Source organism: Insulibacter thermoxylanivorax (assembly GCF_015472005.1).
Taxonomy (GTDB): domain Bacteria; phylum Bacillota; class Bacilli; order Paenibacillales; family DA-C8; genus Insulibacter; species Insulibacter thermoxylanivorax.
The window spans coordinates 57,672-280,059 of the sequence record NZ_BMAQ01000005.1; the positions used below are offsets into that span (position 1 = coordinate 57,672).

202 protein-coding genes, 5 tRNA genes, 1 other RNA gene, 1 pseudogene, 2 riboswitches and 2 other annotated features are annotated in these 222,388 nt (G+C 54.1%); of the genes and pseudogenes, 181 read left to right on the plus strand and 28 right to left on the minus strand.

From position 1 onward, the window contains the following. The first annotated feature begins 127 nt into the window (after positions 1-127). The 10 genes from gpr (at position 128) to dnaJ (ending at position 11,753) form a co-directional block, all read left to right on the plus strand. Positions 128-1,135, plus strand: a complete 1,008-nt coding sequence (gene gpr, locus PRECH8_RS03295) for a GPR endopeptidase (protein WP_242457433.1) — start codon at positions 128-130, stop codon at positions 1,133-1,135. Positions 1,136-1,395: 260 nt separating this feature from the next. After that, positions 1,396-2,625, plus strand: a complete 1,230-nt coding sequence (spoIIP, locus tag PRECH8_RS03300; protein ID WP_200965662.1) for a stage II sporulation protein P — start codon at positions 1,396-1,398, stop codon at positions 2,623-2,625. 24 nt (positions 2,626-2,649) lie between these two features. Next, positions 2,650-2,997: a hypothetical protein gene (locus tag PRECH8_RS03305; RefSeq protein ID WP_200965663.1), complete on the plus strand. Its 348-nt coding sequence runs from the start codon at positions 2,650-2,652 to the stop codon at positions 2,995-2,997. A gap of 87 nt (positions 2,998-3,084) precedes the next feature. After that, positions 3,085-4,899, plus strand: a complete 1,815-nt coding sequence (gene lepA, locus PRECH8_RS03310) for a translation elongation factor 4 (RefSeq protein WP_200965664.1) — start codon at positions 3,085-3,087, stop codon at positions 4,897-4,899. Between the two features lie 129 nt (positions 4,900-5,028). Then, positions 5,029-6,222, plus strand: a complete 1,194-nt coding sequence (gene hemW, locus PRECH8_RS03315) for a radical SAM family heme chaperone HemW (protein ID WP_200965665.1) — start codon at positions 5,029-5,031, stop codon at positions 6,220-6,222. A 134-nt stretch (positions 6,223-6,356) separates the two neighbouring features. Further along, complete coding sequence (locus PRECH8_RS03320) at positions 6,357-6,815, plus strand: N-acetyltransferase (protein ID WP_200965666.1); 459 nt, start codon at positions 6,357-6,359, stop codon at positions 6,813-6,815. 95 nt (positions 6,816-6,910) lie between these two features. Continuing rightward, positions 6,911-7,942, plus strand: a complete 1,032-nt coding sequence (gene hrcA / locus PRECH8_RS03325) for a heat-inducible transcriptional repressor HrcA (RefSeq protein WP_200965667.1) — start codon at positions 6,911-6,913, stop codon at positions 7,940-7,942. Between the two features lie 30 nt (positions 7,943-7,972). After that, positions 7,973-8,659, plus strand: a complete 687-nt coding sequence (gene grpE, locus PRECH8_RS03330) for a nucleotide exchange factor GrpE (protein ID WP_200965668.1) — start codon at positions 7,973-7,975, stop codon at positions 8,657-8,659. A 23-nt stretch (positions 8,660-8,682) separates the two neighbouring features. Continuing rightward, complete coding sequence (dnaK, locus tag PRECH8_RS03335; RefSeq protein ID WP_200965669.1) at positions 8,683-10,518, plus strand: molecular chaperone DnaK; 1,836 nt, start codon at positions 8,683-8,685, stop codon at positions 10,516-10,518. 104 nt (positions 10,519-10,622) lie between these two features. Continuing rightward, a complete protein-coding gene (gene dnaJ / locus PRECH8_RS03340; RefSeq protein WP_276569086.1) occupies positions 10,623-11,753 on the plus strand; it encodes a molecular chaperone DnaJ in 1,131 nt (376 codons plus the stop codon). Between the two features lie 86 nt (positions 11,754-11,839). Here the strand turns inward: dnaJ and PRECH8_RS03345 are convergent, their stop codons facing one another. The 4 genes from PRECH8_RS03345 to PRECH8_RS03360 all read right to left on the minus strand — a co-directional run bounded on the left by PRECH8_RS03345 (position 11,840) and on the right by PRECH8_RS03360 (position 14,121). Further along, positions 11,840-13,387, minus strand: a complete 1,548-nt coding sequence (locus PRECH8_RS03345; RefSeq protein ID WP_242457417.1) for an ATP-binding protein — start codon at positions 13,385-13,387, stop codon at positions 11,840-11,842. Further along, positions 13,365-13,742, minus strand: coding sequence for an ATP-binding protein (locus PRECH8_RS03350; protein ID WP_242457418.1), 378 nt, complete (start codon positions 13,740-13,742; stop codon positions 13,365-13,367). Before PRECH8_RS03350 ends, PRECH8_RS03345 begins: the two co-directional genes overlap by 23 nt. A gap of 213 nt (positions 13,743-13,955) precedes the next feature. Then, positions 13,956-14,026: transfer RNA gene (locus tag PRECH8_RS03355), tRNA-Gly, on the minus strand. Positions 14,027-14,044: 18 nt separating this feature from the next. Continuing rightward, positions 14,045-14,121: transfer RNA gene (locus tag PRECH8_RS03360), tRNA-Pro, on the minus strand. A 232-nt stretch (positions 14,122-14,353) separates the two neighbouring features. Between PRECH8_RS03360 and PRECH8_RS03365 the strand changes: the two genes are divergently transcribed. The 14 genes from PRECH8_RS03365 to PRECH8_RS03430 all read left to right on the plus strand — a co-directional run bounded on the left by PRECH8_RS03365 (position 14,354) and on the right by PRECH8_RS03430 (position 26,472). Next, entirely contained in the window at positions 14,354-15,820 is a 1,467-nt protein-coding gene (locus PRECH8_RS03365; RefSeq protein WP_200965673.1) for an FMN-binding glutamate synthase family protein, read from the plus strand. A gap of 105 nt (positions 15,821-15,925) precedes the next feature. Further along, the gene (locus PRECH8_RS03370) at positions 15,926-16,075 is read left to right on the plus strand and encodes a YfhD family protein (protein ID WP_200965674.1); all 150 of its coding nucleotides are present in this window, start codon (positions 15,926-15,928) and stop codon (positions 16,073-16,075) included. A 106-nt stretch (positions 16,076-16,181) separates the two neighbouring features. Further along, complete coding sequence (locus PRECH8_RS03375; protein WP_200965675.1) at positions 16,182-16,553, plus strand: hypothetical protein; 372 nt, start codon at positions 16,182-16,184, stop codon at positions 16,551-16,553. Next, positions 16,553-16,909, plus strand: a complete 357-nt coding sequence (locus tag PRECH8_RS03380) for a hypothetical protein (protein ID WP_200965676.1) — start codon at positions 16,553-16,555, stop codon at positions 16,907-16,909. The genes PRECH8_RS03375 and PRECH8_RS03380 overlap by 1 nt, the downstream gene beginning before the upstream one ends. A 173-nt stretch (positions 16,910-17,082) precedes the next feature. Beyond that, positions 17,083-18,048 carry a 50S ribosomal protein L11 methyltransferase gene (gene prmA / locus PRECH8_RS03385; protein WP_200965677.1) on the plus strand — a complete coding sequence of 322 codons (966 nt, stop codon included), beginning with the start codon at positions 17,083-17,085 and terminating at the stop codon, positions 18,046-18,048. A 116-nt stretch (positions 18,049-18,164) separates the two neighbouring features. Beyond that, positions 18,165-18,839, plus strand: coding sequence for a site-2 protease family protein (locus tag PRECH8_RS03390; protein ID WP_200965678.1), 675 nt, complete (start codon positions 18,165-18,167; stop codon positions 18,837-18,839). A 140-nt stretch (positions 18,840-18,979) separates the two neighbouring features. Further along, positions 18,980-19,762, plus strand: a complete 783-nt coding sequence (locus tag PRECH8_RS03395) for a 16S rRNA (uracil(1498)-N(3))-methyltransferase (protein WP_200965679.1) — start codon at positions 18,980-18,982, stop codon at positions 19,760-19,762. Then, positions 19,762-21,099: a tRNA (N(6)-L-threonylcarbamoyladenosine(37)-C(2))-methylthiotransferase MtaB gene (gene mtaB / locus PRECH8_RS03400; RefSeq protein ID WP_200965680.1), complete on the plus strand. Its 1,338-nt coding sequence runs from the start codon at positions 19,762-19,764 to the stop codon at positions 21,097-21,099. Before PRECH8_RS03395 ends, mtaB begins: the two co-directional genes overlap by 1 nt. Positions 21,100-21,130: 31 nt before the next feature. Next, positions 21,131-21,796 carry a deoxyribose-phosphate aldolase gene (gene deoC, locus PRECH8_RS03405; RefSeq protein ID WP_200965681.1) on the plus strand — a complete coding sequence of 222 codons (666 nt, stop codon included), beginning with the start codon at positions 21,131-21,133 and terminating at the stop codon, positions 21,794-21,796. A 111-nt stretch (positions 21,797-21,907) separates the two neighbouring features. Next, entirely contained in the window at positions 21,908-22,576 is a 669-nt protein-coding gene (locus tag PRECH8_RS03410) for a response regulator transcription factor (protein ID WP_200965682.1), read from the plus strand. Next, positions 22,573-23,973, plus strand: coding sequence for a sensor histidine kinase (locus PRECH8_RS03415; RefSeq protein ID WP_200965683.1), 1,401 nt, complete (start codon positions 22,573-22,575; stop codon positions 23,971-23,973). The genes PRECH8_RS03410 and PRECH8_RS03415 overlap by 4 nt, the downstream gene beginning before the upstream one ends. Positions 23,974-24,127: 154 nt before the next feature. Beyond that, positions 24,128-25,039: an ABC transporter ATP-binding protein gene (locus PRECH8_RS03420; protein WP_200965684.1), complete on the plus strand. Its 912-nt coding sequence runs from the start codon at positions 24,128-24,130 to the stop codon at positions 25,037-25,039. Then, a complete protein-coding gene (locus tag PRECH8_RS03425; protein ID WP_200965685.1) occupies positions 25,036-25,746 on the plus strand; it encodes an ABC transporter permease in 711 nt (236 codons plus the stop codon). Before PRECH8_RS03420 ends, PRECH8_RS03425 begins: the two co-directional genes overlap by 4 nt. Then, on the plus strand, positions 25,747-26,472 hold the full coding sequence (locus PRECH8_RS03430) for an ABC transporter permease (RefSeq protein ID WP_200965686.1): 726 nt from the start codon (positions 25,747-25,749) through the stop codon (positions 26,470-26,472). A 134-nt stretch (positions 26,473-26,606) separates the two neighbouring features. Here the strand turns inward: PRECH8_RS03430 and PRECH8_RS03435 are convergent, their stop codons facing one another. Continuing rightward, entirely contained in the window at positions 26,607-27,572 is a 966-nt protein-coding gene (locus tag PRECH8_RS03435; RefSeq protein WP_200965687.1) for a Na/Pi cotransporter family protein, read from the minus strand. Between the two features lie 198 nt (positions 27,573-27,770). Here PRECH8_RS03435 and addB point away from each other — a divergent pair, with 198 nt between their 5' ends. The 28 genes from addB to rnpB all read left to right on the plus strand — a co-directional run bounded on the left by addB (position 27,771) and on the right by rnpB (position 60,715). After that, positions 27,771-31,313 carry a helicase-exonuclease AddAB subunit AddB gene (gene addB, locus PRECH8_RS03440; RefSeq protein WP_200965688.1) on the plus strand — a complete coding sequence of 1,181 codons (3,543 nt, stop codon included), beginning with the start codon at positions 27,771-27,773 and terminating at the stop codon, positions 31,311-31,313. Further along, positions 31,314-35,432 (plus strand): UvrD-helicase domain-containing protein, encoded by a 4,119-nt coding sequence (locus PRECH8_RS03445; protein ID WP_200965689.1) that lies wholly within the window; start codon positions 31,314-31,316, stop codon positions 35,430-35,432. Between the two features lie 93 nt (positions 35,433-35,525). After that, positions 35,526-35,876 (plus strand): histidine triad nucleotide-binding protein, encoded by a 351-nt coding sequence (locus PRECH8_RS03450; protein ID WP_200965690.1) that lies wholly within the window; start codon positions 35,526-35,528, stop codon positions 35,874-35,876. An 84-nt stretch (positions 35,877-35,960) separates the two neighbouring features. Next, entirely contained in the window at positions 35,961-36,134 is a 174-nt protein-coding gene (gene rpsU, locus PRECH8_RS03455; RefSeq protein WP_200965691.1) for a 30S ribosomal protein S21, read from the plus strand. 42 nt (positions 36,135-36,176) lie between these two features. Next, positions 36,177-36,620: a GatB/YqeY domain-containing protein gene (locus PRECH8_RS03460; RefSeq protein ID WP_200965692.1), complete on the plus strand. Its 444-nt coding sequence runs from the start codon at positions 36,177-36,179 to the stop codon at positions 36,618-36,620. A 457-nt stretch (positions 36,621-37,077) separates the two neighbouring features. Then, positions 37,078-38,427 carry an NfeD family protein gene (locus tag PRECH8_RS03465; RefSeq protein ID WP_200965693.1) on the plus strand — a complete coding sequence of 450 codons (1,350 nt, stop codon included), beginning with the start codon at positions 37,078-37,080 and terminating at the stop codon, positions 38,425-38,427. Between the two features lie 114 nt (positions 38,428-38,541). After that, positions 38,542-39,531 (plus strand): flotillin-like protein FloA, encoded by a 990-nt coding sequence (gene floA, locus PRECH8_RS03470; protein WP_200965694.1) that lies wholly within the window; start codon positions 38,542-38,544, stop codon positions 39,529-39,531. 164 nt (positions 39,532-39,695) lie between these two features. Next, complete coding sequence (locus PRECH8_RS03475) at positions 39,696-40,325, plus strand: hypothetical protein (protein WP_200965695.1); 630 nt, start codon at positions 39,696-39,698, stop codon at positions 40,323-40,325. A gap of 651 nt (positions 40,326-40,976) precedes the next feature. Further along, entirely contained in the window at positions 40,977-41,270 is a 294-nt protein-coding gene (gene yqfC / locus PRECH8_RS03480) for a sporulation protein YqfC (RefSeq protein WP_200965696.1), read from the plus strand. 195 nt (positions 41,271-41,465) lie between these two features. Further along, positions 41,466-41,603, plus strand: coding sequence for a hypothetical protein (locus PRECH8_RS14370; RefSeq protein WP_207161765.1), 138 nt, complete (start codon positions 41,466-41,468; stop codon positions 41,601-41,603). A 37-nt stretch (positions 41,604-41,640) separates the two neighbouring features. Continuing rightward, on the plus strand, positions 41,641-42,882 hold the full coding sequence (gene yqfD / locus PRECH8_RS03485) for a sporulation protein YqfD (protein ID WP_200965697.1): 1,242 nt from the start codon (positions 41,641-41,643) through the stop codon (positions 42,880-42,882). Between the two features lie 372 nt (positions 42,883-43,254). Beyond that, on the plus strand, positions 43,255-44,181 hold the full coding sequence (locus PRECH8_RS03490; RefSeq protein WP_200965698.1) for a PhoH family protein: 927 nt from the start codon (positions 43,255-43,257) through the stop codon (positions 44,179-44,181). An 18-nt stretch (positions 44,182-44,199) separates the two neighbouring features. Beyond that, on the plus strand, positions 44,200-46,470 hold the full coding sequence (locus tag PRECH8_RS03495; protein WP_200965852.1) for an HD family phosphohydrolase: 2,271 nt from the start codon (positions 44,200-44,202) through the stop codon (positions 46,468-46,470). A gap of 125 nt (positions 46,471-46,595) precedes the next feature. Further along, the gene (ybeY, locus tag PRECH8_RS03500) at positions 46,596-47,081 is read left to right on the plus strand and encodes an rRNA maturation RNase YbeY (RefSeq protein WP_200965699.1); all 486 of its coding nucleotides are present in this window, start codon (positions 46,596-46,598) and stop codon (positions 47,079-47,081) included. Next, on the plus strand, positions 47,078-47,548 hold the full coding sequence (locus PRECH8_RS03505; protein ID WP_200965700.1) for a diacylglycerol kinase: 471 nt from the start codon (positions 47,078-47,080) through the stop codon (positions 47,546-47,548). Before ybeY ends, PRECH8_RS03505 begins: the two co-directional genes overlap by 4 nt. Before the next feature lie 114 nt (positions 47,549-47,662). After that, positions 47,663-48,160 (plus strand): cytidine deaminase, encoded by a 498-nt coding sequence (locus tag PRECH8_RS03510; RefSeq protein WP_200965853.1) that lies wholly within the window; start codon positions 47,663-47,665, stop codon positions 48,158-48,160. Next, positions 48,157-49,059 (plus strand): GTPase Era, encoded by a 903-nt coding sequence (era, locus tag PRECH8_RS03515; protein WP_200965701.1) that lies wholly within the window; start codon positions 48,157-48,159, stop codon positions 49,057-49,059. The genes PRECH8_RS03510 and era overlap by 4 nt, the downstream gene beginning before the upstream one ends. Positions 49,060-49,192: 133 nt before the next feature. Beyond that, entirely contained in the window at positions 49,193-49,339 is a 147-nt protein-coding gene (locus PRECH8_RS03520; protein WP_200965702.1) for a YqzL family protein, read from the plus strand. A 27-nt stretch (positions 49,340-49,366) separates the two neighbouring features. Further along, positions 49,367-50,131, plus strand: a complete 765-nt coding sequence (gene recO / locus PRECH8_RS03525; RefSeq protein ID WP_200965703.1) for a DNA repair protein RecO — start codon at positions 49,367-49,369, stop codon at positions 50,129-50,131. Between the two features lie 53 nt (positions 50,132-50,184). Further along, positions 50,185-50,369: a binding site (T-box leader), on the plus strand. 78 nt (positions 50,370-50,447) lie between these two features. Beyond that, the gene (gene glyQ / locus PRECH8_RS03530) at positions 50,448-51,356 is read left to right on the plus strand and encodes a glycine--tRNA ligase subunit alpha (protein WP_200965704.1); all 909 of its coding nucleotides are present in this window, start codon (positions 50,448-50,450) and stop codon (positions 51,354-51,356) included. Then, positions 51,346-53,436: a glycine--tRNA ligase subunit beta gene (gene glyS, locus PRECH8_RS03535; RefSeq protein ID WP_200965705.1), complete on the plus strand. Its 2,091-nt coding sequence runs from the start codon at positions 51,346-51,348 to the stop codon at positions 53,434-53,436. The genes glyQ and glyS overlap by 11 nt, the downstream gene beginning before the upstream one ends. Before the next feature lie 126 nt (positions 53,437-53,562). Continuing rightward, complete coding sequence (locus tag PRECH8_RS03540; RefSeq protein WP_200965854.1) at positions 53,563-54,033, plus strand: YaiI/YqxD family protein; 471 nt, start codon at positions 53,563-53,565, stop codon at positions 54,031-54,033. A 158-nt stretch (positions 54,034-54,191) separates the two neighbouring features. After that, positions 54,192-56,024 (plus strand): DNA primase, encoded by a 1,833-nt coding sequence (gene dnaG, locus PRECH8_RS03545; RefSeq protein ID WP_200965706.1) that lies wholly within the window; start codon positions 54,192-54,194, stop codon positions 56,022-56,024. A 27-nt stretch (positions 56,025-56,051) separates the two neighbouring features. Next, positions 56,052-57,185: an RNA polymerase sigma factor RpoD gene (gene rpoD, locus PRECH8_RS03550; RefSeq protein WP_200965707.1), complete on the plus strand. Its 1,134-nt coding sequence runs from the start codon at positions 56,052-56,054 to the stop codon at positions 57,183-57,185. Positions 57,186-57,418: 233 nt separating this feature from the next. After that, the gene (locus PRECH8_RS03555) at positions 57,419-58,270 is read left to right on the plus strand and encodes a hypothetical protein (RefSeq protein WP_200965708.1); all 852 of its coding nucleotides are present in this window, start codon (positions 57,419-57,421) and stop codon (positions 58,268-58,270) included. Between the two features lies 1 nt (position 58,271). Further along, positions 58,272-59,045 (plus strand): tRNA (adenine(22)-N(1))-methyltransferase, encoded by a 774-nt coding sequence (locus PRECH8_RS03560; RefSeq protein ID WP_200965709.1) that lies wholly within the window; start codon positions 58,272-58,274, stop codon positions 59,043-59,045. Further along, positions 59,012-60,127, plus strand: coding sequence for a Nif3-like dinuclear metal center hexameric protein (locus PRECH8_RS03565; protein WP_200965710.1), 1,116 nt, complete (start codon positions 59,012-59,014; stop codon positions 60,125-60,127). Before PRECH8_RS03560 ends, PRECH8_RS03565 begins: the two co-directional genes overlap by 34 nt. Before the next feature lie 182 nt (positions 60,128-60,309). Beyond that, positions 60,310-60,715: RNase P RNA component class A (gene rnpB, locus PRECH8_RS03570), an RNA gene on the plus strand. Positions 60,716-60,780: 65 nt separating this feature from the next. Here rnpB and PRECH8_RS03575 read toward each other — a convergent pair. Continuing rightward, positions 60,781-62,610, minus strand: coding sequence for a S8 family peptidase (locus PRECH8_RS03575; protein WP_200965711.1), 1,830 nt, complete (start codon positions 62,608-62,610; stop codon positions 60,781-60,783). 257 nt (positions 62,611-62,867) lie between these two features. Between PRECH8_RS03575 and PRECH8_RS03580 the strand changes: the two genes are divergently transcribed. The 10 genes from PRECH8_RS03580 (at position 62,868) to PRECH8_RS03625 (ending at position 71,322) form a co-directional block, all read left to right on the plus strand. After that, positions 62,868-63,077 carry a DUF1540 domain-containing protein gene (locus tag PRECH8_RS03580; RefSeq protein ID WP_200965712.1) on the plus strand — a complete coding sequence of 70 codons (210 nt, stop codon included), beginning with the start codon at positions 62,868-62,870 and terminating at the stop codon, positions 63,075-63,077. A 181-nt stretch (positions 63,078-63,258) separates the two neighbouring features. Then, entirely contained in the window at positions 63,259-63,615 is a 357-nt protein-coding gene (locus PRECH8_RS03585) for a hypothetical protein (RefSeq protein WP_200965713.1), read from the plus strand. A 219-nt stretch (positions 63,616-63,834) separates the two neighbouring features. Continuing rightward, positions 63,835-64,980, plus strand: a complete 1,146-nt coding sequence (locus PRECH8_RS03590) for a cysteine desulfurase family protein (RefSeq protein WP_200965714.1) — start codon at positions 63,835-63,837, stop codon at positions 64,978-64,980. A 91-nt stretch (positions 64,981-65,071) separates the two neighbouring features. Continuing rightward, a complete protein-coding gene (gene thiI, locus PRECH8_RS03595) occupies positions 65,072-66,277 on the plus strand; it encodes a tRNA uracil 4-sulfurtransferase ThiI (RefSeq protein WP_200965715.1) in 1,206 nt (401 codons plus the stop codon). A gap of 176 nt (positions 66,278-66,453) precedes the next feature. Continuing rightward, positions 66,454-66,936, plus strand: a complete 483-nt coding sequence (locus PRECH8_RS03600) for a hypothetical protein (protein WP_200965716.1) — start codon at positions 66,454-66,456, stop codon at positions 66,934-66,936. A 304-nt stretch (positions 66,937-67,240) separates the two neighbouring features. After that, positions 67,241-69,085, plus strand: a complete 1,845-nt coding sequence (gene typA / locus PRECH8_RS03605) for a translational GTPase TypA (RefSeq protein WP_200965717.1) — start codon at positions 67,241-67,243, stop codon at positions 69,083-69,085. A 33-nt stretch (positions 69,086-69,118) separates the two neighbouring features. Continuing rightward, on the plus strand, positions 69,119-69,457 hold the full coding sequence (locus tag PRECH8_RS03610; protein WP_242457420.1) for a YlaH-like family protein: 339 nt from the start codon (positions 69,119-69,121) through the stop codon (positions 69,455-69,457). 6 nt (positions 69,458-69,463) lie between these two features. Beyond that, positions 69,464-69,739, plus strand: a complete 276-nt coding sequence (locus tag PRECH8_RS03615; protein WP_200965718.1) for a hypothetical protein — start codon at positions 69,464-69,466, stop codon at positions 69,737-69,739. A gap of 35 nt (positions 69,740-69,774) precedes the next feature. Next, positions 69,775-70,803 carry an LCP family protein gene (locus PRECH8_RS03620; RefSeq protein WP_200965719.1) on the plus strand — a complete coding sequence of 343 codons (1,029 nt, stop codon included), beginning with the start codon at positions 69,775-69,777 and terminating at the stop codon, positions 70,801-70,803. Positions 70,804-70,863: 60 nt separating this feature from the next. Beyond that, a complete protein-coding gene (locus tag PRECH8_RS03625; protein ID WP_200965720.1) occupies positions 70,864-71,322 on the plus strand; it encodes a pyridoxamine 5'-phosphate oxidase family protein in 459 nt (152 codons plus the stop codon). A 163-nt stretch (positions 71,323-71,485) separates the two neighbouring features. Here the strand turns inward: PRECH8_RS03625 and PRECH8_RS03630 are convergent, their stop codons facing one another. Further along, the gene (locus PRECH8_RS03630) at positions 71,486-72,004 is read right to left on the minus strand and encodes a YhcN/YlaJ family sporulation lipoprotein (RefSeq protein WP_200965721.1); all 519 of its coding nucleotides are present in this window, start codon (positions 72,002-72,004) and stop codon (positions 71,486-71,488) included. A 108-nt stretch (positions 72,005-72,112) separates the two neighbouring features. Between PRECH8_RS03630 and PRECH8_RS03635 the strand changes: the two genes are divergently transcribed. Both PRECH8_RS03635 and PRECH8_RS03640 read left to right on the plus strand, forming a co-directional pair. Further along, entirely contained in the window at positions 72,113-73,444 is a 1,332-nt protein-coding gene (locus tag PRECH8_RS03635; RefSeq protein ID WP_200965722.1) for a PhoH family protein, read from the plus strand. A 336-nt stretch (positions 73,445-73,780) separates the two neighbouring features. Then, a complete protein-coding gene (locus PRECH8_RS03640) occupies positions 73,781-75,319 on the plus strand; it encodes an extracellular solute-binding protein (protein WP_200965723.1) in 1,539 nt (512 codons plus the stop codon). Positions 75,320-75,343: 24 nt separating this feature from the next. Here PRECH8_RS03640 and PRECH8_RS03645 read toward each other — a convergent pair whose 3' ends face one another. Both PRECH8_RS03645 and PRECH8_RS03650 read right to left on the minus strand, forming a co-directional pair. Beyond that, a complete protein-coding gene (locus tag PRECH8_RS03645; RefSeq protein WP_200965724.1) occupies positions 75,344-76,444 on the minus strand; it encodes a coiled-coil domain-containing protein in 1,101 nt (366 codons plus the stop codon). A 37-nt stretch (positions 76,445-76,481) separates the two neighbouring features. After that, on the minus strand, positions 76,482-77,318 hold the full coding sequence (locus PRECH8_RS03650) for a hypothetical protein (protein ID WP_200965725.1): 837 nt from the start codon (positions 77,316-77,318) through the stop codon (positions 76,482-76,484). Between the two features lie 280 nt (positions 77,319-77,598). On the opposite strand from PRECH8_RS03650, the gene PRECH8_RS03655 reads away from it, so the two are divergent. Beyond that, positions 77,599-78,732 (plus strand): class I SAM-dependent methyltransferase, encoded by a 1,134-nt coding sequence (locus tag PRECH8_RS03655; RefSeq protein ID WP_200965726.1) that lies wholly within the window; start codon positions 77,599-77,601, stop codon positions 78,730-78,732. Positions 78,733-78,967: 235 nt separating this feature from the next. Here the strand turns inward: PRECH8_RS03655 and PRECH8_RS03660 are convergent, their stop codons facing one another. Further along, complete coding sequence (locus PRECH8_RS03660; protein ID WP_200965727.1) at positions 78,968-79,186, minus strand: DUF2626 family protein; 219 nt, start codon at positions 79,184-79,186, stop codon at positions 78,968-78,970. Between the two features lie 319 nt (positions 79,187-79,505). Between PRECH8_RS03660 and PRECH8_RS03665 the strand changes: the two genes are divergently transcribed. The 4 genes from PRECH8_RS03665 to kduD all read left to right on the plus strand — a co-directional run bounded on the left by PRECH8_RS03665 (position 79,506) and on the right by kduD (position 82,800). After that, entirely contained in the window at positions 79,506-80,141 is a 636-nt protein-coding gene (locus PRECH8_RS03665; RefSeq protein WP_200965728.1) for an RsfA family transcriptional regulator, read from the plus strand. A gap of 205 nt (positions 80,142-80,346) precedes the next feature. Continuing rightward, a complete protein-coding gene (kduI, locus tag PRECH8_RS03670) occupies positions 80,347-81,177 on the plus strand; it encodes a 5-dehydro-4-deoxy-D-glucuronate isomerase (protein WP_200965729.1) in 831 nt (276 codons plus the stop codon). A gap of 36 nt (positions 81,178-81,213) precedes the next feature. After that, on the plus strand, positions 81,214-81,981 hold the full coding sequence (locus PRECH8_RS03675) for a DeoR/GlpR family DNA-binding transcription regulator (RefSeq protein WP_200965730.1): 768 nt from the start codon (positions 81,214-81,216) through the stop codon (positions 81,979-81,981). A gap of 60 nt (positions 81,982-82,041) precedes the next feature. After that, complete coding sequence (kduD, locus tag PRECH8_RS03680) at positions 82,042-82,800, plus strand: 2-dehydro-3-deoxy-D-gluconate 5-dehydrogenase KduD (RefSeq protein WP_200965731.1); 759 nt, start codon at positions 82,042-82,044, stop codon at positions 82,798-82,800. Positions 82,801-82,912: 112 nt separating this feature from the next. On the opposite strand, the gene PRECH8_RS03685 is transcribed toward kduD, so the two are convergent. Next, a complete protein-coding gene (locus PRECH8_RS03685) occupies positions 82,913-83,923 on the minus strand; it encodes a LacI family DNA-binding transcriptional regulator (RefSeq protein ID WP_200965732.1) in 1,011 nt (336 codons plus the stop codon). A 328-nt stretch (positions 83,924-84,251) separates the two neighbouring features. Between PRECH8_RS03685 and PRECH8_RS03690 the strand changes: the two genes are divergently transcribed. From PRECH8_RS03690 to PRECH8_RS03865, 36 genes are all read left to right on the plus strand, one after another. After that, entirely contained in the window at positions 84,252-85,016 is a 765-nt protein-coding gene (locus PRECH8_RS03690; RefSeq protein ID WP_200965733.1) for an SDR family NAD(P)-dependent oxidoreductase, read from the plus strand. A 205-nt stretch (positions 85,017-85,221) separates the two neighbouring features. Further along, positions 85,222-86,709 carry a tagaturonate epimerase family protein gene (locus tag PRECH8_RS03695; protein WP_200965734.1) on the plus strand — a complete coding sequence of 496 codons (1,488 nt, stop codon included), beginning with the start codon at positions 85,222-85,224 and terminating at the stop codon, positions 86,707-86,709. 207 nt (positions 86,710-86,916) lie between these two features. After that, the gene (locus tag PRECH8_RS03700) at positions 86,917-87,642 is read left to right on the plus strand and encodes a thioredoxin domain-containing protein (protein ID WP_200965735.1); all 726 of its coding nucleotides are present in this window, start codon (positions 86,917-86,919) and stop codon (positions 87,640-87,642) included. After that, positions 87,642-88,106, plus strand: coding sequence for a disulfide oxidoreductase (locus tag PRECH8_RS03705; RefSeq protein WP_200965736.1), 465 nt, complete (start codon positions 87,642-87,644; stop codon positions 88,104-88,106). Before PRECH8_RS03700 ends, PRECH8_RS03705 begins: the two co-directional genes overlap by 1 nt. Positions 88,107-88,301: 195 nt before the next feature. Next, positions 88,302-89,261, plus strand: a complete 960-nt coding sequence (locus PRECH8_RS03710; RefSeq protein ID WP_200965737.1) for a ketopantoate reductase family protein — start codon at positions 88,302-88,304, stop codon at positions 89,259-89,261. Between the two features lie 15 nt (positions 89,262-89,276). Further along, positions 89,277-89,675, plus strand: a complete 399-nt coding sequence (locus tag PRECH8_RS03715; protein WP_200965738.1) for a DUF3397 domain-containing protein — start codon at positions 89,277-89,279, stop codon at positions 89,673-89,675. 232 nt (positions 89,676-89,907) lie between these two features. After that, a complete protein-coding gene (gene bshC, locus PRECH8_RS03720) occupies positions 89,908-91,548 on the plus strand; it encodes a bacillithiol biosynthesis cysteine-adding enzyme BshC (RefSeq protein ID WP_200965739.1) in 1,641 nt (546 codons plus the stop codon). A gap of 135 nt (positions 91,549-91,683) precedes the next feature. Next, a complete protein-coding gene (locus PRECH8_RS03725) occupies positions 91,684-92,940 on the plus strand; it encodes an adenosylhomocysteinase (protein WP_200965740.1) in 1,257 nt (418 codons plus the stop codon). Between the two features lie 173 nt (positions 92,941-93,113). Continuing rightward, positions 93,114-93,551, plus strand: a complete 438-nt coding sequence (gene mraZ / locus PRECH8_RS03730) for a division/cell wall cluster transcriptional repressor MraZ (RefSeq protein ID WP_200965741.1) — start codon at positions 93,114-93,116, stop codon at positions 93,549-93,551. 12 nt (positions 93,552-93,563) lie between these two features. Beyond that, entirely contained in the window at positions 93,564-94,502 is a 939-nt protein-coding gene (rsmH, locus tag PRECH8_RS03735; RefSeq protein ID WP_200965742.1) for a 16S rRNA (cytosine(1402)-N(4))-methyltransferase RsmH, read from the plus strand. 23 nt (positions 94,503-94,525) lie between these two features. Beyond that, positions 94,526-94,939 (plus strand): septum formation initiator family protein, encoded by a 414-nt coding sequence (locus tag PRECH8_RS03740; protein WP_200965743.1) that lies wholly within the window; start codon positions 94,526-94,528, stop codon positions 94,937-94,939. Between the two features lie 5 nt (positions 94,940-94,944). Next, positions 94,945-97,161 carry a penicillin-binding protein gene (locus PRECH8_RS03745; protein WP_200965744.1) on the plus strand — a complete coding sequence of 739 codons (2,217 nt, stop codon included), beginning with the start codon at positions 94,945-94,947 and terminating at the stop codon, positions 97,159-97,161. A gap of 174 nt (positions 97,162-97,335) precedes the next feature. Further along, on the plus strand, positions 97,336-99,303 hold the full coding sequence (locus tag PRECH8_RS03750) for a stage V sporulation protein D (RefSeq protein WP_200965745.1): 1,968 nt from the start codon (positions 97,336-97,338) through the stop codon (positions 99,301-99,303). 188 nt (positions 99,304-99,491) lie between these two features. After that, positions 99,492-100,979, plus strand: a complete 1,488-nt coding sequence (locus PRECH8_RS03755; protein ID WP_200965746.1) for a UDP-N-acetylmuramoyl-L-alanyl-D-glutamate--2,6-diaminopimelate ligase — start codon at positions 99,492-99,494, stop codon at positions 100,977-100,979. Next, on the plus strand, positions 100,976-102,373 hold the full coding sequence (locus PRECH8_RS03760) for a UDP-N-acetylmuramoyl-tripeptide--D-alanyl-D-alanine ligase (RefSeq protein ID WP_200965747.1): 1,398 nt from the start codon (positions 100,976-100,978) through the stop codon (positions 102,371-102,373). The genes PRECH8_RS03755 and PRECH8_RS03760 overlap by 4 nt, the downstream gene beginning before the upstream one ends. A 139-nt stretch (positions 102,374-102,512) precedes the next feature. After that, complete coding sequence (gene mraY / locus PRECH8_RS03765; RefSeq protein WP_242457421.1) at positions 102,513-103,487, plus strand: phospho-N-acetylmuramoyl-pentapeptide-transferase; 975 nt, start codon at positions 102,513-102,515, stop codon at positions 103,485-103,487. 3 nt (positions 103,488-103,490) lie between these two features. Next, positions 103,491-104,882, plus strand: a complete 1,392-nt coding sequence (gene murD, locus PRECH8_RS03770; protein ID WP_200965748.1) for a UDP-N-acetylmuramoyl-L-alanine--D-glutamate ligase — start codon at positions 103,491-103,493, stop codon at positions 104,880-104,882. A 58-nt stretch (positions 104,883-104,940) separates the two neighbouring features. Beyond that, a complete protein-coding gene (gene spoVE, locus PRECH8_RS03775) occupies positions 104,941-106,038 on the plus strand; it encodes a stage V sporulation protein E (RefSeq protein WP_200965749.1) in 1,098 nt (365 codons plus the stop codon). A gap of 7 nt (positions 106,039-106,045) precedes the next feature. Next, the gene (murG, locus tag PRECH8_RS03780; protein WP_200965750.1) at positions 106,046-107,170 is read left to right on the plus strand and encodes an undecaprenyldiphospho-muramoylpentapeptide beta-N-acetylglucosaminyltransferase; all 1,125 of its coding nucleotides are present in this window, start codon (positions 106,046-106,048) and stop codon (positions 107,168-107,170) included. 171 nt (positions 107,171-107,341) lie between these two features. Beyond that, entirely contained in the window at positions 107,342-108,247 is a 906-nt protein-coding gene (gene murB, locus PRECH8_RS03785) for a UDP-N-acetylmuramate dehydrogenase (protein ID WP_200965751.1), read from the plus strand. A gap of 15 nt (positions 108,248-108,262) precedes the next feature. Next, complete coding sequence (gene murA, locus PRECH8_RS03790) at positions 108,263-109,546, plus strand: UDP-N-acetylglucosamine 1-carboxyvinyltransferase (protein ID WP_200965752.1); 1,284 nt, start codon at positions 108,263-108,265, stop codon at positions 109,544-109,546. 59 nt (positions 109,547-109,605) lie between these two features. Then, a complete protein-coding gene (locus tag PRECH8_RS03795; RefSeq protein WP_207161766.1) occupies positions 109,606-110,454 on the plus strand; it encodes a cell division protein FtsQ/DivIB in 849 nt (282 codons plus the stop codon). A gap of 376 nt (positions 110,455-110,830) precedes the next feature. Continuing rightward, on the plus strand, positions 110,831-112,066 hold the full coding sequence (gene ftsA, locus PRECH8_RS03800; protein ID WP_200965754.1) for a cell division protein FtsA: 1,236 nt from the start codon (positions 110,831-110,833) through the stop codon (positions 112,064-112,066). 30 nt (positions 112,067-112,096) lie between these two features. After that, positions 112,097-113,200: a cell division protein FtsZ gene (gene ftsZ, locus PRECH8_RS03805; RefSeq protein ID WP_200965755.1), complete on the plus strand. Its 1,104-nt coding sequence runs from the start codon at positions 112,097-112,099 to the stop codon at positions 113,198-113,200. Between the two features lie 205 nt (positions 113,201-113,405). After that, a complete protein-coding gene (spoIIGA, locus tag PRECH8_RS03810; protein WP_242457422.1) occupies positions 113,406-114,332 on the plus strand; it encodes a sigma-E processing peptidase SpoIIGA in 927 nt (308 codons plus the stop codon). Positions 114,333-114,379: 47 nt separating this feature from the next. Beyond that, positions 114,380-115,102, plus strand: a complete 723-nt coding sequence (gene sigE, locus PRECH8_RS03815; protein ID WP_200965858.1) for an RNA polymerase sporulation sigma factor SigE — start codon at positions 114,380-114,382, stop codon at positions 115,100-115,102. Between the two features lie 129 nt (positions 115,103-115,231). Then, positions 115,232-116,020 carry an RNA polymerase sporulation sigma factor SigG gene (gene sigG / locus PRECH8_RS03820; protein WP_200965756.1) on the plus strand — a complete coding sequence of 263 codons (789 nt, stop codon included), beginning with the start codon at positions 115,232-115,234 and terminating at the stop codon, positions 116,018-116,020. A 146-nt stretch (positions 116,021-116,166) separates the two neighbouring features. Beyond that, positions 116,167-116,475: a YlmC/YmxH family sporulation protein gene (locus PRECH8_RS03825; RefSeq protein WP_200965757.1), complete on the plus strand. Its 309-nt coding sequence runs from the start codon at positions 116,167-116,169 to the stop codon at positions 116,473-116,475. Positions 116,476-116,611: 136 nt separating this feature from the next. Next, on the plus strand, positions 116,612-117,430 hold the full coding sequence (pgeF, locus tag PRECH8_RS03830; RefSeq protein WP_200965758.1) for a peptidoglycan editing factor PgeF: 819 nt from the start codon (positions 116,612-116,614) through the stop codon (positions 117,428-117,430). Positions 117,431-117,439: 9 nt separating this feature from the next. Further along, a complete protein-coding gene (locus PRECH8_RS03835; RefSeq protein ID WP_200965759.1) occupies positions 117,440-118,123 on the plus strand; it encodes a YggS family pyridoxal phosphate-dependent enzyme in 684 nt (227 codons plus the stop codon). Positions 118,124-118,146: 23 nt separating this feature from the next. Next, on the plus strand, positions 118,147-118,581 hold the full coding sequence (locus PRECH8_RS03840) for a cell division protein SepF (RefSeq protein WP_200965760.1): 435 nt from the start codon (positions 118,147-118,149) through the stop codon (positions 118,579-118,581). 7 nt (positions 118,582-118,588) lie between these two features. After that, positions 118,589-118,864 (plus strand): YggT family protein, encoded by a 276-nt coding sequence (locus PRECH8_RS03845; protein ID WP_200965761.1) that lies wholly within the window; start codon positions 118,589-118,591, stop codon positions 118,862-118,864. 23 nt (positions 118,865-118,887) lie between these two features. Beyond that, the gene (locus PRECH8_RS03850) at positions 118,888-119,670 is read left to right on the plus strand and encodes a YlmH family RNA-binding protein (RefSeq protein WP_200965762.1); all 783 of its coding nucleotides are present in this window, start codon (positions 118,888-118,890) and stop codon (positions 119,668-119,670) included. A gap of 163 nt (positions 119,671-119,833) precedes the next feature. Next, positions 119,834-120,337: a DivIVA domain-containing protein gene (locus PRECH8_RS03855; protein ID WP_200965763.1), complete on the plus strand. Its 504-nt coding sequence runs from the start codon at positions 119,834-119,836 to the stop codon at positions 120,335-120,337. A gap of 142 nt (positions 120,338-120,479) precedes the next feature. Then, positions 120,480-120,764 (plus strand) — a binding site (T-box leader). 65 nt (positions 120,765-120,829) lie between these two features. Continuing rightward, the gene (gene ileS / locus PRECH8_RS03860) at positions 120,830-123,622 is read left to right on the plus strand and encodes an isoleucine--tRNA ligase (RefSeq protein WP_200965764.1); all 2,793 of its coding nucleotides are present in this window, start codon (positions 120,830-120,832) and stop codon (positions 123,620-123,622) included. Between the two features lie 233 nt (positions 123,623-123,855). After that, complete coding sequence (locus PRECH8_RS03865; protein WP_200965765.1) at positions 123,856-124,254, plus strand: DUF5665 domain-containing protein; 399 nt, start codon at positions 123,856-123,858, stop codon at positions 124,252-124,254. A 78-nt stretch (positions 124,255-124,332) separates the two neighbouring features. On the opposite strand, the gene PRECH8_RS03870 is transcribed toward PRECH8_RS03865, so the two are convergent. Beyond that, complete coding sequence (locus PRECH8_RS03870) at positions 124,333-125,085, minus strand: TraR/DksA C4-type zinc finger protein (RefSeq protein ID WP_371871172.1); 753 nt, start codon at positions 125,083-125,085, stop codon at positions 124,333-124,335. A gap of 280 nt (positions 125,086-125,365) precedes the next feature. On the opposite strand from PRECH8_RS03870, the gene lspA reads away from it, so the two are divergent. The 28 genes from lspA to PRECH8_RS04010 all read left to right on the plus strand — a co-directional run bounded on the left by lspA (position 125,366) and on the right by PRECH8_RS04010 (position 156,975). Next, positions 125,366-125,869 carry a signal peptidase II gene (gene lspA / locus PRECH8_RS03875; RefSeq protein WP_200965766.1) on the plus strand — a complete coding sequence of 168 codons (504 nt, stop codon included), beginning with the start codon at positions 125,366-125,368 and terminating at the stop codon, positions 125,867-125,869. Continuing rightward, positions 125,866-126,816 carry an RluA family pseudouridine synthase gene (locus PRECH8_RS03880; protein WP_200965767.1) on the plus strand — a complete coding sequence of 317 codons (951 nt, stop codon included), beginning with the start codon at positions 125,866-125,868 and terminating at the stop codon, positions 126,814-126,816. The genes lspA and PRECH8_RS03880 overlap by 4 nt, the downstream gene beginning before the upstream one ends. A gap of 508 nt (positions 126,817-127,324) precedes the next feature. Continuing rightward, positions 127,325-128,494 carry an N-acetyldiaminopimelate deacetylase gene (locus PRECH8_RS03885; RefSeq protein ID WP_200965768.1) on the plus strand — a complete coding sequence of 390 codons (1,170 nt, stop codon included), beginning with the start codon at positions 127,325-127,327 and terminating at the stop codon, positions 128,492-128,494. A 333-nt stretch (positions 128,495-128,827) separates the two neighbouring features. Next, positions 128,828-129,367, plus strand: coding sequence for a bifunctional pyr operon transcriptional regulator/uracil phosphoribosyltransferase PyrR (pyrR, locus tag PRECH8_RS03890; RefSeq protein ID WP_200965769.1), 540 nt, complete (start codon positions 128,828-128,830; stop codon positions 129,365-129,367). A gap of 2 nt (positions 129,368-129,369) precedes the next feature. After that, a complete protein-coding gene (locus tag PRECH8_RS03895; RefSeq protein WP_200965770.1) occupies positions 129,370-130,278 on the plus strand; it encodes an aspartate carbamoyltransferase catalytic subunit in 909 nt (302 codons plus the stop codon). A gap of 302 nt (positions 130,279-130,580) precedes the next feature. Beyond that, complete coding sequence (gene pyrC / locus PRECH8_RS03900; RefSeq protein ID WP_200965771.1) at positions 130,581-131,873, plus strand: dihydroorotase; 1,293 nt, start codon at positions 130,581-130,583, stop codon at positions 131,871-131,873. Between the two features lie 243 nt (positions 131,874-132,116). Next, positions 132,117-133,262, plus strand: a complete 1,146-nt coding sequence (locus tag PRECH8_RS03905) for a carbamoyl phosphate synthase small subunit (protein ID WP_200965772.1) — start codon at positions 132,117-132,119, stop codon at positions 133,260-133,262. Further along, positions 133,249-136,455, plus strand: a complete 3,207-nt coding sequence (gene carB, locus PRECH8_RS03910) for a carbamoyl-phosphate synthase large subunit (protein ID WP_200965773.1) — start codon at positions 133,249-133,251, stop codon at positions 136,453-136,455. The genes PRECH8_RS03905 and carB overlap by 14 nt, the downstream gene beginning before the upstream one ends. Before the next feature lie 66 nt (positions 136,456-136,521). Next, positions 136,522-137,280, plus strand: a complete 759-nt coding sequence (gene pyrF, locus PRECH8_RS03915) for an orotidine-5'-phosphate decarboxylase (protein WP_276569087.1) — start codon at positions 136,522-136,524, stop codon at positions 137,278-137,280. Positions 137,281-137,369: 89 nt separating this feature from the next. Further along, positions 137,370-138,014: an orotate phosphoribosyltransferase gene (gene pyrE / locus PRECH8_RS03920; protein ID WP_200965774.1), complete on the plus strand. Its 645-nt coding sequence runs from the start codon at positions 137,370-137,372 to the stop codon at positions 138,012-138,014. A 391-nt stretch (positions 138,015-138,405) separates the two neighbouring features. Further along, positions 138,406-139,218, plus strand: coding sequence for an ABC transporter ATP-binding protein (locus tag PRECH8_RS03925; protein ID WP_200965775.1), 813 nt, complete (start codon positions 138,406-138,408; stop codon positions 139,216-139,218). A gap of 19 nt (positions 139,219-139,237) precedes the next feature. Then, entirely contained in the window at positions 139,238-140,281 is a 1,044-nt protein-coding gene (locus PRECH8_RS03930) for an efflux RND transporter periplasmic adaptor subunit (protein ID WP_242457423.1), read from the plus strand. A 5-nt stretch (positions 140,282-140,286) separates the two neighbouring features. Beyond that, a complete protein-coding gene (locus PRECH8_RS03935; RefSeq protein WP_308808431.1) occupies positions 140,287-143,181 on the plus strand; it encodes an ABC transporter permease in 2,895 nt (964 codons plus the stop codon). Positions 143,182-143,184: 3 nt separating this feature from the next. Next, the gene (locus PRECH8_RS03940) at positions 143,185-144,078 is read left to right on the plus strand and encodes an ABC transporter ATP-binding protein (protein WP_200965778.1); all 894 of its coding nucleotides are present in this window, start codon (positions 143,185-143,187) and stop codon (positions 144,076-144,078) included. Then, a complete protein-coding gene (locus tag PRECH8_RS03945) occupies positions 144,065-145,678 on the plus strand; it encodes an ABC transporter substrate-binding protein (RefSeq protein ID WP_200965779.1) in 1,614 nt (537 codons plus the stop codon). The genes PRECH8_RS03940 and PRECH8_RS03945 overlap by 14 nt, the downstream gene beginning before the upstream one ends. A gap of 125 nt (positions 145,679-145,803) precedes the next feature. Further along, positions 145,804-146,337, plus strand: a complete 534-nt coding sequence (locus PRECH8_RS03950) for a phosphatidylglycerophosphatase A family protein (protein ID WP_200965780.1) — start codon at positions 145,804-145,806, stop codon at positions 146,335-146,337. A gap of 107 nt (positions 146,338-146,444) precedes the next feature. Then, the gene (locus tag PRECH8_RS03955; protein ID WP_200965781.1) at positions 146,445-146,609 is read left to right on the plus strand and encodes a hypothetical protein; all 165 of its coding nucleotides are present in this window, start codon (positions 146,445-146,447) and stop codon (positions 146,607-146,609) included. A gap of 218 nt (positions 146,610-146,827) precedes the next feature. Next, positions 146,828-146,901, plus strand: a tRNA-Met gene (locus PRECH8_RS03960). Positions 146,902-146,908: 7 nt separating this feature from the next. After that, positions 146,909-146,982, plus strand: a tRNA-Ile gene (locus PRECH8_RS03965). Between the two features lie 216 nt (positions 146,983-147,198). Beyond that, the gene (locus PRECH8_RS03970) at positions 147,199-147,366 is read left to right on the plus strand and encodes a hypothetical protein (RefSeq protein ID WP_200965782.1); all 168 of its coding nucleotides are present in this window, start codon (positions 147,199-147,201) and stop codon (positions 147,364-147,366) included. A 150-nt stretch (positions 147,367-147,516) separates the two neighbouring features. After that, positions 147,517-147,589 (plus strand) — tRNA-Val (locus PRECH8_RS03975). 389 nt (positions 147,590-147,978) lie between these two features. After that, positions 147,979-148,983, plus strand: coding sequence for a methionine ABC transporter ATP-binding protein (locus tag PRECH8_RS03980; protein WP_200965861.1), 1,005 nt, complete (start codon positions 147,979-147,981; stop codon positions 148,981-148,983). After that, entirely contained in the window at positions 148,980-149,639 is a 660-nt protein-coding gene (locus PRECH8_RS03985; protein WP_200965783.1) for a methionine ABC transporter permease, read from the plus strand. Before PRECH8_RS03980 ends, PRECH8_RS03985 begins: the two co-directional genes overlap by 4 nt. Before the next feature lie 44 nt (positions 149,640-149,683). Further along, positions 149,684-150,580: a MetQ/NlpA family ABC transporter substrate-binding protein gene (locus PRECH8_RS03990; protein ID WP_200965784.1), complete on the plus strand. Its 897-nt coding sequence runs from the start codon at positions 149,684-149,686 to the stop codon at positions 150,578-150,580. 534 nt (positions 150,581-151,114) lie between these two features. Continuing rightward, positions 151,115-152,836: a formate--tetrahydrofolate ligase gene (locus PRECH8_RS03995; protein WP_200965785.1), complete on the plus strand. Its 1,722-nt coding sequence runs from the start codon at positions 151,115-151,117 to the stop codon at positions 152,834-152,836. A 138-nt stretch (positions 152,837-152,974) separates the two neighbouring features. Continuing rightward, positions 152,975-153,072: riboswitch (glycine riboswitch) on the plus strand. Positions 153,073-153,211: 139 nt separating this feature from the next. Then, positions 153,212-154,564 carry an alanine/glycine:cation symporter family protein gene (locus tag PRECH8_RS04000; RefSeq protein WP_200965786.1) on the plus strand — a complete coding sequence of 451 codons (1,353 nt, stop codon included), beginning with the start codon at positions 153,212-153,214 and terminating at the stop codon, positions 154,562-154,564. A 231-nt stretch (positions 154,565-154,795) separates the two neighbouring features. Beyond that, positions 154,796-156,076, plus strand: a complete 1,281-nt coding sequence (locus PRECH8_RS04005) for an MFS transporter (protein ID WP_200965787.1) — start codon at positions 154,796-154,798, stop codon at positions 156,074-156,076. A gap of 161 nt (positions 156,077-156,237) precedes the next feature. Further along, a complete protein-coding gene (locus PRECH8_RS04010; RefSeq protein ID WP_242457424.1) occupies positions 156,238-156,975 on the plus strand; it encodes a YwiC-like family protein in 738 nt (245 codons plus the stop codon). Between the two features lie 98 nt (positions 156,976-157,073). On the opposite strand, the gene PRECH8_RS04015 is transcribed toward PRECH8_RS04010, so the two are convergent. Next, positions 157,074-158,771 carry a M3 family oligoendopeptidase gene (locus PRECH8_RS04015; protein ID WP_200965788.1) on the minus strand — a complete coding sequence of 566 codons (1,698 nt, stop codon included), beginning with the start codon at positions 158,769-158,771 and terminating at the stop codon, positions 157,074-157,076. 289 nt (positions 158,772-159,060) lie between these two features. On the opposite strand from PRECH8_RS04015, the gene PRECH8_RS04020 reads away from it, so the two are divergent. The 7 genes from PRECH8_RS04020 (at position 159,061) to PRECH8_RS04050 (ending at position 164,480) form a co-directional block, all read left to right on the plus strand. Next, positions 159,061-159,450, plus strand: a complete 390-nt coding sequence (locus PRECH8_RS04020) for a hypothetical protein (RefSeq protein ID WP_200965789.1) — start codon at positions 159,061-159,063, stop codon at positions 159,448-159,450. Continuing rightward, on the plus strand, positions 159,447-160,793 hold the full coding sequence (locus PRECH8_RS04025; protein ID WP_200965790.1) for a right-handed parallel beta-helix repeat-containing protein: 1,347 nt from the start codon (positions 159,447-159,449) through the stop codon (positions 160,791-160,793). Before PRECH8_RS04020 ends, PRECH8_RS04025 begins: the two co-directional genes overlap by 4 nt. Further along, the gene (locus tag PRECH8_RS04030; RefSeq protein WP_200965791.1) at positions 160,790-161,380 is read left to right on the plus strand and encodes a nitrous oxide reductase accessory protein NosL; all 591 of its coding nucleotides are present in this window, start codon (positions 160,790-160,792) and stop codon (positions 161,378-161,380) included. The genes PRECH8_RS04025 and PRECH8_RS04030 overlap by 4 nt, the downstream gene beginning before the upstream one ends. Then, positions 161,377-162,198: an ABC transporter permease gene (locus PRECH8_RS04035; protein ID WP_200965792.1), complete on the plus strand. Its 822-nt coding sequence runs from the start codon at positions 161,377-161,379 to the stop codon at positions 162,196-162,198. Before PRECH8_RS04030 ends, PRECH8_RS04035 begins: the two co-directional genes overlap by 4 nt. Then, a complete protein-coding gene (locus PRECH8_RS04040) occupies positions 162,191-162,913 on the plus strand; it encodes an ABC transporter ATP-binding protein (protein ID WP_242457425.1) in 723 nt (240 codons plus the stop codon). Before PRECH8_RS04035 ends, PRECH8_RS04040 begins: the two co-directional genes overlap by 8 nt. 83 nt (positions 162,914-162,996) lie before the next feature. Further along, positions 162,997-163,827 carry a sensor histidine kinase gene (locus tag PRECH8_RS04045; protein ID WP_200965793.1) on the plus strand — a complete coding sequence of 277 codons (831 nt, stop codon included), beginning with the start codon at positions 162,997-162,999 and terminating at the stop codon, positions 163,825-163,827. After that, positions 163,824-164,480, plus strand: coding sequence for a response regulator (locus PRECH8_RS04050; RefSeq protein WP_200965794.1), 657 nt, complete (start codon positions 163,824-163,826; stop codon positions 164,478-164,480). The genes PRECH8_RS04045 and PRECH8_RS04050 overlap by 4 nt, the downstream gene beginning before the upstream one ends. Here the strand turns inward: PRECH8_RS04050 and PRECH8_RS04055 are convergent. Further along, positions 164,383-166,500, minus strand: coding sequence for an ATP-binding protein (locus tag PRECH8_RS04055; RefSeq protein ID WP_200965795.1), 2,118 nt, complete (start codon positions 166,498-166,500; stop codon positions 164,383-164,385). The two genes, PRECH8_RS04050 and PRECH8_RS04055, sit on opposite strands and share 98 nt — an antisense overlap. Then, the gene (locus PRECH8_RS04060; RefSeq protein WP_200965796.1) at positions 166,497-167,273 is read right to left on the minus strand and encodes a LytR/AlgR family response regulator transcription factor; all 777 of its coding nucleotides are present in this window, start codon (positions 167,271-167,273) and stop codon (positions 166,497-166,499) included. Before PRECH8_RS04060 ends, PRECH8_RS04055 begins: the two co-directional genes overlap by 4 nt. A 251-nt stretch (positions 167,274-167,524) precedes the next feature. Here PRECH8_RS04060 and PRECH8_RS04065 point away from each other — a divergent pair, with 251 nt between their 5' ends. Beyond that, complete coding sequence (locus PRECH8_RS04065) at positions 167,525-168,427, plus strand: CPBP family intramembrane glutamic endopeptidase (protein ID WP_200965797.1); 903 nt, start codon at positions 167,525-167,527, stop codon at positions 168,425-168,427. A 203-nt stretch (positions 168,428-168,630) separates the two neighbouring features. Here the strand turns inward: PRECH8_RS04065 and PRECH8_RS04070 are convergent, their stop codons facing one another. After that, entirely contained in the window at positions 168,631-168,798 is a 168-nt protein-coding gene (locus PRECH8_RS04070) for a hypothetical protein (protein ID WP_200965798.1), read from the minus strand. A 231-nt stretch (positions 168,799-169,029) separates the two neighbouring features. Between PRECH8_RS04070 and PRECH8_RS04075 the strand changes: the two genes are divergently transcribed. The 3 genes from PRECH8_RS04075 to nucF all read left to right on the plus strand — a co-directional run bounded on the left by PRECH8_RS04075 (position 169,030) and on the right by nucF (position 172,601). Then, positions 169,030-170,040, plus strand: a complete 1,011-nt coding sequence (locus tag PRECH8_RS04075; protein ID WP_200965864.1) for a PTS sugar transporter subunit IIC — start codon at positions 169,030-169,032, stop codon at positions 170,038-170,040. 144 nt (positions 170,041-170,184) lie between these two features. Continuing rightward, positions 170,185-171,804, plus strand: coding sequence for a Na/Pi cotransporter family protein (locus tag PRECH8_RS04080; RefSeq protein ID WP_200965799.1), 1,620 nt, complete (start codon positions 170,185-170,187; stop codon positions 171,802-171,804). Continuing rightward, positions 171,801-172,601, plus strand: a complete 801-nt coding sequence (gene nucF / locus PRECH8_RS04085; RefSeq protein WP_200965800.1) for a 5' nucleotidase NucF — start codon at positions 171,801-171,803, stop codon at positions 172,599-172,601. Before PRECH8_RS04080 ends, nucF begins: the two co-directional genes overlap by 4 nt. Before the next feature lie 46 nt (positions 172,602-172,647). On the opposite strand, the gene PRECH8_RS04090 is transcribed toward nucF, so the two are convergent. After that, a complete protein-coding gene (locus PRECH8_RS04090; protein ID WP_200965801.1) occupies positions 172,648-173,046 on the minus strand; it encodes a helix-turn-helix domain-containing protein in 399 nt (132 codons plus the stop codon). Between the two features lie 233 nt (positions 173,047-173,279). Between PRECH8_RS04090 and PRECH8_RS04095 the strand changes: the two genes are divergently transcribed. Next, entirely contained in the window at positions 173,280-173,636 is a 357-nt protein-coding gene (locus PRECH8_RS04095; protein WP_200965802.1) for a phage holin, LLH family, read from the plus strand. Positions 173,637-173,688: 52 nt separating this feature from the next. Here PRECH8_RS04095 and PRECH8_RS04100 read toward each other — a convergent pair whose 3' ends face one another. Continuing rightward, positions 173,689-176,016 carry a helix-turn-helix domain-containing protein gene (locus tag PRECH8_RS04100; protein WP_200965803.1) on the minus strand — a complete coding sequence of 776 codons (2,328 nt, stop codon included), beginning with the start codon at positions 176,014-176,016 and terminating at the stop codon, positions 173,689-173,691. Between the two features lie 210 nt (positions 176,017-176,226). Here PRECH8_RS04100 and PRECH8_RS04105 point away from each other — a divergent pair, with 210 nt between their 5' ends. The 12 genes and pseudogenes from PRECH8_RS04105 to thiD all read left to right on the plus strand — a co-directional run bounded on the left by PRECH8_RS04105 (position 176,227) and on the right by thiD (position 188,595). Further along, complete coding sequence (locus PRECH8_RS04105; protein ID WP_242457426.1) at positions 176,227-177,744, plus strand: extracellular solute-binding protein; 1,518 nt, start codon at positions 176,227-176,229, stop codon at positions 177,742-177,744. A 199-nt stretch (positions 177,745-177,943) separates the two neighbouring features. Continuing rightward, positions 177,944-179,512, plus strand: a complete 1,569-nt coding sequence (locus tag PRECH8_RS04110) for an extracellular solute-binding protein (protein ID WP_200965804.1) — start codon at positions 177,944-177,946, stop codon at positions 179,510-179,512. Between the two features lie 77 nt (positions 179,513-179,589). Beyond that, positions 179,590-180,540 (plus strand): ABC transporter permease, encoded by a 951-nt coding sequence (locus PRECH8_RS04115; RefSeq protein WP_200965866.1) that lies wholly within the window; start codon positions 179,590-179,592, stop codon positions 180,538-180,540. Positions 180,541-180,561: 21 nt separating this feature from the next. Then, entirely contained in the window at positions 180,562-181,431 is an 870-nt protein-coding gene (locus tag PRECH8_RS04120; protein WP_200965805.1) for a carbohydrate ABC transporter permease, read from the plus strand. A gap of 30 nt (positions 181,432-181,461) precedes the next feature. Further along, complete coding sequence (locus PRECH8_RS04125; RefSeq protein ID WP_242457427.1) at positions 181,462-182,544, plus strand: glycoside hydrolase family 88/105 protein; 1,083 nt, start codon at positions 181,462-181,464, stop codon at positions 182,542-182,544. Positions 182,545-182,630: 86 nt separating this feature from the next. Continuing rightward, complete coding sequence (locus PRECH8_RS04130; protein WP_242457428.1) at positions 182,631-183,452, plus strand: SDR family oxidoreductase; 822 nt, start codon at positions 182,631-182,633, stop codon at positions 183,450-183,452. A 159-nt stretch (positions 183,453-183,611) separates the two neighbouring features. Further along, a riboswitch (TPP riboswitch) is annotated at positions 183,612-183,720 on the plus strand. A gap of 114 nt (positions 183,721-183,834) precedes the next feature. Further along, positions 183,835-184,899 (plus strand): ThiF family adenylyltransferase, encoded by a 1,065-nt coding sequence (locus PRECH8_RS04135; protein WP_242457429.1) that lies wholly within the window; start codon positions 183,835-183,837, stop codon positions 184,897-184,899. 119 nt (positions 184,900-185,018) lie between these two features. Further along, the gene (gene thiE, locus PRECH8_RS04140) at positions 185,019-185,654 is read left to right on the plus strand and encodes a thiamine phosphate synthase (RefSeq protein ID WP_200965807.1); all 636 of its coding nucleotides are present in this window, start codon (positions 185,019-185,021) and stop codon (positions 185,652-185,654) included. After that, complete coding sequence (gene thiS / locus PRECH8_RS04145) at positions 185,651-185,848, plus strand: sulfur carrier protein ThiS (RefSeq protein WP_200965808.1); 198 nt, start codon at positions 185,651-185,653, stop codon at positions 185,846-185,848. Before thiE ends, thiS begins: the two co-directional genes overlap by 4 nt. Before the next feature lie 3 nt (positions 185,849-185,851). Then, on the plus strand, positions 185,852-186,637 hold the full coding sequence (locus tag PRECH8_RS04150; protein ID WP_200965809.1) for a thiazole synthase: 786 nt from the start codon (positions 185,852-185,854) through the stop codon (positions 186,635-186,637). A gap of 9 nt (positions 186,638-186,646) precedes the next feature. Continuing rightward, on the plus strand, positions 186,647-187,783 hold the full coding sequence (gene thiO, locus PRECH8_RS04155) for a glycine oxidase ThiO (RefSeq protein WP_200965810.1): 1,137 nt from the start codon (positions 186,647-186,649) through the stop codon (positions 187,781-187,783). A 4-nt stretch (positions 187,784-187,787) separates the two neighbouring features. Beyond that, positions 187,788-188,595: pseudogene (gene thiD / locus PRECH8_RS04160) on the plus strand (bifunctional hydroxymethylpyrimidine kinase/phosphomethylpyrimidine kinase). 191 nt (positions 188,596-188,786) lie between these two features. On the opposite strand, the gene PRECH8_RS04165 reads toward thiD, so the two are convergent. Further along, positions 188,787-188,996 carry a cold-shock protein gene (locus PRECH8_RS04165; protein ID WP_200965811.1) on the minus strand — a complete coding sequence of 70 codons (210 nt, stop codon included), beginning with the start codon at positions 188,994-188,996 and terminating at the stop codon, positions 188,787-188,789. 157 nt (positions 188,997-189,153) lie between these two features. Here PRECH8_RS04165 and PRECH8_RS04170 point away from each other — a divergent pair, with 157 nt between their 5' ends. The 6 genes from PRECH8_RS04170 (at position 189,154) to PRECH8_RS04195 (ending at position 193,997) form a co-directional block, all read left to right on the plus strand. Beyond that, a complete protein-coding gene (locus tag PRECH8_RS04170; RefSeq protein ID WP_200965812.1) occupies positions 189,154-190,287 on the plus strand; it encodes a conserved virulence factor C family protein in 1,134 nt (377 codons plus the stop codon). Between the two features lie 26 nt (positions 190,288-190,313). Beyond that, the gene (gene hemG / locus PRECH8_RS04175; protein ID WP_200965813.1) at positions 190,314-191,714 is read left to right on the plus strand and encodes a protoporphyrinogen oxidase; all 1,401 of its coding nucleotides are present in this window, start codon (positions 190,314-190,316) and stop codon (positions 191,712-191,714) included. A gap of 153 nt (positions 191,715-191,867) precedes the next feature. Beyond that, a complete protein-coding gene (locus PRECH8_RS04180) occupies positions 191,868-192,371 on the plus strand; it encodes a hypothetical protein (RefSeq protein WP_200965814.1) in 504 nt (167 codons plus the stop codon). A 108-nt stretch (positions 192,372-192,479) separates the two neighbouring features. Further along, positions 192,480-192,839, plus strand: coding sequence for a YhjD family protein (locus PRECH8_RS04185; protein ID WP_200965815.1), 360 nt, complete (start codon positions 192,480-192,482; stop codon positions 192,837-192,839). Positions 192,840-192,942: 103 nt separating this feature from the next. Then, positions 192,943-193,533, plus strand: coding sequence for a hypothetical protein (locus PRECH8_RS04190; protein WP_200965817.1), 591 nt, complete (start codon positions 192,943-192,945; stop codon positions 193,531-193,533). Positions 193,534-193,709: 176 nt separating this feature from the next. Then, the gene (locus PRECH8_RS04195) at positions 193,710-193,997 is read left to right on the plus strand and encodes a DUF1292 domain-containing protein (protein WP_200965818.1); all 288 of its coding nucleotides are present in this window, start codon (positions 193,710-193,712) and stop codon (positions 193,995-193,997) included. Between the two features lie 145 nt (positions 193,998-194,142). Here the strand turns inward: PRECH8_RS04195 and PRECH8_RS04200 are convergent, their stop codons facing one another. Together PRECH8_RS04200 and PRECH8_RS04205 are read right to left on the minus strand one after the other, a co-directional pair. After that, positions 194,143-194,568 carry a DUF1885 family protein gene (locus PRECH8_RS04200; RefSeq protein ID WP_200965820.1) on the minus strand — a complete coding sequence of 142 codons (426 nt, stop codon included), beginning with the start codon at positions 194,566-194,568 and terminating at the stop codon, positions 194,143-194,145. A 106-nt stretch (positions 194,569-194,674) separates the two neighbouring features. Next, positions 194,675-196,144, minus strand: coding sequence for an aminotransferase class I/II-fold pyridoxal phosphate-dependent enzyme (locus tag PRECH8_RS04205; protein WP_200965822.1), 1,470 nt, complete (start codon positions 196,142-196,144; stop codon positions 194,675-194,677). A 208-nt stretch (positions 196,145-196,352) separates the two neighbouring features. Between PRECH8_RS04205 and PRECH8_RS04210 the strand changes: the two genes are divergently transcribed. The 4 genes from PRECH8_RS04210 to gnd all read left to right on the plus strand — a co-directional run bounded on the left by PRECH8_RS04210 (position 196,353) and on the right by gnd (position 201,349). Next, positions 196,353-197,597: an MFS transporter gene (locus PRECH8_RS04210; RefSeq protein ID WP_242457430.1), complete on the plus strand. Its 1,245-nt coding sequence runs from the start codon at positions 196,353-196,355 to the stop codon at positions 197,595-197,597. A gap of 58 nt (positions 197,598-197,655) precedes the next feature. Then, positions 197,656-198,816, plus strand: a complete 1,161-nt coding sequence (locus PRECH8_RS04215; RefSeq protein WP_200965826.1) for an MFS transporter — start codon at positions 197,656-197,658, stop codon at positions 198,814-198,816. Between the two features lie 334 nt (positions 198,817-199,150). Beyond that, positions 199,151-199,747 carry a YkzI domain-containing protein gene (locus tag PRECH8_RS04220; RefSeq protein WP_200965827.1) on the plus strand — a complete coding sequence of 199 codons (597 nt, stop codon included), beginning with the start codon at positions 199,151-199,153 and terminating at the stop codon, positions 199,745-199,747. 195 nt (positions 199,748-199,942) lie between these two features. Next, a complete protein-coding gene (gnd, locus tag PRECH8_RS04225; RefSeq protein ID WP_200965828.1) occupies positions 199,943-201,349 on the plus strand; it encodes an NADP-dependent phosphogluconate dehydrogenase in 1,407 nt (468 codons plus the stop codon). On the opposite strand, the gene PRECH8_RS04230 is transcribed toward gnd, so the two are convergent. After that, positions 201,346-201,648: a hypothetical protein gene (locus tag PRECH8_RS04230; protein ID WP_200965829.1), complete on the minus strand. Its 303-nt coding sequence runs from the start codon at positions 201,646-201,648 to the stop codon at positions 201,346-201,348. The genes gnd and PRECH8_RS04230 overlap by 4 nt on opposite strands. 222 nt (positions 201,649-201,870) lie before the next feature. Between PRECH8_RS04230 and PRECH8_RS04235 the strand changes: the two genes are divergently transcribed. Further along, positions 201,871-202,371, plus strand: a complete 501-nt coding sequence (locus tag PRECH8_RS04235; protein ID WP_200965830.1) for a shikimate kinase — start codon at positions 201,871-201,873, stop codon at positions 202,369-202,371. Here the strand turns inward: PRECH8_RS04235 and PRECH8_RS04240 are convergent. Next, positions 202,349-202,645, minus strand: a complete 297-nt coding sequence (locus tag PRECH8_RS04240; protein ID WP_200965831.1) for a rhodanese-like domain-containing protein — start codon at positions 202,643-202,645, stop codon at positions 202,349-202,351. The two genes, PRECH8_RS04235 and PRECH8_RS04240, sit on opposite strands and share 23 nt — an antisense overlap. 117 nt (positions 202,646-202,762) lie before the next feature. Between PRECH8_RS04240 and aroA the strand changes: the two genes are divergently transcribed. The 7 genes from aroA to ccpA all read left to right on the plus strand — a co-directional run bounded on the left by aroA (position 202,763) and on the right by ccpA (position 209,544). After that, positions 202,763-204,058 carry a 3-phosphoshikimate 1-carboxyvinyltransferase gene (gene aroA, locus PRECH8_RS04245; RefSeq protein WP_200965832.1) on the plus strand — a complete coding sequence of 432 codons (1,296 nt, stop codon included), beginning with the start codon at positions 202,763-202,765 and terminating at the stop codon, positions 204,056-204,058. A gap of 152 nt (positions 204,059-204,210) precedes the next feature. Next, on the plus strand, positions 204,211-204,639 hold the full coding sequence (locus PRECH8_RS04250) for a CoA-binding protein (protein WP_200965869.1): 429 nt from the start codon (positions 204,211-204,213) through the stop codon (positions 204,637-204,639). A 206-nt stretch (positions 204,640-204,845) separates the two neighbouring features. Then, the gene (locus tag PRECH8_RS04255; RefSeq protein WP_242457431.1) at positions 204,846-205,508 is read left to right on the plus strand and encodes a hypothetical protein; all 663 of its coding nucleotides are present in this window, start codon (positions 204,846-204,848) and stop codon (positions 205,506-205,508) included. A 210-nt stretch (positions 205,509-205,718) separates the two neighbouring features. Beyond that, the gene (ptsP, locus tag PRECH8_RS04260) at positions 205,719-207,455 is read left to right on the plus strand and encodes a phosphoenolpyruvate--protein phosphotransferase (protein WP_200965833.1); all 1,737 of its coding nucleotides are present in this window, start codon (positions 205,719-205,721) and stop codon (positions 207,453-207,455) included. A gap of 19 nt (positions 207,456-207,474) precedes the next feature. Beyond that, positions 207,475-207,891 carry a VanZ family protein gene (locus PRECH8_RS04265; RefSeq protein ID WP_200965834.1) on the plus strand — a complete coding sequence of 139 codons (417 nt, stop codon included), beginning with the start codon at positions 207,475-207,477 and terminating at the stop codon, positions 207,889-207,891. 80 nt (positions 207,892-207,971) lie between these two features. Then, on the plus strand, positions 207,972-208,403 hold the full coding sequence (locus PRECH8_RS04270; RefSeq protein WP_200965835.1) for a hypothetical protein: 432 nt from the start codon (positions 207,972-207,974) through the stop codon (positions 208,401-208,403). 136 nt (positions 208,404-208,539) lie between these two features. Beyond that, a complete protein-coding gene (gene ccpA / locus PRECH8_RS04275) occupies positions 208,540-209,544 on the plus strand; it encodes a catabolite control protein A (RefSeq protein ID WP_200965836.1) in 1,005 nt (334 codons plus the stop codon). Positions 209,545-209,972: 428 nt separating this feature from the next. On the opposite strand, the gene PRECH8_RS04280 is transcribed toward ccpA, so the two are convergent. Together PRECH8_RS04280 and rpsD are read right to left on the minus strand one after the other, a co-directional pair. Next, positions 209,973-213,209, minus strand: coding sequence for a penicillin-binding protein 1A (locus tag PRECH8_RS04280; protein ID WP_200965837.1), 3,237 nt, complete (start codon positions 213,207-213,209; stop codon positions 209,973-209,975). Positions 213,210-213,505: 296 nt separating this feature from the next. Continuing rightward, a complete protein-coding gene (gene rpsD, locus PRECH8_RS04285) occupies positions 213,506-214,105 on the minus strand; it encodes a 30S ribosomal protein S4 (protein WP_200965838.1) in 600 nt (199 codons plus the stop codon). A gap of 422 nt (positions 214,106-214,527) precedes the next feature. Here rpsD and PRECH8_RS04290 point away from each other — a divergent pair, with 422 nt between their 5' ends. Further along, complete coding sequence (locus tag PRECH8_RS04290; protein ID WP_207161767.1) at positions 214,528-216,465, plus strand: sensor domain-containing diguanylate cyclase; 1,938 nt, start codon at positions 214,528-214,530, stop codon at positions 216,463-216,465. 86 nt (positions 216,466-216,551) lie between these two features. Beyond that, positions 216,552-217,352: a hypothetical protein gene (locus PRECH8_RS04295; RefSeq protein WP_200965840.1), complete on the plus strand. Its 801-nt coding sequence runs from the start codon at positions 216,552-216,554 to the stop codon at positions 217,350-217,352. A 92-nt stretch (positions 217,353-217,444) separates the two neighbouring features. Here PRECH8_RS04295 and PRECH8_RS04300 read toward each other — a convergent pair whose 3' ends face one another. Continuing rightward, a complete protein-coding gene (locus tag PRECH8_RS04300; protein ID WP_200965841.1) occupies positions 217,445-218,560 on the minus strand; it encodes an aminopeptidase in 1,116 nt (371 codons plus the stop codon). Positions 218,561-218,785: 225 nt separating this feature from the next. Here PRECH8_RS04300 and PRECH8_RS04305 point away from each other — a divergent pair, with 225 nt between their 5' ends. The 3 genes from PRECH8_RS04305 (at position 218,786) to PRECH8_RS04315 (ending at position 219,967) form a co-directional block, all read left to right on the plus strand. Next, the gene (locus tag PRECH8_RS04305) at positions 218,786-219,028 is read left to right on the plus strand and encodes an HPr family phosphocarrier protein (protein WP_200965842.1); all 243 of its coding nucleotides are present in this window, start codon (positions 218,786-218,788) and stop codon (positions 219,026-219,028) included. Between the two features lie 146 nt (positions 219,029-219,174). After that, on the plus strand, positions 219,175-219,468 hold the full coding sequence (locus tag PRECH8_RS04310; RefSeq protein WP_200965843.1) for a DUF1507 family protein: 294 nt from the start codon (positions 219,175-219,177) through the stop codon (positions 219,466-219,468). A 118-nt stretch (positions 219,469-219,586) separates the two neighbouring features. Continuing rightward, positions 219,587-219,967, plus strand: coding sequence for an Asp23/Gls24 family envelope stress response protein (locus PRECH8_RS04315; RefSeq protein ID WP_200965844.1), 381 nt, complete (start codon positions 219,587-219,589; stop codon positions 219,965-219,967). A gap of 144 nt (positions 219,968-220,111) precedes the next feature. On the opposite strand, the gene ftsW is transcribed toward PRECH8_RS04315, so the two are convergent. Both ftsW and PRECH8_RS04325 read right to left on the minus strand, forming a co-directional pair. After that, the gene (gene ftsW, locus PRECH8_RS04320; RefSeq protein WP_242457432.1) at positions 220,112-221,260 is read right to left on the minus strand and encodes a putative lipid II flippase FtsW; all 1,149 of its coding nucleotides are present in this window, start codon (positions 221,258-221,260) and stop codon (positions 220,112-220,114) included. 21 nt (positions 221,261-221,281) lie between these two features. Further along, positions 221,282-221,620 (minus strand): YugN family protein, encoded by a 339-nt coding sequence (locus PRECH8_RS04325; RefSeq protein ID WP_200965846.1) that lies wholly within the window; start codon positions 221,618-221,620, stop codon positions 221,282-221,284. A 243-nt stretch (positions 221,621-221,863) separates the two neighbouring features. Here PRECH8_RS04325 and PRECH8_RS04330 point away from each other — a divergent pair, with 243 nt between their 5' ends. Continuing rightward, positions 221,864-222,301, plus strand: coding sequence for a CBS domain-containing protein (locus PRECH8_RS04330; RefSeq protein WP_200965847.1), 438 nt, complete (start codon positions 221,864-221,866; stop codon positions 222,299-222,301). The last annotated feature ends 87 nt before the right edge of the window (positions 222,302-222,388 follow it).

Consider the following 222,388-nt stretch of genomic DNA (forward strand, 5'->3'; position numbering starts at 1 on the left):
CCTGATTTCATTGTCGCACAATAGAGGGTATCCATATCGCTATCGCTGTCGAAGGAGGAGACCCATGTTACGCCCAAGAAACCATACACCGTTCAAAAAGCCGTTGAAGGAGTTGACGGAAGCGGATCTGGACAGGGAGTTGAACCGGCAGTCCGCACATCTTGATCTGGCTCTTGAAGCTAAGGAAGCAGCAAGTGAAGTGCAAGGCCGGGTTGACGAACTGCCTGGTGTACATACGGAGATCCTGGAAGAGCAAGGGATTAAGATCACGCGGATCGAGGTGCAGAATGAAGAAGGAGCGAGGCTGATCGGCAAAGTTCCGGGGCATTACATCACATTGGAAGTGCCTGGCTTAAGACACAAGGACTCGAAGCTGCAGGACCGCGTAGCGACGAAATTCGCACAGGAGTTCGAGCGGTTCCTCAAACATCTCAATATCTCGCCGGATGCGAAGGTGCTTTTGATCGGTCTGGGCAATTGGAACGTGACGCCCGATGCGCTCGGGCCCTTGGTCGTTGAGAATATCATGGTCACGCGCCATTACTTCGAGCTGATGCCTGACCAGGTGCATCCAGGTTATCGGCAAGTCAGCGCGTTGGCGCCGGGGGTGCTGGGAACGACGGGAATCGAGACGAGCGATATCGTCTATGCCCTTGTCGAGAAGGTTCAGCCGGATCTTGTGATCGCCATCGATTCTTTGGCATCCAAGGCATTGGAACGCGTGAATACGACGATCCAGATCGCGAATACGGGCATCCATCCCGGTTCGGGGATCGGCAACAAGCGCAAAGGTCTGACGAAGCAGGAACTGGGTGTAGATGTGATCGCCATCGGCGTGCCCACTGTGGTGTATGCCTCTACGATCGTGACGAACACCATGGAGATGCTCATCCGCCATTTCAAGAAGCGGACGAATCACACGCAGCAGATCTTCGGACTCATGGATCAGCTGAGCGAGACAGAGCGATTGGAACTCATCAAGGAGGTGCTGAATCCGATCGGCCACGACCTCTTGGTCACGCCGAAGGAAATCGACGAGTTTATCGAAGATATCGCGAACATCATCGCCAGCGGCTTGAACGCTGCGCTCCATGAAGCGGTGGATACGTCGAATGTAGCGGCCTATACCCACTAGCAGGATCAGTGTTTGCGGCACGGAGGACGCTGAGTCTCATCTATCGCCGCAGGAATCGAGCCCGACAATAACTGCGCTAGCCGCATTTATTTTATTTAGGAATATTTCGAGCGATCGGTTCTATACTTCTTCCTCCTTTCATAGATTAGTTACTAGATTACGAGTCTATGAGAGGTTAGGAGGAGGCGCAGGAGATGTTGCCAAGATCGAGTTCCAGTAGGAGAAAATCGAGGTTTCATAGGTTCCAAGGCAATAGATATATGGATTATGGCAAGTTCTTCGCCATGCTCGCTGCAGGAACTTTCCTATTGGTGGTATTCTGCGGTTTGGCTGTAAGGCTGCAGGTGCTTCTTCAGCCTTCCCCGCTTCCATCGATGAAGGGAATAGCCGGCACGCTTCCCGACGAGGTCTTCATCGACCTCCTGGGTATGGAGATGGCGAATCTGCAAGGGGATGAAGATCGCGTGCGGCCGACTTCCCGCGATCTGGGGCCGATCATCTTCCAGATGTTGACCGGTGTGAATCTGCAGGATCCGCGTACAGTGCTGGCTGGTGAGATCAGCGGGTTAGGCATGGACAAGGCGGTGCTCTTCCGCCGAGGCAAAGCGACGGATGCCGCTGTCTATCCGGTGGATCACGTCCCTCCTCCGGAAGTACTGAAGCCGGTTCCCGGCTGGGAACCCCTTCGGGAGGATGCGACTTCTGATGCAGACGGAAGCCCGGAAGCGGCAGCGGATGGGGAGGCGCAGAGCCCGCTGGACCTGCCCGCCGCAGAAGCGGATGCCCGCAAACGGATAAAGGTGTTTATCTATCACTCTCACAATCGGGAATCCTGGGTTCCCGAACTAGAGGGTGTTACGAAGCTGAATGATGCTTATGACGCCAATATCAATATCACGCTGCTGGGCAAGCGGCTGGCCGAGCGGTTGAAGGAGGAGGGGATTGGCACGAAGGTATCGGATAAGGATTATCCGTCGGAGGTGAAGGATTTTAACTATAATAAGTCCTACAGCTATTCTCTTAAGACCGTCCAAGAGGCGGCAGCTACCTATCCTGAGCTGACCTATTATTTCGATATCCACCGGGATTCGCAGCGGCGGGATCTGACGACGGCCGAGATCGACGGCATCGCTTATGCACAGGTCTACTTCGTCATCGGCCATAAGAACCCGAATTGGAAGCAGAACGAGGCTTTCGCGAGACAGATCCACGATCGTCTGGAGGAGAAGTACCCGGGGTTATCCCGCGGCATCTATGGGAAGACTGCGCAGACAGGCAACGGTGAGTACAATCAGCATATCTCGCCTAATGCGATCTTGATCGAGGTCGGCGGACCTGAGAATACACTGGAAGAATCCTATCGCACCATCGACGTATTGGCTGAAGTGATCTCCGATGTGATCTGGGATGCTGAGAAGGTGGATGCGCCGATGCCGGCGGGAGATGTCGTCCGAGCATCCGCTGATCAGGTCCATAAGTACGAGGGGTAAGGGAAGTGACTTGGGATGAGAACCATGGCAAGATTTTTGACAAGATTAGGGATCCTCGCTCTGCTCGTCTGCTGCGGCATCTTCTATGGCGTGGATCTGGCTACCAACGGCATCGAGGACATCTACGGCAAACCGGGAATGCCGGCGGAAGACGGGGTGCCTGCGTCCAGTTATGAAGGAACTGCAGTCCAGGCAGACCCCGTCTGGTCAGCTGATCAAGAGGAGCGCGATCCATGGCAGGCACTTGAACAACCTGTGCAGGATACCGCCCTGGTGAATGTGATCGCCGATGCGACGGGGACCGTTCTGCAGCGCACAGCACGGGGCGGGATCGAGCTGATCGTTTCCCTGTTCGACGGGATTCTGCATTAGACTCAGACAGCGCGGTCTCACGGGCTGCATCTTTCAAACCCGCCACAGAACTGTTATAATTGATAACAAATCTGTGGGAGGTCAAGCATGACAGACATTCGCAAAAGACAAAGCAAAATCAGAAACTTCTCCATCATCGCACATATCGACCACGGGAAATCCACCCTTGCCGATCGAATCCTGGAATACACCGGTGCGTTGACCTCGCGTGAGATGCAGCAGCAGGTACTCGATCAGATGGACCTGGAACGTGAACGCGGCATCACGATCAAGCTGACAGCGGTTCGTTTGACATACAAGGCCGATGACGGCGAAGAATATATCCTGAACCTAATCGACACTCCCGGACACGTCGACTTCACCTATGAGGTTTCGCGCAGCCTCGCGGCGTGTGAAGGAGCGCTGCTTGTCGTGGATGCGGCGCAGGGCATCGAAGCGCAGACGCTGGCGAACGTGTATCTCGCTCTGGACAACGATCTCGAGATCTTGCCGGTCATCAACAAGATCGATCTGCCAAGTGCAGAACCGGATCGGGTGAAGCAGGAGATCGAAGAGATCATCGGACTCGATGCCAGCGATGCGGTGCTCGCATCGGCCAAGACCGGGATCGGGATCAAGGAGATCCTGGAGCAGATCGTGCATAAGATCCCGGCGCCTTCCGGTGATCCAGATAAGCCGCTGAAGGCATTGATCTTCGATTCCCACTATGATTCGTACAAGGGCGTGGTGATCTATGTCCGCGTCGAAGACGGCGAGATCCGTCCGGGAACGGAGATCAAGATGATGGCTTCCGGCAAGAGTTATGAGGTCATCGAGGTCGGCGTGTTCAAGCCGAACATGACGCCCGTTGATGCGCTGAATGTGGGCGATGTCGGCTACGTAGTAGCAGGCATTAAGAACGTCAAGGACACGCGCGTCGGGGATACGGTCACCGATGCGAAGAATCCGACGCCTGAGCCCTTCCCAGGGTATCGCAAGATCAATCCGATGGTGTTCTGCGGTCTCTATCCGATTGATTCTTCGGATTATGAGGACCTGCGGGAAGCCCTGGAGAAGCTGTCGCTGAATGACGCTTCGCTCAGCTACGAACCGGAGACATCCTCGGCTCTCGGATTCGGTTTCCGCTGCGGCTTCTTGGGACTCCTGCACATGGAGATCATTCAGGAACGGATCGAGCGGGAGTTCAACATCCCGATCCTGACGACGGCGCCGAGCGTCGTCTTCCGCGTAACTCTGACCAACGGTGAAGTTCTTCATATCGAGAACCCCTCCCATTATCCGGAGCAGGGCAAGATTGACTACGTCGAAGAGCCCTATGTCAGTGCCTCGATCATCGTGCCTAACGATTATGTAGGTGCGGTTATGGAGCTGTGTCAGAGCAAGCGCGGGGAATTCATCAATATGGAATATATCGATACGACCCGTGTCACGCTGACTTATGATATTCCTCTGTCGGAGATCGTCTATGATTTCTTCGACCAGCTGAAATCCAGCACGCGGGGCTATGCATCCTTCGATTATGAGTTCAAAGGATATAAACGGTCGAACCTTGTGAAGATGGATATCCTCTTGAACGGAGAACAGGTGGATGCTCTGTCCTTCATCGTTCATAGGGACAAGGCGTATCATCGAGGCAAGGCGATCTGTGAGAAATTGAAGGAACTGATTCCGCGGCAGATGTTCGAGGTTCCGATCCAGGCGGCCATCGGGAATAAGATCATCTCCCGCGAGACGGTCAAAGCGATGCGCAAGAACGTGCTGTCCAAGTGTTACGGCGGGGACATCAGCCGGAAGCGCAAGTTGTTGGAGAAGCAGAAGGAAGGTAAGAAGCGCATGAAGCAGGTCGGCAGCGTAGAAGTTCCACAGGAAGCATTTATGGCTGTCCTCCGGCTTGACGACTGACCATCTGATGCAAGATGAGGTTATGGCGCGTATCCAGGGGAAAGTGCACCTGCCGCTGGTTGTAAGAAGCGGAGGACAAGCTTTCCCCTGATTTGTTACGAAGATCATTCCAGAGAGGCAGGGACTGCGATGTCCAAGATTCATACAGCCAGTCCGAAGGCTGTCTACATTCATATCCCGTTCTGTACGAACAAATGCCATTACTGCGATTTTAATTCCGTGGTGCTGAAGGACCAGCCTGTGATGGATTATCTGCGGGCTTTAGAACAAGAGATGGAGAGGACGACGGCGCTGACGCCGCCGGAGATGATAGAGACCATCTTCGTAGGGGGCGGTACGCCGACGGTGTTGACGCCGGAGCAGATGAGCGTATTCCTGTCTTCGGTGCAGAAGTTCTTCCCCCGGCAATCGCCGCAGATCGAATACTCGATGGAAGCGAATCCGGGAACCGTCGATGGGGAGAAGCTGGCGGTGATGCTGGAAGGCGGCGTGAACCGGATCAGCTTCGGCGTCCAGTCCTTCGACAATCAGCTGCTCTATGCGATCGGCCGGATCCATGATACGGATGATGTATACCGCAGCATCGAAGCAGCCAGGAAGACGGGGTTTACGAACCTCTCGATCGACCTGATGTTCGGTCTGCCGAATCAGACCTTGGAGCAGTTGGATCGCAGTGTGACGCTGGCGCTGGAACTCGATCTGCCCCATTATTCGATCTACAGCTTAAAAGTAGAAGAGAACACTTTGTTCTACAAGCTGTATCAGCGCGATGAGCTGCCGCTTCCTGATGAGGATACCGAATATGAGATGTATCTCTTGATCATGGACCGTTTCCGTGAAGCGGGATATGTGCAATATGAGATCAGCAACTTTGCCAAACCGGGCTTCGAAAGCCGGCATAATATCACCTATTGGCGCAATGATCCATATTATGGAATCGGTGCTGGTGCCCACGGTTATGTTCATAGGAAGCGCCATGTGAATATCAAAGGGGTGCAGCCCTATATCCGGGCTTGCGCTGAAGGATTGCCGCGGATGGAACAGTATGAAGTGAGCGAGCAGGAAGCGATGGAGGACTTCATGATGGTTGGCCTGCGCATGTTGGACGGAGTTCGCTCAGAAGACTTTCGCAGCCAATTCAGCTGTGACATCGAGGAGGTATTCGGCCCGGTCATCGATCGCTTATGCCGTTTAGGGCTGCTCGAACGTACAGAGGAAGGTTATCGGCTCACCAGGCAGGGACTGCTCTACGGCAACGATGTCTTCGGTGCGTTTATCGGTTCCGCACAACCCGCCGTGTTGCAAGGAAATTTCACCAAATAACAATTGCATGTTTATACCCGATCATGTATATTTATCCCTATACCTGCATAGCAGATGAAGTCTGTTAAGTCTTAAGCGCTGTTGAACCGACCCCAGGGAGCAGCGCGGGACTTCGAGGGATAGGTGATAGGAAGATGGCGGTTGTGCGCAAAGCAAGAATTGATGATGTAGAGCAAATCTATAAATTGATCGATCACTACGCGCAGCAAGGGATCATGCTGCCGCGCTCGCGGGAACTGTTGAGCCGCATCATTGATACCTTCGTCGTGGCAGAGGAAGACGGCGTGATCGTCGGCGTCGGATCGCTTTGCAAGTTAGGCGATGATCTCGTTGAGATTCGTTCGCTGGGCATCGCAGAAGGATATAAGGGAAGAGGCATTGGCACGAAGTTGGTTGAGACCCTGCTTGAAGAAGCGCGCCGGCTTAAGATTCGCCAGGTGATGGCCCTAACCTATGAGGTTCCTTTTTTCGAGAGCAATGGATTTCGCGTAGTAGACAAAGGGATCTTCCCGGAAAAGGTATGGACGGATTGCATCTACTGCAAGAAAAGGCATGCCTGCGACGAGATCGCGGTGCTCCGGCGGCTGGATTGACATGACTTGACAATGGTAAGCGCGGTTTGGTATTTTACTAATAGGTTTTTAGCACTCTTAAGAGTCGAGTGCTAACGGAAGGAGGCTGACAACGCATGCTGTCAGAACGACAACGTCTGATCTTGAATGCGATCGTTGATGATTATATTCGTTCAGCAGAGCCCGTCGGTTCCCGCAGCATCTCCAAAAGAGGGGATGTAGGCTACAGCCCGGCGACGATTCGCAACGAGATGTCCGACTTGGAAGAGCTCGGGTATCTGGAACAGCCTCATACATCTGCAGGTCGTATCCCTTCGCACAAAGGGTATCGATACTATGTCGATCATCTCATCCATCTGAAGGAGCTTCCGAAGCATGAGATCGATCGTCTGAAGAGATTCTTCGCTGAGCGCATGCAGCAGCAAGAAGCGGTGATCCGGCAAGTGGCGATGATTCTGGCCGAGATGACGAACTATACTTCGCTCGTGCTGGAGCCGGAGTTGTATCATACATCTCTGAAACATATGCAGATCGTACCGCTTAATGAGAGACAGGCCGTGATGATTATCGTGACGAATACGGGGCATGTGGAGGATAAGCTGATCTCTTTGCCGCAGGATGTCCCTGTTTCGGAAATCGAGAAATTGGTGAATATATTAAATGCGAAACTTTCGGGTGTCTCCATGATGCAGCTCACTTCCAAGCTGTACAATGAGCTCAGCAGCGAGATCGCGAAGCATGTGAGCAAGTACCAGGAGCTCATTCGCGTCCTCGATGATGCATTGGCTATCGAAGAAGAGGGCCGGGTGTATCTAAGCGGCACGACGAATATTATGAATCAACCGGAATTCCGTGATGTCGAGAAGGTCAAGTCCTTGTTCGCCCTGTTGGAGGAACAGGACACGCTGGCCAAGATGCTGACACCGTCGGAGTCCGGTATTCATGTTCGGATCGGCTCTGAGAACAATCTGGATGCCATCCACAATTGCAGCTTGATCACAGCGACATACTCCATCGATGGGCAGACGCTGGGTACGATAGGCATTCTTGGTCCGACACGCATGGAGTACAGCAAAGTCATCAGTTTGATGAAGTATTTCTCTGAAGAATTATCCAATCTGTTATCCAACATTCGATATCAAGGATAAGCGTTACTAATCAGGGGGTGAGAGTGGACGATGGATGCTAACAATGAATCAGTGAAACAGGAAGAGACTGTCCAAGAGACGAAGCAGGATGCTCCAGTCCAGGAACAGACAAGCGAGACAGATGTTCATGCAGCAGCTCAAGGGGCAGATGTACAAGACGAGAGCACGCCGGAAGCTGATCCAGCTGGGGGAAGCGAAGCGCAAGCTGCGGCAGATGCTGAAACAGCGGATGCGGCAGCGGAAGCAAGCAGTACTCCAGATGCTGCGCAAGCTGAGATTGAAGTATTGCAGCGCCAGCTGGAGGAGCATAAGCAGCGTTTGCTCCGCGTACAAGCGGATTACGATAATTTCCGGCGCAGGACCCGTCAGGAGAAGGAAGACCTGTATAAGTATGCTGTCTCCGATGTGATCGAGACCTTGCTGCCGGTATTGGATAACTTTGACCGAGCGCTGGCTTCTGCTCATAACGGCAATGACTACGATGCGCTCGTTAAAGGGATAGATATGATCTTCCGTCAATTCAAGCAAGTCTTGGAACAAGCGGGCTTAACGGCGATGAATGCCGTAGGCCAGCCGTTTAATCCGGAATATCATGAAGCGGTTATGACAGAAGAATCAGAGGACCATGAAGAGGGGATCGTCTTAGAAGAATTGCAGAAGGGCTACATGTTCAAGGATAAAGTTCTGCGCCCCGCCATGGTTAAAGTCAGCGGTTAAGTAAGGATAGGAGGACTTTGAAGATGAGCAAAGTTATCGGAATAGACTTGGGTACTACCAACTCTTGTGTAGCCGTCATGGAGGGCGGTGAAGCTGTCGTCATCCCGAACGCGGAAGGCAACCGAACGACGCCATCAGTTGTTGGTTTCAAGAAGGACGGCGAACGCCTCATCGGCGAGACGGCGAAGCGCCAAGCGATCACCAACCCGAATCGCACGATCATGTCGATCAAACGCCATATGGGAACAGATTACAAAGTTGAGATTGACGGCACGAATTATACGCCGCAGCAAATCTCTGCGATGATCCTGCAGAAACTTAAGGCCGATGCAGAGGCGTATCTCGGGCAGGAAGTGAAGCAAGCGGTCATCACCGTACCTGCGTACTTCAATGATTCCCAGCGCCAAGCGACTAAGGACGCAGGTAAGATCGCCGGCCTGGAGGTGCTTCGCATCGTCAACGAACCGACGGCGGCGGCGCTTGCTTATGGACTGGATAAGGATGATGATCAGACGATCCTGGTCTTCGACTTAGGGGGCGGTACCTTCGACGTATCGATCCTCGAACTGGGCGATGGGATCTTCGAAGTTAAGGCAACGAGCGGCGACAATAACCTCGGCGGCGATGACTTCGACCAGAAGATCATCGATTATCTGGTTGATGAGTTCAAGAAGGAACACGGCGTTGATCTGTCCAAGGACAATGCTGCCTTACAACGTCTGAAGGATGCGGCAGAGAAGGCGAAGAAGGAGTTGTCCAGCGTCCTGACGACAACGATCTCCCTGCCGTTCATCACCGTGGTAGACGGTGTTCCGCAGCACTTAGAGGTCAACCTGACTCGTGCTAAGTTCGAAGAGCTCACCGCTGACCTTGTAGAGCGCACGATGGGACCGACGCGTCAGGCATTGTCCGATGCAGGATTAAGCCCGTCGGATATCGATAAGGTCGTCCTGGTAGGCGGATCGACGCGGATCCCGGCTGTCCAAGAGGCGGTTAAGCGGCTTACCGGCAAGGAACCGCACAAGGGAGTGAACCCGGACGAAGTCGTAGCGCTTGGCGCGGCGATTCAAGCAGGGGTACTTACCGGTGATGTCCAAGACGTCGTTCTGCTCGACGTAACTCCGCTGTCTCTTGGAATCGAGACGGCCGGCGGCGTGTTCACGAAGATGATCGAGCGCAATACGACGATCCCGACGAGCAAGTCGCAGATCTTCACGACTTATGCAGACAACCAGACCAGCGTCGAGATCCATGTGCTGCAAGGCGAACGGGCGATGGCTGCCGATAACAAGACGCTGGGACGTTTCGTCCTCAGCGATATCCCGCCTGCACCCCGCGGCATCCCGCAGATCGAGGTTACCTTCGATATCGACGCCAACGGGATTGTCAACGTCTCGGCCGTCGATAAGGGTACGGGCAAGAGCCAGAAGATCACGATCACGGCTTCGAGCGGTCTCAGCGATGAAGAGATCGAGCGTATGATGAAGGAAGCGGAGGCTTACGCGGAAGAAGACCGCAAACGCAAAGAACTTGCCGAAGCGAAGAACGAAGCGGATCAGCTCGTATATACTGTAGAGAAAACCCTCAAAGACCTCGGCGACAAAGTCGATCAATCGGAAATCGACAAGGCGAATGAGGCGAAGGAAGCGGTTAAGAAAGCTCTCGAAACCAATGATATCGAACAGATCAAGCAGGCGAAGGATCGCTTGAGCGAAGTGGTTCAACAATTGTCCGTGAAGTTGTATCAGCAGGCTTCCGACCAGGCGCAGCAAGAGCCGCAGGCAGGTGCTGAGAGCGGCAAGAAGGATAATGTCGTAGATGCTGATTATGAAGTTGTGGATGATGATAAGAAAGAATAATCTTATCACCATGAACTGCAATCAAAGTCAAAGCGGGCTGTGAGAGCTGCTTTGACTTTGATTGCGTAGGAACCTAATAAGCGATGCATGCTGGTTGTGCATCGATGGGAGTGGAACGAGTGAGCAAGCGTGATTATTATGAAGTGCTTGGCGTAGATAGGAACGCCACCCCCGAAGAGATCAAGAAGGCTTACCGCAGACTGGCTCGCAAGTACCATCCGGACGTGAACAAAGAGCCGGATGCGGAGGAGAAGTTCAAAGAAGTGAAGGAAGCCTATGAGGTCTTAAGCGACGACAACAAACGCGCCCACTACGACCGTTTCGGTCACGTCGACCCGAACCAAGGTTTCGGCGGCGGCGCCGGCGGATTCGAGGATTTCGGCGGTTTCGGCGATATATTCGATATGTTCTTCGGCGGCGGTGCGCGGAGGAATCCGAACGCGCCGCAGCGCGGAGCTGATCTGCAGTACACGATGACGATCGAGTTCAAGGAAGCGGTGTTCGGCAAGGAGACCGACATTGAGATTCCGCGAACGGAAGATTGCGATACTTGCCGAGGCAGCGGTGCGAAACCGGGCACGCATCCGGAGACTTGTTCTACCTGCCGCGGTACAGGCCAGCAGGAACTCATCCAGAACACGGCATTTGGCCGCATCGTCAATCGCAGAACTTGTCCGACCTGCGGCGGGGCGGGCAGGATCATCCGCGAGAAGTGCGGTTCGTGCCATGGTACGGGCAAAGTGAAGAAACGCCGCAAGATTCATATCAAGATTCCTGCAGGCGTTGATGATGGTTCCCAGCTCCGTGTATCGGGAGAAGGGGAGCGAGGCATCCGCGGCGGTCCTCCGGGGGACCTCTACGTCGTCTTACGCGTGAAGGATCATGAATTCTTCGAGCGCGACGGCGACGATATCTACTGCGAAGTACCGATCACCTTCGCTCAGGCTGCCCTTGGCGATGAGATTGAAGTGCCGACGTTAACGGGCAAAGTCAAGCTCAAGATTCCGCCCGGAACGCAGACGCATACGTATTTCCGCTTGAAGGGCCACGGCGTGCCCCGCCTGAGAGGCATCGGTCAAGGTGACCAGCATGTGAAGGTGGTCGTGGTTACGCCGACGAATCTGAACGAGGAGCAGAAGGAATTGCTCCGGGAGTTCGCCAAACTAAGCGGCGACGATACCCATGGGCACCAAGAGACGTTGTTTGAACGGATGAAAAAAGCTTTTCTGGGTTAATCATGCAAGATGCAAAATAAGGTACAGAATTGCGAGGTGGATCCCACCCCCCGTAATTCTGTACCTTTTTGCGCATGAAATATAGGTTATGTATTGGTGATCTGCAGACCTAACTCCTCCAAGGCCTGCTGCAGCGTTCCCTTCGTCTCGATGCGATCGTTCAGGGAGATGCCCAAGTTCACCATCGTGTTAGCGATCTCTGCGCGGATCCCGGTGATGATCGCCGTACATCCCATATAGCTGACCCCATGCAAGATCTTGAAGAGATGCTGCACGACCATCGTATCCAGGTAGACGACGCCGGACATATCGATGATCAGGGAGCGAATCTTGTGAGTCTCGATCTGGTGAAGCATCTTCTCCTGGATGGCCTTGGCGCGGTGGGTATCAATGGTGCCCAGCAGCGGCAGGATGAAAACGCTTGAAGTCAGCGGGATCAGGGGAACCGACAGATCATCGATCATCTCGCGATGGGTTTTGATCATCTCATCTTTGAAGGTGGTATAGCTGGTAAAGAAGTGGCGCAGGAAGATATCCAGAGTGATATTGATCCGATACTCCATTTTGAAGAAGTCGTCCATCTTGTAATCGCTTCCGCTTAAGCGCGTAAAATTATAGATGAAGTGCCACAATATGCGGCGGAACGCTTGGAACCATTCCAGCTTCACCTCGATGTTCAGCGTGGAATGCTGCGCCCAGAACTTTCCTTCCAGCTGGGCAAAATTAATCACTTCAGGTTCGCGGTTATCGATGACCAGAGCAGCGAGATGATGGGCATTCGCCAGCAGATCGATACCGCCGACGGTTTTGATCTCGTCCAGGATCTCTTGCAGATTGACGACTTCCTGAAGCAGGTATCGCTCAAATTCCTGTTTATTCAGATCGAAGAACCCTTGGAGATCGATATCGGATTCGTAGTGCAGATCCATTCGTTCCACTCCTTTGTCCATGGGCATCTCCATGGGGAAAATAAACTTAAACGTCGTCCCTTTGCCTTCTTCGCTTTCGATCTCGATTCTGCCGTTGTGCTGATAGATCGTTGAGAAGACGTATGCTAGACCCATGCCCGTCCCTTCGGACTTCGTCGTATAGAACGGTGTTCCCAGCAGATCAATTCTCTCCTTAGGAATGCCTACTCCCGTATCCGAGATCGTGACATAGACCAGCTCGTCCTGTATGTAATGATGAATCTTGATTGTTCCTTGGCCCTCGATAGCTTCAAAGGCGTTTTTGAGAATGTTAAAAAATGCTTTTTTGAGTTGATTCCTCTTGCCGGTGATGCTGACCTCTGCGTCTTCGAACTTCTTCTCAATCGTCACGCGGTAGATCTGATCCTGGAATAAGTTCAGCAGCGACTCCAGCTCGGCGCATAGATGGATCTTCACGGGTTGTTCTTCTTCGGAATCGGCTTTCGAGATGTTGAGCAGATTCTGCAGGGTGGTTATGGCGTTGTCCAGTTCTGCTTGCGCGATATCCAGATAGGTGTGCGGCGATTGCTTCTGCAGCAGCTGCAGGAAACCTTTAACGGCGGTAAGGGGATTGCGCACTTCATGGGCGATGCCGGCAGCGATCTGTCCGACGGAGGCCAGGCGGGATTGGTGGCTGTTATGTTCATGTGTATCTTTTGATGGCAACGACTCTCGTTCCTTTCGCAGAAGTATTGATGCTTGCCGCATCCATCAAGCGCATCGTCCCGCTGATGCCAAGGCCAAGCCCCGATGAGGAAGGCTTGCTCCCCTTTAATATTTCATCCAGATTCTCGATCCAAGGACCTTGATCCTTCACGATCAAGCAGATGCCCTGCGTGACTTTGTGACAGATCAATTGGCCCCTGCCGCCCCCATGGATCAACACATTGCGTGTGATCTCCATCAGGCTGACCAGCACGCTCTGCACGTCGATCTCTGTGAAGGGCAAGTCTCTCATGAGGTATTTGACCTTGCTGATCGCCGGGTAGTTGTCGTGCTCGCATGTGATCATTTTAGTCATCATAGCTATCACCATCATCCAATGGGTTAATAGGAGATTTAGTAGTATTATACATGAGAGGAAAAATGCTTGAAACCAATTTACATAAAAATGGCATTCCATTAAATAATCGCATCATCGCTTGCGTTCACAGGCTTCCTGTTTCTCCCTGCAAGAATACTACAAAAAGGACGCGGTATCGATTGGACCGCGTCCTTCATGTCCCTATATCAAAGCGGGTGAGGGGAATCGAACCCCCGCTTCAGGCTTGGGAAGCCGGCGTTCTACCACTGAACTACACCCGCAATGGAAGATCGTATAGGTGGTCGGGAAGACAGGATTCGAACCTGCGACCCCCACGTCCCGAACGTGGTGCTCTACCAAGCTGAGCCACTTCCCGACGAATGTCTTCTCCATAAGGGGAGAAGCGACATAATCAAATATAGCATATTTTTTAATAAAAATCATCTATTATTTTTGACGAAATCGTGAAAATCATACTTTGGTCCGGGTTGCTTACGAAATGAATGAAGCCCGGCGGCATGTGGAATGATAACATCGACCCAATGGCGTTTGTGAAGCGGCTGATCAGCCAAGAATGACATTTCATAGTGAGAAGATGGTGGTAGCCAGTGTTCAAATGGATCTCGAATATGGTGCACAAGGCAATCGATGAAGCTGTGGATAAAGGAGTCGAGAGGCTGATCCGAGACCAATACATTGAGAATGTCTTCGAACTGGTGACAGGTACGAAGAAAGTCGGTGCGATCAACCTGGTTGAAAACGTGATGCGGGCAAGCCAAGGCAAGCCTCCGGGGCGTCCGCTCGGTTCGCATCTTCACTTCTCGCCGTGGGAGAAGCTGTTGTTCAATCCGGTTCATCTGACGACCTTCCCGACGCCGGATACAGAAGCGATCAGTACTTCCGTCGTCATCGGCAGACGGGCTAAGAAGCCGCTCGAGATCTCAATTCCGATCATGATCGCAGCGATGTCTTACGGCGGGGCGCTGAGCAAACATGCAAAAATCGCTTTGGCGAGAGCAGCTTCCATGGTAGGTACAGCAACCAATACCGGTGAGGCGGGTCTGATGGAGGAGGAGCGCAAGGAAGCCAAGCTCTTGATCGGCCAATATAACCGCGGCGGCTGGTTGAATCAGCCCGAGCAGTACAAGCGTTTGGATGCGATAGAGATTCAATTGGGTCAAGGAGCGCAAGGTTCCTCGCCGCAGCGGGCGAAGGCTGAAAAGATCGGACCTGAGTATCGGGAGGTGTTCGGCTTGGAGGAAGGAGAGGATGCGGTGATCCATTCCCGGCTGCCGGGCGTGGATACGAAGGAGCAATTCATCGCATTGGTCAGACGCCTCCAGGACGAGACCGGCGTGCCGGTGGGACTCAAGATCGCAGCGACCCATCTGTTGGAGCAGGAACTCAGCATCGCGCTTGAAGCAGGAGTCGATTTTGTCACGGTGGATGGGGCCGAAGGCGGGACCCATGCGGCTGCTCCGATCCTCGAAGACGATCTAGGCCTGCCGACGATGTTCGCAGTCAGGCGAGCGGCTAGATTTCTCTCCAGCCAAGGGGCAAAGGACGTCAGCCTAATCGCAGCCGGCGGTTTGGTAACACCGGGGCATTTTCTGAAAGCGCTGGCGCTAGGCGCAGATGCCGTGTATACGGGAACAGCAGCTTTGGTTGCGATGATCGGCGATCAGATGACCGAAGCGATCCCCTTCGAACCGCCGGTTGACCTGGTGATCTATTCCTCAAAGATGACCGACGCTCTCGACATCGACCGCAGCGTAACGAATCTGACGAACTTTTTGAACGCATGTGTACATGAGATGGAACTCATCGCCTATTCCACGGGCAAAACCCATCTTTCGCAATTCACCGTGCAGGATCTATGCGCCCTTGATCCATTCTTAGCGCCCGCCCTCGATGTAGAGCTCGGGTTCATCTCCACTGCGGATCAAGCCAAGTATTACGCTGCCTTAGCCGCGGGAGCAGGAACAACACCGCGGCGGGAGCAAGGTTTGCTTGATGGAGTTAAGCCTCAGGCAGGGGAAACGCCTCAAGAACCAGCGGAACCGACTCTGCACTGAATTAAGTACAGTGCATCTCAGTTCTCGATTATCGATGCCTCTCTGACAGTTGATGGATTTGATGAAGGGCTGCAGGCGGCAGAGGGGAAAGGGAGGTGACTGACCATGCATAAGGCGAATCAGAAGCACAGACGACCGATGCCCATCGGTCGCCGTCATGATGTAGAGTATGCGGAAGAGTTGGCCGATGTGGAAGATCAACAGGCGCAAGCGACAGCCGAGGCAGCTGAGCGCAGGCAGATGGGCCGCACCTAGGGCTTGCACAGCAGTCGGACTAAGACGTATTCGGCGGAATGATCGTGCACAGCTCGCAGACATGGCGGCAAGGGCGTGCACTGCCCGCAAGACAGGAGGCTACGACATGAAGGAACGATCGATCCTGGCCTATTATCGCAGTGAAGAAGAGGCCCGGGGAGCTTTGCGTAAACTGCAGGCGCTGCGTGTGATCGATGCGAGCATCGACCGTTTCGGCGCTTATCCGGGTTCGGGTCACCAAGAGATTCTGAATCCCGTCACCGGCGAAATCGACGGACTTGGAGAACTGACGCTGTCAGGTGATTTCACCAACCGTTCAGCAGCCATCTTGGCCGCGGCTGAGCCCGATGCCAGCGGCATGGCAGATCGGGGAGATGCATTGACCGTGGGACGGGATGTGCTGCTGACGGCCGTGTTCCGAGAAGATGTCTGTGAACAAGCCATGACCATCATACGCGAGACGGGAGGGTTCGTATAATGGCTGAGATCGTGCTGAATGCCCGCTTTGACAGTCTGCAGGATGCTGAGGCAGCTGCGACGGAGATTCGCTCCTTGTTCGGCGTCGTCGTAGATATCCGCACGCTGTCGGAAAATCAAAGCTTTCGCGCCTCAGAGCCCATGAATTTCACCGTTTTCTACGGTTATCCGACCTTTAATACGAGTTCATCGACCCCCGCAGCAAGTGCTGTCCCGGCGGGCAATACCGGCACGGATTATGAGCATGAAGGCGGGAACTTCTCCCCTCGGTCCTATGTGATGGAAGCGCAATTGAAGGGGGAGGACTACAAGCGTGCGGCGGAGATTGCAGAGAAGTACGGCGCCGATCTCATCTGATAAACTTAGAAGCCTCGGATATCTTCTTAGGAGATGTCCGAGGCTTATGTTTGTCATATACCTATAAGGATACGGCAAACTGAGGCGGCGGCAAATAATTGGCAGGGGAAGGATCTTTGTAGTACAATGATGGACAGCAAACCAGGAGACAAAAAAGAAAAGAGGCAGAAATCATGAAATGGTTCGAGGTTACGATACATACAACGGAGGAAGCTGCAGAGGCGATCGCGGATTTCCTGCGCCGCCTGGGAGCCGGCGGGGTCAGCATCGAGGAATCCGGCACTTTGAATCGGCCGCGGGATACCTCCTTCGGGCAATGGTATGAGTTTCCTCTCAACGATCTGCCCGAAGGAGAAGCGGAGATGAAGGCTTACTTTCCTGAAGAAGGAACGAAGATCGAGAGCATCCTCGCAGAGGTTCGAAGCTTCATCGCTAAGCTTCCCGAGTTCGGATTAGATCCGGGCAAGGGTACGGTTTATCACAGCGAAGTGCGCGAGGAGGAATGGGCCAATTCATGGAAAGCCTACTACAAGCCCGTGCGCATCTCTGATCGTTTAACGGTAAAGCCGACTTGGGAAGCCTATGAACCCGGCGAAGGGGAGATCGTCATCGAGCTCGACCCGGGCATGGCCTTCGGAACGGGAACCCATCCGACGACTTCCCTCTGTCTTCGCACCTTAGAGCGTTATGTTGCACCAGGGGATGATGTGATCGATGTCGGCACCGGCTCCGGGATCCTCGCGATCGCAGCGGCCAAGCTGGGTGCCAGACACGTGTTAGCCCTTGATCTGGATCCGGTGGCGGTTTCCAGCACGAAGGAGAACGTCAGTTTGAACGCCCTCGAGCAAGTGACGGTGCTGGAGAGCGATCTGCTGCATGTCTTGGATACGGCGGAGCGTGAGGCATTAGGCGTGCATCTGCCCGTGCAATTGGTTGTATCCAATATCTTAGCGGAGATCATCGTGACCTTCGTGGATGATGTTCACCGTGTCCTGTGTGACGGCGGGCTGTTCATCGCTTCCGGCGTGATTACCGCCAAGGAACAGCTGGTGCAAGACAAGCTGCAGGAAGCAGGCTTTATCATCGTGGACCGACAGCAGGATGAGGACTGGGTGGCCATCGTCGCTCGCAAAGGCTGATCAGCTCGTCAGAAGCAGCAGAAGGTCCGCAGCAGGGAGTTCCGCTGAGCTCCTCATGCTGGTTCTCTGTACACTGAGCTCATGTTCATATCCTGGTGCAGGGGGGAAGTTGTCGTATGGATGTTTTGAATCAGGTGCTGGCGTTCCGGTTGGAACAATTGCCGTTTGTGCTGATCGTGATCGGCATCGCCTTTACGGTGCATGAATTCGCCCACGCCTATGCTGCGTACAAGTTCGGTGACCCGACCGCTTACAAAGAGGGGCGGGTTACCTTGAACCCGATGGCCCATCTGGACTTGTTCGGAACTCTGTTGATCCTGATCGCCGGTTTCGGCTGGGCCAAACCCGTTCCTGTCAACAGGTTTTATTTTCGTCGTCCGCGCTTGATGGGCGTGATCACGACGGCGGCAGGACCTTTAAGCAATCTATTGATCGCATTTGTCGGCTTGCTCTTGCTGATGATCTTGCAGCGATTAGGGATCAGCAGTTTGTCGCTCGGCGTACAGGAGGCGGTGTACACGTTTTTCTTCATCCTGGTGCGCCTGAACATCGTCCTGTTCGTCTTCAACCTGATCCCGCTGCCGCCGCTCGACGGCTACCGCATCATAGAGGATCTTGCGCCAAGCCGCACGCGCGCGAAGATATCCCAGTACGAACACTGGGGGATCTTCGCTTTTCTGCTGATGGTATTTATTCCGCCGATTCGCCGCTACACCCTTGAACCGATCTTCGGTTTGACAGACAAGATCTATGTCGGCCTGGTGGATCTCGTTCTTATGATCTTCGGATGATGGACCCTCGGATGGGGCGGATCCTGTACTGTGGCGTTGGCAAGAGTTGTTTGTTTTTATCAGAGCGATTTTCTGATAGAGTCGGATTGTTCAGATTCGGATACATACAGTTGGCGGGAGAAAGGACAGGTTAAGAATATATGCAACGGTATTTTGTATCTGCGGAAAAATTCGCGGACCAAAGAGTCCTTCTAGACGGCGATGAGGCCCATCACCTGATCCGAGTCATGCGGGCTCGGGAAGGCGACCGCATCATCGTCAGCGACGGCGAGCAGCGTGAAGTGTTGGCGGAGCTGACGATGATCGCCAAAGACAGCGCGGAAGCCAAGATCATCGAATGGCTGCCGATGGACAGGGAACCCGAGGTGCTGGTGACGGTGGCCCAGAGCTTGCCGAAGGGGGATAAGCTCGAACTTGTGATTCAGAAGGGAACGGAACTTGGGGCCAGCCGCTTCATCCCTTTCGTCTCTGAGCGAACCGTCGTGCAGTACGACGCCCGCAAAGAAGCGAAGCGGCTGGAACGCTGGCGCAAGATTGCTAAGGAAGCCGCGGAACAGGCGCATCGCAACCGCATTCCGCAGGTGACTGCGCCCCATGCATGGCGCGAGATCATGGAGATGGCGGAACAATTTGATATGGCCCTTTTTTGTTATGAGAAGGCCGGCGGATCCGCAGCATTGCGGCCGCTCCTGCAGCAATTGCGTCTGAATCCGTCGCATGGAGGCAATCATCAGCGTAAGCCGTCGATCCTGTTGGTGGTAGGGCCGGAGGGGGGCTTCTCCGAGCGGGAAGCGGAGGAAGCGAAGCTGTGCGGCTTTCAGCTGGTTTCACTTGGCCGGCGCATCCTGCGGACGGAAACCGCTGCGCTGGCAGGGCTTGCTTGCATCATGTATGAATTCTACGAGATGGGGGGAACGCACTGATGCCTACAATCGCCTTTCACACATTAGGATGCAAGGTCAATTTCTATGACACGGAAGCGATCTGGCAGCAGTTCAAAAAAGAAGGATATGAGCAGGTGGATTTTGAACAAACCGCAGATGTTTATGTAATCAATACTTGTACTGTGACCAATACCGGGGATCGCAAGAGCCGGCAGATCATCCGCCGGGCGATTCGCCGCAATCCCGATGCCGTCATCGCCGTTACTGGCTGTTACGCTCAGACATCGCCCGGCGAGATCCTGGCGATCCCGGGCGTCGATCTTGTCATCGGCACGCAGGACCGGGACCAGATCGTCGACCTGGTGAAGGAGATCCAGGTGAAACGGCAGCCGATCAATGCGGTGCGTAATATCATGAAGACGCGGCAGTTTGAAGAACTGGATGTGCCGGAGTTTGCCAATCAGACGCGGGCTTTCTTGAAGATTCAGGAAGGATGCAATAATTTCTGCACTTTCTGCATCATCCCTTGGTCGCGGGGGCTGATGCGCAGCCGCGAACCGGAGAGCGTGCTAAGGCAAGCGCGCATGCTGGTGGATGCGGGCTACAAGGAGATCGTGCTGACAGGCATCCATACCGGCGGTTACGGAGAAGATCTGGAGGATTACAGCCTGGCCAGATTGCTGCAAGATCTGGATCAGATCGACGGCTTGAAACGGGTGCGGATCAGTTCGATTGAAGCTAGTCAGATCACCGATGAGGTGCTTGACGTGCTTCGTTCTTCGGATAAGATGTGCCGCCACCTGCATATCCCGCTGCAAGCCGGCAACGATACGATCTTGAAGCGGATGCGCCGTAAGTACACCACAGCGGAGTATGCGGAGAAGATCGCCGCGATTCGCGAAGCGATGCCCGGTGTGGCGATTACAAGCGATATCATCGTGGGATTTCCCGGCGAGACGGAGGAACATTTCTACAGCGGCTACGAATTTATCGAGAAGATGAATTTCTCGGAACTCCATGTTTTCCCTTATTCGAAGCGGACGGGAACGCCGGCAGCCCGCATGCATGACCAGGTCGCTGAAGAAGTGAAGCAGGAGAGAGTGCATGCGCTGATCGACCTGTCGGAGAGACAGCAGCTGGCCTATGCCCAGCAATTCGTCGGACAAGTTCTGGACGTGATCCCGGAGCGTTCCCGCAAGGGAATCTTACAGGAAGGCGAGATCGCCGGTTATTCGGACAACTACTTGCATGTGATCTTCGAAGGGTCTGAGGAGCTGATCGGTGAGGTGTGCAAGGTGAAGCTCACCGAACCCGGAGTCAATGATTGCCGCGGCGTATTGGTCGGGGAGCCGCTTGCGAAGGCAGCGGCGAACTGATCGCAGCATAAGGAAGAAAGGAGCGAGGAGGATGAATCTGGCTTCTGCCATCGATCATACGTACCTCAAACCAGAAGCTTCTAAATCGGATATCGAGAGATTATGCCGTGAAGCGATGGAATATCAGTTCAAGAGCGTCTGCGTCAACGGCGTCTGGGTGCGCGAATGTGCACAGCTCTTAAGCGGCACATCCGTCGGCATCAGCGCGGTGTGCGGCTTCCCCTTGGGGGCAGCTGCTGATGCAGCCAAAGCCTACGAAGCGGAGCTGGCGGCCGATGATGGCGCCACGGAGATCGATATGGTCATGCAGATCGGTCTGTTTCTGGACGGGCAGTATGCTGCAGTAGAGAAGGATATCCGCAGTGTTGTGAATGCCGTGCAGGGAGCGGCTGCGGTTAAGGTGATCCTGGAGACGGGATATCTTACCGATGAACAGATCGTTGAAGCATGCAAGATCGCTGAACAAGCCGGCGCCCATTTCGTAAAAACATCCACCGGTTTTGGACCCGGCGGAGCTACGGTCCATCACGTGCGTCTGATGCGCAGCAGCGTCTCCGATAACATGCAGGTGAAGGCATCCGGCGGCATCCGCGATTATCAAACCGCTGTGGCCATGATCGAAGCTGGTGCATCGAGATTGGGGACGAGCTCCGGCGCAGCGATTATGCAGGGATTAACCGGCAGTAAGTCCTATTGAGTTCCGTGTAAGTTCAGTTGGGTTCGTGCCTTGCGGCTTAATACCGCTAAGGTGCACACGGAAGTGCACCTTACGGAATATAGCACCTTCTTGGGGAGAGGGGGAGGCAGGATGGTGCATGTGCTTTATATCGAGGATGAGCAAGAAATCGGCCGATGGGTTACCCAGGACCTGACCGACAGGGGGTATCAGGTCACCTGGCTGACGAGCGGGGAGAACGCAGAACGCTATGCGGCAGAAGCGGATGTGGCCGTGCTGGACGTCATGCTCCCGGGGCTGGACGGCTTCTCCGTCGGCAAGCGCTTGAAGCGCGAAGCTCCCGATCTGCCGGTGTTGATGCTTTCCGCCCGCAGTGCTGTTGAGGATAAGATCGAGGGACTGAGTTTCGCCGATGATTACTTGACGAAACCCTTCCACCCCGATGAGCTGGCAGCCCGGATCGAAGTGCTTCTGCGGCGCAGCCAGCGCTTCGAAGAGGTGCTCGAACTCAAACACCTGAAGGTCTATCCCAAGGACATGCGGATCATCGATACGCGGGATAACAGCGAGATCGTGTTGTCGGGCAAGCAGTTTCATCTGTTCCATTATTTTCTCAGACATCTCAATCAGATCCTGACGAAAGAACAGCTGTATGAAGCCGTCTGGGGGGAATCCTATATCGAGGGCGACAAGACGCTGATGGTTCACATCCGCTATCTCCGCGAGAAACTGGAAGCGGATCCCGCGAAACCAGAGATCATCGAAACGATCCGCGGAATCGGCTACAGGGTGAGAAAATGAGCCGGCTGTTTCGTTCGCTGCAAGCGAAATACATGTTGATCATCTTCGTCGGGCTTGTCCTCATCCAATTCACTTATATCACGCTTTCCCTGGTGCTGACGATCGGCATCAACTTTCGCAGGGAGGCTGCCGACGGCATGCCCTCTGCCCAACAGATCGAGAAGGACTGGCATGAAGCAGCGGGCAGCTTAACAGAAGTGACCCGCGAGTCCGTGTTGGAGCTGTTCCGCGAATGGAAGACCAGGTATCCGGAAGCCTCGATGTTCTGGGTGGACGAGCAAGGCGATCTGGCCGTTGAGCTGGATGCAAGCGAATCCCTGCCGACATCCTGGTCCGCATCTTACACAGCAGCCTTCATCAAGGAGCGTTACGGCGGCGATCCCTTCACGGTGATCGCCTTTGCGGGTGATGAGGGCGGTTCAGGATTTGTTGTGTTTGAGATCGACAGACGCTTCTTCCTCTCAGATTACGCCCTGCTGTACGAGGAATATGCAGAGTGGATCTTTGCCGCGCTCATCCTGATCATCCTGCTGTTCATCCTGATCTCCTACATGTTCTTCCGCGGCATTCGCAAACGGCTTGTCCAGCTGCAGGAGGCCATGTCCATTCGCGACGTTGACGGTTTGCCTGTGCCGATCGATGTGCGCAAACAGGATGAGATCGGCCAATTGGAGCAGTCCTTCAACGAGATGATCGAGGAGCTGAAGGAAAGCAAACGCCGCGAACAGGAAGAGGAACAGCTGCGCCGCGAGCTGATCGCTAACCTCTCCCATGATCTGCGCACCCCGTTGACGAAGATTCGCGCACAAGCCTTCACGATCAACAAGGAGAATCTGTCCGCTGAAGGCCGCAGGGCGATCGAAGCGATGGAGAGCTCCGTTGTCAGCATGGATCGTCTGATCGACAATCTCATGGCTTATACCTTGCTCATGGCCAATAAGTACCAATATGCTCCGCGCTCAACGGATGTTCTGCGTTTCGTCAGAGAGCATCTGGCTACTTGGTATCCGCTGTTTGAACGGGAAGGTTTTGAAGTGGATGTTGACCTGGCGCCGCTGCGTGTGAGCCATTGGGAGATCGATCCCATCTGGATGGGCAGGGTGTTGGACAATTTGTTCCAAAACGTGCTGCGCCATGCGAAGCAGGGCCGGTTTGTCCGCGTGAGCACGGAAACAACTTCCGCCTATGATGCCTTGGTCATCGCTGACCGGGGACCGGGCATGGGAAGCGGTTCTTCGGAGGAGAAGGGGGCAGGAATCGGTCTGTCGATCGTTGACCGGATGCTCCTCGGCATGAATCTGCACTGGGATGTCCATTCCGATGTCAGCGGCACCGTCGTTCAGATCAAGCGGATCTACGATTTGGATGACCTGCCGCCGGCGAGCCGCAGCCATTGAAACATGACAGCATACATATTGGATCATCAGCCGTTGAATGCGGCTTTTTTTAAACCATTTAACCTTAACGGCACTGTTTTTTAAACAAAATTTAACCTTCCCTCCGACCTTGTTTTAACCTTGGTTCCCTAAGATAGACATTGAGGTGATCGGAGTGGAATATATCGTTGAAACCCATAATCTAACCAAAAAATTTGGCCGTGAAACGGCTGTGGATGCGCTGAATATGCGTATCCCGCGCGGTCATATCTACGGCTTCCTGGGGCCAAACGGCGCCGGAAAGACGACGACGATCCGCATGCTGCTTGGACTGATGAAGCCAACTTCAGGATCGGTGCGTATCTTCCAACAAGACCTGAAGAAGCATCGGATACAGATCTTGCGGAGGGTAGGATCACTGGTCGAGAACCCGTCCTATTATCCTCATCTAACGGCCTATGAGAATCTAGAGGCCAGCCGCAAGATCATCGGATGTTCGAAATCACGCATCCATGATGTACTGAAGATCGTTAGACTGACGGAGGCCGCGAACAAGAAGGTCAAAGGTTTCTCCCTCGGTATGAAACAAAGACTCGGAATCGCCAATGCATTGCTCCATGAGCCGGAACTGCTCGTGTTGGACGAGCCGACGAATGGTCTGGATCCGTCCGGAATCATCGAGATGCGCAATCTGATCCGCAGTCTTCCGGAACAATACGGGATGACTGTCCTCATCTCCAGCCATCTGCTGTCGGAGATCGATCAGATCGCGACTACCGTCGGCGTGGTAAGCCGCGGACGATTGATCTTTCAGGATACGATCGAGGCTATGCGGCGTCATGCGCAGCATAAGGTGACCTTGCGCGTGGGGCAGGCGGAGCGCGCTTGGCGAGCGCTGATGGCTACCGGCATGAAGGCGGATCTGGCCCGCGAACAAGTGACCTTGATTGATCCAACGGATGATGCGGTTGCTGCTGCGGTTCGCACCCTAGTTCAGGAGGGAGTGCCGGTGTATCGCGTGGAGGAGGAGAAGCGTTCGCTCGAAGAGATCTTTCTACAGATGACGGGAGGGGAGCAGCTTATATGATCGGCAGATTGTTACAAGTGGAACTGCTCAAGATCAGACGCAAAGGCCTATGGTTCCTCACCTTCCTCGGTCCCTTGGGCGTGGTAGCTCTGCAGATCGTAAACTACGGGGTGCGCAGAGATTACTTGCTGCAACAAAGCGACGACCATTGGCTCTATTACCTGAGCAATGTCAGCAGCTTCACACCGCTGGCGTTAGTGCTCGGGATCGCGATTCTCACGTCACTTATGACCAGTATTGAGAACGAGACGAAGGCGTGGAAACAGCTGCTCGCATTGCCGGTGAGCAAGTGGAGCGTCTATCTGTCCAAGTTCACCGTGTTGATCGGACTCCTGCTGACAGCCTCCATCGTGCTTGCCATCGCTTCACTGGCCCTCGGTCTGGCGCTTGATTTGGACGGCAAGATCCCCTACGGAGCACTTTTGGAGTACAGCTTCTATCCGTTCTTCGCTTCGCTTCCTCTCCTGGCGCTCCACCTATGGCTGGCTGCGGTTATAGAACATCAAGGGGTCGTGATGACATCCGGCATCATCAGCGTCATCCTGACGTTCATGGCTTATTATCTGCCGGACTGGATGATCTGGAAGTGGCCGACGCTGCAGAACGATTGGCAGGAGCCGCTGTTCAGTGCGCTGTTAGGACTCGCCGTGGGAATTGCCGTCTACGTATTTGGGATGATCGATTTTGTCAGAAGGGATGTGAAGTAGATGCTGCGGCTCTTACGCTCCGAAAGCTACAAGCTGCTTAGAACGGGCGTGGTATGGGCACTGCCCGCTGCACCGCTTGCCGGCCTGTTAAGCGGAGTTACTCAGCTGAATATCGAAGCGGATATCAATCAGTGGTATTTGCCGCTGCTTGTGATGAACATGATCTATGCGCTCTTGTTCCTGCCGCTGATCACAGGGGTTTTTGCCGGCATGGTATGCCGCTATGAACATCAGGCGGGAGGCTGGAAGCAGCTGCTGGCCCTGCCCGTGACGCGGGGGCAAGTTTATGCGGCGAAGTATATCACGGTGCTTCTCTTGATCGGGCTCATGCAGCTCACCTATCTGGCGACGATCTACATCGTTGGGCGTATACAGGGATTCACCGATCCATTCCCTTTGGACATCGTTCTGAAGAGCATCATCGGCGGCTGGATCGCGACCTTCCCTTTAGCTGCGTTGCAGCTGTGGTTATCGATGGTATGGAAGAGCTTCGCCATGCCCTTCGCGGTGAACGTGATCTTCACCCTGCCGACGATCCTCGTGATCAACTCGGACAAAGCGGCTCCTTATTATCCCTGGGCGCAGCCCTTCTCCATGATGTATATCGGCGGCGGTGAAGGGGATGTTTTCTTCGTCCCATGGGAGCAGCTCATCACCGTCGTCGGGGGGAGCTTCCTCCTGTTCTTCATCGCGGGATATGTCTATTTTCAGAGAAAAGCAGTTTAACAGAGATTCATAGTGAGCAAAAAATGAACGGACAATGAACGGATCTATGGTTGATGACTAACGGCGCAGGGGCGCTGTTGGTCATTTTTTATCAAGAGCAGCCGGCTGATTGGCTCGCAGCATCGATCTAAAGGTCACAGGCTGTTCCGACGGAAGACGGGAAGATAGCAGATCGGCAGAGCGATGAGTGAGCAGACGATGTTGAAGATCGTCTGGGCATGGGCGAGCTGCGAGGCTTCACTGCCTCCGAACAGCGCAGAAACTTGAGCCAGGACATCGATGAGCGGGAAGAAAAGCACGGCCCCTCCTACATTCAACAGGATATGGGCCCAAGCGACGAACAGGCCGGGGCGGCTGCCGCCGATCGCAGCGAGCAGGGCGGTGACGCAGGTGCCGATATTCGCGCCGAGGATGACGGCGATGCCGAGATCGATGGAGATCACATGCACCGCAGCCAGATTCATCGTCAAGGCGATCGTTGCAGAACTGCTGTGGATAACGGCTGTGAGTGCGGCACCGGCGATCACGCCCCAGAGCAGGCTGATCTGCGCTTGCTCGAGGAACCAGGCGAACATGCCGTGGGCTTGCAGGGCGGGGATCGGACTTTGCATCACAACCATGCCCAGCAGGATGCCGGCCAGGCCGGACAAGGCCAGGGCAAGAAACCGGATGCTGTGAATGATGCTCCGAAGCGGCGGCATGGAGGTCCAAGCATCGGGCAGCAGGCTGCAGATCAGCCAGATCGGGAAGCTGACCGCAAGCAAGGGGATGCCGTAATGATGGATGTTCAACCCGATGAGTTCCGTCGTCAGGCAGGTGCCGATGTTCGTCCCGAGGATGATGCCGAGGGTGCGCGAGAAGTCCATCAGCCTCGCATTGACGAGGCCGATGGTGATCACGGTGACAGCGGAGGAACTTTGCAGCAGGGCGGTGACCGCAGTCCCTGTGACGAGACCGTGTACGGGCGTGCGCGTGGAGCGCTCGATCCACTCCTGCAGGCGGGAGCCGGCCCAATGATGAAGCGCCAGTTCCATCACTTTCATGCTGAATAGAAACATGGCCAGTCCAGCGCTTAGAGGGAGGATGATCTCTGCGAACACGTGCCTACGCTCCTTTATCCCTGATAAGGGAAGATAATGAGTATAGAAGAGCGGACTTGAATTGGTGTATCATTTCTATATGTATGAGTTAATGGAGACAAGCATGACAAGTTGCCGATCTAGAGCGGTTCGTGCTTGGTCTTGGATATATATCGTTATTGGTCATACAGCAGCAGAACTAGAAGGGGAGGGGATCGCATGCCGCTTACATTCGTTATCGGCCGCGCAGGCAGCGGCAAATCCCGTTATTGTCTGGATGAGATCCGCACACGGCTGCGGGAAGATCCGGCAGGACCGCCGCTCATCCTGCTCGTGCCGGAACAAGCGACGTTCCAGGCGGAGTACGAACTGGTGACGACGCCGGGGCTGCACGGCACCTTGCGTGCCCAGGCGCTCAGTTTCCGCAGACTGGCCTACCGCGTCATGCAGGAGTGCGGCGGTACAGCGCGCATACATATCGACGATACCGGCAAACAGATGCTGCTCTATAAGATCTTGCAGGCGCGCCGAGATGATCTGGAGATCTTCCATAAGGCGGCGGAGCAGCGAGGCTTTATCGCTGAGCTGAATGAATTGTTCAATGAGTTTCGCAGATATCAGAATGACGCCGGCAGCATGGAGGAGATCCTGGCCCGCGCTGCAAGGCATCAGCAAGAAGATGAGGACGGGGAAGCGGCTTCTTTCGTCCGCAAGATCCAAGATCTGCGCATCATCTATCAGGAATTCGAGACCCATCTTGCCGGGCATTATGTCGATTCGGAGGATTATCTTCAGACCTTGGCGCAGCACGCTTCCCGCTCGGCTTATCTGCGGGAGGCAGAGCTTTGGATCGATGGATTCGCCGGTTTTACGCCGCAGGAATATGCGGTGATCGGGGAGTTGATGCGCACGGTCAAACAGGTGACCGTTGCGCTTTGTTTGGATCGGGATTATGAGCTTGGGGAGATGCTGCATGAATTGAATATGTTCTATACCCCGGCTTCGACGATGCTGCGGTTGAAGGAGCTCGCTGAGCGGTACGGCGTAGCGCTCAGCGAGCCCGTCCTGCTCAGCGGCGAGGCGCCGCGGTACAAGCAGGCTCCGATGCTTGTCCATCTGGAGAAGCATTTTGCCCTGCGGCATCCGCCGGCTTATCTCGACGGGATCGAACTGCTGCCCGATACGAAGCGCAGGATGGCCGAGGACAGTCAGGTGCGCATAGCCGCGGCGGTGAACCCGCGTGCCGAGATCGAAGCGGCGGCACGCGAGATCCTGAAGCTGGTGCAGACGAAGGGCGTGCGGTTCCGGGAGATCGCGGTGGTGACGCGCACCCTCGAGACCTATGGCGATCTGATTGCAACGGTGTTTGAAGACCACGGGATTCCTTATTTCATGGACCACAAGAAGAGCGTCATGCATCATCCCGTCGTCGAACTGATCCGTTCTGCGCTGGAGGTCATCGTGCACAACTGGCGCTACGAGTCGGTGTTCCGCTGCGTGAAGACCGACCTCATCAGTGATGACCGGCAGGCGATGGATGAATTGGAGAACTATGTGCTCGCCTTCGGCATCGAGGGATCGCGCTGGACGGAGGACAAGCGGTGGGAGTTTGCGGTGCAGCGATCCTTGGACGAGGATGAACCGGCGGAGAGACTTTCGGAGGATGAGCTTGACCGGATCCATGAAGCACGCATGCAAGTCGCTGAGCCGCTCATGACCTTCGAGCGGCGGTTTAAAGAGGCGGAAGATGTGCGCGGGCAGGTGACGGCGGTCTATGAATTGCTCACTGCGCTGCGCGTGCCTGAGAAACTCCTCGCCTGGAGTGAAGAGGCGCTTGCCGCCGGACATCCCGAGCGGGCGAAGGAGCACAGCGCACTGTGGAATCGACTGATCGCGTTCTTCGATCAGATCGTGGAGATCCTCGGTTCGGAGAAGATGAGCCCAGAACAATTCAGCGGCGTACTCGATGCCGGATTAGAGAGCATGAAACTCGGCCTTGTACCGCCATCCTTGGATCAGGTGCTGATCGGAACATTAGATCGCACCCGATTCGGTCAAGTCCGTTATGCCTTCATCATCGGCGTAAACGACGGCGTCTTGCCTGCGAAGATGGCGGAAGGCGGCATCCTGACCGAATTCGAACGAGAGATGGCCGCCGGTTTAGGCATGCAGCTGGCGCCGAACAGCCGCCGCAGGCTGCTGGATGAATTGTTCTTAGCCTATACGGGCTTTACGCTGCCCTCGGAGGGACTGTGGATCAGCTATCCGCTGGCGGATGAGGAGGGCCGCGCGCTGCTGCCTTCCGAGTATATCCGCCGCATCTCGCGCATGTTCCCGCATCTGGCCTCAACTCCCGATCTGCTTATGGCGGAGCCTTCCGTGCTGCTGGACGAAGCGATGCAGGCCGATTATCTTGTGCATCCGGAAAGATCGATGTCCTATCTGCTGCATCAGCTGCGCCTGTGGCTGCGCGGCGGCGAGCTTGCCCCGATCTGGCGGGAAGCGCTGGCTTGGTATGCGAAGGATGACGCTTGGCGCAGCAAGCTGGAGCAGATGATGTATGCCTTCTACTATACGAATCAGGAGCGGCCGCTCAGCACGGAAGCTAGCAGCCTGTTGTACGGGCATAAGCTGACGGCGAGCGTTTCGCGGATGGAGCGGTTCGCCGCTTGTCCCTTCATGCAATTCGCTTCCCATGGCCTGCGCCTGAAGGAGCGGCGCATCTATCGGCTGGAAGCGCCGGATATCGGCCAGTTGTTCCATGCGGCATTGAACAAAATGGCGCGGGATCTGATCGAAGACGGCGTGCGCTGGCGCGATCTGACGGCGGAGGAACTGATGCGCCGCGCTGAACAGGCCGTCGACACGGTCGCCCCGCGCTTGCAGAGCGAAATCCTGTTCAGTACGGAACGCTTCCAATACATGACGCGGCGGCTGAAGGGCACCGTCAGCCGGACGGCGGCGATGATGGGCAAGCATGCAAAACGCGGCGAATTTGAACCCGTTGCTTTGGAGCTGGGATTCGGCCCGGGAGAACGGCTTAAGCCGCTCACATTCACCCTGGATAATGGCGTGCTGATGGAGCTCATCGGCCGGATCGACCGCGTCGATGCGGCGCCGTACGGTGATTACGAGTGGCTGCGGATCATCGATTATAAGTCTGGGGCGAAGTCACTGTCCCTTGCAGAAGTTTATTACGGTCTCTCACTGCAGCTGCTTGCTTACTTAGATGTGGTAATCAGCCAGGCTGCCGAGTGGCGGGGTAAACCCGGGCTGCCGGCGGGGGCGTTGTACTTCCAGGTGCATAACCCGCTGATCCAAACCGCACGGCCGATGAACCATGAAGAATACGAGAAGGAACTGTTAAAACAGTACAAGATGCAAGGGATCGTCGCAGCTGACCATGAGGCGATCCAAGCGATGGACAATGAATTGGAGAGCGGACGTTCGCCGATCGTCCCCGTAGGGCTGAAGAAAGACGGCGGGTTCTACAGCGATTCCAATGTGGCGGACGATGAGCAGTGGCAGGCCGTGCGGCGGCTCGTTAGACGCAAGATCCGTCAGATCGGCGAGGAGATCGTGCGCGGCCGCGTCGAGATCATGCCGTATCGCAAGGGCAAGCGCTCACCTTGTTCCCACTGCGTCTACCGCCCGGTCTGTCAGTTCGATACGCTGCTGGAGGAGAATGGGTATCGCTTCCTGCATGACTGGGATCGCGATGAACTGTGGCAGATGATCATGGAGCAGAAGGAGGAAGCATAAGTGAGTCAGCCTAAACCGCAAGGCTCGATATGGACCGATGATCAATGGGCAGCGATCAGCGAGCGGGGCTCGAATCTGCTCGTGGCCGCCGCTGCGGGTTCCGGCAAGACCGCAGTCTTAGTCGAGCGGATCATCCGCCGGATCACGGATCCCGAGAACCCGGCGGATGTGGATCGCCTGCTTGTCGCAACATTCACCAAAGCCGCCGCCGACGAGATGCGGCAGCGCATCCGCGAAGCCCTGGAGCAGCAGCTCTCGGAGCATCGCGGCAATGAGCATCTAGCACGGCAAATCGCCCTAATCAACAAGGCGCCGATCAGCACGCTGCACGCCTTCTGTCTGGAAGTGGTGCAAACGTATTTCTATAAGATTCCGATCGATCCGGTGTTCCGCATCGCCAATGAGACGGAAGCTGAACTTCTCAAACATGAAAGCTTAGAAGAATTGTTCGAAGATGAATATGCCAAGGAGGGCAATGAAGCCTTCCTCCGCCTGATCGACTGCTTTGGCGGCGAGCGCAGCGACGAACCGGTGATGCAGCTGGTGCTCAGGCTGTATGAATTCTCCCGCAGCCATCCGTGGCCGGATCATTGGCTTAAGGAGACGGCACAACGCTTCCACGGCTCATCGGAGTCGTCCAAGGGATTGTTCCAAGGAGTACTGCAAGAAGTACAGCAAGAACTCGAAGGATGCGTCGTATTGATCGAAGCGGCCCTTGATCTCTGCCGCAAACCCGGAGGTCCCGCGCCATATCATGAGGCGCTGCATGCCGATCTCGAGATGCTGCGCGCCTTGCTGGCAGCTTGCGAGTCGGGGGATTGGGACGTCATCAAGCAGGATCTGGACGCCTTTCAGTTCGGCAGGCTCAAAGCTTGCCGCGGCGCTGACTATGATCCCCGCTTGATCGAGGCTGCGAAAGAACTGCGCGATGATGTCAAGGATGCGGTCACGGGTCTCAAAGAAGAGTGGTTCCAACGCTCTGCTGATCATTACAGAGCGGAGCTCCTTATGCTCTCCCCCGTCGTAGACGTGCTGATCCGCCTCGTCCAGGAATTCGCTGCCCGCTATGCGTTGAAGAAGCAAGAGAAGGGGCTGGTCGACTTCAATGACCTGGAGCACTACTGCTTAGCGGTGCTGCGCGATCCGGCTTCTACGCCGGAGAGCCTAGTGCCTTCTGAGGTTGCGCTGCATTACCGCGAGCGTTTCGTGGAAGTGCTGCTCGATGAGTATCAGGACACGAACCGCGTGCAGGAGATGATCGTAGAGCTGATCTCGCGGGAGACGGGAAACCGCTTCATGGTCGGCGATGTGAAGCAGAGCATCTACCGCTTCCGCTTGGCGGAACCGGAGCTCTTCCTCGCGAAGTACAGGTCGTACCGTTCCGGCGAGGGCGGGCGGCGCATCGATCTGGCGATGAACTTCCGCAGCCGCCGGGAAGTCGTCGATGCGGTAAACTTCCTCTTCCGCCAGATCATGTACGAAAGCGCCGCTGAGATCGACTATGATGACAAAGCCGAGCTGCGCTATGGAGCCGCTTATTATGAGGAGGCGAATGCCGCTGCCCGCGTTATCGCTGCAAGCCCGGCATCCGGAGGCATGGATGAGGAAGAAGCAGCTAAGCAAGCGGCTGCTGAGATGGACGGAATGGATACTGCAGGAACCCAGGCGGGAATTTCTGACCATGCCGTAGAGGTGCTCATCGCCGATCGCAAAGAGCTGGAGGATGCGGGGCAGGATGAGGATGCGAACGGTACAGAAGAAGACGGAACAGGCATGACGCTGGAGGATGAGATCAGTGAGCTGGAAGCGGTGCAGGCAGAAGCCCGCATGATCGGCATGCGCATCGCGGAACTGCTGGGGCAGACAGGAAAGCCGCCGCATCTCGTCTATGATAAGGCAGCCAAATCCTACCGCCGGCCGACCTACCGGGATATCGTCATCCTGCTGCGGGCGACGCAGCACTGGGCGCCCGTGATCATCGAGGAACTGCGGATGATGGGGATCCCGGCGTATGCGGATCTAAACACGGGGTATTTCCAGGCGACAGAAGTTCAGGTCATGCTGTCCCTGCTTAAGGTGATCGATAACCCGCTGCAGGATATTCCGCTTGCGGGCGTGCTGCGTTCGCCGATCTACCGCTTCACGGCAGAGGACCTCGCTTGGATTCGCATTCACAGCCCGCGCACAGACTTCTACGAAGCGCTGAAGCGGGCTGCATACGGCGATGAATATGCAGCAGATGCAGGAACTGCTGACGAAGAAGTGCCTGTATCCGTAGAAGATCCTGTATTCGCAGAAGATTCTGCAACTGCAGAAGAGGCTGATGCAGCTCATGCCCGGCAGGAGGATGCGGCTCGCGTCTCCATCGATCCTGCTCTGCGGGCCAGACTGCGCAGCTTCCTGGAACAGCTTGAACGCTGGCGGACTGAAGCGCGCCAAGGTTCACTAGCGGATCTCATCTGGCGCATCTACCGCGAGACCGGCTACTATGATCTGGTCGGCGGTCTGCCCGGCGGGGCGCAGCGGCAGGCGAACCTGCGGGCGCTGTACGACCGGGCGCGGACCTATGAATCCACTTCCTTCCGCGGCCTGTTCCGCTTCCTGCGGTTCATCGAGCGGATGCAGGACAGCGGTGCAGATCTCGGCAGCGCCCGTGCCCTCGGCGAACAGGAAGACGTGGTGCGCATCATGTCGATCCACAAGAGCAAAGGGCTGGAGTTCCCGATCGTGTTCGTCGCCGGTCTGGCCAAGCCTTTCAATGAACAGGATCTGCGTCAGTCCTTCCTCTTGCATAAAGAGTGGGGACTGGGACCGAAGTTCATCGATCCCGAGCGGCGCATCAGCCTGCCGTCACTGCCTTGGCTCGTTGTCCGCCGCAGGCTGAAGGCTGAGATGCTGGCGGAAGAGATGCGCATCTTGTATGTGGCCTTAACCCGAGCCCGGGAGAAACTGATCCTCGTCGCCGCTTTCCGCGATCTGGAGAAGGAGAAGAGCAAATGGCAGCGGCTTGCTGCCGGCGCTGAGGACACCTTGACTTACCGGGCGGTGATGGAGGCAAGGTGCTATGCCGACTGGATCTTCCCGGCGCTTCTCCGCCATCCTGGGGTAAGGGATTCACTGGGCATCGAAGCCGGAGAAATGCGGGAGATCACGCAAGATCCTTCCCGCTGGCTGGTGCATCAGGTGCCTGTTGACACGCTGCTGGAAGCGGCTGCTGCGGTCCCGACGCATACGCGGGAGGAACTGCTTGAGCTGATCAAGGACCCGCTCGGCACGGCAGACGGTGACATTTCTGCAACAAGATCTGCACCGCATGGAGGGGCAGAAGCAGCAGCGGACAGACAGCTCTTGACGTACCGCTTCGAGTGGAGCTATCCCCATAAGGAAGCCTCCTCCTTCTTGTCCAAGATCACGGTTACGGAGATCAAACGGCTTGCTGAACAGCAATTTCTCCAAGAAGAGTTGTTCGATGAAACCGGAGATATCGAACTGCTGGGCAGACGTGCTGCGGGACACATCGTCCTCACGGACCGGCCGGCCTTCATGGGCGAGACGGACCAGCTCACCGCACTCGAGCGGGGAACCGCCTACCATACGGTGATGCAGCATGTGCCGATCGGTGAGCCCATCGATGCAGCAGTGATCGAAGAGCTTCTGCAGCGGCTCATCGATTTGGATCTCTTGACGCCGAAGCAGGCAGAAGCGGTGGATCCGGTTCAGGTGGCAGCTTTCTTCAACTCAGATCTGGGCTTGCGAATGGCACGTGCCGAACGCCTCTACCGCGAACAGCCATTCAGCTACCGATTGCCTGCGGGTGAGGTGTACCGCGAAGCTGAGGGGGAAGCCGCCGAGGAAGGCATCCTAATCCAAGGGGTTATCGACTGTTTGTTCGTAGAACCCGACGGCATCGTCCTGGTGGATTACAAGACGGACCGTGTCGCGGGCATCGGACCCGAACAGGCGGCGCAGCGTTACGATATTCAGATCGGTCTTTATGCGAGGGCGGTAGCGGATATCTGGCGCAAACCGGTGAAGGAGACCTATCTCTATTTCTTCGATGGTCCTCATCTGCTTGATCGCAGCGCACTCTTGCATGCGAATCGGAAGCAGCTGGATTGATCGGTGGTCGAGGGGATCGATTTCATTGGACTCAGGACAAAATATTCGTTATGATTGAACAGAATAGATCTGTGAGAAGGGAAGGATCGAAGGATGAGTGATTGCATTTTCTGTAAGATCGCAGCAGGCGAGATGCCGTCCAACAAGGTGTTAGAGACGGAGAACGTGCTGGTATTCCATGATATTGCACCCGCTGCGAAGGTGCACGTCCTCGTCATTCCGAAGAAGCATATCGCCAGCCTGAACGACATCACCGAAGAAGATGCATCCCTCATGGGAGAAGTGCTCTTAGCAGCCAAGCAAGCGGCTGAGACCCTGGGCATTGCAGACTCCGGATATAGAGTGATTAACAACATCGGTTCCGACGGCGGACAAGTCGTTCATCATATCCATTTCCACGTGCTCGGCGGGGAGAAACTGGGTGCGCTCGTCGGCAACAGTTGACACTGTATTTTCGGATAACATATAATGTAGTTTGATAACCGCGTCAGCGTCTTGGACGGTCTGTTCCGGAGGGAGGGAAAACTGGTGTCTGAAACAAAAGTTCGCAAGAATGAGACGATAGATTCTGCACTTCGCCGCTTCAAACGAACGCTTGCTAGAGACGGTGTTTTGGCCGAAGTTAGAAAACGCAAGCATTATGAGAAACCCAGCGTTCGACGCAAGAAGAAATCTGAGGCTGCACGCAAGAGAAGATATTGATATTCCGTGCGTAAAGTTTGAACTTCGGGAGGATATTGAGCGATGAATTTAACTGAACGTCTGAATGAAGATATGAAACAAGCGATGAAAAATAAGGACAAATTCCGTCTCTCCGTTATTCGGATGATTCGTTCTTCGATCAAGAATCTTGAGATCGAACAGAAGCGGACATTGGATGACGGCGAGGTGCTCGATATCCTGCAACGCGAAGTCAAACAGCGCAAAGATTCCCTCCAGGAATTCACGAAAGCAGGCCGTGATGATCTGGCTGCTGACGTGCAAGCGGAAGTCAACATCATCAGCGAGTACTTGCCTGAACAGATGACGGAAGAAGAGATCAAAGCTGTTGTTCAGCAGACCATCCAAGAAGTCGGTGCTTCTTCCAAAGCTGATATGGGCAAGGTGATGGGCGCTCTTATGCCCAAGGTGAAAGGGCGTGCCGACGGCCGCCTTGTTAATCAGATTGTGCAGCAATTTCTTCAATAATGAATAATGTACGCACTGAAGACTCCGTGCTTACCCGCCGGAGTCTTTTTGGTTCTTTTATGCACGATCAGATTAATGAAACCTCCACCTGTATATTGACGTATTAATGCATATCCTTACAGAAAACAACAAAGATCGCAAAAATAATATACAAAACGTGCATGTTGTGGCAGTATATTGCGATAAGATCAGGTCGCTATAAAGGTGACAGAGCAGCAGATTGGATTGAATATCGAATACGCCACTAGCATATGGCAAAGTGTAACGATTCCATCGCATCGACCGCACGGCCGGATGCTGCTTCACCAAGTCTTTGCGAAGAGCAGCAGGGAGATCAAAGGAGGTATGTCATTTGCGGCGCAAACCAAATCAATCTAAGGCAGCAGTTTCACATCGTTCGCGGGATCGAGGAGATCGGCGGGGGGCACTTATCAACTTGCTAATTCCATTGTGTGCCATGTTGGTCTTGTTCATCTTATCGCCGATCGTAGCAGATACCGCCCGGGCAGAGCCGAATGGTCAAGGGATCACTGCGGCGGAAACAAGCCCGAATCGGCTCGTCTATGTCGTGCCAGTGCATGATACGATCGATCATGGGATGAAGCAGTTTCTGGAACGAGCATTCCGGGAAGCTGAAGAAGTCGGTGCTCATTATGTTATTCTGGATATCGATACCTTCGGCGGCTATGTGGATGCTGCGATGAAAATCGGCCCGATGATCCAACGGCTGTCTGTTCCAACGGCGGCCTTCATTCACGGGCATGCCTTCTCAGCGGGAACGTACATCGCGCTCAGCGCGGATGAGATCATCATGCAGGACGGTGCGGTGATCGGCGCGGCAGCCATGGTGGACAGCCAAGGAAACCGGATCACTGATTCTAAACAGATCTCGGCTTGGGTCACGGCGATGCGTGCTGCGGCACAGCAAAGCGGACGAAATCCCCTGTATGCAGAAGGGATGGTTGATGATCAGATCATCGTAGAAGTGCCGGAGCTGGGCGTGACGTATGGGAGAGGAGAATTGATCTCCTTCTCGGCGCAGGAGGCAGCGGCGGCGGGGTATGCGGAGCATATCACCAGGGGTCTAAACGGCGTTCTTGACTATCTTGGGGTTTCGGGGTATACGGTAGTGGAGATGGAGATGTCCATGGCGGAGAAGGCGGGACGCATCCTTACAAACCCTTATGTTCAGATCATTCTCTTGATTATCGGGATCGCCGGGGTGATCACCGAGATGCTGGTGCCAGGTTTTGGAGTTCCGGGGATCCTCGGTATAGCAGGCTTTGCGCTCTATTTCTTCGGAAATTATGCCTTCGGTTTTGCAGGTGTCGAGCATATCGCCCTATTCGTGGGGGGTCTCATCTTGATGCTGATCGAATTGTTCGTCCCGAGCTTCGGCGTACTCGGGGCCTTGGGCATCATCGCTCTGGGCAGCGGCGTCGTATTGTCTGCGAATAAGACGGGGCAGGCCTTGCAATCCTTGGGCATCGCTGTGCTCGCCGCTGCGGTGATCATCGTGATCGTCGTTAGGGTCTTCAAGCACCGCGGAATTTGGAATCGATTTATCTTAAGCGACAAACTGGACAAAGAGAGCGGCTATGTATCCAATGTGGAGCAAACGGAGCTGCTTGGCGCAACTGGTGTGGCTTCCTCGGTGCTAAGACCGTCGGGAACGGCGGTCATCGATGGTCAAAAATACGACGTAGTCACCAACGGCGAATTTATTCCTGCGAATACTCCGATTAAAGTCATCCATGTAGAGGGAATGAGGATAGTTGTTTCTGCATTGCAAGAGAATGAGGCATGATTTTCTTAAGCAATCTAAGCTCAATTAAGGGTATAATAACGGAACGGAATACATAGGTTGTATCTCGTCCGTCATTATATACTTTTCCGAAAAATGAAGGAGGTAATACTAAGCATGATTGAGGTTATCTATTTGTTAATCATCGCGCTGGTGCTGGTTGTGTTCGTCGTATTTTTCAGCTTCGTTCCAGTGATGCTCTGGATCTCTGCGCTGGCATCCGGAGTGCGTATCGGGATTATCACATTGGTTGCGATGCGTCTGAGAAGGGTCATCCCAAGCCGCATCGTCAACCCGATGATCAAGGCGACGAAAGCGGGTCTAGGTCTGTCGATTAACCAGTTGGAGAGCCATTACCTGGCTGGCGGCAACGTAGACCGCGTCGTCAATGCGCTGATCGCTGCACAGCGTGCGAATATCCCGCTTGTCTTCGAGCGCGCGGCGGCTATTGACTTGGCAGGTCGTGATGTTCTGCAAGCCGTGCAGATGAGCGTTAATCCCAAAGTCATCGAAACCCCTGTTGTTTCCGCCGTGGCAAAGGACGGGATCGAAGTGAAGGTCGTTGCCCGGGTGACAGTGCGGGCCAATATCGACAGACTTGTCGGCGGTGCCGGCGAAGATACGATCATCGCGCGTGTCGGTGAAGGGATCGTCACGACGGTTGGTTCCTCGGAGAATCACAAACAAGTTCTGGAAAATCCCGACGCGATCTCGCGTACCGTATTGGAGAAAGGCTTGGATGCGGGAACTGCCTTTGAGATCTTATCGATCGATATCGCTGATGTAGACGTAGGCCGCAACATCGGTGCCCAGCTGCAGACCGACCAAGCGGAAGCGGATAAGCGGATCGCTCAGGCGAAGGCGGAAGAACGCCGTGCAATGGCCGTTGCACAAGAGCAGGAGATGAAGGCGCGTGTCGTCGAGATGCGGGCAAAAGTCGTGGAAGCCGAGTCCCAGGTGCCGCTGGCGATGGCCGATGCGCTGCGTGAGGGCAAGATCGGCGTCATGGATTATATGAACCTGCAGAATATCCAATCGGATACGCAGATGCGCAGCTCGATCAGCCGCATGACCAATCCGGGTCAGTCTAACAACAAAGACGAGTAAATAACAATTCGGCTATGACGAGATGAAGATGTTTTGAAACGGCAATGGTTTCGATCCTATCACGTCCCAACATGTCGATGACGAACGGAGTTCGTGCAGCGGCTGAACATCCTTCCCGCTGTGCCATGGGATGACATGGCTGCGGGATGAAGGGAGGCTATGCGATGCAAACGATCATAGCGATTATCATCTTGTTTTGGATATTCACTGCTTTAAACGGTGCACGTGGCAAGCAGCCCGGCCGCGGCCTGCAGCGTCCGCAGCAGAAGATCCCAGGCATGCCGCCATTTGGCGTTCCCAAACTGGATCTGCCGCCTGTGAAGCCGCTGGAACGAAGCGAAAGACCTGTGAGCCGCGAGGCGGAGGCAAGAAGCGGGGGCTCAGGCAGGCGGCAGGAGTCCAGCTTCGGCGATCCCGGTTACTCGGACTATCCCAGCTACTCAGAATATCCCAGCCGATCCGACTACTCTGATTATTCAGAGATGAGAACCCTGCGGGAAGCTTCGGAGATTCAACGGGATGACCGATCTCCTCGGATCACCCGATCCTCCCGGATCACCGAGGAGATGTCCGCCGCTCCCTATGCGGATGAGCTGGGAGATGATCTGGAGAGCTACAACTACGATCAGGATAATATCTCACTTTCATCAGTGAGTGGTGATATCTGGGACAACGAGCTTTCGCCGAACAGGTCTGTGCAGCAGGACATTCAGATCAAACCACAGCAGGTTGTCAGCGGCATCCTGTGGTCCGAGATCTTCGGACCGCCGAAAGCACGGAGAACTAGACGATAGGACGTTAGCAGCAATGTGAATATGCTTCGATACGCAAAATCCTGCATTACGCAGTAAAATTTCTGCATAATGCAGGATTTTTTTGTCTGGACCGAGATCAGCAGCTTCATCCGTTCCACACTACTCGTGACACGATAAGAAGTGTTGACTCAGCGTGCAATCCGCTCCATTCGGTCGTGAAACGACAAGAAGTATCGACTCGACGTGCGCTCCCCCTCCATCCGCTCGTGAAACGACAAGAAGTGTTGACTCAGCGTGCAATCCGCTCCATCCGCTCATGAAACGACAAAAAGTGTCGACTGAGCGTGTGCTCCCGCTCCATCCGCTCGTGAAACGACAAGAAGTATCGACTCGGCGTGCGCTCCCCCTCCATCCGCTCGTGAAACGACAAAAAGTGTCGACTGAGCGTGCGCTCCCGCTCCATTCGGTCGTGAAACGACAAGAAGTGTCGACTGAGCGTGCGCTCCCGCTCCATTCGGTCGTGAAACGACAAGAAGTATCGACCCAGCGTGCAATCCCCTCCATCCGCCTGTGAAACGACAAGAAGTGTCGACTCAGCACCAATCATATTTCCCTGCTTCTCCGCATATGGTTGTAGAAGCCTGCGCTTCTATACAGATGTTGGATGAGACGAAGGAGGGGCTGTAGCAGATGCCTCCATTAGGCAAGAGATTGCGCAAATTGACCGCCCAGTTTCTTGATCTTCCCAAGGATGTTATCTTCGATATCCCCCGTATTACGATGATCGGCAATATGCAGCTGTATATCGAAAATCATCGCGGTGTCATGGCGTTTTCTGATCGGCTGCTGCGGTTAAGGCTTAGTTCGGGCTGTTTGGAGATCGAAGGACGGGATCTAGTGATCAGAGCAATTCTGACGGAGGAAGTCTTTATCGAGGGGACCATTGATCAAGTGAAGTATATGTACGACGATCAAGACAAGTAGCACAAAGTTCAGCATCTTGTTTGAGGTGCATAACTATATCTGTGCAACCTGTGCAGTTGACAGCATGCGGCGGGATACACGGCATTGCTCTAAAAGCCAACATCATGCGCTGGGCGCGTGACAATTTTCCGTAACAATCAACGTCAGCATCAGCGCTAAGCCGCTTAAGCATCACCACGCGATCCATGCGCTGAGATGCATGACATGATCATAACGGTGAACATCATGCGGGGAGATTCGCCGCATAACCATAACCGTCAGCACCTTGCGGAACTGTGCAAAAGAAAAAGCATCAAGCGCTATGACGGAGAAGACAACAATATGACGACATGACACGCATCACTAATTCTCGAACATAGGGGGAGCGGTTATGCAATCCAATCTCGTATCATTGATCAGAGGATTCGTACGCTTGCGTGTACGCGGCGAGCGGGTTGAGGCATTCCTTAATCGTTTGGTGGACGAGCACATCCTCGTCTGGAATATCTCGTGTTTGCCGGACCGGGGTGAGATTGAATTGGATATTCATCTCAGCGATTTTTTTCGTCTGCGTGCATGGTTGAGAGAGACGGGCTGCCGCATGCGCGTGCTCGCACGCTTCGGCATGCCGTTCTGGCTGGCGCGCCTCGGCGAAAGAAAGTTCTGGGCGGCTGGTTTGATTTTGTTCGTCCTCGGATTGTACATGTTGTCATCGTTTGTATGGTCCATCGATGTAGTCGGCAACAGCCGGCTCAGCACGCAGGAGGTACGGGAGATTGCAGCCGCACAAGGCATCCGCCCGTGGGCCTGGAAGTTCCGCTTGCCTCAGGTCGATGAACTGTCCACGCGCATGATGCAGCACCTCCCCGATGCCGCTTGGGTTGGCGTGTCCATACAAGGCACGCGGGTCACCATCGAGATCGTGGAAACGACTGTTCCCGAACCGCGGGAACTATTGAGTCCGCGGCACCTCGTATCAACTTCTGATGCTGTTATCACGCATATATTTGCGGAAGAGGGCAAGCCCATGGTGCGGCGGAATATGAGGGTTAAGAAAGGGGATATTCTGATCTCTGGACTCATAGGCAATGAGGTACATCAGCGGGCTGTCGTTGCCAAAGGAGAGGTCAGAGGTCTTGTTTGGCATGAATACGAGATTCGCGTGCCGCTTAATCAGCAACGCAAGGTGTACACAGGCAATGAGCAGCAGCGCTTCTATCTCGTCTTAGGAAACCGCGCATTGCAGATCTCAGGATATGGGCAGGAGGATTTCGAGGAAGAGGCCGTCTTTACCGATCGCAAAGAATTAAGATGGCGCAGCTACTCCATCCCCTTCGGCTGGATGAAGCAATCTGCGAAAGAAGTGAGGTTGGAGGAGGTTAAGTTGAGCGAGTCCGCTGCACGGGAGATGGGGTTGTCGCAGGCCCGTGCGGATGTATATGCTAAGTTCGGGAGAGAAGCACAAATTCATGACGAAAAAATTTTGCATGTGGATGTGCAGAATGGTAAAGTTTATATGAAAGTACTGTTTGAAGTGGAGCATGAGATCAGCGAGGAACTGCCTATCGTGTATATCGAAGATCCAGGTTCTGATGATCACGAGATGGAGGGAACGGACGACAGCAGCAGTTAATCAGCATATGTCATAATGCCGAGCTTTAAACGTCCTTCTAATATCGACAGGAACCGTGATATATTATTAATTGCCATATACATATAGCAGCATAACAGCGATGCATGAACGTGAGGAGACTGTACAACAGCAAGAGAATGCTGTTCAAGTTGCACAGACTGCCTCATGAGCGACCGTTCAACTGGAACAGGCTGTCTAATAACCATGACTCAACTGGTCCAATATACAAGTATTGAGGTCCAAGGTAACAGCCATTGGTTCCAAGTTAACGTCACTTCATGCATCATACCCAACTATAACAGACGATGAACAGGTAAGGAGATTGAGAGATTGCACAACGCGAACAAAACCATACAGATCGCCCTCAGAAACATGGCTGAAGGGTTGGCTCTATTCGGCCCCCAAGACAGATACCTGCGATTAATCGAAGAGAAATACCAAGCCAAGATCATGTCGCGGGAAGAGGAGGTTGTGATCGCAGGGGAGAGCAAGGAACTCGACAGCTTGGAGCAATTGTTCCGCGTCTTGCTCACCCTTATCCGCCAGGGCCATCAATTAAATGAACGGGATATCGCCTACGCCATCGAGCTCAGCAAGACACTGCAAGCGGACGAGCTTCTCGATCTGTACAAGGCGGAGATCACGACGACATACCGAGGCAAGCCCATACGCGTCAAGACGATCGGACAGCGGCACTATGTGACGACGATCCGCAAGAAGGACATCGTCTTCGGCGTAGGGCCGGCGGGTACCGGCAAGACCTATCTGGCCGTAGTACTTGCAGTTGTCGCTTTGAAACAAGGCGCGGTGAAGCGGATCGTGCTGACAAGACCCGCCGTTGAAGCCGGGGAGAACCTTGGTTTTCTGCCAGGCGACCTGCAGGAAAAGGTTGACCCGTATCTGCGGCCATTGTATGATGCACTTAACGATGTACTGGGTCCTGAACAAGTAGCCAAATCCATGGAACGCGGTTTCATAGAGATCGCTCCTTTGGCCTATATGCGTGGAAGAACACTGGATGACTCCTTCATCATCCTCGATGAAGCACAGAATACAACAACTGAACAGATGAAGATGTTCTTGACCAGGCTCGGCTTCGGATCGAAGATGGTCATCACCGGTGACATCACCCAGATCGATCTGCCCCGCGGCAAGACCAGCGGGTTGATCGAAGCAGAGCGCATCTTGAAGGACATCGATGAGATCGGTTTTATTCACTTTACGGAGCAGGACGTCGTGCGTCATTCTTTGGTTCAGAAGATCATCAATGCCTACAACAAGAATGACAATCAAGTATAGAAAGGACTTGTCTTCATGATGCAATCACAGTCTGCCCGGCAAGGTTCACAGGCCGCCGATTCCAGCAGAAAATCGATCTTAAACGGCTGGAAGGACAGCCTCGGCGTGCGGATCGCCTTGTTTTTCTGCTTGGCGGTGCTGTTCTATGTGTCGACCAGCGATAAGCTGCTGCCCAAGACCTACAATCTTGAACCCGGCATGGTCAGCGAACACACGATCCTCGCGCCGAAGCAGATTCCCAATGAGGCAGCGACGCGCAAAGCTCAGGATGAAGCCGCCGAGAGGGTGCAGCCGGTCTACGCCGTTGTCCCTATGCAGAACGGTGAATTGCTGAGTATTCTCTTTGATAAATTGGAACAGATCAATGGGGATCCGACGTTTACCAACAGCGAACGCTATGAGTTGTTTCCGAAGGTGTTTCCGGCGGAATATGAAGCTTTCTTCGAACAGAAGATCAATGCTTGGGAGGCATCCAATACTTACAATGAATCGGTCTTAACGGCGATGCGCAACGCTATCCAAGACCAAGCGTACCGCATCCCGCAGGAATCCTATTACAAATTCACCCGTTTGTCTGCTGAGACCCTCGAGCAGATGGAGACGGTGGCCCTGCCGATCGTCAACAAGCTGATGAGCGAGCCGATCGAGAATGCGGAGCAGGCGAGAGCGCGCGTGGCCGAGATGGTCAATGCCTCCTCGCTCAATACCGCGTTGTCCAGAGAGATCGCTCAGGAAATCATTCGCTTCGTCATCACGCCGAACAAATTCAGCGACGCTGAAGCGACGATCCAGGCTAAAGAAGCGGCACGCAACAATGTTGAGCCAATCTATATACAGAAGAATGAGGTGCTCGTAAGGCAAGGTGAGATGATCACGCCGGAGCTCTATCAGATTCTGCAGCAATATGATCTGCTCGGGACCGAGATCAACTACGCCGCTCAGTTCGGCTTGATCCTGTTGATCTTGCTTATGGCAGCTGTTCTGTATTGGTATATCCGCCAAAGCGATCTGAACATCCGGCATAACAACGTACAGCTCCTGATGCTGCTCTTGATCTTCGTGATCAATGTGATTGTGATGAAGATCGTCGCTCTCGCGCAGAGTCAGGATTATCCATATCTTGGCTACCTGGCGCCGGCTGCACTGGGCAGCATGTTGATCGCGATCTTACTGGAAGGACGACTGGCGATTGTTTGCTCGGTCATCTTCTCGATTCTGTCCAGCATTATCTTCAACTCGGCAACGAATGATCAGCTGTTTGATTATCATTATGGCTTCGTATCACTCGTTGTCTGCTTCGCGGCGGTATTCGCGATTCAGAAGGCGAGTCAGCGGTCGGCGATCCTTAAGACGGGGCTGCTCATCTCGCTGCTTGGAGGATTGGCCGTCCTCAGCATCACTCTGCTGCAGGATCAGTATGATCTTGAGAGCATTGCGCTTTCTTTGGTTTTCGTCCTGGCGAGCGGCCTCTTGACCGCTGTGCTCGCCATCGGACTCTTGCCGTTCTTCGAGGTATCCTTCGGCATCCTGTCGCCGCTGAAGCTCATCGAGCTGTCCAATCCGAATCACCCGCTGCTTCGCAAGCTTCTCGTGGAGACGCCGGGCACCTACCATCACAGCGTCATGGTGGGCAACTTGGCAGAAGCGGCAGCGGAAGCGATTGGCGCCAACGGTCTGCTGTGCCGGGTCGGTTCATTCTACCATGACATCGGCAAGACGAAGCGGCCAAGCTACTTCATCGAAAATCAAGGCAATATGGGCAACCCGCACGATGATCTGGATCCGAGCATCAGCAAGGAGATCATCATCGCCCATGCACGGGACGGCGAGCAGATGCTGCGCGAGTACAAGATGCCGAAGCAGCTTCGTGACATCGCTGAGCAGCACCATGGCACCACGCTGCTCAAATATTTCTACCATAAGGCGATCAAGCTGGCGGAGGAGAACAACCAGCCAATTGACTTCACCGAGGAGGATTATCGCTATCCAGGTCCGAAGGCGCAAACGAAGGAAGCAGCGATTGTCGGCATTGCCGATTCGGTGGAGGCGGCGGTTCGCTCGCTGCATAATCCGTCGCTGGAACAGATCAGCGCGCTGGTGGACAAGATCATTAAGGACAGGCTGGAGGACAACCAGTTCAACGAATGCGATCTAACCCTGCGAGAATTGGACATCATCGGAAGCACGCTGAAGGAATCCCTTCTCGGCATCTTCCATTCCCGCATCGAATACCCGGAGGATACGCCTAAGAAGACGGAGGATGGAGAAAGCTCCACGAATACGGCTTAGGTCTAGACGCGGAGCGCTGGAATACCAGCTCTTGTCTTCGAGCATCAGTATCCAGCGTTTCATGAGGGACTATGCGGGCTCGGTGCGGCCGGGCCCGATATCATCAAAGCGAGGAGATACGAAGGATGGCAGTTACCCTGATCTGCATAAACGAACAAGACCATTATCCGCTTCCCGAATCGTGGACACCTATGCTGGAGAAGCTGCTGCACATTGCCGCCGAGCATGAACAAGTAAGCGCCGGCGAAGTGGCTCTCACCTTCGTGGATGATGCTCAGATCCATGAGCTTAACCGCACTTACCGCGGCATCGATCGGCCGACGGATGTGTTGTCTTTCCCGATGTTGGAAGTGGGCGGGGAGGAGCTTAAGGTCACCTTCGATGAAGCGGAAGATGCGCCGGAGGAGATGCTCGGCGACATCATCATCTCCGTCGAGCGGGCCATCGCCCAGAGCGAGGATTACGGCCACAGCCTTGAACGGGAGATCGGCTTCCTGTTCGTGCATGGTTTCCTCCATCTGCTGGGGTATGATCACGGCGATGAAGAGGAAGAGAAGGTCATGTTTGCCAAGCAGGAACTTATCTTACAGAAGGCTGGTCTTGTTCGATGAGACCGGTTAGAACGAAGAAGCTGAAGCAAAGCTTCATGTATGCGATCGCGGGACTTCGCTATGCTTACGCGACGCAGTTGAATATGCGCATCCACATCGGGGCTGCGTGTGCGGCTGCGCTCTTGCTCTTATTGCTGCCGCTGAGCGCTTCAGAGGTACTGTTCGTATCCGCTGCCGTGTTTACCGTGATCATCTGCGAGCTGGCGAATACCGCTCTGGAATCCGTTGTCGATCTCGCCAGCCCTAATCTTCATCCCTTAGCCCGCATAGCCAAAGATACCGCTGCAGCCGCCGTCATGGTGTCTGCTTTTTTTGCCGTTACGGTGGGGCTTGCGGTCTTCCTGCCGGCGATTCTGGAGATCCTGAAGAATGGCTACCAGCTGTCCCCGTCGATCCCCTCGCTGGCTGCAGCGATCGTGATCTTCACGATGGCGGCGATTGCCGGCGCTGCGAACAAACCGAGGTAATACGGGTATCCTATAACCATAGGCAAACATCAAGCACATAAGTAAAGGTTTGCCAGCAACAAGCACAGAGACGGCAGCCGCAGCATGCGCAAGGAGTTGATGGAAATGTTAGGAATGGTCATCGATCAGGCATCGCTCAGCGAGATAGAGCGGCTGGTGTTGCAGCACGCCGGGCAAGCTCGTGAGCACGCTTACGTGCCGTATTCGAAGTTTCAGGTCGGCGCAGCCGTGCTGGCCGAGGATGGACAGATCTACGGCGGCTGCAACATCGAGAATGCCGCCTATGGCAGCACGAACTGTGCAGAGCGTTCCGCGTTGTATCACGCGGTATCCCGCGGGATGAAGCCGGGAACATTCCGGATGCTGGCGGTCATCGGTGAGACGGAAAGGCCGATCACGCCCTGCGGCGCTTGCAGACAGGTGATCGCAGAGCTGTGTCCGCCGGAGATGCCGGTGATCCTGGCCAACCTGCAAGGGCAGGTCATGCGCACGACAGTATCCGCTCTGCTGCCTGGTGCATTCACTTCGCAAGCGCTGGAAAGCGGAAACCGCGATGAAGACCATGAACCATCATCAAAGGATAGAATGAGATCAGAAGGAGAGACCTTATGAATCCGAAACAAACTTATCGATCTGGTTTTGTTACACTGGTCGGCAGACCGAATGTCGGCAAATCCACCTTGCTGAACCAAATCGTCGGGCAAAAGGTTGCCATCATGTCCGATAAACCGCAGACGACGCGCAATAAGATCCAGGCCGTCTATACGACGGATCATGCGCAGATCGTCTTTTTGGATACACCGGGGATCCACAAACCGAAGCACAAACTCGGCGATTACATGGTGAAGACAGCGACATCGACGCTGAACGAAGTAGATCTCATCCTGTTCTTGATCGATGTGAGCGAAGAGCTTGGCGGCGGAGACCGTTTTATCATGAAGCAATTCGAAGGCGTGAATACGCCTGTCTTTTGCGTGATGAACAAGATCGATCTCGTCCGGCCGGAGAAATTGCTGGAGATCATCGCTCAGTACAAGGAAGAATACGATTTTGCAGAGTTCATCCCGGTCTCTGCTAAGCAGGGCAACAACGTGCAGACGCTGATCGATCAGATCCTCAAGCGTCTTCCCGAAGGTCCACAATACTATCCAGAAGATCAGATCACCGATCATCCCGAACAATTCATCGTAGCCGAACTCATCCGCGAGAAGATTCTTCATGCAACCTATGAAGAGGTGCCCCATTCCATTGCTGTGCAGATTGAGGAGATGTATGTTCAGGATAACGGCGTCGTCTATATCGGTGCTGTCATCTACGTCGAACGGGATTCACAGAAGGGAATCATCATCGGCAAACAGGGTTCGATGCTGAAGGAGATCGGCCGGCAGGCGCGCATGGATATCGAAGCGCTCCTTGGTTCGCGCATCTTCCTGGAACTCTGGGTCAAGGTCAAAAAAGATTGGCGCAATCATGATTTGGTCCTGCGTGATTTAGGCTTTCACAAAGAGTGAATTTGCGCTACCATAAAAGGCAGGGTCATATTCATGTCATATATTTCAACGGATATTCGCCACGTTTTCGATCTAACCTATAGGATGTTCGGCTGATGAAAGACCATTTCCTGATGTGAAAGGATGAATACGAATGAGAGATTTTTCTTGGAAAGTATTCACGATGACCGGAGATGTCGATGCATACATGCTCTACAAGGAATCACTGAAGGAAGATGGGGACGAACAGGGAGAGGACATATGGAATGAAGAGGCGAGAGAGGAACATGAACTTATGTAATCGCATAGGCAGGCGGCGAACTCCGGCATGCTGAGCAGAGTGGAAGGGATCGTGCTGCGCGCAATGGATTATGGGGAGAGCAACCGGATCTTAAACGTGCTGACCAAACAGGCGGGCAAGATCAGCATGATGGCGCGGGGCGCGAAGAAGGTCAAAAGCCGGTTTGCCAGCCTTTCACAACCGTTCACCCATGCTGAATTCGTCATCTTCCGAAGCTCGCCGCAGGCGATGGGCACGATCAACTCCGGTGAGATCATGCGCTCTCACCACCGCCTTAGGGAGGAGCTGGAATTATCCGCTTGCGCCGCATATCTGGCTGAACTGACCAATCGCCTTGTCGCAGACAATGAACCGATTCCTGCACTGTTCGATCAGCTTGCGGCAGCGTTGGACATGATGGAGGCCGGCAAGGATGCAGCGGTCATCACGCAGATCTATGAGATGCAGATGCTCGCGGTTGCTGGCTTCATGCCTGAACTATATGCTTGCGTGTTATGCGGTTCAACGGCGAATGAGCTGTCGGCTCTCGAAGCCGAGCAAGGCGGCACCGTCTGCGTGAAGTGCCGGCCTCAAGCCGCGCACGCCATGGACGTTTCCCCTGCTGTATTGAAACTTCTCAGGGCATATCAACAGTTGGATCTAAGGCGCCTGGGCAGCATCAAGATCTCTCGGGGCAGCAAAGATCAGCTGCAGCGTTTCATCCGCACGTACATGGACGTTCATCTGCATGTTCGCTGGAAATCAAGGGATTTCCTTGATCAGCTGAGCAAGCTCAATTTTGACTCGACATGACCGAACATGCTATAATAGAATCGATTTGCATACATACATATTGAATGAATAAGCACAGCGCAGTGAAGGAAAGGAGTAACCGATCTTACGGCATCGCAGCGAGCTGGGGATGGTGCAAGCCCAGTATGACGAGACGGTGAAGGGCGTTCTGGAGCGCTTCTAGAGATGGAAAGCGGGCAGCTTAGCACTAAGTTGTCAAATAGGGTGGAACCGCGGGAGCACAACTCCCGTCCCTATGTCTTGTTATTCGACATAGAGACGGGAGTTTTTTGCATGTCCTATCGGAACGATATTCTGATGAGTAGGAGTGTGTGTGATGAATTTCCAACAGATGATCCTAACCTTGCAGGAGTTCTGGGCTGAGCACAACTGCATCATCTTGCAGCCCTATGACGTAGAGAAAGGTGCGGGGACGATGAACCCGATGACCTTCCTTCGCAGCATCGGCCCCGAACCGTGGAATGTCGCTTATGTGGAGCCTTCCCGGCGGCCGACGGACGGCAGATACGGGGATAATCCCAACCGTTTATATCAACACCATCAGTTCCAAGTGATCATGAAACCTTCTCCCGATAACATTCAAGAGATCTACCTGGACAGCTTGAAGAGACTGGGCATTGATCCGCTTCACCATGATATCCGCTTCGTCGAGGATAACTGGGAATCCCCGACCCTGGGTGCTTGGGGACTGGGATGGGAAGTGTGGCTGGACGGCATGGAAGTCACGCAATTCACTTATTTCCAGCAAGTCGGCGGGCTTGATGCGCAACCCGTCTCCGTGGAGATCACCTATGGGCTGGAGCGTCTCGCTTCCTATATCCAGGACAAGGAGAATGTCTACGACCTGGAATGGGTGGACGGCATCACCTACGGCGACGTCTTCCATCAGAATGAATACGAACAATCGAAGTACACCTTTGAGATCTCCGATGTGAAGATGCTCTTCACGCTGTTCAACACCTATGAGGAGGAAGCGAAGCGGGCGATTGAGGCAGAGCTTGTTCTTCCGGCGTATGATTATGTTCTGAAATGCTCCCATACCTTCAACTTGCTGGATGCACGCGGCGCGATCAGCGTGACAGAGCGAACCGGGTATATCATGCGCGTGCGCAATCTCGCGCGGCAAGTGGCGAAAGCTTATTATGAATCCCGGGAGAAGCTCGGTTTCCCATTGCTTAAAGGTTCGACATCTTCGGTGGAGGGGGTAGAAGCACATGACCAATGAACATCGTGATATCTTGTTGGAGATTGGTCTCGAAGAGGTTCCTGCCCGCTTCATGCGTGGAGCGGTGGAACAACTGAAGGATAAGATCACAAGCTGGCTGGAAGAATCCCGCATCACCTATCAGAGCGTGCTCGCCTATGCGACGCCGCGGCGCCTTGCTGTCGTCGTGCTGCAAGCTTCGGCGAAGCAGCAGGATATCAGTGAAGAGAACAGGGGTCCGGCGAAGAAGATCGCCCTTGATGAGCAGGGCAATTGGACGAAGGCCGCCCTTGGCTTTGCGCGCAGCCAGGGTGTGGACCCCGATGAACTTTACTTTAAGGAATTGAATGGTGTAGAGTATGTCTACGCTAAGAGAAGCACTGCCGGACAGGATACGATGAGCGTGCTGCCGGATGGTTTAAGATCGCTGATCACCTCCCTTGCCTTCCCGAAGAATATGCGATGGGGCGCATATGAGCTGCGGTTCGTCAGACCGATCCGCTGGATCACTGCGCTGTTCGGGGATGAAGTGGTTGAACTGGAGGTGGCAGGCGTTAAGTCCGACCGCACCACGTACGGTCATCGTTTCCTTGGGAAACCCGTAGATTTGCAGGTACCCGCTGAATACGCGGATCGCCTCAGGGAGCAATACGTGATTGCGGATATCGAAGAACGGAAATCGATGATTGTTGCACAGATCCAGCGTTTGGCTGAAGAGCGGGGCTGGCAGGTGCCGATCAATGAAGAACTGCTCGAAGAAGTGCTGTTCTTGGTAGAGTATCCTACGGCGCTCTACGGAGGATTCGATGAAGAGTTCTTGAGCATCCCGCAAGAAGTGTTGATCACTTCCATGCGCGAGCACCAGCGCTACTTCCCCGTGCTGGACGGCGAGGGCAAACTTCTGCCGTACTTCATTACAGTGCGCAACGGGGACGATACGTCTCTGGAACAGGTAGCGAAGGGCAACGAGAAGGTACTTCGCGCGCGCTTGTCCGATGCCAAATTTTTCTACGAAGAAGATCAGAAGCTGCCGATTGAGACGGCGATGTCCAAGCTCGAGCACGTTGTTTTCCATGAGGAGCTCGGGACGATTGGCGATAAAGTGCGGCGCATCCGGCAGACGGCCGATTGCTTGGCAGAGATCTGCGGCCTCGCTGATGAAGAGAAACAAGTAGTGAAACGCGCGGCTGCGATCTGTAAGTTTGACCTTGTAACGCAGATGGTCTATGAGTTCCCTGAGCTGCAAGGTTTTATGGGTATGGATTATGCGCGCAAAGCCGGTGAATCGGAAGCCGTTGCAGTAGCGATCCATGAGCATTATCAGCCGCGGTTTTCCGGGGATGCTTCGCCTGCGACGCGTGCCGGCGCGATTGTCAGCATCGCCGACAAGATCGATACGATCGCCGGCTGCTTTGCGATCGGCATCATCCCGACAGGATCACAGGATCCCTATGCGCTGCGCCGACAAGCTCAGGGCATCGTGCAGATCATCCTTGATCACGAGTTGCCGATTACCTTGGATCAACTGTTCGCGCTCGCCCTTGATGTGTATCAAGCATCCCGCGTAGAAGCACTGAAACGGGATGCAGCTGAGATTACTCGCGATCTTATGGAATTCTTCGGCTTGCGCGTGAAGCATATCCTGTCCGAGTTCGCGCGTTATGATGTCGTGGATGCCGTGATGACGAGCGGATATGCCGATGTTTCGGCGACCGTCCGCAGATGCCGTGCGCTGGCTGATGCGGTGCAGGAACAGGCGGAGATGAAGAATATCTGCGAGTCATTCACGCGGGTGATGAACCTCGCTCAGAAGTCGCAGGGAGACGTGATCGATGCACAGCTGTTCCAAGAAGACGAAGAGCATCAGTTGTATCAGGTATGGCAAGAAGTGCACGACAACTTCACCCGGCTGCTTGGCAGCGGCGAAGCGCGCGCAGCCTTGGACGAACTCACTAGATTGACGGCGCCGATCACCGCTTACTTCGACGCTGTAATGGTCATGGCGGAAGACGAGCGCATCCGCAACAACCGGCTGGCTCTGCTCCATGCCATTGCCGCCGATCTGTCGAGCTTTGCGGATTTTCATAAACTCGTCTGGTAATCGGCATCTCTCTCTTTGTGAGAAGGAGGATTTTTTTGCACGGTCAGCGTATATAATAGTAGAGAAATTTTATGCGGTTGACCGTCAGCCAAACAATTAACGTCTACAGGGGGTCGGGTGGTTCTAATCAAATGTCGTAAGCCGTGCATCATCGTCGATGCCGATGCTTGTCCCGTTAAACAAGAGATCATCGCCTGCGCATCCAGATTCGGCGTGCAGGTGATGATGGTGGCCTCTTATGCGCACAGAATCGCGCCGACGGAAGGCGTGCAGATCATCCAGGTCGATGCATCCGACCAAGCGGCAGATCTGTACATCGCGAATCACATGATGCGCGGAGATATCATCATCACGCAGGATTTCGGCGTTGCAGCGCTCGCCTTGGCCAAAGGGGCGATCGCCCTCTCCTTCCGCGGTCAGCAATATACGGAAGACAATATCGATTATCTGTTGGCCAGCCGCCATGAGCTGAGCCGGGCGAGGCGCGGCGGCGCGCGGACGAAGGGACCGCGTGCGATGAGTGCGCAGGACAGAGAGATTTTTCTACACCATTTGACAAAAATTTTGCAAGAGCAGCAGGAAAACAGGCCTTGTTAGCGAAATTAACTAGAACGGTGTTTGCGAGGCAAAGAAACGGACCGATCCCGCCCAGGGATCGGAGATGTTTTAAGGCACGGATCTATCTTCTTAGCCAAGCTCATCCTTACGGCTGTATCCAAGGAATCATCCCCAATTGTATCAGTAAAGGTGATTAAATGAACAGGATTCCGGAAGAAGTCATCACAGCCGTCCTTAGTCACACCAACATTGTAGATGTCGTATCTAAGCACGTTCATTTAACGAAACAGGGCAAGTATATGAGAGGACTGTGCCCTTTTCACTCCGAGAAGACACCATCATTTACCGTAACACCGGAAAAGCAGATCTTCCATTGTTACGGATGCGGCAAGGGCGGTGGTGTCTTCAAGTTCGTGATGGAGATCGAAGGAGTGTCATTCCCTGAAGCAGTCAGGATGTTAGCTGAAGATGCAGGGATCCCCATCACATGGGAACTGCGGCCGCGCGAGCGGGATGAACATGCTGAGGAGAAACAGCAGTTATACAATGCCCACGAGTTAGCCAGCCGCTGGTTTCATCATGTGTTGATGAGCACCGAACAAGGCAGACCAGCACTAGAATATCTTCGCAGCAGAGGCTTCAGCGACAAGCTGATCAGCACCTTCCAGATTGGATACGCACCGCAGATGTGGGACGCGTTGACAACATTCCTGCAGAAGCGAGAGTTTGCTCTCCCTCTTATGGAAAAGGGCGGATTAGTTGCTTTTCACGAAGAGCGAAATCAATATTATGATCGGTTTCGCGACCGCATCATGTTTCCGCTGCATGATGAACAGGGGCGAATCGTAGGATTCGCAGGAAGAGCAATTGGGGATATCCAACCGAAATATCTCAACACCTCAGAAACGCCCATCTTCCACAAGAGCCGCTTATTATACCAATTCCACGAAGCTAAGAGCACCATACGCAAGAACAACCAAATCGTGCTTTTCGAAGGGTATGTTGATCTGATCAAAGCATGGGAAGCTGGCGTGCACAACGGTGTCGCCAGTATGGGCACCGCGTTGACGGAAGAACATGTGAAATTGATCCGTCGATATGCTTCACGTGTCGTCATCTGTTATGACGGTGATGATGCGGGCATTGAGGCCGCGTATAAAAGCCTGTTGCTGCTTGAGCGGGCGGGGCTTGCCGTGAATGTGGTGATGCTTCCCGATCGCATGGACCCGGATGAATACATCACTAAGTATGGCGGGGAATGTTTCCGCCATGAAGTGATGCATGGGGCTATGTCCGCTGTTCGCTTCAAACTGCTGTATCTAAAGCGCAACTTCAGCTTGCACAGCGAAGACGGGAAGCTGCGGTATATCCGATCGGCATTGAGGATTGTCGCTGCCTTGCGCTCGCCTGTGGAACGGGAATATTATCTCAAGGAGTTGGCCGAAGAGTACAACTTCTCCCTAGACACGCTTAAACAGGAGCTGTACGCACTGCTGCGCTCTTCGCAAAAATTGCCGCCAAACGGGGATAATATAGGAAAACCGTGGAATAATGGTATGAATAACAGGAGAGAAGAGGTTACACGTCCGGCATTGCGTCCAGCATATTATAATGCAGAACGCAATCTATTAGCTGCTATGCTGCAGGATGCAGAGATCGCTCATCTGGTCCAAGAACGATTAGGGGACGCCTTTAATGTCGAGGCTCACGCAGCTCTAGCTGCTTATATATATCGTTACTACACGGAACATGACACCCTGGAGATGCCATCCTTTCTGGTAACGCTGCAAGATGACGAGCTGGAACGTTTAGCAACATCACTGTCTATGGAAGACGCTGCAGCCGTGATGAATGAGCGGGCCCTGGAGGATCATATCAGTCAGATTAAGAAAGCTCCGATGCAGCAAGCGATCGAACACAAAAAAGAACAATTACAGCGTGCTGAGCGTTCCGGTGACGTCGCAACCGCAGTACAGATTGCAGAAGAGATTATCACCCTGGAGAAAAAGCTGAAAGACATGCAGCTATAACGAATCTAGGGAGGAGGGAGTTGAACCATGGTAAGCAAACAAGAGACACAAGATACAGAGATGACGCTTGAACAGGTTAAGGAGCAGTTGATTGAGCAGGGCAAGAAGCAACACGCTCTTACTTATAAAGACATCATGGAGCGGTTGAGCCCGTTCGATCAAGATCCCGATCAGATGGATGAGTTTTACGAACAGCTGGCGGATCTCGGCATCGATATCGTGAATGATGAGGACGAGATCGAACGCTTGCGTTCCGTGGATGAAGATGACGTTCACTCCGGAGAATATGATGATTACGAATATGATGATGATCTGTCTCTGCCGCCCGGCGTGAAGATCAACGATCCCGTAAGGATGTATCTGAAGGAGATCGGACGCGTGCCGCTTCTGACAGCAGAAGAAGAGATCGAGCTCGCCAAGCGGATCGAGCAGGGGGATGAGGAAGCAAAACGCCGTCTGGCTGAAGCGAATCTGCGCCTCGTCGTAAGCATTGCGAAGCGATATGTGGGACGGGGGATGCTCTTCCTCGACCTGATCCAAGAAGGGAATATGGGACTGATCAAAGCCGTCGAGAAATTCGACCATCAGAAAGGTTTCAAATTCAGCACTTATGCTACTTGGTGGATCAGGCAGGCGATCACGCGTGCTATTGCTGATCAGGCGCGTACGATTAGGATCCCTGTGCATATGGTGGAGACCATCAACAAGCTGATCCGCGTATCCAGGCAATTGCTACAGGAGCTGGGACGCGAACCGACGCCGGAGGAGATCGCCAAGGAGATGGATCTCAGTCCGGAGAAGGTGCGGGAGATCATGAAGATCGCACAGGAACCGGTATCCTTGGAGACGCCGATCGGCGAAGAGGATGATTCACATCTAGGTGACTTCATCGAAGATTCCGAGGCGCTGGCACCCGCAGACGCAGCAGCCTATGAACTCTTGAAGGAACAGTTGGAAGAAGTGCTCGAGACGCTGACCGAAAGAGAAGAGAACGTGCTGCGACTTCGCTTCGGACTTGATGACGGGCGCACAAGAACCCTTGAAGAAGTCGGCAAGGTCTTCGGTGTTACCCGTGAGCGTATCCGTCAGATCGAAGCGAAGGCGCTTCGCAAGCTGCGCCATCCAAGCCGCAGTAAGCGGTTGAAGGATTTTCTCGAATAAGGTTAGTTGCTCATAAGGTTGGTTTCTCATAAGGTTGGTTGCTCAAGCGTGCATGCCCTTTCTGCATTTGCAGAAGGGTTTTTTGCCATATGGGGCGAATCCCTGTATATTGAACCTGTATCCTATATATCGTAATTGCTATGCATCTAATCTCTGTGTATACAGTCATCTTGGTGTATACAGCCGTGTATGTGCAGATGTAAGCCACAACCTAATCATGAGGTGAACCATTCATGGATCAGGATAAGCGCAGGATCATCATCCAAGAGATCAAGTATTGGAAGGCGAGCAGGCTGCTTCCTGTGCATTACTGCGACTTCCTGCTAAATCTATACGGCGGCAAGATTGAAGCTGCGGCTTCCTCCCAACCGGAGACCGCCAAATCTCTGGGCAGCGGGAGGTCCGCCGCATATTGGGTGCTAGGACTTGGGAGTATTGCCATATTTTTTATCATCGCTATTAATTTTAACGCTTTTCCCTTGCCAATGCAAATCCTCAGCGGCGGAATCTTCATCTTGCTTTTTCTCTTCCTCGGCATCAAGGCCGTGAAGAGAAATATCGCTGCTGCCTATCTCAGCTTAGGAGCGGGCTGCTTCCTCTTGCTGCTGCTCGGCGAGTGGATACTGATCCAGCAGGGGTTGGACGATGCGGCTTTGATGATCGGGTATCTTATGATATGTACCCTTCTATGGACTATGCTCGGTATGATCCTGCGTCTTGGCTTCCTGCAGTTTTGCGGCTGGACAGGGTTGCTCTTCGTCTACAGCTGGCTGCTGGCGGGTCTGATGGATCCGCTGTATACCTGGCTGCTGCAGCTGGCATGGATCGTGTGGGCCGGATTGTTTATCGCTTTGGGATGGCTTGTACGGGAGCGGAACCGCTCGATGACGAGGGTGTTTTTCATCATGGGTTTGCTCTCCTGGATCGCTCCTGAGATCATGGCTGCAGCGGCGGGAGCAGCAGATCCAGCGATAGAAGCAGTAACCGAGACTTATCTGCCGCAGGCAGTTCTTATCGGCAAAATCCTTGTTACAGGGGTCATACTATACATCATACGGAATATATGGACAGAATGGGTTGTATAAAATGATAAAACTATCCAAAAGACTATCAGCAATTGCTTCTCTTGTGCCGCCAGGCAGCGTACTTGCTGATATCGGCACCGATCATGCCCTGCTGCCGGTTTATCTCGTGCAGCAGGGCATCATTCCGCGCGCGGTTGCCGGCGAACTCAATGCCGGCCCCTTCGAAGCGGCGCGGCAGCAGGTCACAAGAAGAAATCTTGACGATCGGATCTCCGTGCGCAGAGGGGACGGATTGAGCATCCTTGAACCGGGAGAAGCAGAAACGGTAACGATCGCCGGCATGGGCGGCGGTCTGATCGTCGATATCTTAAGCGCAGGTTTGGAACGGCTGAGGGGTGTCCGGACCTTAATCCTGCAGCCGAACGTAGCGGAGGATGCCGTGCGGCGTTGGCTGATCGACCATGACTATGTGCTGACTGATGAGTTGATCATCGAAGAAGACGGCATCGCCTATGTCATCTTATATGCGCTTCATGAGCAAGCAACAGAACGCACGAATGCAGAAGTCTATAAGACGCGCCTGCTGACAGGCGGCTTCGAAGCGACGGAAGAGGATCTCGTCCGCTTCGGTCCGTATCTGTTGGAGCGGATGGACGAGTCCTTCATCCGCCGCTGGCGCGAAGAGAAGGATAATTTGCTTAGAATCAAGCAGCGAATCGAAACTTCGGCCGAATCTCCTGAGGCGAAGCAGCGCCTTGCGGCCATCGAGCAGGAAATCCAAAGAATCACGGAGGTGTTGAAATGTTCGCACATGGACAGACCGTCATCCAGATGATGGAGAAGCTGGCCCCCAAACATTATGCAGAAGAATGGGATAAGGTAGGCCTGCAGGTCGGCACCCTGCAGAAACACGTGAAGAAGGTGCTTGTCGCTCTGGAAGTCACCGATGTGGTAGTGGAAGAGGCGATCCGCGAACAGGCCGATCTGATCATCACCCACCATCCCTTGATCTTCCGTCCTCTGTCCCATCTGATCGTTGACTACGCCCAGGGGCGCAAGCTGGAGAGGTTGATCAAGCATGATATCGCCGTCTATGCTGCGCATACGAATCTCGATATTGTTGACGGCGGCATGAATGATTGGATGGCGGAGGCCCTTGGGCTCAGCGACGTGAAGCCGCTGGCAGAGACCCATACGGAGAAGCTGTATAAGCTGGTCGTGTTCGTTCCCCTTGATCACCAGGAACGGGTGCTGCAAGCGATGTTCGAGGCAGGGGCTGGATGGATCGGCAATTACAGCCACTGCAGCTTCAATATCGAGGGAACGGGAACGTTTCTGCCTCAGGAAGGGACGGATCCCTTTATCGGTCAACAGGGCCGGATTGAACGGGTGAAGGAGATGAGGATCGAGACGATCGTACCGGAAGGGGTGCGCAGCAAGGTTGTGCAAGCGATGTTGAAGGCTCATCCTTATGAAGAGGTCGCTTATGATATCTATCAAGTGGATCTTCGCGGCAGAACCTTCGGGCTGGGCAGGGTCGGCAGGTTATCCGAGGCGAAGCCGCTGGCGGAGTTCGCTGCTCAGGTGAAGGAAGCCTTTAACGTATCCGCAGTACGAGTCGTCGGTGATCTCGATCGCACGGTGCAGAAAGTGGCTGTGCTCGGCGGTTCCGGCAGCAAGTATGTGCGGGATGCTTTGCGTGCCGGCGCCGATGTCTATGTGAGCGGCGATATCGATTATCATACGGCACAGGATGCCCTAGCCGACGGCATCAGCATCATCGATCCCGGGCATCATGCAGAGGAGATCATGAAGGAACGAGTCGCGGCGTATCTGCAGGAGAAGCTGAATGAAGCTGGTTACGAGACGGAAGTGCTTGCATCCAACACGCCGACGGATCCATTCCAGCATCTGTGATCAGTGATCTGCATGTCGCGTAAGTCCTTTCGGTTGCTTATCATGCGAGGCGAAGGTCGAAGTATGAATCAACAATAACTATCGTCTCAGCTTGATTCACGTCGTTCCGTTCTGCGCGAATCACCAATCATTACTAGTTGAATATCGGACGGTTAAGATGGTATACTGAAACTTACGTCGAGGAAGTTTGACAGACAATCGCTGGCGGCCGAGAGGCCGCGAGAGGAAAGTCCGGGCTCCACAGGGCAGGATGCTGGATAACATCCAGTCAACGCGAGTTGAAGGATAGTGCCACAGAAATGGACCGCCGATGGCGTGAGCATTTCACGCACAGGCAAGGGTGGAACCGTGGTGTAAGAGACCACGAGGGGCTCTGGCGACTTAGTCCCTGGTAAACCCCATCCGGAGCAAGACCTAGAGGAACGCAGCAGCCTCATCGGCTGCAGTCCTGGCCCGGGACGCGTTCGGGTTGGTCGCTTGAGCCGTGTAGCAATACACGGCCTAGATAGATGATTGTCACTTCGAGTGGGAGGATAAAACCGCGAACACCACTGAAGTACAGAACCCGGCTTACGGCAAACTTCCTCATCACTCCTTTACATAGCAAAATTCAAAACGGCGGTACAGGATTCATTCCTTTGCCGCCGTTTCTTTTATTCGTAGCGGTAGATGATCCGCATGATCCCGCGTTCCAGGTTAGTTGACCAGTTAACGAGGGATTGCCCGCCGCCGTTTACTGTCGTTTGCAGAGCTCCGGCGATATCGATTTGGCCGTATCCGTAATAGATATCATGACCGGGATCGCCCAGATCCACACAGGTGGCGCGCATCAGTTCCATGATCTGTTCATTGGTCAGGTCAGGGTTAAGCCCGCGGATCATCGCCGCCAGTGCTGCAGCATGGGGACTGGCCATGGACGTGCCGGAGAGGGCTGCATATTGGCTGCCGGGGTAGGTGCTGGCGATGCTGACTCCGGGGGCAGCGGCATCCACGTATGAGCCGTAATTCGAGAACTGCGCGAGCTGCTGGTTATAATCGGTAGCTCCGACGGCGAACACTTCCGGATAGGCCGCCGGGTAGCCGGGTGACTCCGTAAAGTCGTTTCCTGTAGCGGCCACGAGTACGACATCCCGCTCGTAGGCATAGCGGATGGCATCATGCAGGAATTCCGATTGTGCGTAGTTGCCCAGGCTGAGGTTAATCACATCCGCACCGTGATCAGCGGCCCATATGATGCCCTGGGCTACAGCATAGGTGCTTCCTGCCCCCGATGCATCCAAAACTTTCACCGGCATGATCCGCGCATTGGGCGTCAGCCCGGCGATGCCTTCGAAATTGTTGATTCTCGCCGCAATGATGCCCGCAACGTGTGTGCCGTGACCTACATCGTCCATGGCATCAGCGTTTTGAGTGTAGACATTATATCCTTCCGTCAATCTCCCCTCTAGATCCGGGTGGTAGAGATCGACACCGGTATCCACGACAGCGACGATCACTTCATTGCCCTGTTCCGCAAGATCCCAGCCCGTCTCCGTATGAATCGCGGGCAGATTCCATTGATACTGGGAATAGAGCACATCGTTAGGGGGAGCTGCGTTCGTGACATAGAGATAATGGGGTTCGGCATAATGAATCTCATGATGTTTCAGGAAGTAATCCCGCATTTGCTCCATCGTGTACTTCTGAGAATGGAAAATGTACGCGTCCCCGGATTGATTCTTCACTTCGGCTGTAAGCTGCCTGCTGATCTCAGCCAGCATCTCTTCCGTCGGCTGTCTGATGAAGCGCACTACGATGTCATGTTTGTAATAGTGACTGATATCTTCATTTTCTTCCGGATGATCAACATCCACCTTGCGCAGCGTGTCCGAATCCGCTGCTTGGATCCCATAGCGTTCATCGCTCGGATAGGGGACGATGCGCAGATTCTCCCGCTGTTTGACATGCACCTGATCCAAGATGTGCTGCTTCACTGCACTTAAGACGTAACCGGCATTGGCTGAGGAAGGCACAGCTGTGACGAGATAAGGGCCTTCATCCGTATTGATTCGCGGCGATTCATATTCGCGCTTGGCCATCGCCGATTCTCGGGCCAAATCCACATACGGCCGCACTTCTTCAGGAAGATCCTCCTGTTTGCCTTGATGCATCGTCAATTTGCCGTCGCTGGCCTCGATATATTGCATATGGGGATGACGTTGCTGCATGACGGTCAATTGGTCTGTTCCTGCCGCCGGGTTTTCCTCCAGGTTGGTTATGATGTTTTGTAAGTTTAGTTTGCATTGATTTCGGCACAACTGCTCCGTGAGTTGGAGGTCCTGTGCCAGCATCTGCTGCTTATATTGAATTTCTAATGCGCTGCTCATCCTGCCTTCAGGTGTCTGTTCACCCGGCGGCTGTTCATTCGCCGTTCTCGGCCAGAAGAGAACAACCAGGGCGATCACGGCGATCCCGGCAGCTATTCTTCTCCAATAAGATCTCATTGAGAATCACCGCCTCATAATGGTTTCATATCTGTTCTTATTGTTGCTACAGAGCCCAGGGATTTATGTCCGAACAAATATTGGGTGATAAGCGGCTGGGGAATAGACAGATTAAACAGTTTCCATTAAGTAAGCAGCTCGAATGCCATAATAAACATTGATATCAAAATTCAGTGCAGGATTCGGCAGATTCCCAGCGGATATGAGGTATAGGTTGGGCTCAGGAAGGAGACATTGATTAAGGGGTGATAAAACAGATGCCGCAGGTAAAATGCAGTGTAGCGAATTGTGCTTACTGGACTTCGGGCAACAACTGCACGGCGGAACTGATCATGATCGAAATCGACAAACATGCGAATGCGAAGCTCGACAGTGAGTTCGCCGGCGAAACCTTCGACACCGAGCATCAAGACTATGCTGCTGCAATCCAGGAGACTTGTTGTCATACCTTTAAACCCAAACATTAACGCACCTGCACAAATCAAAAAATCTGTACACGACAAAGCATTTCATCAGTATACGAGAAATCATTGCTCCCGCACACGGAAACCATGCACACGAGAAACATGCACAGGAAACATGCATAAAACGCGAAGCATCTCTACCCGCGAAAACAACACCTAAACATGAATAAGCCAGGTGATGGACATGTCGGCAAGCAAGGGCAAGAAGCGCCGTGCTCACAATACCAAATCCAAAAAGCACAGAGACAGCGAAGCTGCAGCGGAACTTACGCCTCTGTTAAAAGAGCGTGAGGGGGCCGACCGGGCCTTCCTGCAAGAGGAGGAAACAGCGGCTGGCGAGAACCAACGCATCCTTGGCTGGCTGGCGTTGGCTTTGTCCGTTGCTTCCCTGTTCGTGTTGCCGCAGTGGTTCGGGCTTGCCGGAATCGTATTGGGCGGAGCAGCATGGTTCACGAACGCCAGAGGATTAGGGATCTGGTCGATCATCATCGGCTCCATCTCGCTGCTGGCTTATATCGTCCTTTTCCCTTACTATTCCTGAGCTGAGACATGATGACACCGCTGTTGGACCAGCGCAGATCCCCATGGGATCTGGCGCTGGTTTCTTGTTTTGCTGCCCACTTTCACCCATATATGCCCAGCGGCTGCCGCCAAGCCTCCTTGCAGCTATGGAACATCTAAGCAAAAAGGTGTACAATGGTACGCGGAATTGAGAACGGCAGATGACAATTAGAAGAGCAAGCAAGGAAAGGGAGTCAATATGATATACTTTGATTACAGTGCAACGACCCCGGTTCATCCCGAGGTTATACGGACGATCCAAGAGGTGTTAACCCGCTATTACGGCAATCCGTCTTCCTTGCATGGACTGGGCGTTCAGGCGGAGCTTCTCCTGACCCGCGCCCGTCAGCAGATCGCCGATCTGCTCCAGGTGCCGAAGGAGACGATCATCTTCACATCCGGCGGTACTGAGAGCAACAATCTGGCGATCAAAGGTACTGCTCTCCGATGGCAGCAACGAGGGAAACATATCATCACCACAGCCATCGAACACGCCTCTGTCTATGAACCGGCGATGCAGCTTAGACAGATGGGATTTGATGTCACGGTGCTTCCCGTCGATCAGAACGGACAAGTTCACCCCGAACAGGTTGAGAAAGCGATCCGCGAGGATACGATCCTGGTCAGCATCATGCATGTGAACAACGAGATCGGTACGATCCAGCCGATCGCCAAGATCGGGGAGATGTTGAAACGGTATCCGAAAGTGCTGTTCCATGCCGATGCGGTGCAAGCCCTCGGCAAGATCCCGGTGCGGCCCGAGGAGCTGGGTCTGGATCTCATGAGCCTTGCAGCGCACAAATTCCGCGGACCCAAGGGAATCGGCATCCTGTACAAGAGAGAGTCCCTCGATATCGATCCGCTGATTGCCGGCGGCGGTCAGGAAGGGGGACTTCGTTCCGGTACGGAGAACGTGGCTTATATCGTCGGGATGGCCAAGGCGATGCGTCTTGCCATCGACGAGCAGGAACAGACTCTCGCGCATGTGCGGAAGCTGAAGAACCGGCTGCTTGAACGGCTCCGCGGGCTTCAGGGCGTGGTCGTCAATTCTCCCGTCGATGAACGCCTTGCCGTGCCGCATATTGTGAACGTGTCCTGTCCTGGATTAAAATCTGAAGTCATCGTACATGCTTTGGAACAACGCGGATTTTATATCTCTTCGCGCTCTGCCTGCTCTTCTGCTGAGGAGAAACCAAGCCGCGTGCTGCTGGCCATCGGGGCCTCCGAAGCGCAAGCAAGCAGCGGACTGCGCATCAGCATCGCCAAGGAACATACGGCCGAGGACATCGACCGCTTGGCCGAAGCTTTGGATGAAGTTACTAAGGAATTAAGATCTATAAACTGAATCTGCGTGGTGCAATCATGAATTCGTTGCTTTATGCATGGTTGAGTATGTAATCGATATTTCGACATCATATCAGCAGTTGGAGGTTATTATGCAGCCTGAACTTATTCTGCTCCGTTTTGGAGAATTAACCCTTAAAGGACGTAATCGCTCGCGTTTCGAGGATATGGTAATCTCGCATATACGCAAGCTGACCGGCGACTATTCTGAGATTCGCATCGTTAAGACCTATGGCAGAGTGTATATTCAATTAAACGGAGCGCCATATGAAGGCGTTGCTCAGCAGCTGAAGAAGGTGTTCGGTCTGCGCAGCTTCAGTCCCGTCATGCGGGCTGAGCTGGAGCTTGCGGATATTCAGCGCACCGCTCTGCAGGTGATGCAGAATCTGCCGGAGAAGCCCAGGACCTTTAAAGTCATCTCGCGCAGATCGTATAAGCAGTTCGAATACACATCGATGGAGTTAAACCGGCACGTCAGCGGTTATGTTCTCAGCCGCACGCCTGATCTGAAGGTCGATGTTCACGAACCGGATGTGGAACTGTGGGTGGAAGTGCGGCAAGAGGGCGTCTACGTATTCTCGGAGATCGTCTATGGCTTGGGCGGTTTCCCCTACGGCAGCAATGGCAAAGCGATGCTTATGCTTTCCGGGGGCATCGACAGTCCTGTTGCGGGATGGCTGGCGATGAAGCGGGGCTTGCGCATTGAGGCAGTTCACTTTCACAGTTACCCTTATACAAGTGAACGGGCCAAACAGAAGGTCATCGAGCTTACTCGCAAACTAAGCACATATGCGAAGGAGATCCGCCTTCATCTCGTTCCTTTCACTGAGATTCAGGTCGGATTTAAGGAGGAGGCGCCGGAGAGACTGCTCGTCACGCTGATGCGGCGGGCGATGTTCCGTATCACGGAACAACTGGCTGTGCGCAATGATGCGCTGGCGATCGTAACCGGAGAGAGCCTTGGACAGGTGGCCAGCCAGACCCTTAAGAGCTTGAATACGATCGAACGAGCGGTAGCGATTCCGGTGCTGCGGCCGCTGATTACGATGGACAAGCTCGACATCATCCGCATCGCGGAAGAGATCGACACCTACAAGATCTCGATTCTGCCCTATGAGGATTGCTGTACGATCTTCCAGCCCCGTTCGCCGAGCACGCATCCAAATCTCGAGCTTGTCGAGAAGATCGAACGAGGTCTCCCTTGGCTTGATGAGCGAATTGCCGAAGCCGTGGAACATACAGAACTGATGGTGATCAGCGAAGAAGCGGAGACGAGCGAACTGGATGATTTATTCTAATCCTTTGAGGAATTTCACTGAACGGCAACTGGTAATTATGCACAATATCTTGTAAAATAAAACTGACAACCGGTTCGTTCAATGCACCAAGGAACAACAGAACTACAGACAACATGCTGACCTGTCATTTCCTTCTTCCTGCTAGTCCGGTTAGAACGACAGAAGGGGTTTGATCGATGCGCACGAATCGTTTTTCCTTAGGCGTAGTTATCATCCTGTTCGGAATCTTCATCCTGCTTGGCAAGCTGGGCGTGATCAATTTTATCTGGAGCATCATTTGGCCGATCTTCATCCTGATCCCGGGACTGCTATTCCATATGTTTTACTTCACCAGGGTGATGCCGGCAGGGGTGCTCATTCCCGGAGGGATCTTGGTCACCATATCGCTGCTCTTTTTCTATTGCACGATCTTCGGCTGGGATTCCATGAAGTACTTATGGCCGGGCTTCATCCTCGCCGTTGCAATCGGCTTGTATGAATACTACTTGTTCTCCGATGATCAGCCGCAAGGTGCTTTGATCGCCGCGATTATCCTTGGCATCATCGCCATCGTCTTCTTCGGGATGACGCTGATGGCCACGAACGGGATCTATATCATCGCCATCGCGCTGATCCTTATCGGATTATATATGATCTTGCGCAGACTTAAGCCCTATTGACGATGCTTGGACTATGCTTGGTAACGGAATGATGTTCGGAAACTAACCGAATCGAACATTGTCAGATCATAGATAATCTTATATAATAATATAAGCTTCTTGCGAAGTTTAACGTTTGCAGGGTAATGAAGGCGTCGGAAGTCCTGTCCGACGCCTCTTTCATGACCACAATTCGTTTCTTGGCATGGTTGTTGGATATGTTCTCTCGATCGAGGTGACAATTATTACAGTAATCATCTTACCCATCGATGCGAATCTGTTCATCGAGGGGATTGTTTGCTAACATAGAAAGGAATTAAAAAAGATGCATGACAGAAAATTTATACGCAACATTGCAATCATTGCTCACGTCGATCATGGTAAGACTACATTAGTCGACAAACTTCTCCAGCAATCAGGTACTTTTAGAGAGAATGAAGCCGTCGCAGAGCGGGCCATGGACTCCAATGAGATCGAGCGAGAGCGCGGCATCACGATCTTGGCGAAGAACACGGCGATTCGTTACCGCGATTATCTGATCAATATCGTGGATACTCCCGGACACGCGGACTTCGGCGGCGAAGTCGAGCGAATCGTGGGGATGGTGGACGGCGTGCTGCTCGTGGTGGATGCTTTCGAAGGCTGCATGCCGCAGACGAAGTTCGTGCTTCGCAAAGCGCTCGACCACGGCCTCACGCCGATCGTTGTCGTCAACAAGATCGATCGGCCGAATGCAAGACCGGAAGAGGTCGTCGATGAAGTGCTTGATCTGTTCATCGAACTGGAAGCCAGCGATGAACAACTGGACTTCCCCGTTGTTTATGCGTCGGCTCTGAAGGGCATCGCTGGACTCAAGCCGGACGCTTTGGATCAAGACATGGAAGTTCTATTCGACATGATCGTGCAGCATATACCGGCGCCTCATGAAGAGGTGAATGGAGCACTGCAGTATCAGGTGACGTTGCTGGATTACAATGAGTACCTCGGACGTATCGCCATCGGCCGCGTGAACCGCGGCATCATCCGTCAGGGACAAGCGATAACGATTATGAAGCGGGACGGCGGCATCAAACCGGGACGCGTGGAGAAGCTCTTCGGATTTAATGGTTTGAAGCGGATAGAGATCGAGGAGGCGGGTGCTGGAGACATCGTTGCCGTAGCCGGCGTGAAGGATATCAATATCGGCGAGACCCTGGCCGATCCAGCGAATCCGGAAGCACTGCCGATGCTGGACATCGATGAGCCGACGATGCAGATGACCTTCCTGGTCAATAACAGTCCCTTCGCTGGCCGCGAAGGCAAATGGATCACGTCGCGTAAACTGCGTGAGCGGCTGCTCCAGGAGCTGGAGTCCGATGTGGCCTTGCGCGTAGAAGAGACCGACAGCCCGGATGAATTCATCGTCTCCGGGCGCGGCGAACTCCACCTCGGCATCCTGCTTGAGAATATGCGCCGCGAAGGCTTCGAACTGCAGGTTTCCAAACCCCAGGTCATCATCAAGGAGATCGACGGCGTGCCCCATGAACCGATCGAGCGTTTGGTCATCGATATTCCTGAGGAAAGCATGGGCGCGGTGATGGAGAGCTTGGGCGAGCGCAAGGCGGAGATGATCAACATGACCAGTAACGGCAGCGGTCAAGTTCGCTTGGAATTTCTGATCCCTTCCCGCGGCTTGATCGGTTATCGCACTCGCTTCATGACGCTCACTCACGGCTATGGGATCATGAACCATGCTTTTGATCACTATGCGCCTTACGACGGCACGGAAGTCGGGGGCAGACATCAAGGCGTGCTCATCGCCAGCGAGACCGGTGTTGCTTCTACCTATGGGATCTTGTCGGTGGAAGACCGCGGCGTGTTGTTCGTCGAGGCTGGAACCGAAGTTTACGAAGGTATGATCGTCGGTGAGCATAACCGGGACAATGATATCATCGTCAATATCTGCAAGGAGAAGGCGCTCACCAACGTCCGTTCGGCAACAAAGGAAGAGACGGTGAAGGTCAAGGCGCCGCGCAAGATGTCTCTTGAACAGGCGCTCGAATATCTGGACGATGATGAATATTGCGAGATTACACCTCTGTCCATCAGACTGCGCAAAAAGTATCTCAACAAAAGCGAACGTGCACGTTATGAGAAACAGCGCAAGATGAAAACTCAAATATCCGACTAATCGAATTCGTTTAAGCGAAAGGGGTATCAGCCTATGCCTAAGAACACGGAAGGGCTGGCTCTGTGGTTAGCGGAACACCCGCTGATCACCTATCTGTTCATAGTAGGTTCTATGATCTATATCTTCAATGCGGTTTTTCGTCCGCGTAAACTTCCGCTTCTTAAGGACGCACTCGTGTACGGATTGATCCTGCTCGGGGGTTGGCTTCTTCTGTTCTTCCAGACCCGCGTAGGATTGCCGATTGCGCAGGGGTTTGCCGTGGCCCTTGTGCTGATGTTGATCGTGCGCATCCGCAGCTTGTTCGCGCGGCGTGCCGCAGGACCGAATGCGAAACCCGAAGATTCGGCGCCGATGAATGAAGCGGGCAGGTGAGCATAGATGAGGTTGCATGATGCGCTGTTTAATTGGCTGCAGATGGCGATCGTTGTGGAAGGTCGTCCGGATGACCGCTCAGCCCATGACACGCTGAATTTTTTCGCAGAGATTCTGGCCGAGGATCATCAGGTGGATCGGGTAGAGATCATCAAGAAGGACGATACGATGATTCACGTACGCTACGGCAATGCAGAAGGAACCAAAGTGCAGCTGTTCAACCGCGAGGCGGCGGAACAGCTGCTTCATGAGATCAATGCGAATCCGAAGTACAATTCATAGCTCATAATACTTAAACAAGGAAACAGGTGTGCGATATGGCAGAATTACAACGAACTGCCCCCGTATCGCGAAGGAGCAGGCATAGAGGCAAATCCAGGGGCAAGAAGAAGGTCATCATTCTATCTATTCTCTTAATCATCTTAGGAGCAATCTTCATCTATGCCGCGAACATCGCGGGCAAATACAACAACCTGATGGATCAGATCTCCGCTCAGGATCCCGAGGACGGGGTAACCGACGACGTCTACGGCGACAGCAGCAGCGTGAAGCTGCCGAAGGTGGACAGCGAGGTGACGACGATCCTCCTGCTTGGGACCGATAACCGGCCGAGGCTGGGCAGTTTGAACACAGACGTCATCATGCTCGTCTCCCTTCGTCCGGATCCAAGATCCGCTGTCATCGTATCGATGCCGCGTGATACGTATATGGATCCAACGGGCTGGAAGGCAGGCAAGGCGAACGGATTCTACGCAAAGGCGAGAAGCGTGAACAAGGACAAAGCGTATACCTATGTCCGCGAGATTTTCGGGGAATTTTTCGATGTGCCGATCGACTACGTTGTGGAGATCGATTTTAAGGCCTTTGAAGACATTATCGACGCCTTCGGCGGAATCACCGTCGATGTCGATATGGATATGCGCTACGTCGATCCTACCGACGGAACGAACATCAATCTGAAGAAGGGCAGACAGTTGCTGGACGGCAAACAAGCGCTGGATTTCGTACGATATCGCAAGTCGAACGACGGGACCAAGGAATCCAGCGACTTTGAGCGTAATATGCGGCAGCAGCAAGTGATCTCGGCCCTCGTCGCAAAGATCAAGTCCATCGAAACGGTCTTCCGCATCGGCGAAGTATTGGACGCCGCAGGCGCCAATATCAAGACGTCCATCCCGCGGAAGGAGATCGAGTCCTTAATTCGAACCTATGTCGGGATCAAGAACGAAGATATCGAATTCCTGCGCCTGGAAGGCACATGGCGGAGTCCTTATGTGTGGCCGAACAAGGACAGCTTGAACGAGATCAAACAGAAGCTTAAAGATCATCGGGTACCCTTGCAATAGAACTCGCTGCTCTGTTGTGATATACTTCATATAACCAAGAGGATAGGAGGAGCAGTTCGTATGGCAGATCACATGACTTCGTTGTCGCAGCCAATCATGGATACGCTGCAACAAGAAACCTTTGTGGTGCTCAATACGATCGACAGCGAAACCGGGAATATTACTGCTAATGCGATATCCTGGATTACAGCTCCGTCGCCGGAGAAACTGCGCATCGCGATCGATCGGCGTTCGAGGCTCATTAACAATATCCAAACGAACGAGCGGGTTACGGTATCCCTGTTTGCGGCAGGATCCTTCTACTCGATCCAAGGCCGTGCTAAGATTATACAAGAGCAAATGGACGAGGTAGCGATCAAGCTTGCCTGCATCGAAGTGGAGATCGATGCGGTGTGGGATTCGATGTTCTATGGTTCCCGCATCACTGCTCCTCCGGAATACGAAAGAACCTATGATCAGCGTGCAGCTGACAAGTTAGATGCGCAGGTATTCGCTGCCCTGAAAAAGCCTAGTTGTTAAACTGGGCTTTTTTCGATTATTTAGGCATATAAGAAAAGTAATAATCTTCCGCTGGATTCAAGCGTATGATGTACCGTGCCGCTCGCGGAGACGCCTCGCACAAGCGGATGCCGGGACAAGAAGACCAGCCGTTGCACCTAAGTTTCACAGGTCTATCTCAGATCTATCTATTGTCAGCCGGCTCCTCCTCCGGCGTGATGATGTCGCTGGGGATCTGGGGCATGATGCGGCCGATGATCTCAGCTAGCTCATTGGCGAAGCCGGATACCGGATTGCCTGCTCGCACCTCGGCGGCGATGTTCTGGATCCGTTGATAGAGATCCATGTCTGCGGTGACGATGGCGTGTACACCGTAGGGATCCGTGCGCAGCGCCTCAGCTACAGAGTATTTGATCGTGCCAATTTGTGAGGCGTCCAGTACGCCGCTCACATCAACCCCGACGATGGCCGTATTGCCCAAGACCACACAGGTTGCTTCATGGACCTCGGGGATGCTGGCAGCCAAATCGGCCAAGCGCTCTGCCACCTCTTGCGGGTTTTTGATCTCTTTTTTCGGCGGTACGCTTTGTTTGACTTGAATTTGACGACTATCATCAGGAGGAGGGGAAGTTTCATCGTTATTCTGTTTGCCGCAGCCTGTAAGCAATACAGCGGTGCATATGACAGCAATCAACCATCTCATCTTGATCGTCCTTTCCATCAGTGATTCAGAGTATAGTGTTTGACGCTCATCTATGATCTATGCATGAACTGGGATTCGATAGTTATCCAATTTCAGGAGGGACGCCCTATGAAGAAGATCTTCGTGCTGGATACGAATGTGCTGCTGCATGATCCTCACGCAATATTTGCCTTTGAGGACAATGAGGTGCTCATCCCGGCAGTTGTGTTGGAGGAGATCGACAGCAAGAAGCGCCATGCAGATGAGATCGGGAGAAATGCCCGATATGTGTCCCGCCTGCTTGACAGCTTACGGCTTAGAGGCAGGCTGCATGACGGGATCGTCCTGGACAATGGAGGAACGATCAGAGTGGAGCTGAATCACCGCAGTTTCCAGAAGTTACAAGATACGTTTCTGGAGATGACCAATGACAACCGGATCATCGCGGTTGCCTTGAATCATCATCTTGAAGAACAAGAGAAGACGGCACCTCGGCCGGTGATCCTCGTCAGCAAGGACTCGCTCGTACGCATAAAAGCGGATGTGCTGGGTATCACGGCCGAAGATTATCTGTCGGATCGGATCGCCGCGGCGAATGAACTCTATCTCGGATACAGCACAGCTGAAGTGCACCCTTCGATCATCGATGAATTCTACACTTTCCGCACCCTTGAGACAGATCGCCTGCAGCTTGGGCATCGGCTGCATCCCCATGAATTCATCATCCTCAAGGATGAAACCGGGCCTTCTAAGTCGGCCTTGCTGAAGGTTTCCGCCGATTGCCGCAGGCTGGAGCCGCTGGTGTTCAGCCATGATGCGGTGTGGGGAATCACCGCCCGCAATGCCCAGCAGCGGATGGCTCTTGAGCTTCTGCTCCATGATGAGATCCCGCTGGTGACATTGACGGGCAAGGCCGGGACCGGCAAGACGCTGCTAGCCTTGGCTGCTGGTCTTATGAAGGTGGAGGATGAACATCGCTATAAGAAATTGTTGATCGCCAGACCCGTCGTTCCCATGGGCAAGGATATCGGTTATCTGCCCGGTGAGAAGGAAGAGAAGCTGCGGCCGTGGATGCAGCCGATCTATGATAATCTTGAGTATCTCTTCGAGACGAAGAAATCCGGGGATATCGAGAAAATCCTGGCCGGGCTGGGCAGCATTCAGGTGGAGGCGTTGACCTATATTCGCGGCCGTTCGATCCCGGGGCAGTTCATCATCATCGATGAGGCGCAGAACTTGTCGAAACATGAAGTGAAGACGATCGTCTCCCGCGTGGGGGAGGGCAGCAAGATCATCCTGATGGGCGACCCAGAGCAGATTGACCACCCGTACCTCGATGCTTCCAGCAACGGATTGACCTATGTGGTGGAGCGGTTCAAGGGAGAGCTGCTTGCCGGCCATGTGACCTTGGAGAAGGGCGAACGCTCCCAGCTTGCTCAGCTGGCTGCAGATCTGTTGTAGGATAGGGCATGTATAGATGGCATGTGACATTCGTGAGGTCCCATGAATCATGATGCTGAAGTGAAGCCGTTCTGATGCAGCACCGCGGCTCGATATGAGCTGTCGGGAAACTGCTGTGGGAACGGCTTCTTCGTATACACGGACAAGAATCAATAACAGCGAGGAATGATTTCTGGGAAGAATTTTAGGGAAGACGCGGCCTCATACGACGATCAGCCTAGAGATTAATCAAAAGATTAACGACAAGACATGACAGATTATGCTATGATGTAAGGGATGAATTCAACATGAAGATGTTGCCCTGAGGTATACGATCTGGACGAAAGGATGTGCCCCATGCCGATCAAGAGGATGGTAGTGATGGCAGCGTCCGTTTTGTTGTTATGTGCAACGGCGGTTTTACTTCGCGGCATCAGCAGGATGCCCGCCGATCAACCTTTCTTCGATGATTCGATGATTGCGGTCGTTACTGATCGCGAGCTGAGCGCTGAGGACATCGTTGAGCTCCACGTCGACGTCAGCATGAGCGATGAAGCTTTTCAGGTGTTGGAAGCGCTTAACAAAAGCTTCATGGAGCGCCATGCAGATATTCAAGTGATCATGAAGAACCATCCCAGCGACACCTTATATGAGCATCTGAAGCGTGCTTTTCGTCTGGGTGACGCAGCGGATATTATGCTGCTGGACAATGAGAAGGTGCTGCAATACGCTGTGTTGGCCAGATTGCAGCCGATGGATGATTATTATACCAGCGAATCGGAAGCGGAATATATCCCGACGCTGACGGAGCAGCTGCGCTGGAACGGGTATACGTGGGGCATCCCCTATCAAGTTCAACCTTATATCGTCGCCTACAACAAATCAGTTTGGTTTGAACTGACAGGCGAAGATCGGCCCGCTGGGATCGAACAGCTTATGCAAGCTTATCAGACAGGGCAGCTCATCTTTCATCCGCAGGATGTCAAGGTCTATGCCGTTCTGGCCTCTGCGATGGATGCTGATTGGCAGTTTGCGGAGCAGACGGGATCCAACAGCGGTGAGGATCTCGAGGCTTCGTATGATGAGAGAAGCCGGATAGACATGACTGAGACTGAGAGTGGTGCGGAGGATGCTGAGGCTAAGCATCTGGATTTCGATGAAACCATTGACAGTGTCCTCCAAGGAATCCCGTTGTCATCAATGAATCATGGTGAAGAAACCGTAAGCCTCGCTGTTCTGAAGGGAATATTGCTTGATGAGGACGGGATGGAACGGAAGATCGATGAGATGGCGGAGGATGTAAAGGTTGTAGAATCTGAAGGGGAACATGCGGCAGGAGAATTCCAAGAGGCGGAAGAAGCGCAAGCGGTGCCTGGGGCCGGCGTGTCCTTTGCAGCGAAATCTGCGGATGAGATCTGGGAGAAGCTCACCAGCGGGGAAGCGGCGGCGGCAGTCCTGCCGTTGCATGTATACAGCAGCTATGCCAACGAGGAAGTCTCGGCAATTCTGCTGCCGAGTTCCCGAGGGGATTACGTTTTCATCAGCGGGCAGAGCTTCGTCTTAGCGGCTGATGCTGTAGATCGCGAGGCGGCTTACCGCTGGATCCGGGAGATCATCGAAGGGTTTGAGCTGTGGTTTCCAGAACGTAATGCAGGCGGTTATCCAGCGAGCTTAGATGCCTATCGGGAGTTGACGCGGCAGCAGCGGGCACAGTTGGAACTCCTGATGAGGGCGGTAGAGGAGGGGAAGGCGCTTGCGCCCGATCCCCGCATCGATGACAAGCTGTCGATCGTCCAGGAAGTGTTGACCAGTAAGCAGGCCTACCTGCTCTCCATCGATGAGCTGGCCGCTTTAATCGAGCAGCGATTTGCGGACTTCGGCTGGATTAGGAACTAACCGTAAGCTCGAGGTCCGATTCCGCTATCTTCGCAAGACGAAAGAGATGCTCATGGTTCCGTCCTCAATGAGGACTTCCTTCGCTTGAATCTTAAAAGGCATATCCAGATAATCAGGATAGAAATTCAGATTGAATTGTTCGCTTAAGTCACGAATGGTGGTATCGGGCAGCTCGAAGCTGTTGTAGATCAGCGAGGTCAGATGGAAGAGGATGACATTGTCCTCCTCTTGTACTTCGTAATATCCACTTATGCTGATCGCAGTGCTATCTTTGCTCCCATAGGCGGTGAAATCATCATTCGCAAAGCTGAATGTGAAGTTCTCGAAGTCTTCCGGATTGTGCCTGCGGAAGAATTCGGTCAGCTCCTCATCGGTGATCGACAATACGAAACGGCCGCCTTTGAGAGAGATTTTGTTGCCCCTGATAAGCTCTTCCGGCAATTTGGTAATGATCGTCGCCAGTTCGCGGAAGTAATGCCGGAAGATCGGCAACCCTTCTTCTTCCCACACTTTCGTCAGCGCTTCGATCTGCTGCTTAATCGCGTCGGCGTCATCGCGCGCCGCCAGTTCTTGATCGAGCTGTTCTTGGAGTGCAATCAACCGTTCTCGCTGCGCAAGATATTCAGCCTTGACACTCCTTAGTTCTTGACGGTCTTCCTCGAGGCGGGTGAGCAGCCGCTTCAGTTCTTGGTAGACTTCTGCATGTTCCCGCAAGATCTTGCGTTCGTACTTGTAGATCAGAGACAGATAATAATAGGTCCGCAGGGCATCGTAGAAGTTATCTGCCTTGAGGATGAGCAGCCAGAGATGCTGGCGGTTGCCCTTATAGTAGGTGCGAAGCACCTTGCCCGCCTGTTCCCTCTTCGCCGCGACGATGACCTCTTGTTCGGAGATGCGCTGGGTGACGTCCTGGATCTCGATGGTCAGCTCTTCTTCCTTAGCGGTCAGACGATCGAGTTCCTGGTCGATCTCATAGATGGTAAGCCCTTTATTCAGCAGCTTACGGATTTCTTCGTCTGCCGAGATTTCCTCTGCCAGGACCGAAAGCGTACCAGCTTGGTACAGGCAGGTGAAGACGGCGAAATACATAACGAAGGCCATGACCAACCAACGCCGGCAAGGCATCGCAGTTTCCCCCTCCACATGAACATGTTCCCGTACGTTACGGGATGAGTTTCAAGATCTCCTCGATCGGCACGGTATCCTCCGGGATCGGCCGGACGAAGGTTGCCGGTTCATTGATCTGTGTCCAGATCACGCGCAGGTTCGCGTCATAACGGCTGTCAGTTGGGGTTCCCCCATCCTTTGACACCAGGGTGATATCCGCCGTCAACATAGCGATATATCCGGCCTCATCGATCGTAGCTTCCAAAGTGAAGCCGCGGTCGTCCGCAGGTCTTAAGTTCCCGCCTTTGGTCTCTGCGAAGGATGCCCATCTCCCAGCAACAGCTGTAGCTTGTGTTGACGTAAGGATCCCTATGCTTTGCCATTCTGCGAGGATATCCGGCATGGCTTTGCTCACAGCGGCGAGGAAGGCTTCCCAGTTCTGATCGTCGATGGTCAGCTTCACCCTGTAGTCGGTGCCTTCTATCGTCACGTTTTGGAACCATTTGCTGTCCATGGCTTCGATGAGATGGGCAAAGGAAGCAAGAAGCGGCTTAGCCAGATGCTTAGCAGCTTCAGGTGCCGGCAGCACAAAGTATTCCCCTTCCATATTAATCACGGGCACTTGGATATAGAGCTGTTCGTTGTCCAGCAGGATCGGCATGATGAATGAGCTGGAAGCATCGGCAGAAGTGAACTGCAGCGTTGCTTCACTTCGCACGGCGTCGAGATCGGTTACGCCGCTCCAGGCGATCTCGCCTTGTTGAAGCTGACCCAAGATGACTGCGGTATAAGGCTGATCACTGACATCAAAAGGCATGGCATCAAGGCGGAGCCGGAGTTTGCCGTCGATGTTGTAACTGGAGGCCTGCGCCTGTTGTGCGATGGCATCCAAGAGTTGTTCTTTGGATCTCTCTCCTCTGGAACAGGCGGAGAGTATCAGTGCTGTGATTATGATTGTGAATATTGCAGTTCGCATGCGACGATATTTCATATTCAACGGTACTCCCTTCTCTGAGTTATATCCATTATAATGCACAGAACCCCTGTTTGTCTTGTTGCAGGATGGGTATAATCGAACTCAAACAAGCTGAGATCAACATAGGCGGTTCTTACAAAGTAATGATTATAAAGTAATGATTATAGCAAAGTTCTATGCAGGCGGTGGTTTGAAGATGAGAGAAACTAAGGCTGCGGTGCCGCATCCTTCGCTTCGCGATTCGATACAAGCCGTGTTGCTTGCCCGGATGGCTGAGCATCCGCAGCAAGCGATACCATTCCGGGATTATATGGAGATCTGCTTGTATCACCCCATATACGGCTATTATATGCGGAATGAGAGGAAGATCGGCAAGGACGGGGATTTCTATACCAGCTCAGCGATCGGGACCGTGCTCGGTGATATCTTGGCTGAGATGTATATCCGATGGGCTGCGGAGAGGAATGATGAGCGGTGCTTGCTGGCGGAGTGGGGCGGTGGGGACGGGAGGTTGGCCAGACATGTCCTGGATCGGCTCCAGCGTCAGGATGAAGCGCTCTATCAGCGAACGGAGTTCTTGATGATCGAACGATCCCCATATCACCGAAGATTACAGCAAGCGGAGCTTGCCGCGCATCGGCGGAAGGTGCGCTGGCTCGATGAGGAGGAGTGGCGGAAGGAGTCGCCCTGGCGAAGCATCTACCTGTGGGCTAATGAACTGCTGGATGCGATGCCCGTCCATCGCGTGAAGATGACAGGCGGCGTGCTGCATGAAGAGTGGGTGCGTTGGGAGCAGGACGAGCAGCGGCTCGAGGCATGCTATTATCCAGCAGCGGAGGATCTGGTTCGTTATACTGCTGAGCAAGGCATCCGCCTGGCGGAAGGACAGCTTGCCGAACTGCGCTTGGATGCGGAAAGCTGGATCATGGAGCTCGGCAAGTGCCTTGCTGAGGGGGAGGTCACCTTGATCGACTACGGCGATGAAGCAGAGGAGATCTATGCCCCTCACCGCATGCTGGGCACGCTGCTGTGTTACTACCGCCATCAGGCCAGCGACCGGCCATATGAGCGCATCGGTGAACAGGACATCACCGCCCATGTAGATTTTACGGCATGCAGACGGGCCGCGGAAAAGGCAGGGTTCAGGGAGATCCGGCTTGAGACGCAGGCCGCTTATCTGCTGCGCGGCGGCGTCTTGAACTGGCTGCAGGATCATCATGATCCCGATCCCTTCAGTCCGGCTGCGCGAAGAAACCGTTCCATTCGCCAGCTGCTCCTCAGTGATCAGATGAGTGAATTGTTCAAAGTGATGACGATGCGCAAATCGTAACGGTAGTGACGTTTGAGACGACACTATTTGTTGTCTCACATATCGAATCGTATCATTCTCAAGCCATCATGATCTCCGTCGTTTCACGCGACTGTTGTACGATTCACCTGCCGTTTCCTGCACCGGATCTGATCGTCTGCACGTTTATGCGCACACGAAAAAGGGCTGTCCTGTAAGTCAGCTATGCCTGACTAATGGACAGCCCTTTCGTTGCTCAGCGGTCGATCTTCGAAGCTTAGAAAAATGCTCCGTAGGTCAATCCGACCGTGGATATGATCAGATACGCCCAGAAGGTGAGTATGTATGTTTTTTCTGTTAAATTCATATAGCCCAGTAATACAAAAACCGCTGCTTGGAAGAAGAACAGCAAGGACATCTCAATCATGCCATACGCAAGCGACAGAAGTGCGATGAGCAAACAGAAAAATCCGAGTACGCGGAACATGCGCGGCATCTAAGCATCCCCCTTTCTCAGCTGTACTGGCTCCAATCCATTGATCAATCCTACCCAACATTATACCTGTAAGCGCTCAATGTGTAAACGTGAATCCGTGACGAAAAGGTGAACATTTCATCCTTATCCGCTTTTATCATTCCCCAACCCCCCTGTTCTTACCCTTGTTTCAATGCAAGAAATCACACACCCCATGTATGGAGTACGAGCAAAATGGTTATACCAAATACTAAATAAATAGATTCTATGAACTCTAGCATGAGCATAGAGATACATTAATGGAATTGATCTAAATCATGAAGTGGAGGTAAGGCTGAACATGGCAACAATTAGACAGGATGCTTGGACGCCGGATGATGACCTTATACTAGCCGAAGTGACTCTGCGACATATTCGCGAAGGCGGCACGCAGCTTCGCGCCTTCGAAGAAGTTGGCGAGAGGATCGGCCGCACGCCGGCGGCCTGCGGCTTTCGCTGGAACAGTTGCGTGCGCAAAAAGTATGAAGCTGCGATCGCGATTGCAAAAGCACAGAGGCAGAAGAGAAATCAAGCCCGTAAGAAGGGCGGAGGCTCCAGCCAGGCATCTGCTGATTCCAATGCGCTTGAACAGGGCCGCGGGGATCAGGTTAGTGAAGAGTCTATCTCAATCGATGCGGTGATTCGTTTCCTCAGGCAGTGGAAGCAGACTTATCAAGATATGAATCGCAAGATTAAGTCGCTAGAGAAAGAGCTTCGCGAGGCCGAGGAGAAACTTGCAGCTCTGGAGAAAGAGAAAGAAGAGTTGGAGAAACAGGTGAACGTAGTCCAGTCAGATTACCGCACGGTGAATGATGATTATAAGACGCTTATCCAGATCATGGATCGCGCCCGCAAGCTGGCTGTTCTTGAAAATCTAGATGAAGACAAACCCCGGTTTAAGATGGATGCCAATGGAAATCTAGAGCGCATCGACTGATGTGCGGATGTAAGAGGATAACATCGTTCTCAACCGGCTGACAGCCCATTCTGCAAGAAAGAATGGGCTGTTATGATGTGGAATTCTAGTGATTTCATAAAATGTTCGCAGAAGTGTGCAAGGTTTGAGATTGTCTTTTTCGTACGATATGGTACAATAACATACAGAAATGAACATTAACATACGTTTTAGGAGGTTTTCGATCATGGAGATTCGTTACCAGATTAGTCCGGCAGAAGCTAAGACCTTCGATACGCAGCAGTTAAGAGACAATTTCCTCATCGAGAACTTGTTCCAAGAGGGCAAACTCACGATGGTCTACACGCATTACGATCGTATGATCGTAGGCGGTGCGGTGCCGACGGATACGCCGCTCATCCCGGACGATAAGGAGACGCTGAAGACGGATTATTTTTTCGAGCGTCGTGAAGCCGGTTTCATCAATATCGGCGGTCCTGCGGTGATCACGGTAGACGGCACGAAATATGAGCTGAACAAACTGGATTGCTTATATGTCGGCAAGGGCTCGAAGGAGGTCAAGCTCGAAAGCGCTGACAAGTCGAATCCGGCTCGCATCTACATGTGCTCTGCACCGGCACACGCTGTGCTCGAGACGCGCAAGCTTTCCTTGGATGGAGCTACACCGAGACATATGGGTTCGCCGGAGACTTGCAATGAGCGCACGATCTACCAATACATCCACGCCGATGGTCTGCCAAGCTGCCAGCTCATGATGGGTGTAACGATCTTCAAACCGGGAAGCGTATGGAACACGATGCCGGCACACCTGCATGACCGTCGAATGGAAGCTTACCTCTATTTTGATATGGCGGATGATGCAAGAGTGTTCCACTTCATGGGCCAACCGCATGAGACAAGACATCTCGTGGTGAAGAACGAAGAAGTAGTCCTTTCGCCGAGCTGGTCGATCCACTCCGGAGCAGGTACATCCAGCTATACTTTCATCTGGGCGATGGCGGGCGAAAACTATACCTTCACAGACCAAGACCCAGTGAAGATGGAGGATCTGCGATAATCAGCTATATATTATCAGCGGATAAGGGGGGACCATATGCTGGCGGTTTCCAGGCAGCGCTTGATCATGGAGAAGCTGCAGGAAGACGGCGCGGTTAAGGTCTCGGAATTGAGCGAGCTTTTGCAGGTTTCTGAGAAAACGATACGCGAAGATTTGGAGAAGCTGGAGAAGAAAGGATTGCTGAAGCGAATCCACGGCGGTGCGGTACTGGCGGAGAACAATGGCGTTCATCTGCCTCCCCCGCCGGCTGCCCAAGCCAGCATACGGTTCCATGAGAAGGAAGCGATCGCTGAGAAGGCCGTCACTTATATTCAAGAAGGGGATATCATCGCTCTGGACGGCGGCAGCACGACGCTGCGCATCGCTGTGCGATTGCGCAACGAACCGCTCACCGTCGTCACCAATGACGTGATGATCATCCGCGAACTGGCTGTCCATGACCGCATTCGGCTTGTAGTACCCGGCGGATATCGGCATCGCAATCTTCTGACGATGCAGGGCAATTGGGATTGGCTGCGAAAGCTGAATATCCATAAGCTTTTCCTATCTGCCACAGGAATCCACATGGAATACGGCCTGACGATCTTCACCGAGGAGCACGTTGCCTTGAAGCAGCTTCTTCTTGAAAGTTCGAAGAAAGTATTCTGTGTGGCAGATCACAGCAAGTTCGATAAGGGAGCGCTGCTCACGTTTGCAGAATTGAAACAGATCGATACGATTATCACTGATTACGGACTTGCACCGGAGATTGCAGAGCGCTATCGCAAGCAGGGAATACAGCTCGATATTGCTGATCCGATCTGACGAGCTCGGGCAATACGAGATCATCGCGAGACAATCTCATTAGGGGAGGACTAGGTTCTTATGAGCAAATTATTCGATCTGACAGGGAAAGTAGCCGTTGTTACGGGCGGCGGCAAGGGTCTCGGTCAAGGCATGGCCATTGGCTTGGCTGAAGCGGGAGCAGATGTGGTCATCGTGACCAATTTCTCCAATGCGAAGGAGACAGTGGAGGCAATTACGAAACTTGGTCGCAAAGCACACACGATCGTTGCCGATCTGAGCGATGAGAGCAAGCTGCAAGATGTGATCACCGAAGCCAAAAATGCTTTCGGCAGACTTGATATTCTGGTGAACAATGCGGGCATCATCCGCCGCACGCCGGCAGCGGATCACGCGGCACAAGATTTCCATGATGTTATACAATTGAATCTCAAATCCGTCTTCTTCCTGTGCCAATATGCAGGACGGGAGATGCTCAAGCAGGGTTCCGGCAAGATCATCAACATCGCATCGATGCTGAGCTTCCAAGGGGGGATCAACGTTCCCGGCTATACAGCGAGCAAGCACGGGGTGGCCGGTCTAACGAAGGCCTTCGCCAATGAATGGGCGAGCAAAGGCGTACAGGTGAACGCGATTGCTCCAGGATATATGGCCACGGACAACACGCATCAACTGCGTGAAGATCCGGTGCGCAGCAAGGAGATCTTAAGCCGCATTCCTGCAGGCCGCTGGGGAACTCCGGATGACTTGAAAGGTGCGGTGGTCTTCTTGGCATCCCCGGCTTCCGACTATGTCACGGGCCATGTGCTCTGCGTAGACGGCGGCTGGATGGTTCGCTGATCACTGCGCTGCCGACGAGGGCGCCGAATGAAGAAACTCGGGACGTGCAGGTCATGTACGGGGGAATGATGAAGAGTATTATGAAAGGTTAAAATTTCAGCGGCACGACAATTCATCGTGCCGCTGGAGGTGCAGTGGAACGGCGCAAGGTCAGTTCCGGTTCCATATAGATGGCATCGGGGACGCTTTCTTCATCGACGAGATGGAGGAGCGTCTCCGTTGCTTTGTCAGCGATGCTGGACAGTTCAACACCCACTGTAGTAAGCGGGACTTCGAGGTTCGCCGATTGCGGGATATTGTCATAGCTGACGATGGACAGCTGCTCCGGCACGCTGAGCTTCAGTTCCTGCGCCGCCTGCAGGATGCCCCGGGTCAGATCGTAGCTGCCGCTGACGATCGCTGTCGGCCGGTCATCCTTATGCTGCAGGATCTGCTTGGCGGCCAGATACCCGGAATGGGTTTCCATGTTTTCCACCGGAGCGATGATATGCTTCAGTCCCAGGCGTTCCCCTTCTTCACGGAATTTGCGAATCTTCTCTTCTTGCAGCAGGTCGTAACGAACGGGCTGTCCGATGTAGGCGATGTTTCGGTGGCCGAGCTCATACAGATGCTCCACGGCCAGCTTCGTCGCTTGATCGCGCCGCACGTCGATCGTCGGGTAAGGCACATGGCCGGCTACGCCGTAGACTAGGATCGGGATGTTGGTGTTATAGCTGTAGTCAGGCGGCACCTTCTCGTCGTGATTGTAGAAGATGAAGATGGCATCGACCTGGAACCGATGAAAGGCAGCGATCGCCGATTCGATGCGATTGATGGACAATAATGTCGTATAAGACCTTTCTTCAAGTTTTTCATTGATCAGCGTCATCAATGCCCCCGTTGTCGCCCGCTCTACGGACGGCCAGACAAAGCCGATGGCCCAGCTTTTCTTCGAGACCAGCCGTCGTGCGGCGATGTTCGGCTGATAGCCCATTTCCTCAGCTATGCGCAGCACCTTGAGCTTGGTCTTCTCCTGCACGAGAGGGCTGTTGCGCAGCGCTTTCGAGACGGTCGAGAAACTGACTCCTGCACGTTCGGCGATATCTTTGATCGTAACCGTTTTAATGACCTCCTTTTCAGCCATAATCTCATTGACAGTTTTATTATACTTCAATACAATTGAGATTGATATAACAACGTTGTTAATTTTATTTGTTTTTTAATTATATGATAATTATACGTTAAAGGACGCAAGATCACTGTCCAGGTTCCCGAATGTGTATAAGAGGAGCAAGATTCGCGGCGTGCGGGGACGAAACTGCCGATGTATCGGCTGTTGTTGTTCTTTTATGTATATCGGTGATTGTCGCGCCTTCGATGAATGCAGTGCTGTCGAGTTCGGCAGAAATCAGTCCATCGCGTGATAATCCGTAACCATCACAATAACAATATGGAGCAGAAGGGGTAGTGACATGAGCATCCACTTGCAAGGCAAAACGGCACTTGTAACCGGTGCCAGCAAAGGCATCGGCCGCGCGATCGCCCTTAAGCTCGCGGCAGCCGGCGCGCAGGTTGCGGTGAACTATCATAAAAGCGAGGAAGAGGCGAAGAGCGTTGTGCAGGCGATTGAGCAGTCCGGCGGCAAGGCGCTTCTCGTTCGCGCAGACGTGACGAAGCTCGATCAGATCGACAAGATGGTTGAACAGGTCGAAGAGGCTTTCGGCAAGATCGATATCCTGGTGAATAACGCCGGCCATATGATTCGCCGCATGGCGAATGCGGAGATGAGCGAAGAGTTGTATGAACAGGTGATGGATCTGAACCTGAAGAGTACGGTCTTCGTCTGCAAACGGGTCATGGCGGGGATGATCGCAAGACGCTCCGGCACGATCATCAACATGGCATCTGTGGCAGCGCATACAGGGGGCGGCGGGGGCTCCTCCGTCTATGCGGCAAGCAAGGCGGCGGTGATCGCTTATTCCAAGGGTCTGGCGAAGGAGTTGGCGCCCCGCGGGATCCGGGTCAACGTCGTGTCTCCGGGTTTCATCGGCAATACAGACTTCCATGCAACGGTCTCCACGGCAGAAGGAAGGGCCAAGGCCGTTGCAGCGGTGCCGCTCGGCCGACAGGGCGAGCCTGAGGATGTAGCCGGCGTGGTGCTGTTCCTCGCTTCCGACCTCGCCGCTTATCTGACCGGGGAGACGATCGAGATTAACGGCGGCTCTTTCATGCGATAAAGAACAAACCGTCAAGTCAAGCGAAATATCCCCCCGGTCCGTTGGGCTCTACGGGATGACATGAATAGTCTCACAAGCATAGCAAGATCAATCCAGGCGGCAACGCTGTCATCGCCGGTAAGCTATACAGCCGGCGAGATCGGCGCGCACATAGTTCAGCGTGAACACAAGCGCTGTCCAATCCACATGAATGAGGTGTATGAAGATGTCTATCAACAAGATCGCCCAGCAATTCCTCGCGGGACAGATCCCGCAATCGGACGCTGAGACGAAAGTCTATGATCAATCGGTGCTTGAACATGAAGGCACGAAGCTGATCATGATTCGGCAGGGTCTTAATCGGTTGCTGCTCGTCATCGGCAATGGCAGCCTGTATGATGAACTGGAAGGCGAATCCTTCGAAGGGTATAAGCTGTGTCCGACGAATCACCATAACCGGCTGGTGCTCAACCGCTGCTTCCCGCACACCGCGCCGCAGGCCTTCGGCAAACAGGTGGCCACCTTCGGCCTCGGCGACCGTCTGGGGCTTGCAAGTCCCGGTCATATCAAGACGATTCGCGGCCGCGATGTGAAGCCAATCCTCGCGCAGCAGAGCATCCGCGAGTTGAATCTAACGGGCCGGGATTATCGGGAAGTACTGGATGCAGCATGCTATGCGGTTATTCAAGAGGGATACACGGGCGGTTTCGGTGCTGACGGCGATCATTTGAAGCTGGAGGAAGACATCCAGATGTCCCTTGATCTGGGATTTACGATGCTGACCCTCGATTGCTCTGACCATATCCGCAATGATGTCGACAACATGAATGAGCAGGAGCTGGCAGCGGCATATGAAGAGCTGCCCGAAAAGGTTAGACGCCGTTACGAGGAGAAGTTCCTGAATCAGTCATTCCAAGTTGGCGAGTATGCCTTCACCTATGATAAGCACAGTTTGATGAAGAACGTGCTGATCTACAGCAAAGCAATCGATTACATGCTCTACATCTATGAGCGCTATATCAAGAATGCTGAACGTGCTGTCGATTTTGAGATCTCGATTGACGAGACGATGACGCCGACCGCGCCGGAAGCTCATTACCTCGTGGCTAAAGAACTCCAAGACAACCAGGTGGATATCTTCAGCATGGCGCCAAGATTCTGCGGTGAATTCCAGAAGGGCATCGATTATATCGGCGATCTGGAACAGTTCGAGCGAGAGCTGGCGATGCATGCAGCGATTGCTGACCACTTCGGATACAAGCTCAGCATCCACTCCGGCAGCGATAAGTTCAGCGTCTTCCCGATCATCGCCCGCTACACCAAAGGCAGATTCCATGTGAAGACCGCAGGAACTAACTGGCTGGAGGCGGTGCGGACGGTGGCGAAGGTTAACCCGGACCTGTACCGCCGCATGCACCAATATGCCCTTGATCATTTCGAAGAAGCTAAGGCATACTACCATGTCACCACGGACTTGTCCAAGATCAAGCCGTTGTCCGAAGTATCCGATGCGGAATTGCCGCAATATATGGATGAGGACAATGCCCGCCAGCTGATCCATATCACTTACGGCATCTTGCTGCAAGCGAAGGACGAGAACGGAAATTCCTTGTTCAAGGATGAGTTTTACCAAACCTTGATCGCTCAAGAAGAGGCCTATGAAGCCTCCCTTGCCAGCCATATCGGCCGTCATCTCGAACTCTTGGGCAAGTAAGGGCAGACCTTCAAAAGTTCCTAGTCCTGTATGGACTAGGTTTTTTTGTCCATGACATCTTTTTGAATATTCTCGCAAAACTGTGACAAATGTTTGATTGATAGAGTCGGGCGTGATATTTTATAGTAAACAGATTACAGCAATTAGCATTCCAACACATGATCCGCATGATGTCTATTATAAATTTAGGGAGAGAGAGGTTTCGGTATGTCAAAGCAAAGCCAGAACAATAAACCTAATCACAAAAAGAACAATAAACGCACATCGAGCATCAAGAAGCAGAACCATATGAAACCGTTGATCTGGATGACGGCGGGATTCGCCGCGATCCTCATCCTGCTGGCAGTCATCACGAATATACAGAGCAGCCGGGAAGTTCGCTTCACCGATCTGCCTTCCTTAGCGAATCAGCCGGTGATCGGGGATCCGGAAGCACCGGTTACGGTGTATGGTTTCGGGGATTATCTATGCCCGAGCTGCATGGATTGGGATGAGCGGATCTATCCACAGCTGTACAAAGATTATATCGAGACGGGTAAAGTGAAGTACGCCCATATCCATGTGATGTTCCAGGGCCAAGGGTCGCAACTCGCCTCGCTGGCTGCCGAATCGGTCTTCCAGCAAGCGCCGGAATACTTCTGGGATTATCATCAAGCGATCTTCGCTGCGATGAGAACCAATCATGTAAGTCTGGATCTGCTTCTGGATCTAGCGGAGCAACATGTGCCCGGCATCGATCTCGAACAGCTGGAAGCGGACATAACGAATCTGACAGCGATGCCTGCTTTGGCGGAGGATGTAGACCTGGTGGAACAATATGAAGTGACGAAGACACCGACGGTCATGATCAACGGCATTGTCATGAAGAATCCCTTCGATTATGAGACGATGAAGCGAACGATCGAGAAGGAATTGGAGGCTGCGATGAAGTAATGGGTGCAAGGCGCGGTTTTATCCAACAATATCTGTTGTACTTCGCGTGGATCGTCTCGCTGACTGCGACGCTGGGCAGTCTGTACTTCAGCGAGATTCGCGGCTTCGTGCCGTGCCAGATGTGCTGGATGCAGCGCATCTTCATGTACCCGCTGGTCTTCATCCTGGGGATCGCTGCTTATACCGATGACCGGCGTATCAAGAAGTATGTCCTGCCGCTGACGATCATCGGCGGGTCGATCTCGATCTATCACTATCTCTTGCAGAAGGTCCCGGGATTGGCGGGATTTCAGCCGTGCACGCAGGGCGTGCCGTGCAACGCCATCTATATCGATTGGCTCGGCTTCATCACAATTCCTTTCCTTGCTCTGACCGCCTTCACCTTGATTACGATCAGCATGTTCCTGCTCGATCATCGTGCTGCGGAAGAGCGGGAGGAAACGGCTGAGGACGCAGATGCATGAATGAAGCGGAAACATGAACAGAGCAGAAACACGAACAAGGCAGATGCCTAGATTAATTGTAATAGATCAGTCAGTGAAGCCCCTTTCTGTGATCGGATGATGGGAAGGGGGCTTCTTTTCGTTATATACTAACCTTACAGAACCTTCATTTTTAAGCCGCAGCAGAGCAATTATACATGAAAGGAAGTGCTGGTTATGCGCATATGGGTGTTGGGCGGCGGGGCGATCGGTCTCCTATATGCAGCAAAGCTGCGTGCCTCAGGCGCTGATGTCATGCTTCTTACCCGCACGCGTGAACAAGCGGCGAAGATCGCAGCAAGCGGCATCGAGGTGTGTGATGAGAAGGGGAGTTGGAACATACCCTGTGTCAGCATCGCAGTTGATGATCTCACCCAGCCGGGGGAACTTGGAGAAGAGGCCCCGGAATGGATCTTGCTGACCGTCAAACAGTACGGGATTACCGAAAGGATGCTGGCATGGCTTAACTCATTGGGACAAGCTTCACCGCGCATGAAACTGCTGGCGATGCAGAATGGACTCGGCCATTTGGAGCGATTAGCCGCGCATCTGCCGCCTGAACGGCTGTATGCTGCGGTGGTCTCGGAAGGTGCTCTGCGAACGGGACCTGCCTCTGTGCAGCACACCGGTTCGGGAGTGACCAAGATCGGCGCTGCTGCGCCCGATGGAGAAGGGGAGATGCAGCGCCGCAGAACGCTCAGAGATTTGCAAAAAGTCTTACAAAATGCAGGATTTGAATCGATTTTGTCGAAGCAATTGATAGATGATCTCTGGCATAAATTGATCATCAACTCTGTGATCAATCCGTTAACAGCATTGCTCGGAATACCGAATGGGGAGCTGATTGAGCATCAGAGTCTGCTTACGGTCATGCGTCAATTGATGGAAGAAGCGCGAACGGTCGCTGCCCGAAGCGGTGCGCAGACGGATGATTCCATATGGGAATCAATCCTGGAGGTGTGCAGGCGAACAGCTTCGAACCGCTCTTCGATGCTGCAGGATCTGGAGGCCGGCCGCCCTACGGAACTGCGCTGGATTAACGGGGCAGTGGTGGAAGCAGCACGAAGATGCGGCTTATCCGTACCAACGCATGAGACGATCTTGCAGCTGGTCCAAGCGAAAGAGAGAATTCGTTAGGAAGCGGGTGTCAACGTGCAATTTCTTATCCAGGTGATCCAATCCATCTTCGCTCTTGCGACGATCATACCCTTCGTCACCTTCATCATCCTGCGTGTGGTCTTAAACCGCTTGATGGAAGATAAGAAACGGGCTAAGGACATCACGATCGATGTGACGACAGCGCTGCTCATCTTCAGCGTGTCGGCAATGTTTAATGTGATCTTCGAGCCCGGGATCAGCGGCATATGGATCTTGCTGCTCGCGTTCCTCATCGCCTTCGGTTTAGCAGGCGGTGCACAGACCCGGCAGCAGGGGCAAGTTGATCTGGCGAAGACCCTTCGCCTCATATGGCGCGTTGGCTTCTTGGTATTGAGTTTGCTTTATGTGATCTTCTTCTTCATCGGCATCGGCCAAAGCATGTTCAAAGTTTGATCAGCTCGTAATGTTTTATACTCGCAATGTTCTATAGATGATATGGATGCATATGCTTGATCCTCCCGGCGGTGGCGGTAAGCCCGGTTTTCCGTCAGGGGGATCTTGTTTTTCTTTTTGACGATATGGGAATGGATGTGTACAATCGAAAGATAGTAAATAAGATTATGTAAGTGACGGATCAGGATAGGATCCTTGAGCGTGGACATCATGTTCGATAAGGAAGGGTAATATGAAGATAGAACCAATCTCACTGATGCATGCCAATCCGATAGCCAGGGACTACGTTCAGAGACAGGAGAGAATCGCTGCAAGATATTCAGGTTTCCCGCAGGAGGAAGCAGTCTGGAGGAAGCGCGTCGCTTATCTCACCCAGGGGCGTGAGCTGGCGGCAGACCGCCGGGAGCTTGCGGCGGCGCTGGCCGGATATAACCGCCGCATCGGCAACCATCCTGCGGCGCTGGATCAGATCGAGCAGCTGGCATCCCCGGAAGCGCTGGTGGTCATCGGTGGACAGCAAGCCGGCCTGTTCACGGGGCCGCTGCTCGTCATCTACAAAGCGATTACGATCCTGCGGCAGGCGCGGGAGGCGGCGAAGCGATACCAGCGGCCGGTGATTCCCGTATTCTGGATCGCGGGCGAGGATCATGATCTGGGGGAAGTGAATCATATCCATCTGCTGCGCGCAGGCGATCAGATCCAGCGCTTGCAGTTGGCTAAGCAGGATCATGACCGCGTCTCGATCAGCCATCTGCCGATCTCACCGGAGGATTGGCAAGAGGTGCTCCGCGGACTGGCGCAATCGCTCCCGGATACGGAGCTGAAACCCGGGCTCATCGAGACATTAACATCCATCTGCCGGGATTCTCATACGCTAAGTGAAGCCTTTGCGCGCATCATGGCCCGGCTCTTCGGTGCAGAAGGCCTCGTCCTTATCGACTCCGCAGATCCCGCAATTCGCCGGATCGAAGCGCCGATGTGGAAGCAACTCATCTTGCACAATGCCGAACTTCATCGGGCATATCTGACGGCACAAGAGGCGTTGATCAAGGCGGGATACCATCCGCAGGCGGAAGTTCACGCGGACAGCGCCCACCTCTTCTATTATGAGGATCAGAAGCGGCTGCTGCTGTACCGGCGCGGCGACGGATTCGCTGACCGCTTCGGTCAGCTTCGCCTGACGGAGGAGGAGTTGCTGCAGACAGCCGAAGAAGAGCCGGCCAAGCTGAGTAACAATGTGTTGACACGGCCGCTGATGCAGGATTATCTCTTCCCCGTGCTGGCTGTCGTGCTTGGACCGGGGGAGATCGCCTATTGGGCGCAGCTTAAGGAGGCATTTACTTGCCTAGGCATGGAAGTGCCGGTGATCGTGCCGCGGGAAGGATACACCCTGGTAGAACCGGGGGATCAGAAGCTTCTCGACCGCTTTGGCATGACAGTGGAAGATGTGTTCCGCCGCTTAGCTGAGAAGCGTGAGGCATGGCTCCGCAGTCAAGAGACCTTCGATGTCGAGGAGAAGTTCGCAGCGGCGGCTGCGCAGATTAGCGGGATCTACAAACCGCTGATCGAACAAGCGGGTGAAGTAAATGCGGTGATGAGGTCCTTGGGCGAAGCGAATCTCAGACGAATCCTCGCCGAGGTGGATTACTATCGCAAGCGGATCAATGCGGAGATCGAAGCGAAGCACGCAGCCGGTCTGCGGCAGTTCGATCGTTTGGAACGGGCATTGAACCCGGGCGGGGTGCCGCAGGAACGCGTCTACAATGTATTTGCCTATCTGAATCGGTACGGGGACGGCTGGCTGCGAGCTCTCCTTGCAGAGCATCAGCCTGATCCCTTGGACGGTGCGCAGCATCATGTCGTGTATCTGTAACTATTTAATATATATCCCTAACAATGGACGCATGTACGGTATCTAAACATATTCATGTATCTGATCTAACCCATGTACCCGCGTCGTCTATCTATCGATCAGGAAAGTTATTAATCAGGAAAGGACATCGTATCTATGAACGCCAAAGCTCGAAGCATCATCAAGGATATCTCCCTCGCTTCCGAGGGACATTTGAAGATCGATTGGGCGAGCGCCCATATGCCTGTACTGAATAGGATCCGTGAGCAGTTTGAGAAGGAGCAGCCTTTCCGCGGACTGAAGGTGACGATCTGCCTTCATCTGGAGGCGAAGACCGCATATCTTGCGAAGGTGATCCAAGCCGGCGGCGCAGAGGTGACGATCACCGGCAGCAATCCGCTGTCGACGCAGGATGATGTGTGCGCCGCACTTGTGGAAGACGGCATCACGGTGTTCGCGAGGTACCAGCCGACCCCTGAAGAGTACAAACAGATGCTGGTGCTGGCCCTGGAGACGAAGCCGGATCTTATCATCGATGACGGTGCCGATCTTGTGACTATCCTGCACAGCGAGCGTCCCGATCTCCTGCCGCAGATTCGCGGCGGCGCAGAGGAGACGACAACGGGGATCATCCGCTTAAAGGCGCTGCAGCGGGAAGGCCGGCTGCAGCTGCCGATGGTCGCCGTCAACGACGGGTTGTGCAAGCATCTCTTCGATAACCGCTATGGCACGGGACAGTCGGTGTTCGACGGCATCAACCGCACGACGAACCTGGTCATCGCCGGCAAGACCGTCGTCGTCGCCGGTTACGGCTGGTGCGGCAAAGGCGTCGCGATGCGCGCGAAGGGGCTTGGAGCCAAGGTCGTTGTCACCGAGATCGATCCGATCAAGGCGGTCGAGGCTCATATGGACGGCTTCGAGGTCATGCCGATGATCGAGGCCGCGAAGATCGGCGATATCTTCATCACCGTCACCGGCAACAAGAGCGTCATCCGGCGCGAGCACTATGAGGTGATGAAGGATGGCGCCATCCTGGCAAATGCCGGCCACTTCGATGTAGAGGTGGACAAACCGGACCTGTATGCGCTGGCGGTGAGCACACGCGTCGTCCGTCACAACATCGAGGAATTCGCCCTGGCAGACGGAAGGAAGTTCTACCTGCTGGCGGAGGGCCGCCTCGTCAACTTAGGCGCAAGCGACGGGCATCCGGCGGAGATCATGGATATGACCTTTGCGCTGCAAGCGCTGGGACTGCGCTATGTCAATGAGCATTATGAGCAGCTGGGCAGACAGGTCGTGAACGTGCCCGAAGAAATCGATGAACAGGTCGCCCGCCTCAAGCTGGAGTCCTTAGGGCTTCGCATCGATGCGCTGACACCGGAGCAAGAGACCTATCTAAACAGCTGGACATAACGACTGGAAAGATCGATTCGCCGTACAGTTTCTTTCTTAATCAATCGCATAGGAATCCCCGTGAAAAAATCCTGCAGGACAGCAGGATTTTTTATTTTTTTGTCGAAAATGCTTGACAGTGGAGTAAAGTGGGGTAAAGTGGAGTAAAAGGGTGCCTAAGGGGGTGGACGAACATGTTCATGGGCGAATACCAGCATTCGCTGGATGAGAAAGGCCGCATCATCATACCGGCCAAGTTCCGTGAAGCCTTGGGCAGCAAGTTCGTCGTCACCCGCGGACTGGATAACTGCTTGTTCGTCTATCCCATGGAGGAGTGGGCGAACATGGAGAAGAAATTAAAGGCCCTACCCTTGATGAAAGCTGATGCCCGTGCTTTTACACGCTTCTTCCTCTCCGGAGCCGTTGAATGTGAGCTGGACAAGCAGGGAAGGATAACGCTGCCGAATGTCCTGCGCGAGCATGCACGGCTGGTCAAAGATGCCGTGATCATCGGTGTATCGAGCCGCGTGGAGATTTGGAGCAAGGAATCTTGGGAAGCCTATGCTGCACAGTCTGAAGCTTCATTCAACGAGATCGCTGAGAAGCTGGTTGATTTTGATCTGGACCTATGAGGAGGGTAAGCGTTGTTCCACCACGTTACCGTATTGAAAGAGGAAGCCGTCGAAGGACTGGCGATTAAGCCGGACGGCATCTATGTGGACTGCACATTGGGCGGAGCCGGCCACAGCAGCCTGATCGTTGAGAATCTGGACGAAACTGGGCGGTTAGTCGCCTTCGATCAGGACGAGACGGCGATTCGCCATGCGCAGGAAGTGCTGAAGCCTTATCAGCAGCAAGTGACTTTGGTGAACAGCAATTTTCGCTATATCGAAGAAGAGTTGACCCGTCTTGGAATCACGGGCGTCGACGGCGTATTGTTCGATCTTGGTGTGTCTTCCCCGCAGCTGGATGAAGCGGAGCGGGGATTCAGCTATAACAAGGATGCGGCGCTGGATATGCGAATGGACCGCTCTACGGATCTGACGGCAGAGATCATCGTCAATACCTGGGATGAGCAGGAACTGGCGCGGATCCTATGGGACTATGGTGAAGAGAAGTTTGCCCGCAGAATTGCCAAGCACATCGTACATATGAGGCAAAAAGCGCCGATTCGCACCACCCAGCAGCTGGCTGAGATCATCAAGGAAGCGATCCCGGCTGCGGCGCGGCGAAGCGGCGGGCATCCGGCGAAGCGCAGCTTTCAGGCGATCCGCATCGCTGTGAATGATGAGCTCGGCGCATTCGAAGATGCCCTGGAAGGAGCGCTGCGGATGCTGAATCCCGGCGGACGGATCTCGGTCATCACCTTCCACTCCTTGGAGGATCGAATATGCAAACAGTTTTTTGCGAAGCATGCGAAGCGCTGCGCCTGTCCGCCGGACTTTCCCATCTGCGTGTGCGGGAATCAAGGGGAGCTTCGCCTTGTCAATCGCAAACCCATCGTCCCGGGACCGGAGGAATTGAAGGTGAATCCGCGGGCGCGTTCGGCTAAGCTGCGAATCGCGGAGAAGATTAAGGAATAGTACGGAGACTGGAGGAATCGATGATGGTATCTTATGTGCATGGAAGCGCGGCGCTGGATGAGCGCAGCCGCCAGCAGCAAAGGGTCATCTACCGCGAGAAGAAGAAAAAAGTCTATAAACGCAGTGTCGTTACCCCGCAGGAGAAACTCCTGTGGATGTTCGGCGTCATCGTCTGCGTTGTCGTCGCAGGCACCATCCTGTTCCGCTATGCACAGATCTATGAGATCAATACCCGGATCCAGCAGATGGAACAGGAGATTCGCAGGATCGAGCTGGAGAACAGCACGCTTAAGCTGGAGGTAGCGAAGCTGCAAGATAATAAACGGCTGCTGGAGATCAGCAAGGAGCTTGGTTATGTACCGGCGGATTCGATCACCGAGATCTCCCTCTCTTCTGTGGAATCAGACGTCAGCATCGCGATGTCTGGGCAGGAGTGATCTACATGTCTCGCAAGATTAAGATTCGCTCGTTCATCATAGGGGGATTTTTCACCCTCTTTTTTGTTTTGATCGCTTTGCGTCTTTATTGGATCCAAGTTGTACAAGCCGATGAACTCGTCGCCAAGGCGGAACGCGCTTGGTCGACGGACATCGTGCTGCCTTCTACCCGCGGTGCCATCTATGACCGCGGCAACAGTGTTTTGGCTTGGAATGCGCCGGCTTATACGGTCGCGGTGAACCCGAAGCTCATCCATGAGCGGGGCAATGCGCGCGAGGTCGTGGACGGTCTGGCGCCTCTGCTGGGCATGGAAAGCGAGGGTCAGTACCGCAAACTTGAGCAGATGGTGACTAAGCGAAGGGAAGACGGCAGTTACTATCTGCACGTCGAGGTCCGCAATGAAGGCTGGAAGATCGACAGCGAGACGGCGGAGAAAATCGATCGCTTCCGCAAAGAAAACAAGATAGACGGCATATATCTGATCGAGGAACAGAAGCGTTACTACCCTTACGGCAAGCTGGCTTCTCATGTACTCGGTTATACGGATAAGGAGAACAAGGCGATCATGGGGATCGAGTATTCGCTCGACAGCCTGCTCAGCGGCAAGGATGGAAAGATTCACTATTCCAAGGACCGGCTCGGCTACGAGCTGCCCGAAGGCAAAGTTCATTATGAGCCGCCTGTGCACGGCAAATCCATCCGCCTGACATTGGATCAGCACATTCAGCACTATATGGAAGTCGCGCTGGAAGAGGTTTATCACCAATACCAGCCCGTCAGTGCCATGGCGATCGCTGCGGATCCGAAGACGATGGAGATCCTCGGCATGGTCAGCATGCCGAACTTCGATCCAAACGAGTATTGGAATCTGGAGTATCAGAGCAATTTCTATAACCATGCGATCTCCGCGGTATATGAACCCGGTTCCACCTTTAAGATCGTTACGCTGGCAGCGGCCGTGGAGGAAGGGGTTTTCAATCCTAACGAGTTCTACCAATCCGGGCGCATCCGCGTAGCCGACTCCTATATCAACGACCATAACGGCGGCCGCGGCTGGGGCGAGATCACCTTCCTGGAAGGGTTCTTAAGATCCAGCAATGTTGCCTTCGTCCTCTTGGGAGATCGCCTCGGCGGAGAGAAGCTTCGCGATTATATTGAGAAGTTTGGCTTCGGTCAGAAGACCGGCATTGAACTTGCCGGCGAGGCTAAGGGAGATGTCAATTTCAACTTGAACTATCCGACGGAGGTAGCGACTGTTACCTTCGGTCACGGCCGCCTCACGGTGACGGCTCTCCAGCAGCTGGCTGCAGTCAGTGCGATCGCCAATGACGGCAAGCTCATGCGGCCTTACTTGGTGAAAGAGATCATCGATTCGGAGACGGAGGAGGTCATCCAGACCTTCGAGCCGGAGGTCATCAGACAGGTCGTAAGCGAGAGGACTGCGAAGCAGGTAAGGGAATACCTGGAACTTGTCGTCTCCGATCAGAACATCGGTACGGGGCGCAGGGCATACATCGAAGGATACCGCGTTGCCGGCAAGACGGGGACAGCGCAGAAGGTCGTAAACGGCAAGTATGCCAATGACCGCTTTGTCGTCTCTTTCGTTGGTTTTGCTCCGGCGGATGATCCGCAGCTTGCCTTGATCGTCATCGTCGATGATCCGAAGATCGACAGCTATGTGCAAGGCGGTCAAGTCGTAGCGCCGGTATTCCGCGAGATCATGGAGAAGAGCCTGCGCTATCTCGGCGTAGAGTCTAAGAAGGACGACATCTCCGTGCATTCGGTACAAGTGAGCGGATCGCTGCCGCGCCTTAAGCTGCCGGAACTGGTCTCGCTTGATCCGCTGCGGGCTGCGGAGGTGCTCGAGATGCGGGGGATCAAATATGAGATCCTCGGCAGCGGGCATCGAGTGCTCGACCAATACCCGGCAGCCGATACGGAGATCAGCACGGAGCAGCGCGTGCTGCTGTTGACAGAAGAACCTTCCCCCGATGTTCTTCCGGATCTTCGCGGCTGGTCGCTGCGAGATGCGTTGGAAGTGAGCACATACCTGGGGATCGACGTGCGGGTAAGCGGTGAAGGGTATGTGACGAGTTACGAGTGGCGAAGCGAAGACAGCGGACGAGTGCTCCATCTCAACCTGGCGCCGCCCGTGTCCGTCGATTCGCCGAAGGATCAACAGGAAACAAGCATGGAGTCCGACGATGAAGAGGCGGCTTGATTCTAACCTCGTCCCAAACTGAATAGTCTGTACTAACGGGAGTTCAACATGGTTTCCCCTGCTTCCCGCCCGCCGATTGGCATGTTCTGCTGCGGACAGGGCGGTTGCAAGAGGCGGCGTTGGGGAAGTCTGTTGAACTTCGCATACAGACGAAGATCAGGGGTGAAGGATGGGATGAGAGTATCGAATGCAACCGTGCGTCGCCGCTTATTGGCTGCCGGTCTGATATGCGCGGTGATGTTCATCTGTTTGATCATCAGGCTGGCTTACGTGCAGCTTGTCATCGGACCTGTGATCGCGGCGAAAGCGGAGGATTCCTGGCGCCGCAACGTGCCGTTCACGGCGAAGCGCGGCGAGATCATCGACCGCAATGGCATTGCATTGGCCTATAACATAAGCACACCTACGGTTTGGGCGATTCCGGCGCAGATCCAAGATGCCGAAGGAACGGCACGGAAGCTGGCAGAAGTGCTCGGCATGACCGAGGAGCAGGTGTATCAGATCATCACGAAGCGCTCTTCGATCGAACGTTTGCAGCCGGGCGGCCGCAAGATCACCCTGGACAAAGCGAGGGAAGTTCAGCAGCTGGGTCTTGCGGGGATCATCGTCGGCGAGGATAACGATCGGTACTATCCCTTTGACAATCTGGCTTCCCATGTGCTCGGTTTTACAGGTATTGATAATCAAGGGTTGGCCGGCATCGAGTTAAAATATGACGAATACCTCTCCGGCATCCAAGGCAGCATTGCTTATCTGGCTGATGCGGCGGGCAGGCAGCTGCCGAACAGCTCGGAACAGTACATCCCGCCTAAAGACGGTCTGACCTTGCAGCTGACCTTGGATAAGCATATCCAGTCGTTCATGGAGCGGGAATTCGATCAGGCGATGCTGCAGCTTCAGCCGAAGAGCATCATCGGCATCGCTATGGACCCGAATACCGGGGAGATCCTGGCGATGGCTTCGCGGCCGGATTATGAACCGGCCAACTACCAGCAGTATCCTTCCGAAGTATATAATCGCAACTTGCCGATCTGGATGACCTATGAACCGGGTTCGACCTTCAAGATCATCACTTTGGCAGCAGCCCTGGAAGAGGGGAAAATTGACCTGCACCATGACACGTTCTTCGATCCGGGCTGGATTGAGGTTTCAGGTGCGCATCTGCGCTGTTGGAAGCGCGGCGGTCATGGCAGCCAGACCTTCTTGGAAGTTGTGCAGAACTCCTGCAACCCCGGTTTTGTCTTGCTGGGCCAGATGCTGGGCAAGGAGGTGCTGTTCGATTATATCAAGAAATTCGGTTTTGGTGCGAAGACGGGCATCGATATGCTCGGCGAAGAGAACGGGATCCTCTTCAATCTGGAGCGGGTGGGACCTGTGGAACTCGCCACAACTTCCTTCGGCCAGGGGGTATCGGTGACGCCGATTCAGCAGGTGGCTGCTGTGGCGGCAGCCGTGAACGGGGGCAAGCTTTACAAACCCTATGTAGCCAAAGCTTGGATCGATCCCAAGAGCGGCGAGGTCATCGAGGAGCGAAAGCCGGAACTCGCGCGGCAAGTGATCTCGGAGGAAACCTCGAAGCTGGTGCGGGAAGCGTTGGAGAGCGTTGTCGCCCGGGGTACCGGACGCAATGCATTCATCGACGGCTACCGCGTCGGCGGGAAGACCGGGACAGCTCAGAAGGTGATCGGCGGCGTCTATTCCAAGGATGAGCACATCGTCTCCTTCATCGCTGCAGCGCCGGCGGATGATCCGCAGGTGGTCATCTATGTCGCTGTGGACGATCCGCAGGGCATCCAGTTCGGGGGGCTGGTGGCGGCACCGATAGTTCGTAATATTATGGAGGATACTCTTGTATATTTAGGTATAGAGCCGCGTCAAGAACAGATCGACAAAGCATATCAATACCCGGACACGCCAATCGTCGAGGTGCCCAATCTCGTCGGACTAACCACGACCGAGATCTATGAGATGCTGCGCTCTGACTTACAGATCGTCACTTCCGGAAAGGGCCGTGTGATCGTTCATCAAGCACCGAAAGCAGGCACTCGAGTCGAACAGGGTTCCGTGATCCGCATCTATCTGTCGGATTCACCGCGGGATGAGGATCACAATCATCACGACCACCATCATGATCATCATTAGTCCGATCATCTTAACTTTCCTTTCATCATAGATCATAGTACCGATCTCTGACTCCACTTCCCGCTTGAAGCAGCAGCGCTGGCAGCAGGCATGACCCCGCCCGGAAGGCGTATACCATCAACCGCATGAAGGTTATGCTGTTAACACTCCCTGCATAGCACGATGCGGATTCAAGAGGAGTGGGGCGGATGCTGCTCAAGGACTTGATGAAGCTGCTGCTGATCTCATCGCTGCAAGGGGATGGGAACACGCCGATCAGCGGCGTGGCGATTGATTCGCGCAAGGTGCAGGAGGGAGATCTGTTCATCTGTCTGCGCGGCCATCAATACGATGGCCATGACTATGCAGAAGAAGCTGCGATGCGGGGCGCCAAGGCCCTGGTCGTCGAGCGGGATGTTGAGATACCGCTGCCGAAACTGCGGGTGAATGACACCCGGTATGCGATGGCTGTGATCGCCAATGCTTGGTATCGATACCCAAGCCATCAGATGAAGGTGATTGGTGTCACCGGCACCAACGGCAAGACGACAATTACTTATCTCATCGATCAGATCCTGCGAGATCAAGGGCTGAAGACCGGGCTGATGGGGACGATCCGCGTGAAGATCGGCGACCGCACCTTCGAGGCGAGCAATACCACGCTGGAGTCCTTGGAACTGCAGGCGAATCTGCGCAAGATGTGCGATGCCGGCGCCGAATACTGTGTCATGGAAGTCTCCAGCCATGCGCTCGAACAGGGCAGAGTCCGCGGCACGCGGTTTCGCACAGCGATCTTCACGAATCTGACCCAGGATCATCTCGACTATCACCGGACGATGGAGCAATATCGCCAAGCGAAGGGGCTTCTCTTCGCCCGCCTCGGCAACACCTTCAGCGACCAGGCAGATCAGATGCAGTATGCTGTGCTGAATGCCGACGATGAAGCGGCAGCGGAGTATGCCCGTCTCACCAACGCCCAGGTGATCACCTATGGGATCCATCAGCCGGCCGATGTCAGGGCCGGGAACATCCGCCTCACCCGTCAAGGGACGGAGCTTGTGCTGCACAGCTTCGCAGGAAGCGTGCCGCTCAAGCTGCAGATGTTCGGCATGTTCAGCGTGTACAACGCGCTGGCAGCAGCGGCGGCAGCCTTGGCGGAGGACATCCCGCTGCCTCAGATCAAGCAGAGTCTGGAGAAGATTCCCGGCGTCGAGGGACGATTCGAGGCGGTGGATGCGGGCCAGGATTACCTCGTCCTCGTCGATTATGCACATACGCCGGACAGTTTGGAGAACGTGCTGAAGACGATACGGAACTTCGCGGAGGGAAGGATCATCACCGTGTTCGGCTGCGGCGGCGACCGCGACCGCAGTAAACGGCCGCTGATGGGTGAGATCGCCGCCAAGTACAGCGACCTGGTCTATGTGACATCGGATAATCCGCGTACGGAAGATCCGGAGCGCATCGCTGGCGATATCGAACGGGGGATTCGCAGGCTGACAGGCAGCGCCGCCGGCTATGAGATCATCCTGGACCGCAGAGAAGCGATTATGCGAGCTGTTGCGCAAGCAGCCCCAAAAGATGTAGTATTGATTGCGGGCAAAGGTCACGAAACCTATCAGGAAATCCAAGGTGTGAAGCATCCCTTCGATGACCGTGAAGCCGCAAAGGAAGCGATAAGGAGCCGATCTTTATGATCAAACGAACGATTCACCAGTTAATGAAGATGATACGCTGTGAAGCTGCACCAGCAGATGCGGATCTCCAGTTCCACGGTGTATCGACTGATACGCGCACCCTGAGCCCCGGCAATCTATTCATTCCCTTGGCGGGCGAACGTTTCGATGGGCATGAATTCGCAGCGCAAGCGGCCGCACGCGGCGCTGCTGCCGTGCTGTGGCAGCAGGACCGTCCGGGTGCGCCGGAGGGGGTGCCCGTGATCCGGGTTCCTGACACGCTGGCAGCGCTGCAAGAGCTGGCCGCTGCCTACCGCAGGGAACTGCCGGTTCGCATCATCGGCATCACCGGGTCGAACGGCAAGACGACGACCAAGGATATGGTAGCCGCTTGTCTGATGACCACTTATAAGGTGCATAAGACGCAAGGCAACCTCAACAACCATATCGGGCTGCCGCTGACGATCCTGCAGATGGATGAAGATACGCAGATGGCCGTGCTGGAGATGGGGATGAGCGGCAGCGGAGAGATCGCGTTGCTGTCGAAGATCGCGCTTCCGGAGACGGCGATCATCACGAATATCGGGGAAGCGCATCTGCAGCAGCTCGGATCGCGCGAAGCGATCGCCCGCGCGAAGCTGGAGATCATCGAGGGGCTCAGGGAAGACGGTTTGCTCATCTACAACGGCGACGAACCGCTGCTCGCGGAAATGGTAGCGGGGCTGGAAGGGCGGCAAGCGATGCTGAGATTCCGCTTCGGTGCTCAGGATATGAATGATTACTATCCGCTGGCGCTCATCCACCATCAGGATTACATATCGTTCAAGTTGAACGTTCCGTTCTCGCCGACGTTCACCATCCCCCTGCCGGGGCGGCACAATGTGATGAATGCTCTGGCGGCGATCGCTGCGGCGAAGTTTATGGGTGTAGCGGAGGCGGATATCGTCCGCGGCTTGAGTGAACTTCGCGTAAGCGGCATGCGCAGCGAGGTGCTGCGATCGAGACACGGCGCCACGCTGATCAATGATGCGTACAATGCGAATCCGACGGCCATGCGGGCAGCGATTCAGATGCTTGAGGATTATCATACGAAAGGCAGGAAAATCGCCGTGCTCGGCGATATGCTGGAACTGGGTGAACGCGAAGCCGAGTATCATCGGGCGATCGGCGCTGAACTCGATCCGGACAAGATCGATTATGTATGGACATACGGTCCCCTCGCAGCAGAGTTAGCTGAAGAGGCGATGGATCGCTTTCCTGCGGGACGGGTTAAGGCATTCTTGGACAAGGAGACGCTGTCCGGCGAGCTGGATGCCCTCTTATCGGAGCAGGATATCTGTCTGTTCAAGGCCTCCCGCGGCATGCGTCTGGAAGAGGTCATCCGCCGCTTATGCGATGGCGGTGACGCGGAGTGAATGAAGAGCGCTGTCCTGTTTGCCATGCCGGATCAGACCCGTATGCAACAGGAAATCGAAGGTTTAGGAATCTGCACTTTTGCGGATGATCATACTTAATGGCTGAAAGTTATTTTTGCGTAATGGGGTGGCAAGGGTTGTGGAATTAAATGCAATTTTATTTACGATGGGGGCGGCTTTTGTCCTCAGCATCCTATTGGGACCGTTATTCATCCCGATCCTTCGCCGGCTGAAGTTCGGGCAGCAGATCCGCACTGAAGGACCGGAAGCTCATCTGAAGAAAGCAGGCACGCCAACCATGGGCGGCACGATCATCCTGCTGGCTCTCCTCCTGGCGGTTCTGTTTTTCTCCCGTTTCAGCGGAGAGATCGATTACAAATTCTACGTTCTCTTAACGGCAACGATGGGCTACGGCTTGGTAGGATTTCTTGATGATTATATCAAGATCGTCTTCAAGCGCTCCCTGGGCCTTACGGCGACGCAGAAACTGCTTGGACAATTGATCGTCTCGCTCATCGTCTGTATCCTCCTTGCCACAAACGGTCACAGCACCGATGTGAGCATCCCTCTGACGGGCATCTATCTCCCATTGGGTTGGTTCTATTATCCCTTCATCATCCTGCTGATGATGGGAATGAGCAATGCCGTGAACTTCACCGACGGGCTGGACGGACTGCTCTCCGGTACGAGTGCGATCGCCTTCGGAGCGTTAACGGTGCTGGCCATGATGTACAGCCAGCCGGAAGTGGCCGTGTTCGCTGCGGCGATGATCGGCGCTGTGCTCGGTTTCCTGGTCTACAACGCTCATCCTGCCAAGATCTTCATGGGCGATACCGGCTCTTTGGCGATCGGCGGAGCGATCACCGGAGTGGCCGTGCTTCTTAAGGAAGAACTGCTGCTTCTCATCATCGGCGGCGTCTTCGTCATCGAGATCCTGTCGGTGATCATCCAGGTGATCTCCTTCAAGACGACGGGCCGCCGCGTCTTCAAGATGAGTCCGATCCATCATCACTTCGAACTGATCGGATGGTCGGAGTGGAAGGTCGTCATCGTCTTCTGGCTGGCCGGTCTGTTGTTCGCCGCATTGGGATTACTGATCAACAAGGGGTTATAGCATATGAAGCATCCAAGAGAATACCGGGGACATGAGGTCGTCATCATAGGGCTGGCCAGAAGCGGCGTGGCGGTTGCCAAGCTGCTGCACGGCGCGGGTGCAAAAGTCACGGTGAACGACCGCAAGGAGCGAACCGAGTGTCCGGAAGCGAAGGAGCTGGAGGCACTCGGCCTTCGTGTGATCTGCGGGCATCATCCAACAGACCTCATCCATGACGGGGTGAAGCTGGTGATCAAGAATCCCGGCATCCCCTATCACATCCCGCCGCTGCAAGAAGCGGAGAAACGGGGCATCGAGATCGTCACGGAAGTGGAGGTCGCCGGGCATCTGCTCGAAGTGCCGATCATCGGCATCACCGGCTCGAACGGCAAGACAACGACCACCACTCTCATCTATGAGATCCTCGCTGCTTCCGGATTGAAACCGACAACGGCAGGGAATATCGGGCGAGCGATGTGCGAACTGCTCATGGAGACAGAGGAGGACTACAGCTGGGTGGTAGCGGAGCTGAGCAGCTTTCAGTTGAAAGGCACCTTCAGTTTTCGGCCGAAGATCGCCTGTCTGCTTAACTTCTCCGAAACGCATCTGGACTATCACGGCACGATGGAAGACTATTGGACTTCGAAGAAGAAGCTGTTTGCGAATCAGGAATCGTCCGACTACGCAGTGTTGAATTACGATGACCCTGCTTGCCGCGCGCTCGCAGAGGAGATCGCCGCGGAGACGGTTTTCTTCTCTCTGATCCAAGAGCTGGATTACGGCGTCTATGTCAAGGACGGCATGATCGTATACCGTGATCAAGAGGGAGCGAGCGAGGTGATCATGCCGCTTGGCGAGCTCGGTCTTCCCGGCAGCTTTAATGCGGAGAATGCTTTGGCTGCCGCGGCGGCAGCGATTCTGGCAGGTGCGCCCGCGGAGAAGATCGCGGATACGCTGCGCACCTTCCGCGGCGTGCCTCACCGGCTGGAATTCGTAGCCGAGCAGGGCGGTGTGAAATACTATAACAACTCCAAAGCAACCAATGCTTCTGCGGCTAAGAAGGCGCTGGAGGCCTTCGCCGAGCCGGTGGTGCTCATCGCCGGTGGTCTCGACCGCGGTTCGGACTATATGGAACTCGTGCCGATCTTCCGCGAACGCGTGAAAGCACTTGTGCTGCTCGGCCAGACGAAGGAGAAGCTGAAACGAGTCGGCGAGCAAGCGGGGATCCCGGCGATCCGGCTGATCGAGCAGGGGGGGAAGGAGGAGCAGATCCGCAAGGCCGTAGAGGCTGCGGCTGCCCTTGCGCAGCCGGGCGATGTTGTCATGCTGAACCCGGCATGCGCCAGCTGGGATATGTTCGCATCCTTCGAAGAAAGGGGACGCATGTTTAAAGAGTCGGTGCATAACCTAAGATAGGGGCTTGTTCGCCTCTTCCGCGGGCAAGTCCCAAATCTCTAGAAGAGGTGTTGCATCGATGGCTAAAGTTCGGACCGCCCCTGATATTACGATCGCGGCGAGCACGATGTTCCTCCTGGCGATTGGAGTGATCATGGTGTACAGTGCCAGCGCCGTGCTCGCATTCCATGAGTTCGGCGATTCTTTTTATTATTTTAAGCGGCAGCTGATCTTCGCTGTGCTCGGCATCCTGGCCATGTTCACCATGATGAATCTCGACTATCTGATCCTGAAAAGATACGCGAAGCCGATCCTTATCTTCTGTTTCATCATGCTGGTGATCGTACTCATCCCCGGCATCGGGGTCGTTCGCGGCGGCGCGCGAAGCTGGCTGGGGATCGGCTCCTTCGGCATTCAGCCGTCGGAGTTCATGAAACTGGGGATGATCATCTTCCTGGCCAAATATCTGGAGGCTAACCAAAGCAAGATCATGAATTTCTTCAGCGGACTCATGCCGCCGCTGATGCTTGTCGGAATCGCTTTCGGCCTCATCATGCTGCAGCCGGATCTCGGCACGGGCGCTGTACTCGTTGGCGCCTCGCTCATGATCATCTTCGTCGCGGGCGCCCGTATCAGCCATCTGCTCCTGCTGGCAGCCGCGGGTGCGGCTGGATTTGCCGGTCTGATCCTGGCGGCGCCTTATCGCTTGCAGCGGATCACGGCCTTCCTCGACCCATGGCAGGATCCCCTGGGCGCCGGATATCAAGCGATCCAGTCCCTTTATGCCATTGGTCCCGGAGGCTTGGCCGGCCTTGGTCTTGGCATGAGCCGGCAGAAGTACAACTACCTGCCGGAACCGCAGAATGATTTTATCTTCTCGATTATTGCTGAAGAGCTGGGGTTCATCGGCGGCACTTTCGTCATCCTCTTATTCCTGCTGCTCGTATGGCGGGGCATGCGCACGGCGATTACAGCGCCGGATACCTTCGGCAGCCTGCTTGCCGTCGGCATCGTCGGCATGTTCGCCGTCCAGGTCATCATTAACATCGGCGTGGTGATCGGCATGTTCCCCGTAACCGGCATTACGCTGCCGCTCATCAGCGCCGGCGGCTCATCGCTCACGTTGATGCTCACGGCAGTAGGCATCTTATTGAATATATCCCGATACTCGAGGTGAGGAGAACATGCGCGTAGTATTAACCGGGGGCGGCACGGGCGGCCATATCTATCCGGCGCTTGCCATCGCTCGTCAGGTGACGGATGCGGAACCAGGCAGCGAGCTGCTCTATATCGGCAGCAACCGGGGGCTGGAACGGGAGCTGGCAGCGAAGGAACAGATTCCCTTCGAAGCGATTGAGATCAGCGGTTTCCGCCGCAGTCTATCGTGGGAGAACGTCAGGACGATCCTGCGTTTCGTACGGGGCGTGAGGCGTTCCAAACAGCTGCTGCGTCGGTTTCAGCCCGATATCGTCGTCGGCACGGGAGGGTACGTATGCGGACCCGTTGTCTATGCGGCCGTCAAGCTGGGCATCCCGACGGTGCTGCATGAGCAGAACGTGATCCCCGGGCTGACCAATGCCTTCCTCAGCCGTTATGCGGACCTTGTGGCCGTGAGTTTTCCGGAATCTAGCAATAACTTTCCCCGTGCCAAACGCGTCTTATATACGGGGAATCCCCGTGCTTCGCAAGTCGTTCATGCAGATGGTGCAAGGGGACTGGAGTCCCTTGGCATGCGGCTTGCTGCAGATGAGAAGCTGGTGATTGTCATGGGCGGCAGCCGCGGTGCGAAGGCGATCAATGACAGCATGATCGAGATGGCGCCGCTCATCGCCGCTCAACCCAGCGGTTTAAAATTTGTGTTCATCACAGGTCAACCCTATTTCGAATCGACCATGTCGAAGATCCGGGAACAACTGGATGCCTGGCCGGAAGCACTGAAGGTTGTCCCGTATGTACATAATATGCCGGAAGTGCTGGCAGCCGCATCCCTCATCGTCAGCCGTTCCGGCGCTTCATCGCTGGCAGAGATCACGGCTTTGGGGCTGCCATCCATTCTGATTCCCTCTCCGAATGTTACGAACAACCATCAAGAGGCCAATGCCCGCTGGCTGGAACGGGAAGGTGCTGCGAAGGTCATCCTGGAGCGCGATCTGGACGGCAGGACCTTATATGATGCCGTTTGCCGCATCGCTGATGATGCCATCCGCTTCGAACATATGTCCCGCATGTCCAAGAAGCTTGGCAAACCGGATGCGGCCGAAGCAATCTATGAAGCGATGTGCGGCCTTATCCGCGGCCAGAACTTCTAAGACAAGCAGCATGGATCCGTGCAGATGGGCGATTGTCACACTCCTCGGCACACATACATAAACTATCGTAACACGTGACAACATCACGGGCTCATATACCGAGCCGCCTCTGGCATGGAGCTGAAGCTGCCGGGCAGCTGCCCAATCATTCGACCAAAAGGAGGTCCTCCGATGCACAATGTCATATCCGAATTACAAGCAGCCGGTGTGGGAGAAGTGCGCATCGATGAACCCATGAGCAGACATACGACCTGGAGAATCGGCGGTCCCGCTGATTGTCTGTATATCCCCGAGACGAAGGAACAACTGCTTGAAGCGATGAAGATCCTGCGCCGTCATGAGGTGCCTTGGACCGTCTTCGGCAAAGGTTCCAACACCCTGGTCACAGACAAAGGCATACGGGGAGTCGTCATCAAATTAGGGGACGGATTCGATACGGCGGTGTTCGATGGTGAGGTTGTGCGCGCGGGAGGGGCTTATTCCTTCGTAAGGCTGTCCATCCTGGCTGCGAAGCAGGGGTTGACGGGACTGGAATTCGCCGGCGGCATTCCGGGTACGGTGGGCGGTGCTGTGTATATGAATGCAGGAGCACATGGCTCGGATGTGTCACGCATTCTAATCGAAGCTGAAGTTGTCTTGGAAACCGGTGAGTTAGCGGTATTGTCAAGAGAGGACATGGATTTTGCTTACCGCCATTCCCTCCTGCAGAGAAGAAAAGGCATCGTCGTATCCGCTGCTTTCCAGCTCGCTTACGGCGACCGGAAGGAAATCGCTGCGGCGATGGCTTCCTACAAGGAACGGCGTACGAAGACGCAGCCGCTTACGAAACGATGCGCAGGCAGTGTGTTCCGCAATCCTCCGAACGACTACGCAGCGCGTCTCATCGAAGCGTGCGGGTTAAAGGGAACGCGGATCGGCGGCGCAGAAGTGTCCGATCTGCACGCTAATTTCATCGTGAATACCGGCAACGCTACAGCAGAAGACGTCCTCACCCTGATAGAATACATCCAGGTAAAGGTGCATGAACAGCATGGCATTCGCCTCGTCCCGGAAGTTCTGGTGGTGGGTGAGCGGTAAATCGGAGGTGGGACATTGGAGAAATTGGTCATCGAAGGCGGCAGGCCGCTTCAGGGAACCATCGAAGTTCACGGTTCGAAGAATGCAGCTTTGCCGATTCTGGCTGCCAGTATCTTGGCAGAAGGCACGCACATGATCAACAACGTTCCGAATCTGCTGGACATCCATGTCATGTTGAGCATCTTGTCAGCACTTGGCTGTCGCACGGAGATGAGGGAAGAGCGGGTGATCATCGACACTTCGACCGTCACTACGTCACAGATTCCAGAAGATCTGATGGGACAGATGCGTTCTTCGATATTTCTGATGGGGCCGCTCTTAGCCCGATTCGGACGAGTGACGGTCACGCAGCCCGGGGGATGCGCGATCGGTGAACGCAAGATCGATCTTCACCTGCGCGGCTTAGAAGCCTTGGGGGCAAACATTCAGATTCAAGGGGGCACGATTCACTGCACCGCCGACCGCCTCGTCGGCACCGAGATCTTCTTGGATCTGCCGAGCGTTGGGGCAACGGAGAACATCCTCATGGCTGCCGTTCGCGCTGAGGGCAAGACGGTCATCTACAACGCCGCTCGTGAGCCGGAGATTGAAGACCTGCAGAACTATCTGAACCGCATGGGAGCGCGGGTCAGCGGAGCCGGCACCAGCACGATCACAGTGGAAGGCGTGGAGCATCTGACGCCGTGTCAGTACACGGTCATCCCTGACCGCATCGTCTCAGGGACGATGATGGTGGCAGCGGCGGCTACAAGAGGGGACGTGGTGCTGGAAGGAGTGAATCCTGAGCATCTTACTACTATCACGCACGTGCTGCGCCGCGCAGGTGTTCACATCGAGGTCGGCGATGATATAATGAAAATATCATGCCCGACGCGAACGCGGGCTGTCGAACGGATCGTCACCCAGCCGTATCCCGCATTTCCTACGGATATGCAGCCGCAGATGATGGTCTTATTCTCCTTATCCTATGGTACGAGTATCATCAAGGAGACGATCTTCGAAGGGCGATTCAAACACGTCGACGAGCTGAACCGCATGGGAGCGGATATCCGCGTTGATTCTCATTCCGCCTTTGTCCGCGGTGTTCCCAGATTATATGGCGCAACCGTCGAGGCAACGGATCTCCGCGCCGGTGCGGCCCTCGTGATCGCAGGCCTTGCGGCAAGCGGCACGACGATCGTCGAACAGGTCCACCATATCGACCGCGGTTATGAACGAATCGAAGACATGTTCGCGCGTCTCGGAGCTAGAATTGAACGCTACACGAGTTCGCCGGCTGCTAAGCGGGTCAGCGGATAAGCATCATATTGTCAGCAAGCCGCTTGTCGGTTCCTGCTCAGCAGGGACCGACAGCCGGCATGGTTATCGAGCTTTCTCAAGCGATGGTGGTGATGGACAAGATGGCTGCAAGCCAGAACATCCCGGCGATGCGGAAAGTGCAGGCGAAGACGAAGAGCCGGAGCAGCCGCAGGCTGATTTTTTTGCTTATTCTATTCTTTATAACTATACTCTTGCTGTTGTTCTTTCATTCCTCTTACAGCCGAATTACTTCCATAGAGATCCTCGGCCAGATCTATGTGAGCGAGGAGAGCATCAAGGAAGCCAGCGGCATCGAGTTGAACGATCACTTCTTCCTCGTTTCGCCGGAGAAGATCGAGGAGCGCATCGAGGCGATCGAGATCATCAAGGATGCGGTCGTCACGAAGCAGTTCCCCGGGCGAGTGTTCATCGACATCGAAGAATATCCTGAAGTCGCTTATGAGATCACGCCGGAAGGCCGACCGGAGGCCATCCTCGCCAATGGTTCAGCGGTGATCCTCACGGATCAGTCCGTCATCATCGACAAGCCGATCCTCTCAGGATGGGTAGATCAAGAGATGAAGCGCCGCTTGACGGAAACGCTGGCGAACATACCGGACAGCTTACTAGCCGATATATCGGAGATCAAACCGAATCCATCCCGCTCCTATCCCGATAAGATCATGATGTACACCCGCTCTTTCTTCCAGATCGAGACGACGATCGAGAAACTGCCGGAGAAGATCAAAGTATACAGACCGATCATCGAAGATCAGTTGGAACAGAACGTAAACGGCGGGATGATCAGCCTGCTCGAGATCGACCGCTTCATCCCCTACCCGGAACCCGAGGAGACAAAAGCGGATTCCGGCGAAGGAGCCGAAGCACAGGCGGAGCAGCGGGATTAATCCAGCAGATGATGAAAGAAGCGCGTTCGAATTACATCTCTGGTAAAGAATAGTTTCAATAACACCATTCGCATGTCACAAAACGACGAAAACCGACATGATCCTTAAAATGTGACTACTCAATATCATTGAATAATGATATTATTGAGATTATGGTATTAATAGTATTTTTCAACAAGTTAACTAACTTCTTAACGATCTTCACAAGCTGATTGGACAAGCACTTACGGGAAAAATATTTGCCGCGAAAAAAAGGTATCAACTAAGCTTTGTGGAATATATATTTCAGTGATTATTTTTTTGCCGTGCTAGCTGATTTGATAGAATATATGCTCGCAATACCCACTAGATCATTGGATATGGGAGGTGCCTCGGGTTGAGCAGCAATGACATCATCGTCAGTTTAGACATAGGAACATCCAAAGTTCGCGTCATCATCGGCGAAGTAAACAACGGATCGATTAACATAATCGGTGTTGGATCTGCTGACTCGGAGGGAATTCGCAAAGGTTCGATTGTCGACATCGACCAAACGGTTCAATCCATTCGCAAGGCAGTAGACCATGCGGAACGCATGGTTGGCATACAGATTTCGGATGTATATGTAGGCATTGCAGGGAATCATATCGCACTGCAAACCAGCCACGGCGTCGTTGCTGTATCGAACGAAGACCGAGAGATCGGCAATGTCGATATCGATCGAGTTTTGCAAGCGTCGCGCGTCATCGCCATCCCGCCTGAACGGGAGATCATCGGCGTGATCCCAAGACAGTTCATTGTGGACGGCTTGGAAGGTATCTTCGATCCGCGCGGTATGATCGGCGTTCGCCTCGAAGTGGATGCGACGATTATTACGGGATCTAAGACTGCTGTACATAATCTGCTCAAATGTGTGGAGAAAGCCGGCCTTAAAGCCGCGGACCTCGTCTTGATGTCACTTGCTGCAGGAGAACTTGCTTTGTCGAAGGACGAGAAGACGATGGGGACAGTGCTTGTCGATATCGGTGCGGGCTCGACAACCATCGCCGTCTATGATCAAGGCAACCTGCAAGCGACATCGACGTTGCCGATCGGCGGCGAATATATCACAAATGATATCTCGATCGGACTCAGGACACAGACAGATGTGGCTGAGAAACTGAAACTAAAGTACGGCTGTGCGCTCATCCAAGATGCGGAAGCCGATAAGAAATTCAAAGTTCAGCGGATCGGCAGCAACTCGGAGAAGGAATATAACCAAGTCGACTTGGCGACCATCATCGAACCGCGTGTGCAAGAGATCTTCCAGCTCATCCGGCAGGAAGTCGCGCGCCTCGGTTATAAGGACTTGCCGGGGGGTTATGTGCTGACCGGCGGTACGGTATCGATGCCCGGTGTCGCCGCATTGGCGCAGAATGAGCTGAGGACGTCTGTACGTATCGCTTCACCTGATTTTATCGGCGTGAGGGACCCGTCTTATACTTCCGGCGTAGGTGTTATCCATTATGTTATGAAGTATATGCGCGGAGTAAAATCAGGAGCTTCTGTCAAATCAACAGGCAAGAGATCTGATTCGGATCAGCCGGGACTGTTTGCCAAGCTGCGCAATTGGCTCAGCGAATTTGTCAACTAGCGGATATTAGTGAGGGGGAAATTGAAGACGATGTTGGAATTTGATCTTGATATTAATCAACTCGCGCGGATAAAAGTTATCGGTGTTGGCGGCGGCGGCAGCAATGCTGTGAACCGAATGATCGACTCCGGAATGAAGAATGTTGAATTTATTACGGTCAATACAGACGCCCAGGCGCTGAACATGTCCAAATCGGAGTTCAAATTGCAGATCGGCGAGAAGCTGACGAGGGGTCTTGGTGCCGGCGCGAACCCGGAGATCGGCAAGAAGGCAGCCGAGGAATCCCGGGAGCTGATCATGAATGCGCTGCGCGGTGCGGATATGGTCTTCGTCACAGCCGGTATGGGGGGCGGTACGGGGACGGGGGCTGCGGCGGTGATCGCGGAGGTAGCCAAAGAATGCGGGGCGCTGACCGTCGGCGTAGTCACGCGGCCGTTCACCTTCGAAGGACGCAAGCGTCAGACGCATGCGGAGAGCGGCATCGCTGCGCTTAAGGAGAAGGTCGACACCCTGATCGTCATCCCGAACGACCGTCTGCTTGAGATCGTCGATAAGAAGACGCCGATGATCGAGGCCTTCCGTGAAGCAGATAACGTCCTGCGGCAAGCGGTGCAAGGCATCTCTGACCTCATCGCGGTGCCGGGTCTGATCAACTTGGACTTCGCCGACGTGAAGACGATCATGTCCGAACGAGGTTCTGCACTCATGGGAATCGGTACCGCTACGGGCGAGAATCGGGCGGCGGAAGCTGCGAAGAAGGCGATCATGAGCCCGCTTCTCGAGACATCCATCGAAGGGGCGCGCGGCGTGATCATGAACATCACCGGCGGTTCGAATCTGAGCTTGTATGAGGTGAACGAAGCTGCGGATATCGTCATCTCCGCTTCCGATCCGGAAGTGAACATGATCTTCGGTGCGATCATCGATGAGGACATGAAGGACGAGATCAAGGTGACGGTTATCGCCACGGGCTTTGAGAACCGCTCGGCTTCCTCCGGTACGTCGAAGTCTGCTCAATCCGCCGACAAAGCGGATCCCAGACTATCGAATCTGCGGCCCTTTGGCACGCAGCCGACGGCGGATCAGCTGGATATTCCAACCTTCCTCCGCAATCGCGGCAGAACGTTGGATTAAGTCTGTTGCCATGGACGATCATGGATGGATTCATATTTTCATCCATTCATAGGTTTTTTCATAGAGATTCCTGCGGACATTCGCAGGAATCTTTTGTTGTTTTCAGCCCTTCAATCCTCGACAAAAATATTGCCGTACAAGTAGCAAGTTTAGACAGACTTTGAAATAGACTTTATATATACTGGTCTCATCTGAAGGCGAGAGGGTGGCAAGCTTGATTGTCTACTTGGATCTCGTGTTCCTGACGAACCTGTTCATCGACGCGGCGCTCTTGAGGATGACTGCTTGGTCGCGGCGATTAACGTTCCGATGGTGGAGACTGGTACTCGCTTCGGCCGTCGGCGCCCTGTATGTCGTCATGCTCTTCGTCCCAAGCCCGTCCTTCTTGTTCACAACACTTATCAAACTGCTCTTCTCTGTGGTCATGCTGCTCACGGCTTTTGGCTATGTTCATATGCAGCATTTCCTGCGCAATCTTGGCGTATTCTATCTGATCAGCTTCTGCGCAGCGGGGTGTATGTTCGGCTTGCACTATCTGTGGCTGAGTTCCAGTGAACTCTTCAGCGGCATCTGGTTCAGCCGCACCGGCGCGATGACGTTCCACTTTCAGACGGGGATTCTATACGTTTCCTTATCGCTCATCGGAGCGCTGTGGTTCTATCGCAGTGTGCAGCAGAGCCGCCGCCGGCAGGAAGCCAAGCAGCAGTTCATGGCCGAAGCGGAGATACTCATCGATGATGCGCGGATTCGCTGCATGGGCCTGATCGATACGGGCAACCGGCTGTTCGATCCCCTGACGCGCACGCCGGTGATGGTCACAGAGCTTGCGCTGTGGGAGGAGTATCTGCCGGAGGCGTTCATTCAACGGGCGAAGCGGATGCGTGCGGAGGAGATCGTGCAGGACCTCGATGGACTGGCGATGGTCTGGCGCGATCGATGGCGGCTCGTTCCATACAAGGGCATTCACCATGGAACGAGTTTTATGCTGGCGCTGAAGCCGGACCGGGTCATCGTCCATGCCGACGGTCAGGAATACGAGGTCAGCAAAGTGTTGATCGGTCTGAAACCGGACCGGTTGAGCAGCGAAGCGGCATATCGAGCAATCATCCATCCGGAACTTGTGAATCTGTAAGAGGCCAGAGGATGCCACAATGGGCAATTCAGTACGGGAGGTATATGATGCTTACGAAGCTGAGATTGAGCCTAACCATTTATTATTATCGCTTGCTATTTCTGCTGGGATTGAAGAGTGAGGAGATCTACTATATCGGCGGAAGCGAGGCCCTGCCTCCCCCGCTCACCCGGGAAGAAGAAGAGTATCTGCTGGGCAGATTATCCTCAGGGGATTCGGCCACGCGGGCACTGCTTATCGAACGCAATCTGCGGTTAGTCGTCTATATCGCCCGCAAGTTTGAGAATACCGGCATTCATATCGAAGATCTTGTGTCGATCGGCGCGATCGGTCTGATCAAGGCAGTGAACACCTTCGACCCGGAGAAGAAGATCAAGCTCGCCACTTATGCTTCCCGCTGCATCGAGAATGAGATCTTGATGTACCTGAGGCGCAACAGCAAGATTCGCACGGAAGTCTCCTTCGATGAGCCGCTCAATATCGACTGGGACGGCAACGAACTCCTCTTATCCGATGTTCTTGGCACGGACAATGATACGATCTATCGCAATATCGAAGAACAAGTGGACCGCAAGCTGCTGCAGAAGGCGCTGGATAAGCTGTCAGACCGGGAGCGCGTCATCATGGAACTGCGCTTCGGCCTGCAGGACGGAGAAGAGAAGACACAGAAGGATGTCGCCGATCTGCTCGGCATCTCCCAATCCTATATCTCCAGGCTGGAGAAGCGGATCATCAAGCGTTTGCGCAAGGAATTCAACAAGATGGTCTGAAAGATGATCTGACCTTGCGAGGGATCTGATCAAGAAGAACGGAGGATGCCTTAGGAAGAGACTGTCAGAATAAAATGACCCTCCAAGGAGATACTTAACAGTAATGTTTCTCCTTGGGAGGTAATCACGATGACACGCAACAAAGTGGAAATCTGTGGTGTGGATACCGCGAAGCTGCCCGTACTCAGCAATGCCGAGATGAGAGAGCTGTTCGTACAGCTGCAGCAGCATGATGACAGGGCGTCAAGAGAGAAATTGGTGAACGGCAATTTGCGCCTCGTACTCAGCGTGATTCAGCGTTTCAACAACCGGGGCGAATATGTGGATGATCTGTTTCAGGTCGGCTGCATCGGACTCATGAAGGCGATCGATAATTTCGATCTCAGCCAGAATGTCCGGTTCTCAACCTATGCCGTGCCGATGATCATCGGTGAGATTCGCCGTTACCTTCGCGACAACAATCCGATACGCGTGTCAAGATCGCTGCGCGATATCGCCTACAAAGCGCTGCAGGTTCGCGATCAGCTGACGAATCAAAATTCCCGCGAACCGACCGTGCAAGAGATCTCTGCCGTGATGAATGTGCCGAAGGAGGATATCGTATTCGCCTTGGATGCGATTCAAGATCCTGTCTCGCTGTTCGAGCCGATCTATCACGACGGCGGGGATCCGATCTATGTGATGGATCAGATCAGCGACGAGCGCAACGCAGATGCGTCTTGGATCGAAGAGATCGCCCTCCGGGAGGCGCTGCATAAGTTAAACGAGAGGGAGAAAATGATCCTGTCCATGCGTTTCTTCGAAGGGAAGACGCAGATGGAAGTGGCCGAGGAGATCGGCATCTCGCAAGCTCAGGTATCGCGTCTTGAGAAAACGGCGATTCAACAGATGCAGAAACATGTGAAGACCATTACATAGACGCTTCACATCGGGAACCAGGGCACACCAGCTCTGGTTCTTAATTATTGTTGAGCCCCAGCTGCCAAAAACTCGGTCATATATCCTTGTTCCATCATATACATAGTACTAAGGAAGACATTACAGACATGGTGGGACATAAAGCGATGAAGATATCTGACTTCCAGACCAAAGATGTGATCAACATCGTGGACGGCAAAAAGCTCGGTCAAATCAGCGACTTGGAGCTCGATCTCAAACAGGGCAGGATCGAATCGATTGTCATTCCCGCAGCCGGCAAATTCTTCGGGTTGTTCGGCAGCGGCCATGATCTTATCATCCCCTGGCGGAGCATCGTGAAGATCGGCATGGACGTCGTGCTGGTGAGACTGGATACCTCAAGGCTGGAGCGGGAGGAACTGGGCGAAGAGGAGGCGCCCGCGGATTATCATCGGCATATTCGGAAGCTGGATTAATATCCGAAGTAAGATAGTCCCAGCGGCAGCAGACAAGTCAGTTCTTTAGACGGCTTGTATGTTGCCGCTTTGTTGTCTAAGATTAGAGTACTACCGTGCATGAAATTTGTTGCTTATCGCAGAAAGGAGGCCGCAGATGGAGGCTTTTGTCAGGCAGGAGGAAGAAAACGGCCTCATCACCTTTCGCCTTGCATCGTGGCAGCAGCGCGATCCGAAGCTGAGTGCCGGCTTCTCCTCGCGGCTCGGAGGCGTCAGCCGCGGCCGATGGGATTCTCTGAACTGCGCCCTGCATGTCGAAGACGACCCTGAGCATGTGCTTGTGAATCGGCACCGCCTTGCAGCGGCGGCGGGATTTGATTTTGCCGCGTGGACCTGTGCGGAGCAGGTGCATGGCAAGCGGGTTGCTGTCGTGGGGACAGCGGATCGGGGGCGCGGCCGCAGCAGCCGGGATACAGCGATCCCGGAGGCCGATGCATTGATTACCGATGAACCGGGGATCATGCTGGTAACCTTCTATGCCGATTGTGTGCCTATCTACTACTATGACCCTGTGGTCCGGGCTGCGGGCCTTGCCCATGCCGGCTGGCGGGGGACGGCGCAGCGGATCGCCGGCGAGACGGTGCAGGCGATGCGCGCTTCCTATGGCAGCAAACCTGAGAATCTCTATGCGGCCATCGGGCCTTCCATCGGTCCTTGCTGTTATGAAGTGGACGAGCGGGTGATCGGGGCGATGGAAGCCGCAGGACTGACAGCGGGCTGGACGGCGCAGGACAGCGGCCGATATATGTTGAATCTGCAAGAACTTAACCGACAAATTCTGATTCAAGAAGGAATTTTGCCGGATAATATCGAAATATCAACGAGATGCACCAGCTGCCATGCCGCCGATTTTTTCTCCCATCGCAGGGATGGGCCAACGGGTCGTATGGCCAGCTGGATCGGATGGAAGAGGTGAGAGAATCCGTTGACACTACAAGAGAGAATCGCAGCAGTGAAGCAGCGGATCCAAGCAGCATGTGAACGCAGCGGACGCCGGATGAGCGGGATCAACCTCGTCGCGGTGACGAAGTATGTCTCTGTGGAAGGCGTTCGCGAGGTGTTGAACAGCGGGCTTACCCATATCGGGGAGAACCGCTGGCAGGATGCCAAGGAGAAATGGCAAGCCCTCGGCGATCAAGGGACGTGGCATTTTATCGGTCATCTGCAGTCGAATAAGGCGAAGGATGTCATCGGCAAGTTCGCCTATATTCACTCGCTGGACCGGCTTTCGCTGGCGAAGGAACTGCAGAAGCGGGCTGAGGCTGAGAACCTTACGGTGAATTGTTTCATTCAGCTGAATGTTTCCGGCGAGACCAGCAAGTTCGGCCTTGCGCCGGAGCAGTTGTTCGAGTTTGTCAAGAGCATCAAGCCCATGGATCGCCTGCATATCACGGGTTTGATGACGATGGCCCCCTTTGAAGCTGACCCTGAGGCGACGCGGCCGGTATTCCGCGAACTGCGGAACTGGCGCGATCGGCTGAACGAGGAAGGGATCCTGCCCTATCCGGTGACGGAGCTCTCCATGGGTATGTCCAATGACTTCGAAGTAGCGATCGAAGAAGGAGCGACCTGGCTGAGGCTGGGATCGGTGCTTGTCGGAAGCGAATAGATCGAGGGAAGGAGGATCTGATGATGGGACTCATGAACAAAATCTGGTCTTTTATCGGGCTGCAGGACGAAGAGGATATTGTAGAAAGGGAGCGGATCGTAGAAGAGGAGCCGGATTACACCTATCCGGAGCCGCGCCGTACGAACAAGAACAATGTCGTCAGCCTGCACACCCAGAGGGGGCAGAAGATGTATCTCTGCGAACCGAGGTCTTATGAAGAAGCGCAGGAGATGGCGGATCACCTCCGATCGCGCCGTTCCGTAGTGTGCAACTTGCAGCGGGTGCGTCCTGACCAGGCCGTGCGCATCGTTGACTTTCTAAGCGGCACGGTATATGCTCTTAACGGGACGATTGCGAAAGTTGGCACGAATATTTTTGTCTGCACGCCTGATAATGTAGAAGTGCAGGGCACGATTACGGATATGTTTGAAGAGGGGAGCTACAGCGAGAAGAGGTGATACGTTTTTGAATTTTTATCAGTTGGTTTATTGGATCAATATTCTGTTCGAAATCTATCGCTACATGATCATCATCTATATCTTGATGTCCTGGATCCCGAATGTTCGGGCCAGCTCGATCGGTGAGCTGCTCGGTAAGTTCGTAGAGCCTTACCTCACGCCCTTTCGGCGCATCATCCCGCCGATCGGCGGCATGCTGGACGTTTCGCCGATCGTGGCGCTGATCGCGCTGATCTTCGTCCAACAGGGATTGATCACCGTCCTAAGATTTCTTTTCTTCTAACCAATGAAACGGAGCTGCATCCCATGAGAACTGACTTGTATCAACACTATCATCCGGATGAGAAGCCGTTCATAGACCGGGCGGACGAATGGTTGATGAAGGCTGCCTATGAGCATCAAGTGAAGCGAACCGACTTTCTTGATCCGAGGCAAGCCTTTATTTTGTCCAGCTTGGCGAACCGCTATGACGGGATCCAAGTGGTGTATAACGGGGGAGATCCTGAAGCCGAACGCAAGCGGGCGCTGATCATGCCGGACTACCGCGATCCCGAGCGGGAGGATGCGGGCGTCGGATTGTTAGCGATTACGTCGGAGGATGCGCGAATCGCGGAACTCGATCACGGTGATTATCTGGGCGCGATCCTGGGCCTTGGCATCAAGCGGGATAAAGTGGGGGACCTCCATCCTTCACCCGAAGGCTGCCATGTGCTCTTGGCTGCGGAGATCTTGGATTACGTGCATATGCATCTGCGCCAGGTGCATCGCGTGCAGGTTTATACGGAGACCCTGCCGATCGACGAGCTGAAGCGGGTGGAACCGGAACTGGAGGAGACGGCCTTTACCGTCGCTTCTCTGAGATTGGACGCCGTTGTCAGCGACGTGTTTAAACTCAGCCGAGCCAAGGCGTTGAAACCTATCCAAGCCGGCCATTGTAAACTGAATTGGAAGATCGAAGAGGATCCGTCGCGGGAATTGCAGGAAGGGGATATCGTATCCTTGAAGGGATATGGGCGTTTTAAGATCCTGGCGATCGAGGGGGCCTCGAAGAAGGGTCGCATTCGGGTCAGAGCCGGCAGGTACAGCTGAGCGCAGCGATACGCGGATCAAACCGTATAAAGCGCAGATTTTTGGCTTCAGACAGAAGGATTATGCAGATTTATGTCGAAATTAACACTCATTGTCTATAGAACTACATAACAATCGAACTGCTTAACACATACATGAAACATTTCATGGGAGGTGCGAACCAATGCCGCTTACGCCATTGGATATTCATAATAAAGAATTCAGCCGTAAGATTCGCGGTTACGACGAAGATGAAGTCAATGAGTTTCTAGATCAGATCATTAAAGACTATGAAGCACTGATCCGTGAAAATAAGGAACTGCAAGCAAAACTCGAGGCCTATGAGGAGAAGGTTAACCACTTTAAGACGATGGAAGAGACGCTGAGCAAGACGATCGTGGTGGCGCAGGAAGCCGCTGACGAGATGAAGGCGAATGCGAAGAAGGAAGCGCAGCTGATCATCAAGGAAGCGGAGAAAAACGCCGATCGCATCATCAACGAATCCCTTGCCAAGTCGCGTAAGATCGCTTTGGATTCGGAGGAACTCAAGAAACAGGCGATGATTTATCGCACGCGATTCCGCTCCCTGCTGGAAGCTCAGCTGGAGCTATTGAATCAAGAAGATTGGAACTTCGAGAAGATGAATCTGGAATTAGAATTTCCCGCCAAAGATGAAGTCAAAGAATAACCAGATCTATGAACCTCCTTGCCGGAGGTTTTTTCATTGAGCCGCAGCGGCCGTCAAGGCCGTTATTGACGAGCAGTGGATTTTTCGTTATACTTCACGATAATAATATCAGCATATCAGCTAAGGATAATCAGTAGACAAGGCACAAGCGGTGATTGGGCCAGTAGGCCTTCAGCGATTCGACACCAGCGAGTTAGGGACGGTGCAAGCCTAACGTCAATCCGATGGCCGAAGATCTCCCATGAGCTTTCTCTGCGAACGGACGGTATGTCCCAGTAGTGGAGAACGGTGATCCCGTTAACGATCGTGAAAGCGGCGCTTCAAAAGTTTGGGGTTTAAGGTGGGCTTTTTTGTCTAATGGTCTGCATTGAATCGTCCCCCGAAGCGCAATGAGGGTGGTACCGCGAGCAAGCTTCTCGTCCCTTACCGGGATGTGAAGCTTTTTTTAATTTAGTCGTCATTTCAACTTGATATAGGAGTGTGTGAGTGATCATGGATTACAGCAAAACGCTAAACCTGCTTAAGACCGATTTCCCGATGCGCGGCGGTCTGCCGCAGGCAGAACCGAAGATGCAGGAGTGGTGGAAGGAGATCGACATCTACAAGCGGGTGCAGGAACACCGCAAAGGCGGCCCGAAATTCATCCTGCATGACGGACCTCCGTACGCGAACGGAGACATCCATATCGGCCACGCGTTGAATAAAGTGTTGAAGGATATCATCATCCGCTACAAATCGATGCAAGGCTTCGATGCGCCGTATGTCCCCGGCTGGGATACCCACGGCTTGCCGATCGAGCAGGCGATCATCAACTCCGGCAAGGCGGACCGCAAGAAGATGAGCGTCAGCGAGTTCCGCGAGGCCTGCAGACAGTACGCGCTGCAGTGGGTGGAGCGGCAGAAGATGCAGTTCCAGCGGCTGGGCGTACGCGGGGACTGGGACAACCCATACCTCACTCTGACGCCGGACTTTGAAGCGCAGCAGATCCGGCTGTTCGGCGAGATGGTGAAGAAGGGCTATATCTACAAGGGTCTGAAGGCCATCTATTGGTCCCCGTCCTCTGAGAGTGCACTGGCTGAAGCGGAGATCGAGTACAAGGAGAAGACATCGCCTTCGATCTACGTGGCTTTCGACATCAAAGACGGCAAAGGCGTCTTGCCTGAGGATGCGGCGGTCATCATCTGGACGACGACTCCGTGGACGCTGCCGGCGAACCTGGCAGTCAGCGTGCATCCGGAATATGAGTATGCGCTGGTGGAAGCCGAAGGACGGAAGTTCGTGTTAGCGGCTGAGCTCGTGGAGAGCGTGAAGCAAGCTGTCGGCTGGGAGCAGGTGACGGAACTTCAGCGCATCAAGGGCGAGGAACTGGAGTACGTCGTCTGCAAGCACCCGTTCTATGACCGGGACTCCGTGGTGATCCTCGGCGAGCACGTGACGCTTGATGCGGGGACGGGCTGCGTACACACGGCGCCGGGACACGGGGAAGAAGACTTCGAGATCGGTGCGAAGTACAATCTCGGCGTGCTCTGCCCCGTTGATGAGCAGGGCAAATTTACGAAGGAAGCGCCGGGCTTCGAAGGCGTCTTCTATGATAAGGCCAACAAGATGATCACCGAGATGCTGGAGGCTTCCGGCCATCTGTTGAAGCTGGACTTCATCAAACACCAATACCCCCACGACTGGCGGACGAAGAAACCGGTAATCTTCCGCGCAACGGAACAATGGTTTGCTTCGATCGACGGTTTCCGCGAAGCGATGCTGGAGGAGATCAAGAAGCTGAATTGGACGCCGAAGTGGGGAGAGATTCGCCTGCATAACATGATCGCCGAACGCGGCGACTGGTGTATCTCGCGGCAGCGCACCTGGGGCGTGCCGATCCCGATCTTCTACTGCCGCAGCTGCAACGAGCCCCTTGTGAACGATGCGACCATCGAGCATGTGGCGGAGATCTTCGAGCGCGAGGGCTCGAATGCGTGGTTCGACCGGGATGAGAAGGAGCTTATGCCGGAAGGCACGTTGTGTGCGAAGTGCGGACACGGCGAATTCCGCAAGGAGACGGACATCATGGACGTCTGGTTCGACTCCGGCTCGACCCATGCGGGTGTGCTTCGTACGAGAGAAGAGCTGGACTGGCCGGCGGATCTGTATCTCGAAGGTTCGGATCAATACCGCGGCTGGTTCAACTCCTCGCTGATCACCTCCGTGGCGGTTAACGGCAAAGCGCCTTACAAGGGCATCCTTAGCCACGGATTCACGCTGGATGGGGAAGGCCGCAAGATGTCCAAATCGCTGGGCAATACCATCGACCCGAACAAGGTATGCGATACGATGGGCGCGGATATCCTCCGCCTCTGGGTCAGTTCGGTGGATTACAAGGAAGATCACCGCATCTCCGATGCGATCTTGAAGCAGATCACGGAAGTATACCGGAAGATCCGCAACACGCTGCGCTTCTTCCTGGGCAATCTGAACGGCTTCGATGCGGTGAAGGATCGCGTGGCCTATGAGGATATGAATGAGCTTGACCGCTATGCGGTCATCCAGCTGAACCGCATGATCGAGCGGGTGATCGAGGCCTATGAGGCTTACGATTTCCATATCGTGTACCAAGCGATCCATCATTTCTGCGCGGTGGAGATGAGCTCCTTCTATCTGGATATCATCAAGGACCGCCTCTATGTCAGCGCACCTCATGATCCGGAGCGCAAGGCGGCGCAGACGGTGCTCTACGATGCCCTGCTTGCGATTACGAAGCTGATCGCGCCGATCCTGCCGCATACGGCGGATGAAGTGTGGAAGTACATTCCGCATACGGATCTGGTCAGCGTACAGCTCGCTGATATGCCGAAGCCGAATGCCGAGGTATTCGATGAAGAGCTGGAACGCAAATGGGCGGCCTTCCTCGATGTGCGGGAGGAAGTGTTCAAGGCACTGGAAGTGGCGCGCAAGGACAAAACAATCGGCAACTCCCTGGGCGCCAAAGTGACATTGTATCCTGCATCGCAGGAGGTTGCAGACCTGTTGGCCCGCTTCGAGCGCTTGGATACGCTGTTCATCGTCTCCCAAGTTGCGGTGCAGGCCGCAGGCGAACCGGTGCCGGCGGATGCCATGCAAGAGCGTCTTGTTGCCGTGAAAGTTGAGCCGGCAGAAGGCGAGAAATGCGAGCGCTGCTGGATCGTCACGCCGGAGGTCGGCAAACACGAGCACGCAGAGCATTCTGCCCTGTGTCCGCGCTGTGCTGATATCGTCGTGCATCACTTTGCTGGGGATTCCGAAGAAGTCTGATAGCCGTATGTAGTCCTGCTTAACAGACTACAAGCTTTTTCACTCGGACGGATGTCTGAATGAAAAAGCTTGTTTTTTTCCATGCTTATAGATAGATGCGATGAGTACGCCAGTACACCGTGTGAACATCTAGGTGCTGTTAATAATTGATTGTGGATGCAAGTGAAGGGAGCGGAACGCGTCGGGATCGGCGCCTGCAAGCTCAATAATCTTACCAAAGGGGCTGGTGACAGGTGGCTGATGCCAAACATATGAATCATTCGAGTTCTTCGAAACCTGCGAAGCAGCCGGGTTATGCGGGCGAATCCGCCTTGCGCGGGGCGGCCCCTGCGGACGCTGATGAACGGAAGGGATATCTGCAGGAGCAGCTGCAAGCCTTCATCGACGGCCTGAAGTTTAAGGAGATCGCCGAATATGTGCAGCTGATGAATCATCCCCGTAAGCTGATCATCAACAATTTCTTGTCGGGCATCGCCCGCGGCGTCGGCATCGCGATGGGGCTGTCCGTCTTCCTCGTGACGGCTCTGTATGTGCTGCGCGCCCTGGGTACCCTCAATTTGCCGATCATCGGTGATTATATCGCGGATATCGTGAAGGTCGTGCAAGCGCAGCTGGAGGGAAGGACATACTGATGGAAGTGCAAGACGGAAGTCGATGACTGCTGTCTACGGCAGTACTGTGCTCTCAGGCGGGCTATAGTTGGTCTGCGGCTAACGGCTAGGCTTCGGCTGTGCAGTTTCATCAGCTTCATCCTGCGTCAGGATCTCCAGTTCGCGGTCGCCTTCCTCGTCGGCCAGATAGCGGTAGTAGGCTTTGTTGCGCACGACGGTGACTTTATCTCCATAGAGATCCGTAGCTAAGAAACTTTCGATCGGCTCCACGTATCCTTCCTGCTCATCCTCTTCGAGGACGACATCGTCGTAATCTTCGATCTGACGATCTTCAGCCAAAGCCGGGGAGTTGGAGTTCCCCCAAGAAGCGACGATTCTCCAAGCATCTTCCCTATCGAACCCCGTATGATCCGCACCGTCCAAGCTTGTCCTGCCGAAGGGCGGCTGCATGAATTCCTCCTCGATCGGCCGCCGCTCGGATACCTCCTGTTCCGCATGCTCTATGCAATACGGAGTAGAGGGCACGGCATCCAGCCGCTCATACGGGATCTCATTGCCGCAGACGGCGCACAGGCCGTAGGTTCCCGTTTCCATGCTTGCCAGAGCGAGCATGACCTGCTCCAATCGATGTTCCCGCCTCTCCAGCAGGGCGATATCCTTGCCACGTTCGTAGATCTCGGTGGCTGTATCGCCGGGATGGTTGTCGATCATGGAGAGCTCGCCGCTTTGTTCACGCTGCGATTCAGCAAGGTCGAAGCGTTCGCCGCTGTCCAGCCACTCTTCCAACTCCTTCTTCTCTCGCAGCAATTTCTCTTTGAGATGCTGTATGCTGACCATGTTCAGATGATTCAACTGCTTCACCCCCTTCTGCGATGCATCTATAGGGTGTGCGAGGCGGCAGCCTTTGTTGCGAGGTAAATCCTTGCGAAGCAGGATGATCGCGCCGCTCCGGCTGCAATAGGGATAACATAGGTAGTGAATAACGCCTGCAGGCAGGGCGGACCTCGCCTGTTGATGCCGGCTAAGCCCTGCCGCATCACCTTAGAGCGGGCGCGAGACATGGACAGGGGTCAAAACGCTGTGATACAATTGCGGGGAAAGTTAGTCAGGCCTTGGTGAGGAGGAGACTTCGTTGGTATATTTTGTGGTTGCGGCACTCGTAGTCATCTTGGATCAGGTGAGCAAATATCTGGTCATCCATTATATGGAACTGAATGAGAACATCCCGGTGCTCGGAAATTTCTTCTCGATATACTCCCACCGCAATCGCGGCGCTGCCTTCGGCATCCTGCAGGATCAGCGCTGGTTCTTCCTCGCGGTTACGATCATCGTCGTGATCGGGATCGTCTGGTTCATGGTGCGCACGATCCGCAGCGGCAGACAGCAGAGGCTGTTCATGAGCGGGCTAGCACTGCTGCTGGGCGGAGCGGTCGGCAACTTCATCGACCGAGCGGCCACGGGAGAAGTTGTGGATTTCTTGCGTTTTCATTTTGAATTCAGTCTGTTAGGCCTGGATGTGAATTATACATACCCGATCTTCAACGTCGCGGATATGGGCGTGGTGATCGGGGCGGGCTTGTTGATCATCGATACGTTGCTCAGCGGGCGACGGGAGAAGAAGGAGACAGAGGCATGAACGACAAGACGAAATTCGAGCTGGAGCACGGAGAGGTTCTGGAGTGGACCTTCGATGAATCGGAAGCCGGGGAGCGGATCGATAAACTGGTTACGGAGTCCATCGAGGGCACGTCGCGCTCGGCGGTACAGCAATGGTTCAAAGAAGGACGGGTTACCGTCAACGGCAAAGTTGTCAAAGCCAATTATCGGCCGGATGCGGGGGATGAAGTGCGGGTGGAGATCCCGGAACCGGAGGATCTTGATATCAAGGCGGAGAATATCCCCCTCGATATCGTCTATGAGGATGCGGACTTACTCGTCGTGAACAAGCCCCGCGGCATGGTCGTGCATCCGGCACCGGGACATACCTCGGGTACGCTGGTGAATGCGCTGATGTATCACTGCAAGGACTTGTCCGGCATCAACGGCGTTCTGCGTCCGGGGATCGTGCATCGCATCGACAAGGACACCTCGGGACTGCTCATGGTCGCGAAGTCCGATCGCGCCCATGCGTCTCTGTCCGCACAGCTCAAAGAACATTCGATTACGCGGAAGTATATCGCCGTAGTTCACGGCCGGATCGAGCACCTCAAGGGAACCGTGGATGCGCCGATCGGCCGCGATCCGAAGGATCGCAAGATGTTCACGGTGACCGACCGCAACAGCAAACCGGCGGTGACGCATTTTGCGGTATTGGAGCATATCGGTGACTTCACGCTGCTGGAGCTGGCCCTGGAGACGGGCCGAACCCATCAGATCCGCGTTCATATGAAGTTCATCGGCCATCCCCTTGTCGGCGATCCGATGTACAGCCGGGAGAAGGATCGCAGCCGCTACATCGACGGTCAGGCGCTGCATGCTGCTGTGCTGGGGTTCGTGCATCCGGTGAACGGTCAGTATATGGAGTTCTCGGCGCCCTTGCCCGAGGAGATGACAATGCTGCTCAAGCGGCTGCGATCGATGTGAGACGCAGCGGCCGGGATGGCAGGCCGGGCATATTGTGCGGCGAAGCTGCTGTACGGCCCGGCAGGGATCAGTCTTATTGCTCTGCCTATCACTCCAATAACTCCGCCGCTCCGCCAATAACTCGGCCAAAAACTCGGCCAATAACGGAAGTCAAACTTCCGCTATTTTGTGCAAACGGGCGAAATTCACAAAATAAGAGAAGTGAAATTTCTCTTATTTTTGATTTTTGAGCGAAAGAGAGGGAGATTAGGGCGGTATTGCTTAAATAACGGAAGTTTCACTTCCGCTATTTCGCAAAAACCTGCGGAAAACGATAAATAGAGGAAATCAGACTGACCTTATTTGCAGGCATTGACTGTTTTGCAGCTTTACAGGCGGATCGGTATGCAACAGCAACAGCAACAGCAACAGCAGGTTTTCAGCCCGACGGCATTGCAGCCGTTTGTGTCTAGAGCTGGCTTTGTTATATTTGTTATACCTGATTTGATCATGGGAGGGAGCAGGCCGTATGTCTAAGTTCAGGGAGATTCGCAGAGAGCTTCACCGCATTCCGGAACCGGGGTTCCAGGAAGTGAAGACGCAAGCGCTGCTGCTCAAGTATCTTCGGCAGCTGCCGGCAGACCGAGTAGAGATCAAAACATGGTGCACCGGCATCTTGGTACGGATTAAAGGCACCATCGGCAAACGCCGCATCGCCTATCGCGCCGATATCGACGGCTTGCCGATCACTGAGGAAACATCCTATGAATTCCGTTCCGAACATGAAGGCTATATGCACGCTTGCGGCCATGATATGCATATGGCGATCGCTGTGGGCGTAGCATCGCATTTTGCTCATCACCCGATCGAAGATGATGTGATTGTCATCTTCCAGCCCGCCGAAGAGGGTCCCGGCGGCGCCGAACCGATGATGCGGAGCGAGGAATACCGTGCATGGAAACCGGATCTGATCTTGGCCTTACATATTGCTCCAGAATACCCCGTCGGCCAGATCGCTGTTCGTCCGGGCACCTTATTCGCGCGCACGGCGGAGATCTTCATCGAGCTGAAAGGCAAGGGCGGGCATGCGGCTTATCCCCACCAAGCCAAGGATATGATCATTGCAGCCGCCCAGCTGGTGATGCAGCTGCAGACGATCATCTCACGCAATCTCGATCCCCTCGATGCAGCGGTGATCACGATCGGCAAGATCACGGGAGGCGTGCGCCAGAACGTGATCGCCGAACGGGTGCGTTTGGAAGGGACGATCCGTACCCTGTCGGATGCCGCGACGAAGACGGTGCGAAGCAGGATCGAGGATATTCTGCACGGGATCGAGGCAGGCTATGGATGTGAGGCGACGGTGGAGTATGGGGCGGATTATGTTCAGGTGGACAACGATGAAGCGCTGACGAAGGAATTCATGGCTTGGATGCGAGGGGAGCAGCAGCAGGTCGAGGAGCCCTTGCGCATGGAACTCGTCGAATGCGGCGCCGCGATGACGGGCGAAGATTTCGGTTTCTTCCTCACGGAAACGCCGGGCTTTATGTTCTGGTTAGGCGTGGATTCTCCCTATGGGCTGCACCATGCGAAGCTGGAGCCGAAGGAGGAAGCGATTGACCAGGCGATCAGTTTGGTGACGCGTTACATCACATGGAAATCCCGGCAGCATGCAGGTAAGGAACAGCGGGACCGCTGATTGGTGCATTTGGTCTTCAATCAGATCATTCGGCCCATTTTTCTCATAATGATGCTTGACAACATCCCATGCAAGTGGCATAATGCTACTAATCGAATAAGAACCTTTAAAACAGTCCCGTGAGGCTGGCAAGGTTTGCGTGAACGTCGTAACGAAGTGCGGTACGATACGTAGGTTGTGCTGTGCTTGTATACGTGTATATTGTGAAGCCGAGCGAAAGCTCCTTGCCTAATCAGGGCAAGGGGCTTTTTTTGTGCCAGCTTGCGCTTCACCGACGATGTGGGCAAACCGGAGGGGGATCGGAACACCAATAAGATGATAGGAGGCGCCATGATGGAAATCAAACACGAGATCATGGATGAAGTTTCAATCAGACGGGCTTTGACCCGCATCGCGCACGAGATTCTGGAGAGGAACAAAGGAGTGGATGATTGCACCTTCATCGGTATTCGCACTCGCGGCATCTACTTGGCAAGACGCATCGCAGAGCGCATTCAAGAGATCGAAGGGGTAACCGTGCCGGTGGCGGAACTGGATGTGACCCGCTACCGGGATGATCTGAACGAAGGGAAGCGCTCGGTGCAGGAGATCGTGCAGATGCCGATCGATGTACACAACAAGATCGCCATCCTGTGTGACGATGTCCTGTATACCGGGAGAACGGTCAGAGCAGCGATGGATGCACTGATCGATCACGGCCGCCCGCGTATGATCCAGCTTGCTGTACTCGTCGACCGCGGACACCGTGAACTGCCGATACGCGCTGATTATGTCGGAAAGAATGTCCCTTCATCGAAACAGGAACAGATCGTCGTGCAGCTCAAAGAAAAAGACGGCATCGATCAAGTTGTGATCAAGCAAAGGGGGCGCTGAGCATGATCCGTACGCAGACGGCAGCAGAGCGAAGCTTGCTGGGACTTAAGGGTATGAGCAAGCAAGAGATCGAAGCGATCCTGGAGAGGGCTTCCTACTGGGCGAACTATCCGGTGAAGGTGACCGGACAGCTGGCCGGCAAGTTCGTCGCGAATATGTTCTTCGAAAACAGCACGCGTACCCGCTTCTCCTTCGAGCTGGCAGAGAAACGGCTAGGAGCAGAGGTGTTGAATTTCTCCGCCGCCGTCTCCAGCGTTCAGAAGGGGGAATCGATCTACGATACCGTAAGAACGCTGGAGTCGATGGGGATCGACGCCGGCATCATCCGTTTGAAGCCTGTGGGTGTGCTGCAGGAACTGGCGCAGAAGATCAGGATTCCGCTGATCAATGCCGGAGACGGTAACAATGAACATCCGACGCAGGCGCTGCTTGATATCTACACGATGAGACAGCATTTCGGCGAGATTCAAGGTCTTACCGTATCGATCATCGGCGATATCCAGCACAGCCGCGTCGCTCGCTCTAACTTATGGGGGCTGCGTACGATGGGAGCAGAGGTCCAGTTCTGTGCACCGCCGCAGATGATGGCGCAGGATCTCGAGGGACAGATCCGCTATGTGAGCATCGAAGAAGCGCTGCGTGCAGATGTTGTCATGCTGCTGCGGCTGCAGCTGGAACGGCATGAGACGGGCATGATCAAGAGTGCGGAGGAGTACCGGGAACAGTATGGATTAACCGCGGAGCGGGCGAAGCTGCTGAAACCCCATGCGATCATCATGCATCCGGCGCCGGTGAATCGCAATGTGGAGATCGACGATGAGGTTGTCGAACATGAGCAGTCCCGCATCTTCACACAGATTGCCAATGGAGTGCCGATCCGCATGGCCGTGATCGAACGGGCGGTAGGCTGAAGGCATCAGCAAGGCGTAAGCGGCCTTGGTGAAGGCGGAGCAAGGAAATCCGAACAGGGGACAGGAAACATGAAGGTTGTTGGAAGTTTGATGAAAGGATCGGGGTCTTGATTAAAGGAAGTCTGATTGAAGAATATATGAAGCGTATCAAATATAGAGCTGAAGATCGCCGCAAAATCGAGCATAGAGTCAAAGCGCAATCAAGCAAAGGGTACAAAAGAAGTGCAAATGCGGCAGCCAAATGCTAAAGTGTATGAAACGCGGTTAAGCGAACGACGATAATGGATATTCAGGAGGATACCATGGGAATCTGGATCACAGGTGCGAAGCTGCTTAACAGCAGTACGAACGAATTAAAGTACGGATCGGTCTTGGTCGAGCAGGGGATCATCACGAAGATCACCGATGAGCCGGCCCCCACGGACTTGGAAGGCCATGAGGTGATCGATGCGAAGGGACATCTGCTCTCACCGGGACTCATCGATATGCATGTGCATTTTCGCGAGCCGGGATATGAATACAAGGAGACGATTGCCACAGGAACGCGGGCAGCTGCGCGCGGCGGCTTCACGACGGTCGCTTGCATGCCGAATACGAATCCCGTCATTGACGAGCCGGAAACCCTGCGCTATGTCTACGACAAAGCAGCAGCCGAAGGCAGCGTGCGCGTTCTGTCCTACGCTTGCATCACCAAGGGGGAGCAAGGCGAGGAGTTGACGGATTTTGCGGCGCTGAAACAGGCTGGAGCGATCGGGTTTACCGATGACGGCGTCGGCGTGCAAAGTGCGAAGGTGATGAAGGATGCGATGAAGTTGGCCGCGTCCCTCGATCTGCCGATCGTCGCTCACTGCGAGGATGCCAGCTTGGTCGTCGGCGCTGCGGTAACGGAAGGGGAATTTGCCAAACGGCATGGGCTGAAGGGCATCCCGAACGAATCGGAGGCCATACATGTCGGCCGGGACATCCTGCTCGCTGAAACCACAGGGGTTCATTATCATGTGTGCCATATCAGCACGGAGCAGTCGATCCGCCTCGTTCGGATGGGCAAGGAACTCGGCGTGAAGGTGACGACGGAGGTCTGTCCGCATCATCTGCTGCTGTCGGATGAAGATATTCCGGATACGATGGATGCGAATTGGAAGATGAATCCTCCGCTGCGCAGCCCCCGCGATGTGGAGGCCTGCATCCGCGGTCTGGAAGACGGCACGATCGATATGATCGTCACCGACCATGCGCCGCACAGCGCGGAGGAGAAGGCGCGCGGTTTGGATGCCGCTCCTTTCGGTATCACCGGCCTGGAGACCGCCTTCCCGCTGCTCTATACGAAGTTCGTAGCTTCGGGACGCTGGACGCTGGGCTTCCTCTTGGAGAAGATGACGACCATACCGGCGGAGGTGTTCCGTCTTCCCTATGGCCGCCTTGAAACGGGAGCGCCGGCGGATCTGACCTTGATCGATCTGGACACGGAACGCGTCGTTCGCGAAGAAGAATTTCTCTCGAAGGGGAAGAACACGCCTTTCGTCGGCTGGAAGCTGAAGGGCTGGCCGATCATGACGATGGTAGACGGCAAAGTGGTCTGGCAGCATCAGGAATAAGCGGCAGCAGCTGACGGGGCGTAACCGATCACAAGATATGATGATATAAAGATAGAGAAGGTTAGAGATCAGGAATAGGTTTACGAAATTTATGTATCAAGTGTGATGTACAGAGGCGGATAAGCATTTTCGGATAAACATCTGAGGGTAAGCATCCGAGGGTAAGCATCCGAGGGTAAAGGTTGATGGATAGACAATGGCTGGTTAGACCTCTTGGGATATACGAGTGAAGGGATGATGAAGATGCAGGCAAGATTGTTGTTGGAAGACGGCACCTTGTTCACCGGGAAGGCTTTTGGCGCAAGCAGCGATGCTTACGGCGAGGTGGTATTCACCACCGGGGTGACCGGGTATCAAGAAGTGCTGACGGATCCTTCGTACTGCGGCTATATCGTGACGATGACCTATCCGCTGATCGGCAATTACGGGATCAGCCGGGATGATTTTGAAAGCGTACGCCCTTACATTCAAGGTTTGGTCGTGCGCGAGCAGGAGCTGGTGCCGAGCAATTGGCGGGCGCAATATACCCTTGACAGTCTGTTGAAGGAGTACGATATCCCGGGGATCAGCGGCATCGATACGCGGATGTTGACGCGCAAGATTCGTCAAGCAGGCACGTTGAAGGGGCTGATCACAACTTCGGATGCATCTGTGGTAGAATTGGCTGAGCGGCTTGGCGCTTATGATGTGCTGAAGGATCAGGTAGCCCGCGTCTCGACCAAATCGATGTATATCAGCCCGGGCTACGGGGAGCGCATCGTGGTCATGGATTTTGGCTGCAAAAGCAGCATCCTGCGCGAACTGACGCGGCGCGGATGCGATATCGTGGTTGTGCCTTATGATACGACCAGCGAACAGATTCGCAGACTGCATCCCGACGGCATCCTGCTGTCCAATGGTCCCGGAGATCCGAAACGGATCCCCGCAGCGATTCGCACGATTTCTGAACTGCTCGGAGAAGTGCCGATCTTCGGCATCTGTTTGGGTCATCTGCTTCTGGCGCTGGCCTGCGGAGCGGACACGGCGAAACTGAGCTGCGGTCACCGGGGAAATCATCCGGTGAAGGAGCTTAGGAGCAATCGCTGCTATATCACTTCACAGAATCATAGCTTCACCGTACTTGAAAGTTCGCTGGCAGGCACCGGCCTTGCGGTTACTCACATCAACAGCAATGACGGCTCGATCGAAGGGCTGCGCCATGAGCGTTATCCGGCCTTCTCTGCACAGTTCCATCCAGAAGCGGCGCCGGGACCGAAGGATTCCGGTTACCTGTTCGATGAGTTTCTGGATCTGATCAGAGAACATAAGGCGGTGTTGACCAAGCAGCCGAGCCAAGTGTTATTCACAGCCGAGAAGCGGAAGGGAGAACTGGTATATGCCGATCAATAAAGATCTTAAGAAAATCCTTGTCATCGGTTCCGGACCGATCGTCATCGGACAAGCTGCGGAATTCGACTATGCGGGAACGCAGGCTTGTCAGGCATTGAAGGAAGAAGGCTTGGAAGTCGTCCTGATCAACAGCAATCCAGCAACCATCATGACGGATACGAATATGGCGGACAAAGTTTATATCGAACCGATCACGCCGGAGTTCATCGCGCAGATCATCCGCCAGGAGCGCCCGGACGGGCTGCTGCCTACGCTCGGCGGTCAGACGGGACTGAATATGGCTGTGGCGCTGGCCAAAGCCGGTGTGCTGGAGCGGGAGAATGTGAAGCTGCTCGGCACTCAGCTGAGTGCGATCGAGCGGGCTGAGGACCGGGATCTGTTCCGCGAACTGATGCGGGAGCTGGAGCAGCCGGTTCCTGAGAGCACGATCGTGACCTCCGTACAGGAAGCCGTGGACTTCGCCGATGAGATCGGCTATCCGATCATCGTTCGACCGGCCTATACCCTCGGCGGCACCGGCGGCGGCATCTGCCATAACGAAGAAGAACTGCGCGAAGTCGTCACCAACGGCATCCGTTACAGCCCGATCGGCCAATGCTTGATCGAGAAGAGCATCGCCGGCATGAAAGAGATCGAATACGAAGTGATGCGCGATTCCAACGACAACTGCATCGTGGTGTGCAATATGGAAAACATCGATCCCGTCGGCGTACATACAGGGGATTCGATCGTTGTAGCGCCCAGCCAGACGTTGTCGGACCGCGAGTATCAGATGCTGCGCTCGGCTGCGCTGAAGATCATCCGCGCGCTGAACATCGAAGGCGGCTGCAACGTACAATTCGCGCTGGATCCGCACAGCTTCCAATATTATGTGATCGAAGTGAACCCGCGGGTAAGCCGTTCCTCGGCGCTCGCTTCGAAGGCGACGGGGTACCCGATCGCCAAGATGGCGGCGAAGATTGCCATCGGCTATACCCTTGATGAGATCATCAATCCGGTGACCGGCCAGACCTATGCCTATTTTGAGCCGGCCCTCGACTACGTCGTGACGAAGATCCCGCGCTGGCCCTTCGACAAATTCACCACGGCGAATCGCAAGCTGGGCACGCAGATGAAGGCGACGGGCGAAGTGATGGCCATCGGCCGCACCTTCGAGGAATCCTTGCATAAGGCGGTGCGCTCGCTGGAAATCGGTACCCATCGGCTGTATCTGAAGGATACGGAAAATCTGGATGATGAGACGCTGCGCACACGGCTCGTTCATGCAGATGATGAACGGTTGTTCTTAATCGCCGAAGCCTTCCGCCGCGGCTATGAACTGCAGGAGATTCAAGATCTCACGAAAATCGATTGGTGGTTCCTGCATAAGATCGAGGGGCTGGTGCGCTTCGAGGGCAGACTGCGCGAGGAGGAATTGACGCCGAAGCTCCTGTATGAAGCGAAGCGCAAAGGCTTCACCGATCTGGCGATTGCCGAACTGCGCGCGGCTGCCAATCCCGGCGGGCCGTACACCACGGAACAGGAAGTGCGCGAGTATCGCCTGAAGCTGGGCTATAAACCGGTATACAAGATGGTGGATACCTGCGCTGCTGAATTTGAATCGACGACACCTTACTACTATTCCACCTATGAGACGGAGAACGAGGTCATCGAGACGGACAAACAGAAGGTCATCGTTCTCGGTTCGGGCCCGATTCGCATCGGCCAAGGGATCGAATTTGACTATTCGACGGTTCATGCGGTATGGGCGATCCAAGAAGCCGGTTATGAAGCGGTGATCATCAACAACAACCCCGAGACGGTCTCAACGGACTTCAATACATCGGATCGCCTGTACTTCGAACCGCTCTTCTTCGAAGATGTCATGAATGTCATCGAGCAGGAGAAGCCGCTCGGCGTAATCGTTCAGTTCGGCGGGCAGACGGCGATCAACCTGGCCGGCAAGCTGGCTGCGGCAGGGGTGCGCATCCTCGGCTCGAGCCTAGAGAGCATCGATACGGCGGAGGACCGCAAGAAGTTCGAAGCCCTCCTCTCCAGCTTGAACATCGCCCAGCCGCCGGGAACGACGGTGACGAGCGTGGAAGAAGCCGTCGGCGCCGCAGCGAAGCTCGGATATCCCGTCCTCGTGCGCCCGTCCTATGTCCTCGGCGGCCGCGCGATGGAGATCGTGTACAATGATCAGGAGTTGCTGAGCTACATGGAGCAGGCAGTGAAGATCAATCCGGAGCACCCGGTCTTAATCGACCGATATATGCTCGGCAAGGAAACGGAAGTCGACGCCATCAGCGACGGTGAGACGGTGCTGATCCCGGGGATCATGGAGCATGTGGAACGCGCCGGTGTACATTCCGGCGACTCGATCGCTGTCTATCCGCCGCAGACGATCTCTGCAGAGCTGCAACAGCAGATGGTGGACATCACCGTGAAGATTGCACGCGCCCTTAAGGTTGTCGGGCTGATCAATATCCAGTTCGTCATCCATCAGGATCAGGTGTATGTGATCGAGGTGAATCCGCGTTCCTCGCGAACGGTGCCGTTCCTCTCGAAGGTGACGAATATCCCGATGGCGAACGTGGCGACGCGGGCGATCCTTGGAGCGAAGCTCCAAGACTTGGGCTACGAGACGGGTCTCTGGAAAGAAGATGACTATGTCTCGGTGAAGGTGCCGGTGTTCTCCTTCGCCAAGCTGCGCCGCGTGGAACCGACGCTGGGACCGGAGATGAAATCAACAGGGGAAGTCATGGGCCGCGATGTGAACTTTGCGAAGGCTCTCTACAAAGGCCTCGTCGGCGCTGGCATGAAGATCCCGGCGAACGGCACGATTATCGCTACGGTGGCGGATAAGGATAAGGACGAAGCGGCTGAGCTCTTGAAAGGTTTTGCGAAACTCGGATATCACATCATGGCGACGAGCGGCACGGCGGATGTGCTGGAGCAGAAAGGCCTGCATGTGACACGGGTGAAGAAACTGAGCGAAGGTTCGCCGAATATCATCGACTTGATTCGCAAGGGTGAAGCCCATCTGATCATCAACACGCTGACGAAGGGCAGAACGCCGGAGCGCGACGGTTTCCGCATCCGCCGCGAAGCCGTGGAGAACGGCGTCGTCATGATGACGTCCCTGGATACGGTAAGAGCGCTGCTGCAGATGCTGGAGACGATTAATTTCTCCTCGGCGCCGATGCCTGTTTAATCAACCTGCACCCCCGAAGAGGATGAACAACAGTGAGAACGAACGAAGGAGGTCCTTATCTTGCAAATTACTGCGGCAGCTTCCCGGCTAATGGTGGCTCTCGATTACCCCAATGCTGCAGCGGCGGAGAGACTCCTTACGGAACTTAAGGGGATCCCCTGCTATATGAAAGTGGGCATGCAGCTGTTCTACGCTGCAGGCCCGGCTTTCATCGAACGCCTGCAACGCGACGGCTACCGCGTGTTCCTCGACCTGAAGATGCACGACATCCCGAACACCGTGAAGGGTGCAGCCCAGAGCATTGCGAGTATGGGCGTGGATATGTTCAATGTCCATGCGGCGGGCGGTGTGAAGATGATGGAGGCGGCTCTTGCGGGCGCGGCTCTTGCGGGCACTGCAGCCAAGGAAGCGGGAAGCACCCCTGAGCAGCCGCTGGTCATCGCTGTTACGCAGCTGACCAGCACGGATCAGAGGGTACTGAACGAGGAAATCGGCATTCAAGGCACGGTAGAAGATGCCGTCGTCCATTATGCGAGATTAGCTCGACTGGCGGGATTGCACGGCGTGGTCGCCTCGCCGCTGGAAGTGAAGCGGATCAAGGAGACCTGCGATGCATCGTTCATCACGGTAACCCCCGGCATTCGCCCGCAGGGAGCGGAGAGAGGCGATCAATCCCGTGTGATGACGCCAGGGGAAGCGATCCGCCAAGGAACGGATTATATCGTCGTCGGCCGGCCGATCACCGCTGCGCCCTCGCCGCGGCAGGCCGCCGAAGCGATCCTTGCGGAGATGGCGGAAGCGTTGGCGGAGTTGTCTAGCCGATAAAGAATCTTTATGAAACATCTTTATGAAGAATTCTTCAAAGCCGGCATTCGGCATGTTTGTTATAAAAAATCAATAGGAGAGTGGAATTCATGCATACAATGGACACCAAAGCGCAGCAGATCGCAAAGGCTCTTCTCAAAATCGGCGCGGTGAACCTCAGCCCGAAGCAGCCCTTCACCTGGACTTCGGGATTGAAGTCGCCGATCTATTGCGACAACCGCTTGACCATCTCCTATCCGGAGATTCGCGAGCTCATCGCGGAGGGGTTTGCAGAGCTGATCAGGGAGGAATATCCGGAGACGGAGCTGATCGCAGGAGCGGCTACCGGCGGGGTGCCACATGCAGCGCTTGTCGCTGACCGGTTGAAGCTGCCGATGGTCTATGTTCGCAGCAAACCCAAAGGTCACGGGCAAGGACGGATGATCGAAGGAGTACTTAAGCCCGGGCAAAAAACCATCGTGATCGAGGATCTGATCTCCACCGGCGGCAGCTCGCTGCGCGTCGCACAAGCGGTCAATGAAGCGGGAGGCAAGACTCTTGCCGTAGCGGCGATCTTCACCTATGAATTTGAATCGGCAAAGGAAGTTTTCCGCGCTGCGGGGATCGCGCTGCGTACGCTGTCCAATTATTCCACTCTCATCCAGGAAGCAGCAGCGAGCGGAGCGATCGATGAGGAAGAGTTGGAGCTGCTGCATCGCTGGAGACAGAATCCCGCTGCCTACGGTACGGAATGATGCACGGACAACGGCTGTTCTGCTTGTCAGGGCAGCTTTTTCTTATTATGCACTTATTTTGTTGCTAATCCGGCTTGGTAACTTTATCATTACTATAAGAAGGAAGTAAGCGGAAACATCAACCAGCCTCTGATGCTAGTGTGCGAGGATACGCATCTGTATAGGAAGATCGTTGATGATCATAGACCATGTCGATCAGCGGCCTGATAACGAATTGTGCGGCTATGGGACCGCTGTGTTATTGGTGAATCGCAGCTTTAAAGAATCGATCGCATCGCGATCGATTCAATAGATTAGTAGAATCTGCTTAATTTTTTATTGTGATGTGTAACATTTTGTTAGTATGCTGCGTCAAATAAGAGATGGAATTTATATAGAGGAGAGTATGACTATGGCCTGGTTTCGCCGAACTGGCAAGAAGTCTGCTGCAACCAATGAACAAGAAGATAGTACAGCATCCGTCGGTGTGATCGAACGCGGTGTGATCGAATGCGAAGCACCGCCGGTGCAGTCAGAATGGACGCCGCCCGCGGAGAAACTGCTGGAAGTGAGGAACGTGGAGCGGATCTTCCATGTGGGTTCCAGAGAGATCCATGTACTTAAAGGGATTAATATGGAGCTCGGCTGGAAGCAGCTCGTCATGCTGCGGGGACGATCGGGTTCGGGGAAGACGACGCTGCTCAATCTTATCGGCGGCTTGGACACGCCGACCAGAGGCGAGATCTACTTCCAAGGACAGCCGTTCCATGAGTGGAATGACGATGAGCGAACCGCAGCGCGGCGCAAAGATATCGGCTTCATCTTCCAAACTTATGCCTTGCTCCCGCTGCTGTCGGCCTATGAGAATGTGGAGCTGTCCCTTCGCATGGCCGGTGTGCCGCGCGGGGAATGGAAGGAGCGCATCACCCATTGCCTCGAATTGGTCGGGCTCAGCAAACGGATGCATCACCGGCCTTATGAGTTGTCCGGCGGGGAACAGCAGCGCGTTGCGATCGCCAAGGCGATTGCCCACCGGCCGAAGCTGATCCTGGCCGACGAACCTACGGCTGAATTGGACTCCCAGATGGGTGCACAGGTGATGAGCGTGTTCCGCGATATCATCGAAACGGAGCATATTACGATCTGCATGACTACACACGATCCGACGATAATGGAGGTTGCTGACCATGTCTATGAAATGGTGGACGGAAAGTTCATCTCGTAAGTCTCGCTTAAAGTCCCTTATGATCATCGTAATTGTGCTGATCATGACGGCGCTGAGCGGCTGTTCTCTGCTGCCTGAAGAACCGCTTGAGGAGCAGCTGCCGGCGATTACGCCGCCGACCATCTCGAAGAAACCGGAATATACCGTGACGACGGATACGATCGAGGTGAAGGTGCGCGGCATCGGGAAGATCATGTCCTTACAGGAAGAGGAGCTGTTCTTCACCAGCGATAATATGCGCATCCGTGATATCTTCGTACAGGTAGGCCAAGAGGTGAAAGCCGGAGAAGTGCTGGCCGAACTGGATACCACGCAGCTGGAGAATCAGATCCGGCAGAAACGTCTGCAGCAGCGCAGTGAAGAACTGGCGATGATCGAGATCCTGCGCAAGGCCGACGAGATTCCGCCGGATGAGTTAGAGCAGGCGAAGATTGATTTTGAGTTGAAGCGGCTGGAGCTCGTCGAGCTGGAGGAGGAACTCGAGAGAGCCAAGCTGGTCGCGCCTTTTGACGGCACGATCGTCTCGATCATGTACGACAAGGGCGATCAAGTGCAATCCTATCAGACGGTGATGGTGATCTCGGATCTCAGCCAACTAGCCGTTGCAGCTGAGCTTAGCGACAGCGACAAGGCGAAGGTCGCCGTCGGTATGGATGCGATCGTCGATATCAATGCCCATGGTCAATTCAAGGGCAAGGTCGCGCGTCTGCCGATTGAGAAGAACAATAACAACAATAACTATGACCCTTGGAATCCTTGGAATCCAGGCGGCAATCAGGACAGGGAATCGATCGATGATTATATGATCGTCGAGATCGAGGATTTCCCTGAGAATGCTGCCCGCGGCACACCGCTCAGCGTACAGGTGATCATCGACCGCCGTGAGAATGTCACGGTGATTCCGCCCGCTGCGCTGCGGACGCTGTCGGGACGCTATTACGTGCAAGTCGTCGAGGAAGACGGCACGAAGCGCGAAGTGGATGTGGAGATCGGGCAACAGACGCCAACGCAAGTTGAGATTATCAAAGGATTGGAACCAGGACAGAAAGTAGTGGGTAAATAATGGGTATGCCGTTGTTACGATTTTTGTTCCGCAAGATGTGGAATACGCGGTGGATGACATTCACAACCTTGCTTGGATTGATCATCGCAGTAGCGTTTACGAGCGGTATCCCCATGTATTCGGACGGTGCGCTAAAGCGGCTTGTCGCCGAATCGCTCGAAGAGAGAAGCGCGGGCCTGCCCGCAGGCTCGCTGCTGTTCCGCTACCAGGCCGTCGGCAACACGCGGACGGATCTTAGTGCCTATCAGGCTGTGGACGAGTATATCCAGAATGATGTTCCGGGAAGAATCGGGTTTGACTACTATACATACGTAGAAACCACGGGGATTCGTGCGTCCACCGTCACCCCCGTTGATCCGGAATCCGTGGATACCAGCCGGCGGCGAACGATGAGCTTGCAGTCAATGAATGACATCGGTGAATACATCGAGCTGGTGAACGGCGAGATGTTCGCGGAGACGATCGAAGGCGATGTAATCGAGGCGATCGTCTATGAAGAAGCGCTCTATCGCAATAATTTCCGCGTCGGTGATGAGTTCTACTACCAGCTGATGACGGACAAAGGCATGCAATCCGTACGCGTCAAGGTCGTAGGTGCTTTCCAGCCGCTGGACGTGACCAATCCCTATTGGTATCAAGGATTTGAATCCCTGGCGAGCACCTTCCTCATCAGCGAGAAGGTGATGCACGAAGAGCTGCTGCAGGGGATGAAGGCGCCGCTCAACATCTCGAACTGGTTCTATGTCTTCGATCTGCGCGATATTACGACGAGTCAGCTGACCCCGCTGGCGAAGGCGCTGGATCGCATGGATATCGAGGTTTATCAGCTGCTTGAGGGCACGCGGATCTCCATCTCCTTCAAGCAGATGCTGAGTGATTTCCGCTCACAGAGCATGCATCTGCAGATGCTGCTATTCACGCTGGCAGCGCCGATGATCGTGATGGTGTTCTATTTTATAGCTATGATCTCGCGCCAGTCGCTGGAACGCCAGAAGAGCGATATCGCGGTGCTGCGTTCGCGCGGCGCCAGCACCAGACAGATCATCTGGATCTATCTATTAGAAGGGCTGATCCTGGGCGGCATCGCGCTGATCATCGGTCCGATGATCGGCTGGTTCGTGGCGAAGAGCATCGGGTCCTCCGACGGTTTCCTGTCCTTCGTGAACCGCAAGGCGATCCCGGTGGATTTCTCCTTGAATACGCTGATCTATGCGGTGCTGTCCGTGCTCATTGCCGTAGGCTCTTCGATGATCCCGGCGATCATCTTCGCCCGCTCGACGATTGTCAATCTGAAGCAGCAGATGGCCAGGGCGGACCGCAAGCCGCTGTGGCACCGCTTCTACTTGGATATCGTGCTGCTGGCGATCTCGGCTTACGGCTGGTACCTGTTCTATGAGAATCAATATATCTCGCTCGCTACGGGATTGACGAACGATCAGCTGCAGGTGGATCCGCTGCTGTTCTTCGTCCCGGCGATCACCATCTTCGCCTTGGGGCTGTTCTTCCTGCGGCTGTTCCCGCTGCTCTTGAAGCTGTTCAGTTTGCTCGGCGGCAAATGGCTGTCGGTGCCGCTCTACTTGACGCTGACCCAGCTGGCGCGTTCGGCGAAAGCTTACTACCCGCTGATGATCCTGCTGATCTTAACGCTGGGGCTGGGTGTATATAACTCCTCGGCAGCGCGGACGATCGATCTCAACTCGACGGAACAGCTGCTGTATCGCTATGGCTCCGATGTGATCGTGAAGACGGTGTGGGAAGGATACAGCGCCAGCCTGCCCACGGGTCCGCCGAGCGGCGGAGGAGGGGGCGGCGGAGGCGAGCAGCCGAACAATCCGAACAATCCGGGCAATCCCGGCGGTCCTGGTTCCCCAGGCGGCCAGCCGTCACCACCGCCGCAGATGTTCTACCGTGAACCGCCCTTCGAGATTTATCGCACCCTGGAAGGGGTCGAGCACGCCGCGAAGGTGCTGAGGACCAATGTGAATGTGGTGGTATCCGGACGTTCGAAGGGGCAGGGAGAACTTCTCGGCATTCAGAATGACCAGTTTGCACCGGTTGCTTGGTTCCGTCTGGATATGTTCCCTAAGTATCATCCCTATGCATATCTGGATGCATTAGGCTGGCACGAGAATGCGGTTATCATCTCTCAGAAGTTCGCTGACGAGAACATGCTGGAGCCTGGGGATACGGTCTCCTTGGTCATTCAGCAGAACCGCCTCGAGTTCATCATCGTCGGAACGGTGCCCTATTGGCCGTCGCTGTATCCAGATGAAGCGCCGTTCTTCATCGTGAACCTCGATTACATCTATGATCAGGTTCCGCTGATCCCTTATGAGGTCTGGTTGAAGATGGAAGAAGGGGCGCTGTTGTCCCCGATTATCGAAGGACTGCAACAAAACAATATCCATATATCGTCTATAGAGGATGTAAGAAGGGAATTGAATGAGCAGGCAAGACACCCGTCGCGGGGAGGCGTATTCGGGATCTTAAGCCTCGGCTTCCTCATCTCGGTCATCATCTCCCTGATCGGTTACTTGCTGTACTGGTTCTTTAACCTTTCGAGCCGCGTGGTACAGTTCGGGGTCTTGCGTGCCATGGGCCTTTCGCGCAGGCAGTTGACGGGGATGCTGCTCTTGGAACAAGTGTTCACAGCGGGGTTGTCGATCATCCTGGGCATCGGTATCGGCCGTTTGGCCAGTTATCTATACCTGCCTTTCCTGCAGACGAGCCAGAACGTGAAACAGCAGGTGCCGCCATTCCGCGTCATCTTCGATGCTAAGGACGATCTAGCCATCTACATCGTCGTCGCCGTCATGCTGGCGATCGGAGCAGCCATGCTGTTCATGCACATCCGCCGGCTGAGGGTGCATCAAGCGGTTAAACTTGGAGAGGAGCGGTGATCGATGATCTATTGCGAAGGATTAGTCAAGATCTACAAGACCGACGTCGTCGAAGTCGTGGCCCTTCAAGGCTTGAACATCGAAGTTCGTAAAGGCGAGATGATGGCGATCATCGGCAACAGCGGAAGCGGCAAATCCACCCTGCTCAACATCCTCGGCGGCCTCGACCGGCCGTCGGCCGGGCAGGTGCGGGTAGGCGAATGGGATCTGCTGAAGATCACCGACAAGCAGTTGGTTGAGTATAAACGCAAGACCGTCGGCTTCATCTGGCAAAACAATGCCCGCAACCTGCTGCCTTTCCTGACGGCGCTTGAGAATGTTGAAGTGCCGATGATGCTGAATGGTCAGTATGACCGCGCCTACGCCAAGCAGCTGCTGGAATGGGTGGGGCTGAAGGATCGCATGCACAACAAGCTCCACCAGCTGTCCGGCGGTGAGCAGCAGCGGGTGGCCATCGCCATCGCCCTTGCCAACCGGCCGCAGCTGCTGCTGGCGGATGAGCCGACGGGGTCCGTGGATACGCAGACAAGCGATCTCATCATGGGAATCTTCCGCAAGCTCAACCAAGAGCTGGGCGTGACGATCGTCATCGTTACCCACGATCTGTCCTTGGCCAGCAAGGTTGACCGCGTCGTGGCGATCCGCGACGGCATGACGAGCACAGAGTTCGTCAAGCGCAATCCGAATCTGGATCTGATGTCCATGGAAGGCCGGCGATCGATCAATGAAGGACATGAAGAGTATGTGGTGGTCGACCGCGCGGGCCGCCTGCAAGTGCCGAAAGAGTTCCTAAGCGCACTAGGAGTGGAGAACAAGGTGTCGATGGAATTTGACGGCGAGAAGATCATCATTAAAGCACCTAACCAATTGGAGGGGAATCTAAATGAGAAAGCATAAAGGATGGAAGAAGGTTATTATCATCTGTATCGCGATTTCTTTGTTCATCCCTGTACTGGCAGCATGTACGAGGGAGGCGCCGCAGTCGTCGGATACCGTTCGTACGCTGCGTTTCGCCAGCGGCAGCGGATATATCGGACAGAATGGTTCGGCGTTCCGCGAATTTACGGAGTTATTCGAATTTGAACATAAGAATATTGAACTGGAATACATCGAAACCATGGATCAGAGCTATTACTACGGTATGCCGACGCCCAATGAAGAGCGTCCAGACCCCCTGGATGCCCTAAAGGAAGCGATGACCGGTCCGACACCTCCGGATATCGTCATGCTGGAGTATCATCAGCTGCCTGAGCTCATCAACGAGAATTTGCTGCTTTCGCTCGATGAGATGATCCAGCAGGAACAAGACTTCAATGTGGACGATTATGTCCCGGCGGTGATCGAAGGGCTGCGCAAGCCTGGTAATGGTACTTTATACGCACTGGCGCCATTGTTTTATTCCTCTGCTGTCATCTACAATAAGCAGCATTTCATCGACCGCGGCGTGGAATTCCCGACCGATGGCATGACTTGGCAGGAGATGTTCGATCTGGCTCGCCGCGTAACGGTGAATGATGAGAACAACCCCGTGTACGGCTTCGCCTTTAACAATTGGTACGGCGGCGGAATCTATGAACTTTTCTACAATATGAGCCTGTATACGCAGCCGCTCGGGTTGAAATGGATCGATGAGGAAACCCTGCAGATGACGGCGAACACACCTGGCTGGCAAGAAGTATGGCAAACCTTCGCCGATCTGTACAAGGAAGGCGTGTTCCCGAAGGAGCCCGACTACAGCAAGCCGCGTGAAGGAAGATTCGCTTGGGATGTGTTCCTGTCCGGTGAAGCTGCCATGGCCGTTGTTTCTTACAGCTATCTGAATGAAGTGATCACGGCGAACAACAGTGCGGCCAATATCGAGGGCTATGAGCCGATCGACTGGGATGTGGTCTCGCTGCCTACGCATCCGGAAGCACCAGGTGTAGGTTCCAACATCTCCTACTACGGAATCTTCGCGATCAACGCGAACGCAGAGAACGTCGAGGATGCTTGGGAATTCATCAAGTTCGTCACCGGTGAAGATTGGGCACGCGTGAAATCCAAAGCAAACTACTATCTGGTCGCCAGACAGTCCTACATTCAACCATTTGACGGCGCAGAGTACAATTTGAACGCTTTCTTGAACCTTACGCCGCCTGAGTATTCCAACACTGAAATGATTCTCTATGAAAAATTGCCGGATTACTGGTCGGTTCAGAATATTGGGCAGATGAAATTTGCGGAAGTCGTCAACAACGGCAAGGATATCCAGCAAGCGCTGCAGGAATGGGAGACCGAAGGTCAGATGATGATTCAGCAAATGCTTGAGAACAAGGATAATCCGAACGGAGATTTCGGCATCTTGCCGATCGATATCCAGATTGGCATCGCTTCTGGGGAGATTGATCCTGAGGATGTCTTGACTGACTTCGAAGACGTTGAATTTACAGAAGAGGAGATCATCGTCGATGACATGGCAGACGATGTGATCGAGGAAGAAACTGCAGAACAGGAATAAGCTGAATCCTAACCGCGCCCGGAGTGATCCGGGTGCGGTTATGCGTGTATATGCACATTTTTGCTATAACGGGTCTTCAACTGTGTATGGTATAATGGAGATTGTTGAGGGGAGAGTGAAAGAATATGAAACGCAGAGTCCATAGTGATGAAGTGAAAGCGGCTGCTTTGCAGAAACTGGAAGAACGAGGCGTCAAGATCGAAGATATCGCGGAGATCGTCTATACGATGCAATCCCCATATAACCAAGACCTGACGATGGAGCAGTGCATCAACAGTGTAGTCAAGGTATTGGAGAAACGCGAAGTGCTCCATGCTCTTCTGGTCGGCATCGAGCTTGATGTGCTTGCAGAGCAGGGCAGATTATCGGAACCGCTGCAATCCCTCGTTGAGACCGATGAAGGCCTCTTCGGCTGCGATGAAACCCTGGCCCTGGGTTCGGTGCTTGGGTATGGCAGCATCGCGGTAACCACCTTCGGTTACCTGGATAAGGATAAGATCGGTGTGATCAAACGTCTCGACACGAAACGCGGACTTGGCGTTCACACGTTCTTGGATGACCTGGTCGCAAGCATCGCTGCCGCTGCATCGGGCCGACTTGCTCACCGCATGCGCGATGAGGAAGAGAACGGCAATGCGCCGCAAGAGAGTGCCGGCTGAGCGAGCGCTTTGATTTTGCCAATTCATACCCATGTGCCATAGGATATATTCCGGTCTTTTCTGGACACACTAGGTGTTAAGAAAGCTGAACACGGAGTGGTACGGTTATGAATTGGATCTATTGGGGCAAACTTTATGATTCCAAATTCCAGGCTTCCTGCTTAGCGAAAAGGATGGAAGAAGATTGGTGGATCTATGGGTATGAATGCCCTGGACAAGTTGAAGTTTTTCGCTCGCGGCGAGGCCGGTTTGGCGTGCGCTTCACGGTCTAGCATAGATTGAATTCATAGGATGGAGCTGCGCAGCTTAGAATGAACTCCCTGAATATACGAATAAGATGCTTGATATGATGGGTTTAACACAAGTGTTGAAACAGCCGCCGCAGGAATAAAATTCATTCTCGGCGGCTGTTGACTTCTTCTTGATCTGTGTGATAAGATAATAAATGTCGCTAATTAATAGTTTCTCTTAGTAATAACCCTACTGACGACGCGGGGTGGAGCAGTCTGGTAGCTCGTCGGGCTCATAACCCGAAGGTCGCAGGTTCAAATCCTGCCCCCGCAATATCTAAGGGCCTTTAGCTCAGTTGGTCAGAGCGGTCGGCTCATAACCGATTGGTCACAGGTTCGAGTCCTGTAGGGCCCATATGAATATCGGATACATACTTCGTGCATACGGAGTTCAGACAGAAGTTGTCGACATCGAGTCGGCAGCTTCTTTGTTTTCGTCTAATGTTCTTCTCGTGAGAAACTGCGTATCACAGCTGGAAGCTGAAGGAAGTCGGAGCGGAGCATGTATGCGGCCGGCATATCTCGGTGAGAATAGGACCTAGAACTCAGCGAAAGGGGGACGTACAAGGAGATGGTTATTCAGACAAAGGATTATCAGATCGCCGCGCTGGAGCCTGACAGCGACGCGGTCAAACTGCTGCAAGAGGCAGAAGCAACCATCGCGGAACTGACCGGCCGAGAGGTCACATTGATTGCTTACGAGAGGAGCGAGGACCTGCCGCCTGCTAATCCGACTTAAGGATGAAGCCTATCTTCACAGTAACGCAGGAAACGGACCCTTATTCTATCTCGCCCTGTTGTGTGTTTCTCGAAAAAATAAAATAAATAGTTGACAACAGGTCTAAATCTTGATAATATAGTTCTTGTCGCCAATGAGAATAGTTAATATGACCTGTTAGCTCAGTTGGGAGAGCACCATCTTGACAGGGTGGGGGTCAGTGGTTCGAGTCCACTACAGGTCATCAGCGGGAACCCTTGCGAAGCAAGGGTTCTTTTGTATTATTGAGCGATTTTACAATCCCCATCAGCATGCATCCATCTGTTTCATCATGCCCTGTCCGATCGGCGAACGTTGGTCGTGACTTACTTGCAGTGTTTATAGAAAACGAATAGAATAATAGGGTTGATAGTTCACGAGAGCAGGTCCTATGGATCTATTCTTTGTGCAGTGAAGAAATGGGATGGAATCATTCTCTAAAATAAGAAACTTTTTACAAATGACAATGCTTGATGCTTCGAATTATGCTTATATTCAAATTCTGAAAAAATGATTGAAAAACAAATGGACTTATAATATACTATTCCAACAGGATAACTCAGGATTATCCTGCTGGGGAAGGGAGTGCTCCTTCTGATCGAATTAACTGGTGTCAGCAAAGTATATCAATCGAAGGATTCTGTCGTGCACGCTTTGCGAGATATCGATCTCAAAGTGGAGAAGGGTGAAATATTCGGCATCATCGGTCATTCCGGCGCCGGCAAGAGCACGCTTTTACGCTGTGTAAATCTGCTGGAGAAGCCGACATCCGGTACCGTCAAGGTAGGGGATGTCGTCATGACCGGCCTCAGCGAGAAGGAACTGCAAGAGCGAAGGAAGAAGATCGGCATGATCTTCCAGCACTTCAATCTTCTCTCTACAGCGACGGTCCGGGAGAATATCGCCTTCCCTTTGAAGATATCGAAGTATCCGAAAAAAGCAATCAAACAAAGAGTAGATGAACTGCTGGAGCTGGTAGGGCTCGCAGAACACGGAGACAAATATCCGGCACAGCTCTCCGGCGGTCAGAAGCAGCGCGTCGGGATTGCTCGGGCGCTGGCTAACGATCCGGATGTCCTGCTCAGTGACGAGGCCACATCAGCCCTTGATCCGCAGACGACGGATTCGATCCTCGAACTGCTGCTTGATATCAACCGCAAGCTGGGCATTACCATCCTGCTTATCACCCACGAGATGCACGTCATCCGCGCGATCTGCGATCGGGTAGCGGTGATGGAGCAGGGTCGGATTATCGAATCTGGCGAGGTGCTGGATGTATTCTTGAATCCGCAGCATGCGACGACGAAGGAATTTGTCAGCCAGGTGTCCGAGGAATTGGATACAGAGATCCTGCGTTCCAAGGCCGAAGGCCGCATCGTGCGCATCCATTATATGGGAGAGATGGCTTATGAGCCGATCCTGTATGAGACGGTGCGTGCCACAGATGCAACCTTCGTCATCTTGCAAGGTACAGTCTCCCGTATGAAGGAGACGCCTTACGGGCAATTGATCGTCGAGCTGCGAGGAAGTCAAGAGGACACGGATCAGATCATCGAGAGGCTTAGAAGCCGAGGATTGGAAGTGAATATCATCCTATGAACTTCGATAATATCCGCTGGCCGGAGATCATCAAGGCCACCAATGATACCTTAATCATGCTCGGTGTGACGATGCTGTTTACCGTCGTCATCGGTTTTATCATCGGGATCATCCTGTTCCTGACCTCCTCCGGTCAGATGCTGCAGAACAGGGTGATCAATGGGATCTTGTCGTTCATCGTCAATATTCTGCGTTCTGTCCCATTTGTCATCCTGATGCTTCTCGTCATGCCGCTGACGAAGATGATCGTCGGTCAATCCTGGGGGGTCAAGGGAGCGATCCCGCCGCTCATCGTCGCAGCCGCACCGTTCTTCGCTAGACTCGTGGAATCGGCGCTGCGCGAAGTTGACCGCGGCGTTATCGAAGCCGCACAGGCGATGGGCGCCTCTAGAAGCCGCATCGTATGGAGCGTACTGCTTCGTGAGTCCCGGGGAGGATTGATCGCGGCGATGACGATTACAGCGGTCACGCTGATCTCTTATACCGCCATGGCGGGTGTCATCGGCGCAGGGGGTCTTGGGGACATGGCGATCCGCTATGGCTACCAAGGCTATAAACTGGAGCTGATGCTCGTCACGGTGGCGATTCTGGTCATCATGGTTCAGATTCTGCAGATGATTGGAGATGCGCTCGTGCGCAGATTCAGTCGGAAGTAGAGTTGAACATATACTCAAAAATAAAGAAAAGAGGAGATGGAGAGATGAAAAAGTGGTTACTGGTTCTGGCAGCCGTACTGCTGATCTTCGTCGCTGGCTGCGCACAGGACAATGGAGGCAACACGGGCAACAATGCAGCACAGAATCAAAATGCAGAAACAAACAACGAGGCTGAGAACGGGGCTAATGAACAGTCCGAACAGCCGGCACAAGTGGAAGAAGTAACGCTTAACATCGGTGCTTCTGAAATTCCGCACTCGGAGATCTTGAATTTCGTTGCACCGATCTTGGCTGAACAAGGTGTCAATCTGAACATCGTCGTATTCAACGACTATGTACAGCCGAATGTACAGCTGTACGAAGGTGAACTGGATGCGAACTTCGTCCAACATCAGCCGTACCTCGATGAGTTCAATGCTGAAAGAGGCTATGACTTGGTAAGCGCAGGGGGTATTCATATCGAGCCGTTCGGCGTGTACTCCAACCGCGTGCAATCGCTGGATGAACTGGAGGAAGGAGCGAAGATCGCAATTCCCAACGATCCAACTAACCGCGGACGTGCGCTTCTCCTGCTTGCTCAGAACGGCCTGATCGAGCTCTCCGAAGAAGCTGGTACAAGCGCAACTCCAGCGGACATTACGAACAACCCGCACAACTTCGAATTCGTAGAGCTTGAAGCGGCGATGCTGCCTCGTATGTTGGATGAGTTCGATGCAGCGGCGATTAACACGAACTATGCGCTGCAAGCTGATCTGAATCCGCTCGAGGACGCACTTGTCATTGAAGATGCCGAGTCTCCATATGTCAACATCGTGGCTGTCCGCCCGGACAATCAAGACTCCGAAGCGATCAAGAAGCTGGTCGCCGTACTTCAATCTCAAGAAGTTGAGGAATTCATCCTCGAAAACTACAACGGAGCTGTCGTTCCTGCGTTCCAATAATCGATTGAACGCAATGATCTGCTATATGAAGCCGTCCATGCAGGTGCATGGGCGGCTTCTTTATGTATTGAGTCGGCCCAAGAGGGCTCAAGAGTATCTTCTCGGCGTGTGGATCAGCGTCATGGTATGCTGAATCGTATGCTGAGACGATAAAAAGGATCGACTCAGCGGTGGTGACGGTGGAGCATCATGCTGAGACGATAAAAACCATCGACTCAGCGGTGGTGACGGTGGAGCATCATGCTGAGACGATAGAAACTATCGACTCAGTTTCTGTTCCGCCTCCGCTGCTGCTTGAGTGCTGCTCAAACAGAGTTCGTATTTCCCGGGCAAGCGCAATAATCGAGTGAATGTTACATCCGGCAACAAATCACAACAACAAATCACAACAAACTCCAAACCCAGCCCCGGTTCCTAATCGTTGCACCTGTAATAGGTGTTATTGCGCTTCAATAAGAAATATGAAATGATCAAAAGATAAGCTGTACACTCCATATCAATTTACACAACACAGAATCAGCAGGGGGATCGACGATGAGCACAAGACAGACAAGCAATACCTCAGAACAACAAAACACCGAACGCAAGTTAACTGATCTGGAGATCGCACAACAAGCGGAGCTGCTGCCCATCGCGGAGATCGCGGCCAAGTTGGGACTGCAAGAGGATGAATGGGAAGGCTATGGCCGGTATAAGGCGAAGGTTGACCTCTCCGTATTGGAGCGTACAGCGGAGAGGCCGGAAGGGAAGCTTATCCTGGTTACAGCGATGAATCCGACGGTGGCCGGGGAAGGCAAGACGACGGTGAGCGTCGGATTAGCTCAAGCGATGAACCGCCTCAATCACCGCACCGTACTAGCACTGCGCGAACCTTCGATGGGGCCGGTGTTCGGCATGAAGGGCGGGGCAACGGGCGGCGGCTATTCGCAGGTCGTGCCGATGGAGGAGATTAATCTGCACTTCACCGGCGATATGCATGCGATCACAGCGGCGAACAATCTGCTGGCAGCGCTGATCGACAACCATATCCAGCACGGCAATGAGCTGGGCTTGGATCCCCGCCGCATCGTCTGGAAGCGGGCGCTGGATATGAATGACCGCGCACTCCGCCAGGTGATCATCGGCCTCGGCGGCAAGCAGAACGGTACGCCCCGCGAGGACGGATTTGATATCACCGTTGCTTCTGAGATCATGGCGATCCTCTGTCTCGCGCAGGATCTCCATGACCTCAAGGAGATGATCGGCAATATCTTGATCGGATACACCTACAGCAACGATCCCGTCTATGTCAGACAGCTTAAGGTTCAGGGAGCCATTGCCGCCCTTTTGAAAGACGCGCTCAAACCGAATCTTGTGCAGACGCTGGAACATACCCCTGTTCTCATCCACGGCGGCCCTTTCGCCAATATCGCTCATGGCTGCAACAGCATCCTGGCGACGAAGATGGCGATGCGGCTCGGCGAATACGCGGTGACCGAAGCGGGATTCGGAGCCGATCTGGGTGCTGAGAAGTTCTTCCACATCAAATGCCGCAAAGGCAAGTTTGTTCCTTCTGCTGTCGTGCTCGTCGCCACGATCCGTGCGCTGAAACTGCACGGCGGGATGAGCCCGGGAGAGCTGCATACGGTTAACCCGGAAGCCGTTAAGCGCGGATTTGCGAACGTCGAGCACCATGTGGAGATGCTGCGCAAATTCGAAGTTCCCATCGTTATCGCTTTGAATCATTTCTATCAGGATGATGAGGAAGAGATCGCGGTGTTCGAGTCCCTCTGCCAATCCCTCGGCATCGAGTATTCGATCGCCAAAGTATGGGAGCACGGCGGGGAGGGCGGCTTGGAGCTTGCGGCGAAAGTGATCGCTGCAGCTCAGGATTCCCCTGCGAGACTGCCAATGCTGTACGATACGGAGCAAGATCTGCGCACGAAGATCGAGGCGATCGCGCGGGAGATCTACGGCGCATCCTCCGTGGTTTTCAGCGATCAGGCAGAAAGGCAGCTGAAACAGATCGCAAGGATGGGCTGGGACCGTCTGCCGGTATGCATGGCGAAGACCCAGTACTCCCTGTCGGACAACCCGGCGCTAATCGGCAGACCGCAGGATTTTGCGATCCATGTCAGGGAGCTTCAACCGAAGCTGGGCGCAGGGTTCATCGTCGCCTTGACGGGCAAGATGCTGACGATGCCGGGCTTGCCGCGGATGCCGATGGCAATCGGGATCGATCTAGATGATCAAGGCAGGATTACCGGGTTGTCGTAAGCCTTGTGTGCCTGTGAACATTTTTAGAACATTGATCCAAATCCCTTGCAGATTGGTCAGGCGCGGATTATAATTAGTAACAGCTAATTCATGTTCGACTGGATGATGTTTGCGGAACACAGCTGTGAACCGCAATACGGACAGCATTCTGGAGAGACTCGCGTAAGCGGGCGCCGAAGGGGCAAGACGGAACTTCTTCCGTCGAAACTCTCAGGCAAAAGGACAGAGTGATTTTGCACTTTTTATGGCTGATCATGTGCAAAATTTCACAATCTTCATCTCCCTATCTCCAGAGCCAAACATATGTTTGGCTCTCTTTTTTTATACATGAATAGCTGACTGCAGGATTACTAGAATAGTAGGGAAGTGAATGGGATGATCGACTGGCTGAAACAGATCAGCGATTGGGTATGGGGGCCGCCGCTGCTCATCCTGCTGATGGGAACGGGTCTCGTCCTCACGATCCGTCTACGCTTAATCCAATTCGTACGCCTGCCGCTGGCCCTTAAGCTCATCGTGACGGCTAAGAACGACGGGGAAGGGGATGTCACGAGCTTTGCTGCGCTGAGCACGGCTCTGGCAGCCACCGTCGGCACGGGCAATATCGTCGGAGTGGCGACGGCGATACAACTGGGCGGCCCCGGCGCGCTGTTCTGGATGTGGATGGCCGCCCTTGTCGGCATGGCAACCAAATATGCGGAAGGCGTCCTCGCTGTTAAATACCGGACTGTCGATGACAACGGGCAGTTCTCCGGCGGTCCGATGTATTATATCGAGCGCGGGCTCGGACCGAAATTCCGCTGGCTGGCGGTCTTCTTCGCTGTGAGCGGCGTGCTGGTCGCCTTGTTCGGCATCGGAACCTTTCCGCAGGTGCAGGCGATCGTCGATGCGGCCAAGACAAGCTTCCATCTTCCGATCTGGTTGACGGCGCTGCTCGTCACGGTGCTGGCTGCGTTAGTCGTCATCGGCGGGCTGCAATCGATCGCCAAGGTCGCTGCGAAGATCGTGCCGAGCATGGCGGTATTATATATCGTGATCTGCATGATCGTCTTGATCGCTTATGCGGATCAACTCCCTCAAGCTCTGCATACGATCATCACCTCTGCCTTCACGGGCACAGCAGCAACGGGCGGATTCGCCGGGGCAGGCGTGATGCTGGCCATACGCAGCGGAGTGGCCCGCGGGATCTTCTCCAACGAATCGGGACTTGGCAGCGCTCCGATCGCCGCCGCCGCCGCGAAGACAAAGTCCCCGGCGGAACAAGGGCTCATCTCGATGACGGGAACCTTCATCGATACGATCATCGTCTGTACGATGACGGGCTTAACCTTGGTTGTAACCGGAGTCTGGTCGGGAACGGAGGCGGGAGCGGCGATGACGCAGAGCGCCTTCTCCCAGGTGATGCCGGCAGCAGGTCCAGGGCTGCTGACGATTTGTCTGGCGCTCTTTGCCTTTACGACGATACTGGGCTGGAATTATTACGGGGAGCGGTGCGTGGAGTATCTGTTCGGCGTGCGGGGCATCAAGCCGTACCGTTATATTTTCATCCTGATGGTTGCCTGCGGAGCGTTTCTGAAGCTGGATGCGATCTGGCTGATCGCCGATATTGTGAATGGGCTGATGGCCTTTCCTAACCTGATCGCCCTTTTAGGCCTCTCCGGGGTAGTCGCTGCAGAGACCAAGAAGTATTGGCTGTCGCTGAGAGAAGAACGGGCAGATGGTTCGTAGGCTCTTTCCTATTCTCCCGAATCTGTTATGCTTATAAGAGAGCGTATGAGTATATGAGTGTGCAGTTGAGCCAAGCGATAGGTCAGAGAGATGGGCAGAGTACGAGCCAAGATCGAGCACAGTCCGAACACAAATCGAGAATAGATCGAGCGCAGGCAGAGCCGCAAATTGAGCACAGGCAGAGCATTAGAGATTGTGAACAAACATGGATAGAGGGGAGAGAGACCATACATGCAGCTTAGATCATCTGCAGCGCAGGCAGTGCCTGAAACTGCGGCGCAAAGAACGGCGAAAACGGTGTTCTCCGTGGTCGCTGCGATCAGCGTGATTCACTTCCTGAACGATACGATGCAGGCGGTGGTTCCGGCCGTCCTGCCGTATATTCGTGAGGCGCGGGCCCTGACCTATACCCAGGTCGGATTCGTGTTGTTCATGCTCAATATGACCTCATCGGTGCTGCAGCCTGTGGTAGGGCTCTACTCGGACCGCCGTCCATCACCTTATATGCTGCCCCTAGGCATGATGCTGAGTTTGCTGGGCATCATCGGCATCGCCCTCAGCCCTAACTATGGCTGGCTGCTGTTGTCCGTTGTCCTGATCGGTCTGGGCTCGGCCCTCTTCCATCCGGAAGGCTCGAAGGTCGTACATATGGCTGCCGGGAAGCGGCGGGGACTGGCACAGTCCATCTATCAGGTCGGGGGCAATACCGGAAGCTCGACGCAGTCACTGCTTACGCGGTATATTTTCCTGCCCTTCGGTCAGATCGCAGCGCTGTGGTTTACCTTCGTCGCCGGTGCCGCCGTCATCATCTCCTATCTCGTCTCTCGATGGTACAAGGCGAACCTGCGTCTAGTCAGCCCTAAATCCGCCGCAGCCAAGCCCTCCGTTACGAAGGCCGGAGCGCCCCAGCAACAGAGGGAAGCAAGCGGAGCGAGGGGAGTAAGTGCCGGCGGGCTGCCGCGCCAGATCGTCTGGTTGGGATTAGGCATCCTCATGCTGCAGATGATCGCCCGTTCTTCTTATATCACCCTGATTCAAAATTATTATCAATATTTCTACGCGGATACCTATGGGACGACCTTGCTGCAAGCCCAGCTGCCGCTGATCCTCTTCGGATTCACCGGGGTGCTGGGCACGTTCGTCGGCGGGCCGCTGGCGGATCGCTTCGGTCCGAAGAAGGTCATCTTCATCTCCTTAGCCGGCGCGGCGCCCTTCGCTTTGCTGCTGCCCTTCGTCAGCAAGGTGTGGGTGATCCCCCTCTTGATCGTGACGGGATTTATCTTGATGTTGGGCTTTGCGGTGATCGTCGTGTATGCGCAGATGCTCATGCCCGCTCATATCGGGATGGCCTCCGGTCTCACCGTCGGCTTGTCCTTCGGATTGGGCGCGATCGGCGCGGTGGCTATCGGCTATTGTATCGATCTGTTCGGCCTATATCCCGTGTTCATCGCCAGCAGTCTGCTGCCGCTCCTCGGTCTGTTCACGATCAAACTGCCGGAGGTATCCAGGTAATACAAGCTTTCACCACAATGATACAAATAGTATCATAGTTAATCAATCATTATTTTAACTGCCGTTTCAAATTCACCGGCTGTGATGGAAGTCACTCTATTTGAGCGGCGTTATCGCTAAACTTATGGGAGTATATCGACATTTCTCAAGAGGTGAGGATTTTGGCGGGCGGTTTCAAGAGCAGATATATCCCTAAACAGCACGGTGCTTGGGCGATGCTGATCGTTCCTTTTTTGTTTGGTATGTTCTCAGGCGGAGCCGTCCCGCTGCATGGTTTGCTGTTCTGTGTGTGGCTGGCGGCTTATCTGTGGTCCTATCCATGTCTGCAGTGGATTAAGACCCGCAGGCTGGATCGCTGGCTTAGTCCGATGCTGATCTACGGCAGCATCCTTGCAGGGTCCGGTACTCTGCTGGCGTTCGCGGCGCCGCAGCTGCTGAAGTGGCTGCCTCTGTATATTCTTCTGTTCCTGGTGAATGCATGGTTTGCCAAGAGGAATCAGGAAAGAGCCTTTCTGAACGATTTTGCCGCCGTGGTGCTTTTCAGCTTGATGGTTTTCATCTCCCATGAACTGGGCGGAGGAGGTGAACTGCGCGCAGCGGCTGAGCTGTTCCTCCTCAGTTTGCTCTATTTTACGGGTACGATTTTCTTCGTAAAGACGATCATCCGTGAGAAGCATAACAGGCGATTTTATGAATATTCCGTGATGTACCATATGGCGGCTCTGATCGCGGGGATCCTGTGGTATTCCCCGTTTGTTATCATCCCGCTTGCCCTCCTGCTCCTGCGGGCTATCTGGATGCCGCGGATGGATGCGAAGATCAAGACCGTCGGCATAGGGGAATTCATCTACGCGGTGCTGTTCGCTGCTGCGGTATGGCTGACATACGGTGTGATCTAATAGAAGGTTCATATATTACAACAGGCCGGGGATCATCCCCGGCCTATTGACGATTTCTTGTCTTTTGCCGCTTGTAATGAGCAGTATAGAACTGTAACTTATAACGCTTTATCATCGATGGAATCGAGATATGCGTCGATCTCGCTGATCACGGATTGCACTGTACCTTCATCGAAGGGCGAGCGAAGATTCGCTGCCTGCACCAGTTCGAGGAAGGAGCGGGACCCGCCGAGGCGGCACAGCTTGATGTAATCCTGCCACGCGGATTCGTGATCCTGCCGGTCACGCAGCCAGAATTGGAAGGCACAGATCTGCGCCAGGGTATAGTCGATGTAATAGAAAGGATCTTGATAGATGTGTCCCTGTCTCTGCCAGAAGCCCCCCATCTCCAAGTAGTCGATCCCGTCATAATCGCGGTGCGGAAGATAGATGCCTTCGATCTCCTTCCACGCTTTGCGGCGCTCTTCCGGCGTCCACTCCGGATGTTCATAGACGAGGTGCTGGAACTCATCAACGGCCACTCCGTATGGGATGAAGAGCACAGAGCTCACTAGATGAGCGAAGCGGTACTTGTCAGCATCTTCGCCGAAGAAGCGATCCATCCACGGCCAAGTGAAGAATTCCATGCTCATCGAATGGATCTCTGCCGCTTCATACGTCGGCCACAGGTATTCGGGTACGCCGATCGCTCTGCTTTCGTAGACCTGGAAGGCGTGTCCGGCTTCATGGGTGAGCACATCGATGTCGTATGAAGTTCCGTTGAAGTTCGAGAAGATGAAGGGGGATTCGTAGTCATCGATATAGGTGCAGTACCCGCCGGATTCTTTGCCCTTCTTGGCCACCAGATCCATCAGTTCCCGCTCCAGCATATATTCGAAGAATTCCTTCGTCTCCGGGGAAAGTTCAGCATACATCTGCCGCCCATTCTCGATGATCCACTCCGGCGGGCCTTTGGGCTCCGCATTGCCGTTGTTGAAGTGAAAGCGTTCATCATGGAACTTCAGATGCTCAAGACCGATTCTCTCAGCTTGCCGCTGATACAGCTTGTTCGCTAGCGGAACGATGGTTTCACGTACTTGTCTGCGGAAGCGGGCGACCATCTCCGCATCATAATCGATGCGCTTCATGCGGATATAGCCGAGTTCGATGAAGTTCTTATAGCCGAGCCGAACGGCGATCTCATGCCGCGTCTTGACCAGTTCATCATAGATGCGGTCAAAGGCCTCCCGGTGCTTCGCATAAAATCCAAACTTCGCTTCTACAGCCTGCCGCCGCACTTGCCGGTCTGGATGCTCCTCGAAGGGTTCCATCTGAGCGAGCGTGTAGACAGACCCTTGAAACTCGATCTGTGCAGAAGCTTTCAGCTTGGCATATTCGCTGGTTAACTTGTTCTCTTTCTGCAGAAGTTCCATGACTTCAGGGGAGAATGCTTTGATCTCATACTCTGCGATCTTGAACAGCTGAGCTCCGTAACGTTCTTCCAACTGGCTGCGGAAAGGGGAAGCAAGAAGCTGACGATAGAAGGCGGTGATCATCTCCTGAATCTCCGGAATTGTCACATCGAAGAAATCCCTCTCCTGCTGATAGAATTCATCGTTGGTATCGATCGTAGCGCGGATATGGGCGAGATTCCCCATGGTAGACAGCCGGCTGCGCTGTTTGTTGATCGCATCGATCGCTTGCACCGCATCCTCCAAGGAAGCAGCACCTTTCAGCTGATCCAACAGCGCGGCGAAGGTTTGTTTCTCCTCCTGCATATTCGGCCGAACGTACTTATAATCCTCGAATTTGATCACAATGAGCGCTCCTTTCATTTTCGTATTTTCGTCCAAATTCCTATGTATCTGTTAATTGATCTTATATGGACTTCCAGCCTTCATTCCAGGCTTCTTTCATCATACACGAATCTGCTGTGCGAAGTATATGCGAAAATTCGTCGAGTGATCCGGAGCCAATTTATGATTGTTTGACATTTGTCACAGTTTTCTTGGATTATAGAATGGATATAGCTCTTTGTGGTCATAGATGGGAGAGAAAGGGAAGTCCTATAATCGATAGCGACAGGAAGAAGAAGGGGTGTGAAGGATGAGTCGCAAGCTGATGAGAACTCTTGCAGCCGGTCTCCTCGCCGCTTTGCTCACCGCATGCGGAGCGGAGCAGGGAGGGGGCGGCGCTGCTCAGATCGATGGTTCTAAGGTAGATGTGATCCTGACCTCGGCAGAGCCGGCAGCGGCGGGAGAAGAGACGACGCTGATCGCGGAGCTGACCGGTGCTGTATTTCCGGAAGAGCTGACCTTCGTGCAATTCGATGTTCGGAAAGCGGACGGGCCGGTTCTGATCAACGGCGAGCTGCAAGGAGAGCAGCGCTACACCGCGCAGCACCGCTTTGAAGAGCCGGGCGTCTATGATGTTGTCTTGCACATCTATGTTGAAGATCTGCACCTTATGAAACGCAAGCAGGTGGAAGTGCAGTGAGCGGATCGGGGATTCGCTATCTTCTCCTTATCCATGCCTTGCTCTGGATCGCTGTGCTTCCCTTCGCTTCGCCGCTCACCGCATCCGCTGCCGGATCATCAAGTCATGCACTGCAGCAGCGGATCGATCAAGCGGAGGAGGGGGAAGTGCTCGAGATTCCGGAAGGGGAATATGAAGGGCCGATCCAGATCACGAAGCGGCTTCACCTTGCAGCAAGCCCGGGAGCCCAAGTCGTGCTGCGCAATCAGAGCGATCAGCCGGCGGTGACGATCGCAGCGGATGATGCCAAACTCACCGGCATTCAGATCATTGATATCACAGCAAAGGATGCACCGACGGTCATGGTGTCGGGCAACCGCGCAGTGCTCGAAGATTTGCATATCATCACGGGAACGGACGGGATCCGCTTAGCAGAAGCACAGCAAGGCCGCATCTTGAACAACCTCGTGGAATGGGGCGCCGGGGAGGCGGTTCCCTTCAGCCGGCGGGGCAACGGCATCGATCTCTATCGATCGCCGTCTGTGATCATATCCGGCAATACGGTGCGCGGCATGTTCGATGCCATCTACGTGGAATTCAGCGACGATGCCTTGGTGGAAGACAACTTCGTCGAATCTTCGCGTTACGGCATCCATACGATGTATTCGAAGCGCCCGGTCCTCCGCGGCAACCGGGGGTCGATGAATGTGACCGGAGCGATGGTCATGGAAGCTGCAGAGGCAGAAGTCAGGGCAAATACGTTCACCAAGCAGTATGAGAATGTGAATGCTCAGGGCATCTTGCTTTACGATGTCCATGAATCCATCATCGCGGAGAACCGCATCGAGGGCAATCGTGTTGGTATCTATGTGGAATACTCTACCGGCAACCGCATCGAGAGCAATGCCGTCATCGATAACTTCATCGGCATCCAGCTGCTCGAAGCAAGCGGGAACACGATCACCGAAAACTTCTTCGCAGGCAATGTGACCGACGCGCTGGCCAAGGACAGCGCCCAGAACGATCTAAGCGGCAACTTCTGGGAGTCTTTCTCGGGAATCGATACGGACGGTGACGGCAGAAGTGACATCCCGTATAAGATCAACCCATTCTTCCTGGGATTGATCGAGCGAAGGCCGGTCTTTCAGCTGTTCTTTCAAACACCGGGGATCGCCTTCCTGGAGACCTTATATGCAGCGGATCAGGCGGGATGGGCAGCGGATGAAGCGCCCCTTATGGCGCCGCCGGATCGGTGGCAGCCGAGTGATGATGAACCTGCGGGATTCATCGGCGGAACAGTGAGTCTAATGGTGATCATCTTGTCGCTTGCGATCATCGGAGTGAATAGGAGGAGGATAACATGAGATTACGAACCTTTCTTGCCGTATTGCTGCTGTTCAGCATGGCCGCACTTGGAACGGCCTGCGGCACACATGCACATGAACCTGTAGAGGTGGATGAGTTGACCCACCGCTGTGCTATCTGTAATATGGCCGTGACGGATGACCGCCATGCCGTGCAGATCATCACCAAGGACGGACAGCCGCTCCTGTTCGATGATCTCGGCTGCATGTATGCGTGGATCATGCAGCACGGCAGCGATGCGATCGGTGCCGCTTTCGTCCGGGATTATCATGATCTGAAGTGGCTGAAGATGGAAGAGGCTTATTATGTCTATGATGCTGCCATCCGCACGCCGATGGCTTACGGGGTGATCTCCTTTGCCGATGAGCAGGCGGCGCGCAGCTTTATCGCTGAGCACGGGTCGGGCATGCTGCTTACGGCGGACGACTTGGCCGAGCATACATGGGAAAGTGATCACGAGCATGAGCATGCGCATGGTCATGATCACGGGGGGGAGCAGCACCATGATGAGCCGCATGTTCATACTGAACCGGGTGATGACGGACAGGAACATCATGCTCCCCAGGGAGCGGGGCATGGGGCATGAAGCAAGCTTGGGTCGTAGCTTTGCGCGAGATGAGGATGGGGTTTCGCAACCCGTGGGCCTACACCTACATCCTCATCTTCGCTTTGTTCATGATGACGCTGCTGATGATCCATGCACAAGGCTATGTTAAGGGCTATTCGAGCACGACGGCGACGACGCTGAACTTGGTCTTATACCTGCTTCCCTTGATGACGCTGATGCTCGGTTCCTTCTCCTTGACCGGAGAGAAAGAGGAGGGAAGCTGGGACTTGCTGGCCTCATACCCGTTAAGCACCGTTTCTTACCTCATGGGCAAGTACGGAGGTCTTATGATCGTGTTGCTTGTCATCATCTCTTTGGGGTTCGGTGCGGCCGGGGTTCTCGGCTTCTTCGCTGGAACCGGTTTCCGCGGTGAAACCTATGCCGCTTTATTCGCCTTCGCCGTGAGCATCGCTCTGACCTTCCTGGCGCTGGCGCTGCTGGCCGGCACCTTGGCTGCAAGTCGTTGGCAGGCACTGGCCTTCGCTGTGGCGATCTGGTTCTTCCTCGTCATCGCTTGGGCACCGATCTTGATCGCACTGCTCGGCTTCTTGCCTTATGCGTGGATCAGACCGGCGGTCACACTGCTCACCTTATTGAACCCGGCTGAACTGGCGCGCCTGTTTACCGTCGTCCGCCTCGGCGGAGGAGCGGTGCTGGGACCTGAATATTACGATTGGGTGCAGTGGATTCGGGAGCCGGCCGGGGTGCTGATGTACGCTGTTTTCCTCATCGTATGGATCGGCGCCATCCTCGGCATCGCTCATCTGCTGTGGGAAAGGGGGAGAGGACGTGGCTGAAGCGATCGAGAAGATCGTTAAGATGCAAGGTGTGCACAAGCGATATAAGGACCAAACCGTGGTCGAAGATTTCCACTTGACCGCAGAGGCCGGCCGGATCATCGCCTTATGCGGCGGGAACGGCGCGGGCAAGAGCACGATTCTGCGCATGCTGGCGGGGATCATCCAGCCGACCAGAGGCGAGATCGCCGTGTGCGGCATTCGCTTACGGGACGATCGCGCTGCTTATGCGAGACAGATCGGCTACATGCCCGATGATTATCGATTCAGCGGCGGACTTACGGCCCTCGAGACCCTGGGGTTCTGGGCGAAGCTGAAGGGCTTGGATCTGCAAGCAGCGCGGGCAGCTCTGGCGGAGGCAGGACTCGAGGATACGGGGAAGAAACCCGTGTCCAGCTTCTCGAAAGGGATGAGACAGCGCCTCATGTTTGCACAAGCGATGCTGGCACACCCGCCGCTGGTCATCCTGGATGAACCGACGAACGGCTTGGACCCCCATTGGTTGGAACGCTTCGTTGATCTTGTGCGGGATGCGGCCGGGCGCGGGCAGACGGTTCTTCTCTCCACACATCAGCTTAGCATCGCTGAAACCGTTGCGGATGAGATCTATTTCCTGCAAAACGGCGTGGTGAAGATGAGCGGAACGCCGGCAGAGATTCGCAAACAGCTGGGGACTTCGGGGCTTGGCGAAGCCTATGCACAGATGTTCAGCTGAAATGGTATACCGCGCGCGAGCCGTAATCGGGTATGATAGTCGCAAAGGACATGCAAGAGATGGGGAGAAAGGGGAAGGACTTGATGTCTTATCGACAGATCAAATGGCTGATTCTCATCATCCCGACCTTGACGATCGGGATCTGGGAATATGTGCGGCATGAATACCTGCTGCCCTATATCTCGATGGAACTCGGCAATGTGCTGTCTCCGGTCATCGTCTTCCTCGTCACGATCCTGTTCCTGACGCAGCTGTTCGAGATCCTCGAGCGCAATCAGAAGGAGCTGGAGGAAGCGAGGGCGTTGAAAGCCGTGCATGAAGAACGCGAGAAGCTGGCGAAGGAACTCCATGACGGGATCGCGCAGACGCTGTTCCTCATGAATGTACAAATCGATCGGCTCGCCCAGCTGGGCTATGTGGATGAAGGGCTCATCATGCAGATCAAGCGCAATGTCCATCATGCCAACTCCTACGTGCGGCAGGCGATTGCCAATCTCAGGGAGCCGGCGGAGCAATCGGCGCTCCCCTGGATGCAGAGCGTGCGCAGTTTGATCGATGAGATCCAGCGGGAGAGCGATCTTGAGATTACGCTGGATTGGCGGATCGAGGATGAGCAGTGGACATCCAAAGAGAAAATCGAACTGCTGGCGATCATCCGCGAGGCGCTCATGAATGTATACAAACATGCGAAGGCAGAGCGCGTTCAGATCATCGGCGAATCCCATGCCGGCGGCTGGAGATGCCGGGTCATCGATGACGGCCGGGGCTGGTCCAATGAGGATCTGCGGGAAGCCTCGCACCGCTTCGGCATCAAGATGATGGAGGACCGCGCCGCGCGGATGCGCTGGAGGTTCTCGATGGAGAGACTAGAAGGCAGGACGATCGTGACTGTAGAGAAGGAGGGGACGGGATGAGCAGCCAACGGTTCCGCGTACTGGTCATCGACGACAGCGAACAGGCGAGGGATGCGATCCGCACGATTCTTGCCGCCGATCCGGTGTTTGAAGTCGTTGCTGAAGGAGCAAGCGGAGAAGAAGCTTTGGCCTTAACCGCCGCCTGGATGCCTGATCTCATCCTGATGGATATTCGCATGCCGGGGATGGACGGGCTGGAAGCGACCAAACGCGTCAAGGAAGAGTATCCGTACGTGAAGATCGTCATGGTTACGGTATCCGATGATATCACCCATCTCTTCGATGCGCTGAAGAAGGGGGCGCAGGGTTACCTGCTTAAGAACCTGCAGCCGGAATCCTGGCTCGAATATTTGAAGGCGATCTGTTTCGATGAAGCGCCGATGACCCGGGAGCTGGCATACCGCATCTTGAAGGAGTTCTCGCATACGGATCCGCCGTCCCCGGGCGCCTCCCCTACGCCCCTGACGCCCCGCGAAACGGAGATCCTGAGATTAGTGGCCAAAGGGATGTCCAATCGCGAGATCGCAGAGGAGCTGGTCATCTCGGAGTATACCGTTAAGAACCATCTGAAGAATATTTTCCATAAATTACACTTGCAAAACCGCTCGCAGCTCGTTCGTTACGTCTATGAACACGGTTGGATGGGAGATTGAACACCCCGGCTTTGCGCGGCAGGAATAAGCGGAAGAGCGTGCCCTTGCCGGGTGAAGAACTCACTTCCATATGCCCTCCTTGGCCTTCGATAATCTGCCGGCTGATCGCCAGCCCGAGGCCCGTGCCGTTCTCCTTCGTCGTATAGAAGGGCTCATAGATCTTCTCCAGTGCCTCTTGGTCCATACCCTCCCCCTGATCTTGAATCTCAATGACGAGATATCGCTCCCCGGCCGGGGCGATGCGGATCCTGATCTCATCGCCGGCGGCCGATGCTTCGACGGCATTTTTGATGATGTTCAGCAAAGCTTGCATAAGCAGGCTGCGATCCCCGTATGCTGAGACATCCGAGGCGGCGACGGTATGCTGGATCCTCACCCCGTGCTTCTCCGCATAGGGCTGCATCACTTCGACGGCCTGCCGGATCACCAAGTCCATCTGATAGAGGTGGGGCAGGATGGGCGCATCGGAGCGCTTCACTGCAGAGAGCGCCTCGAGGATGCCGAGCATCCGCTCTACCTCAGCGCGCAGCTCTTGTTTAAGCTGCTGATCCGGTGCCTGATCCAGCTCGAAGAAGCTGTAGATAGAAGCGAGGGGATTGCGCAGCTCATGGGCGAGGCTGGCGATAAACTCGCCGGTCGCTGCTGCCTGTTCCTTCATGTACATCCGCGCATTCAATTCATTCTGCACATCCATCGCCTGTTGAATGGTGCGCAGACCGATGAGAACACGGGTGAGGAAAATATAGGTAACCAGCGAGATGATGATGACGAAGCCGGCATCGTAATAGAGATGAAGGCTTTCCAGCAGGATGCCGAGTCCGCCGTAGGACAGCACCGTGGACAGCATAACCGCGGCGAAATATCGTTTGTCCAGAAAAAAAGGCGATGAAAGGATGAAATAGGTCATCAGCTGCTCGTTGTAGAAGATCGGCAGCCCAAACCACAACATCAGGCATACGGACAGGAAATTCGCGGCGAAGAACGTAAAGAGCAGGACATACTTAATACGTTCGGCCTGCTGCCTGCGCCAGAGGGCCGTGATGACCGGCACGAGGGCCAGCAGGCACATCCCGGGAAGATAATACAGGATATGGGTCTGCAGCTGGACGATGTAATCGACGATATAGAAATACAGCGATAACAGGACAAGCAGGAGGAGATGCCAGCGAGTGGTGCTCTTCTGATCGAAGAAGATGAATTCCCTGCTGCTGCTGGTACTGAGCCGCCGCGGCGGATCCTGCCTGTCTGTCCGTGCAAGCGACAGCACGTGCTCCAGCAGTTCGAGGGAACGCCGAATCTTAGCGCGCATCGCCTCGCGCGTGATGCCTTCATCCTCTTGATCGGCATAGGCGATCAAGCTGAGCAGCGGCTCGCGGATATGTTCCGTCATCCCGGCGGCAAGGCGGCCGATCTGTTCGAGCCGCTGTTTGTGTGCCAACTGCCGGTTCAGCTGTTCCAGCGCTTCATAAGAACGGTCGATGCGGCTGCGAACCTGCAGCAGGAGGATGAGGAACAAATAGCCAAGCAAGGCGAAGAAGAGGAGGAAGAGCAGCGGCTGGAAGACGATGGTCGTCCGCAGGACGAGTCCGACGATCGCGTATCTGGCTGTCAAGGTAAGCAGGACATGAAGCCAGTATCGCTTGCTGAAGAATATAGCCGCGGACAACAGGCAGTAGATTTCGACAAAATCCCCGCCCGTGTAGAGATGGGGCATCGGCCAGAACTTGATGATCTCGATAACCGTATACGGCAGGACGAAGGCGTAGAAGAGCAGGTACTTGCATACGGCCGCAGCGTCCCTGCGGAACAGCCAGTGCAAGCACGGAATGAGAAGGATAAGGAGAATATGGGGGGTATATTCATAGAGCCTGACGGTCTTGCTGACCTCATAGTGGGCGATGTTCTGCATTAGATTAGAGACGGCAACGATCAGGTAGAAAAATACGATAAAGAGCAGCATCGTTTTCCGCTCTTGCAGGCGTTCAGTGCGCTGGATCTCCATGAAGACCTCCACTATCATCTTAATATATTCTTCTTCGCGATGCGCTCGCGCAGTTCAACATAGATGCCGTATTGTCTTCTGGTAAGGGGAATCATCGCATCATTGCGCATGATCAGCAGATGATTGCCATGGGTCGAGGGATCGGGCACCACATGAAGGATGTGATAGATATTTACCAGATACGTGCGGTGAGGACTGAACAGAGCGCCCTTGGATTGGCGTTGGATCTCTTGCAGCGAAGAAGTAAGACGATACGACTCATCATTCGTCAAGTAGATATGAAGGGCGCGTTTGCTGACTTTCTCGACATAGATGACAGCGCTCTCATTAAAGGTGAAATCCCGTTTGTGATACGAAGCGCGGATCCAATTTGCTTCCTGCACTTCCCGATCCAGGAGCAGCTGTTCCTGCAGGATGCGGCGGATGGCGCGTTCGATGGCCGTCTGAAATTCCGCAAACTTAATGGGCTTCGTCAAATAGCCGACGGAGTCGAATTCGTTGATGCCGGTGAGCATATGTTCGGGTTCATTGGAGCCTGTTGTGAAGATGACCTGGGGAGTAAGACCTGAACGACGAATCGTGCGATAGGCTTCGATGCCGCTGAGGTTGTTCAGCTTGATATCGAGCAGGATGATATCCGGCTTGAGCGCTGCGGCCATCTCGATTAACCTCGTACCTGAGCCCGTTTCGCCGACAACTTGCAGGCTGAGTTTCTCGCAGTATTGGATGAGCAGCTGCCGCTGCAGCAGCATGTCCTCTGCGATCAGCACTGCATATGACCGATCGAGCATGAATATTCCCCCCTTAGACTTTCCGTTCAGGGCATGGAATCGTACCGTTCGGACCCTAAGGTATACTAGATTGCTCTCTCCCGTGATAGAGTAGAATGTAGAAGAATAACATCTAATGGCAATATATTGAAATATATCACCATCAGCACCAGAATGCAAGCGAATTGCAACATACAAGAAGTTGTCACAGTAACTAGTACACATATTAGAGCGCTTATTAGATGTTAATATCATGGGGGAGGCGAAAGGTGATGCATATTAAAGATACGATAGCCAAGCTCATCCTCTTGTTCATCACGGCTCTTGCCATCGCTTTCGGTTTGTCCGTGTTCGTGTTCATCCTGTTCGTTCTGCTCGATGCGGGGAATCTCCATGCTTACCTGAGCGGCGGCCCGTTTCTTGGCGAGAAGCGCATGATCATGAAATTTATCCTGCACATGGCGCAGTCAGCGGGACTGATCGGCGCGGTTCTAATCCTCTACCGGCACGAACGCTGGGAAAGTCAAGGATGGAGTCTGGGGTGGAAAGAGAGAACGCCCTTCCGCCATGCTTTGCTGGGATCCTTCATCGGGCTCGTATTCATCGGCATCGCGGTGCTGTTCACCTGGTTGTCCGGACATGTTCACATCTTCCAGTTTACGGCCCTCGGATCAGAACCGTTATCGGTATATGCTTGGATGAACCTGGTGATGCTGATCGTGATCGCAGTCAGTGAAGAAGTCTTCTGCAGGGGTTATGTGCAGGGTCTGCTCATGCACCGCTTTGGGTCCTTGGCCGGCATCATCGGCTCGAGCGCGGTCTTCACTCTGGTGCATTGGTATAATCATGCGATGTTCGATTCCATTCTGCCGGTCTTGAATCTTTTCCTCACGGGATTGCTGCTCGGCATCTGCCGCGCCGCCGCCAATGGACTGTGGCTGCCGGTCGGCATTCATGTGACATGGACCGTCCTGTACGATTATATCTTCAGATCATATGCGGGCGGAGCCCCTGCCGAAGGGCTGATGAATCTCGATATGCTCGGAGCGATCATCCGGACTGCCGGGGGGTTCGCAGTTGAAGGCAGGATCATCACCATGGGGTTCTTGCTCATCAGCATCTTGATCGCCGATCGCTGGATGCATCATAATCGCAGGATGTGGACACGTTTCTAGGGCGTGCAAATAAGCTCCTTTAATTGGGATGTTTAATGAAATCTGTTTGGAAGCGAATGTTAGGAGGAAAGGAAGAGTCAAGAAAACAGCGGGGTCTGAAGGAATTTAATGGTCGAAGGCGAATCAAAAGCATGGAACCGAAGAAAGAGGCTGTCTGCACCGCATCCTGCATGCGGCGTGACAGCCCTTTGCTGCGCTTGGCACTAATGAACCGCATCGCTTTCCGACTTGCTGGCAAGCAATTCGCGGACTTCGTTCTCCAGATCGATAATCATCGTCTGTTGGCGTTTAATCGTGTCCCGAAGATGAACGATATACATGATCAGACCTGTAACCAAGATCCCTAGTACAAAGGCTATAACGACTGGCATACGTACCACCTCATTATGTATCTATTGAAAGTTCATGTATGAATAAGCATACTATCATTATACAAGTTTCATGAGAGTTAAGGAAAGTTTAGAGCCGCCATCGGAATCCTTGGTCCAGCATCCGTCGGAACAGCCGGCCGGATGCTGTTTTTGCTTGGGCTCCGCGATTCATGCAGATTAACGCAGCGGCTGCTAGGTTATGCTAATTACACTGGATATGGAGGCTGTGTGCTGATGAACTTTTTGCGATCCAAAGGGATAGAACTTCATCCGCGAGTTTATTTTATTACGGCGCTTACCTATATGGCCTATGGATTGTTCGCCTCGATGATCATCGGATTGATCATGCAGACGATCGGAGAATATGCCCATATTCCTCTCTTAGCGGCAGCGGGTACGCTGGCGATTAAGTATTATGGGGCGGCCATTGGCGGTGCAGTGAGCTATGGACTTAAGGCACCGCCGCTTGTCCTGTTTGCATCGATCGTCTGCGGCGCCTATGCCGTCGAGGCTGGGGGCGGACCCGCCGGCGCCTATGTGGCTGCGGTGATCGGTACGGAACTGGGCAAGCTGATCTCCAAATCGACGCCGCTGGACATCATCCTCACCCCTCTGGTCGTACTGACTGCGGGATGCTGGGCAGGGGAGTATCTTGGATCTTATATCTCCGAGGGGATGATCTGGTTTGGCGAACTGATCAATTGGTCCGTGGGCAGGCACCCCTTCGTCATGGGGATCTTAGTCGCAACGCTGATGGGACTGGCCCTGACGGCGCCGATCTCGAGTGCGGCCATCGCCATCATGCTTGGGCTGGACGGTTTAGCAGCCGGCGCGGCAACGATCGGCTGTTCCGCGCAGATGATCGGATTTGCGGTGAGCAGTTATCGGGAGAATGGGATCGGCGGCTTGTTGGCGCAGGGGATCGGCACATCGATGCTGCAGATCTCCAATATCATCCGCAATCCCTTGATCCTCATTCCTCCTACCGCAGCCGGCATCATTCTGGCGCCGATCGGCACCGTCTGGTGGAAGATGGAGAATGTGAAGGAAGGAGCGGGTATGGGGACTTCGGGATTGGTCGGTCAGATTTTCACCTTGCATACGATGGGCTATGAGCTGGAAGTGTTCCTGAAGATCCTCGTGCTGCACTTCATCGGCCCTGCCGTGTTCAGCTTGGCGATCTCCGAATGGTTCCGCCGCCGCAGCTGGATCAAACCCAATGATATGAAGTTGGAATTATAAGGATGGATGCTGGCTTTTGTTTTGAAATGCCATTGAGGAATGAGGTTGTTTTCTGCAGAAAGATGAATTATATTAGGCAAAGGGAATTTTCGAGGATCCTCATGAAAACTTAACATTCCAGATACCGAATAGGGGGACAAACCTTTGGATTGGCAGGACATCTTATTTAAGTTTATAGGCGGACTTGGGATATTCTTATTCGGCATTAAGTATATGTCTGAGGGATTACAGAAGACGGCGGGCGACCGCATGCGCAGCTTGCTGGCTAAGTATACATCCAATCCGATCCTAGGAGTACTAGTTGGGATCGTCGTTACGGGCTTGATTCAATCATCAAGCGGGACGACGGTGCTGACGATCGGTCTGATCAATGCCGGGCTGCTGACCTTGCGGCAAGCGATCGGGATCATCTTTGGCGCGAATATCGGGACGACGGTGACGGCTTTTATCATCGGGATCAAGATCGAGGATTATTCGCTGCCTATCATCGCTGTAGGGGCTTTTTTCTTGTTCTTCTTCTCGAAGAAGAGATTCCAATACATAGGACAAGTCATCTTCGGATTCGGGACTCTGTTCCTCGGCTTATCGACGATGAGCAGCGGCGTCAAACCGCTGCAAGACCTGCAGGTGTTTACTGATTTCATCGTACAGATGGAGGGGATCCCGATACTGGGCGTCCTCGTCGGCACGGTCTTCACGATGATCGTTCAGAGTTCCAGCGCGACGATCGGAATCCTGCAGTCGATCGCCGATGAAGGCATGATCTCCCTGTATGGGGCGCTTCCCGTACTGTTCGGCGACAACATCGGTACGACGATCACCGCGGTGCTTGCATCGATCGGTGCTTCGGTAGCGGCAAGACGAGCATCCCTGGTACACGTCATCTTCAATGTAGCCGGTACGATTCTTTTTATGCTTATCCTGCCGCTCGTCCACGACGCCGTTCTGTTGGTTGGTCAAGATGTGAACATCCGCATGCAAATCGCGTATGCTCATGCGATGTTTAATATAACGAACACCCTGATCTTCTTGCCGCTGATTCCGGTTCTGGCTTGGATCGTTACAAAGCTCGTGCCGGGTAAGATGGTCGAGATTGAATTCCGCGCGAAGTATCTGGACGAGCGTTTGCTGGCGAACCCGTCGATCGCCCTCGGCCAAGCTAAACATGAGATTATACGGATGGGTTCCGTTGCCCGTGATATGCTGAACGATGCGTCGGAATATTTCTTCAACAAGGATGAGAAAGTGGCTAATCTAGCCTTGCAGAAGGAACAGCTGATCAATGAACTCGATCGCAAGATCACCGAATATATGGTGAAAATCCAACAGAGCAATCTAACGGCGGATGAATCGGCCAAAGCTTCGATCCTGATGCAGACGATCAATGACATCGAGCGGATCGGGGATCATGCGGAGAACATCGTGGAGTTGGCGGAGTCGAGGATTTCCCAGAAGGTGGAGTTTTCCGAAGATGCGGAGAAGGATTTAAGGGATATGCTGCAATTGGCCGATCACGTGGTGTCCAAGGCCTTGCATGCTCTTGAACATGACGATGAACAAGCCGCAGAAGAAGTGCTGACGAGCGAAGTGGAACTGGACCGCATGGAGAGCGTGTTCCGCAAAGCGCACATCAACCGTCTGAACCAAGGTGCTTGTTCGGGGAATTCCGGCGCGATCTTCCTGGATATTATAAGTAATCTTGAGCGAATCGGAGATCACAGCAAGAATATCGCTCAATACATCTTGGGGATGGATGATGAATGACAGCAAGATACGGACTCATCATAGATCTGGATGGGACGATGTACCATGGCGGTAAGATAGTCGCACATGCCGATGAATTCGTAAGCGATCTGAGAGATCGGAAGATTCCCTATCTCTTCTTGACGAACAATTCCTCGCGCACGCCGAAGGAAGTGGCGAAACAGCTTGCGGGCATGGGGATTCCAGCGGAAGCCGCACAGGTTTACACGTCTGCGCAGGCCGCAGCCAGCTATATTCACAAGAAGCGTCCTTGGGCGAAGGTCTATGTTCTCGGCGAGCCGGGACTTCATGCGGCGCTTAAGGAAGCCGGGTTGCAGCAGGTCACCGATGAACAGCCGGATTATGTCGTGCAGGGGATCGATTTCAGCTTCGACTATGCCAAGCTGGAGCGTGCGGCAGGTTATATCCGCAGCGGCGCGGAGTTCATCTTGACGAACCCGGATCTGCTCCTGCCAACGGATCGGGGCTTCATACCCGGCGCCGGCTCCCTGGGTGCAGCGATCCAAGCCGCATCCGGCAAGCAACCCGTGGTCATCGGCAAGCCCTCCGCGATCATCATGGAAGATGTGATCGACCGAATCGGTCTGCCGGCGGATCAGGTATGGGTCGTAGGGGATAACGCGGCCACGGATATGCGCGCGGGACAAGCTGCCGGATGTCGAACTGCGCTCATGTTGACGGGGATTACGACGCGGGATAACCTGCAAGAGACGCTCGAATCCGCCGGGGTGAAGCCGGATCTCATCTGTGATGATATTCCTGCGCTGGCCGAAGCGCTGCGAAGCTTCTATTCTTAAAATTTTTATGCGCATAGATCTAATAGATAAGCCGTACTGCCGGGGGTTATCCCTTCGCAGTACGGCTTATTAACTTCTTCGCATTCAGTGCAGCATTCATCAGGGACTCCATCATCAATTCCTTCTCCTCATCGGACAATTCCTTGTCCCCATCGAAGAAGGCGGTGCGGCGAAGTTTCTCCCAGAATTGCTGTTCCCGCGATTGCTGCTCGGTATGGTAAGTGGTATGGGTTTCCTCGACCCGATCAACTCTCCCCAGCAGATAATCGGCCGATGTGTTGAAGAGATCAGCACAGCGGATGAGGAGTTCATCATCGATCGGTCTTCTTCCGGATTCGATTCTTGACAATACACTGTTGTTGATATGAAGCATCGCGGCCAATTGGATCTGAGTCAGGCCTTTCCGCTCTCGCAGCGCACGAATACGATGCCCGGTTACCTTCATAGATTATCAACCTTCTCAATCTTCAGTTAGGTAATAATATTGATAAGTTTAATATTATGGCAGAACATGGATAATCCAACATAATCATGCCGGGTGTATATCAAATATACCATGTTTCCCTGCAAGCGAAAGCATAGATTGCAAATAAAGCAAACATACTATTGACTTTGCGTAATTAGAAAATTACTATATAGAGTATAGAATGGTCAAAAATGTTACAGATGGTGATTCCTATGTCTCCATGGTTCGAGATCGCGTTGCTGCTGCTAATCGTCATGATCATCATCTGGCTGGCAGCGGGCCTCAGCATGTACCGGCGGATCGCAGAACTATTGGATGCCAGGACGCACAATGAGAAGCGCATCTACGTGCACGAGACGGGTGAGGAAGCGGTGGCCTACGCCGAATCGATGGAACCGAATTCGGGGAGGGAGAAGCATCTGGAGCGGGCAGTGGATTATATGCGAAGGCAATTCCAAGAACGGCAGCTTCCCTTCGACTATGAACAGGCGCGAGCCGTCATCGAGAAAGCGGCTTTGCGCCGCGGGATCGACGCAGCTGATATCGGCCGCCAGCCTTCATCTTCCTGAGAAGCGCTGCGCAGAGCAGGATGTTCCATAGGGAAACAGAAGCCTCACATGATTACATGTGAGGCTTCTGCAGCGGCAAGTGCTTCATATGCTTCTCCCGATATTGCCCCGGTGTCATTCCCTCATGTTTGCGGAAGGAGCGGATGAAGTTTTGCGGATTGTTGTAACACAGTTTCGCCGCGATCTCTTTGATCGTCATATTGGTCTCCGCCAGCCATTTCTTCGCCATGCTGAAGCGGTAAGCCGTCAGATATTCGCTGAATGAATAGTTAGTCTCTTTGCGGAACACGCTGCTTAAGTAATTTGCATTGTAATGAAGCTTCTGTGCGCACATCTCCAGGGTCAGATCCGTGTCATAATAGCGCTGGATCATATCGATGATCTTCTCGGAGATGTTGTGGTACTGCGCATCCTGACGATCGCGGAAGATCTTGATCATCGGGTCGATCAGACTCGACCAGAACCACTCCTCGATCTCCGCAGCGATTCTCAGTTCCGTCAATTGTTCGAAGAGCGATCGGTTGGACTGCTGGATCTGATTCAGGCTGATGCCGGATTCCTGCATGACGATCAGGAGATTGTTCAGCAGCCGTGCCAGCGGAATCAGGTATTCCTGCGGCGTCAGTTCGGCTGCGAATACGGCTTGCAGGAATTCCCGGATCGCCTGCTTCGCTTGCTCTTGGTCCGCAAGTTTGATCGCATCGATCAGTTCCAGTTCGATGTGCTGAGGATAATTTAGATTCAGGTAATGTTTGCCCGAATTGATATCTTCGTATTGGATGATGATGCCTTCCCCGAGCTTGATGCGGTGCCTGAGGGCATCCAGCCCTTCGCGGTAGGCCCTCGGAATCTGGGTCCAATCTTGGAACGGCAGGCTGATGCCGATGCTGACTTTCAGTTCCAGATAGTTCAGGATCTTGCTCTGCAGATCCTCAGTGATGCCGTACAGCAGCTTGTTGAACTGCTGATTGTCCGCATCCCTGCTTCCCGCGATCGTCACGATGGTATGATCGATGATTACAGGGGACAAGCGATGCCCGAAGGGGATGAGCTCCTCGATCATATTCTGAATGGCGAATTGCAGGAGTTCAAGATCCTGTTTGCTGTAGCGGGTGCCCTCCAGCGTATCGATCTGCAGCGTGAGCATCGCCATCGTGCGCCATTGTTCTACTTGCTGACCGTACCCGTAGCGGATAAGCTTGTCGACGAGTTCGCTGCTTTTGACATTGCCTTGGCAGGCGCGGATCAGGAAGAAGGTGCGCACTTGCGAGAGATGGTGGCGAACTTCGTTTTCCAGACGGGTTTTGGACTGGAACAGCGAAGCGACATGCTCGCCGATGACTTGGAACTCATTCACATGGCGGCTGTTTCCCTCCACCTGCTCGCCGAACAGCCGCATCAGCCGCTTGATCGGCGAGTACATCCGCCGTGATCCCAGCCATACGGTGATGGCCGACAGGAAGAGCAGGATCAGGCAGACGATGAGCGTATACTCGCCGATCTTCGTCGCTTCCTTCGTCATGCTCGCGATATCGATCGCCGAGACATAGATCCAGTCGTTAAAGTCCGATTGGTAATAGATGATGGAATATGGCTTGCCGTTGTATTCAGCTGTGAACTGGCCCGAAGAACCCGTGAACTGTTCGGGTGATAACGGACTGATCGCAGACAGATGCTCGCCGATGAGCTGATGATCGGCATGCAGCAAGACGCGGAACTGATCATCCAGGATGAATAGTTCGGAATCACTCTCCGCTTCGAATTGCTGAAATTCCTGAAAGCTGCATGCGGGGATATTAGCAAGGATAAATCCCGTTTTGGTTAAGCTGTTCACTGGAAGCTTTTTGATTAGACTTATGGTATAATTACAAACAACGTTTGAAGCGTTTTCTTCGCTGTAATACCATTTACTGGGACTTAGAATCCATGATATCTCATCCGGGTGATTGATCAGCGATGCGATCTCTTCATTGTAAGCGTATTCATCGAGCCGATAGATACCCGAGTTTTTGACCATCCAGTTATGCGCCAGATTGACGACGATGACATCTTCGAGCTTCGTATCGAAGGATTGCATGTGACGAAGCTCGTTGCGCAGGTCGTTGTAGAGCATAAAGTCTTCCACTGTGATCTCGCGGCTGATGGCTTCTCTGAGAACGACGGAATTCACCACTTGATTGAGCGTGTGGTTGACAGTGGTAAGTATTTGTTCTACATTGGCATTGGTCTGCATAAGAAGCTGCATTTTACCGCGATTAACATGATTTTGAATTTCATTAGAAGATGTGATATAGGAGAAAAAACCGATAAAGACAACGGGGATGGTGCTTAACAATAAACCGAAGAGGATCATTTTGCTGAGATAATTTAACGACTTCATGCTACTCATCACCTGTCTTGTTAAGAGTATGATCCAACCTTCTTCAATTATGGACTGCCCAAAGAGCCATCTAGAGATTATAATCAAACTATATCCAAACGATATTCATCATAAGATCATCGCTATATGATGAATCATATCATGAAAGCGTAATCATTATCTCATATGTTTATCACTAAATAGATCATGAAGTCCTAAGGGGGAACTTCCATGCGAAGCGGGAAGAAACGCGTTAAGCCGTTCGGGATGAAGGTGATCACCTCGATAATCATTTTCTCACATATGATCATGCTGGCTGCATGCGGCTCCAGCGGCGACCACTCAGCGGCGATGGAACGAAGACCCGAGATCACGATTATGGCGCCGCTGCATTTTCCCAATCCGCCGCATGAGGATCTAATCGAGGAGATCAACCGCTTGACGAATGTGGATCTGAAGATCGAGTGGGTGCCCGACGGCATCTATACCGATAAGATGAATACTGCGCTGACGACCAACTCCTTGAAGAAGGCCACCTTCGTAAAGTATACCGATTATATCCTGGTCAAAAATGCGATCCGCAGCGGTGTGTTCTGGGAGATCGGGCCTTATCTGGATGATTACCCGAACCTTCGCAATCTGGACAAGTCCATTCTGGAGCAGGCAGCCGTTGACGGCAAGATCTACGGCCTGTATACGGAACGCCCTTCGTCGCGGCAGGGGATCATCCTGCGCAAGGATTGGCTGGATCGCCTGGGCCTAAGCGAGCCGACGACGATCGAAGAGCTCTATGATGTCCTTCGCCGATTCACCTTGGAAGATCCAGACGGCAACGGCATGGATGACACCTTCGGGCTGACGGACCGCAATGATCTGATCTTCGGTGCGTTCAAGACGCTGAGCTCCTATTTCGGCACTCCGAACAATTGGGCTTTTGTCGACGGCGAATTGGTCGCTGAGTTTGAGACACAAGCGTATATCGATACGATGGATTTTATGCGCAGGTTATATAAAGAAGGATTGATCAATCAGGATTTTGCCGTGACCAGCAAACAAGTGCAGCGGGATCACTTGATTCGCGGAGCAGCGGGCGTCTATATCGGCAGCATGCTGGATGCGCAGCGGCTCGCCGAGGAAGCGATGAAGGTGAATCCGGAGGCACGCTTCACCCTCGTCAATCGCATCCATGGTCCGGAAGGACTGCGGGTGTGGTCGATCCCGAAGTACAACGGACTGTATCTGTTCTCGAAGAAGGCGATCCATGACGAAGAAGAACTCCGTGAAGTGCTGCGTTTCTTCGACCGCTCGATGGATGCGGATGTCAGCAATCTGATGCGATACGGCTTCGAGCACCGCCATCACATCGTGCAGGAGGGGAAGGTCTACCTGCCACAGGAGACCTATGCCTTTAGAGTCTCTGAAGTGAATGCGCTGCATGCGCTGATGATCGCGGATCTGAGCAACCCTAACCTCATGGAAGTGCAGAACTCAGAACCGCTGACGGAACTTGCGGAGCAGCTCAGCGCGGACAATGAGAACTTCCTGGTGGAAGATCCCACGGCCTCCCTCGAATCCGCTACCTATGACGAGAAAGGAAGCGAGTTGTACAAGATCATCACCGATGCAACTTACAACTATATCTTGGGGAATCTTGATGTGGAAGGATTCCAAGCAGAAGTCGAACGATGGCGCAGAAACGGCGGCGACCAGATTCGACAAGAATATATGCATTCCTATTCTCATAAGTAAATGTTGAGCACCCGTGACCGGGTGCTTTTTTATTGCTTTTTATCATGTTCACGGAAGATAATCATTTTCTCATAAACCTAAGCAGCATGAGGCTTGGTGATGCGATTTGTGAGCAAATGATTGTATACGTAATGTCGGATTGATTGTAAGTTTGAAGTGAATCATTAATTACATTTTTTCGAAATGGAGGTCAAGCTGTATGACGAAGACGAAGAGAAGTCTCACACTCCTATTGAGCCTGCTCATGGTGCTGAGCTTCGTGCTAGCCGCTTGCTCAGGAGGAAGCAGCAACAACGCAGCTCCAACGAATACGCAAGGGGGGAATCAGCAGCAAGGCTCGAACAATCAGGGAGCGGATCCTAAACCGGAGCCGCCGACAGAATTCACCATCATGCTGCCGCTTAATACCGCAGACCAGCCGACGGATGTGATTAAGAAAGAGCTGGAGAAATTGACGAATACGAAGCTGACGTATAACTTCTTCCCGGCGGATACCTATGAGGAGAAACTGAGCTCTTCCTTCGCAACGGGTTCCTTCCCGGAAGTCGTCTACATGAAGAACCAGGCGACCTTCATCCAGATGAGGGAAGCGATCCGCGACGGGCAGTTCTGGGAGATCGGACCATACCTCCCCGAGTTTGAGAACTTGAGCAAACTGAAGGAACAAGTTCTCAAGAACACGATGGTTGACGGCAAGCTGTATTCCCTGTATATCGGCCGTCCGCTGGCACGGCAAGGAATGATCTACCGCAAGGACTGGGCAGATCGGCTCGGCTTGGATGCGCCGAAGAATGTCGACGAATTCTTCGAGATGCTGCGGGCGTTCACGGAAGACGATCCCGACAATGACGGCGTGGACAACACCTTCGGTCTGACGGACCGCAACGACCTCGTCTACGGTGCCTTTGACACGGTGGCTTCCTGGTTCGGCGTGCCGACGAACTGGGGTGAGAAGGATGGGCAGCTGTTGCCGAAGTTCATGTTCGATGAATATATCGAGGTTATGGACTTCTTCCGCAAGATCCGCAGCGCGGGTTATATGAACCAAGACTTCGCTGCGACGAGTAAGACAGACCAAGTCAACCTGCTGACCAGCGGCAGATACGGTGTCTATGTCGGGTCGCTTCAGGACGTCAACAGCTTGCAGAGAGATCTTGAGAAGAACGATCCGAATGCGGTCCTGTGGACGCATGCGCTGATCGAAGGTCCGAACGGCAATATCTCGACTTGGGCGATCCCGGGTTATAACAATGTCGTTCTGTTCCCGAAGAGCTCGATCAAGGATGAGGATCAGCTGAGACAGATCCTGGCGTTCTTCGACAAGATGATGACGCCGGAGGTTGCGAACCTCATGTACTGGGGTATCGAAGGCGTTCACTACACCGTGGTTGACGGCAAAGCCAGACCTGTTGAGGACAGCGATCTGATCAACCGCGATGTCAAGGGATATAAGGACAGTGTCATCGGTGAACCGGAAACCAACGGCATGATGGAAGCTTATCATGAGCTGGAAGCGAGAATCCATGCTGAGAAGCTCATCTTGGAGAACGAGAAATATGCCATCCATGACCCGACCGCTCCTCTGGACTCCAAGACTTATGCGGAGAAAGGGTTGGAGCTCGACGAGATCATCAAGAATGCCACTTATCAATACATCTACGAGCAGATCGACCTTGATGGCTTCCAGGCAGCGATCGATCAGTGGTTGAGCCGCGGCGGACAGGACATCATCGACGAATATAACGAGGCTTATCGAGCAGCAAGATAACATGCTGGGAGAGGGCTGTTGAATCGCTCAACAGCCCTTCCCATTAAATGAACTTTATACAGAAAGGAAGAACGGGTATGCAGCAAGCTTCGGTCCAACCGCAACAGACCATTCCCAGGCCGCAGAGTGAAGTATGGCGGCGGATGAAACGCAACAAGCTGCTGTATTTGATGATCTTGCCAGGCATGCTGTATTTCATCATCTTCAAATACTTGCCGATGTTCGGCTTGATCATCTCTTTCCAAGACTTTAAACCTTACAAAGGATTCATATACAGCGAATGGGTGGGTTTGAAGCATTTCGAGAGGCTGTTTACAGAACCGGAATTCCTCATGATCTTGAAGAACACCTTAGTGTTGTTCGGCCTGAATCTGTTCATCTATTTCCCAATTCCGATCATCCTCTCTCTGATGTTAAATGAGATTCGCATCTCTGCTTTTAAACGCACCGTGCAGACGCTCATCTATATCCCGCACTTCATGTCGTGGGTCATCATCGTCTCGATCAGCTACGTCATGCTGACGATGGACGGCGGGATCATCAACCAGCTGCTGGTTCACTTCGGACATGAGAAGATCAATTTCCTGCTCAGCCCCGAATGGTTCCGGCCGATGTATATCATCCAAGTGATCTGGCGCGAAGCCGGCTGGGGGACGATCATCTATCTCGCGGCGATTGCCGCTGTTGATCCGGAGCTCTACGAAGCGGCGCGGATGGACGGTGCCGGAAGGTTCCGCCAGATGTGGCATATCACGCTGCCGTCGATTCGCGGCGTGATCGTCACCCTCTTGATCCTGAAGATCGGGGATATCCTGGAGCTTGGCTTCGAACACGTCTACCTGCTGCTCAATTCGATGAACCGCAATGTTGCCGAGATCATCGATACGTACGTCTATACCGCTGCTCTCAAGCAAGGACAGTACAGCTATAGTACAGCCATCGGTTTCTTCAAATCCTTTGTCGGTCTCATCATGGTGATGATCGCCAACAAGCTGGCCAGGAAGTTTGGCGAAGAGGGCGTCTACTAATACACGAAGGAGGAAAGAGAAATGGTAGAAGACAGATCGCTGCAAGGTAGAATCTTCTCGATCATCAACTATTTTCTGCTGTCGGTCATCGCATTGCTGTGCTTAGTGCCATTCCTTCATGTATTGGCAGGCTCCTTTACAACGAATGCCGAACTGGCCGCAAAACCCTTCATCATCATCCCGGAAGTGTGGAGTCTAGATGCCTACAAGTTCGTCTTCTCGACGAATACGATTACGCGGGCGATGCTGATCTCGATTGGCGTGACTTTGATCGGTACATTGTTCAGCATGTTCTTCACTTCTTTGACGGCTTACGGCCTTGCGAGAAGGGACCTTGACGGCCGCCGGATACTGATGTTCCTCGTGGTCTTCACGATGCTGTTCCAAGGCGGGATGATCCCGACCTTCTTGATCGTGAAGGAACTGGGCTTGATCAACAAATATGCAGCGCTGATCATCCCCAGCACGATCAATGCCTTCAATATGATCATCTTGAGGAACTTCTTCCAGAACATCCCCGATGGACTGGAAGAATCGGCGAAGATCGACGGCTGCAATGACTTCGGCATCCTATTTAGGATCGTGCTGCCCCTGTCGCTGCCGGCGCTGGCTACGATCTCTCTCTTCTACGCGGTTACGTATTGGAATACGTACTTGAGTGCGATTCTCTATATCGACAGCAGTGAGAAATGGCCGATTCAAGTATGGCTCAGACAGATCGTTGTTCTGGCGAGCGGCTTGGACGGCTCGACGAATGAAGATGTTCCGCCGCCTGACCAAGCGGTGAAGATGGCGGTTATCATCGTCGCTACGATTCCGATTATGCTCGTCTATCCGTTCTTGCAGAAGCACTTTGCAAAAGGTGCATTGCTTGGTTCTATCAAGGGTTAAGAGAGATAATCTATGCGGGAGGAATGCCGGATGCAGAGGACACCGATTGAATGGGCAATATTCGCATGCGACAGCATGATGGCTCGCTACCGAGCCCCTGAACTTCCGCCGGCCCATCGATGGCATTACCATCAGGGAGTCTTCTTATGCGGGATGGAGATGTTGTGGGAAACCGTGCTGGAGGAACGTTACGATACGTATATCAGGGAATATGTGGATGCATTAGTTGATGAGAATGGGAATCTGTATTTTGCCAGGGATGAATTGGATGCGATCCAAGCGGGGCTCCTGCTCTTCCGACTGGATGCATCATCATCCGATCAGCGTTACCGGATTGCGGCTGCAAAGCTCAGAAGCTTATTTGACACGCTGAATCGAACTTCTGAGGGAGGCTTCTGGCATAAAGATAAATACCCTTATAATATGTGGCTTGACGGCCTGTACATGGGCGGCGTGTTCGCCCTGAAGTACGCCAATCAATACGGCGAGGTGCAGCTGAGAGACATGGTGCTGCACCAAGAGAAGCTGATGAGGAAACACATGAAGGATGAAAGGACCGGACTGCTCTATCATGCTTGGGATGAGAGCCGGCGCATGCCTTGGGCGGATCCTGAGACCGGCTGCTCGCCGGAGTTCTGGGGCCGTTCCCTCGGCTGGTACGGCCTGGCGCTGTCCCAGTTCATCGATCTGCTGCCGGAGGATCATGCAGGGCGCGCAGAGTTGATCCAGGTTCAAAGGGATTTCCTCACGGCATTGGTTCGTTATCAAGATGAGAGAAGCGGCCTGTGGTATCAGGTCGTGGATAAGGGAGATCACAGCGACAATTGGCTCGAAACGTCGTGTTCGGCGCTCTTCGTCTACGCGATCGCACGGGCCGTGAAGCAGGGCATTGTCGGCGATGAATTCCGCCGCGTCGCGGAAAGGGGATATGAAGGCTTGACGAACCGCATGCGGACCGATGATGAGGGACGCTTCGTCATGCCGGATATCTGCATCGGCACCTCGGCGGGGGATTACACCAATTATGTCACCCGTCCGACCAGCGAGAACGATCTGCACGGTGTCGGCGCCTTCGTCATGGCATGTGTTGCCATGCATGACCTGAATGCTTAGGAAGCGGTTGATCGTGATTCAGATCGGGCATGCTAACGTGGGTACCGTCATGTCGATACATGATTACTAACGGAGGTGCACCGATGATGAATCACACGATGACGATGAACAAGCCGGCACAGACGTCTGAGAAGAAGCTGGAGGGCAAAGTAGCGATCATCACCGGCGCCGGTTCCGGCATCGGCAGAGCTGCTGCGAAGAAATTAGCGGAGCACGGCGCCAAGATCTGCCTTATGGATCTAAAGGATGAGCGCACGGAAGAGGCCGCCTCCGAGATCGTGGCTGTCGGCGGCGAGGCGATCGCTGCGGACGTGGATATCTCGGATCCGGACCGCGTGGCCCTCGGGGTGGAAGCTGTGCTCGATACCTGGGGGAAGATCGATATCGTCTTCGCCAATGCGGGCATCAACGGCCGCATCGCACCGATCGAAGAGCTGACGCCGGAGGACTGGGATCAGACGCTGAACACGAATCTCAAGGGAACCTTCCTCGTCGTCAAGTATGCGATCCCTCACATGAAAGAGAACGGGGGCAGCATCATCATCACAAGCTCGATTAACGGCAGCCGCAAATTCCACAGTTTTGGGATGAGCGCCTACAGCAGTTCCAAAGCGGGGCAGGTTGCCTTTGCAAAGATGGCCGCCCTGGAGCTGGCCCGGTACCGCATCCGGGTGAATGTCATCTGCCCGGGAGCGATCGAGACGAATATCGATGAGAATACCTTCCAGTCTCCGGAAGTCAAGGAGATCCAGATCCCGGTGAAGTATCCGGAAGGCAGCCAGCCCTTAGAACACGGTCCGGGCAAGCCGGAGCAGGTGGCAGATCTCGTGTTGTTCCTGGCTTCGGAGGATTCCAGCCATATCACGGGGACGGAAGTCTATATCGATGGTGCGGAGTCATTGTTGTAATGGATAGAGGAAACCTTTGGACCGCCGTTTGTCGTTCAAAGGTTTCCTTTTTTGTCAATTTTTCGACACTTGATCATGGCAGCCAGCTTGATATATGGGACAGCGTTGACAATTCTCACAATAGCGGGTATGTTAGGAATAGGAACAACTGCATATGGGTTCAACCACTAGGGGAGCCGTTAGAACGGCTGAGAGAAGGATAGTGCTCCTGATACCCTTATAACCTGATCTGGGTGATGCCAGCGTAGGAAAGTGGTGCTCGACTTGAAGTCTGCTGTCGCGCCGCTCCTAGTTGGAGCGGCTTTTTTGATGGCATGTACCATCTTACCCCCATGCTCTGCAGACGGCAATGATGGAGATGACTAGGGAAGGAGGGGATGGGTTGAGCTTGCAGGAGGATCATCTGCAGCAGCATCGCAAGCAGGAAGAAGCGGTTGAAGAACGCTATTCGCGGCAGATTTTATTCGCCCCGATCGGCCGTGCGGGTCAGGAGCGCCTTGCGCAAAGCCGCGTGCTGATCGTCGGCATGGGGGCCCTCGGCACGGTTTTAGCCAACCATCTCGTGCGTGCGGGAACGGGGTTCGTTCGCATCACGGACCGCGACTATGTGGAGTTCAGCAATCTCCAGCGGCAGATGCTGTTCGATGAGGAGGATGCGCGTGAAGCCCTGCCGAAGGCGGAAGCGGCTGCCAGGAAGCTCGTGCGGATCAACTCAAGCGTAACCATCGAACCGGTGATCACCGATGTGACGGCGCGGAATATCGAAGAGCTGGCCGCCGATGTCGATCTCATCCTTGACGGCACGGATAATTTTCAGACGAGGTACCTGATGAACGACTACGCCTTCCGTGCGAAGATCCCGTATGTTTACGGCGGAGTGGTCAGCTCGCGCGGCATGTCAGCGGCCTTCATACCGGGGCGGACGCCTTGTTTTCGCTGTTTGCTGCCGGAGGACGGAAGCGCCGGCGGCGAAACCTGCGATACCGTGGGCGTGCTGTCCCCCGTCGTCGATATCGTTGCTTCCTATCAGTCGGCAGAGGCGCTGAAGATCTTAACGGGCAATCTGGATGCCGTGCGCAGGAGTCTCTTCACCTTCGATGTCTGGCACAATCGCTTCTATGAGCTGAAGTTTCCTGCGCCCAGCAAGTCTTGCCCGACCTGCGCCAAGGGGGAATATCCGGCGCTCGATCTTCGCCGGGCTGCAGAGGTGACAACGATGTGCGGCCGTGATTCCGTGCAGATCACCGGCGGCCAAGCTTTGGACCTTAAGGTTTGGCAGGAGCGGCTGAGCCGCGTCGGCAAGGTGACAGCGAATCCCTACCTGATGCGGGTGCAGCTGCCGGAAGGAGAACGGTTAACCCTGTTCCCCGACGGGCGTGTACTCGTGCAAGGGACGAGCGAACCGGCGCGGGCGAGAACGCTGTATGCTCGTTATATCGGAATGTGAGTTAAGGCGCAGCGATGAGTCTGAGATGCACATGGGCATGCAGGGATCAGATAGCAGAGGTCGGATTGCAGGACTGGAAGTGTCAGCAAGGACCTGTGAACAAGAGAGGAGGAATGGGAATGCGGGAGTTTCGCTTGTATGCGATCACCGGCGAGGAATACCATCCCGGCCGCAGTATGTTGGAGGTGATGGAGGAAGCGATCAAGGGCGGCGCCGACATCGTCCAGCTGCGGGACAAGAAGGGGACGAAGCGGGAGATCCTGGAGAAGGCTTATGCCCTGCGCGAGCTCACAGCTCGGTACAACGTCACCTTCATCGTGAATGATCATATCGACATCGCCTTGGCCTGCGAGGCGGACGGCGTGCATCTGGGGCAGGATGATCTGCCGCTCAGCGAAGCCCGTAAGCTCATGGGCAAGCGGATCATCGGCATCTCCACCCACCGCATCGAGGAAGCGCGGGCGGCGGAGGCGGAGGGGGCGGATTATATCGGGGTTGGCCCGATCTTCCCGACCAAGACCAAGGAACATGCCAAGCCGGTGACGACGGAGTACATCAAACAGGTGGAGCGGGAGATCAAGATCCCCTATGTGGCGATCGGCGGCATCAAGCTGCACAACGTGGACGACGTGCTGGCGGCAGGTGCAAGGCGCATCTGTGCAGTGAGCGAGATCGTCGGAAGCCCGGATCCAGCGGAGACCTGCCGGGCCTTTATCCGTAAGATCGAAGCATACACGGGAGGGGATAAGCAGTGAGATTAACGGTGAACGGTGAGCTCCGAGAGGTTCAAGCCGGCACTGTGGAGAGCATGGTGAAGGAGCTCGGTCTCGATAACAAGTTGATCGTCGTGGAGATCGACGGACAGATCGTTGAGAAGCAGGATTGGTCCGACGTTGCACTGCGTGAAGGAATGAAAGTCGAGATTGTGCACTTTGTGGGAGGCGGTTGAGTCATGATAGCTGATGATGCATTGGTCATAGCGGGCAAGAAGTTACAATCGCGATTCTTCCTGGGGACGGGCCTTTTTCCAAATCCTTACGTGCAGCAAGAAGCGATCAAGGCCTCCGGGGCGGAGGTGCTGACCTTCGCAATCCGCCGCGTGAATCTGGATGCCGTTGAGGATGACTCAATCCTGCAGCATCTGGAGCGGGAGAACTTCCAGTTCCTCCCCAACACCTCCGGCGCGAAGACGGCGGAGGAGGCCGTGCGCATCGCCCGTCTCGCTAGAGCCTCGGGACTGAGCAATTGGGTCAAGGTGGAGATCTGCGCCGATGAGAAGACACTGCTGCCCGACCCTGTTGAGACGCTGCGGGCGACGGAGATCCTGGTCAAGGAGGGGTTCGTCGTCCTGCCTTACACCTCCGATGATCCGATGCTCTGCAAACGGCTGGAGGAGGCAGGCGCGGCGGCGGTGATGCCGGGAGGAGCGCCGATCGGCACCGGTCTTGGGATCCTGAATCCTTACAATATCGGCCTCATCGTCGAACAGGCGAAGGTGCCGATCATCGTCGATGCGGGACTCGGCTCAGCCCAGGATGTCGCGCAAGCGATGGAACTCGGCGTCAGCGGCATCCTGATGAATACGCCGGTGGCGCGCGCTAAGGACCCCGTGATGATGGCCAGAGCGATGAAACTGGCGATCGAGGCGGGGAGATTGGCCTATCTCGCCGGCCGCATCCCGAAGCGCCGGTATGCTTCGGCCAGCAGCGGCTTAGAACAGTTCATATCCAGATTGTAGGTGAACAGCATGGGGGAACGTGTCATCATCATGGGGGGAGGCGTTATCGGCCTGTCCTGTGCATTTGAGGCATTAATGAAGGGGTACAAGGTCACCGTGGTAGAAGCGCGGACCTGCGGCGGGCAAGCCTCCGGCGCCGCAGCGGGGATGCTCGCCCCCTTCTCGGAGAACACGGCCTTTCCCGATGATTTCTTCCGCTTATGCCGCGAGAGCCTGCGCTTGTACCCGGAGTGGCAGCAGGCGGTGAAGGACATGAGCGGGGAGGACTTTGAATACACGAACAGCGGCAGTCTGTATGCGGTCTATCACGAGGCGGATCTGAGCGCGCTTAAGCAGCGGCAGTTATGGCAGAACGAATTCGGGGCGCAGGCGGAGATCGTGGAGGGTGGACAGCTTCGCCGTCTCGAGCCCGAGCTGAGCCCGGAGGTGATCGCCGCCTTGTACATTCCCGTTGAATCCCACGTGCATGCTCCGGATTATGTGAAGGCGCTGGAGCGGGCCTGCCGGAGGCTTGGCGCCGAGATTTATGAGCAGGCAGGACATGCCAAGCCGGAGCTTACGCCGCAGGGAATACGCGTGATCAGCGAGCACGGCGAGATCTATGAAGGAGACCGGCTGATCGTGTGCACCGGCGCATGGAGCAAGATGTGGGAAGCGCAGTTTGGCATCGCGATTCCGGTCTTCCCGATCCGCGGCCAGATCTGTGCCTATGACACGGCGCCGCAGCGGGTGCGCCATATGGTGTTCACCAGCCAGGGCTATCTCGTCTCCAAACGCCATGGGCAGCTGGTATGCGGTGCTTCTGAGGATCTGGCCGGCTTCGACACATCGGTGACCGAGAAGGGGATCGCTCGCCTGCTTACCTGGAACGATAAGGTGTTCCCCTTCGTCAGTGCGCTCGAGCCCGTCTTGAAATGGGCGGGACTGCGCCCGGCGACGCAGGACGGCTATCCGCTGATCGGGGAACTGCCCCAAGACCGCCGGGTCATCATCGCCTGCGGTCACTATCGCAACGGCATCCTGCTGAGCCCGGTGACGGCGAAGATCGTCGGCGGGCTGCTGACGGGACAGGCTTCCCGCCTGTCGTTGGCCGCCTTCGCGCCGGAGAGGTTCAGCAGCGGATTGCAGTATATGAAGGAGGCTTAAATCCATGGAGAAGATCGCGAAGGCGCTGACCATCGCCGGTTCTGACAGCGGCGGCGGCGCCGGTATTCAGGCGGATCTGAAGACGTTCCAGGAGCGGAATGTCTTCGGCATGTCGGTGATCACGGCGATCACCGCACAGAACACCCTGGGCGTGCAGGGGGTGTATCCTCAATCGGCAGCCTGCATCGCCGCTCAGATCGATTCTGTGCTTTCGGATCTCGGCGCTGATGCGGTGAAGACGGGGATGCTGTTCTCCGCGGAGATCATTCGCCTCATCGCGGAGAAGATTCGCCGCTACAAGGTTGAACGGCTGGTTGTCGATCCGGTGATGTATGCCAAGGGGGGGCGCCGCTCTCCTGCAGGAGGAGGCGATGGAAGCCCTGCAGCAAGATCTGCTGCCGCTGGCGTATATGATCACGCCGAATATTCCGGAAGCCTGCCGCCTGCTTGGCATCGATCAGATCCGGAATGAAGCGGAGATGCAAGAGGCAGCCAAGCGGCTGCATGAACTCGGCCCCGCATACATCCTGCTTAAGGGCGGGCATATGCAGGGGGAGCGTTCCGTCGATATCCTCTATGACGGGCGGAACATGGAACTGCTGGAAGCGCCGCGCATCGATACGCCGCATACGCACGGCACCGGCTGCACCTTATCAGCGGCGATCACGGCGGAACTGGCCAAGGGCCGCTCCGCTTTGGAAGCAGCGGCTGCAGGGAAGGAATACATTACAGCGGCGATCCGGCATGCTCTGGCCATCGGCGGGGGCATCGGGCCGACGAATCATGCTGCTTATCGTCTTTATAATAACTAATTGGACGATCATGCAATAACATAATTGGATATTCGGACGATCAAGAACGGATCAGAAGAAACGGACACACGATGAAACCCGGCCGCGGCGGACGGGATCAACGGTGTCCGTTTCTTGCTTGAGCTTGGCATATCTCATACAGTGATAGAGTACGAACTTGCACGGTATTATTCGATCAAATGCTTATATGCTCATACGGTCGTCTTCGTGTAATTGGTCAAGATCGGCAGCACGCGTTCATCGCGGACCATATAGGACTGGCAGAGCGGGCAGGCGGGATTATCCGCAGCGAAAGTGAAGTTGTCGCGCATCCAGCCGTTGCAATCCTCATTGGTGCATGCCCAGATCTCCGTCACCGCCTCCGGCACCGGTTCTTCCACTTTACGGAACAATGCAGTCATCTCCTTCCTATCCTTCCTCTATTATGTGAACAGAGCCGTCATCCTATGCATATTCGTGGAAATATCGACTATGTTTCGTTACAATATAAAGTAGTAACCGTGAGTTTGATCACATGAATATAGATTCTTCAATTCCATATTTGGCAGGAGGTTAACCATGAAGTTATTGTCGATTGAACCGACACCAAGTCCGCATACGATGAAGTTAAATATCGATGAATCTTTGCCGCCCGGGAGAAAACATACCTACCTCAAGGAAAACTTAGAGCATGCTCCCGAACCGATCCGCAGCATCCTGAGCATTGAAGGGGTGAAGAGCGTCTTCCACACCGCTGATTTTCTGGCGGTGGACCGCATGCCCAAGGGAGACTGGCGGGCCATCCTCGAGCAGATCGCTGAACTGCTCGGCGGGGATAAGTCGCAGGTGAGCTTCGCTGAAGCGGATAGCGGCGGATACGGGGAGGCACAGGTATATGTCCAATACTTCCGCAATATCCCGCTGCAAGTCCGCGTGCGCAGCGGCGGAGAAGAAGTCAGATTGGCCACGCCCGACAGATTCAATGACGCCGTGATGAAGGTGACCGAATCCTCTCCGACTTTGCTTAAGGAGCGGAAACTGGTGGATAAGGGCATCCGTTATGGGGATCTGCAGGAGATTGCAGAGCAGATGATAGCGGAGATTGATGCTACTTACTCCGATGAAGAGCTGGCACGGCTGGCTGAGCTCGCTGCTAAACAGGGCGAGCACGCAGAGCAGGAATATTCCCTTCAGGAGCTGAGCAGGGAGGAGATCGCCGAGCTGTTCGCATCGAACGATTGGCGGAAGCGTTATGCAGCCCTTGAACATATGAAGCCGACGGAAGAAGATCTGCCGCTGATCGCGAAGGCGCTCGAAGATGAGCACGGCTCGATCCGCCGATTGGCCGTCGTCTATCTGGGGGATATCGGCGGCAAACAAGTCCTGCCCTATCTGTATCAGGCGCTGAAGGACCGCTCCGTGCAGGTGCGCCGAACGGCAGGGGATACGCTGAATGATATCGGGGATACCGATGCACTGCAGCCGATGAGCGAAGCGCTTCGCGATCCGAATAAACTGGTGCGCTGGCGGGCAGCCCGGTTCCTCTATGAATTCGGCGATGAGAGCGTGCTCGATGCGCTGCGTGCTGCCGAGGATGATGAAGAGTTTGAGGTCAGCCTGCAGGTGAAGATGGCCATCGAACGCATCACCAGCGGCGAGGAAGCGGCGGGATCCGTCTGGCAGCAGATGGCGCGCAGCAGAGGGAAGCAGTAATCAAGGGAACAGAGGTGTGACCCATATTGACTACGATTGCGATCATCGGCGGCGGCATCACCGGACTCAGTGCCGCCTTCGCTTTGCAGCAGAGGATTCGAGCGGGGCAGCTTGATGCCCGATTGGAACTGATCGAGGCCGCACCGGTTCTCGGAGGCAAGATCCATACCTTGCGGGACAAGGGATTCATCATGGAGACAGGGGCGGATTCCATCGTCAGCCGCAAGTTTCATTCCCAGCCGCTGCTTGAGAAGCTTGGGCTTGGCGGCGAACTGGTGTACAATGCCACCGGCCGCTCCTTCTTGTTCATCGACGGGAAGCTTAAACCCATTCCTGAGGATACGGTGTTTGGCATCCCGCTCAGCGTCGAATCCCTTAGCGAGAGTGAGCTGATCTCAGAACAGGGCAAGGAAGAGGCGCTGAGGGACCTCACCACGCCGAACGACGGTCGGTTCACCAAGGAGGATTCCCTCGGTGCATTCCTCAGGTACTTCCTTGGCGAAGAGATCGTCGCAAGGCAGATCGCTCCGGTGCTCTCCGGAGTCTATTCCGGCCGTTTGGATGACTTGACGATCGCCTCCACCATGCCTTATCTGCTCGATTACAAAGAGGAGTACGGCAGCATCATCCGCGGTCTGGAAGCGAATAAGCACAGATTCCAAAACACCGGCGGCGGTAAATTCCTGTCCTTCGAAGGCGGCCTGTCCCGGCTGCCCGAGCGGATCGCGGAACAGCTTGAGGATGTGACCATCCGCTTAGGGACAAGAGCCCTTCGCCTTGCGAAGGCGGAGGAGGGATGGACGATCGAGCTGAGCGGCGGGCAGACCATACGCGCCGACTTTGTGATCCTGGCGGTCCTTCATACCCACGCGCAGCAGATCCTGCAGGATACTGAGCTCAACGAGCTGTTCGGGCAGCTGCAAACCCATTCCTTGATCAGCGTGTATCTCGGCTATGATCTGGAGGATGATGTGCTGCCCGCAGACGGCACCGGCTTCATCACCGCCGGGGAGGATGAGCTGACCTGCAGCGCCTGTACGTGGACCAGCCGCAAGTGGTCTCATACTTCACGGCATCATAAGCTTCTCCTCCGGCTGTTCTACAAGAGCTCTCAGCCCGTCTATGAACGGCTGGCCAAGATGAGCGAAGCCGAGCTCTTATCCGTTGCCAAGCGGGATGTCGAGCGTTCCATCGGCATCGCAGCACAGCCGGTGATCCATGCGGTAACGAGATGGCATGAAGCAATGCCCGTCTATCATATTCGCCATCAGGAACTCGTGACCGGGCTGGAACAGGAATTGAAGGAACGCTATCCCGGTGTTCTCATCGCCGGTTGTTCCTACTACGGGGTAGGGATCCCCGATTGCATGCAGAGCGGCGAGCAGGCCGCTGAACGGATCATAGAGAGCATCAGCGGCAAGGTTTAAGGCTTCGGCCCACAGCCTTGCCCAACGTTTCATGTAACACCCCTCGATTGCCTTCATGGTGATCGGGGGGTGTTTTGCGGTGAGGGGAAGATTCACATCCCGATGGGCGGCGACATATCGTATACCACAGCGGTGAAAGAGGTGGTGAATGGGTTGCCGATTCAAGCAGTGCTGCAAGGTGCCGGTCTGATCTCGGGTCTTGTCCGCATCGATCTGAGCGACGGGGGAAGATGCGCGGTGTGCACCATCATGCTTGGTTCCCTTACGAGTGATCCCTGCCCGTGCACAGCGGATCAGCTTCTGTTTAACGTATTGAATTACCAGACGGGGAAGAAGCAGATCCAGCTGCAGCATGCCGAGTACGTGCCCAGGGGCGGCACCGTCCAGCGAGCGTCTTGGCAGCTGCAGGAGGATGTGGAGTTTGCTTACGGGAGATTCGATTATGCCTTGGTCTGCTCCGATGAGGGCCGGCCGCTCATGCCGGGGGATCTGCTCATCGTCCGCCTCTGTACGAACCCAGGGGGATTAAGATTCGGCTACGAGTGTTTCATGGATGCCCCTGCCTCCACCTTCAACGGTTTCCAAACAGCACTGGTCATCAAATATCCGGGGTACAGGCAGATGCTGGCCGGCGGGCAGTTTGAACCGGACTTCTAAGCCGCAGTCCATATGCAGCCGATCGCGGTTGATTGTGAATGGGGATGTTTGCTCACTTGCTATATGAGAACGTTTGTTCGTATAATAAACAAGTGAGGTGAAGTCTTCATGGCCGATTTCGATGCAGAAGCCCATGTGTATGATTATATTGTCTATGTCTATCTGATCAAGGCGCTGGATCGGGACCGCAAGGTGCTCAGGCAGCTGAAGCTGGCCCGCGCTTGGGAAGGGCTGGCGGAAGCGCTGCTAACCCGCCTGGTGGCAGAGCTTACCGACCATAGGCGCCGCATGGCAAGGCACGGCTTGCGCATCGTGCTCGAGGAGATCGTCCCCGGCAACAACGTTCATGTCATGTATACCTATCGCCGCTATGAATATCATTGCTATATGCTTCCCTATGTATTAAAATCCCGCTGCGAAGACAAAATATTACAGTTAATACAAGATATGCACCTGGCGGAAGGATAGATTTCTGATCATCCATCGCAACTCTGCATGATTATTTGCGTATAACTATGCGAATAGGATTCTAAGGATTAGTTCTCATATTAGATGTGGAGGTATTACATACATGAACTGGAAGCGCACGGTGCTGTTGTCGCTTGTGCTGGCAGCAGTTGGTACAGCGGCAGTGTACGCAGATGATATCTACGAGACGATCAAGGCAAAGAAAGTCAGCGTATCCGTCAACGGTCAATCCCTGAAAGAACAGGGTCTGCAAGTCAACAGCAAGGTCTATGTCCCGCTTAATGAGATGGCGGACACGGTGCAAGCGATGATTGAGTACGACGGCGATCAGGTTGCGATCTACAAGCCGAATGTTCATATGGCATTGTTCTCTGTGGTGAAGGACCGCATCACGACCCCCTTCGGCAACGTGACGAAGGGCGGCGAATATAACTTCGCGATTTTCACACAGGTGGACAATCTGCAGAAGGAAGTCAAGAACCTCAAGTTCGAGATCTTCGATCCCCATGGCAAGTCCGTGTACAATGCCATATTTCCGCTCAGCCTAAAGGATAATTTCTGGCATTTTACTCCGACGATTACACTGAAGTTCAACCAGACGGGAGAATACAAGATCAGAGCTTATATGCAGCTGTCAGTACAAGGCGGTTACCATCTCGTCTCGGAGAAGATCATCCAATCGCTGGAGAAGTAATCCGCGGTTAAGCTGTCTCATCGACCTCTGTGAGACAGCTTTTTTGTGTGCAATGCGGGGAAATTCCTGCTTATAGTCGGAATTGTCTGGTTTTGAAGAAAATATTTGCTTCAGCCCATGAAAAAATGATACGATACACGAGAGAAGTAAAATGAATGATGAAATGAGGGTTTACGATGAGTGAGCATGAACATCAACATGAACATGATGAACACGAAGATATTGTTGTAACGATGACTGATGAAGAGGGCAATGAACGGGAGATGCTGCTGGCATTTACATTCGATGTAGATGAGCAGATCTACGCCGTGCTTCTGGACTACCATGATCCGGAAGAGGAAGGCGTCATCATGCGCCTCGAAGAGGAAGAAGGAGATACCGTTCTTGTTAACATAGAGGATGATGAAGAGTGGGAACGCGTGGTCGCTGTCTACAATGAGTTAGCTGAACAAGAGCAGTTCTAATTCATCCCTGTGTCATTCGCGCACAAAGCACAAAACCGAGAACCCGGCGGCGCCGTGGATTCTCGGTTTTGCTGCTTATACGGCGGCGTTCCCGCTGATGGTTCATCGATTTCAGACATTGCCGGCGGAACAGCGGCCGCAACGCTTACTTGCGCGTATTAAAGTACATCGTGCGGCCGTTAAACATGGTGACTTGGGCCTTGAGCCGGCGCCCGATGTACCGGCACAGCTCGTTGGCTTTCGCTTTATCCCCGTGTGTAGCGCCGTCGGGAAGGACGACTTGAATATAGGCGATCGCTTGCTCCGGCTCCATTTCCTGCTTCGTACCGATGCCGATGAAGATGGCGCGATAATCCGCATGTTTCCCCCGCAAATAGAGCCATTCATGCTCTCCGTCCCTTCTCGTCTCGATCTCGTAGGGGAAGGCCATCTCCGCATAGTTCCAATCCAGCTGCTGGCCGGTAAGCGCCGTTTGGCTGCGATACCTTTCCAGCACTTGCACCACATCATCAAGGGTGATGCTGTCGTGATCGGAACCTTGCACCAATTCGATATATGCGCTTTGACCCATCTCTACACCTGCCCGTCTCGTCATATTTCCATTATATATGATAGCATCGAAGAAAGCGTTTTACAATGAAGAAGACGGTTTGATGCTGCTATGGACAAGCTGCGGATTAGAAGATCGGAGCCTTCTCTATGATGACCTTCACGTTCTGGATCGTCTTGTCCTCCGGCCCTTGGATGGGCAGCCCCACTTCCAGATGCTCCATGATGTAATCGATATTCTCCTGGGTGATGATCTCTCCAGGCAGAAGAACCGGAATCCCCGGCGGGTAGATCATGATGAATTCTGCGATGATGCGTCCTGCTGCCTGCTTAAGCGGCACCACTTCAGTGTCGGCATAGAAAGCATCCCGCGGCGAGAGCGACAACTGCGGGATCTCTGGTACGCGCACTTTAACGGGATTGGCTGTGCTCTGCTGCGCATGCATTGCCGACAGTTCGCGCAGCGCATCGACCAGCCGCTGCACCGACTGCTCATCATCCCCGGCGGTGATCAGACAGAGGAGGTTATACATATCGCTTAGCTCTACCTCGATGTTATGTGCCTCCCTGAGCCAGCCTTCTGCCTCATATCCGGTGATGCCGAGCTCAGCGACATGGATCGTCAGCTTCGTCGGGTCGTAGTCATAGGTAGCTTCATTGCCGCGAATCTCGTCGCCGAAGCAGTACAACCCCGGTATGGCATTGATCTCCTGACGCGCATAACGGGCGAGGCGCAGGGCGTGTTCGACCATCTGTCTGCCGTTCAGCGCCAGATGCCTGCGGGCCGTATCCAGCGATGCCAGCAGGAGATAAGAGGTCGACGTCGTTGTCAGCATGCTGATGATCGCTTGCACGCGCTTCGGATCGACGCGCCCCTCCCGCAGATTGAGGATGGAGCTCTGGGTCAGCGAGCCTCCCAGCTTGTGCACGCTGGTCGCGGCCATATCTGCACCTGCCTGCATCGCCGAGAGGGGCAGCGCTTCGTGAAAATGGATATGAACGCCGTGCGCTTCATCGACCAGCACGGGAACATCGTAACTATGAGCGAGGTCGACGATCTCCTTCAGGTTGGCGCAGATGCCGAAGTAAGTCGGATTGATCACGAGCAGCCCCTTGGCATCGGGATGCATCTCCAGCGCTTTGCGCACGGCGCGCGTCGTGATGCCGTGAGCGATGCCCAGACGGTGATCCATCTCCGGATAGATGAAGATCGGCTTCGCGCCGGCCAGGATGATGGCCGTCATGACCGATTTGTGCACATTGCGCGGCACGATGATCTTATCCCCGGGGGAGCAGACGGACAAGATCATCGTCATGATCGCCCCGCTGGTGCCCTGTACGGAGAAGTAGGTATGGTCGGCGCCGAAGGCCTCCGCTGCCAGGCGCTGTGCTTCCATAATCACACCTGTTGGTTGATGAAGGTCATCCAGCGGAGCGATGTTGATCAGATCGATGGACAGCGCATTCGAGCCGATGAAATCCCTGAACTCGGGATCCATCCCGACCCCTTTCTTATGCCCAGGGATGTGGAATTGAACTGGATTGCGCTCCGCGTGCTGCCGCAGAGCTGTGAACAACGGTGTGCGATTCTGATCCATCTGTCAGCCGTCCCTTCCTTGTGAACGTTCGTTAGTATGATGACAGATTTCATGAAACATCTCATGATATATGTCATAGGATAAACAAGCAAGAGTATACAAAAAGTTAGATATGGATTCAATAGCCTTTGTTAAAAATGGATATAAAACCATCCCTTTGGAGAAACTAACCCCTTACGAATCCAAGGTAAAGCGGGGGGTTTTGTTCTTGGCAACAGAGGCTAAGGAACAGCGGCGGCTGTTCACGCCCTTCATCATCCGGATGCTGCTCGTTCTGTTCTTCGTGGAGTTTGTAAAAGGGGCGCTCATCGTGACGATCCTGCCCGTCTATATGAACATCGTGCTCGGTTTATCCGCTTATACCGTAGGCTGGACGCTGGCTCTGCAATATGCGGGGGATAATCTGTTCCGCACGCCGATGGGATATGTGATCGACCGCATCGGCTATCGCATCGGCATCCTGGGAGGCGTGGCTGTGGCCGGTGTTTCCGTGTGGATCATGGCCTATGGGAAAAGCAGCGGGTGGATGCTCCTCGCAGCAACCCTGCTGGGGATCGGCACATCGCCGCTTTGGCCGAGCGTTATCGCCGGAGCCACGGCAGAAGCAGGGGAACAGGCGCGCGGCAAGGTGATGAGCGTCGTATATGTCGCTTGGCTGTCGGGGACGGGACTCGGCCCCGTTGTGATTAACCTGCTCATCCGAGGGAATGATTATTTGCCGACGTTTTGGTTCTTGCTCGGCCTGTTGGCCTTCGTCCTGGCGATTGCCCTCTTCCTGCCCGATCATGCGGCGAAGGGAGGGCCGGGGCGGCACGAATATGCCCTTCGGACGAAGAGCGACTCGCCGCTGCTGCAACGGGCGTCGGTTTATATCCGTAACGTCCTCAGTTCGATCCACGTCAGCCCCTTGTTCTACCCCGCATTATTCCTGCAGAACATCGCCATCGGTTTGCTGGCTCCGGTGCTGACCCTGTATGCAAAGGAGATTCTTCATCTCAGCAATGTCATGTACAGCCTGCTCTTGATCTTCGGCGGGGGCATCACGATCCTCCTCCTGTACCCCGTCGGCCTCCTTGTCGACCGCTGGGGGACGCGCTGGCTTCTGCATATCGGTTTTCTCTTGTCCAGCGCGGCGATCGTGTTCTTCACGTCAGCGCGGTCGATGCCGCTGTTACTTGGGACGTCAGGCCTGATCGGCGTGAGTTATGCCCTGATCATCCCTGCATGGAATGCCTATATTGCAGCATTGGTGCCGGAGGATAAGCGGGCTTTCGTGTGGGGATTTTTCCTGACGATCGAGGGGGGAGGGATGGTCGCCGGTTCCATCTTATCGGGACGGCTGTGGGATACCTTCGGACCACAGGCGCCTTTCTTCGTGAGCGGCGGGGTGATGGTTGTGATATTTGTTCTCCATTTGTTCATTTCCAATAAACAGCCTGTTATGGTACGATGAGACATGTCGCGACAGTGTGACAAACGTTACAGTGCATGTTCCAAGGAGTGTGGCAGGCATGAAGCAATTGGGGATCATTTTCCTCATGTTACTCAACGTATTCATTGGGTTCGGCATCATCATCCCGGTTCTGCCGGAACTCGTTCCTCCTTATCATCTCTCGTTGATGTTATCCGGATATTCGCTGATCTCCTTCGTCATGTCCCCGCTGTGGGGAACTTGGTCGGACAAGCTTGGACGCAAGCCGATCATCATGACGGGGATTGCCGGCTATGCGCTGAGCTTCTTCCTGTTCGGCATCGCTGAACATCTGTGGCTGATGTATGTGTCCCGCCTTCTGGCCGGATTCTTCTCGGGCGCGGTGATCTCCTGCGCCGTGGCCTATGTCGCCGATGTGACGGATGAAGAGAATCGCACGCGGGGCATGGGCCTGGTCGGCATGGCCATCGGTCTCGGCTTCGTCATCGGCCCGGGGGTCGGCGCGGCCTTGAGTCTCTTGGGGTACTCGATTCCGTTCTTCGCCTCATCGGCTTTGGCCCTTATCACCTTGTTCTTGACGATCCTGTATCTCGATGAGTCGCTTGCTAAGGAGAAGCGGGAGGCGCATCTGCCGGGGCGAAGAGCTGCGGGTCGTATATCGAGCTGGCAGGCCTTCGCAGGGGCGATGAAATACCTCTACATCCTGGGGTTCATCGTATCTTTCACCCTGTCCGGATTGGAATTTGCCCTTTACTACTATCAAGCGGAGCGCATCGGCATCACGCCCTTCGATATGGGCATGATGTTCATGGTCAGCGGCATCGTCGGCGCGGTGATCCAGGGGGGCGTCGTGCGGCGGTATATCAAGAAAGGGGACGAGCCGAAGTTTATGACGCTCGGCCTGCTCTTATCGGCGGCCGGTTTCTTCCTCATCATCTTCTCTGCTAATCTGTTGACGGCCACGCTGTTTCTTACGGTCTTCTCGGCAGGCAATGCCTTGGTGCGGCCTTGCGTCACCTCGCTCATCACGCAGAAGACCACTGTTGGTCAGGGAACAGCCAGCGGGCTCAGTTCGTCGATGGACAGCCTTGGACGCATCACCGGACCGCTGTTCGCGATGGGGGCCTTCTATATCGCTATCCAGCTTCCCTTTGTCCTGGGCGGGATCATCTGCCTTCTTGGTTTGTTCCTGCTGCAGAGGTTCATGTCCTTGGATGCAAAGGCAGAAACGGCGGGATAACCGTAACAGAAGAGGCCGTTCAGAAGGGGAATGTAAAGAAGGGACCTGTTGTACGAGGTCCCTTTTATGTTTAATGAGCAGTGGAAGATATTGATCCCTTGCATGAACACACCGCTCTGTGGTATTACTTACTTTCCTGCCATAAGCCTGTTGACAGTCCTGCGCATCAACGCCTATGAATCGCTCAAGACGTTCATCTTATGTCGGCTTGGCAGGAGAAAATTAATCCATAAACCAAGTTGCGCTTTCATATTAATCAGTATAAGATATTGGTAAGAGAAAATTATCAGAATATTTTAATAATAAGACATTGGTAAGATATGGAGGGATTGCCGTGACCAAAAGCTATGAAGTGGAGTATTGCAATCTTGAGTTGCGTTTTGACCGCCGGCAAATCCAGAGTTTTATCAAAGATCTAATCGGTGAAGGTTACTCGCTGTATTGGAGCGAAAACGATACGTATTTTATGATCTCGATCCGCGCAGGCCGCAAGCTGATCAAGCTGAAGTTCCAGCGCATGGGCGAGCGGTTCAAGCTGGTCGGCACTTACTCCTTCCGCGATGAGAAGCTGATGGAACTCATGGAGAGGATGATCGGCGACACCCGCGGGCACGCGGTAGTGAAGCGGTTCCGTGACCGGCAGATTCTAATCGAGAACATCATGTTCGGTGAGATCATTCGCACGGTGGAGATCAACGGGGTGGAGCACAAAGTAATCTATCAGAAGGAGCCGGTCATCACGATGGAGTCGATGATCGAAGCCTATCGTTCGACGCGTGCTGAGGAGCGGGCTAGGGTGGTCAGAATGGAGCTGGATTATGAGCTTGCCGTCCTGCATGAATGCATGATGAAAGGTGACGCCGAAGGCATCGCACGTGCTAAGGAGAGATTGGAAGCACTGCGGCAGGAAGCTTTGCAGCTTGAACTATAATGAATATACAGTCACAAGGTATAGGACAGATTAGATCCGCTGTCTGCGAAGGTATAGATTCCCTCGCGGCAGCGGATATTTACATAAAACGTAAATAATAACGTTGTAAAAAACTATTTCACAAACCGTGCTGAAATATGTACAATAGACCATATGAGAGAAATTAAACAAAATATAAGAAGTGGGGCGAGACTATTGTCTAAACAACAGATTGGCGTAGTCGGTCTGGCAGTTATGGGCCGCAACCTGGCGCTGAACATCGAAAGCAAAGGATTCTCTGTATCGGTGTATAACCGTTCGCCGGAGAAAACCAAAGAACTCATTGCAGAACATCCTGATAAGAATCTAGTAGGTACTTATTCCATTGAGGAATTCGTACAATCTCTGGAGCGTCCGCGCAAGATCCTGATCATGGTCAAGGCCGGTGAGCCTACGGATGCGACGATCAATCAATTGCTGCCATATCTCGAGAAAGGCGACATCATCATCGACGGCGGCAATGCCTACTTCCCGGATACGCAGCGCCGCAACCGCGAATTAAGCGAGCGGGGCATCAACTTCATCGGTGCAGGGGTATCCGGCGGCGAGGAAGGTGCGCTGAATGGACCAGCGATTATGCCCGGCGGACAGAAAGAGGCTTACGAACTGGTTGAGCCGATTCTAACGGCTATCGCGGCTAAGGTGAATGGCGAACCTTGCTGTACATATATCGGTCCGGACGGCGCAGGTCACTATGTAAAAATGGTGCATAACGGAATCGAATATGGGGACATGCAGCTGATCTGCGAAGCTTACCATCTGATGAAGGAGATTCTGGGGCTTACGGCGGATGAACTTCATGAGATCTTCGCTGAGTGGAACCGCGGTGAGCTGGACAGCTATCTGATCGAGATTACAGCGGACATCTTCTCTAAGAAAGACCCTGAAACCGGGAAGCCGATGGTCGACGTGATCCTGGACGCAGCCGGCCAGAAGGGCACAGGCAAGTGGACGAGCCAAAGTGCGCTTGATCTGGGTGTACCGCTGTCAATCATCACGGAATCGGTATTCTCCCGCTTCCTGTCTGCGATGAAGGAAGAACGCGTAGCAGCGAGCAAGGTGCTCAGCGGACCGAAGTCGAAGGTTGCCGTAGAGGACAGAGAGGCCTTCATCGAACAAGTACGCAGAGCTTTGTTTGCGAGCAAGATCGTCTCCTATGCCCAAGGTTTCGCACAGATGCGTGCGGCATCGGAGGAGTATAACTGGAATCTGCAATACGGCAACATCGCGATGATCTTCCGCGGCGGCTGCATCATCCGTGCGCAGTTCCTGCAGAACATCAAGGATGCCTACGACCGTGATCCCGAGCTTCGCAACCTCCTGCTCGATCCTTACTTCAAGGACGTCGTCGAAAACTATCAAGATGCATGGCGTCAAGTGATCCAGATCGCCGTTGCGAACGGAATCCCGGTACCGGCATTCTCCAGTGCGCTGGCTTACTACGATTCCTACCGTTCGGAACGTCTGCCGGCGAACTTGCTGCAAGCTCAGAGAGACTACTTCGGTGCGCATACGTTCCAACGCGTGGACAAGGAAGGCACATTCCATCATCAATGGTTCTAATCCGAGACGAACTCGTCCAGACCATACAGAGCTTCCATTAGATACTGCTTCAATCGTTCGCATTCCTGATCGTAGAAGGGATTGCGGTGGATGAGCATCATCGCGACTTCTGCGAAGCAGTAGAAGTTCTCGATTAAGCGTGGCTGAGGAAGGACCGCAAGGGCCGGATCCTTATCAGCCACTTTTTTTTTGATATAATCTAAGCCCCATACAACATCATCGCGCTTCAGCGCATGATTGGGGTGCAGGATGCGCTGAATCCGCTCGCGGTGCGGATTCGGTGTCAAGGCCTGTGCCATGGAAGGTTCACCTCCTTATATCAGGCCTGAATCATCAGGAAAGTCGGACCAAGAGCATGTCTTATATCGGTTATGTGCATCAGGCATAGATCTTAAGAGCAGATACTACAACCTTACTCGATCCGGCGTCGTTTTATACCTGATCAGCCGACGGCTTATTCACACTTTCCAAGGGCTGTGATATGATGGGGGTGCTAAGGGTTAGTCAGAGGAGATATGGAGATGCACAGGAATATCATCTTGATCGGATTTATGGGTACGGGGAAGTCCACGGTGGGGCATGCTCTGGCAGCGGCTCTGAATTGGACTTTCGTCGATATGGATGAACGGATCGTCGAGAAGGCAGGTCAGTCCATCCCCGAGATCTTCGCAGCTCATGGGGAGGCATATTTTCGCGATCTGGAGTCCGATGTGCTGCATGAACTAGCCGGCGGGGCGAAACAAGTCATCGCTACGGGCGGCGGGGCGGTGCTGCGTCCGGCCAACCGCGAGGTGATGTTGAAGGGCGGCCTCGTCGTCAATCTGAAAGCCGATGTTGAGACGATCATCCGCAGGGTTAAGGGGGATGCGAACCGCCCGCTCTTGGCAGGTGACGTGGAAGAGAGAGTCCGGAAGCTGCTGCAGGAGAGACGGGGGATGTACGATTACGCCCATCTCGCCATCGATACGAGCAGTATGCAAGTGGATGAGATCGTGCGGACTATCCTAACTCATGCCACTTGAGCATGCCGCCTTCCAGGTTCTTAAGTCCGCTGAACCCCATATATTCCAGGTACTCGCAAGCCTTGGCGCTTCGCACGCCGGCGTGACAGACGACGATGATCTCGTCCGTCCGCTCGATCTCCGAGAGGCGCATAGGCAAGTCATACAGGGGGATATGACGGGCGCCGGGGATCATGCCCTCAGCGACTTCATCATCTTCGCGGACATCGATGATGTTCAGCTGTTCGCCTTGTTCAAGGCGGCGCTTGACCTCCTCAGCAGTGATCGAATCCATAGGGTTTGTTTCCTCCTCATGCAGAATGCTGATCGCGTGATCTGGATCACGGACCACATCCTCTAGGATAGTATATCCATGATGGAAGTCAATACCGAACGTAAGGAGCGAAGTTCATTGAAAGCAATTGTGACGCCTACATCCCACTTGAGCGGGGAGATGAATGCACTTTCTTCAAAAAATTATACGACGCGCTATATGCTGGCTGCAGCCCTCGCTGAAGGGACAAGCCGCGTCTATTATCCTGCGCACAGCGAGGACAGCGATGCGATGCGCCGCTGTTTGCGCGATCTGGGAGCGGTGCTTGAAGAAGATGATGAGAAGATTACGATCACCGGCTTTGGCCGCCATCCCCGTGATGTGAAAGAACTCGACGTAGGCAACGCGGGTGCGGTCCTGCGTTTCCTGATGTCCATCGCTGCATTCTGCCCCCAGGTTACCTTCATCAACCGCTATCCCGAATCCCTGGGGAAACGTCCGCATGGGGATCTGATCGATGCCCTGACCTCGATGAACGTGAAGATCGATCACCAGGATGGCAAACTGCCGATTACGATCTATGGCGGTGCACCGCGCGGCGGACGGATTCAGGTATCCGGCAAGATCAGTTCGCAGTACCTCAGCTCGCTGCTCTTCATGACGCCGCTCTTGGATGAGGACAGCGAGATTGAAGTGCTGCATGACCTGAAGTCAAAGGTCGTCGTCGGACAGACCCTAGAGGTGCTGGAGCAGGCAGGGATTCAGTTCGAAGCTGCGGATGATCTGATGCACTTCCGCGTTCCGGGAGGCCAGCGCTATGCGACCAGGGATTATATCGTGCAGGGAGATTATCCCGGTTCAGCAGCGATCATGGCTGCGGCTGCCGTCACCCAATCGGATGTGAAGATCCACCGCTTGCCGGAGGACAGCAAGCAGGGTGAACGGGCTGCCGTCGATGTGCTGCGGGCGATGGGCGTGCCGCTGACCCATGAGAACGGTACGGTGCATATTCAAGGGAATGGCCGCCTTAAGGCTGTGGAGTTCGACGGTGACGAATTCACCGATGCCGTGCTCGCTATGGTAGCTGCCGCTGTGTTTGCAGAAGGGACTTCCCGTTTCTACAATGTGGAGAATCTGCGCTATAAGGAGTGCGACCGCATCACGGACTTCTTGAATGAGCTGCGCAAGGCCGGCGCCGATGTGGAGGAACGGCAGAGCGAGATCATCGTGCATGGCCGTCCAGAAGGCGTGGAAGGCGGTGTGGAGATCGATGCGCATGTCGATCACCGCGTGATTATGGCGCTGACCGTTGTCGGCCTGCGTTCGAAGAAGGGTCTGACCATAAGGGATGCCCATCATGTTGCCAAGTCCTATCCGACTTACTTCGATCATCTGCGGGCCCTCGGAGCGCAAGTGGAACTTATGGAAGACTAGGCAGGATTAGCTGCAAATCTAAGGTGCAAGTTGAAGTTCAAGCTAGGTGCAAAATATGTCATACGATTAGGCGCAGATTTGCAGAAAGTTAGATGCAGCATAAGGCGAAAGACGAATGGAAAGGGCGCAATATGGACATGGAGGCGAATACGATGGCATTTACGAATCCAAGCCGCGAGGAGATCAAGGAGATCCTTGCGAATTGCGGCAACATCGCAGTTGTTGGTCTGTCCGATAAGCCGGAACGGACATCGCACATGGTAGCCAAGGCGATGCAGGAGAGGGGGTACCGCATCATCCCTGTCAATCCTGTTGCGCAAGGCAAGGAAATCCTTGGCGAGACATGCTATGCTTCACTCAGCGAGGTGCCGGAGAAGATCGATATTGTCAATGTGTTCCGGCGCAGCGAACATACGCCGCCGATCGCTGAAGAAGCCGTGCGCGTCGGCGCTCGCGTCCTTTGGCTGCAGCAAGGCATCTACAATGAGGAAGCAGCGGCCATCGCCCAGCAGGGCGGGCTTACGGTGATCATGGACCGCTGCATCAAGGTTGAGGATGCGGTCTTAAAGCCGCGCGGATGAACGAGGCTTGCAAACGGGCTTGACTGTAGCCGGGTCTGACAATAACCAGCAAGCTCCCAGCAGCTTACTAACATACTTCACATGCCCTCCTGCAGACAATAGTAAAGGCTTTGTGACTGATGACTCAGCACCTGACTCCCGTCGGTAGAAGCGGGCTCCAGCGTCCATCATCGTCATGAAGACCATATCTGAAGGAGGGCATCGCTGTGTATAATCAGCAGTCGTATCACACATCAAACTACCGAGGCAATATCCAGGGGCATGACCGCTACTTGCGTTCTGACTCCCAGCAGCCATCAAGCAGCATGCAGAGCAGCGGTTACGCAACCAGCTCCTACAACACGCCTGTAACTTCGCAGTACCGCGGCATTCAGCGTACCTTCCAGCCGACGGGTTTCGTACAATCCGTCTACGGTCAAGGCAGCCAGCAGGCTCTGAGCTCGAGCTCGGTAAGTTCGCAGTACCAATCGCCGGCTTCCTACCACATGTCGAACTACCGCGGCAACCAGCCGGGACATGACAATTACCTGCGCTCTGATTCGCAGCAGCCGAGCGGCTACGGCAGTTACGGAAGCTACGGGAATACCGGGAATTATGGGGGCTATGGAAGCGCTTCGATGACTAGCCAGTATCAAGCATCTGTTCCGGCAAGCTCGCAGTCTTTGCAATCCTCTGCCGGATCAACTTCGGCCCAATATTCGCCTTACCAAAGTCAATATTCGCAAAGCCAGTATACTCAGCAGTCCCAGCAGTATAACAGCCCGCAGCAATATCATCTCGCCAATTACCAAGGGAATCAGCCGGGTCACGATCAAGATCTGCGCAGCGATTCCAATCAGCCGAGCGCATTCGGCCGCAGTTTCTTCTAAACATCCCCCATTGGCGAACCCACCCCCCCCCGGGTTCGCCTTCCCTTTCCCATGCAGTAATCTTCAGAGTTGGCAAGGCTTAGACTTTACAAATGAAAAAGATCACTATACATTCTTTATAGAGCCCAAATACATAGAACGGGTGAGAGGTTCAGGATTGTTTCGTCGTGGTTGGCACAGAGATATGACGGATAAGATAGAGGGGGATCTATGCGATATCATGCTATCGGCGCTGCCCCGGGAATTGCCTACGGGAGAGCGTTCAATCTGCCGCAGTGGGAGTATGAGTTGCCTGATCGCATCATCGATGCCGCTCAGCTCGGCCAGGAGATGCAGAGGCTGTACGAAGGGATCAGCATATCGAAGTCGGAGATCGAAGAACTGAAGCAGGAGATCTCGCCGTATTTCGGGGAAGACGAGCTGCGGATCTTCGATGCCCATATCGCCATCCTTGAAGATCCGCAATTTATGAAAGAAGTGCAGAACGTAATTCTTCAACAATACAAAGTGGCGGAAGTTGCGGTCAAAGAAGTGATGGATCGCTTCAGCCGCTTGTTCGAACAGTTGGAAGATCAGGTGATGCAGGATCGTTCGCTGGACATTCGCGATGTCGGCAACCGGCTGCTCAAACACCTCATCGGCACGATGAATGTGTTCGAACCGCCGGCGGACGAACCCTATATCATCGTCGCACGGGAACTGACGCCGTCGCAGCTTGCCCATCTGAATCCGCAGAATCTGATCGGCATCGTCATCATGGCGAGCAGTGCGAATTCACATACGGCGATCATGGCCCGGGCGCTGGGCATTCCGTGTGTCGTCGGCCTGGAGGGGGAACTGCTTGCACCGATCGAAGACGGCGATCAGATCATCATAGACGGCGATCGCGGCCTCATCGATGTGAATCCCGATGAGGAGACGCTTGCGAAGTATGAACAGGAACGTGAGGAATATCGCCGCGAACAGCTCCGTCTGAGCACCATCAGCGATCTGCCGGCGAGTACGATCGACGGCGTACAGGTTAAGCTGCTGGCGAACATCGGCTTTAACCTCGAGATCAAGAGCGCGAATATCCGCCATGCGGAAGGCATCGGCTTGTACCGGACGGAATTCGAATACATGGATCGCTCGACCTGGCCGACGGAAGAGCAATTGTATGAGACCTATCGCTCGATGATCGAGCGCTTGCAGGGCCGGCCCTTCGTCATCCGTACGTTGGATATCGGGGCCGACAAGCGCTTGCCCTATTTTGATCTGCCCGATGAAGATAACCCCTCTCTGGGTTTGCGGGCGATTCGCTTCAGCTTAGCCTATCCGGAGATTTTCCGCACGCAGCTGCGTGCAATCGTGCGTGCGAGCTTGCACGGCCCGATCAAAGTGATGTATCCTTTCATCGCCTCCGTCGAAGAGGTAAGGGAAGCGAACCGTCTGCTGGATGAGGTGAGGACACAGCTCGCTGCGCAGTTAGGCAGGGAGATTCCGCCGCTCAAAACGGGGATTATGGTCGAGATCCCGGCGGCGGGGACGATCATCGATCTGTTGGCCGATGAGGTGGAGTTTTTTAGCATCGGCACCAACGATCTTGTGCAATACATCCTCGCTGCTGACCGGATGAATACGAGGGTTTCTCCGGTATATGACCCGTATCATCCCGCGGTGATTCGCGTCTTTCGGCAGATCGCAGAAGCCGCGCAGCAAGCGGGCAAAACGGTTAGCGTATGCGGCGAACTGGCGGGCGTGCCTGATTATCTACCGGTGTGGCTTGGGCTAGGCATCACGCGTTTGAGCATGGCTCCGCCTGCGATCCTTACGGTGAAGAAGCGGGTACGCAGCCTGTCTGCGGATCGCTGCCGGGAACTGGTCCGTGACCTGTTCACCTGCAAGACCAGTGAGGAGATCAAAGCGAAGATCGCGGAGTTTAATCGGCTTATCGAATGGGAATCATAAATGGTTAGGAGTTAGACAATTGAAAACCTGGTTGCGTATCGTACCAGCGATCATCTGGATGGCGGTCATCTTCTACATGTCTCATCAACCCGGGGAGGCGTTGGATGAGAATGTGATGGTATGGGTGAAGAAGCTGTTTCCGTTCATCCGGGATCTGAATTTTGGACATTTTATCGCTTATTTTATCTTGGCATTATTCGTATATCTTGCTCTCGGGGCTAAATGGCTGAATTGGCGGGGAAGGCTGCTTACCGTCCTGATCTGTGTGCTGTATGGGGTGACGGATGAGTACCATCAGTCCTTCATCCCCGGCCGTTCACCGGATCTTCTCGACCTGCGCAACGATGGGATAGGCGCTTTGATCGCGATGCTGCTTGTCAGCTTGAAGCCGGTCCATCGCTTGTACATCCGGCTCCTCGAAGGTAAAAAGTACTAGACATCTCAGTGCAGGAGATCTCCCCGCTCGGTCGAATAAAGTATGGGATTAGTTTTTGGTTCGGGCGAGGAGGGGAGAGGATGACCATAACTTGTACATGCGGCAGCGTGATGAGATTATCTCTTAGAACCTTGATTTATTCCAGCAAAGTCGAGATCAACAATGTTCCGATCTATACATGTGAATCCTGTCATAGAAGCGAAGTATTCTCCGCCGTGAAAGGCGATTTGACCTCGCTGATCGAACATATCGCTGACTCGCAGGATGAGCCGTCGAAGATCCGCTTCGATGAATGCAATGAGCTGGCCTTCTTGCTGATGAAAGCATCGGATCAAGAATTGCTTCATGAATCATTAATGAATATAATCGAAGAGAGAATCAATGAATTACTGGACATGTTGCTGCTCGCCAAGTCTCTGAACGATCCTGCGTGGGTCGAGGAACTTAGAGGCAGATTGCGACAGATTTCGGACCATTATGTCATATCCGGCACCTTGGGCAGGGATCACTGATCGGGATCAACTGATCCTTCCTGCCCGCGGGCATTGCATCTCATCGCAATTTGTCGTATGATATCGGTAACCCATATGTACGTTTTTTCACGTATCTATACACGTATCATTCTATTAAAGTAACGGAGAGAAGCAAATGACAGTAACAATTTATGATGTAGCTCGAGAAGCAGGTGTGTCGATGGCCACTGTATCTCGAGTGGTCAACAACAACCCGAACGTAAAACCACAAACACGCAAGAAAGTCTACGAAGCGATCGAACGTCTCGGATATCGGCCGAATGCGGTTGCCCGCGGTCTCGCGAGCAAACGGACGACGACGGTAGGCGTCGTCATCCCGGATATCTCGAATGCGATCATTGCGGAAGTAGCGCGGGGGATTGAGGATATCGCGAACATGTATCACTACAACATCATCCTCTGCAATGCGGACATGCGCAAGGAGAAGGAGATCCGCGTGATCAACACCCTATTGGAGAAACAGGTGGACGGACTCTTGTTCATGGGCGGCTTGGTGACGGAAGACCATATCCAAGCGTTCCGCACGTCTAACGTTCCGGTTGTGCTGTGCGCAACCAGCGATGTCGAACAGAGCGTGCCTTCTGTCGATATCGATCATCAGCTTGCTGCCTATGACGCGGTACAAGCATTGATCACACGCGGCCACAAGAAGATCGCGTTGATCAGCGGCGTGCTGGAGGACTTGACGCATTATTACCAGCGTTATCTGGGTTACCGCAAGGCGCTGGAGGAAGCCGGGATTCCGTTCCGCGAAGACTATGTGCGTATCGGCAACGGCCGCTATGAGTCCGGTCTTGAAGTGATGAATTACTTCATGGAACTGGAAGACCGGCCGACGGCGATCCTCGCAGCCAATGACGAGATGGCGATCGGCGCGATCCATACGGTATTGGATCACGGACTTTCCGTACCCGATGACATCTCGATCATCGGCATCGACAATGTTCGTATGGCGTCGATGGTAAGGCCGCGCCTGTCGACCGTTGCTCAGCCGATGTATGACATAGGTGCCGTATCGATGCGCCTCTTGACCAAGCTCATGAAGAAAGAGCACGTTGAAGAAGAACGCGTGATCCTGCCGCATGAGCTGATCATTCGGGATTCGATCGCAGAGGCCTAAAGGTTACAGGCTAAGGCCTGGAGGGGGGCTGTATAAGCCCCTTTTTTTCTTTTTTTCATACTTTCATGCAATCTACTCGAGCGGTGTCCCGTATGCGTGACAGCGTGTTTGCTGCGTAACAAGGAGGCTGCGGCGTGATTGTGTGTTTGATCCATAATTGAAGTCATATTATCGCTCAAGATCGACAGAAGTGCCAGCTGAGGGCTTTATCCTAATTTTAGGATAAACCTTTTTGTTTTTTCGGATCTTATCCTATATTTAGGACAAGCAAAAGGCAGACCAGAGGAGAAGCGGCTCCCGGGTCTGCTTTTGCAATTCCCCGTATACCTTCGTACGCATAGCATAGTGAACATAAAAGAACCCCCTGACGCTTGTCAGCAACAGGGGGTGAAAGAAGCAGGCGACGAGAGCAACAGGAGCAAGACTTGTTACTCAACATGCACCTGCGCTGAGTAACTTGAGGTACCGTGCGCGTTTACTGCTGCGACCCGATACCATCCGCTGATCGGGAAGGAGATGTATTCGTAATAGGTCTCCGTTGTCGAGCCGATCTTCGCATAAGGGCCGTCCTCGGTGACGGAGTAGTAGATCTCATAACTCGTCACCTTCTCCTGCTCGGGATTCGGATCCCAGCTGAGGGATACGGACGTGCCGCCGCTGCCGGCTGTTGCCGTTACATTCTTCGGCGCGGATGGAGCAGCCGCCGGCCCCTCATCCTGCCCATCGCCGCTGCCCGGCTGAGGCACCGAGCCGTTCAGCGGATCGCTGCTTCCGCCCGGGTCTCCGCCTGGGCCTGGGCTGCTGCCGTCTGCATCGCCATTCTCTCCTTCTCCGCCGATGCCGTTGAACGGAGGAAGGGGAATGCCCGGATCGAAGGCATCGCTGTGGCTGAGCAGCACTTGCGTCGGCGGTGATTCCTTGCCTACGACATCAACGGCGGTGATGTAGTACGTCGCACGCTCATAACTCGGTACCGTGTCTTTGAAGACCGTTTCGTCTCCCGCATAGAGGATCTGTGCGACTTGATAAGGCATGCCGTTCACCGACTTATACAAGCGGTATCCGATGAGATCGGGTGCCTGGGTCGCTTGGAAGGTGATTGTCACCTCACCGGTCTCCGCATTGCGGCTGATCGCCGGCTGTCCCGGCGCAGCAGGGATGAGACCGTCGTCCTCACGCGGATCCACCAGCGTCGGCGCATCCAGATGTGCGTCACGCGGGATATAGAAGCTGAGCGAACGGTTCGGGCGACTGTTCGGATATTTCTCAAACATCTCTTGGATCTCCCGAATCAGCTCGGCAATCGAAGGGTTGCGCCTTACAAGCAGCCGCTTCTGGACAAAATCCCGCGGCGTCTCAGGATGCGGAAGGTAGTTCAATCCGCCGTACCGAACGATTTCCATCTCGACCAGTGCGCTGTCTTCCTTCACCGGGATGTACTTCTTATTGAAGATATCCCGATACAGCATGTTATGCTTGCGCACCAGCTCGCTCGGCAGGTCGCCGGAGACGGAGGAGACGGTCATCTCCACGATTCCGTCCGGTCTCGGGAAGTCCTTCGTCGGGAACAGCTCAGGTCTGGTCTCAATGCTGGTATTCATGATCTTCGCCCAGATCTCCCTTGCCCGGCGCCGGCCTTCCCGGCTGAGCGGTGCCTGCTGGTCGTAACCGATCCACACACCTACGGTTACATCAGGGCTGTATCCGACGAACCAGACATCGTGGTAATTCTGGGTTGTACCGGTCTTCCCGGCGATGGTCGTCTTATCCCAATGTTTGAAGTCGCTCTTCAAGCTTGTCGCGCTTCCGTTCTGGATGACCGTGCGCAGCATATCGGTCATCAGATAGCCGGATTGCTCAGAGAAGACCCTCTCCGGCGTTACTTTATGCTCGTAGACAACTTCGCCGTCCATCGTCGTGATCTTCTCGATGAGGTAAGCATCCTTGAACTCGCCGTAACTGGCGATCGCAGCATAAGCATTCGTGAGTTCTTCGACGGTAACGCCGTATTTCATCCCGCCGATGACTCCCGTGGCTGCGTAGTAGTCGGATTCATCGATCGTGGTGATGCCGAGCTTCTTCGCGAAGTTCAGACCGTTCTCGATGCCGACGATATTGTTATAGATCTTGATTGCCGGCACGTTGTAGGAATGGTTCAATGCGTGACGGGCCGTCATCAAACCGTCGAAACGGAGCAGCACGTTGTTCGGAATATGGAATCCCTTACCGCCGTCGGGCAGGATGATCGGGCTGTCGTCGATGACGGTGGCCGGCTGAATCTTGCCGTCCTCGATTGCCGGCAGGTATGCAGCGATCGGTTTCATCGCCGATCCCGGCTGCCGTTTCATCTGCGTTGCATGGTTCAGCTGCTCGATATTGTAGTCACGCCCCTCGATCATGGCGAGGATCGCGCCGGTTTCGTTGTCGATCATGATCGCTCCGACTTGCTCGACACCATTCTCTTCGTCATCCGGTGAGAAATTCTCCGGATTGGAGGCTAGTTCTTGGAGCGCTTCATAGATATTCTTGTCCACCGTCGTATAGATCTGGTAACCGCCGTTCAGCAGTTCCTTGTGTGTGTCATTCAACAGATCTTCATACTGCGGGTCGGACAGGTCATCCATCGTCAGCCCCGGGTTGTTCTGCAGGGCAAGGATCTTCGTCGCCCGCTGTTCCACTTCCAGCATCAGGAACGGATACTTGTTATACGCCTTCTGACTAGGCGGGGCTAAGGAAGAACGAATATCAAAGGCCAGCGCTTCTTCGTATTCCTCTTCCGTGATCTTGCCTTCTTGCAGCATCCGGTAGAGAACGACCCGCTGTCTCTGCATCGCTCTGTTGAATCCTTCTTCCTTGAAAGCACCGGTGCCGGTAAACGCCGAATAGGTATGGGGCGCTTGCGGCAAGCCAGCCAGATAGGCCGCTTGTGCGATGTTCAGCTCATCCAGTTCCAGGTTGAAGATCCCGCGGGCCGCTGCTTTGATGCCGTATACTTGATACCCCGTGGAACTTGCTCCAAAGGGGATCTTGTTGAGATAGCCGATGAGGATCTGCTCCTTAGAGAGATAGCGCTCCATGCGCATCGCCAGCAGGATCTCCTTAAACTTGCGGCTGTGTGTTTGTTCCAGGGACAAGAACAGATTCCTTGCGAGTTGCTGGGTGATCGTGCTGCCGCCGGTCTGTCTGCTTTCATTCAGGAATTGCTGGCGGACGGCACGCAGCGTCGCACCGATATCGATGCCTTTGTGTTCCATGAAGTCATTGTCCTCTACAGCGAGGAAGGCATCGACGACGATCTGCGGCACTTCCTTGTCGATGCTTGTGATCGGCTGCCTATCGACTTCCGAGCGCAGCTGTCCCATCAGTTCCGGTTCGCCTGTGCCGTCATCCCGGAAGTAGATGTAGCCGGTCTCGCTGTTCTGGTAGAGAGCCGTGATAATCTCCTCGCGCGAGCGGAGGGGATCGTCTTTGACGAGGGCGGATACATAGCCGTAGAGCACCCCGAAGACGGTGACTCCGCCTAAGCAGGCGACGAGGAGCAGCCATTTTAAGCTGTGAAGGATGATTAACAGCGCTTGTTTCGTTCCATTTATCGCTTTGTCCGATTTTTTCTTCGATGATGGTTTCTTCGTTGCATCGCGTTGATTCGTATGTTGAGTAGTCATAATTGACCTCCTGTAATAACCTGTTCCAGACAGATCGACCGACAAGCTGCCGAACATCGAAAAATAGGGAAAATAAACACGTTTCATTATACCATAAACGAGAAATGAAGCATATATAGGCCGCTTGTCGCATATCATGCACGCAGTGTATCCATCTTCATGTACGCTGTGCATCCATCACTGGCTCAACCGAACATGCATGGTGATCCGTCATCTGCTTGCCATACTTGTCATAACAGGATTGATAGGAGAAGGGCTGTCAAGCAGATAACTCTGCCTGACAGCCCTTCGTGAAATTAACGGCTGTAGAACTCGACGATCAACGTTTCATTGATCTCTTGCGGAAGTTCGGAACGTTCTGGGAGACGTGTCAACTTTCCTTCCATCGTGTTCTCATCATATTCAAGATATTCAGGTACGTAGTTGTTGTTAGCAAGGGATTCCTTGATCGTCGAGAGATTGCGGCTTCTTTCACGCAGGCCGATGACTTCGCCGACACTCACAAGATAGGAAGGAATGTCGACTTTCTTACCGTTCACAGTCACATGGCCGTGTGCGACCAATTGACGGGCGCCGGCGCGAGTGTTTGCAAAGCCGAGACGATATACAAGGTTGTCCAAACGTCTCTCGAGCAAGATCATGAAGTTCTCGCCGGAGATCCCTGGCATCTTGCTCGCCTTATCGAACAGATTGCGGAATTGCTTCTCGCTGAGTCCATACATATGGCGAAGCTTTTGCTTCTCTTGTAATTGAAGACCATATTCACTTAATTTTCTGCGTTGTCCCGGGCCGTGTTGTCCCGGAGGGAATGGGCGCTTTAACTCTTTGCCCGTGCCGCTCAAGGAGATGCCCAGGCGGCGGCTGAGTTTGAATTTAGGACCTGTATAACGCGACATGTTTGATCTTACTCCTTTGTATAAATAAATGTTCTCGAAGATCCGTCTGTGCAAGGAGTGCGAACGATGCTCGATAGCAGCATCCAGCGGGCAAAAATTCAGCCGCGTCCCGCTGTACGCAGCTCCTGCGAGGGTGTTGAAACAGACGTCTTCGATCACGCTATCTACAGTATGCTCCGAGGTATAATTTTATAAGAAATAGGATCTCGATGTCAAGCATTAGATGCGTGTTTCTTCATAAATCAAGATGCAAGGTTGATCATCACGGTTCGCCATACAGTACATAAGTCATATCTTATTAGCATAAATAATAAACTAAGGAAAACTAAGGTGAAAGTTTCCAGAGATAATAGTAAGATAGAATTAGGGATAAAGCATCATGAATTCGTTTCATCGATTATTTGTTAAAATGAGGGATGTTCATGCAGTGTCATCATCCGCGGGAAGGTGTTCATGATCCACATGCGCCTATACCTGTCCAGCCCTCCGTCGATCCCGCGCATATCAGGGAGTGTTTTAAACGCTTGATTCAGGGGATCAACCCTGGTGATCTGGAGCTCAGAGGCATGCTTCTCTTATGCGATGCCTCGGGAATCGAGCTTGAGAGCCATGCGCTTCATGAAGCAGCGGAAGGGCTGCTTGCCGGCTTCGACGGCGATTGGCGGCAGAAGGGCGTCCATGCGATCGCCATTGCCGACAAGCAATCCTTCCAGATTCGGCGGGATGAACATACGCATCCGATTCTTAAGGATTGCTGCACGCTGGCGAAACCCTTGCTTGATGATTCTAATGAATTAGCAGCTGTGCTGGGGCTGATCTATGAACCAAGGGATGAGAGGGAAGAACGAGAAGCCCGGGCTTTATTCGCAGCATGGGTGAAAGCGATTCAATCCGATCTGATACAGGTGCGGAAACAAGCGGAGGTCGAACGTCTTGCGGCCATGAAGCATGGTTATGAGGAAGAGATGCGGAAGAAGGCTGTGCTGTATCAGGTGGCTAAGCAATTGCATGGCAATATGGATGTAGATGCGGTGCTCGGCGAGATCATGAGCAGCATGAAGAAGATCTATCCATCGGCGGACATCGCACTGTATCTCACCCAAGACCACAGCAGCCAGCTGCCGATGGTCAAACCTCTCCAGATCCAGCATGGGGAGGAAGACAGCCTTATGCGTGCCTATATGGAGAGCAGAGCCGTCTTCACCTGTGAGATCATCGCCGGCCGCAGATGCCAGCGGCTGGCTGTTCCGCTCAGCGGCAAGCAGGGCGTCTACGGCATCATGCAGGTGATCATTGAGGAGGGACTGGGATCGGAACTCGATGTGCCGTTTATTACGGAATTAGCTGAGTGCGCCGGAGCAGCCTTCGAGAACGCCCGGCTGCATGAGAGTTCCAATATCATGATTCATGAACTTCGCCTCATCAACGAGATCACCAGACGTTTGAACCAGAGCTTGAAACCGCAGGAGGTCTTCCAGTTTGCCACCGATGAACTGATCAAGATCTTCAAAGCGAACTTCGGCCTGATCATCCAGACGGATAAGGACAACCGTGTGATGACGGTCCAATCGAGCAATATCACTGAGATGACGCATGCTTCCTTCGATCTAGATTACGGCTTCGCCGGGCTGATGATCGAGAGCCGGGAGCCGGTGATCGTCTCCGATTACGCACAACACCCCGAGATTCCTTCCAAATTCATGGAGATGACAGGTGCAAGGTCGATGATCGGTTCGCCGATTATCGTCGGCTCGGAAGTCCTGGGCGTGATCATGATGGCGCACCGTCTTCCGGATTATTTTACATATGGTAATTTCAAGCTGCTTCAGGTGCTATCCGGCCACATCGGGCTGGCGATGACGAATGCTTCGCTGCACGCCGAGGTGCGGCGAATGGCGGTGACCGATCATCTAACGGGGCTGTATAACCGGCATTACCTCGATGAACAGATCAAGCTGATGCAGCAGCGTGACCCCTGCGGTTCCTTGCTCCTCACGGACATCGATCTCTTCAAGAACATCAACGATACTCACGGCCATCAGATCGGCGATGAGTCGATTAAACAGGTTGCTCAGATCATCAAAGGCAGCATACGGGATACGGATATCGCAGCCCGCTGGGGCGGTGAGGAGATGGCCGTCTACCTGCCCAGATTGCAGCTCGATCAAGCGCTCATGGTCGCAGAGCGCATCCGCAGAAGAGTGGAAGAGGAGACGGATCCGAAGGTTACGATCTCCAGCGGCGTATCCCATTGGAACAGGGAAGACGAGAAGATCAGCGTTGAATCCCTGTTCTATCGCGCGGATATGGCCTTGTACGAGGCGAAGCGCACCGGGCGCAACCAGGTGAGGATAGGTTAAAGTCAGAGCGGTGCATGTCCCGACCTGCGGCTGGCTATCCTACATGAGGAGAAGTCAGCAACCTGAACTGGAGGGACGATCGAAGGATGGCAGGATGCAGGATAGGACTTGCGGTGGTGATCGCGGCTGTGCTGTGCATAAGCGGCTGCACCGGCATCGGTGCAGAGGACCCATATGAATTGTTAAGCCAAGCCGTATCGGAAATCTATGGACAGGATGACTTTACCTTCGAGGTATCTACAGCTGTGAATTCGAAGCATTCGCCTGGAAGCCGCAGGAAGGTTTTCTCCGGATATGTAAGCGGACACAATGAGATCTATCTTGAACCGGTGGACAGCGGCACTGGCTCCAGCGCAGCATACAGCAGCATGAGCGATGGACTCTTGCATTACAAGAAGGAAAACCGTGAGTGGAAATTGACCGGAGAAACGAGGGAAACGGGGAAACTGCTCCCCCTGTACACGCTGAATCCGCTGATCCACGCAGAACTGTTGAACCGGTCGAAGAAGATCGTCTCCTTCGAGGAGGCGAAGGGACAAACCGGCAAGGCGGTGCTTAGCGCTGACGTGGAAGATGAGGATCTGCTGGAACGCGTGCGCGCCCACATCCGCAGCGAGCATGAGCGGATTATTAAGGAGGCAGAAGCACGCATCCGCGGCTCGGAGCACGAGGCACTGCGGGCGGAGTTGAAGCGGTATGCAGAGCAAGCCGGTCGGCAATTGGAGCAGATGCTCAGCACGCTCACGATCGATACGGATTACCGCATAACCGTTGAGACGAGGCAGCGGCGAATGGAAGAGTTGGTATATACCGCGGAACTGGAGTATGAAGTAAACGGCAAGCGGCAGGCGGAGACAGTGGAGACGGTATACCGCTTCCCCCGTTAATCGGAGCCGATACAGACACAGCGAAGGCTGCTCAAGTTGAGCAGCCTTCGATTTCAAGCTGTGTTGTGATCCGATCCGCCCGGGTGTTGGTATTATTTCAGATTTTCTGGATTGAGCCCTTCCAGCTCCGGCACGACGAAGCGCCCGTCCTTGCGAATCAGTCGGTCGTCGAAGCAGATCTCTCCGCCGCCGTAATCCGCTCGCTGGATCAAGACCATATCCCAGTGGATGCTGGAATCATTGCCGTTATAGGCATTCTCATAGGCCTGCCCCGGCGTGAAGTGCAGGGAGCCGTCGATCTTCTCGTCGAAGAGGATGTCCTTCATGGGCTCTCGGATGAAGGGGTTAAAGCCGATCGAGAACTCGCCGACATAGCGCGCGCCTTCATCGGTATCGAGGATGCGGTTGATCCGCTCGGTGTCATTCGCCGTTGCTTCTACGATCTTCCCGTTCTCGAAGCGCAGGACGACATTCTCGAACACGAAGCCGTTATAAGGGCTGGGCGTGTTAAAGGAGATCGTGCCGTTTACGCTGTCGCGGACAGGGGCGGTATAGACTTCGCCGTCGGGCAGATTCATCTTGCCGTCGCATTTGATCGCCGGGATATCCTTGATCGAGAAGGTCAGATCCGTTCCCGGACCGGTGATCCTTACGCGGTCCGTGCGGTTCATGAGGTCGACCAACGCATCCATCGCAGCGCTCATCTTGCTGTAGTCCATGGTGCATACGTCGAAGTACAGCTTCTCGAAGGCTTCGGTGCTCATCGAGGCAAGCTGGGACATCGACGGCGACGGATAGCGGAGCACGACCCATTTGGTATTCCTTACACGTGTCATGGAGTGCACCGGATGGTTGTACAGCTTGTTGTACAGCTTCATCTTGTCATCCGGCACATCGGACAGCTCATAGATATTGCTGCCGCCGCGGATACCGATATAGGCTTGCATCATCGACATCTGCTTCTGATCGAATTCGGCCCAGGTGCGGATCTGCTCCTCGCTCGCCGACATCAGAAGTTCGCGGGTCACTTGATGGTCGCGGAGATTCACATAGGGTCTGCCGCCGGCCTTGTGGACTTCCCGCACAACAGCTTTGACAAGGGCGTGATCGATGCCGAAGGCCTCGATGAGGACATTCTCGTCCGGCTGAACATTCGTCGAATAGTTGACCAGGACATCGGCCAATCGTTCTAATCTTGGGTCCATCACCATGCATCATCCTTTTGATTTTATATGTGTGTTATATGGAACATGTGATATGTAACATGATTATTATAACCGATTCGATGAATATTTTGTGTGAGTAATGCATAATAGAAGGTATGGCGAAGCGCTTTTGGACAATGTGCTAAAGGATTTTGGCAATTTATCTCTTGATAAGAGTGAAGGTTTTCACGTATGATGAAACAAAATGATATCCGGAGGGATCCGAACATGACAAATGCAAATGCAGCAGTAGTAGAAATCTCTCAAACGGCAAGCAAATTCACTTCATCGATCGTATTGCAGTTCGAGAACAAGTACATCGACGTGAAGAGTATCCTGGGTCTATTTACCTCCCTGATGAGCGGAAGCACATATGAGCTTCATATCCACGGCCCTGATGCCGAAGAAGCGAAGGCAGCGATGTTGGAAGTATTTAAGAAGCACAATCTGCAAGTTACAGTCAAAGAATAACCGAACAATATTCACAGATCATGAGGTGTGCATACACCTCATTTTTCTTGGCATCGCGCGGGACTTCACTTGTACATTGTGAATTTTTCGACTAATATAGGCTTATAGAGACTTATGGGAGATCGATGCCAGGGAGGAGTACTATGATGTCTACGGATGAACTAATGTCCGCATTAAGCCAGAAAGCGTTAGCCCTTCTCCGTGAGGATGCATATAAAATCGAACAATTAATCCAAGTACAGATGGAGACGCTGACGAACCGCCGTTGTCCTCTGTATGAGGAAGTCCTCGATACCCAGATGTACGGCCTATCGAGAGAAGTGGATTTCGCGATTCGAGCAGGTCTCATCGAGGCGTCCGAAGGCAAGGAGATTCTGAATAAACTTGAACGGAACCTGGCAAACTTATATGAGGCTCTGAATAAGCAGCAGTCCGAATGAACAGGATCAGTTCCAACCGCCATGATTCAGATCCTTAAGGCCGGCAAGCAATTGCTTTTGCATGTTGTCTCATTATACAATACCAATATGTTCACGTCATGGAAGGAGGATTCTTCATATGGAGGAGACTGGTACAGGAACCATCCGTATATCGGATGATGTTGTAGCAACGATCGCCGGACTGGCTGCTACCGATACGCCTGGCATCGCCGGCATGTCCGGGGGGATCAGCGAAGGACTGGCTCGCCGACTCAGCGGAAAGCACGTAAACAAAGGGGTATCCGTGGAAGTCGGCGAAACAGAAGCAGCGATCGATCTGCGGGTCATCGTGAACTATGGAGCGAAGATTCATGAGGTTTGCAGAGATCTGCAGGAGAATGTCCGGGATGCAGTGGAGAATATGACGGGATTAACGGTGGTCGAGGTCAACGTTAAGGTTGAAGGTGTGGCTTTCCCGGAAGAACCGGCGCTTGAGGCACCGAAGAACCGGGTTAAGTAAGCAGTCATTCTCATAGCTTTATCTATAATAACTGCACCAAACTGTCTCTTTCGGGAGGCAGTTTTTTGTGTTCGTAGAGGGGTAAGATGATATCAGCGCACAATGAAAGGACATGGTCCGATGTTCGATATCGGATGCCATGTCCTAACGTGAAGCATCTCGCGGTTGATTGGAATATCGCGAGATATTGAGAAGGATTCCCATGCACATCAAGGTGACGAGCAGCGAAGAGCCGCCGTAGCTGATGAACGGCAGGGTCACCCCCGTGATCGGGATGAGGCCTGTGACGCCGCCGAGATTGATCACCGTCTGGATCCCGATCATGCCCACGATGCCCGTGCCGAGCAAGGTGCCGAAGATATCCGGACAGCGCAGAGAGATGATGAGCGCCCGCCACATCAGGATGAGGAGAGCGGTCAGGACGGCAAGGGCGCCGATCAGCCCCAATTCTTCCCCGATCACGGCGAAGATGAAGTCGTTGTATGCGTAGGGCAGGTAATGCAGCTTCTGGATGCTCTGACCAAACCCCGCTCCTGTAACGCCGCCGTGCCCGAGGGCGTAATAGGACTGGACCAACTGGTATCCGCTGTCGAGCGGATCCGCCCAGGGGTCCAGGTAAGAGGTTAAGCGGGAGAAGCGGTATCCTCTGAATCTGTCCTCCGGCGGGGTCATGAGCAGATACCCGCCGATGACCAGTCCCAGGATGCCGGTCAGGAATACGCCCGATAGGAACAGATGCTTCAGATTCGCTCCGCCGGCCACGATGACCAGCCCCGCTGTCAGCACCAGGATGAAACAGGAGCCGAGGTCGGGCTGGAGCATGATGAGCAGGCAGACGATGCCGACGATGATCATCACGGGCAGGAACCCCCGCTTGAAGTCACGGAACTTCTCCCCTTTGCGGCTGATCAGCGCAGCTAAGTACATCACCACGGCCAGCTTAGCGAATTCCGTAGGCTGTCCTCCAAAGGGGCCGATCTGGAACCAGCTCCGCGCCCCGTTCCGCACTTCCCCCACGAACAGAACCAAGATCAATAAGAAAATAGCCAGGAGAAAGATCGGAAAGATCAGCTTCTTCCACTTCTGAAAATTGATATTCATCATGATGAACATGAGGAAGATGCCCGCTGCAGCGAAGACGAGCTGGCGTTTGGTAAAGTACAGCGAATCACCGAAATGGATCGCTGCCGTCGCAGAGCTCGAGCTGAAAACCATGACGATGCCGAAGCCCGTCAAGATCAGCGTCAGGAACATGAGCAGGAAATCCGGTGAACCCTTATGCAGAGGATTCATCATGGATCAACCTTAAGCGGTTTATTGCAGAACATTGGCAAGTTCCGTCAGTTTCGTCTCAGCTGACCGCAATACTTCCGCCGGGATCGGATCGGTATAGTTCAGTCCCTGCGGAAAGGTTGCACGACCGATGTAGGCTTCCTGGATGTTCAAGACAGCGTGAGGTTGTTCCAGTTTCCCCTCGATTGCCCGTGTGTCGATGCGCAGATAGTAATCGTTTCCATCATGTTTGATCTGGTAATCATAGGTGGCTCGGTTGTATTCCCATTGATTGCGCACGAAACCCAGGCGGGAGGATACTTTGTCCAGATGACTCAATTCACTCTTAATGCCCTTTAATGGATTGTTTTCGATGATCATGAACGATTCCTCCTACTGACCGTAAGTACTGCATTAGTGCGAGTTTCTTTCTACATGATAGTATGTTTATCCAGCTTGTGCAAGCATACGTGTGATAATATCACAATTGGCCTCCCGCCGGTTGGAGGACGACCGGCGCATGAAAATCTTGATCTTCGCGAAAACTATACACGGCAGACGCCATGATATTCCCAAAGGATATTCCTCACCAAAGTTCTCCTGATGGAAAGGTGGAAGATAGGCATGCCGAGAACAATCGGCGAGATCATGACCACAGAATGCGTAACGGTAACTCCGCTGGACAATATCTACGAGGCGGCATTGAAGATGAAGCAGCATGATATCGGCTTCCTTCCGATCGTGGAGGGCAAGAAACTGGTCGGTGTCTGTACGGACCGCGATCTCGTCATCAGGGGGTATGCGGACAAACATCCAGGTTCTTCTTCGATCACGGACGTGATGACGAAGGAATGCATCACTGTCACTCCGGACACCCCGGTGGAAGAAGCCGCCGAACTCATGGCGGACAAGCAGATTCGCCGCTTGTGCATCGTAGAGCAAGGTGAACTCGTCGGCGTGTGTGCACTCGGCGATCTGGCGGTTCGCTCCGTCTATGAGCAGGAAGCGGGCAGGGCGTTGACGGAGATCTCCGAATCAGACGAAACACAGCTCCCCCATTAAGCGATGGAGCCCTTAATCGGGCTCTATTTCTTTATAACTCAACTTTCGCACCTTGAAAATCTGTACTAAGCCTTGATAGGGCTAGGA

Excerpts from the sequence above, each read along its gene's own strand:
- spoIIP (WP_200965662.1), top strand. The coding sequence starts at position 1,396 with ATGGATTATGGCAAGTTCTTCGCCATGCTCGCTGCAGGAACTTTCCTA.
- PRECH8_RS03305 (WP_200965663.1), top strand. The coding sequence starts at position 2,650 with ATGGCAAGATTTTTGACAAGATTAGGGATCCTCGCTCTGCTCGTCTGC.
- lepA (WP_200965664.1), top strand. The coding sequence starts at position 3,085 with ATGACAGACATTCGCAAAAGACAAAGCAAAATCAGAAACTTCTCCATC.
- hemW (WP_200965665.1), top strand. The coding sequence starts at position 5,029 with ATGTCCAAGATTCATACAGCCAGTCCGAAGGCTGTCTACATTCATATC.
- PRECH8_RS03320 (WP_200965666.1), top strand. The coding sequence starts at position 6,357 with ATGGCGGTTGTGCGCAAAGCAAGAATTGATGATGTAGAGCAAATCTAT.
- hrcA (WP_200965667.1), top strand. The coding sequence starts at position 6,911 with ATGCTGTCAGAACGACAACGTCTGATCTTGAATGCGATCGTTGATGAT.
- grpE (WP_200965668.1), top strand. The coding sequence starts at position 7,973 with ATGGATGCTAACAATGAATCAGTGAAACAGGAAGAGACTGTCCAAGAG.
- dnaK (WP_200965669.1), top strand. The coding sequence starts at position 8,683 with ATGAGCAAAGTTATCGGAATAGACTTGGGTACTACCAACTCTTGTGTA.
- dnaJ (WP_276569086.1), top strand. The coding sequence starts at position 10,623 with ATGGGAGTGGAACGAGTGAGCAAGCGTGATTATTATGAAGTGCTTGGC.
- PRECH8_RS03350 (WP_242457418.1), bottom strand. The coding sequence starts at position 13,742 with ATGACTAAAATGATCACATGCGAGCACGACAACTACCCGGCGATCAGC.
- PRECH8_RS03370 (WP_200965674.1), top strand. The coding sequence starts at position 15,926 with ATGCATAAGGCGAATCAGAAGCACAGACGACCGATGCCCATCGGTCGC.
- PRECH8_RS03375 (WP_200965675.1), top strand. The coding sequence starts at position 16,182 with ATGAAGGAACGATCGATCCTGGCCTATTATCGCAGTGAAGAAGAGGCC.
- PRECH8_RS03380 (WP_200965676.1), top strand. The coding sequence starts at position 16,553 with ATGGCTGAGATCGTGCTGAATGCCCGCTTTGACAGTCTGCAGGATGCT.
- prmA (WP_200965677.1), top strand. The coding sequence starts at position 17,083 with ATGAAATGGTTCGAGGTTACGATACATACAACGGAGGAAGCTGCAGAG.
- PRECH8_RS03390 (WP_200965678.1), top strand. The coding sequence starts at position 18,165 with ATGGATGTTTTGAATCAGGTGCTGGCGTTCCGGTTGGAACAATTGCCG.
- PRECH8_RS03395 (WP_200965679.1), top strand. The coding sequence starts at position 18,980 with ATGCAACGGTATTTTGTATCTGCGGAAAAATTCGCGGACCAAAGAGTC.
- mtaB (WP_200965680.1), top strand. The coding sequence starts at position 19,762 with ATGCCTACAATCGCCTTTCACACATTAGGATGCAAGGTCAATTTCTAT.
- deoC (WP_200965681.1), top strand. The coding sequence starts at position 21,131 with ATGAATCTGGCTTCTGCCATCGATCATACGTACCTCAAACCAGAAGCT.
- PRECH8_RS03410 (WP_200965682.1), top strand. The coding sequence starts at position 21,908 with ATGGTGCATGTGCTTTATATCGAGGATGAGCAAGAAATCGGCCGATGG.
- PRECH8_RS03415 (WP_200965683.1), top strand. The coding sequence starts at position 22,573 with ATGAGCCGGCTGTTTCGTTCGCTGCAAGCGAAATACATGTTGATCATC.
- PRECH8_RS03425 (WP_200965685.1), top strand. The coding sequence starts at position 25,036 with ATGATCGGCAGATTGTTACAAGTGGAACTGCTCAAGATCAGACGCAAA.
- PRECH8_RS03430 (WP_200965686.1), top strand. The coding sequence starts at position 25,747 with ATGCTGCGGCTCTTACGCTCCGAAAGCTACAAGCTGCTTAGAACGGGC.
- addB (WP_200965688.1), top strand. The coding sequence starts at position 27,771 with ATGCCGCTTACATTCGTTATCGGCCGCGCAGGCAGCGGCAAATCCCGT.
- PRECH8_RS03450 (WP_200965690.1), top strand. The coding sequence starts at position 35,526 with ATGAGTGATTGCATTTTCTGTAAGATCGCAGCAGGCGAGATGCCGTCC.
- PRECH8_RS03460 (WP_200965692.1), top strand. The coding sequence starts at position 36,177 with ATGAATTTAACTGAACGTCTGAATGAAGATATGAAACAAGCGATGAAA.
- PRECH8_RS03465 (WP_200965693.1), top strand. The coding sequence starts at position 37,078 with ATGTTGGTCTTGTTCATCTTATCGCCGATCGTAGCAGATACCGCCCGG.
- floA (WP_200965694.1), top strand. The coding sequence starts at position 38,542 with ATGATTGAGGTTATCTATTTGTTAATCATCGCGCTGGTGCTGGTTGTG.
- PRECH8_RS03475 (WP_200965695.1), top strand. The coding sequence starts at position 39,696 with ATGCAAACGATCATAGCGATTATCATCTTGTTTTGGATATTCACTGCT.
- yqfC (WP_200965696.1), top strand. The coding sequence starts at position 40,977 with ATGCCTCCATTAGGCAAGAGATTGCGCAAATTGACCGCCCAGTTTCTT.
- PRECH8_RS14370 (WP_207161765.1), top strand. The coding sequence starts at position 41,466 with ATGCATGACATGATCATAACGGTGAACATCATGCGGGGAGATTCGCCG.
- yqfD (WP_200965697.1), top strand. The coding sequence starts at position 41,641 with ATGCAATCCAATCTCGTATCATTGATCAGAGGATTCGTACGCTTGCGT.
- PRECH8_RS03490 (WP_200965698.1), top strand. The coding sequence starts at position 43,255 with ATGGCTGAAGGGTTGGCTCTATTCGGCCCCCAAGACAGATACCTGCGA.
- PRECH8_RS03495 (WP_200965852.1), top strand. The coding sequence starts at position 44,200 with ATGCAATCACAGTCTGCCCGGCAAGGTTCACAGGCCGCCGATTCCAGC.
- ybeY (WP_200965699.1), top strand. The coding sequence starts at position 46,596 with ATGGCAGTTACCCTGATCTGCATAAACGAACAAGACCATTATCCGCTT.
- PRECH8_RS03505 (WP_200965700.1), top strand. The coding sequence starts at position 47,078 with ATGAGACCGGTTAGAACGAAGAAGCTGAAGCAAAGCTTCATGTATGCG.
- PRECH8_RS03510 (WP_200965853.1), top strand. The coding sequence starts at position 47,663 with ATGGTCATCGATCAGGCATCGCTCAGCGAGATAGAGCGGCTGGTGTTG.
- era (WP_200965701.1), top strand. The coding sequence starts at position 48,157 with ATGAATCCGAAACAAACTTATCGATCTGGTTTTGTTACACTGGTCGGC.
- PRECH8_RS03520 (WP_200965702.1), top strand. The coding sequence starts at position 49,193 with ATGAGAGATTTTTCTTGGAAAGTATTCACGATGACCGGAGATGTCGAT.
- recO (WP_200965703.1), top strand. The coding sequence starts at position 49,367 with ATGCTGAGCAGAGTGGAAGGGATCGTGCTGCGCGCAATGGATTATGGG.
- glyQ (WP_200965704.1), top strand. The coding sequence starts at position 50,448 with ATGAATTTCCAACAGATGATCCTAACCTTGCAGGAGTTCTGGGCTGAG.
- glyS (WP_200965705.1), top strand. The coding sequence starts at position 51,346 with ATGACCAATGAACATCGTGATATCTTGTTGGAGATTGGTCTCGAAGAG.
- dnaG (WP_200965706.1), top strand. The coding sequence starts at position 54,192 with ATGAACAGGATTCCGGAAGAAGTCATCACAGCCGTCCTTAGTCACACC.
- rpoD (WP_200965707.1), top strand. The coding sequence starts at position 56,052 with ATGGTAAGCAAACAAGAGACACAAGATACAGAGATGACGCTTGAACAG.
- PRECH8_RS03555 (WP_200965708.1), top strand. The coding sequence starts at position 57,419 with ATGGATCAGGATAAGCGCAGGATCATCATCCAAGAGATCAAGTATTGG.
- PRECH8_RS03560 (WP_200965709.1), top strand. The coding sequence starts at position 58,272 with ATGATAAAACTATCCAAAAGACTATCAGCAATTGCTTCTCTTGTGCCG.
- PRECH8_RS03565 (WP_200965710.1), top strand. The coding sequence starts at position 59,012 with ATGTTCGCACATGGACAGACCGTCATCCAGATGATGGAGAAGCTGGCC.
- PRECH8_RS03575 (WP_200965711.1), bottom strand. The coding sequence starts at position 62,610 with ATGAGATCTTATTGGAGAAGAATAGCTGCCGGGATCGCCGTGATCGCC.
- PRECH8_RS03580 (WP_200965712.1), top strand. The coding sequence starts at position 62,868 with ATGCCGCAGGTAAAATGCAGTGTAGCGAATTGTGCTTACTGGACTTCG.
- PRECH8_RS03585 (WP_200965713.1), top strand. The coding sequence starts at position 63,259 with ATGTCGGCAAGCAAGGGCAAGAAGCGCCGTGCTCACAATACCAAATCC.
- PRECH8_RS03590 (WP_200965714.1), top strand. The coding sequence starts at position 63,835 with ATGATATACTTTGATTACAGTGCAACGACCCCGGTTCATCCCGAGGTT.
- thiI (WP_200965715.1), top strand. The coding sequence starts at position 65,072 with ATGCAGCCTGAACTTATTCTGCTCCGTTTTGGAGAATTAACCCTTAAA.
- PRECH8_RS03600 (WP_200965716.1), top strand. The coding sequence starts at position 66,454 with ATGCGCACGAATCGTTTTTCCTTAGGCGTAGTTATCATCCTGTTCGGA.
- typA (WP_200965717.1), top strand. The coding sequence starts at position 67,241 with ATGCATGACAGAAAATTTATACGCAACATTGCAATCATTGCTCACGTC.
- PRECH8_RS03610 (WP_242457420.1), top strand. The coding sequence starts at position 69,119 with ATGCCTAAGAACACGGAAGGGCTGGCTCTGTGGTTAGCGGAACACCCG.
- PRECH8_RS03615 (WP_200965718.1), top strand. The coding sequence starts at position 69,464 with ATGAGGTTGCATGATGCGCTGTTTAATTGGCTGCAGATGGCGATCGTT.
- PRECH8_RS03620 (WP_200965719.1), top strand. The coding sequence starts at position 69,775 with ATGGCAGAATTACAACGAACTGCCCCCGTATCGCGAAGGAGCAGGCAT.
- PRECH8_RS03625 (WP_200965720.1), top strand. The coding sequence starts at position 70,864 with ATGGCAGATCACATGACTTCGTTGTCGCAGCCAATCATGGATACGCTG.
- PRECH8_RS03630 (WP_200965721.1), bottom strand. The coding sequence starts at position 72,004 with ATGAGATGGTTGATTGCTGTCATATGCACCGCTGTATTGCTTACAGGC.
- PRECH8_RS03635 (WP_200965722.1), top strand. The coding sequence starts at position 72,113 with ATGAAGAAGATCTTCGTGCTGGATACGAATGTGCTGCTGCATGATCCT.
- PRECH8_RS03640 (WP_200965723.1), top strand. The coding sequence starts at position 73,781 with ATGCCGATCAAGAGGATGGTAGTGATGGCAGCGTCCGTTTTGTTGTTA.
- PRECH8_RS03645 (WP_200965724.1), bottom strand. The coding sequence starts at position 76,444 with ATGCCTTGCCGGCGTTGGTTGGTCATGGCCTTCGTTATGTATTTCGCC.
- PRECH8_RS03655 (WP_200965726.1), top strand. The coding sequence starts at position 77,599 with ATGAGAGAAACTAAGGCTGCGGTGCCGCATCCTTCGCTTCGCGATTCG.
- PRECH8_RS03660 (WP_200965727.1), bottom strand. The coding sequence starts at position 79,186 with ATGCCGCGCATGTTCCGCGTACTCGGATTTTTCTGTTTGCTCATCGCA.
- PRECH8_RS03665 (WP_200965728.1), top strand. The coding sequence starts at position 79,506 with ATGGCAACAATTAGACAGGATGCTTGGACGCCGGATGATGACCTTATA.
- kduI (WP_200965729.1), top strand. The coding sequence starts at position 80,347 with ATGGAGATTCGTTACCAGATTAGTCCGGCAGAAGCTAAGACCTTCGAT.
- PRECH8_RS03675 (WP_200965730.1), top strand. The coding sequence starts at position 81,214 with ATGCTGGCGGTTTCCAGGCAGCGCTTGATCATGGAGAAGCTGCAGGAA.
- kduD (WP_200965731.1), top strand. The coding sequence starts at position 82,042 with ATGAGCAAATTATTCGATCTGACAGGGAAAGTAGCCGTTGTTACGGGC.
- PRECH8_RS03685 (WP_200965732.1), bottom strand. The coding sequence starts at position 83,923 with ATGGCTGAAAAGGAGGTCATTAAAACGGTTACGATCAAAGATATCGCC.
- PRECH8_RS03690 (WP_200965733.1), top strand. The coding sequence starts at position 84,252 with ATGAGCATCCACTTGCAAGGCAAAACGGCACTTGTAACCGGTGCCAGC.
- PRECH8_RS03695 (WP_200965734.1), top strand. The coding sequence starts at position 85,222 with ATGTCTATCAACAAGATCGCCCAGCAATTCCTCGCGGGACAGATCCCG.
- PRECH8_RS03700 (WP_200965735.1), top strand. The coding sequence starts at position 86,917 with ATGTCAAAGCAAAGCCAGAACAATAAACCTAATCACAAAAAGAACAAT.
- PRECH8_RS03705 (WP_200965736.1), top strand. The coding sequence starts at position 87,642 with ATGGGTGCAAGGCGCGGTTTTATCCAACAATATCTGTTGTACTTCGCG.
- PRECH8_RS03710 (WP_200965737.1), top strand. The coding sequence starts at position 88,302 with ATGCGCATATGGGTGTTGGGCGGCGGGGCGATCGGTCTCCTATATGCA.
- bshC (WP_200965739.1), top strand. The coding sequence starts at position 89,908 with ATGAAGATAGAACCAATCTCACTGATGCATGCCAATCCGATAGCCAGG.
- PRECH8_RS03725 (WP_200965740.1), top strand. The coding sequence starts at position 91,684 with ATGAACGCCAAAGCTCGAAGCATCATCAAGGATATCTCCCTCGCTTCC.
- mraZ (WP_200965741.1), top strand. The coding sequence starts at position 93,114 with ATGTTCATGGGCGAATACCAGCATTCGCTGGATGAGAAAGGCCGCATC.
- PRECH8_RS03740 (WP_200965743.1), top strand. The coding sequence starts at position 94,526 with ATGGTATCTTATGTGCATGGAAGCGCGGCGCTGGATGAGCGCAGCCGC.
- PRECH8_RS03745 (WP_200965744.1), top strand. The coding sequence starts at position 94,945 with ATGTCTCGCAAGATTAAGATTCGCTCGTTCATCATAGGGGGATTTTTC.
- PRECH8_RS03750 (WP_200965745.1), top strand. The coding sequence starts at position 97,336 with ATGAGAGTATCGAATGCAACCGTGCGTCGCCGCTTATTGGCTGCCGGT.
- PRECH8_RS03755 (WP_200965746.1), top strand. The coding sequence starts at position 99,492 with ATGCTGCTCAAGGACTTGATGAAGCTGCTGCTGATCTCATCGCTGCAA.
- PRECH8_RS03760 (WP_200965747.1), top strand. The coding sequence starts at position 100,976 with ATGATCAAACGAACGATTCACCAGTTAATGAAGATGATACGCTGTGAA.
- murD (WP_200965748.1), top strand. The coding sequence starts at position 103,491 with ATGAAGCATCCAAGAGAATACCGGGGACATGAGGTCGTCATCATAGGG.
- spoVE (WP_200965749.1), top strand. The coding sequence starts at position 104,941 with ATGGCTAAAGTTCGGACCGCCCCTGATATTACGATCGCGGCGAGCACG.
- murG (WP_200965750.1), top strand. The coding sequence starts at position 106,046 with ATGCGCGTAGTATTAACCGGGGGCGGCACGGGCGGCCATATCTATCCG.
- murB (WP_200965751.1), top strand. The coding sequence starts at position 107,342 with ATGCACAATGTCATATCCGAATTACAAGCAGCCGGTGTGGGAGAAGTG.
- PRECH8_RS03795 (WP_207161766.1), top strand. The coding sequence starts at position 109,606 with ATGGTTATCGAGCTTTCTCAAGCGATGGTGGTGATGGACAAGATGGCT.
- ftsZ (WP_200965755.1), top strand. The coding sequence starts at position 112,097 with ATGTTGGAATTTGATCTTGATATTAATCAACTCGCGCGGATAAAAGTT.
- sigE (WP_200965858.1), top strand. The coding sequence starts at position 114,380 with ATGCTTACGAAGCTGAGATTGAGCCTAACCATTTATTATTATCGCTTG.
- sigG (WP_200965756.1), top strand. The coding sequence starts at position 115,232 with ATGACACGCAACAAAGTGGAAATCTGTGGTGTGGATACCGCGAAGCTG.
- PRECH8_RS03825 (WP_200965757.1), top strand. The coding sequence starts at position 116,167 with ATGAAGATATCTGACTTCCAGACCAAAGATGTGATCAACATCGTGGAC.
- pgeF (WP_200965758.1), top strand. The coding sequence starts at position 116,612 with ATGGAGGCTTTTGTCAGGCAGGAGGAAGAAAACGGCCTCATCACCTTT.
- PRECH8_RS03840 (WP_200965760.1), top strand. The coding sequence starts at position 118,147 with ATGGGACTCATGAACAAAATCTGGTCTTTTATCGGGCTGCAGGACGAA.
- PRECH8_RS03850 (WP_200965762.1), top strand. The coding sequence starts at position 118,888 with ATGAGAACTGACTTGTATCAACACTATCATCCGGATGAGAAGCCGTTC.
- PRECH8_RS03855 (WP_200965763.1), top strand. The coding sequence starts at position 119,834 with ATGCCGCTTACGCCATTGGATATTCATAATAAAGAATTCAGCCGTAAG.
- ileS (WP_200965764.1), top strand. The coding sequence starts at position 120,830 with ATGGATTACAGCAAAACGCTAAACCTGCTTAAGACCGATTTCCCGATG.
- PRECH8_RS03880 (WP_200965767.1), top strand. The coding sequence starts at position 125,866 with ATGAACGACAAGACGAAATTCGAGCTGGAGCACGGAGAGGTTCTGGAG.
- PRECH8_RS03885 (WP_200965768.1), top strand. The coding sequence starts at position 127,325 with ATGTCTAAGTTCAGGGAGATTCGCAGAGAGCTTCACCGCATTCCGGAA.
- pyrR (WP_200965769.1), top strand. The coding sequence starts at position 128,828 with ATGGAAATCAAACACGAGATCATGGATGAAGTTTCAATCAGACGGGCT.
- PRECH8_RS03895 (WP_200965770.1), top strand. The coding sequence starts at position 129,370 with ATGATCCGTACGCAGACGGCAGCAGAGCGAAGCTTGCTGGGACTTAAG.
- pyrC (WP_200965771.1), top strand. The coding sequence starts at position 130,581 with ATGGGAATCTGGATCACAGGTGCGAAGCTGCTTAACAGCAGTACGAAC.
- PRECH8_RS03905 (WP_200965772.1), top strand. The coding sequence starts at position 132,117 with ATGCAGGCAAGATTGTTGTTGGAAGACGGCACCTTGTTCACCGGGAAG.
- carB (WP_200965773.1), top strand. The coding sequence starts at position 133,249 with ATGCCGATCAATAAAGATCTTAAGAAAATCCTTGTCATCGGTTCCGGA.
- pyrE (WP_200965774.1), top strand. The coding sequence starts at position 137,370 with ATGCATACAATGGACACCAAAGCGCAGCAGATCGCAAAGGCTCTTCTC.
- PRECH8_RS03925 (WP_200965775.1), top strand. The coding sequence starts at position 138,406 with ATGGCCTGGTTTCGCCGAACTGGCAAGAAGTCTGCTGCAACCAATGAA.
- PRECH8_RS03930 (WP_242457423.1), top strand. The coding sequence starts at position 139,238 with ATGATCATCGTAATTGTGCTGATCATGACGGCGCTGAGCGGCTGTTCT.
- PRECH8_RS03935 (WP_308808431.1), top strand. The coding sequence starts at position 140,287 with ATGCCGTTGTTACGATTTTTGTTCCGCAAGATGTGGAATACGCGGTGG.
- PRECH8_RS03940 (WP_200965778.1), top strand. The coding sequence starts at position 143,185 with ATGATCTATTGCGAAGGATTAGTCAAGATCTACAAGACCGACGTCGTC.
- PRECH8_RS03945 (WP_200965779.1), top strand. The coding sequence starts at position 144,065 with ATGAGAAAGCATAAAGGATGGAAGAAGGTTATTATCATCTGTATCGCG.
- PRECH8_RS03950 (WP_200965780.1), top strand. The coding sequence starts at position 145,804 with ATGAAACGCAGAGTCCATAGTGATGAAGTGAAAGCGGCTGCTTTGCAG.
- PRECH8_RS03955 (WP_200965781.1), top strand. The coding sequence starts at position 146,445 with ATGAATTGGATCTATTGGGGCAAACTTTATGATTCCAAATTCCAGGCT.
- PRECH8_RS03970 (WP_200965782.1), top strand. The coding sequence starts at position 147,199 with ATGGTTATTCAGACAAAGGATTATCAGATCGCCGCGCTGGAGCCTGAC.
- PRECH8_RS03985 (WP_200965783.1), top strand. The coding sequence starts at position 148,980 with ATGAACTTCGATAATATCCGCTGGCCGGAGATCATCAAGGCCACCAAT.
- PRECH8_RS03990 (WP_200965784.1), top strand. The coding sequence starts at position 149,684 with ATGAAAAAGTGGTTACTGGTTCTGGCAGCCGTACTGCTGATCTTCGTC.
- PRECH8_RS03995 (WP_200965785.1), top strand. The coding sequence starts at position 151,115 with ATGAGCACAAGACAGACAAGCAATACCTCAGAACAACAAAACACCGAA.
- PRECH8_RS04000 (WP_200965786.1), top strand. The coding sequence starts at position 153,212 with ATGATCGACTGGCTGAAACAGATCAGCGATTGGGTATGGGGGCCGCCG.
- PRECH8_RS04005 (WP_200965787.1), top strand. The coding sequence starts at position 154,796 with ATGCAGCTTAGATCATCTGCAGCGCAGGCAGTGCCTGAAACTGCGGCG.
- PRECH8_RS04020 (WP_200965789.1), top strand. The coding sequence starts at position 159,061 with ATGAGTCGCAAGCTGATGAGAACTCTTGCAGCCGGTCTCCTCGCCGCT.
- PRECH8_RS04030 (WP_200965791.1), top strand. The coding sequence starts at position 160,790 with ATGAGATTACGAACCTTTCTTGCCGTATTGCTGCTGTTCAGCATGGCC.
- PRECH8_RS04035 (WP_200965792.1), top strand. The coding sequence starts at position 161,377 with ATGAAGCAAGCTTGGGTCGTAGCTTTGCGCGAGATGAGGATGGGGTTT.
- PRECH8_RS04045 (WP_200965793.1), top strand. The coding sequence starts at position 162,997 with ATGTCTTATCGACAGATCAAATGGCTGATTCTCATCATCCCGACCTTG.
- PRECH8_RS04050 (WP_200965794.1), top strand. The coding sequence starts at position 163,824 with ATGAGCAGCCAACGGTTCCGCGTACTGGTCATCGACGACAGCGAACAG.
- PRECH8_RS04055 (WP_200965795.1), bottom strand. The coding sequence starts at position 166,500 with ATGATAGTGGAGGTCTTCATGGAGATCCAGCGCACTGAACGCCTGCAA.
- PRECH8_RS04060 (WP_200965796.1), bottom strand. The coding sequence starts at position 167,273 with ATGCTCGATCGGTCATATGCAGTGCTGATCGCAGAGGACATGCTGCTG.
- PRECH8_RS04065 (WP_200965797.1), top strand. The coding sequence starts at position 167,525 with ATGCATATTAAAGATACGATAGCCAAGCTCATCCTCTTGTTCATCACG.
- PRECH8_RS04070 (WP_200965798.1), bottom strand. The coding sequence starts at position 168,798 with ATGCCAGTCGTTATAGCCTTTGTACTAGGGATCTTGGTTACAGGTCTG.
- nucF (WP_200965800.1), top strand. The coding sequence starts at position 171,801 with ATGACAGCAAGATACGGACTCATCATAGATCTGGATGGGACGATGTAC.
- PRECH8_RS04090 (WP_200965801.1), bottom strand. The coding sequence starts at position 173,046 with ATGAAGGTAACCGGGCATCGTATTCGTGCGCTGCGAGAGCGGAAAGGC.
- PRECH8_RS04095 (WP_200965802.1), top strand. The coding sequence starts at position 173,280 with ATGTCTCCATGGTTCGAGATCGCGTTGCTGCTGCTAATCGTCATGATC.
- PRECH8_RS04100 (WP_200965803.1), bottom strand. The coding sequence starts at position 176,016 with ATGAAGTCGTTAAATTATCTCAGCAAAATGATCCTCTTCGGTTTATTG.
- PRECH8_RS04105 (WP_242457426.1), top strand. The coding sequence starts at position 176,227 with ATGCGAAGCGGGAAGAAACGCGTTAAGCCGTTCGGGATGAAGGTGATC.
- PRECH8_RS04110 (WP_200965804.1), top strand. The coding sequence starts at position 177,944 with ATGACGAAGACGAAGAGAAGTCTCACACTCCTATTGAGCCTGCTCATG.
- PRECH8_RS04115 (WP_200965866.1), top strand. The coding sequence starts at position 179,590 with ATGCAGCAAGCTTCGGTCCAACCGCAACAGACCATTCCCAGGCCGCAG.
- PRECH8_RS04120 (WP_200965805.1), top strand. The coding sequence starts at position 180,562 with ATGGTAGAAGACAGATCGCTGCAAGGTAGAATCTTCTCGATCATCAAC.
- PRECH8_RS04125 (WP_242457427.1), top strand. The coding sequence starts at position 181,462 with ATGCAGAGGACACCGATTGAATGGGCAATATTCGCATGCGACAGCATG.
- PRECH8_RS04130 (WP_242457428.1), top strand. The coding sequence starts at position 182,631 with ATGAATCACACGATGACGATGAACAAGCCGGCACAGACGTCTGAGAAG.
- thiE (WP_200965807.1), top strand. The coding sequence starts at position 185,019 with ATGCGGGAGTTTCGCTTGTATGCGATCACCGGCGAGGAATACCATCCC.
- PRECH8_RS04150 (WP_200965809.1), top strand. The coding sequence starts at position 185,852 with ATGATAGCTGATGATGCATTGGTCATAGCGGGCAAGAAGTTACAATCG.
- thiO (WP_200965810.1), top strand. The coding sequence starts at position 186,647 with ATGGGGGAACGTGTCATCATCATGGGGGGAGGCGTTATCGGCCTGTCC.
- PRECH8_RS04165 (WP_200965811.1), bottom strand. The coding sequence starts at position 188,996 with ATGACTGCATTGTTCCGTAAAGTGGAAGAACCGGTGCCGGAGGCGGTG.
- PRECH8_RS04170 (WP_200965812.1), top strand. The coding sequence starts at position 189,154 with ATGAAGTTATTGTCGATTGAACCGACACCAAGTCCGCATACGATGAAG.
- PRECH8_RS04185 (WP_200965815.1), top strand. The coding sequence starts at position 192,480 with ATGGCCGATTTCGATGCAGAAGCCCATGTGTATGATTATATTGTCTAT.
- PRECH8_RS04190 (WP_200965817.1), top strand. The coding sequence starts at position 192,943 with ATGAACTGGAAGCGCACGGTGCTGTTGTCGCTTGTGCTGGCAGCAGTT.
- PRECH8_RS04195 (WP_200965818.1), top strand. The coding sequence starts at position 193,710 with ATGAGTGAGCATGAACATCAACATGAACATGATGAACACGAAGATATT.
- PRECH8_RS04200 (WP_200965820.1), bottom strand. The coding sequence starts at position 194,568 with ATGGGTCAAAGCGCATATATCGAATTGGTGCAAGGTTCCGATCACGAC.
- PRECH8_RS04205 (WP_200965822.1), bottom strand. The coding sequence starts at position 196,144 with ATGGATCAGAATCGCACACCGTTGTTCACAGCTCTGCGGCAGCACGCG.
- PRECH8_RS04215 (WP_200965826.1), top strand. The coding sequence starts at position 197,656 with ATGAAGCAATTGGGGATCATTTTCCTCATGTTACTCAACGTATTCATT.
- PRECH8_RS04230 (WP_200965829.1), bottom strand. The coding sequence starts at position 201,648 with ATGGCACAGGCCTTGACACCGAATCCGCACCGCGAGCGGATTCAGCGC.
- PRECH8_RS04235 (WP_200965830.1), top strand. The coding sequence starts at position 201,871 with ATGCACAGGAATATCATCTTGATCGGATTTATGGGTACGGGGAAGTCC.
- PRECH8_RS04240 (WP_200965831.1), bottom strand. The coding sequence starts at position 202,645 with ATGGATTCGATCACTGCTGAGGAGGTCAAGCGCCGCCTTGAACAAGGC.
- PRECH8_RS04250 (WP_200965869.1), top strand. The coding sequence starts at position 204,211 with ATGGCATTTACGAATCCAAGCCGCGAGGAGATCAAGGAGATCCTTGCG.
- ptsP (WP_200965833.1), top strand. The coding sequence starts at position 205,719 with ATGCGATATCATGCTATCGGCGCTGCCCCGGGAATTGCCTACGGGAGA.
- PRECH8_RS04270 (WP_200965835.1), top strand. The coding sequence starts at position 207,972 with ATGACCATAACTTGTACATGCGGCAGCGTGATGAGATTATCTCTTAGA.
- ccpA (WP_200965836.1), top strand. The coding sequence starts at position 208,540 with ATGACAGTAACAATTTATGATGTAGCTCGAGAAGCAGGTGTGTCGATG.
- PRECH8_RS04280 (WP_200965837.1), bottom strand. The coding sequence starts at position 213,209 with ATGACTACTCAACATACGAATCAACGCGATGCAACGAAGAAACCATCA.
- rpsD (WP_200965838.1), bottom strand. The coding sequence starts at position 214,105 with ATGTCGCGTTATACAGGTCCTAAATTCAAACTCAGCCGCCGCCTGGGC.
- PRECH8_RS04290 (WP_207161767.1), top strand. The coding sequence starts at position 214,528 with ATGCAGTGTCATCATCCGCGGGAAGGTGTTCATGATCCACATGCGCCT.
- PRECH8_RS04295 (WP_200965840.1), top strand. The coding sequence starts at position 216,552 with ATGGCAGGATGCAGGATAGGACTTGCGGTGGTGATCGCGGCTGTGCTG.
- PRECH8_RS04305 (WP_200965842.1), top strand. The coding sequence starts at position 218,786 with ATGACAAATGCAAATGCAGCAGTAGTAGAAATCTCTCAAACGGCAAGC.
- PRECH8_RS04310 (WP_200965843.1), top strand. The coding sequence starts at position 219,175 with ATGTCTACGGATGAACTAATGTCCGCATTAAGCCAGAAAGCGTTAGCC.
- PRECH8_RS04315 (WP_200965844.1), top strand. The coding sequence starts at position 219,587 with ATGGAGGAGACTGGTACAGGAACCATCCGTATATCGGATGATGTTGTA.
- ftsW (WP_242457432.1), bottom strand. The coding sequence starts at position 221,260 with ATGAATCCTCTGCATAAGGGTTCACCGGATTTCCTGCTCATGTTCCTG.
- PRECH8_RS04325 (WP_200965846.1), bottom strand. The coding sequence starts at position 221,620 with ATGATCATCGAAAACAATCCATTAAAGGGCATTAAGAGTGAATTGAGT.
- PRECH8_RS04330 (WP_200965847.1), top strand. The coding sequence starts at position 221,864 with ATGCCGAGAACAATCGGCGAGATCATGACCACAGAATGCGTAACGGTA.